General features: G+C 50.9%; 232 protein-coding genes, 1 tRNA gene, 2 pseudogenes and 1 riboswitch (2 of these 236 running past the window's edge). Of the genes and pseudogenes, 60 read left to right on the forward strand and 175 right to left on the reverse strand.

Annotated elements, in window-relative coordinates:
* The 6 genes from ACFOLF_RS11610 to gatC all read right to left on the reverse strand — a co-directional run.
* Positions 1-1,339: the 5' portion of a glycosyl hydrolase family 18 protein gene (locus ACFOLF_RS11610; RefSeq protein ID WP_210046130.1), read on the reverse strand. It extends 389 nt beyond the left edge of the window; the window shows 1,339 of its 1,728 coding nt (coding positions 1-1,339); it begins with the start codon at positions 1,337-1,339; its stop codon lies beyond the left edge, outside the window.
* Positions 1,340-1,490: 151 nt separating this feature from the next.
* On the reverse strand, positions 1,491-1,922 hold the full coding sequence (locus ACFOLF_RS11615) for a Fur family transcriptional regulator (RefSeq protein WP_210046129.1): 432 nt from the start codon (positions 1,920-1,922) through the stop codon (positions 1,491-1,493).
* Positions 1,923-2,000: 78 nt separating this feature from the next.
* Positions 2,001-4,010: a DUF4097 family beta strand repeat-containing protein gene (locus tag ACFOLF_RS11620; protein ID WP_210046128.1), complete on the reverse strand. Its 2,010-nt coding sequence runs from the start codon at positions 4,008-4,010 to the stop codon at positions 2,001-2,003.
* Positions 4,011-4,256: 246 nt separating this feature from the next.
* A complete protein-coding gene (gatB, locus tag ACFOLF_RS11625; RefSeq protein WP_210046127.1) occupies positions 4,257-5,699 on the reverse strand; it encodes an Asp-tRNA(Asn)/Glu-tRNA(Gln) amidotransferase subunit GatB in 1,443 nt (480 codons plus the stop codon).
* Positions 5,700-5,734: 35 nt separating this feature from the next.
* Complete coding sequence (gatA, locus tag ACFOLF_RS11630; protein WP_210046126.1) at positions 5,735-7,192, reverse strand: Asp-tRNA(Asn)/Glu-tRNA(Gln) amidotransferase subunit GatA; 1,458 nt, start codon at positions 7,190-7,192, stop codon at positions 5,735-5,737.
* 67 nt (positions 7,193-7,259) lie between these two features.
* Complete coding sequence (gene gatC / locus ACFOLF_RS11635) at positions 7,260-7,547, reverse strand: Asp-tRNA(Asn)/Glu-tRNA(Gln) amidotransferase subunit GatC (protein WP_210046125.1); 288 nt, start codon at positions 7,545-7,547, stop codon at positions 7,260-7,262.
* 266 nt (positions 7,548-7,813) lie between these two features.
* Between gatC and ACFOLF_RS11640 the strand changes: the two genes are divergently transcribed.
* Positions 7,814-8,653: a hypothetical protein gene (locus tag ACFOLF_RS11640; protein WP_210046124.1), complete on the forward strand. Its 840-nt coding sequence runs from the start codon at positions 7,814-7,816 to the stop codon at positions 8,651-8,653.
* Between the two features lie 102 nt (positions 8,654-8,755).
* Here the strand turns inward: ACFOLF_RS11640 and ACFOLF_RS11645 are convergent, their stop codons facing one another.
* From ACFOLF_RS11645 to ACFOLF_RS11770, 26 genes are all read right to left on the reverse strand, one after another.
* Complete coding sequence (locus ACFOLF_RS11645; RefSeq protein WP_210046123.1) at positions 8,756-9,136, reverse strand: ATPase; 381 nt, start codon at positions 9,134-9,136, stop codon at positions 8,756-8,758.
* A gap of 157 nt (positions 9,137-9,293) precedes the next feature.
* Positions 9,294-10,166: an AraC family transcriptional regulator gene (locus ACFOLF_RS11650; RefSeq protein ID WP_379114268.1), complete on the reverse strand. Its 873-nt coding sequence runs from the start codon at positions 10,164-10,166 to the stop codon at positions 9,294-9,296.
* 66 nt (positions 10,167-10,232) lie between these two features.
* Positions 10,233-11,321 (reverse strand): Gfo/Idh/MocA family protein, encoded by a 1,089-nt coding sequence (locus ACFOLF_RS11655; RefSeq protein WP_210046122.1) that lies wholly within the window; start codon positions 11,319-11,321, stop codon positions 10,233-10,235.
* Between the two features lie 18 nt (positions 11,322-11,339).
* Positions 11,340-12,104, reverse strand: coding sequence for a sugar phosphate isomerase/epimerase family protein (locus tag ACFOLF_RS11660; RefSeq protein WP_210046121.1), 765 nt, complete (start codon positions 12,102-12,104; stop codon positions 11,340-11,342).
* Positions 12,105-12,186: 82 nt separating this feature from the next.
* On the reverse strand, positions 12,187-13,353 hold the full coding sequence (locus ACFOLF_RS11665) for a Gfo/Idh/MocA family protein (protein ID WP_210046120.1): 1,167 nt from the start codon (positions 13,351-13,353) through the stop codon (positions 12,187-12,189).
* Entirely contained in the window at positions 13,350-14,258 is a 909-nt protein-coding gene (locus ACFOLF_RS11670; protein ID WP_210046140.1) for a sugar phosphate isomerase/epimerase family protein, read from the reverse strand. Before ACFOLF_RS11670 ends, ACFOLF_RS11665 begins: the two co-directional genes overlap by 4 nt.
* A 480-nt stretch (positions 14,259-14,738) precedes the next feature.
* Complete coding sequence (locus tag ACFOLF_RS11675) at positions 14,739-15,959, reverse strand: M24 family metallopeptidase (protein ID WP_210046119.1); 1,221 nt, start codon at positions 15,957-15,959, stop codon at positions 14,739-14,741.
* Between the two features lie 188 nt (positions 15,960-16,147).
* Positions 16,148-16,624 (reverse strand): hypothetical protein, encoded by a 477-nt coding sequence (locus ACFOLF_RS11680; protein WP_379114283.1) that lies wholly within the window; start codon positions 16,622-16,624, stop codon positions 16,148-16,150.
* A gap of 66 nt (positions 16,625-16,690) precedes the next feature.
* Complete coding sequence (locus tag ACFOLF_RS11685; protein ID WP_210046117.1) at positions 16,691-17,116, reverse strand: hypothetical protein; 426 nt, start codon at positions 17,114-17,116, stop codon at positions 16,691-16,693.
* Complete coding sequence (locus ACFOLF_RS11690) at positions 17,113-17,244, reverse strand: hypothetical protein (protein ID WP_379114270.1); 132 nt, start codon at positions 17,242-17,244, stop codon at positions 17,113-17,115. The genes ACFOLF_RS11685 and ACFOLF_RS11690 overlap by 4 nt, the downstream gene beginning before the upstream one ends.
* Before the next feature lie 75 nt (positions 17,245-17,319).
* Positions 17,320-17,472 carry a hypothetical protein gene (locus ACFOLF_RS11695; RefSeq protein WP_210046116.1) on the reverse strand — a complete coding sequence of 51 codons (153 nt, stop codon included), beginning with the start codon at positions 17,470-17,472 and terminating at the stop codon, positions 17,320-17,322.
* Between the two features lie 37 nt (positions 17,473-17,509).
* Positions 17,510-18,391: a hypothetical protein gene (locus ACFOLF_RS11700; RefSeq protein ID WP_210046115.1), complete on the reverse strand. Its 882-nt coding sequence runs from the start codon at positions 18,389-18,391 to the stop codon at positions 17,510-17,512.
* Positions 18,392-18,617: 226 nt separating this feature from the next.
* Positions 18,618-19,553: a type II secretion system F family protein gene (locus ACFOLF_RS11705; protein ID WP_210046114.1), complete on the reverse strand. Its 936-nt coding sequence runs from the start codon at positions 19,551-19,553 to the stop codon at positions 18,618-18,620.
* Complete coding sequence (locus ACFOLF_RS11710) at positions 19,550-20,950, reverse strand: ATPase, T2SS/T4P/T4SS family (protein ID WP_210046113.1); 1,401 nt, start codon at positions 20,948-20,950, stop codon at positions 19,550-19,552. Before ACFOLF_RS11710 ends, ACFOLF_RS11705 begins: the two co-directional genes overlap by 4 nt.
* Entirely contained in the window at positions 20,950-21,780 is an 831-nt protein-coding gene (locus ACFOLF_RS11715; RefSeq protein ID WP_210046139.1) for a hypothetical protein, read from the reverse strand. The genes ACFOLF_RS11710 and ACFOLF_RS11715 overlap by 1 nt, the downstream gene beginning before the upstream one ends.
* A gap of 2 nt (positions 21,781-21,782) precedes the next feature.
* Entirely contained in the window at positions 21,783-22,517 is a 735-nt protein-coding gene (locus tag ACFOLF_RS11720; RefSeq protein ID WP_210046112.1) for an SAF domain-containing protein, read from the reverse strand.
* A 213-nt stretch (positions 22,518-22,730) separates the two neighbouring features.
* Positions 22,731-24,275 carry an MDR family MFS transporter gene (locus ACFOLF_RS11725; protein WP_210046111.1) on the reverse strand — a complete coding sequence of 515 codons (1,545 nt, stop codon included), beginning with the start codon at positions 24,273-24,275 and terminating at the stop codon, positions 22,731-22,733.
* A 31-nt stretch (positions 24,276-24,306) separates the two neighbouring features.
* Positions 24,307-24,981, reverse strand: a complete 675-nt coding sequence (locus ACFOLF_RS11730) for a hypothetical protein (protein ID WP_210046110.1) — start codon at positions 24,979-24,981, stop codon at positions 24,307-24,309.
* Positions 24,982-24,994: 13 nt separating this feature from the next.
* Complete coding sequence (locus ACFOLF_RS11735; RefSeq protein ID WP_210046109.1) at positions 24,995-25,675, reverse strand: polymer-forming cytoskeletal protein; 681 nt, start codon at positions 25,673-25,675, stop codon at positions 24,995-24,997.
* A gap of 19 nt (positions 25,676-25,694) precedes the next feature.
* Positions 25,695-26,318, reverse strand: a complete 624-nt coding sequence (locus ACFOLF_RS11740; protein WP_210046108.1) for a YhbD family protein — start codon at positions 26,316-26,318, stop codon at positions 25,695-25,697.
* 226 nt (positions 26,319-26,544) lie between these two features.
* On the reverse strand, positions 26,545-26,967 hold the full coding sequence (locus ACFOLF_RS11745) for a GNAT family N-acetyltransferase (RefSeq protein ID WP_210046107.1): 423 nt from the start codon (positions 26,965-26,967) through the stop codon (positions 26,545-26,547).
* 100 nt (positions 26,968-27,067) lie between these two features.
* Positions 27,068-27,418, reverse strand: coding sequence for a type II toxin-antitoxin system PemK/MazF family toxin (locus tag ACFOLF_RS11750; protein ID WP_189000789.1), 351 nt, complete (start codon positions 27,416-27,418; stop codon positions 27,068-27,070).
* A gap of 3 nt (positions 27,419-27,421) precedes the next feature.
* Entirely contained in the window at positions 27,422-27,703 is a 282-nt protein-coding gene (locus tag ACFOLF_RS11755; protein ID WP_189000792.1) for a CopG family ribbon-helix-helix protein, read from the reverse strand.
* 216 nt (positions 27,704-27,919) lie between these two features.
* On the reverse strand, positions 27,920-29,116 hold the full coding sequence (gene alr, locus ACFOLF_RS11760; protein WP_210046106.1) for an alanine racemase: 1,197 nt from the start codon (positions 29,114-29,116) through the stop codon (positions 27,920-27,922).
* A 147-nt stretch (positions 29,117-29,263) separates the two neighbouring features.
* Positions 29,264-30,520, reverse strand: a complete 1,257-nt coding sequence (locus tag ACFOLF_RS11765; RefSeq protein WP_210046105.1) for a DUF4367 domain-containing protein — start codon at positions 30,518-30,520, stop codon at positions 29,264-29,266.
* A gap of 387 nt (positions 30,521-30,907) precedes the next feature.
* The gene (locus tag ACFOLF_RS11770) at positions 30,908-31,531 is read right to left on the reverse strand and encodes a hypothetical protein (protein ID WP_210046104.1); all 624 of its coding nucleotides are present in this window, start codon (positions 31,529-31,531) and stop codon (positions 30,908-30,910) included.
* A gap of 224 nt (positions 31,532-31,755) precedes the next feature.
* Between ACFOLF_RS11770 and ACFOLF_RS11775 the strand changes: the two genes are divergently transcribed.
* The 3 genes and pseudogenes from ACFOLF_RS11775 to ACFOLF_RS11785 all read left to right on the forward strand — a co-directional run bounded on the left by ACFOLF_RS11775 (position 31,756) and on the right by ACFOLF_RS11785 (position 33,655).
* Positions 31,756-32,628, forward strand: a complete 873-nt coding sequence (locus ACFOLF_RS11775; protein WP_210046103.1) for an SPFH domain-containing protein — start codon at positions 31,756-31,758, stop codon at positions 32,626-32,628.
* Positions 32,629-32,644: 16 nt separating this feature from the next.
* Positions 32,645-32,839 (forward strand): toxin-antitoxin system HicB family antitoxin, encoded by a 195-nt coding sequence (locus tag ACFOLF_RS11780; RefSeq protein WP_210046102.1) that lies wholly within the window; start codon positions 32,645-32,647, stop codon positions 32,837-32,839.
* Positions 32,840-33,038: 199 nt separating this feature from the next.
* A pseudogene (locus ACFOLF_RS11785) lies at positions 33,039-33,655 on the forward strand (helix-turn-helix transcriptional regulator).
* A gap of 385 nt (positions 33,656-34,040) precedes the next feature.
* Here the strand turns inward: ACFOLF_RS11785 and ACFOLF_RS11790 are convergent.
* Positions 34,041-34,478 (reverse strand): PH domain-containing protein, encoded by a 438-nt coding sequence (locus ACFOLF_RS11790; protein ID WP_210046101.1) that lies wholly within the window; start codon positions 34,476-34,478, stop codon positions 34,041-34,043.
* Positions 34,479-34,772: 294 nt separating this feature from the next.
* Between ACFOLF_RS11790 and ACFOLF_RS11795 the strand changes: the two genes are divergently transcribed.
* Entirely contained in the window at positions 34,773-35,558 is a 786-nt protein-coding gene (locus ACFOLF_RS11795) for a GNAT family N-acetyltransferase (RefSeq protein ID WP_210046100.1), read from the forward strand.
* A 74-nt stretch (positions 35,559-35,632) separates the two neighbouring features.
* Here the strand turns inward: ACFOLF_RS11795 and ACFOLF_RS11800 are convergent, their stop codons facing one another.
* From ACFOLF_RS11800 to ACFOLF_RS11815, 4 genes are all read right to left on the reverse strand, one after another.
* A complete protein-coding gene (locus ACFOLF_RS11800) occupies positions 35,633-37,411 on the reverse strand; it encodes a sensor histidine kinase (protein ID WP_210046099.1) in 1,779 nt (592 codons plus the stop codon).
* Between the two features lie 177 nt (positions 37,412-37,588).
* On the reverse strand, positions 37,589-38,470 hold the full coding sequence (locus ACFOLF_RS11805; RefSeq protein WP_379114272.1) for a carbohydrate ABC transporter permease: 882 nt from the start codon (positions 38,468-38,470) through the stop codon (positions 37,589-37,591).
* A 33-nt stretch (positions 38,471-38,503) separates the two neighbouring features.
* Positions 38,504-39,451 (reverse strand): ABC transporter permease, encoded by a 948-nt coding sequence (locus ACFOLF_RS11810; protein WP_210046098.1) that lies wholly within the window; start codon positions 39,449-39,451, stop codon positions 38,504-38,506.
* A 94-nt stretch (positions 39,452-39,545) separates the two neighbouring features.
* On the reverse strand, positions 39,546-41,204 hold the full coding sequence (locus ACFOLF_RS11815; protein ID WP_210046097.1) for an extracellular solute-binding protein: 1,659 nt from the start codon (positions 41,202-41,204) through the stop codon (positions 39,546-39,548).
* A gap of 196 nt (positions 41,205-41,400) precedes the next feature.
* Here ACFOLF_RS11815 and ACFOLF_RS11820 point away from each other — a divergent pair, with 196 nt between their 5' ends.
* Complete coding sequence (locus tag ACFOLF_RS11820; RefSeq protein WP_210046096.1) at positions 41,401-43,059, forward strand: response regulator; 1,659 nt, start codon at positions 41,401-41,403, stop codon at positions 43,057-43,059.
* Between the two features lie 32 nt (positions 43,060-43,091).
* Positions 43,092-46,160 carry a family 78 glycoside hydrolase catalytic domain gene (locus tag ACFOLF_RS11825; protein ID WP_210046095.1) on the forward strand — a complete coding sequence of 1,023 codons (3,069 nt, stop codon included), beginning with the start codon at positions 43,092-43,094 and terminating at the stop codon, positions 46,158-46,160.
* A 30-nt stretch (positions 46,161-46,190) separates the two neighbouring features.
* Here ACFOLF_RS11825 and ACFOLF_RS11830 read toward each other — a convergent pair whose 3' ends face one another.
* On the reverse strand, positions 46,191-46,934 hold the full coding sequence (locus tag ACFOLF_RS11830; RefSeq protein WP_210046094.1) for an ATP-binding cassette domain-containing protein: 744 nt from the start codon (positions 46,932-46,934) through the stop codon (positions 46,191-46,193).
* Positions 46,935-47,054: 120 nt separating this feature from the next.
* On the opposite strand from ACFOLF_RS11830, the gene ACFOLF_RS11835 reads away from it, so the two are divergent.
* Positions 47,055-47,195, forward strand: coding sequence for a hypothetical protein (locus ACFOLF_RS11835; protein ID WP_210046093.1), 141 nt, complete (start codon positions 47,055-47,057; stop codon positions 47,193-47,195).
* A gap of 110 nt (positions 47,196-47,305) precedes the next feature.
* Here ACFOLF_RS11835 and ACFOLF_RS11840 read toward each other — a convergent pair whose 3' ends face one another.
* From ACFOLF_RS11840 to ACFOLF_RS11870, 7 genes are all read right to left on the reverse strand, one after another.
* Complete coding sequence (locus ACFOLF_RS11840; protein WP_210046092.1) at positions 47,306-48,640, reverse strand: ABC transporter substrate-binding protein; 1,335 nt, start codon at positions 48,638-48,640, stop codon at positions 47,306-47,308.
* 144 nt (positions 48,641-48,784) lie between these two features.
* The gene (locus ACFOLF_RS11845) at positions 48,785-50,005 is read right to left on the reverse strand and encodes an AGE family epimerase/isomerase (RefSeq protein ID WP_210046091.1); all 1,221 of its coding nucleotides are present in this window, start codon (positions 50,003-50,005) and stop codon (positions 48,785-48,787) included.
* On the reverse strand, positions 50,002-50,958 hold the full coding sequence (locus ACFOLF_RS11850; RefSeq protein ID WP_210046090.1) for a glycoside hydrolase family 113: 957 nt from the start codon (positions 50,956-50,958) through the stop codon (positions 50,002-50,004). The genes ACFOLF_RS11845 and ACFOLF_RS11850 overlap by 4 nt, the downstream gene beginning before the upstream one ends.
* 68 nt (positions 50,959-51,026) lie before the next feature.
* Positions 51,027-51,863 (reverse strand): carbohydrate ABC transporter permease, encoded by an 837-nt coding sequence (locus ACFOLF_RS11855; RefSeq protein WP_210046089.1) that lies wholly within the window; start codon positions 51,861-51,863, stop codon positions 51,027-51,029.
* A gap of 3 nt (positions 51,864-51,866) precedes the next feature.
* Positions 51,867-52,745, reverse strand: coding sequence for a carbohydrate ABC transporter permease (locus ACFOLF_RS11860; protein ID WP_210046088.1), 879 nt, complete (start codon positions 52,743-52,745; stop codon positions 51,867-51,869).
* Between the two features lie 124 nt (positions 52,746-52,869).
* Positions 52,870-54,372, reverse strand: a complete 1,503-nt coding sequence (locus tag ACFOLF_RS11865) for a response regulator (protein WP_210046087.1) — start codon at positions 54,370-54,372, stop codon at positions 52,870-52,872.
* Between the two features lie 28 nt (positions 54,373-54,400).
* Positions 54,401-55,468 carry a LacI family DNA-binding transcriptional regulator gene (locus ACFOLF_RS11870; protein WP_210046086.1) on the reverse strand — a complete coding sequence of 356 codons (1,068 nt, stop codon included), beginning with the start codon at positions 55,466-55,468 and terminating at the stop codon, positions 54,401-54,403.
* A gap of 254 nt (positions 55,469-55,722) precedes the next feature.
* Here ACFOLF_RS11870 and pepT point away from each other — a divergent pair, with 254 nt between their 5' ends.
* Positions 55,723-56,955, forward strand: coding sequence for a peptidase T (pepT, locus tag ACFOLF_RS11875; RefSeq protein WP_210046137.1), 1,233 nt, complete (start codon positions 55,723-55,725; stop codon positions 56,953-56,955).
* 140 nt (positions 56,956-57,095) lie between these two features.
* Here the strand turns inward: pepT and ACFOLF_RS11880 are convergent, their stop codons facing one another.
* Positions 57,096-57,950: an alpha/beta hydrolase family protein gene (locus tag ACFOLF_RS11880; RefSeq protein WP_210046085.1), complete on the reverse strand. Its 855-nt coding sequence runs from the start codon at positions 57,948-57,950 to the stop codon at positions 57,096-57,098.
* A 279-nt stretch (positions 57,951-58,229) separates the two neighbouring features.
* Here ACFOLF_RS11880 and ACFOLF_RS11885 point away from each other — a divergent pair, with 279 nt between their 5' ends.
* Positions 58,230-58,880 carry a M50 family metallopeptidase gene (locus tag ACFOLF_RS11885; protein WP_379114274.1) on the forward strand — a complete coding sequence of 217 codons (651 nt, stop codon included), beginning with the start codon at positions 58,230-58,232 and terminating at the stop codon, positions 58,878-58,880.
* Positions 58,881-59,130: 250 nt separating this feature from the next.
* Here the strand turns inward: ACFOLF_RS11885 and ACFOLF_RS11890 are convergent, their stop codons facing one another.
* The gene (locus ACFOLF_RS11890) at positions 59,131-59,286 is read right to left on the reverse strand and encodes a hypothetical protein (protein WP_210046083.1); all 156 of its coding nucleotides are present in this window, start codon (positions 59,284-59,286) and stop codon (positions 59,131-59,133) included.
* Between the two features lie 125 nt (positions 59,287-59,411).
* Here ACFOLF_RS11890 and ACFOLF_RS11895 point away from each other — a divergent pair, with 125 nt between their 5' ends.
* Positions 59,412-59,975 carry a hypothetical protein gene (locus tag ACFOLF_RS11895; protein WP_210046082.1) on the forward strand — a complete coding sequence of 188 codons (564 nt, stop codon included), beginning with the start codon at positions 59,412-59,414 and terminating at the stop codon, positions 59,973-59,975.
* A gap of 63 nt (positions 59,976-60,038) precedes the next feature.
* On the opposite strand, the gene ACFOLF_RS11900 is transcribed toward ACFOLF_RS11895, so the two are convergent.
* The 5 genes from ACFOLF_RS11900 to ACFOLF_RS11920 form a co-directional block, all read right to left on the reverse strand.
* The gene (locus ACFOLF_RS11900) at positions 60,039-61,856 is read right to left on the reverse strand and encodes an APC family permease (RefSeq protein WP_379114277.1); all 1,818 of its coding nucleotides are present in this window, start codon (positions 61,854-61,856) and stop codon (positions 60,039-60,041) included.
* Between the two features lie 135 nt (positions 61,857-61,991).
* Positions 61,992-62,152, reverse strand: a riboswitch (cyclic di-AMP (ydaO/yuaA leader).
* A 210-nt stretch (positions 62,153-62,362) separates the two neighbouring features.
* Positions 62,363-63,283, reverse strand: coding sequence for a polysaccharide deacetylase family protein (locus ACFOLF_RS11905; protein ID WP_210046081.1), 921 nt, complete (start codon positions 63,281-63,283; stop codon positions 62,363-62,365).
* 23 nt (positions 63,284-63,306) lie between these two features.
* Complete coding sequence (locus tag ACFOLF_RS11910) at positions 63,307-64,587, reverse strand: MFS transporter (protein ID WP_210046080.1); 1,281 nt, start codon at positions 64,585-64,587, stop codon at positions 63,307-63,309.
* A gap of 322 nt (positions 64,588-64,909) precedes the next feature.
* The gene (locus ACFOLF_RS11915) at positions 64,910-65,431 is read right to left on the reverse strand and encodes a hypothetical protein (RefSeq protein WP_210046079.1); all 522 of its coding nucleotides are present in this window, start codon (positions 65,429-65,431) and stop codon (positions 64,910-64,912) included.
* A 116-nt stretch (positions 65,432-65,547) separates the two neighbouring features.
* Positions 65,548-66,591 (reverse strand): CobW family GTP-binding protein, encoded by a 1,044-nt coding sequence (locus tag ACFOLF_RS11920; RefSeq protein ID WP_210046078.1) that lies wholly within the window; start codon positions 66,589-66,591, stop codon positions 65,548-65,550.
* A gap of 177 nt (positions 66,592-66,768) precedes the next feature.
* Between ACFOLF_RS11920 and ACFOLF_RS11925 the strand changes: the two genes are divergently transcribed.
* From ACFOLF_RS11925 to ACFOLF_RS11940, 4 genes are all read left to right on the forward strand, one after another.
* On the forward strand, positions 66,769-68,208 hold the full coding sequence (locus ACFOLF_RS11925; RefSeq protein WP_379114279.1) for a spore germination protein: 1,440 nt from the start codon (positions 66,769-66,771) through the stop codon (positions 68,206-68,208).
* A gap of 9 nt (positions 68,209-68,217) precedes the next feature.
* Complete coding sequence (locus ACFOLF_RS11930) at positions 68,218-69,312, forward strand: GerAB/ArcD/ProY family transporter (protein WP_210046077.1); 1,095 nt, start codon at positions 68,218-68,220, stop codon at positions 69,310-69,312.
* Entirely contained in the window at positions 69,309-70,427 is a 1,119-nt protein-coding gene (locus ACFOLF_RS11935; RefSeq protein WP_210046076.1) for a Ger(x)C family spore germination protein, read from the forward strand. Before ACFOLF_RS11930 ends, ACFOLF_RS11935 begins: the two co-directional genes overlap by 4 nt.
* 122 nt (positions 70,428-70,549) lie before the next feature.
* A complete protein-coding gene (locus ACFOLF_RS11940; RefSeq protein WP_210046075.1) occupies positions 70,550-70,723 on the forward strand; it encodes a hypothetical protein in 174 nt (57 codons plus the stop codon).
* 117 nt (positions 70,724-70,840) lie between these two features.
* Here ACFOLF_RS11940 and ACFOLF_RS11945 read toward each other — a convergent pair whose 3' ends face one another.
* From ACFOLF_RS11945 to ACFOLF_RS12040, 20 genes are all read right to left on the reverse strand, one after another.
* Entirely contained in the window at positions 70,841-71,614 is a 774-nt protein-coding gene (locus ACFOLF_RS11945) for a DUF1906 domain-containing protein (RefSeq protein WP_210046074.1), read from the reverse strand.
* 6 nt (positions 71,615-71,620) lie between these two features.
* Positions 71,621-71,965, reverse strand: coding sequence for a phage holin (locus tag ACFOLF_RS11950; RefSeq protein WP_210046073.1), 345 nt, complete (start codon positions 71,963-71,965; stop codon positions 71,621-71,623).
* Positions 71,966-71,971: 6 nt separating this feature from the next.
* Positions 71,972-72,340 (reverse strand): hypothetical protein, encoded by a 369-nt coding sequence (locus tag ACFOLF_RS11955; RefSeq protein WP_210046072.1) that lies wholly within the window; start codon positions 72,338-72,340, stop codon positions 71,972-71,974.
* A 2-nt stretch (positions 72,341-72,342) separates the two neighbouring features.
* Complete coding sequence (locus tag ACFOLF_RS11960; RefSeq protein ID WP_210046071.1) at positions 72,343-72,528, reverse strand: hypothetical protein; 186 nt, start codon at positions 72,526-72,528, stop codon at positions 72,343-72,345.
* A 5-nt stretch (positions 72,529-72,533) separates the two neighbouring features.
* The gene (locus tag ACFOLF_RS11965) at positions 72,534-72,815 is read right to left on the reverse strand and encodes a hypothetical protein (RefSeq protein WP_210046070.1); all 282 of its coding nucleotides are present in this window, start codon (positions 72,813-72,815) and stop codon (positions 72,534-72,536) included.
* A gap of 331 nt (positions 72,816-73,146) precedes the next feature.
* Positions 73,147-76,107, reverse strand: a complete 2,961-nt coding sequence (locus ACFOLF_RS11970) for a hypothetical protein (RefSeq protein WP_210046069.1) — start codon at positions 76,105-76,107, stop codon at positions 73,147-73,149.
* Between the two features lie 3 nt (positions 76,108-76,110).
* Positions 76,111-76,392, reverse strand: a complete 282-nt coding sequence (locus ACFOLF_RS11975; protein WP_210046068.1) for a ketopantoate hydroxymethyltransferase — start codon at positions 76,390-76,392, stop codon at positions 76,111-76,113.
* Positions 76,389-76,976: a putative phage tail protein gene (locus ACFOLF_RS11980; RefSeq protein WP_210046067.1), complete on the reverse strand. Its 588-nt coding sequence runs from the start codon at positions 76,974-76,976 to the stop codon at positions 76,389-76,391. Before ACFOLF_RS11980 ends, ACFOLF_RS11975 begins: the two co-directional genes overlap by 4 nt.
* Positions 76,969-78,048 (reverse strand): baseplate J/gp47 family protein, encoded by a 1,080-nt coding sequence (locus ACFOLF_RS11985; protein ID WP_210046066.1) that lies wholly within the window; start codon positions 78,046-78,048, stop codon positions 76,969-76,971. The genes ACFOLF_RS11980 and ACFOLF_RS11985 overlap by 8 nt, the downstream gene beginning before the upstream one ends.
* Positions 78,041-78,451 (reverse strand): DUF2634 domain-containing protein, encoded by a 411-nt coding sequence (locus tag ACFOLF_RS11990; protein WP_210046065.1) that lies wholly within the window; start codon positions 78,449-78,451, stop codon positions 78,041-78,043. Before ACFOLF_RS11990 ends, ACFOLF_RS11985 begins: the two co-directional genes overlap by 8 nt.
* Complete coding sequence (locus ACFOLF_RS11995; RefSeq protein ID WP_210046064.1) at positions 78,448-78,750, reverse strand: DUF2577 domain-containing protein; 303 nt, start codon at positions 78,748-78,750, stop codon at positions 78,448-78,450. The genes ACFOLF_RS11990 and ACFOLF_RS11995 overlap by 4 nt, the downstream gene beginning before the upstream one ends.
* Entirely contained in the window at positions 78,750-79,721 is a 972-nt protein-coding gene (locus ACFOLF_RS12000; protein WP_210046063.1) for an XkdQ/YqbQ family protein, read from the reverse strand. Before ACFOLF_RS12000 ends, ACFOLF_RS11995 begins: the two co-directional genes overlap by 1 nt.
* Entirely contained in the window at positions 79,714-80,430 is a 717-nt protein-coding gene (locus ACFOLF_RS12005; protein WP_210046062.1) for a LysM peptidoglycan-binding domain-containing protein, read from the reverse strand. The genes ACFOLF_RS12000 and ACFOLF_RS12005 overlap by 8 nt, the downstream gene beginning before the upstream one ends.
* Entirely contained in the window at positions 80,427-82,526 is a 2,100-nt protein-coding gene (locus ACFOLF_RS12010) for a hypothetical protein (protein WP_210046061.1), read from the reverse strand. The genes ACFOLF_RS12005 and ACFOLF_RS12010 overlap by 4 nt, the downstream gene beginning before the upstream one ends.
* A 79-nt stretch (positions 82,527-82,605) precedes the next feature.
* Positions 82,606-83,028, reverse strand: a complete 423-nt coding sequence (locus ACFOLF_RS12015) for a phage tail assembly chaperone (RefSeq protein ID WP_210046060.1) — start codon at positions 83,026-83,028, stop codon at positions 82,606-82,608.
* A 37-nt stretch (positions 83,029-83,065) separates the two neighbouring features.
* The gene (locus ACFOLF_RS12020; RefSeq protein WP_210046059.1) at positions 83,066-83,530 is read right to left on the reverse strand and encodes a phage tail tube protein; all 465 of its coding nucleotides are present in this window, start codon (positions 83,528-83,530) and stop codon (positions 83,066-83,068) included.
* 15 nt (positions 83,531-83,545) lie between these two features.
* Positions 83,546-84,862, reverse strand: coding sequence for a phage tail sheath family protein (locus tag ACFOLF_RS12025; RefSeq protein ID WP_210046058.1), 1,317 nt, complete (start codon positions 84,860-84,862; stop codon positions 83,546-83,548).
* 1 nt (position 84,863) lies between these two features.
* Positions 84,864-85,052, reverse strand: a complete 189-nt coding sequence (locus ACFOLF_RS12030; RefSeq protein WP_210046057.1) for a hypothetical protein — start codon at positions 85,050-85,052, stop codon at positions 84,864-84,866.
* Positions 85,049-85,477: a phage tail terminator family protein gene (locus ACFOLF_RS12035; RefSeq protein ID WP_210046056.1), complete on the reverse strand. Its 429-nt coding sequence runs from the start codon at positions 85,475-85,477 to the stop codon at positions 85,049-85,051. Before ACFOLF_RS12035 ends, ACFOLF_RS12030 begins: the two co-directional genes overlap by 4 nt.
* Before the next feature lie 401 nt (positions 85,478-85,878).
* Positions 85,879-86,532, reverse strand: a complete 654-nt coding sequence (locus ACFOLF_RS12040; protein ID WP_210046055.1) for a DUF1492 domain-containing protein — start codon at positions 86,530-86,532, stop codon at positions 85,879-85,881.
* A 356-nt stretch (positions 86,533-86,888) separates the two neighbouring features.
* Between ACFOLF_RS12040 and ACFOLF_RS12045 the strand changes: the two genes are divergently transcribed.
* The 4 genes from ACFOLF_RS12045 to ACFOLF_RS12060 all read left to right on the forward strand — a co-directional run bounded on the left by ACFOLF_RS12045 (position 86,889) and on the right by ACFOLF_RS12060 (position 89,925).
* Positions 86,889-87,272 (forward strand): helix-turn-helix domain-containing protein, encoded by a 384-nt coding sequence (locus ACFOLF_RS12045; RefSeq protein ID WP_210046054.1) that lies wholly within the window; start codon positions 86,889-86,891, stop codon positions 87,270-87,272.
* Positions 87,273-87,296: 24 nt separating this feature from the next.
* The gene (locus ACFOLF_RS12050; protein WP_210046053.1) at positions 87,297-87,707 is read left to right on the forward strand and encodes an ImmA/IrrE family metallo-endopeptidase; all 411 of its coding nucleotides are present in this window, start codon (positions 87,297-87,299) and stop codon (positions 87,705-87,707) included.
* A gap of 296 nt (positions 87,708-88,003) precedes the next feature.
* Positions 88,004-88,696: a FadR/GntR family transcriptional regulator gene (locus ACFOLF_RS12055; RefSeq protein WP_210046052.1), complete on the forward strand. Its 693-nt coding sequence runs from the start codon at positions 88,004-88,006 to the stop codon at positions 88,694-88,696.
* Positions 88,693-89,925, forward strand: a complete 1,233-nt coding sequence (locus ACFOLF_RS12060) for a CynX/NimT family MFS transporter (protein WP_210046051.1) — start codon at positions 88,693-88,695, stop codon at positions 89,923-89,925. The genes ACFOLF_RS12055 and ACFOLF_RS12060 overlap by 4 nt, the downstream gene beginning before the upstream one ends.
* 321 nt (positions 89,926-90,246) lie before the next feature.
* On the opposite strand, the gene ACFOLF_RS12065 is transcribed toward ACFOLF_RS12060, so the two are convergent.
* Positions 90,247-90,489 (reverse strand): YolD-like family protein, encoded by a 243-nt coding sequence (locus ACFOLF_RS12065; RefSeq protein ID WP_210046050.1) that lies wholly within the window; start codon positions 90,487-90,489, stop codon positions 90,247-90,249.
* 458 nt (positions 90,490-90,947) lie between these two features.
* On the opposite strand from ACFOLF_RS12065, the gene ACFOLF_RS12070 reads away from it, so the two are divergent.
* Entirely contained in the window at positions 90,948-91,193 is a 246-nt protein-coding gene (locus tag ACFOLF_RS12070; RefSeq protein ID WP_210046049.1) for a hypothetical protein, read from the forward strand.
* A 104-nt stretch (positions 91,194-91,297) separates the two neighbouring features.
* On the opposite strand, the gene ACFOLF_RS12075 is transcribed toward ACFOLF_RS12070, so the two are convergent.
* Positions 91,298-91,374: transfer RNA gene (locus tag ACFOLF_RS12075), tRNA-Met, on the reverse strand.
* Positions 91,375-91,562: 188 nt separating this feature from the next.
* On the opposite strand from ACFOLF_RS12075, the gene ACFOLF_RS12080 reads away from it, so the two are divergent.
* The 7 genes from ACFOLF_RS12080 (at position 91,563) to ACFOLF_RS12110 (ending at position 99,567) form a co-directional block, all read left to right on the forward strand.
* Positions 91,563-92,018 carry a hypothetical protein gene (locus ACFOLF_RS12080; protein ID WP_210046048.1) on the forward strand — a complete coding sequence of 152 codons (456 nt, stop codon included), beginning with the start codon at positions 91,563-91,565 and terminating at the stop codon, positions 92,016-92,018.
* 340 nt (positions 92,019-92,358) lie between these two features.
* Positions 92,359-94,674, forward strand: a complete 2,316-nt coding sequence (locus ACFOLF_RS12085) for a helix-turn-helix domain-containing protein (protein ID WP_210046047.1) — start codon at positions 92,359-92,361, stop codon at positions 94,672-94,674.
* Between the two features lie 392 nt (positions 94,675-95,066).
* The gene (locus ACFOLF_RS12090; protein ID WP_210046134.1) at positions 95,067-95,987 is read left to right on the forward strand and encodes an ABC transporter permease; all 921 of its coding nucleotides are present in this window, start codon (positions 95,067-95,069) and stop codon (positions 95,985-95,987) included.
* A 28-nt stretch (positions 95,988-96,015) separates the two neighbouring features.
* Positions 96,016-96,912: a carbohydrate ABC transporter permease gene (locus tag ACFOLF_RS12095; protein ID WP_210046046.1), complete on the forward strand. Its 897-nt coding sequence runs from the start codon at positions 96,016-96,018 to the stop codon at positions 96,910-96,912.
* A 107-nt stretch (positions 96,913-97,019) separates the two neighbouring features.
* Positions 97,020-98,717 (forward strand): extracellular solute-binding protein, encoded by a 1,698-nt coding sequence (locus ACFOLF_RS12100; protein WP_379114281.1) that lies wholly within the window; start codon positions 97,020-97,022, stop codon positions 98,715-98,717.
* Between the two features lie 208 nt (positions 98,718-98,925).
* Positions 98,926-99,186, forward strand: a complete 261-nt coding sequence (locus ACFOLF_RS12105; protein WP_210046045.1) for a hypothetical protein — start codon at positions 98,926-98,928, stop codon at positions 99,184-99,186.
* A gap of 255 nt (positions 99,187-99,441) precedes the next feature.
* On the forward strand, positions 99,442-99,567 hold the full coding sequence (locus tag ACFOLF_RS12110) for a sporulation protein YjcZ (protein WP_210046044.1): 126 nt from the start codon (positions 99,442-99,444) through the stop codon (positions 99,565-99,567).
* Between the two features lie 337 nt (positions 99,568-99,904).
* Here the strand turns inward: ACFOLF_RS12110 and ACFOLF_RS12115 are convergent.
* Together ACFOLF_RS12115 and ACFOLF_RS12120 are read right to left on the reverse strand one after the other, a co-directional pair.
* Positions 99,905-101,055, reverse strand: a protein-coding gene (locus ACFOLF_RS12115; protein ID WP_379114518.1) for an IS3 family transposase whose coding sequence is annotated in 2 segments (ribosomal slippage) — positions 99,905-100,803 and positions 100,803-101,055 — 1,152 coding nt in all. Because the reading frame shifts where the segments join, the coding sequence is not laid out codon by codon here.
* Positions 101,056-101,223: 168 nt separating this feature from the next.
* Entirely contained in the window at positions 101,224-101,895 is a 672-nt protein-coding gene (locus tag ACFOLF_RS12120; RefSeq protein WP_210045112.1) for a transposase, read from the reverse strand.
* Between the two features lie 87 nt (positions 101,896-101,982).
* On the opposite strand from ACFOLF_RS12120, the gene ACFOLF_RS12125 reads away from it, so the two are divergent.
* Together ACFOLF_RS12125 and ACFOLF_RS12130 are read left to right on the forward strand one after the other, a co-directional pair.
* Positions 101,983-102,315, forward strand: a complete 333-nt coding sequence (locus ACFOLF_RS12125) for a transposase (protein WP_210045113.1) — start codon at positions 101,983-101,985, stop codon at positions 102,313-102,315.
* Positions 102,316-102,332: 17 nt separating this feature from the next.
* The gene (locus tag ACFOLF_RS12130; RefSeq protein ID WP_379219622.1) at positions 102,333-103,238 is read left to right on the forward strand and encodes an IS3 family transposase; all 906 of its coding nucleotides are present in this window, start codon (positions 102,333-102,335) and stop codon (positions 103,236-103,238) included.
* Here ACFOLF_RS12130 and ACFOLF_RS12135 read toward each other — a convergent pair.
* Positions 103,222-103,956 carry a transposase gene (locus ACFOLF_RS12135; RefSeq protein ID WP_210045115.1) on the reverse strand — a complete coding sequence of 245 codons (735 nt, stop codon included), beginning with the start codon at positions 103,954-103,956 and terminating at the stop codon, positions 103,222-103,224. The two genes, ACFOLF_RS12130 and ACFOLF_RS12135, sit on opposite strands and share 17 nt — an antisense overlap.
* Before the next feature lie 829 nt (positions 103,957-104,785).
* Between ACFOLF_RS12135 and ACFOLF_RS12140 the strand changes: the two genes are divergently transcribed.
* Positions 104,786-105,529 (forward strand): Ltp family lipoprotein, encoded by a 744-nt coding sequence (locus tag ACFOLF_RS12140; RefSeq protein ID WP_379113620.1) that lies wholly within the window; start codon positions 104,786-104,788, stop codon positions 105,527-105,529.
* Between the two features lie 192 nt (positions 105,530-105,721).
* Here the strand turns inward: ACFOLF_RS12140 and ACFOLF_RS12145 are convergent, their stop codons facing one another.
* The 49 genes and pseudogenes from ACFOLF_RS12145 to ACFOLF_RS12385 all read right to left on the reverse strand — a co-directional run bounded on the left by ACFOLF_RS12145 (position 105,722) and on the right by ACFOLF_RS12385 (position 140,901).
* Entirely contained in the window at positions 105,722-106,336 is a 615-nt protein-coding gene (locus ACFOLF_RS12145; protein WP_210045116.1) for a lysozyme, read from the reverse strand.
* Entirely contained in the window at positions 106,326-106,598 is a 273-nt protein-coding gene (locus ACFOLF_RS12150; RefSeq protein ID WP_210045117.1) for a phage holin family protein, read from the reverse strand. The genes ACFOLF_RS12145 and ACFOLF_RS12150 overlap by 11 nt, the downstream gene beginning before the upstream one ends.
* A 20-nt stretch (positions 106,599-106,618) precedes the next feature.
* On the reverse strand, positions 106,619-106,939 hold the full coding sequence (locus tag ACFOLF_RS12155; RefSeq protein ID WP_210045118.1) for a hypothetical protein: 321 nt from the start codon (positions 106,937-106,939) through the stop codon (positions 106,619-106,621).
* 61 nt (positions 106,940-107,000) lie between these two features.
* Positions 107,001-107,132, reverse strand: a complete 132-nt coding sequence (locus ACFOLF_RS12160; protein ID WP_379113618.1) for a CD1375 family protein — start codon at positions 107,130-107,132, stop codon at positions 107,001-107,003.
* Positions 107,133-107,187: 55 nt separating this feature from the next.
* A complete protein-coding gene (locus tag ACFOLF_RS12165; protein WP_210045119.1) occupies positions 107,188-107,295 on the reverse strand; it encodes a CD1375 family protein in 108 nt (35 codons plus the stop codon).
* A 1-nt stretch (position 107,296) separates the two neighbouring features.
* Positions 107,297-107,788 carry a hypothetical protein gene (locus ACFOLF_RS12170; protein WP_210045120.1) on the reverse strand — a complete coding sequence of 164 codons (492 nt, stop codon included), beginning with the start codon at positions 107,786-107,788 and terminating at the stop codon, positions 107,297-107,299.
* 11 nt (positions 107,789-107,799) lie between these two features.
* Positions 107,800-109,362, reverse strand: coding sequence for a hypothetical protein (locus ACFOLF_RS12175; RefSeq protein WP_210045121.1), 1,563 nt, complete (start codon positions 109,360-109,362; stop codon positions 107,800-107,802).
* A gap of 14 nt (positions 109,363-109,376) precedes the next feature.
* Entirely contained in the window at positions 109,377-110,009 is a 633-nt protein-coding gene (locus tag ACFOLF_RS12180; RefSeq protein ID WP_210045122.1) for a hypothetical protein, read from the reverse strand.
* Complete coding sequence (locus ACFOLF_RS12185) at positions 110,006-111,184, reverse strand: baseplate J/gp47 family protein (RefSeq protein ID WP_210045123.1); 1,179 nt, start codon at positions 111,182-111,184, stop codon at positions 110,006-110,008. The genes ACFOLF_RS12180 and ACFOLF_RS12185 overlap by 4 nt, the downstream gene beginning before the upstream one ends.
* Positions 111,174-111,533, reverse strand: coding sequence for a DUF2634 domain-containing protein (locus ACFOLF_RS12190; RefSeq protein WP_210045124.1), 360 nt, complete (start codon positions 111,531-111,533; stop codon positions 111,174-111,176). The genes ACFOLF_RS12185 and ACFOLF_RS12190 overlap by 11 nt, the downstream gene beginning before the upstream one ends.
* Position 111,534: 1 nt before the next feature.
* Positions 111,535-111,933: a Gp138 family membrane-puncturing spike protein gene (locus ACFOLF_RS12195; protein WP_210045125.1), complete on the reverse strand. Its 399-nt coding sequence runs from the start codon at positions 111,931-111,933 to the stop codon at positions 111,535-111,537.
* Entirely contained in the window at positions 111,930-112,721 is a 792-nt protein-coding gene (locus ACFOLF_RS12200; RefSeq protein ID WP_210045126.1) for a phage protein, read from the reverse strand. Before ACFOLF_RS12200 ends, ACFOLF_RS12195 begins: the two co-directional genes overlap by 4 nt.
* On the reverse strand, positions 112,711-113,034 hold the full coding sequence (locus tag ACFOLF_RS12205) for a phage baseplate plug family protein (RefSeq protein WP_210045127.1): 324 nt from the start codon (positions 113,032-113,034) through the stop codon (positions 112,711-112,713). Before ACFOLF_RS12205 ends, ACFOLF_RS12200 begins: the two co-directional genes overlap by 11 nt.
* Positions 113,035-113,038: 4 nt before the next feature.
* Complete coding sequence (locus ACFOLF_RS12210; RefSeq protein ID WP_210045128.1) at positions 113,039-113,572, reverse strand: phage baseplate protein; 534 nt, start codon at positions 113,570-113,572, stop codon at positions 113,039-113,041.
* Positions 113,565-115,856, reverse strand: coding sequence for a phage tail tape measure protein (locus tag ACFOLF_RS12215; RefSeq protein WP_210045129.1), 2,292 nt, complete (start codon positions 115,854-115,856; stop codon positions 113,565-113,567). Before ACFOLF_RS12215 ends, ACFOLF_RS12210 begins: the two co-directional genes overlap by 8 nt.
* Positions 115,857-115,899: 43 nt before the next feature.
* Entirely contained in the window at positions 115,900-116,088 is a 189-nt protein-coding gene (locus ACFOLF_RS12220) for a hypothetical protein (protein ID WP_210045130.1), read from the reverse strand.
* Complete coding sequence (locus ACFOLF_RS12225) at positions 116,060-116,377, reverse strand: hypothetical protein (RefSeq protein WP_210045131.1); 318 nt, start codon at positions 116,375-116,377, stop codon at positions 116,060-116,062. The genes ACFOLF_RS12220 and ACFOLF_RS12225 overlap by 29 nt, the downstream gene beginning before the upstream one ends.
* Positions 116,378-116,405: 28 nt before the next feature.
* Positions 116,406-116,804 (reverse strand): phage structural protein, encoded by a 399-nt coding sequence (locus ACFOLF_RS12230; RefSeq protein WP_210045132.1) that lies wholly within the window; start codon positions 116,802-116,804, stop codon positions 116,406-116,408.
* Positions 116,805-116,820: 16 nt separating this feature from the next.
* The gene (locus ACFOLF_RS12235) at positions 116,821-117,831 is read right to left on the reverse strand and encodes a DUF3383 family protein (RefSeq protein ID WP_210045133.1); all 1,011 of its coding nucleotides are present in this window, start codon (positions 117,829-117,831) and stop codon (positions 116,821-116,823) included.
* Entirely contained in the window at positions 117,824-118,315 is a 492-nt protein-coding gene (locus ACFOLF_RS12240; RefSeq protein WP_210045134.1) for a phage neck terminator protein, read from the reverse strand. The genes ACFOLF_RS12235 and ACFOLF_RS12240 overlap by 8 nt, the downstream gene beginning before the upstream one ends.
* Entirely contained in the window at positions 118,290-118,652 is a 363-nt protein-coding gene (locus ACFOLF_RS12245; RefSeq protein WP_210045135.1) for a hypothetical protein, read from the reverse strand. Before ACFOLF_RS12245 ends, ACFOLF_RS12240 begins: the two co-directional genes overlap by 26 nt.
* A 5-nt stretch (positions 118,653-118,657) precedes the next feature.
* Positions 118,658-119,128 carry a hypothetical protein gene (locus ACFOLF_RS12250; RefSeq protein WP_210045136.1) on the reverse strand — a complete coding sequence of 157 codons (471 nt, stop codon included), beginning with the start codon at positions 119,126-119,128 and terminating at the stop codon, positions 118,658-118,660.
* Positions 119,129-119,143: 15 nt separating this feature from the next.
* Positions 119,144-119,707 carry a phage head-tail connector protein gene (locus ACFOLF_RS12255; RefSeq protein ID WP_210045137.1) on the reverse strand — a complete coding sequence of 188 codons (564 nt, stop codon included), beginning with the start codon at positions 119,705-119,707 and terminating at the stop codon, positions 119,144-119,146.
* Positions 119,708-119,740: 33 nt separating this feature from the next.
* Positions 119,741-120,934: a phage major capsid protein gene (locus tag ACFOLF_RS12260; RefSeq protein ID WP_210045138.1), complete on the reverse strand. Its 1,194-nt coding sequence runs from the start codon at positions 120,932-120,934 to the stop codon at positions 119,741-119,743.
* Positions 120,935-120,979: 45 nt separating this feature from the next.
* Positions 120,980-121,585, reverse strand: coding sequence for an HK97 family phage prohead protease (locus ACFOLF_RS12265; RefSeq protein ID WP_379113629.1), 606 nt, complete (start codon positions 121,583-121,585; stop codon positions 120,980-120,982).
* Complete coding sequence (locus ACFOLF_RS12270) at positions 121,548-122,882, reverse strand: phage portal protein (RefSeq protein ID WP_210045279.1); 1,335 nt, start codon at positions 122,880-122,882, stop codon at positions 121,548-121,550. Before ACFOLF_RS12270 ends, ACFOLF_RS12265 begins: the two co-directional genes overlap by 38 nt.
* 176 nt (positions 122,883-123,058) lie before the next feature.
* Entirely contained in the window at positions 123,059-123,880 is an 822-nt protein-coding gene (locus ACFOLF_RS12275) for a hypothetical protein (protein WP_210045140.1), read from the reverse strand.
* 126 nt (positions 123,881-124,006) lie between these two features.
* Positions 124,007-125,809, reverse strand: a complete 1,803-nt coding sequence (locus ACFOLF_RS12280) for a terminase large subunit (RefSeq protein ID WP_210045141.1) — start codon at positions 125,807-125,809, stop codon at positions 124,007-124,009.
* Positions 125,790-126,272: a phage terminase small subunit P27 family gene (locus ACFOLF_RS12285; RefSeq protein WP_210045142.1), complete on the reverse strand. Its 483-nt coding sequence runs from the start codon at positions 126,270-126,272 to the stop codon at positions 125,790-125,792. Before ACFOLF_RS12285 ends, ACFOLF_RS12280 begins: the two co-directional genes overlap by 20 nt.
* Before the next feature lie 162 nt (positions 126,273-126,434).
* Positions 126,435-126,614, reverse strand: a pseudogene (locus ACFOLF_RS12290) (hypothetical protein); the annotation flags it as partial.
* 132 nt (positions 126,615-126,746) lie between these two features.
* Positions 126,747-128,039, reverse strand: coding sequence for a DNA methyltransferase (locus tag ACFOLF_RS12295; RefSeq protein WP_210045144.1), 1,293 nt, complete (start codon positions 128,037-128,039; stop codon positions 126,747-126,749).
* Positions 128,040-128,119: 80 nt separating this feature from the next.
* Positions 128,120-128,950 (reverse strand): DUF4393 domain-containing protein, encoded by an 831-nt coding sequence (locus tag ACFOLF_RS12300; protein ID WP_210045145.1) that lies wholly within the window; start codon positions 128,948-128,950, stop codon positions 128,120-128,122.
* A 65-nt stretch (positions 128,951-129,015) separates the two neighbouring features.
* Positions 129,016-129,384, reverse strand: a complete 369-nt coding sequence (locus ACFOLF_RS12305; RefSeq protein ID WP_210045146.1) for an HNH endonuclease signature motif containing protein — start codon at positions 129,382-129,384, stop codon at positions 129,016-129,018.
* Positions 129,385-129,485: 101 nt separating this feature from the next.
* Positions 129,486-131,174: an AlbA family DNA-binding domain-containing protein gene (locus tag ACFOLF_RS12310; protein ID WP_210045147.1), complete on the reverse strand. Its 1,689-nt coding sequence runs from the start codon at positions 131,172-131,174 to the stop codon at positions 129,486-129,488.
* A 180-nt stretch (positions 131,175-131,354) separates the two neighbouring features.
* A complete protein-coding gene (locus ACFOLF_RS12315) occupies positions 131,355-131,897 on the reverse strand; it encodes a site-specific integrase (RefSeq protein WP_210045148.1) in 543 nt (180 codons plus the stop codon).
* 447 nt (positions 131,898-132,344) lie between these two features.
* Entirely contained in the window at positions 132,345-132,728 is a 384-nt protein-coding gene (locus ACFOLF_RS12320; RefSeq protein ID WP_210045149.1) for a hypothetical protein, read from the reverse strand.
* Between the two features lie 101 nt (positions 132,729-132,829).
* Positions 132,830-133,102 (reverse strand): hypothetical protein, encoded by a 273-nt coding sequence (locus ACFOLF_RS12325; RefSeq protein ID WP_210045150.1) that lies wholly within the window; start codon positions 133,100-133,102, stop codon positions 132,830-132,832.
* Between the two features lie 12 nt (positions 133,103-133,114).
* Positions 133,115-133,357 carry a hypothetical protein gene (locus tag ACFOLF_RS12330; RefSeq protein ID WP_210045151.1) on the reverse strand — a complete coding sequence of 81 codons (243 nt, stop codon included), beginning with the start codon at positions 133,355-133,357 and terminating at the stop codon, positions 133,115-133,117.
* A gap of 19 nt (positions 133,358-133,376) precedes the next feature.
* Positions 133,377-134,300: a hypothetical protein gene (locus ACFOLF_RS12335; RefSeq protein ID WP_379113617.1), complete on the reverse strand. Its 924-nt coding sequence runs from the start codon at positions 134,298-134,300 to the stop codon at positions 133,377-133,379.
* A gap of 30 nt (positions 134,301-134,330) precedes the next feature.
* Positions 134,331-135,131 carry a DNA adenine methylase gene (locus ACFOLF_RS12340; protein WP_210045152.1) on the reverse strand — a complete coding sequence of 267 codons (801 nt, stop codon included), beginning with the start codon at positions 135,129-135,131 and terminating at the stop codon, positions 134,331-134,333.
* A complete protein-coding gene (locus ACFOLF_RS12345) occupies positions 135,128-136,399 on the reverse strand; it encodes a DNA cytosine methyltransferase (RefSeq protein WP_379219457.1) in 1,272 nt (423 codons plus the stop codon). Before ACFOLF_RS12345 ends, ACFOLF_RS12340 begins: the two co-directional genes overlap by 4 nt.
* Before the next feature lie 76 nt (positions 136,400-136,475).
* Positions 136,476-137,594 carry a DNA polymerase III subunit beta gene (dnaN, locus tag ACFOLF_RS12350; protein WP_210045153.1) on the reverse strand — a complete coding sequence of 373 codons (1,119 nt, stop codon included), beginning with the start codon at positions 137,592-137,594 and terminating at the stop codon, positions 136,476-136,478.
* Between the two features lie 9 nt (positions 137,595-137,603).
* Positions 137,604-137,837, reverse strand: a complete 234-nt coding sequence (locus tag ACFOLF_RS12355; RefSeq protein ID WP_210045154.1) for a hypothetical protein — start codon at positions 137,835-137,837, stop codon at positions 137,604-137,606.
* A 56-nt stretch (positions 137,838-137,893) separates the two neighbouring features.
* On the reverse strand, positions 137,894-138,220 hold the full coding sequence (locus tag ACFOLF_RS12360) for a hypothetical protein (RefSeq protein WP_210045155.1): 327 nt from the start codon (positions 138,218-138,220) through the stop codon (positions 137,894-137,896).
* Positions 138,210-139,226, reverse strand: coding sequence for a hypothetical protein (locus ACFOLF_RS12365; RefSeq protein ID WP_210045156.1), 1,017 nt, complete (start codon positions 139,224-139,226; stop codon positions 138,210-138,212). Before ACFOLF_RS12365 ends, ACFOLF_RS12360 begins: the two co-directional genes overlap by 11 nt.
* Before the next feature lie 50 nt (positions 139,227-139,276).
* Entirely contained in the window at positions 139,277-139,564 is a 288-nt protein-coding gene (locus ACFOLF_RS12370; protein ID WP_210045157.1) for a hypothetical protein, read from the reverse strand.
* 2 nt (positions 139,565-139,566) lie between these two features.
* Positions 139,567-140,064, reverse strand: a complete 498-nt coding sequence (locus ACFOLF_RS12375; RefSeq protein ID WP_210045158.1) for a helix-turn-helix domain-containing protein — start codon at positions 140,062-140,064, stop codon at positions 139,567-139,569.
* 346 nt (positions 140,065-140,410) lie between these two features.
* The gene (locus tag ACFOLF_RS12380) at positions 140,411-140,554 is read right to left on the reverse strand and encodes a hypothetical protein (protein WP_210045159.1); all 144 of its coding nucleotides are present in this window, start codon (positions 140,552-140,554) and stop codon (positions 140,411-140,413) included.
* Positions 140,555-140,586: 32 nt separating this feature from the next.
* A complete protein-coding gene (locus ACFOLF_RS12385) occupies positions 140,587-140,901 on the reverse strand; it encodes a DNA-binding protein (RefSeq protein WP_210045160.1) in 315 nt (104 codons plus the stop codon).
* A gap of 416 nt (positions 140,902-141,317) precedes the next feature.
* Between ACFOLF_RS12385 and ACFOLF_RS12390 the strand changes: the two genes are divergently transcribed.
* The 3 genes from ACFOLF_RS12390 to ACFOLF_RS12400 all read left to right on the forward strand — a co-directional run bounded on the left by ACFOLF_RS12390 (position 141,318) and on the right by ACFOLF_RS12400 (position 144,040).
* Complete coding sequence (locus tag ACFOLF_RS12390; RefSeq protein ID WP_210045161.1) at positions 141,318-141,773, forward strand: helix-turn-helix domain-containing protein; 456 nt, start codon at positions 141,318-141,320, stop codon at positions 141,771-141,773.
* 132 nt (positions 141,774-141,905) lie between these two features.
* Positions 141,906-142,805 (forward strand): ImmA/IrrE family metallo-endopeptidase, encoded by a 900-nt coding sequence (locus ACFOLF_RS12395; protein WP_210045162.1) that lies wholly within the window; start codon positions 141,906-141,908, stop codon positions 142,803-142,805.
* Positions 142,806-142,819: 14 nt separating this feature from the next.
* Positions 142,820-144,040 (forward strand): tyrosine-type recombinase/integrase, encoded by a 1,221-nt coding sequence (locus ACFOLF_RS12400; protein ID WP_210045163.1) that lies wholly within the window; start codon positions 142,820-142,822, stop codon positions 144,038-144,040.
* Between the two features lie 79 nt (positions 144,041-144,119).
* On the opposite strand, the gene groL is transcribed toward ACFOLF_RS12400, so the two are convergent.
* From groL to ACFOLF_RS12440, 8 genes are all read right to left on the reverse strand, one after another.
* Complete coding sequence (groL, locus tag ACFOLF_RS12405) at positions 144,120-145,757, reverse strand: chaperonin GroEL (protein WP_210045164.1); 1,638 nt, start codon at positions 145,755-145,757, stop codon at positions 144,120-144,122.
* 142 nt (positions 145,758-145,899) lie between these two features.
* The gene (gene groES, locus ACFOLF_RS12410) at positions 145,900-146,181 is read right to left on the reverse strand and encodes a co-chaperone GroES (RefSeq protein WP_210045165.1); all 282 of its coding nucleotides are present in this window, start codon (positions 146,179-146,181) and stop codon (positions 145,900-145,902) included.
* A 467-nt stretch (positions 146,182-146,648) separates the two neighbouring features.
* Positions 146,649-147,389, reverse strand: a complete 741-nt coding sequence (gene tatC / locus ACFOLF_RS12415) for a twin-arginine translocase subunit TatC (RefSeq protein ID WP_210045280.1) — start codon at positions 147,387-147,389, stop codon at positions 146,649-146,651.
* 112 nt (positions 147,390-147,501) lie between these two features.
* Positions 147,502-147,738 (reverse strand): twin-arginine translocase TatA/TatE family subunit, encoded by a 237-nt coding sequence (gene tatA / locus ACFOLF_RS12420; RefSeq protein ID WP_210045166.1) that lies wholly within the window; start codon positions 147,736-147,738, stop codon positions 147,502-147,504.
* 350 nt (positions 147,739-148,088) lie between these two features.
* Entirely contained in the window at positions 148,089-149,120 is a 1,032-nt protein-coding gene (locus ACFOLF_RS12425; protein WP_379113616.1) for a molybdopterin-binding protein, read from the reverse strand.
* Positions 149,117-149,611: a MogA/MoaB family molybdenum cofactor biosynthesis protein gene (locus ACFOLF_RS12430; RefSeq protein WP_210045167.1), complete on the reverse strand. Its 495-nt coding sequence runs from the start codon at positions 149,609-149,611 to the stop codon at positions 149,117-149,119. Before ACFOLF_RS12430 ends, ACFOLF_RS12425 begins: the two co-directional genes overlap by 4 nt.
* A 54-nt stretch (positions 149,612-149,665) precedes the next feature.
* Positions 149,666-150,139, reverse strand: a complete 474-nt coding sequence (moaC, locus tag ACFOLF_RS12435) for a cyclic pyranopterin monophosphate synthase MoaC (protein ID WP_210045168.1) — start codon at positions 150,137-150,139, stop codon at positions 149,666-149,668.
* 38 nt (positions 150,140-150,177) lie between these two features.
* Positions 150,178-150,816: a 5-formyltetrahydrofolate cyclo-ligase gene (locus tag ACFOLF_RS12440; protein ID WP_210045169.1), complete on the reverse strand. Its 639-nt coding sequence runs from the start codon at positions 150,814-150,816 to the stop codon at positions 150,178-150,180.
* A 292-nt stretch (positions 150,817-151,108) separates the two neighbouring features.
* Between ACFOLF_RS12440 and ACFOLF_RS12445 the strand changes: the two genes are divergently transcribed.
* The gene (locus ACFOLF_RS12445) at positions 151,109-153,049 is read left to right on the forward strand and encodes an ATP-binding cassette domain-containing protein (RefSeq protein ID WP_210045170.1); all 1,941 of its coding nucleotides are present in this window, start codon (positions 151,109-151,111) and stop codon (positions 153,047-153,049) included.
* Between the two features lie 463 nt (positions 153,050-153,512).
* On the opposite strand, the gene ACFOLF_RS12450 is transcribed toward ACFOLF_RS12445, so the two are convergent.
* The 11 genes from ACFOLF_RS12450 to ACFOLF_RS12500 form a co-directional block, all read right to left on the reverse strand.
* A complete protein-coding gene (locus ACFOLF_RS12450) occupies positions 153,513-153,683 on the reverse strand; it encodes a hypothetical protein (protein WP_210045171.1) in 171 nt (56 codons plus the stop codon).
* Positions 153,684-153,700: 17 nt separating this feature from the next.
* The gene (locus ACFOLF_RS12455; protein WP_210045282.1) at positions 153,701-155,245 is read right to left on the reverse strand and encodes a 2-isopropylmalate synthase; all 1,545 of its coding nucleotides are present in this window, start codon (positions 155,243-155,245) and stop codon (positions 153,701-153,703) included.
* A 226-nt stretch (positions 155,246-155,471) separates the two neighbouring features.
* On the reverse strand, positions 155,472-155,597 hold the full coding sequence (locus ACFOLF_RS12460) for a hypothetical protein (protein WP_379113614.1): 126 nt from the start codon (positions 155,595-155,597) through the stop codon (positions 155,472-155,474).
* Positions 155,598-156,497: 900 nt separating this feature from the next.
* Positions 156,498-157,526, reverse strand: coding sequence for a tRNA (adenosine(37)-N6)-threonylcarbamoyltransferase complex transferase subunit TsaD (tsaD, locus tag ACFOLF_RS12465; protein WP_210045172.1), 1,029 nt, complete (start codon positions 157,524-157,526; stop codon positions 156,498-156,500).
* Positions 157,523-158,002, reverse strand: coding sequence for a ribosomal protein S18-alanine N-acetyltransferase (gene rimI, locus ACFOLF_RS12470; RefSeq protein WP_210045173.1), 480 nt, complete (start codon positions 158,000-158,002; stop codon positions 157,523-157,525). Before rimI ends, tsaD begins: the two co-directional genes overlap by 4 nt.
* Positions 158,002-158,835 carry a tRNA (adenosine(37)-N6)-threonylcarbamoyltransferase complex dimerization subunit type 1 TsaB gene (gene tsaB, locus ACFOLF_RS12475; protein ID WP_210045174.1) on the reverse strand — a complete coding sequence of 278 codons (834 nt, stop codon included), beginning with the start codon at positions 158,833-158,835 and terminating at the stop codon, positions 158,002-158,004. Before tsaB ends, rimI begins: the two co-directional genes overlap by 1 nt.
* Positions 158,832-159,326 carry a tRNA (adenosine(37)-N6)-threonylcarbamoyltransferase complex ATPase subunit type 1 TsaE gene (tsaE, locus tag ACFOLF_RS12480; RefSeq protein ID WP_210045175.1) on the reverse strand — a complete coding sequence of 165 codons (495 nt, stop codon included), beginning with the start codon at positions 159,324-159,326 and terminating at the stop codon, positions 158,832-158,834. Before tsaE ends, tsaB begins: the two co-directional genes overlap by 4 nt.
* Positions 159,327-159,539: 213 nt before the next feature.
* A complete protein-coding gene (thiL, locus tag ACFOLF_RS12485) occupies positions 159,540-160,643 on the reverse strand; it encodes a thiamine-phosphate kinase (protein WP_210045176.1) in 1,104 nt (367 codons plus the stop codon).
* A gap of 332 nt (positions 160,644-160,975) precedes the next feature.
* Entirely contained in the window at positions 160,976-161,842 is an 867-nt protein-coding gene (locus ACFOLF_RS12490; RefSeq protein ID WP_210045177.1) for a YitT family protein, read from the reverse strand.
* Positions 161,843-162,072: 230 nt separating this feature from the next.
* Positions 162,073-162,228, reverse strand: a complete 156-nt coding sequence (locus ACFOLF_RS12495) for a hypothetical protein (protein ID WP_210045178.1) — start codon at positions 162,226-162,228, stop codon at positions 162,073-162,075.
* A gap of 110 nt (positions 162,229-162,338) precedes the next feature.
* Positions 162,339-162,527, reverse strand: coding sequence for a hypothetical protein (locus ACFOLF_RS12500; protein WP_210045179.1), 189 nt, complete (start codon positions 162,525-162,527; stop codon positions 162,339-162,341).
* 173 nt (positions 162,528-162,700) lie between these two features.
* Here ACFOLF_RS12500 and ku point away from each other — a divergent pair, with 173 nt between their 5' ends.
* From ku to ligD, 3 genes are read left to right on the forward strand one after another with little or no spacing between them, the layout of a single operon-like run.
* Positions 162,701-163,639, forward strand: a complete 939-nt coding sequence (gene ku / locus ACFOLF_RS12505; protein WP_210045180.1) for a non-homologous end joining protein Ku — start codon at positions 162,701-162,703, stop codon at positions 163,637-163,639.
* Positions 163,640-163,681: 42 nt separating this feature from the next.
* On the forward strand, positions 163,682-164,740 hold the full coding sequence (locus tag ACFOLF_RS12510) for an ATP-dependent DNA ligase (protein ID WP_210045181.1): 1,059 nt from the start codon (positions 163,682-163,684) through the stop codon (positions 164,738-164,740).
* A complete protein-coding gene (gene ligD, locus ACFOLF_RS12515; protein WP_210045182.1) occupies positions 164,737-165,636 on the forward strand; it encodes a non-homologous end-joining DNA ligase in 900 nt (299 codons plus the stop codon). The genes ACFOLF_RS12510 and ligD overlap by 4 nt, the downstream gene beginning before the upstream one ends.
* Positions 165,637-165,723: 87 nt before the next feature.
* Here the strand turns inward: ligD and ACFOLF_RS12520 are convergent, their stop codons facing one another.
* The gene (locus ACFOLF_RS12520; RefSeq protein WP_210045183.1) at positions 165,724-166,260 is read right to left on the reverse strand and encodes a general stress protein; all 537 of its coding nucleotides are present in this window, start codon (positions 166,258-166,260) and stop codon (positions 165,724-165,726) included.
* A gap of 274 nt (positions 166,261-166,534) precedes the next feature.
* On the opposite strand from ACFOLF_RS12520, the gene ACFOLF_RS12525 reads away from it, so the two are divergent.
* The 4 genes from ACFOLF_RS12525 to ACFOLF_RS12540 all read left to right on the forward strand — a co-directional run bounded on the left by ACFOLF_RS12525 (position 166,535) and on the right by ACFOLF_RS12540 (position 169,548).
* Entirely contained in the window at positions 166,535-166,867 is a 333-nt protein-coding gene (locus ACFOLF_RS12525) for an STAS domain-containing protein (RefSeq protein ID WP_210045184.1), read from the forward strand.
* A gap of 30 nt (positions 166,868-166,897) precedes the next feature.
* Positions 166,898-167,377 carry an anti-sigma B factor RsbW gene (rsbW, locus tag ACFOLF_RS12530; protein WP_210045185.1) on the forward strand — a complete coding sequence of 160 codons (480 nt, stop codon included), beginning with the start codon at positions 166,898-166,900 and terminating at the stop codon, positions 167,375-167,377.
* Positions 167,374-168,156, forward strand: coding sequence for a sigma-70 family RNA polymerase sigma factor (locus ACFOLF_RS12535; RefSeq protein WP_210045186.1), 783 nt, complete (start codon positions 167,374-167,376; stop codon positions 168,154-168,156). The genes rsbW and ACFOLF_RS12535 overlap by 4 nt, the downstream gene beginning before the upstream one ends.
* 189 nt (positions 168,157-168,345) lie before the next feature.
* A complete protein-coding gene (locus tag ACFOLF_RS12540) occupies positions 168,346-169,548 on the forward strand; it encodes a magnesium transporter CorA family protein (protein ID WP_210045187.1) in 1,203 nt (400 codons plus the stop codon).
* Between the two features lie 95 nt (positions 169,549-169,643).
* On the opposite strand, the gene ACFOLF_RS12545 is transcribed toward ACFOLF_RS12540, so the two are convergent.
* The gene (locus ACFOLF_RS12545) at positions 169,644-170,807 is read right to left on the reverse strand and encodes a PP2C family protein-serine/threonine phosphatase (protein ID WP_210045188.1); all 1,164 of its coding nucleotides are present in this window, start codon (positions 170,805-170,807) and stop codon (positions 169,644-169,646) included.
* A gap of 94 nt (positions 170,808-170,901) precedes the next feature.
* A complete protein-coding gene (locus ACFOLF_RS12550) occupies positions 170,902-171,519 on the reverse strand; it encodes a DUF948 domain-containing protein (protein WP_210045189.1) in 618 nt (205 codons plus the stop codon).
* Positions 171,520-171,816: 297 nt separating this feature from the next.
* Here ACFOLF_RS12550 and ACFOLF_RS12555 point away from each other — a divergent pair, with 297 nt between their 5' ends.
* The 8 genes from ACFOLF_RS12555 to ACFOLF_RS12590 all read left to right on the forward strand — a co-directional run bounded on the left by ACFOLF_RS12555 (position 171,817) and on the right by ACFOLF_RS12590 (position 180,583).
* Complete coding sequence (locus ACFOLF_RS12555; protein WP_210045190.1) at positions 171,817-171,984, forward strand: DUF1328 domain-containing protein; 168 nt, start codon at positions 171,817-171,819, stop codon at positions 171,982-171,984.
* Between the two features lie 337 nt (positions 171,985-172,321).
* Positions 172,322-173,113, forward strand: a complete 792-nt coding sequence (locus tag ACFOLF_RS12560) for a lipase family protein (RefSeq protein ID WP_379113612.1) — start codon at positions 172,322-172,324, stop codon at positions 173,111-173,113.
* A gap of 352 nt (positions 173,114-173,465) precedes the next feature.
* Complete coding sequence (locus ACFOLF_RS12565) at positions 173,466-174,770, forward strand: sugar phosphate nucleotidyltransferase (protein WP_210045191.1); 1,305 nt, start codon at positions 173,466-173,468, stop codon at positions 174,768-174,770.
* A gap of 95 nt (positions 174,771-174,865) precedes the next feature.
* The gene (locus ACFOLF_RS12570) at positions 174,866-175,093 is read left to right on the forward strand and encodes a hypothetical protein (protein WP_210045192.1); all 228 of its coding nucleotides are present in this window, start codon (positions 174,866-174,868) and stop codon (positions 175,091-175,093) included.
* On the forward strand, positions 175,090-177,444 hold the full coding sequence (locus tag ACFOLF_RS12575; RefSeq protein WP_210045193.1) for a glycosyltransferase family 2 protein: 2,355 nt from the start codon (positions 175,090-175,092) through the stop codon (positions 177,442-177,444). The genes ACFOLF_RS12570 and ACFOLF_RS12575 overlap by 4 nt, the downstream gene beginning before the upstream one ends.
* Before the next feature lie 70 nt (positions 177,445-177,514).
* Complete coding sequence (locus tag ACFOLF_RS12580; protein ID WP_210045194.1) at positions 177,515-178,519, forward strand: glycosyltransferase family 2 protein; 1,005 nt, start codon at positions 177,515-177,517, stop codon at positions 178,517-178,519.
* The gene (locus ACFOLF_RS12585; protein ID WP_210045195.1) at positions 178,488-178,880 is read left to right on the forward strand and encodes a GtrA family protein; all 393 of its coding nucleotides are present in this window, start codon (positions 178,488-178,490) and stop codon (positions 178,878-178,880) included. The genes ACFOLF_RS12580 and ACFOLF_RS12585 overlap by 32 nt, the downstream gene beginning before the upstream one ends.
* A 92-nt stretch (positions 178,881-178,972) precedes the next feature.
* The gene (locus tag ACFOLF_RS12590; protein ID WP_379113610.1) at positions 178,973-180,583 is read left to right on the forward strand and encodes a glycosyltransferase family 39 protein; all 1,611 of its coding nucleotides are present in this window, start codon (positions 178,973-178,975) and stop codon (positions 180,581-180,583) included.
* A 93-nt stretch (positions 180,584-180,676) separates the two neighbouring features.
* On the opposite strand, the gene ACFOLF_RS12595 is transcribed toward ACFOLF_RS12590, so the two are convergent.
* Entirely contained in the window at positions 180,677-181,021 is a 345-nt protein-coding gene (locus tag ACFOLF_RS12595) for an MmcQ/YjbR family DNA-binding protein (protein WP_210045285.1), read from the reverse strand.
* Between the two features lie 392 nt (positions 181,022-181,413).
* Between ACFOLF_RS12595 and ACFOLF_RS12600 the strand changes: the two genes are divergently transcribed.
* Positions 181,414-181,737: a helix-turn-helix domain-containing protein gene (locus tag ACFOLF_RS12600; protein WP_210045196.1), complete on the forward strand. Its 324-nt coding sequence runs from the start codon at positions 181,414-181,416 to the stop codon at positions 181,735-181,737.
* 611 nt (positions 181,738-182,348) lie between these two features.
* On the opposite strand, the gene ACFOLF_RS12605 is transcribed toward ACFOLF_RS12600, so the two are convergent.
* Positions 182,349-182,561, reverse strand: a complete 213-nt coding sequence (locus ACFOLF_RS12605) for a hypothetical protein (protein WP_210045197.1) — start codon at positions 182,559-182,561, stop codon at positions 182,349-182,351.
* A 116-nt stretch (positions 182,562-182,677) separates the two neighbouring features.
* The gene (locus ACFOLF_RS12610; protein WP_210045198.1) at positions 182,678-182,848 is read right to left on the reverse strand and encodes a hypothetical protein; all 171 of its coding nucleotides are present in this window, start codon (positions 182,846-182,848) and stop codon (positions 182,678-182,680) included.
* 249 nt (positions 182,849-183,097) lie between these two features.
* Between ACFOLF_RS12610 and ACFOLF_RS12615 the strand changes: the two genes are divergently transcribed.
* The 3 genes from ACFOLF_RS12615 to ACFOLF_RS12625 all read left to right on the forward strand — a co-directional run bounded on the left by ACFOLF_RS12615 (position 183,098) and on the right by ACFOLF_RS12625 (position 185,189).
* On the forward strand, positions 183,098-184,027 hold the full coding sequence (locus ACFOLF_RS12615; protein ID WP_210045199.1) for a class 1 isoprenoid biosynthesis enzyme: 930 nt from the start codon (positions 183,098-183,100) through the stop codon (positions 184,025-184,027).
* Positions 184,028-184,096: 69 nt separating this feature from the next.
* On the forward strand, positions 184,097-184,345 hold the full coding sequence (locus ACFOLF_RS12620) for an NHLP leader peptide family RiPP precursor (protein WP_210045200.1): 249 nt from the start codon (positions 184,097-184,099) through the stop codon (positions 184,343-184,345).
* Between the two features lie 229 nt (positions 184,346-184,574).
* Positions 184,575-185,189, forward strand: coding sequence for a PH domain-containing protein (locus ACFOLF_RS12625; RefSeq protein WP_210045201.1), 615 nt, complete (start codon positions 184,575-184,577; stop codon positions 185,187-185,189).
* A gap of 24 nt (positions 185,190-185,213) precedes the next feature.
* Here the strand turns inward: ACFOLF_RS12625 and ACFOLF_RS12630 are convergent, their stop codons facing one another.
* Complete coding sequence (locus tag ACFOLF_RS12630; RefSeq protein ID WP_210045202.1) at positions 185,214-187,124, reverse strand: ATP-binding protein; 1,911 nt, start codon at positions 187,122-187,124, stop codon at positions 185,214-185,216.
* A 182-nt stretch (positions 187,125-187,306) separates the two neighbouring features.
* Here ACFOLF_RS12630 and ACFOLF_RS12635 point away from each other — a divergent pair, with 182 nt between their 5' ends.
* From ACFOLF_RS12635 to ACFOLF_RS12645, 3 genes are all read left to right on the forward strand, one after another.
* On the forward strand, positions 187,307-188,110 hold the full coding sequence (locus ACFOLF_RS12635; RefSeq protein WP_210045203.1) for a M15 family metallopeptidase: 804 nt from the start codon (positions 187,307-187,309) through the stop codon (positions 188,108-188,110).
* A 182-nt stretch (positions 188,111-188,292) separates the two neighbouring features.
* Entirely contained in the window at positions 188,293-189,051 is a 759-nt protein-coding gene (locus ACFOLF_RS12640; RefSeq protein ID WP_210045204.1) for a class I SAM-dependent methyltransferase, read from the forward strand.
* A gap of 98 nt (positions 189,052-189,149) precedes the next feature.
* Positions 189,150-189,383 (forward strand): NHLP leader peptide family RiPP precursor, encoded by a 234-nt coding sequence (locus ACFOLF_RS12645; RefSeq protein WP_210045205.1) that lies wholly within the window; start codon positions 189,150-189,152, stop codon positions 189,381-189,383.
* A gap of 68 nt (positions 189,384-189,451) precedes the next feature.
* On the opposite strand, the gene ACFOLF_RS12650 is transcribed toward ACFOLF_RS12645, so the two are convergent.
* The 4 genes from ACFOLF_RS12650 to ACFOLF_RS12665 form a co-directional block, all read right to left on the reverse strand.
* Entirely contained in the window at positions 189,452-191,377 is a 1,926-nt protein-coding gene (locus ACFOLF_RS12650) for an ATP-binding protein (RefSeq protein ID WP_210045206.1), read from the reverse strand.
* 196 nt (positions 191,378-191,573) lie between these two features.
* Positions 191,574-191,903, reverse strand: coding sequence for a DUF1904 family protein (locus ACFOLF_RS12655; protein WP_210045207.1), 330 nt, complete (start codon positions 191,901-191,903; stop codon positions 191,574-191,576).
* Between the two features lie 181 nt (positions 191,904-192,084).
* Positions 192,085-192,363 (reverse strand): hypothetical protein, encoded by a 279-nt coding sequence (locus ACFOLF_RS12660; protein ID WP_379113608.1) that lies wholly within the window; start codon positions 192,361-192,363, stop codon positions 192,085-192,087.
* A 169-nt stretch (positions 192,364-192,532) separates the two neighbouring features.
* Complete coding sequence (locus tag ACFOLF_RS12665) at positions 192,533-195,199, reverse strand: family 78 glycoside hydrolase catalytic domain (protein WP_210045209.1); 2,667 nt, start codon at positions 195,197-195,199, stop codon at positions 192,533-192,535.
* A gap of 134 nt (positions 195,200-195,333) precedes the next feature.
* Between ACFOLF_RS12665 and ACFOLF_RS12670 the strand changes: the two genes are divergently transcribed.
* Positions 195,334-196,191 carry a helix-turn-helix domain-containing protein gene (locus ACFOLF_RS12670; RefSeq protein ID WP_210045210.1) on the forward strand — a complete coding sequence of 286 codons (858 nt, stop codon included), beginning with the start codon at positions 195,334-195,336 and terminating at the stop codon, positions 196,189-196,191.
* Positions 196,192-196,263: 72 nt separating this feature from the next.
* Positions 196,264-197,568: an SEC-C metal-binding domain-containing protein gene (locus ACFOLF_RS12675; protein WP_210045211.1), complete on the forward strand. Its 1,305-nt coding sequence runs from the start codon at positions 196,264-196,266 to the stop codon at positions 197,566-197,568.
* Between the two features lie 56 nt (positions 197,569-197,624).
* On the opposite strand, the gene ACFOLF_RS12680 is transcribed toward ACFOLF_RS12675, so the two are convergent.
* A complete protein-coding gene (locus ACFOLF_RS12680; RefSeq protein WP_379113606.1) occupies positions 197,625-198,908 on the reverse strand; it encodes an MFS transporter in 1,284 nt (427 codons plus the stop codon).
* A gap of 340 nt (positions 198,909-199,248) precedes the next feature.
* Between ACFOLF_RS12680 and ACFOLF_RS12685 the strand changes: the two genes are divergently transcribed.
* On the forward strand, positions 199,249-200,505 hold the full coding sequence (locus tag ACFOLF_RS12685; RefSeq protein ID WP_379113603.1) for an MFS transporter: 1,257 nt from the start codon (positions 199,249-199,251) through the stop codon (positions 200,503-200,505).
* Positions 200,506-200,516: 11 nt separating this feature from the next.
* On the opposite strand, the gene ACFOLF_RS12690 is transcribed toward ACFOLF_RS12685, so the two are convergent.
* From ACFOLF_RS12690 to ACFOLF_RS12765, 16 genes are all read right to left on the reverse strand, one after another.
* Positions 200,517-203,729, reverse strand: coding sequence for a glycoside hydrolase family 2 TIM barrel-domain containing protein (locus ACFOLF_RS12690; protein ID WP_210045213.1), 3,213 nt, complete (start codon positions 203,727-203,729; stop codon positions 200,517-200,519).
* 170 nt (positions 203,730-203,899) lie between these two features.
* Positions 203,900-205,582, reverse strand: a complete 1,683-nt coding sequence (locus ACFOLF_RS12695; RefSeq protein WP_379113601.1) for a four-carbon acid sugar kinase family protein — start codon at positions 205,580-205,582, stop codon at positions 203,900-203,902.
* A 44-nt stretch (positions 205,583-205,626) separates the two neighbouring features.
* Entirely contained in the window at positions 205,627-206,913 is a 1,287-nt protein-coding gene (locus ACFOLF_RS12700; RefSeq protein ID WP_379113599.1) for a ribulose-bisphosphate carboxylase large subunit family protein, read from the reverse strand.
* A complete protein-coding gene (locus tag ACFOLF_RS12705; protein ID WP_379113597.1) occupies positions 206,906-207,766 on the reverse strand; it encodes an aspartate/glutamate racemase family protein in 861 nt (286 codons plus the stop codon). The genes ACFOLF_RS12700 and ACFOLF_RS12705 overlap by 8 nt, the downstream gene beginning before the upstream one ends.
* Positions 207,767-207,994: 228 nt before the next feature.
* Complete coding sequence (locus ACFOLF_RS12710) at positions 207,995-209,725, reverse strand: hypothetical protein (RefSeq protein WP_379113595.1); 1,731 nt, start codon at positions 209,723-209,725, stop codon at positions 207,995-207,997.
* Positions 209,726-209,741: 16 nt separating this feature from the next.
* Positions 209,742-211,343, reverse strand: a complete 1,602-nt coding sequence (locus ACFOLF_RS12715) for a response regulator (RefSeq protein ID WP_210045214.1) — start codon at positions 211,341-211,343, stop codon at positions 209,742-209,744.
* A gap of 21 nt (positions 211,344-211,364) precedes the next feature.
* Positions 211,365-212,183 (reverse strand): carbohydrate ABC transporter permease, encoded by an 819-nt coding sequence (locus ACFOLF_RS12720; RefSeq protein WP_210045215.1) that lies wholly within the window; start codon positions 212,181-212,183, stop codon positions 211,365-211,367.
* The gene (locus ACFOLF_RS12725; RefSeq protein WP_210045216.1) at positions 212,183-213,052 is read right to left on the reverse strand and encodes a carbohydrate ABC transporter permease; all 870 of its coding nucleotides are present in this window, start codon (positions 213,050-213,052) and stop codon (positions 212,183-212,185) included. The genes ACFOLF_RS12720 and ACFOLF_RS12725 overlap by 1 nt, the downstream gene beginning before the upstream one ends.
* A gap of 125 nt (positions 213,053-213,177) precedes the next feature.
* The gene (locus tag ACFOLF_RS12730; protein ID WP_379113622.1) at positions 213,178-214,542 is read right to left on the reverse strand and encodes an ABC transporter substrate-binding protein; all 1,365 of its coding nucleotides are present in this window, start codon (positions 214,540-214,542) and stop codon (positions 213,178-213,180) included.
* 157 nt (positions 214,543-214,699) lie between these two features.
* Positions 214,700-216,523 carry a sensor histidine kinase gene (locus tag ACFOLF_RS12735; RefSeq protein WP_210045218.1) on the reverse strand — a complete coding sequence of 608 codons (1,824 nt, stop codon included), beginning with the start codon at positions 216,521-216,523 and terminating at the stop codon, positions 214,700-214,702.
* A gap of 177 nt (positions 216,524-216,700) precedes the next feature.
* Positions 216,701-219,448: a family 78 glycoside hydrolase catalytic domain gene (locus ACFOLF_RS12740; protein ID WP_210045219.1), complete on the reverse strand. Its 2,748-nt coding sequence runs from the start codon at positions 219,446-219,448 to the stop codon at positions 216,701-216,703.
* 15 nt (positions 219,449-219,463) lie between these two features.
* The gene (locus tag ACFOLF_RS12745; RefSeq protein ID WP_379113592.1) at positions 219,464-220,378 is read right to left on the reverse strand and encodes a nucleoside hydrolase; all 915 of its coding nucleotides are present in this window, start codon (positions 220,376-220,378) and stop codon (positions 219,464-219,466) included.
* Between the two features lie 1,056 nt (positions 220,379-221,434).
* Positions 221,435-222,991 (reverse strand): FGGY family carbohydrate kinase, encoded by a 1,557-nt coding sequence (locus ACFOLF_RS12750; protein ID WP_210045220.1) that lies wholly within the window; start codon positions 222,989-222,991, stop codon positions 221,435-221,437.
* The gene (locus ACFOLF_RS12755) at positions 222,988-223,938 is read right to left on the reverse strand and encodes a transketolase family protein (protein ID WP_210045221.1); all 951 of its coding nucleotides are present in this window, start codon (positions 223,936-223,938) and stop codon (positions 222,988-222,990) included. Before ACFOLF_RS12755 ends, ACFOLF_RS12750 begins: the two co-directional genes overlap by 4 nt.
* Complete coding sequence (locus tag ACFOLF_RS12760) at positions 223,922-224,791, reverse strand: transketolase (RefSeq protein ID WP_210045222.1); 870 nt, start codon at positions 224,789-224,791, stop codon at positions 223,922-223,924. The genes ACFOLF_RS12755 and ACFOLF_RS12760 overlap by 17 nt, the downstream gene beginning before the upstream one ends.
* A 3-nt stretch (positions 224,792-224,794) precedes the next feature.
* Positions 224,795-226,225 carry an L-fucose/L-arabinose isomerase family protein gene (locus ACFOLF_RS12765; RefSeq protein ID WP_210045223.1) on the reverse strand — a complete coding sequence of 477 codons (1,431 nt, stop codon included), beginning with the start codon at positions 226,223-226,225 and terminating at the stop codon, positions 224,795-224,797.
* Between the two features lie 436 nt (positions 226,226-226,661).
* On the opposite strand from ACFOLF_RS12765, the gene ACFOLF_RS12770 reads away from it, so the two are divergent.
* Entirely contained in the window at positions 226,662-227,717 is a 1,056-nt protein-coding gene (locus ACFOLF_RS12770; RefSeq protein WP_210045224.1) for a LacI family DNA-binding transcriptional regulator, read from the forward strand.
* A 389-nt stretch (positions 227,718-228,106) separates the two neighbouring features.
* Here ACFOLF_RS12770 and ACFOLF_RS12775 read toward each other — a convergent pair whose 3' ends face one another.
* Both ACFOLF_RS12775 and ACFOLF_RS12780 read right to left on the reverse strand, forming a co-directional pair.
* Complete coding sequence (locus ACFOLF_RS12775; RefSeq protein WP_210045225.1) at positions 228,107-229,231, reverse strand: N-acetylmuramoyl-L-alanine amidase; 1,125 nt, start codon at positions 229,229-229,231, stop codon at positions 228,107-228,109.
* Positions 229,232-229,399: 168 nt separating this feature from the next.
* Positions 229,400-229,680, reverse strand: partial view of a PQQ-dependent sugar dehydrogenase gene (locus ACFOLF_RS12780; RefSeq protein ID WP_210045226.1) — the 3' end only. The gene runs 835 nt beyond the window's last position; only the last 281 of its 1,116 coding nucleotides appear in the window; its start codon lies beyond the right edge, outside the window — the gene reads right to left on this strand; the stop codon is at positions 229,400-229,402.

A 229,680-nucleotide genomic window follows, 5' to 3' on the forward strand; every position in this document is an offset into this window, starting at 1 on the left:
ATTGCTCCACCCAAGGAAGGGAAGCGACTGATCCCGATGTTGGACTTGAAGCCCAATGCTCGTCATAAGCCATAACCATCATATAGTCAACGACTTTGCCCAGAGCAGCACGATCAAGAAATAGCGACCACAGCTCACTATTGGATTTAGGCGTCACATCGATCGAAACCACAACTCCCTCCTCGTGAAGCAAGGGGGTTAGTTCCCGGACAAATTGAACGAGATTGGCTTTATCGACTGTCGCCACACTCTCGAAGTCCAGATTGATGCCCTGCAGCTTGTACATTTGGACGTAGGCGAGCAGCTGCTGAATCATCTTGAAGCGAGTATCCGCGCTCGAAAGTGCTTTGGTTGTCCGCTCCGCTTCAAATCCATTGCTGAATAAGGCCCATACCTGCATCCCTTTCTTATGGGCCCAGTCCACATATACGGGATCAGCCTTGCTTTGAATTTGCCCATCTCCATTCAACAATTCAAACCACGATGGGCTGACGACATTAACGCCCGGCATGTCCGGAATATTGGCAGGATTGGGCGTTTTCTGATAGACCGCTTCCCAGGTCATATTGACTTTACTGCCGACGACCTTCCAAGCAACAAAGGGCTCCTCGGCTTTTATCTGTTCCGTTTTCTCCACTTCTGTTAGCGAAACATCCTTCTTGGCTACGTATCCGACAATTCCATTTTCGCTTTGAGCCCGGTACCAGCCCTTCTCCTCATCCCACAAACGGACATCACCTTGTGCCGGAAGATCCTGCACTATGGGAGCGCGAATCGTGGGCTCGTTACGAATCTCCGTACCCTTTTCGGCGACTGCCCGTTGAACGGCATCACCGGCACGCAAAACAGTGACGACACCGGTATCTTTGTTATATTCCACTTTAATGCCGTAAAGCTCTTCTAATGGAGTTATTGGAATATAAACCAGCTTATCTTTCAGTTCCGCTGCTACTCTTAGATCATAAGGCTTGCTGTTGATGGTTGCCGTCAACACATTTGTCTTGAGGCGCAATACCTTATCCGTATTGGTAAGCACAATGGAACCGGTTTTCTCTTCGTAATATACAGCTTCCTTGAGCGCCAGATTCTCTTGAATGAAGGGCAATGGCAATTTGACGGCATCTCCATCGACAACAGCACCTGCCCCCATGACCTGCCCCTTATATATAATCGGATTAGGTGAACCGTAATCCGGCTTGATTTCCTCGCTGTTCGGCACAAAACGCTGCCATCCGAACCACATGCCAATCCCTGCTGCCAATATTCCGCTAATGAGTACAAGCCATCTCAGCGAGCCGCCTTCACGCCGCCTTCGAGTGCGGATCCTAACCGTTTCCACGTTTATGATTCCCTCCTGCCGGTATTTATAAAAATCAAATAAAAACGTGCAGTAAGGCGAGTTGTCTCTACCCCTGCACGTTATGACACAATAAATAATCGGCTGAAGAGCCGCATGTTATGATGAAGACTTTATTTCCAAATAAAATGCGCTAATTCGCAGGCTTGCAGCAATCGGCGCATTGTCCGTAAATTTCCATACGATGCCCCTCAACCCGAAAACCCGTTTCCCTGGAGGCTGCTTCCTCTACTTCGGTCAATGGCGGGTAATCAAAATCAACAATTTTTCCGCAGGAGCGGCAAATGGCATGATAATGTTCGGATAAATCAGCGTCAAACCGACTTGAGTCGTCGCCGTAGGTCAGCTCCCGCACGAGCCCGGCATCAACAAACAAACGCAAATTGTTGTATATCGTCGCTACGCTCATACTCGGATAAGCGGGTGAGAGTGATTTGTAAATCTCATCAGCTGTCGGATGTGTAATGGAAGCCATCAGAAAACTCAAGATCGCATGACGCTGGGGGGTCATACGTACGCCGGTACTTTTCAGCTGTTCCAGTGCTTGCTCAACGGTCGTGCCCATGCCCTTCACGTCCTTTCTGCTTCGTTAGAACCATTGTACGTGCTTGCTTTTCATTTTGTCAATGAACAGGGGATCAAATTAAGGGGTATAGTGATTTATTTCTATGCTGCTGTTTGCATCAATATTAATCCGATAGGTCGCTTCGCCGATGTCGCCGGTTATTGTTTTTTCCTTGGCATCCAGCGGCAGATCTGTGGAAACATTCCCGAAGGTAACCGAGCCGTTCACTGAATAGTCGCCGTCAGCCGGAATAAAAATATTAATAATGCCAATGGAACTGTCAATATTCCAATTTCCACCAACGGTCGAACTGTGTATCAGTATATCGCCATTAAGCGTATCGGCTTTGACCGCGGCTTCGGCTTCATTGATGGTGATTCCTCCATTTTTGGTTCCGGCATCGATATAGCCTGTAATATAGCCAAGATCGATATTGCCGCTGAGCGTGGAGCTTTCCACATCTCCATGAATCCGCTCTGCTTTGACAGCGCCGTTGTAGGTTTGGAGTTGAAGGAGCCCATAGCTGTCCGTTACATTTATGCCGCCATTCCTCGTCTCGGCATTAATTGGACCCGTTACATCTGCAATCACGATTTCACCAATCGTCAGCTTGACGACCAATCCGCCCGGAAGAACCAGCCCGGTAACATCGACCGAACCGTTATCGACTTGAATGCTGATCTCGGTTTGTACCGCTTTGGTGTCGGAATCTGCTCCATTATCGTTCTGGTTTTGCTCATCATTCGGCGGATCAGCAGATTGCAGATTTTCCAATATCGTACTATCCGGTAGGACTGCTGCATTACTCTGGGTGCCGTCCATTTCAGAAAAAGGAGGGATATCTCCTATAATGTTATTCAATGATTGCTGCTTATTGCTTTCTATTATAGACGAGTCATCAAGCGCTGAAGTTTCAGAATTTTCGTCAGAAGGCGGTTCTACGGTTTGTATCGGCAGTTGACCAATATGTGAATCCTCCGGAATCGTTATTGTAAGATTCATTCTTGGCGCAAGCACCCCATTATCTCCGAATGTCTGGCCTTTTGCATCAATTTTCAGCTTGCTGTCACCGCTTATCTCCACATTGGAATTCTCCGCTACTTGATCGGCTTGCTGCTTATCCTCCATATCAACCCAAACCACAGTCTCAATGGTTAATTCACTGACCTTTCCTTTTTTAAGCAAAACCTTCCCGTTGTGATTATTAATGGAGATGGACGAGGTTTCCTCGTTGATGGGAACTGCAAGTATTTCCTTCTCGTATTTGAAGCCTTTTTCTTCGCCGTAGCCGTTCATCCCTGATATATTGACCTTGAAATTATCCAGCCAGCTGAACGGCATGGAGGAATAATGCGTGATGCCATAGGCTGTGACCGCAATGATCAAGGCCAAAAAGGTACCGCCAATGTCAAAGGACAGACGCCTGCCGCCTGTTCGGGGAACCAGGCTCAAAATCACGACTTCGATCCCCAATAAAATAAAAACGGCCGGCCACCATTGTCCAAGCAGCTCAATATCGTTTCTTCCGCGGAATTGATCGGACAAAAGCATGCCGCCTACGACAATAATAACAATCGCTGAGGTAATCCGGCCCATTTTGAACATCTCTTGCCGCTTCCTGAGCGCCAGCACGGCCGCAAGCACAATAAGACCAATGCCCGGCGCAAAGGTTCCAACCGCATCAACCCATGGAATCAGCATCGAAGGAGCACGTACCAGCCCCAGCAAAAGCATGCCCACTGCAATGATCGCAACGCCTTGAAACCAGGCTAACGCCCCTGAACGCTGCGGCTCCTGAAGCTGCCCCTCAACCGGGTTACGCAGCTTGACGGATTGCTGAAGGGTGTCAAATACGCTGAAAAACCAAAATATAGGAAGCGCCATGCCCAGATACACAAGCAGCAGCGCAAATTTGCCTCCGCTGTCATCCGCGAATCGAATCATGGCCACGATGTCTGTCAGCGTGCCTGTCAGCAGCAGCAGCCCTCTCAGATGCAGGCCAAGTGCCAGATGTCCCGCTCCCGGGATGAGAAATGCGAACAACGGCGCCAGTTTTCGATAAGGGTTTTTATTATCTGTTTGCAGCATCTTGGCACCGCCTCCTGTCCTTGACTCATGGCTTTCCTTTAGAGCATCTCATACTTTCCTGCTTTTCTTATAATAAGCTATATTGTAACATATTCTATTTGGTGAGATTTGAAACAATTGCCTAGTCACGATAACGGCCCTGCCGTCCCTTCGCGGCAATTTTAATTCAAGCAGAGGATTATCCCAACGTATTTATTTCAAAATCTTAAATAAAAAAGCAGGACCCTGTTCGGCCCTGCCTTAACATTATTGATTTAACCGCTCCTGCAGCAGCTTGTTGACAAGCGCCGGGTTCGCTTTACCTTTGGTTTCTTTCATGACTTGACCAACAAGGAAGCCGATTGCTTTATCCTTGCCTGCCTTGAAATCCTCGACAGATTGCGGATTCGCTTCAACGATCCGGTTAACCACTTCGGCAATCGCGCCTTCGTCGCTGATTTGGACGAGTCCCTGCTCCTCAACGATCTGCTGCGGGCGTTTTCCGCTCTCCAGCATTGCTTTGAAGACGGTTTTGGCGATTTTGCTGCTGATCGTACCCTTTTCCATTAGCCCGATCATCTCGCCAAGCCCCTGGCCTGTGATTTTAACCCCATCCAACTCCAGCCCATTGGCATTCAGGTACCCAAGCAGATCCCCCATAATCCAGTTTGCGACCGCTTTGGCATCCTTGGTATAAACCAGGCTTTCCTCAAAGAAATCGGCAACCTTCTTGGAGGAGGTAATTACCTCGGCATCGTAGGACGGCAGTCCGTACTCCGCTGTGTACCGTGCCTTGCGGGCATCCGGAAGCTCCGGAATCGAAGCGCGGACGCGCTCTTTCCACTCTTCATCGATATGCATTTGGACCAGGTCGGGATCCGGAAAATACCGGTAATCATGCGCTTCTTCTTTGCTCCGCATGGTGAAGGTTTTCCCCTGTGCTTCGTCCCAGCGCCGCGTCTCCTGGACGACTTTGCCGCCGCTGTCAAGCACATCGGCCTGGCGCATCTGCTCATATTCCAGCCCGCGCTGAACGCCGCGGAACGAGTTCATGTTCTTCAGCTCCGCTCTCGTGCCGAATTCCTCCTGGTCGTAAGGACGGATACTGATGTTGGCATCGCAGCGCAGCGAGCCTTCCTCCATCTTCACGTCGGATACATCGCAATAGAGCATAATGGCCTTCAGCTTCTCCAAATAAGCTTTCGCTTCCTCAGGCGTGCGGATATCCGGCTCGGAGACGATCTCTACAAGCGGCGTACCGACGCGGTTGAAGTCTACCAAAGAGGCAAAGCCGCCATCGACGTGAGTCAGCTTGCCGGCATCCTCTTCCAAATGAAGACGGGTAATGCCGATACGCTTGGTCTTGCCATTCACTTCAATATCAATCCATCCATGTTCGCCGACCGGCTGGTCGAACTGGGAAATTTGATATGCTTTTGGCGAATCCGGGTAGAAATAGTTCTTGCGGTCGAATTTGCTTATGTCGGCAATCCGGCAGTTGAGCGCCATCGCTGCTTTCATCGCATATTCCAGTGCCTGGCGGTTGAGCACCGGCAGCACACCGGGATGTCCGAGACAGACCGGACAGGTATGGGTATTCGGCGGGGCGCCGAATGATGTGGAGCAGCCGCAGAAGATTTTCGTCTTCGTGTGCAGCTCGACGTGCACCTCCAGCCCAACTACTGTTTCATATTTGTTTGGTTCGTACATTCCTAAGCCCCTCCTGCTTCCTATACTACGCTGCTTTATAGCGTCGGACGCTGTTTGTGATGATCCGTATGCTGCTCGTAGGCATGCGCGGCGCGGAGCACCGTGCTCTCATCGAACGCTTTGCCTATGATTTGCAGCCCGATCGGCAGCCCGTCCGCGAAGCCGCATGGCACGCTGATAGCCGGAATGCCGGCCAAGCTGACCGGGATCGTACATATATCGTTCAAATACATCGTCAGCGGATCGCCAACCTGCTCGCCGATGCGGAATGCAGGCGTTGGAGCTGTTGGTCCGATAATGAGATCATAGTTCTCAAACACCTTGTCAAAATCCTGCTTGATCAATGTACGCACCTTCTGCGCCTTCAAATAATAGGCGTCATAATAGCCGGAGCTGAGCGCATAGGTTCCAAGCATGATGCGGCGCTTTACTTCAGGCCCGAAGCCTTGGCTGCGCGACTTGCGGTACAAATCCACCAGATTGTCCGGATCATCGGTCCGCACCCCATAGCGAACGCCGTCAAAGCGGGCCAGGTTGGATGAAGCCTCCGATGAAGCCAGCAGATAGTAGGTTGCCACAGCGTATTCCGTATGCGGAAGGGAAACTTCCTCCCACGTTGCGCCAAGGCTCTCGAACTGCTTGAGGGCCGCCAGAACAGCTTCCTTCACCTTCGGATCTATGCCTGCTCCCAAATATTCCTTGGGAACACCGATGCGCAGCCCTTTTACGTCTCCGCTCAACTGGCCTACGTAATCCGGTATGTCCACTTTGGCCGAGGTTGAGTCAGACGGATCGTAGCCTGCGATAGCCTGCAGGACATACGCCGAATCCTCGACGTTCTTCGTCAGCGGACCGATTTGATCCAATGACGAGGCAAAGGCAACAAGCCCGAAACGCGAAACCAGTCCATACGTCGGCTTAAGACCGACAATCCCGCAGTAGGCGGCTGGCTGACGGATTGATCCGCCTGTATCGGAGCCCAGTGAGAAGTATACCTGTCCCGAGGCAACCGAAGCCGCGGAGCCGCCGCTGGAACCTCCGGGAACATGGTCCGTATTCCATGGATTTCTCGTCGGATAGAAGCTGGAATTTTCATTCGAGCCTCCCATGGCGAATTCATCCATATTCAGCTTGCCGATCGTAACGGTTTGCGCAGCTTTAAGCTTCTTCACAGCCGTCGCATCGTAAATGGGATCATAATTGCTCAGAAATTGACTGGCGCACGTCGTGAGCAATCCTTCGGTTACGATATTATCCTTAATTCCTGCCGGCAGCCCGAACAGGAGTCCGCGTTCTCCGCCGCCCTGCAGCTGCTTGTCCATCTCATCAGCAGACCTGCGCGCTTCTTCCTCATTAAGGGTCAGGAATGCCTGTATGGAAGCATCCGTCTGTGCGATCCTCTGGTAGGACGCATCCACCAGCTCGCGGACAGACAGCTCTTTTCCGGTTAGTTGATTATGTATTTCCTGTAGGCGTTGATCAAAAAGTGCCAACAGTCGTTCCTCCCCTCATCATTGGCCGCATTCTCTTGCCGTACGCACATGCGGCGCCCTGGTCATTTTATTCGAGTACCGCCGGCACTTTAAATTGTCCATCTTCATCGTCCGGCGCGTTTTTCAATGCGGTCTCTACGCTAACGGATGGCTTCACTACATCTTCCCTCATTACATTAATGACAGGAAGCACATGGCTGGTCGGTTCAACATTGTCGGTATTGAGTTCATTCAGCTTTTCCGCGTATTTTAAAATCGCGTTCATTTGCCCGGTGAACTGCTCCTTCTCCTGCGCAGACAGCTCCAGCCTGGCCAAATTGGCGACATGCTCGACGTCTTTCAGCGTAATGCTCATGGGGTCGCCCCTCCTTTTATGGTCCTATTGCTCACATTCTTTCTATTATAGCGTATGACACAGCCCAAACTCAATGGATTCGCTGATGCTTGACGCCTTCGCCGCAATTGCCTTGCCAGGATATCAATATGAAGAAAGCTTCATATTGCATTAAGGTTGTTTTTACATTGATTTCATTTCCAATTAAGGTTAGATGTACATAATGAACTCTGCAGCCATTACTGACTTGGCTGGGCATGAACCAAAAACTGTAAGGAGGAAGCAAAATGAAGAAAGTCATGAAAGCAGTCGGAATTACGGCTGCCCTGGCGGTTATGATACCGCTCAGCGCTTATGCTGCCACAACTAACACAGGAGCCTCATCAACAGGCACAGATACTGCAGCACAAACAAGACCGGCCGACGGTGATTTCGGAAGAGGTCCAAGGCCGGAATTCAAAGGCGGGGCGGGCGGAATGCTTGACCAATCCGTGCTTGATCTGCTGAAGCTCGATAAAACAGCGCTGCAAACGAAAATTAAGGAAGGCAAAACGCTTAATGAGATTGCCGAGGAGCAAGGAGTAACGCGGGACGCGCTAAAAGCAGCGCTCACGGACGCTTTTACGAAGAAGCAGGAAGAACAAAAGCAGAAGTTCACTGAAAACCTGGACAAGGTCCTTGACGGCAAACTAAAGGATCAGCCCGGAAGCGGAGTCCGCCCTGGAGGCAAGTTCGGCATGGAGCGGGATCTAAGCCCTATCGCGACAGCGCTGGGCCTGACCAATGACGAGCTGATGACCTCACTAAAAGGCGGAAAATCGATCACTGATCTGGCGGCAGAAAAAAGCGTGGATGTGCAGACCTTGATCGATGCGCAAAAAGCCGCGTTCGTTGAGAAAATCAACAAAGAGCTGACAGACGGCAAAATCACCCAGGAGCAGGCCGATAAAATGATTGCGAACGCGGCGGCAAGAGCCGAAGATATCGTAAACGGCAAAGGCTTTGGCAGAGGCGACAAAGGCCCGCGGCCGGATGGCCATGGAGCCGACAAGGCCAAAACCGAAAAGGCTAAAGACGATAACGCCAAAACAAGCGAGACCGCAACAGACAGTGCAGCAGCCGGTTAAGATGGATTGAATCTATTCAGACATGCAGTGTTTGCTTTTGTTCAAAAAAAACCCCGAAAAGCTGCAAAAAAAGCCTCCTTCAGCCGGAGGCTCTTTTCGTGCTTATATCCAAGCTTTCAAATTAACCTGGCGGATAAAATCATCACGGCTTTGCACTTCATTCGCAGTGGTCTCTTCCTCTGCTTCGGCCTCTTCGCCATTCATCAACCGCCGGAACAGGCTTTCGTTATGGGTTGCCAGCGCGAAATCAATCAGCGCCTCGCGTTCGACACGCTCAGCCTCCTGCTGGTAAAGCACTTCTTCCAGCTCAATGTCGGCAGCAGGAACAAAAAAGTTACGATTGGCCTTGGGCACACGAATAATATAGTCAAACGCATTATCCGCATTCCGGTCATAAGCGATTATATATCCATACTCCCCGACTGGGAGGCTCTGTTCAAATGAGTCCGATACGATTACAATTCTAATCCCAAGCTTATGCATCTGCTCCACCTCAGTCTCTAGTAACCTTCAATTTAATATCTATCCTACTAAAAAAAAGAAGAGAAGTCCAATAGAGACTGCACCCATGGGAACATTAAGGATATTCATAAAAAGGATGGGCCAGGTTTTAAACTTTATTGAACTTTCAAAAAAACCTTCAAGCCCGCACGCTCATGGCGATTTCTTTGCGGTACGACTCCGGGCTGCTGCCGACAGCGGCCTTGAATAACCGGCTGAAATGCGCCAAATGAGTAAACCCGACCGAATGGCATACCTCGGATACCGAATGCCCCGGCTCCAGCCTGAAGAGAATTTTAGCCTGATTAATCCGCCTGTTATATAAGTATTTAAACACCGTTGTCCCTGTGACTTCCTTGAACAAGTTGGACAGGTAGGGCTTGGTTAAATGCAGGGCGCCGGCAATATCGTCAAGCGTCAAATCAACATTCATGTAGCAGCTCTCCAAATAGGAGATAACGCCCTGAACGTGATGCTCCTTGTATGACCGATGCTCATAATCCTTCACCGGCTGGCTGCACCAGCCGCGAATCATATGCAGCAGCTCCAGGAACCGCATGACAAACCGGTCATACGCTGTAATAGAACGTTGATGGCCCTTGATTTCATACAAGGCATACATATCCGCATACAAGCGCTCCATCTCGCTCTGTTCCTGCGCTGAAAGTGAAATTCGAATATTTCCCAGCTCTTCAAAGGGCTTCAGCAGTAGGGACGCAAGCTCAGGCTGCAGCAATTTATGCACGTAAGCGGGATCAAAATGGATAATGGTACGGATATAAGGCTTATCGGGAGCAGGATTAGGGCGATGCAGCGTCATCCCATGCAGCAGAATAAGATCACCAGGCTGCAGCCTCATGATTTTATCACCGATCAGGTAATTGCAATCCCCTTCCAGAAAATAGTAAATTTCAAAATAACTATGAGAATGAAACTGCACATCCGGTATAGGGTTATCCACCCGATAGCCAAAATCAATCGGCAGCAGCCAAGGCGTTGATGAGAGTGCCAACACAAAAAAACCCCCTTCATATAAGACCTGTTGCAGCATCTTATATGAAGAGTGTATCACGAACCGCTACTCTATGCGCACAGCCATATTTTGAGCAGCAACGCAAAGCTCGGCAGCCTTGAACGCATGCTCCTGCGTCATGGCATTCTCTGTCCGGTTCAGGCAGTCAAGAATAAGCTCGCCGAAGAATGGAAAACCAACCTGTCCTGAAACCGCATAATGGCGTTCCCCTTCTCCATTGACCAGATAAACATGATCCCCCTGCTTGTCACGTGCGATATCGATATATTTGCGAAGCTCGATAAAGCCGTTTGTACCGAGGATGATCGTTCTTCCATCTCCCCATGTCCCAAGTCCATCCGGCGTAAACCAGTCTACACGAAAATAATTGGTTGCCCCGTTATCGCCAATCAATGTGGCATCGCCAAAATCCTCAAGCTCCGGAGCATCCGGATTATTATAGTTGGCTACCTTGCTGTGAACCACCTTGGCATCCTTGCAGCCGGCAAAAAACAAAAACTGCTCAATCTGATGGCTTCCGATATCGCACAGAATGCCGCCATACTGCTGCTTGCGGAAAAACCAGTCCGGCCGGGACGCCTTGTTCAGCCTGTGCGGTCCGGTTCCTATCACCTGCAGCACGCGGCCGATGGCCCCTTCCTGAATCAGCTTACCTGCATAGACCGCACTTTCAACATGCAGCCGCTCACTGTAATAGACCATATATTTGCGCCCTGTTGTGGCCACCTTGTCCCTTGCTGCAGCAATTTGCTCCAGGGTGGTGAAGGGTGTCTTGTCCGTAAAATAGTCCTTGCCGTGATCCATCACCCGCATGCCGAGCGCAGCGCGCTCAGACGGGATTGCAGCAGCAGCGACAAGTCTTACTTCCGGATCTTCCAAAATAACCTCCGGAGAAGAAGCTGCCTGTGCCTGCGGGTAGGCCTTGATGAACTGTTCCACCTTGGCAGGATCGGTATCATAGACCCATTTCAGTGTCCCGCCGGCTTCGAGCAGACCGTTCGTTTGACCGTATATATGTCCGTGATCCAGTGCCATGGCGGCAAACACAAATTCCCCCGCCTGGCAAACCGGCTTCGGCTTCACGGCCGATACCGGGGCATAATTCATTCCATCTTGTCGGTTAGCGGAAGACATGGCTGCTCACTCCTTTTCTTAGTTGGCCCAATTGCTGAGTGCTCGATAGCTGATCGCCAGGCTTTCAAACGGATCCCCCGGACATGTATCCTGTTCCACCACATACCACTCTACGCCGGTCTCTCTGCAAGCCTCAATAACGGCCGGCCAATCCATATTGCCCTCACCAATCTCAGCAAACACCTGCTTGTCATTCACGATCGCCATATCCTTCAAATGAACGACCTTCATCCGTCCCTCAACCTTGCGGACCCATTTCACCGGATCGGCTCCTCCTGCTTGAACCCAGTACGTATCCAGTTCAAAGCCGACATGCGCAGCGTCTGTTGAATCCAGCAGCCAGCCAAGACCGGGCTTGCCCTCAAATTTCTCAAATTCAAACTTATGATTATGATAAATCAGCTCAAGACCCGCCTCGGACAGCTTCGCGCCGATACCGGACAGAGTACGGGCCATATCCTGATAGCCTGTCAGGCCGCTTCTGAACTCGGAAGGCATTGATCCAATTCCTACATAACGGCAGTTCCACGCCTGATGCTCTTTAATAACAGCGTCGATATCATTGAGCAGACGATCATAGGAAACATGAGTCGCACAAATCGTCAAACCATAACGCTGGCACATTTCCCGGACAGCTTCCGGATCAATGGGGCCAATACCGGATACCTGCACGGCCTGATACCCGATCTCCTTGACCTTTTTGAGCGATGCGTCCAGATCCTCGGCAGTTTTCGCAAAATCACGCAGTGTATATAATTGAGCGGCTATTTGGCTTTTTTTCATAATGGCAAACACTCCTCAGCTTGAATTTGTCCAATGGGATGGAACGTAAAGCGAGATTAAATACGGCGGATTACTAGATGGATTAAAATGTTCCGCTGAGATCGGCAGGCTTGGCTGTTTCCGCACTGGCCTGTTTCTGGAAGCTGGACTCCGCGATACGCTTATTCAGCTCGGCCTCGTGCAGATTTTCGTCAAATGGCAGATCGACCCAGCCGTCCAGCCAGGTGGACAGATGCATGGCATTGGAAATCGTCAGCCCGTCAATTCCTTCCTCGCCGGGTGCAACCAGCTGCGCTCCATGCAGCACCGCATCCGTGAAATTCTGGAGGATGCCGGCATGCTCCGGGCTCGGACCTTGAGCGGGAATTTCGAACTTCCAGACTTCCGGCGAACCGAAGGAGCTGGTATTGCGTTTATTGAATTCGGTCTCCGATTCACGAAGCCGCCAGAAGGTCATTTTTCCGTCCTCGATGACGATTTTGCCGCGGTCGCCCGATACCTCCAGCCGGTTGGTGCCCGGAGCCTCCGACGTTGCCGTAATAAAGACGCCTGTAGCGCCATTCTCATATTCCGCGTAGGCGGTCACATCATTCTCCACCTCGATGTCGCGGTGCTTGCCCATCTGACAGAATGCGCGAATCCGCGTCGGCATCATGCCGATGGTCCACTGCCACAGATCAAGCTGATGGGGGCATTGATTGATCAGAACACCGCCGCCCTCGCCGCCCCAGGTCGCACGCCAGGTTCCGGAATCGTAATAAGCCTGCGAGCGGTACCAGTTCGTAATGATCCAGTTGGTCCGGCGGATTTCCCCGAGCTCTCCGGAGGAGATCAATTCGCGGAGCTTCTGATAGAGCGGATTCATCCGCTGGTTGTAGACGATACCGAATTTTTTGCCGCTCTTCGCGGCGGTTTCATTCATTTCACGCACCTGCTTGACATAAACGCCTGCAGGCTTCTCGATCAGAACATGCATGCCTTTGCCAAAAGCCTTGATCGCTTCCGAAGGATGATCGTAATGCGGAGTGGCCACAATAACCGCATCCACGAGTCCGGAATCGATCATTGCCGTTGAATCTTCAAAGACGCTCACACCTTGCAAATGCTCTCTGGCCCAGTCGCGTTTGGACTCGAATCCGTCGCAAACAGCCGTCAGTACGGCGTCTTTAATTTTACCTGCCTGCAGCAAATTGGCGTGCCCCGACCCCATGTTCCCGATCCCGATAATTCCATAACGAAGCTTGCTCATCTGATTTCCTCCATCCATTGATTCATTTGCAGTGCGTATTTGCCAAGCATAGTTCTGGTATCGTAGGTACCGCTAAAATCCTCAAGGCCAAACCATCCGTCATATCCCACAAACCGCAGGTCGGCGAGCACCTGCTTCCAAGGGACAACTCCGCTTGCGACCGGCCTCCAGCTGCAGGACCAGTCGATGGGACGCAGCGGGTCTCCCTCGGCTTCCTTCGTCCCGGCCGCAGCCGCAGAATTGGGATGATTCCCGCCGGACGGAAGCCAGCCTGCATTCTTGACATGGACATGCGCAAGATAGGGGCCAAGCAGCTCAAGTCCAAGCCGATAGTTCTCGTAGCCTTCGTAAACCATATTCCCCGGATCGTAGATAACTCCGATTTGATCCGGATTGAAGCCGCTGACAAGCCGGTGTGTGAGCGATGCGCTGGGTACGATCGTATGATGATGTGTTTCGACCAAAGCTTTGATGTTATGCTCCCTTGCCAGCACCTCAACCTCCTGCAAATAAGCGGTGGCTTGAGTAAACAGCTCGTTATAACTGAGAGTGCGGTTATAAGAGGGAACTCCCACTCGCACCATTGATGCATCCAGCTGCTTGGCCAGCCTGAATACCTGCTCCGTGCCTGCCAGATCACCGCAGCCGATATAGGGGGCAAGAGCAAGCGTCGTGCGACCGTGATTTTTCACTGCATCGTTGAAGCGGTTAATCTCCGCTTCTGATGCGGCAGGCGAAAGGGTTGCCCGGTTATTGCCCCAAAAGGAGGGCTCCTCCAAAGCTGTTTCAGCTGAAGTTTCCTTGCAGCGCCACTCTATTCCATCGATGCCCGCCGCCGCCGCTTCCTTGCAGAGCTCCTCAGGGGTAACATCCGGAGTTGCAACTGTAAACACGGAAAGTTTGATCACATGCACTCATCCTCCACTTTCGGGATCCCTGTTGACTGTGGTTTTTGACTTTGAAACTTGATAAACAGGCAGATCGGTACTTGACCACCCTCTCATGCATGTTTTCCGTCCGGCAGGCAGCTGAATTGCATGACTCTAAAATAGTGTGCTGCATCTGCACTCCTTGAAAAAGTAAAGGTTTTCATACCTTTGAAACATTCAAATTCAGAACCCATTGTAGCACATGGAGAGCGGCACGAACGTTCTAATGTCAACTACATTAACTACAGTCAAACGATCAAGTGAAGTCAGATATCTCAGTTAACATGTATACTGCGGCAGCACTAGATGAGACAAGAAGATAATGGCTTCGCTGCCCACTGGCGGCAAAAAAATATATAACAGTGAAATTTATAAATGCTATAGGGTAACTAAAGAGCCTTAAAGGTCAGAACCTATAAGACTCCTTCAGAATTAATTGATTCTCTCCCAGCGCCATCACAATATAATCAGCCCTTCAGGAGACTTGGTGAGTGCACGCGGACCATTTTCTGTAACGAGGTAGCTATTCTCAATTCCAACGACTCCACGTCCTGGAAAGGTGAATTTCGGTTCGACCGCCAAGACCATTCCTGCTTTCAATGGATCGGTAAAACCGCGGGCCAACACAGGCCATTCATCGACCTCCAGCCCAATCCCATGCCCCAGAAATTTCACCTGATCAGAACCGTAGCCCATAAAATGAGCGGATAAACCGCATTCGTCCGCTTGTTCCAACGCCCTAATATAGAGGGCTTCACAGATCGTACCGGGTACCATCAGACGTTCCGTTTCCCGGATAATGGATTCCGAATGGTTATATGCAGCAGCCATATCATCCGGCAGCGAACCGATCACCGCTGTGCGTGTCTGGTCGATAATGTAACCATCGATGCAGCAGCCGACATCTATCAGAATCGGCTCATTGCGTCTGATAGCCCTTAAGCTGACACTCTGCGGGGCGGCTGTGCCGAGCCCCCGTCCGCCGGCAGGCCCGTCGAAGGCGCTGGGTTCAGCCGCCGCTTCTCCGGCGCCAAGCATCCCTGTCATAATTTCCATATTATAGCTGCGCGTACGCATCATGCCCATATGTCCGCGGAGACGGATTTGATATTCGATCCGGGCCATCAGTTCAAGCTCGCTCATCCCTTCATTCAGATCGCCTACAGCGCTATGGAGTGCTTCCGCGACCGCTTGCGCAGCCGCTTCAATCCGGCCGACCTCCCATGCCGATTTGATCATCCGGACCTGCCGGATGAGCGATGAGCCATCAATCAGTGACATATGCTTACCTTCAGCTTCCAGCTGTGCTGCAAGCCGGGCATAGGCCTGTGCAGGAAGAACATCCATTTCTGTGGCGATCCGCCGGGAATCAGCTGCTTCGAATACCGATGGATACCGCTGCCTCAAAGCTGCCCCGAATACACGCATGGAAGGCATTGGCTCCACTTGAACAGCGGATTCCAACTGTGCCCGTGCGATACTCCTCCTGACAAAGAAGGTTGCCGGGCCGTCAGCTGGAATAAAGGCCATGCCAGCCTGCATGGAACCGGTCAAGTAATATAAATCCACATGCTGCGTCACAAGAAAGCCCGAAATGTCCTGTGCCTGCATACGCTGCTGCAGCCGTGTTATCCGTTCATGGAATTCTTCCGGTCCTAGAAACGCTTCCGCCTTCATTCCTATCTCTCCCTGCTATTAGTGATTCTCCCTTTATTATAAGAAGAAACGCAGGCAAACGCTATGCTGCAAAGAAGAACCCGGCAACACGGGTAACTAAATATGAAAGCATGGTTTGCAAACAAGGAGAATCGGCTCAGGCTATCCTTTTGCGGCAAAGCCGGATTAAAAGAGGAACGGCCTGCCCATCAGTGCGCAACGAGTTCAGCCGTTCCTTTAATGGTCCATTCAATCGGTTCAATAATGTTGAAAATGCGGGGGTATACCATTTTGGCAATGATAACAACGCCCGGACGCTTCAAGGTTACCTCATAATTGTAGAGCGCATTGCGGTATGTGTACGGAAACGTATGATCATCATTAATAATCTCAAAAATGAGCACTTCAACCCGATCCCGCAGAAAGCTCTCCGGCAGCGGCTCTCCATTTGCGTTCAATTGAAGATTGGTCTGCAAATAAAGACCGGCATTCCTGTAAGCTGCCGATTCATCGATATGCAGCCTGCCATCAGCCAGAGCTGCGCGGTCCACCTGCTGCGCGGCAGCATGGGCTGCCCGGTTGACCGCGTGCTTCCCTTGAAACAAGGCAGCCATCGCTACTTCCTCATCCGTCTGCAAGGCCTGCATGACGATCCACACCGTCATCATAAGCATAAACAGCACCATTTTGTACACGTAAGCTTCACCGCTCCTTCTCGGGTATACGAATGAAGCGGCAAAGAACCTGCTTCGTTAAGGTACGTATTCACTCATTTTCATTCCGACAGCTCTTAACCTCGTCGATGCTGAAGGTGGAGCAAGTCCGATAAGGCGATCAATCTCGAAAAGCCCTTCCACCGGATAGCTGATTGCGAGCGACAGTCCAACCCCTCGTGGCACAGGGTTTCCCGCATTTGTGGCGTCGTAACCGTTTGTTGAGCTTACTTCAAAGGCAATATCCGAGGACTGCAAGCCATAGCTTGCCAGACGCAGGCGTGATTGCTGCATCATCGTGCTGTCAATATAGCCATGGTCGCCATTGGCCGCGACCTCGAGCATATAATCAACCTCCTGCTGCAGAACGGCCTGCCGGACAATCAGAACATGTTTATAGATCGGCGAGAACATGAACCAGCACAGCATGACGGCAAACAAAATAAATACAAGCAAGCTTTTCACGGACTCAGCCTCCTGATCGAATCACTCATATGACGGCCTGTCCGGTCAAGCTGAGCATTGGTTCCCTGCTCGCCTCCCGTAATGCTTGTATATAAAACAACGACCACGATAATCAGCAGCACTGACATCAATATTGCCCGTATGCCGGCCACCTCCTTAACATAACAGCATGAAGAGCGAACTGACCGCTTATCGCAGCAATTCTATTGAGGATTGATCGCTCCAATTTTCACATTTGCGGCATTGCCTTGTGTATTGATTTGAGCCTGGGTTCCTGTCGTGTCTTTTGCGATGATGGCATTGAACAGCAGAATAACGACAACCAGCATCATAACCGTCATTAGAATATTACGCATCCTCTCACCTCCTCCAAATAGTCGGCCGGTATTATTGTCATTGGTTTAACGTACTGAAGAGGTTCTGCCCCTCTCTGACCCAGGGATAAATGAAGATTTGAAACGTATACAGAATCGGAATACCTGCGAGCACAAACAGAAAATAAGAGGTCGATTCCTTCCGGCTCTCCTTGGCAAGCTCCAGCTTCTCCTTGTAATCGTTGATCCGGTCCCGGAGCAAGTCATAATAATGTTCGCTCTCATGCAGCCGAAGGGAGTCGATCGTTTCGACAAAGCTTAACCCCTCCTCCGTGCCAAGCCGCAGCTTGAACCGCCTGAGCGCACCTTCGGCATCGTGATACCACTCGCCCAGCATCACCTGAAGATCAGAGCGCATAGTCCGGGTAAACGGCAGGCAGCGCATCAGCTTGGTATGAATATGCAGCGAGGATCCCGCCAAATACAGCAGCTGATTGCTGATGACATAGATTTCTCCGGTCATCCGTTCCGAACGCGCTTTACGAAAAGCCTCCAGCCAGGGCAGATCCCAAAGCACAAGAATCACAGCTGCAAACAGCATCAGCGGAGCCAAATAACGCGGCAAAACCTCCAAGGGCAAGCAGGAAATCCCGTAAGCGGCAGCAGCCCACACCGGCAGCGCAATTAGAAAGATCCGTTTTGCCAGCATGTACAGAGCAGGATCACCTGTATAGCCGCATCCCGCAAGTACACGCTCCCGTTCCTTGAAGGAAGGTGATGTGCGGCTGAGGCGGACTGCCTCCAGCCACCGCTCGGAGATCCGTTTGTGCTGCCACCGAAAAGCTGCGATGTAGGCGAACCTCGGTCTTCGCACAAGCAGCGCTCTGAACAGCGTGTATATGAAAATAAATCCCAGCACATACTGCCCGGTCAGTGCTCCCCAAATAACCAAGCGATCCATTTTTTCATCTCCTAAAAACACATTTTAGCTTGGGCTGAAATGCAGCTCCATAACACCGGTCCTTAGTGTTATGCCAAGACAAATCTTAGTTACGCAAGCTTTCACTTAGCGCTCTGCTTGAGCAAACTCAGCTTGGTAATCATTCATTAATGGCACTGCATAAGAAAAAGCAGATTCCACAGGCGTTTATTTTAGCGTTTTGCGTTAGGCAAACCCCGGCTTCCGCTTACATCTTTTTGCGGGAAAGCCATAATCCCATTACAAAGGAAATAAAGATGAGAACGATGGCGTTCAGCAGCAAATCCCGCCCTTTCGGGTCGACAATATAATAGAGATAAGCGGTTTCAGGCGTATAATGAAAATTGATGCCCAGAAACAAGGCCAAAAACAGCACCGGCGAAAAGTTCGCCAACCGAATCTCCAGCAGCTTGTTCCGTTCCTGTTGATTGGCTCTGCGCGCTTTGCGCATATCCGTTATTAAATCCTTCAGATTATCGGCAATCGGATGGCCTTCGGCCAGACCGGCGCGTACAATATTAACGAAATAATCAGCCCACACATGCCCCAGCGAGGCTGCGAAAATCCGCAGGCTGGCCTCATCGTCACCGCGTACCGAGACATTCCGGTACAGCTGCTCAAAGACCGCCTGCATAGGACCAAGAAGCCGCTTCTCATCCACCGTTCGCTGCAGCGCGGTGCGGATTTGCTTGCCGCCGCTGATCAGGCAGCATTGATAGAAGAGCTCCACAGCCGGAAGGAAATCAATGCGCGTCTTCATCTGTTGATGAATAAGCAGCATCCGCAGCAGCGTGTATGGCAGTGCCCCCATCACAGTTCCCAGCAGAATCGTACCCTTAATACTCTGAAAGAGCATAATACCGGCAGTTGAACCCCCAAGCAGCAGGAGCAGCGTCAGGATAAAGATGGTTCCGGGATCGACACGCAGCCGAAGCGATTCCAGCAGCTCGCACATATGCCGGTACAACCGTTCATAACGGGCGAGAAAACGGGCCAACCGCTGTCTGAACTGCTGCTGCTGGCGGTATTGCAGCCGGCTTTGCTGCCGGTGACGGACAAACCACACCTGCAGCAGCTGTCTGAAGCAAATAAACATCATAACAAACAAAGTGATCACAAAAGCAATTAAAGCAAACTTCATCATGGCGCAGCAGCACCATCCTTAGGGGACTCCCCATACCCTGCTCTCAAAGCGCCTTCGGCAGCGGTTATCCTTGCAGCAGCCTTGGGAGAAGGAATATACGGATATTCCCAAGCACCCGAAGTCTCATTAAAGACAGCCCATTCCCGCACCCGTACCTCGCCATTTGCCCAGCCAAGCTCAGCAAGCCGGACTACCCGCCGCTTGCCCGCAACAAAGCGCATCTCTATCCCGATTTGCGTGACATATTCGGCAATCCGTTTGGTGAGACGCTCGGGATTCATTCCCCGCCCATCCAGCATGCACATATCCGCGATTGCTTCAGGCACATCCTCCAGTGCGTTGGCATGCACGGTCGTCATACTCCCGGAATGCCCGCGGGTGCAGGCTCTTACATAGATATTCGCATCCTCATCACGGATCTCCGCATGAATAATCCGCTGCGGGGATTGCCGGAGTGCCAGCTTGAAGGCCTGTGTTGCATGGTGCAGGTGATCCTCTTCGTCAGCCTCGTATTCCACCGTATTTTTGCTTGGAAAATCACGTCTGAGCATCATTTCATGACGGCCTTCAATCGTGATAATCCGTTCCTCATCCGGCAGTTCCCCGATCATGGCCTTGATGAAATGGGTTTTACCGGAGTTGGTCGGTCCGATAACCACCACATTGAATCTCGCCTTCAGTACAGCAAGCACCATATCGCGGATCTCGCGGCTCATCGTTCCATACTGCGGCTCGCATAAAGCATCCAAATGGAATTTCCGCACGGTGTAGAACCGCAAGGTTAATGTCGGCTGCGAGGTATAACCGTAACCGGTCATCGTGACGCGGGTGCCGTCCCGGAGCATAACCTCCGCCCATCGTTTGCGCGGACTGAAGCGGTCATTGTTATAGAGCACAAGATTCTGCTGGATCCGCTCTACCTCCCGTTCCGACTCGAAGGAATAGGCCGATGGACGGCTGCTGCCATCCCTGACCTCGAATATCCGGGTGCCGACGACCTGGATTTCCTCGAGTCCTTCACGATTGAGCAGGACAAGCTCAAGAACGCTAAGCCCGATGACCTCCGCGAATAAAGCCTCGGCAAGCGAAGAGTAAGGATGTTGATACCCCGGCAGTTCATGAATGCGCTGGCGCAGCAGACGTTCGGCGATGACCGCCAATATCTGCTCACGCTCTTCCGTGTAGCCAATGACAGCCCGGTTCAGTTTTTCATTGTACTGCCGGCGCTCATCCTCCGTAACACCTCGAGGCATCGCCAGATAGCTGCGGATATCCTCGGAGAGCCGGACAAAATCCTGCTCACCGCCCTGCTTCTCCTCGTTCACACCGGATTGATCCTGTTCAAGCGCTCTTATTTGAGAAGAAAAAGCTGCCGGAGAGAAGCGCCCTTCACTCATCACGTGCTCACCCCGTCCCGATGGGTCAGGAGCTTCCTGTACCATGGCTGTGAATTCAGGCCCGGCCGCCGGGTGAGCCCGTAACGCTGGATAATATGCTTCGCCGGCTGCGCCATCGCCTGCTTGCCCTGCTCATCCGAGATTAACCACTGATCAAGCGTTCCGCTATCGAGCTGTGAGAGCATAGGTCCAGACAATTTCAACTCGCCGAATAAAGGCACGCCAAGCTCATTACAAATCTCCTTCACGTGAAACCCTCCGATTCTTCCTGGTGCATGAATGATGACCGCTTCATATTGATCAGCTGAAATACCATAAAGCGGGGAAAGCTGCTTCAGCCATCGATGTCCGTCCTCCTGAAAATGGGAAAGCGCCCCGGTTGTTGCCACGAGCCTCGTATTGGCACGGCGCAGCGCGCACAAGGTAGCCGCATTGTCCCAGTAAGCCCCCACATCTGCAATGACGATATCGAAGGTTTGCTGAGCCACATCGAGCAAATGATCCACTTCCTCCGAGGTAAAGAACTCCGCCTGATCCCGAAGAACATTGCCGAACAGGACGTGCAGCCCCTCCATGACAGAATGCGTTGCTAGCAGGAGCTTCTCCGGAAGAAGGGATGAAGACCTAAGCTCCGGCCTCAGAGAATCCAGAGTTTCTACCGGATTGTCCACACCCAGGTAGCGATGGGACTTGGCGCTTTTCAGATTCAGACACAAGAAGCCTACTGAGGTCTTGGTATCCTCGGCTATCCGGCAGGCGGCTGCAAGCGCCGCTATCGACGTTCCGATATTGGGGGTTGTTCCCACAAAAGTGATAAGCGGTGATGGCATTCTCACGATCCCGCCTCCGTTTGTGCAGCTGCCGCATCTGCAATATCAAGCGATTGAGAGGAATAGGCGATGACGATCCGGGCTTTCCCGGACTTGCACAGCGAATCGAGCTCAAGCCACTGCTCCTCCTGGAGATTCAGGTTTATGTAATCGATCATGCCGTTGGCGTCCCGTCTGGAGGCATACATTTTCTCTTTATCTCCGCTTGCCAGCGACAATAGATTGGGGTTGTCCGTGTCGTCAATTTCGATATTGGCCGAGGTTTTGACCGATGCGACCGTCACCGGCTGGTCGAACAGCCGCCCGGAGGCGACTTCCTCGCCTGTCACATACAAGATGACTTTGTCGCCCGCCCGGATTCCATTGGAGACCGATAGCACATAATCGCGCGGGATTTGAAAAGTCGATTGGGTGCGGCTGGGCAGAAGCCTGAACTTGTCCACCTTCCAATTGAGCAGCGGCTCACCCAATCCAAGAGGGACAACAGCCTCCATACCCGCCACCGATTCCGCATCGAGCACCATTTCGGAGATGTAAGAAGCTTTGGCAACCTGCTTCACTTCAAGCATATCCGGAGTGATCCGCTCCCCCGCCGGTACGAATCTGTTCGGGACCATGACACTCACCGTCTCCTGAAACTCCACCTGCCTCAGCTGCAGCAAATACACGCCATACACAAGCATCCCGGATAACACAGCCGCAGCAATACTAATGATCACATTCCGTCTTCTGTTCATCGCCTTTTCCTTCCCGCAGCCTGACAGCGAAAATAAAAAAGAACGCAGCATGGGCATAATGCCCAAGCATGCGTTCTTCGCATAGTCGTTGCTATTGATCTGCTGTTATATGATGACATCATAATAGCAAACAAGCTTAAAGCTGTCTATACAAAATTGGAAAATTGTCGGTAATTGCCCACTTTTGTCGATTCTACACATTCTCGCACGGACTCAGTGACCACCAAATTCTACCGGCTTGCGTTCCTTATCCCTGCCTTTGCTCTGGTTTGGGATCACCAGTCGCGAGCTGCCCATAAAAAAGACCGTCATCAGTGCCAAGCCAGCCGGAATAAGCCCCCACATGAACATCCTGGAGATGGAGCTTGACAGCGAATCAACGATTTTATCCATAATATCCTGAGGAATCGCAGCCCGCTTCTCCGGTGACAGCAGCTCGCGGATATTGCCGAGGGATTCCGTGCTTCCTTGCGTGCCCGCAAAGGCATTCTTCATATCGCCTGTCAGCAGATTGCGCTGGAGAATACCGAAAACGGTCAAGCCTACCGTCATGCCGAGTGAGCGTATGAAAGCAAGCGTCGAATTGGCAGAGCCCCTTTGACGCATGTCAAAGTCATGAATGCCGGCCATACCCAGAACCGAGAAGGAGAAGCCGACGCCCAAGCCGGCCACAACCATGTACACCGACAGCAGGAATTTGGACGTTTCCGGCGTAATGGTGCTCAACAGAAAAGTACCGAGGACGAACAAGACAGCGGAGAAAATCATGATATTTCGGTAGGTGGTCTTGCTTGCTCCGAAGCCCCCTATCTGGGCAGACACAACGGATCCGAGCGTCATCGGAAGCAGAATTAATCCTGAATTCGTTGCCGTACCTCCCGTTACTCCCTGTACATAAATCGGAATATACATGGCAAAGGTGATAAATACTGCCCCGTAAAACAAACTGGTCAAGGTGCTGGCTGCAAACAGCCGCTTGCGGAACATGGAGTAGGAAATAATCGGTTCCGCCGCTTTGGTTTCGACGAACAGAAATACGGCAAGCAAAGCGGCGGCAGCCCCGAATAAAGCAAGGATCGTCGGGGAGTCCCAGGCGAATTCCTGACCGCCCAGCTCAAGCGCAAACATCAAGGCAACGATCGAGCCCACCAGCGTTGCGGCGCCCCACCAGTCAATCCGCTGCCTGGAATGCTCCATAGACTCCCGGTAGAATAGCAGGATTAACGCAAGTGCAACAATCCCCACCGGCAGGTTAATGTAGAATATCCAGCGCCAATTAATATGGTCGGTAATATAAGCCCCGAGCAGCGGGCCAAACAGACTGGAAGTGCCGAATACGGCTCCAAAAAGTCCACCCATGCTGCCTCTTTTTTCGGCAGGAAAAATATCGAACATAATAGTGAAAGCAATCGGCACCAGGGCGCCGCCGCCAATCCCCTGAATGGCGCGGTATATGCTCAGCTCTACAATATTGTGGGCTGTGCCGCACAGAACCGAGCCCAATAAAAACAGGAAAATGCCCAGCACAAAAAAACGTTTGCGCCCATACATATCCGACAGCTTGCCGAAAATCGGCATGGCGGCCATTTCCGTGACCAAGTAGGCGGAGGTCACCCAGACGAATTTGTCGACGCCCCCAAGGTCAGCGACAATCGTGCCCATCGCCGTGGCGACGATCGTATTATCAATGGCCGCCACAAGGATGCCGAGCAGCAGCCCGACGACAACCAGGCCCATTCTGCTTTGCTGCTGTGTCATCTTTCTTTCATCTCCTTATATCGCGTCTTTGTTACTTGGTCTGTTTCTGGGCATGGACGACGCTGCCTTTGTTAAGCTCCAGCGAGCTCCGGTATTCCACCAGCCCGATGTCGCACGCAGGGCCAATGATAACGGTATTGCCCCGGATCACATCCGCCTTGGTATGCTCGACATATATGCTGTCGCCTTCAATCGTTTCAGCCTTCAGCTGCGCTGCTCCGGACCGGGTGAAAAGCTCCTTGACTCCCTGCCATCTGCCGCGCTTCACCCTGATTGCCGCACCCCCGATTTCCCTTGCATAGCAAGGGCCGTACATGCCGATATCCACCCGGTCGGCAGACAGCAGCCCGTAAATCTGGAAGGCACCATTATTCTCGAAACGTTCCGCTTCGCATTCACCGCCTGTATCCAGCTGGCCCTTGATTTTAAAAACGCCGCCCTTGGCGCTGCCCGATATTTTCAATTGTCCGAGCGCGGTCAGCTTGCCGGCCTTGAGATCGCCATCAATCTCAAACTCCCCCACGATTCGGGCGGTGCGGGATATAACGGAGCCGCTGACAGAGCAATTTCCGGTACAGGACAGCGAATCGCTCTCTGTATCCCCGTGTATTTCAGCTTCTCCGGTAATCCGGACACTCTGGAAAACACCGCCCGATGTAGAGCCTGTGCCCGTAATCGTTAATTTACGCTGCCTATCCTGATTCATTTTGCTTCCCCCTTTATCCCTGAATGCGCTGATTGACCTTCGCATCCGGATGAACAGCAAGCTCAGTACGATACTCCACCCGCTCGATGATGCAGCCTGGACCGATAGATATCCGATTGCCGCGGACAACCTGCGCTATTGTTCCCTCCAGATGAATGTTATCCCCTTCAATCGCCCCTGTTGCCAAACGCGGATCGAATACGGGAATCAGCCATTGAAACAGCTTAGACCACAAGCTGCGCTCGGACCTCTTGACCAGAATGCTCTCTCCGCCTATCTCCTTCACCTGACAGCGGCCGTACAACAGTATGTCAATCCTCTCGGCATTGAGCATGCCGTCCATAGTGAACCCCCCGCGGGAGACAAACTGCTCTGCCTCGCAATCGCCATGAAGCTGCAGCAAGCCTTCCAGCTGAATCTCATCACAGGCCATCCGCCCATGAACTTTTATATCCCCTTCCATCTGGAAGTTGGGCGAATAGACGTCGCCCTCCACGGACATTTTTCCCTTCACACGTAGCTGCCGGGACCGGATGGCGCCTCTTATGGTTGCGACCCCGTTAAGCTGAAAGCTTTCGCTGATGAGGTCTCCTTCCACTTTACCTATACCGTCAATCTTTACAGAACGGTAATCGCCTCCCGCCGCGCTGCCAAAACCGGAAAGATTCAGATCCCTGCGCTTGCTCTCATCCATTCCCTGTTCCCTCCTTAACTTAAGTAAGCTTCATTCTCAGCTCTTCTATACAGTCTGTTACCGAAAGCCGCAGCACCTGCTTGACCCCGCGGTCAAAGCCGATTTTCTCGGAACGCCCAAGCAGTAAAAATATCGCAACACCCATCTTCCGGATGAAAACCACATCGCAGCCTTTGTCCTCAAAAGCCTTGAAATGCTCCTCCAGCGTAGGGAGCAGCAGTGCCCCTTCTTCCAGACTCATCTCACCGGTCTGCAGCAGCTTGTCGGCAATAAACAGAAATAATAGGCTTTGAAAAGAAAGCAGTGTGTTCTCGGGAGAATCCCCTGCAAAGCGTCGTATGACCAACTCCGAAACAATGTTTCGTTTCCAGCAGTCGCCTTTACTGATACGAATGTCATTCAGTTCCGGGGAAAGCTTCCCCACCAGCTCATCCAATGACACATCGTCCTTCAGATGGAGGATTTTCTCAATTCGCGGCAATATCAGATCTCTGGGGAAAAAGGTTTCCTGTCCCGTAAACACGGCCTTGCGAATAAACCATTCCTCCGGAATGAGCTGCTTTCTTTTCCATCTGTATAGCTGCCCGTAAGAAATCCCTGTAAGCTCAAGCAGCTCCTTCTTCGAAATCAATTCACGTTCCATTTCTTCACCTCTTCCAACAGCGTAACATAACATTGTTACGCTGTGAAGCCGCAACTTTCTTCTTTGCTGCTCTAATTTTACCCGACCCCAGGGCCGGCACAAAGCGTCGCAGGACCGAAAAGCATCTCCGTCTGCAGACCGACAGGCGGCTTGCCCGGGTTTCTGCTTCCCCTGACAAGCCGCCTGCCGACTCCCTTATGATTCTACTCCCTTATGATTCTAATAATTAGTATGTCTTGACCATTAACAGATGCGGAATTCCCTCTTCCATGAAGATCTCGGAAGCCGGCTGATAACCCAATTTCGTATAAAAAGGCTCCGCATGCGTCTGGCCGTGCAGCTTGGCGCGAACCGCTCCCAGCTCCTTTGAGACCTCTTCCATTGCGATAACCATGTCTCTGCCCAGTCCATATTTGCGGTGGGACATCAATACGCAGATGCGCTCAAGCTTGGCTGTATCGCCGAGCAGTCTGAGCCTGGCTGCGCCGACAGGCCGGTCCCCGTCGATAATGACAAAATGCTCCGCCGCATCCTCGAACTCATCGATTTCCACCTCGACCGGAACGCCCTGCTCTTCCACGAAAACCGCTCTGCGGACTTCATAGGCTTTATCCCGTTCTTCCGGTGTGCTGACTCTTATAATTTTCATCTTAAGTATTCCTCCTTCAGGTTTGTCCATTTCCAATATAATTAAAAAACAGGGCGCCATCGCCCTGTTTCGTAACCTGCCGATATAAGACGATACTAGCTTAAAAATCGATCAGGCCGACGCTGATTTGCAAGGATTCATCGACTTTACGCATCGTTTCATCGTCCAGATGCGTAATCTTATCCGTCAATCTTTGCTTGTCGATCGTCCGGATCTGTTCCAGCAAAATGACCGAATCCCGGTCAAAGCCATGTGATGCCGCATCAATTTCAACGTGCGTAGGCAGCTTCGCCTTTTGAATTTGTGCCGTAATGGCAGCCACAATGACCGTTGGGCTGAAACGGTTGCCGATATCATTCTGAATGACAAGAACCGGACGGACTCCACCCTGCTCCGATCCGACTACAGGTGACAAATCTGCAAAAAACACATCGCCGCGTTTAACAATCAACCTCTACACCCCGCTTACGAGTCGGCCAAGCGTATCGCCGGCATCTTCCTCCGCTTGAAAAGCTTCCGATGCCATAACCAGGTTGATTTTCGCCATTTCCAAATAACCGCGCTGCATCGACTCGCGGATCTGACGCTTTTTACGTTCAACTAAATACAGCTTCATCGCCTGACGAATAAATTCGCTGCGGTTTGAGTTTTCTTTGGCAACGATCCCGTCGACTTCTTCTAACAAATGATCGGGCAAACTGATCATTATCCTCTTGGTGTTTTGCAAATTGGCCACCAAACTCGCACCCCCAAAACATTTCCAGCAAAAGCGCACTATCAGTATTTCATTGTTGTGATCGTATTATACACCATCATATCTATGCGCGTGATATATCAAGTATGCTGCATCTATTAGCAGATGCGGAGTATCCCATTTACCCTCGTCCTACTCTTATTCGAGGTAAATCGCCAATATCCTGCTTAAACTTACTCCTTTTTTGAAAGGAAATATTTAAACCGGTTTGAGCAGCGGATTCTCTACCGCCGCGGGCTTGCCCCCGCGCATATAAATACGCGGCACCCGCGAAGCGATCATGCAGGTCACTTCATAGTTGATCGTTCCGAGAATATCGGCCACTTCGTCGGCTGTAATCGTCTCACCGCCCTGGGAGCCGATCAGAACAACCTCCTCGCCAGCCATCACCGGGCCGCTGCCGGATGCTTCTGCTTCAGCCGCTTCCAGCGCAATCATGCATTGGTCCATGCAGATTGTACCCAGAATCGGCACACGGCGTCCGCGCACAAGCGCCGAAGCCTTGCCGGTCATCATCCTGCTGTAGCCATCGGCATAACCGATGGGGAGCGTCCCGATCCGCTCGCCTTCTGCGCTTGTTACATAACGTGAACCGTAGCTGATTCCCCAGCCTGACGGAACTTCCTTTACCATCACGACCTGCGTCTTGAGCGACAATACAGGCTTAAGAGCAATCCGGCTCCGGTTCACTTCAGCAGAGGGATACAATCCATACATGCCGATGCCAAGTCTCAGCATTCCGCAGCCAAGCTCGGGCGTATCCATCCCCGCAGCGCTGTTGGCCGCATGTATAAGGGGTATCTCGTGTCCAGCCTGCTTCATATCCCGAACAAAAGCGGCGAACCGTTCAAACTGCAGCTGCGTATAAGCCTTATCCGCTTCATCCGCCCGGGCATAATGGGTGAACAGGCCCTCCACAAACAGCCGCGGCTCCCCTAACGCACGAGCTATGAAAGCCAGCCCCTCCGCTCCCGGAAGCAGGCCCAGACGGCCCATGCCGGTATCCACTTTAACATGAACGGTGAGCCGTTTGCCGTTATCGGGCAGGCCGGCTGCCGCATCCAAACCATCTTCACGGAACAACGTGATGGCAATATTAAGGTCCCTGGCCGCAGCGAGCCCTTCCGACGGTACATAGCCGAGAACGAGAATGGGGATTTGAATTCCAGCCTGGCGAAGCTCTATCGCTTCATCCAAAAAAGCGACGCCCAGATAATCGACACCGCAGGCTTCCGCCTCTCTGGCAATTTCTACGGCGCCGTGTCCGTATGCGTTGGCTTTGACCGAGGCCATCAGCCGCATGCCCTCCGGTATCGCACTGCGGAAGGACTGCAGATTATGCGCAAGCGCGTCCAAAGATATTTCAGCCCTGGTGGGGCGGTAATACACGTTCAACTTACGTCCACCTTCTCCTCATCTAAACGCTCAAACGCCCGTTCGTATGGGGAGTATCCCCTACGCACGGGCGTTTGCTTTTATAACCCATAACCTTATGTTATACGTTGAGCCTTGAGGCTGTCAATGAAACGGGGAACCATTCCTTTATTTACTGATTTCTCCCTGCACCGACTGCGCAACCTTGACCATCTCGTAATCCGGCAGCGTAGCGCTGGTGATCCGGTATTCAATTCCATTGTAGGTCCAGGTCAGCGTTTTCTGCTCGTCGCCGCTCATTTGACCGAGTGTGAAGCCCAGATCGACCATATCCCCTTTCATCATGGAGACAGCCTGGTCACGAGGCTGAGTTTCAATCAGCGTATAGTCGTAATCGCCCGTATAGCGGATCATAAAGCCCGGATTGCCGCCAAACACAATCTCCTGCTGATCCATCTCCGATACCCCTTCAGGCAGGTAGGAAGGCTCCATCGCGGTAAAGATTTGACCTTCAGTCCCGCCGGATTCCGCAGCCGGCGCCAGAGCGTCATCCGCATTCTCATCCTGAGTTGAAGTTTCACTATTGGCGCCGGTATTATCCGCATTCGTAGCGGTGTCTTCTGCATTATCCGGATTGGCATTGGCGTTATCGTCCGTCGTTGGCGTTTCTTCCGCCTGATTGTCGCCCGTATTTTGCGGTGAGTTTGCTTCAGGTGTGAGTACGGGCTCGTCATTTGCCGAAGCATTTGATTCATTATCCGGCTGCGCTGTCGTCGGTTGATTGCTCGTGCTGCTCTCCATATTGCGCTGGGTATCGAAGACGCTCTTATCGAGCTTGGAGCCGAACTCGAATTTGTTGAATTCCACCTCAACCATGACGGCGGCATTGGTATCGCTCACTTCCACCTTGCTTGGCGCATAATCCGATTTATTGAGCCATATTTTCTGGCGTGCCAGTGAACCGTTCTGATAATTCGCCATGACATCGAAGACGTAGTTGTCCTTATCGACGGCAAATTGACGGGAATTATCCAGCAAAATACTGGATACCAGCGTCTGGTACAGGTAGACCTGACCTTGGTTGGCCGGCCAGTCGCTCTGGAACCGGAACACCTTGTTCAGACGGGGCGTCAGGACAAACACGCCTTCATCGTTGCGGAGCACAATTTGAGTAATGTCCTTCTTGGCATTGGTCAGTTCAATTCTGTAATACTGCGGCTTCTGGTAAGAGACGTCAACCTGGTACTCCAGAGGCTGCTGTCCGGTATGCAGGGTCATCGTGCCTGTTCCGTGATAGCTTTCCATTTTGTTAACCGTCTGGTCCAAATCCTTGACAACTGAATTCGCGTCCTTAGTCCCGCAGCCGGCGAGCACCGCCGTGGCGCACAGCAAGATGGCTGCGATGAAACTGATTCGACGACGCATGAGATCAACCCCTCATCACAAGTTTTTTTAAACGTATCCGGAGCTGTACGTGACCAGAGCGAGCGCTGATTCACACTGTCTCGTACGGGACAAGGCCGTTTACGCTTGACTTGTACATGTCTATGAGGGGACTTGGACAATTATGCGGACTAGTTTGACAAGCTTATTAAATCGGAGTGAGAAACGGATAATTATTGCAGATGGGCAAACAGCGGCATTGGCGCGGCGCTCCCGGCTTTTCCGGCTTTGACGATGCTTGCATTTGGCAAAAAAAAAGGAAGGCGGGCACTTTTCTTCAAAGTGTCTGCCTTCCGGTTTGACCCTACCTATTGAAGCGGCCATTAATAAGAAACGGCTTTCTCCATCCTTGGGCGGCACAGCAAGAGGTTATAGCCTGTTATCTGCGCCTTCCGCTGCCATCAGATAGCTGTCCAGCGCTTGATGGAACCGGAAAAAGGAACCGGACAGCACATCGATGTTCCTTTTCAGGTGCTTCTTCGTGGATACGTTTTTGTAATAGAGGAATTGATCCACATTCTTGTCCAGTTTATCTCTGAGAGTGAGAATGAAATCGGGAGATGCCTGCTGCTCCGCCAGCTCATTCAAATCAGCTGCCAACGCTTCGCTCAGCTCCTGCAAATTCGGCAGTGCCAGCTGCTGCTGTATAAAGAAAACCTCAGGTGTGAAATCCTCGCGAAAATCCTGTCCGGGAACTTGTTCCCAGTAATCATTCCACGTCTGCAGCAGATTTGTTTTGAACAGCATATATTTGAGGAATCCGCACAACCAGGCCGTACAGCTCGTATTTCGAAGCTGGCAGCCCACCCGGTCGGACAGATGTCTGCAGCCGCTGCAGCAGGAACCTCCGTGCTCGATACAAACTTTGCAAATCTGATTCGTTCCGATTTCCTGCATGACCTGCAAACCGTTGTCGATGACCTTCTGTCTGGTTACCAGCTTCAGCTCGGGTTGAGGCTGCGATTTGCTGCTGTTGATGGTTAATCCGGACATTCGCATCCACTCCATTTCTATTATAGGCAGCATAAATAATTGAATGTTTGAATGTTCTGATATCCTTTGTATTATACCCCACAGAAAGGACAATCCTCAATAAAAGGAAGTCCCCGTTAAAAAAAAATGCATGGCAGTTTCCTGTTTGCAACTTAAAACGGTTTGAAATTATTGAAAAAAGTGATATCATATTCATATCACATTGATATTAGGGAGGGTTCAATATGCAGGAACGCAAAGCTTGGCACGTGAATGGCTTTCTTGCCTTGCTGTTATCGCTCGTTCTGGTCGTTGGCGCAGTGGTTCTGTTTATCGCAGTCGGAACGCAGGATGAGCCGGGTTCAGGACTGATCATTCTTGGGGTGGTGATGCTGCTGCTTGGTTTTGTGCTCATGACGTCGCTCAGCGTCGTCCAGCCCAATCAGGCCAAGGTCATCACTTTCTTCGGCAAATACAAAGGAACGGTGACCGACAGCGGCTTATGGCTTGTATTTCCATTCACCAACAAGGCACGGGTGTCTCTGAAAGTCCGCAATTTCAACTCCCAGAAGCTGAAGGTCAATGACCACTCCGGGAACCCGGTAGAAATTGCGGCCGTCGTGGTTTTCAAGGTGACCGATACGGCAAAGGCTTCATTCGACGTCGACAATTACGAGAAATTCGTCGAAATCCAGAGCGAGACGGCAGTACGGCATATCGCCGCACAGTATCCTTACGACTCCTATGACGAGGATGGAACCTTCTCCCTTCGCGGCAATGCGGATGAGGTATCCTCCAGGTTGATGGCGGAGCTCCAAAGCCGACTTATGGTAGCCGGCGTTCAGGTTATGGAGACCCGGCTCTCCCATCTGGCCTATGCTCCCGAGATTGCCAATGCAATGCTGCAGCGCCAGCAGGCGGCAGCTATCGTATCGGCCAGGCAAATGATCGTTGACGGTGCCGTTGGTATGGTGGATTCAGCCCTGCAGCAGCTGGAGCAACGCGGCATCGTACTCGATGACGAACGCCGTGCGGCAATGATCAACAATCTGATGGTGGCCATCGTTTCCGAACGCGGAACGACCCCGGTCATCAATACGGGCACACTTTACACCTGAAGGCTGAATCATCCATATGGCCAAAGAACGCAAGGCGTTCCCGCTTCGTCTCGACGTCGAGCTGCACCAGGCGCTGGAGAAATGGGCTGCAGACGAGTTCCGCAGCGTGAACGCGCATATCGAGTTTCTGCTGCGCGATGCCCTGCGCAGGGCGGGGCGTATGAAACGGCCGCTGCCACCACAGCAGCCGGATGAAGCTGAAGAGACATAAAGTTCATTTCCAAACGGAAAGAAATTAAGTGACTCCTTAAAGAAAGTGCCGCTGAACAAATTCGGACGGCACTTTCTTTGTATTGTGCGGGAATTCGTGCTCCTTGGAGCATTTATTGCTGCTGAACATAAATACAGGTACCATAAAGGATAGGATTTACACCCCTTCCTATTCTAATCCGTAAAGGATGTGCCCTCTCATGTCCAAAGCTGATCATATGCTGTCTATTCTATGGCTGCTGAAGACCCGCAGGAAAATGAGCGCCTTCGCGCTCGCCGATGAGCTGGAAATCCATGTCCGCAGCGTTTACCGGTATATCGACGCATTATGCGCCAGCGGCGTTCCCATTCTTTCCGACAAGGGCCGGGCTGGCGGCTACTACATCCCGGACCATTTTACAGATGCCCCGCTGTTCTTCGATGAACAGGAGCAGAAGGCCCTCGTTCATGCAGCTCTGTTCGCTCAGGAAGCGGGCTACCCCCAAGGCGATGTATTGGAGCGCGCTGTCGGCAAAATAAAGCGGTACACCAATCCGCAGCAGTTAGAGCGTTGCTCCCGGATTCAGGAGATGAATCGAACCGGGTATCGGTGCATGTTACCGGGAATGCCGAAGCCCTGGACGATTTGAGTAGGCATTGGCTGGTCTCGCACACTCTGATCGAACGATCCGCCCATCATGTTGATTTTGAGCTGGATGAATGGAATTTATATACGCAAGCTCCTTACCTGCTGCTGTCATACGGAGGCCGGATACAGGTCCAGGAGCCGCCTGAGCTGCGAGAATGCTTGGCCGAGATAGCCTTTTGCTTTATATGATGTTTACCGCTCTCCTTCCCTTAAACAAACCTAACCTGGATTTTTTCCGTCAAAAATTAAACTGACCATGGCTGTCAGCCTTTGTGTTTTATAATAACTACATAGCAGTTTATTAAAACGGGAGGTTACCCCTATGGCAGGCAGCATATTCAGACAAGATATTATAACCGAAACAGGAATAATATGGGTAAATAGAGAAACAAGGGTGGATTAAACCACGTATAATACCTGCTGCTTCGAGGATACCAAGCAGGAACAAATTCAAGCTGCTGCACCGCACCAACTAAAGGTTCGCATCGAATATGACGGACCTGTCAATAAAGACAGCGGCAGTACTGAATGCTGTCGATGAAAATCCCAAACTGCCGCTGATTTGTATATGTATTCAGATATCCCGGCTTTTCTCAATATGTAAATGCGGACAGCGTTTCGTTAATTCCTTCAAAAAGCTTTCCTCGTCCAGAGGGGATATATGGATATAATTATAGCCGCCGTAATGAATTTCAATCCTGCGGCTGGAGGTAGCCGCACTTGCAAGCCAGGACCGAATCAGCTTCACTTTGGAAATACTATCGAAAGGAACAGATTTTGTGATCGGCCCGCCCCGTATGAATAAGCTGTTCTCATTAAATATGTAATAGGTTGCAAGCCACAGCCAGGCGATTAAGCCAGCAATAGCGGTACAAAACAGAAAAATCAAAGCGCCGCCAATTATTCCTGCTCCTTCCTGGAAGAAGGGAGACAAGCCGCTCACAAGCAGGGCAATGATGGAGAGCCAAATCACAATGGACAACCCTAGATCTCTTTTTGGATTAAAATTCATGGCAGCCCCCTCCTCTCCAGCTGTGAAAACAAAATTCCCCAAGCACGTCGACTTTCCCGCTGCAGCAAGACCTCCATTCCAATCAAGCCCGACTGCATGATTCCGGTTTTTTCTTTTCTACCAATATACAAAAATTAGTATTTTATGTAAATAGATGCTTACACGACTTCTGGTTGGAGTCATCCTGCTTGAATTGCCTGAACCTCAAGTGAGCATCAACCAATTGTATTTAATTTCCAATTTTAATGACTTTCACAATCGTGTACAATTTACAGATGAAATGGAGGAATTATCATGACAACTATTCAAAATCTTATTCGTGAAAACATGATTCGCGCTTATGAAAAATTAAGTATCTTAAGCCAGGTCTATACTTTTGTGCAGACTGAACGAACACAGAGATTCGAATCCGATATTCCGTACGGACTGTTCAATAGTGTGTTTACATACACACGGTCTGTGGAAGTGGATCCCGTTGAGGAAATGAAATCGATTGCCTCCTTGTACCATGAGCGAGGCCAGAAACTGGCATGGCTGACTTATTCGCACGAGCAGGACGACGTCATAAATCAGGCGCTGGCTGCCAACAATTTCAATCAGGTTGGAACGATCTCGGGCATGGCGCTTTCACTGGAAAAATGGACATCCGAGCTTCCCGACATACCGGGACTGGAGGTTCGTGCCATACGGGCTCCGCAGGAAATTGAGCAGTACAGAAAGGTCATACTGGAAGGGTTTAATGTTCCAGAGCAGATGGCTGATATATTTTGCAAGGTATTTGTGGACGGGCCGAATCAGGATACAACCACCGTTCAGCATTATGTGGCGTATATGAATGGAGAGCCTGTGACTACGATCACGACCTTCACAGAGGGGGAGGTTACAGGCATCTATAATATCGCCACGCTGGAATCCTGCCGATCACGGGGATTTGCCAGAACAGCTCTTGCCCATGTACTGCGCGATGTACAGGAGAAGGGAGCGAAGCTGGCTGTCATACACGCCACTTCAATGGGGCTAAGCGTCTATCCCAAAGTGGGCTTTAAGGAAGAAATGACGATAAATATTTTTGCTGGTTAATAACGGACTTGCCTAGAGGTGCGGTCATGCATATTGGAGCATAAAGCCGCCCTCTCCTTTTCATTTTATTACGGTTAAATAGATTCCAGGTTATGTCCCTGGTTGCTGCCATTCTTCACTTCTTCCACCGGAATCGACAATCGGACTTGAAACCGCCCTGGTTCATTCACGATTTGCAGCCCGCTGTCAGGGCCATACTTTAATTTCAGCCTGCGGTGTACATTGACGAGGCCGGTGGTTTCTACATTCAGGCTGTTCGTCTTCAGCTTCAGCAGCAGCTCCTGGAATTGAGGCTCAGGTATATGCTCCCCATTGTTATCTACAAGAATGATCAAATATCCCTTCTCATATTTGAAGCAAACCTCTAATCTTCCATCTGCGATCGTATTGCGAAATCCGTATTGATAAGCATTTTCCAGCAAGGGCTGGATAATGAGCTTGGGAACCCGAAATGCGCGGTACGAATCCGGAACGGCCTCCAGATGCACAGCAATGCGATCCTCAAAGCGGAAAGTCTGAATGGCGATATAATTTTGGGCAAACTTAATCTCTTCCTCCAGCGGCACATCATCCTGCTGCGTCCTTGTTATGTAGTGAAAATAATGACCCAAATGATGAGAAAACAAGGCGATATTCTCGTTCTCCTCATTCTTGGCCATCCTGTAGAGGTTGAAGAAGCAGTTATAGAGAAAATGCGGATTGATTTGGGACTGAAGCTGCCTCAGCTCAGACAGGTTGGCCCGATACTTTTGCTCGTACACCTCTTGAATCATTTCCGTCATATTCGCCACCATGGAGTTGAATTGACTGTACAGATAGCCAAATTCGTCTGATCGGCGATGTGTCAGTATCGTCCCCCAATTGCCGTTCTCCACCCGTTGAAATGCCCGCAATAATCGCCTCATGGGTTGATGAATTTGCCGGAAAATCCAATAAGCGAATAATACGATTACGATGATGGAAATGGCCGATAGCGCCCAATACCAGTTGCGATACTCGCTGAGCGAGCCCAATATGGCAGACTCGGGCATATAGGACAGCAGCGTAACTCCGTGGGATGCGGAACGTTCCACGATGAACCAGTATTTTTCCCCATCGATGGTGGTCTCTTTCACATAAGAGGGGCTATCCTTGGGAAAGCCGGCCATAATCGGCTTGATATCGAACCATGGAATAGGCGCATTGTCGCTGGTTACGGCCCACTCTCCCCCGGGATCGATAAGCATGGACCCTCCTTTGCCGCCTATTTCGAAACGATTGAGTACCTCCTTCAACCGCTCCTGATTGATTTCAACCCCGATCAGAAATTGGGGCTCCTGCCCGTTGATCAGCGCCAGATTCGAATAAGGGAAGCTGATGAATAGACGGTTCTGCCAATGGATAAATGGATTCTCATAACGGTTGTTAATCGATTTCAGCGCGGTATATTCGTCCTCCGGAAGATCGCTGTATTGGGTTGAATCCGTGATCCATCTATGTGTATTTGGCAAAAAGGCGGCTGCGTTCAGAATATACGGGCTTGTGTTGATCATCCGGTTAAGCTGATTGTTGATGGATATAATGGCCTCGCGGCGTTCCTTGTCGCTAATAATTGGATCGGCGATGCTGAGCGTCCGCAGATTCCTGTCGTTCACATATTCCTCCTGCATGCTGATAATACGGGTGAATTCGCTGTCCAGCAAATGAATGTAGAAGGAGACCCTCGATTGAATCGAATTTTCGATTTCCTGCCTGACATTCCGCTCCCCATACTCATTCATCTTCAGGCTCAGGACATAAATCGGTGTTATCACGACAAGAAAAGACAACAGCAGCTTGGGATAAATACTCGAAAGCTTGACCCGCCAACGCATTTTAAGTCTCGACCTCCTTGTGTAGTAGGACCTTTTCGACAAAACAGGAAAAATGTCCTGCTAGGGACAGCAGGACATGCGAGACCTCCAATGGTTGATGATGCGTTTGGGAACGGAGCTTGCCATCCTGGCGGTCTGCTCCGATTTCCAAGAATGCAAGCATCGGAGCAGCCGTTATTATTCCTTTACGCTTCCCAGCACAATGCCTTTGATAAAAAAGCGCTGCAGAAACGGATATACGAGCAGGATCGGGAGTGCGCCGAGGAATATTTGGGCAGCTCTTGTCGTGCGCTCCGATACACTGTTCATCAGGTTCAGAACATCTTCCGAGCCAAGCGATGTAAAGTCCAACTCGATCACGATGGTACGCAGGTAGGTCTGGAGCGGAAAGTGTAAAGGCGAGTTCATATAAATCATTCCGTCGAACCAGGCGTTCCAGTGATTCACCGTGCTGAATAACGTGATTGTGGCAAGCGCGGGCAGCGATAGGGGCAAATAAACCCGGATGAGCGTAGCAAAGTGTCCCGCTCCATCTATCAAGGCAGCCTCCTCCAGCTCCTTCGGCAAATTTCGGAAAAAGTTGAGCAGCAGAAGGACGTTGAAAACAGGTACTGCGCTTGGCAGCACCAATGCCCAGACCGAATCGAGCAGGCCGGTATATCGAACGGCAAGATAATTCGGGATAAGCCCTCCATTGAATAAAATCGTAAAGACCAGAAACCAGGCATACAAGGTCCGCATAGGAAAAGCCCTGCTGTCCTTGGATAGCGGATAGGCGAGCAGAATCACCATGAGCATATTGAAGGGGACACCCAGCAATACCCGTTTTATCGTTACAAGCACGGATTTCAGAAAATCCGGTTTATCCAGGACATATTTATAAGCGTCTGTCGTGAAGTCAACAGGCCATAGGAAAACTTCCCCCACCGACAGGCTGCTGCTGAATGAAATAGCCAGTACATGCAGAAGCGGAAAAATGCACAGCAGAGATAGTCCGATAAGAAACGTATGGTTCATGATGTCAAAGAAGCGTCCAAACCATGAGCGGTCTTGTACCAATTCTTGCTCTCCCCTCTGAAATCGTTTAAAAATCTAAAAAATTCTATAATTGGCTATCCGGTAAGCCAGTAAATAGGAAACTGAAATCAATATAAAGGATACCGCGGATTTGAATAATCCTACCGCTGTAGCCAGCGAGTACTGCGCTTGCTGCAAACCCAGCCGGTAGACAAATGTGTCCAGAATATCGCCTGTATCATACACGGTTGGACTGTACAGATTGAAGACCTGGTCAAAGCCCGCATTGAGGATTTGTCCCAGACTGAGCGTGGCGAGCAGTACGATAATGGGTGTCATGCCGGGCAGCGACACATGCCAGGCTTGTCTCAAGCGGCTTGCGCCGTCTATAACAGCAGCTTCATACAGGCTAGGATTAATGCCTGTTAGCGCTGCCAAATATACAATGGTCGAAAATCCGAAGTCCTTCCACAGATCCGTTGTTATGAGTACATATGGGAAATGCCTCGCATCCCCGAGAAAAAAGATGGGCTCGATCCCGAACCATTGGAGCAGCTGATTGACGATTCCCTTGGAGGGAGAAAGGACATCAATCAGGATCCCACCCAGAATAATCCAGGAAAGAAAATGCGGCAAATAGATCAGCGTCTGGATACTCCGCTTGATGGCGGCTATCCGGATTTCATTGAGCAGGATTGCGATAACGATGGGGACCATTAAGCCGGTTATGACTTTCATGGATGCGATATATAATGTATTCCAGATCACCTGGGCCATGTTCGGCAGCTGCAGCATATACTCAAAATTATCCCATCCGACCCATTCCGAGCGGAAGATGCCGAATGCGGGCTTGAAGTTCTGAAACGCAATGACAAGTCCAAACATGGGCGCGTAATGATAAATAAGCACCAGTATGATGCCGGGAATCATCATCATATGCAGGGGCCAGCGGCTGTAACGGGATCGCTTTCCCAAAGCGGCCTTATTCAAGCCGGTTCCCGGCTTTGCGATTGTTGTTTTCATAGTTCATCTTCCTCGCTTGCCAATTTGCCAATCCTTCTGAAATAAGCATCGGAGGGGAACCGACGCCCCTCCGAAACGATTGTACGTTCTTCAATTATTGTGTGGCTTTCCAGTCATTAACCTGCTTCGTCATTTCCTCTCCGCCGAGCTGATTCCACTTCGGTATCATGGCATCAAATGTATCGACGGGATCCCCTAATATAATTCCCATATAAGTCTCGTCAAGCAGATCCGAAAGCGTGCTTTGACGCTGAACCATAAGATCGGTAGGGGTGCTGAAGTATTGATCCGGATACATCAGATCGTCCTTCACAATTTTCTCGAGGAGACTGAGCGACCCTTCAGGTCCAAACACCTTAAATGTCCCCCACTGCGACGCATCGCCGCCCTGATAAGCTTTCACCTGATCATAGTAGCCTTTTTGCTCCGGATTCAGCTTGCTGGTGTCATTGGATTGCAAGGCCGAGTTGACCGCCAGGTAGGCATCCAGATTCTTTCTCGCGCCCCATGCCTGGACATCCATATATTTGAACGTGTGGAATTCCAGATTGGGACCGTCATACATGTATTTAAATTCGGCTTTATCGCTGAACAGCTTCTGTACGAACGCATCCATCGTCTTCACCAGTGCATCCGGATACTTGCTTTTCTTGCTGGCTACCCAGAAAGTTCCGATTCCCGAGCTGATCTGGGATTTGGCTGGCTGGTCGTCCACGGAAGCCAGCTGATACATTTCCCACTTGGCATTCGGATCCTTGGCTACCGATTTGCTCAAATAGTTGATCGGATTCGCCATGATTCCGTAGGTCATTCCCACTTTTCCCGCTACGATATCGTCAGTCAACTGCGTCGTCGTCTTGACGGAGAACTCTTTGTCGATTTCACCGGCTTTATACATCTCCTGCAGCTTGCTGAGCGCCTGCTTGGCTTCCGGTTGAATGGCGCCGTATACCAGCTTGCTCTTGTCCTTGGGATCTTCGATCCACATTTTCCCGTAGGAATGGAAGCTGTTCAAGAAGTAGTTGAGACCGCCGAATCCGGTGAAAATGTCTTTCGTGAGGCCCAGACCCACGGTGTCGTCCTTCCCGTTCTTATCCGGGTCGTTTTTCGTAAATGCTTGGGATATCGCCAGTACGTCGTCCATCGTTTTGGGAGCGGGCAGTCCCACATTGTCGAGCCAATCCTTGCGGATCCAGATCATGCCTGCTCCATCCATCGTGGCCGTTACATAGGGAAGCGCCATTAGTTTACCGTCGATGGTAGCGGCTTTAAGCGTAATCCCGCCATCTTCATTCAAGCGGCTCTTGAGCAGGTCAGAGGCGTATTGATCATAGACATCCGTCAAATCCGCAAGAGATCCGGCATCGGCCAACTGCTTGAATTGAGTCGCGTCAACCTTGAAGAAATCCGGCAGATCACCTGAAGCGATGGTTACGTTCAATTTATCCTTGTAACCGGCGGAATCCGTAACCCAGGTATTCTTGAGCTCGAAACCGTATGTATCCAGCAGATACTTGGTCCAGATGTTGCTGTCCATCGAGTCGCCTTCCGCAAATTCGGTGATATCGGCTTGGGCCCGTACAGTCGTGACTGTAACCGGGGGATCGTATTTGGCAGACATACCTGGAGCTGCACCCGAAGATTCATTGGTCTTGCCTGGTTCCGTTTGCGCTGTCGTCCCGGAATTGCTCGAACAAGCCGTGAGGATTGTCATCAGGACCAATAAGGACGCTGTCATTTGTTTCCGTGTCACATGTATTCCTCCTCATAAAATTTGAAAACGGTTGGCCGCTGCTTCCCACTCACATTATAGTAAACGGGGAGGTTCACCAACTACGGTAATATTTTGACATCGTATGTCATTGGTCAACTTCTTGCCGGAAAGCCATTTCCATGAGGAAGTTAGCGTTTATAATAAACCCATATGGAAGGGAGATGGTCCATACCTCATGTACAACCTGCTGGTTGTCGACGACGAACCGAGAATCGTTAACGGGCTATACGAGCAGTTTCAGGATTGGAAGCAAGGGGAGCTTGGCGTTTACCGTGCGTACTCTTCAATGGAAGCATTGCGGATATTGGGCACAACCAAGATGGATATCGTCGTAACCGATATTCATATGCCCGGGATGAGCGGCATTGAGATGCAGAAGGAGATCATCAAGCTGTGGCCCCGCTGCCACGTTATTTTTCTGACCGGATACAGTGATTTTGAATATGTGCAATCTGCCATGCGGGATGGGGGATTGGATTATATTCTCAAGATTGAGGGCGATGAGCCTATCCTGGCGGCCGTCAGCAAAGCGATTAAGCTCCTTCAGGAAGAGCTGGTATCCGGGCAGCTTCTTGACAGAGCCCGGCAGCAGCTTCAAGCTGCTAATTCATTAATCCAGAAAGAATATCTGACCAGTCTGCTGCAGGGCGAGCTGTCCGCCAAGTCAATCAGTCAGGATCGCTTCAACGACATGCAGATTCCACTCGCCGCCGAGGAAGACGTCCTGCTGGTTATTGGCAGAGTGGACCGTTGGCCTGATCATATCAGTCAATCGGACCAGCCCTTGCTCATGTATGCCATTCAAAATGTCGCCAGTGAATATTTGAGCACGCTCGCATCCATTTCGTTCTCGATGAAGCCCTCCCACCTGATCCTCCTGATACAGCCAATAGCGGCCAGCCGGAAGCCGGGCAGAGAGGACTGCGATAAATGTCTGGCCTTCGTTCAGGGGATGATGTCCGATATTCAGGAGACCTGCAGGACGCATCTGCAGCTGCCCGTGTCGCTTGCAATCAGCAGCCATTTTTGCTCCTGGACTGCGACGGCGGCACAGAATCTGAAGCTGGAACGATTGTTTCAGCAAGGATTAGGCCATGGCCAGGAGATGCTGCTGACCGATCTGAAACCGCTAGAGCCTTCCGCTGCCATGCTGCAAGGCATGTCCAGGCAGGATATCGCGCTCAAGCTCAGCTCGATCAGGCATTTGGAAACCGGGCTGCTCAGCGGCCAGAAGGATAAATTCACAGAGGTATACAAGGATATTTCTGAAACCGCCCGGATCCTGCAGACATCACCCGCTCATTATTCATTTGTCGTGGAAATCCAATACGCCTTGGCTGCGATGTATCTGGCTTACATCAACCATTGGGGCTTTCTGGGCCCCGTATCCGAGGCTATGGATATAAGGCTCCTGCTCCAGGGCGGCTCTTTCCGTTCCTGGGAAGAAGCGGACGCTTATTACAGAGAATTGTCCGACATTTTGTTCAAGCAAAGAACGGACGATCAGAAGAACCGTACCCAGAAGGTATTAATGGCCGTCAATCAATATATTGAAAATCATCTATCGGAGGACCTGTCGCTTGAAGCGCTTGCCTCTCACGTATACCTGCATCCCACCTATTTGTCCCGGCTTTACAAGCAGATTACAGGCGTGCGCATTTCCGATTACCTTAAGGATATGCGTCTGACAAAGGCCAAGGAGCTTCTGGCCAACCCGAGAATGAAAATACATGAGGTAGCGGTGCTTGTCGGATTTGAATCCGCTCACTATTTCACCAAAGTATTCAAGAAAGAAATGCTTGTCACCCCCCAAGAGTACAGGGATCGCCTGTAGATGAGTTGCATAAAAGAAGGAGAGAAGGCTGCATGAATGATTGGTTCGCAGGAGATGCCCAGTGGATTTGGGGAGGAACGGAAGTCAGTCCCCGCAATGAATGGCGCTGTTTCCGTAAAACATTTTATACCCCGCCGGATGCATGGGATTCAGGGAATTTAGCGATAACGGCAGATTCCCGTTACGTGCTGTATGTGAACGGCGTGAAGGTCGGCCGGGGGCCGATGCGAAGCTGGCCCTCCGAGCAGTCATACGATACCTATGACATCGCCCACCTGCTGAAGCCGGATCAGTTTAACACCTTATCCGTCCTGGTACAGCATTTTGGCGTATCCACCTTCTACTATATCCGCGGAAGAGGAGGCCTGCTTGTCCAATTGGACCTGTCCGCGAGCGGAGATGGAGCTTCCGAGCGCATTGTATCCGACGGCTCGTGGAGGACCGCCCGCTGCCTGGGGCAAGACAGCAGAGCTTCCAGGATGTCCTGCCAGCATGCCTTCACAGAACGGATCGATGCGGGGGCTTGGGACGATGAATGGCTCCTGTCCGATTATGAAGATTCGGAATGGCCGTATGCGGCTGTTATTGGTAAGGCCGGGATAGAACCATGGGAGAACCTGAAGCCACGGGATATTCTGCCGCTCACCGAGGAAACGGTATATCCGGTCAAGGTGGAGGCAATGAATCGGGTTGTTCCGGTATCCTGGACAACCAATATTGATCTGCGCAGCCAGATGATACCCGGCTGCGAAGACAATGCCAATGAATATATGTATGCCGGGTATGCTGCCACGGTCATACGGGTCGAGGCTGCGGGTAAAGCAACCGTAGGGTTCCCTTATGCTCCTCCCCACTTCAACGGCTTGATCATCAACGGAGAACGGTACGCCAAGCAGGAGTTTATCGCGTTCAAGTCGGAAAAGTATCTGGGAATCAAATTACGCGAAGGCGATAATCTGCTGCTCATCGAGCTGGCCGGCAAGGATCACGGCCGCGGTTTATTCATGGGAATCGATTGCGATAGCGCATTCGAGCTGCATTCGCCTATTGTGGAGAGTGCAACGGATTTCGATATTAGCGCCCTGATCGATAACGATTCAGGTTCAGGGACATCTTCTCTCGCGGATAATTCCCCTTTTATAACCATTGGTCCTTTCGAATGCTATGAATATATCGACCATCGATACAGCCAGGAGGATCGGAGCAGGCAGCGGACAATCGATGCCTGCGGAAGCTCAAATGAGCAGGTTAGCGCTGCCCTGGATGAGCAAGCGGCCCGCAAAGTATCCGCGTTCCGGGAATCAGGGGCCGCAGCTTCAGCGGAACAGCTGGCTCAGTGGAAGACTTGGATACGGCCTGTGCCCGATCGGTTGGTCAGCAAGGAATCCATACTCGCGTTATCGGTATGGAAGAAGGGCTCCTTCCCTGAACCGGTCCCCGCTGCTTTGCAGCAGGTGGTTGCAGCCAATTCCGTACCTGGCGTTGTCCCGATCTATGAGCATGCGGATACCGAGATTATTGTGGACTTCGGCACTCAGGCCGTAGGCTATATTTCATTCGAGCTTGATGCGGATGCAGGCACTGTTATCGATTTCTACGGCTTCGAGCATATGCGGGACGGCTGGATCCAGCATATGAACTATCTCGACAATTCACTGCGGTATATTTGCCGTCAGGGAAGACAGCGGTTCACCTCGTATGTAAGGCGCGGATTCCGCTATTTGGCCGTAACCGTCCGCGGGGCTATCAAGCCGGTCAAGCTGTACGGCGTACAGCTGCAGCAGAGCCATTACCCCGTTGCCGAGATCGGACAATTCCAGTGCTCCGATTCTCTTATCAACGATATTTGGCGGATCAGCCAGACGACCACAAGACTGTGCATGGAGGATACCTTCGTGGATTGTCCCGCTTATGAACAGGTGTTTTGGGTAGGGGATGCCCGCAACGAAGCGTTGATCGCCTACTATTTGTTCGGCAGCGAGGAGATGGTCAAACGTTCCCTTGAGCTTGTACCCGGTTCGAAAGGGCAAACCCCGCTGTACGCAGACCAGGTTCCAAGCGGCTGGAACAGTGTTATTCCGAACTGGACCTTCTTTTGGGTCATCGCTTGCCGGGAATATTATGCCCGCACGGGAGACAAGGCTTTCGCTGAGTCGGTATGGCCGCACGTCGCATTCACACTGGACCGTTATCTGGATCTTATCGATGAACGCGGACTGCTCTATATGGATGGCTGGAATCTTCTGGATTGGGCACCCATAGATCAGCCCCGGGAGGGTGCGGTTACGCATCAGAACATGTTTCTTGTCAAAGCGCTTCGGAATGCGGCGGAATTGGCAGAGTTGGCGGGAGCCTTCCAAGAAGCTTTATCTTACAGAGCAGAAGCGAAGGCGCTATCCGAAGCCATCAATTCCTATTTGTGGTCGGAGGAACACCGGGCGTATATGGATTGCATTCATGCCGATGGCCGGAAGTCGGACATTATAAGCATGCAGACTCAGGTTGTTGCCTATCTGTGCGACATCGCAGATCATGACCGAAAATCACAGCTCAAGAGCTATCTCCTGTCGCCTCCGCCTCATTTTGTGCAGATCGGCAGTCCGTTCATGTCTTTTTTCTATTATGAAGCGCTGGCCGGAATGGGACAGTTCTCCCCTATGCTGGAGGATATGAGACAACAATACGGCCAGATGATCGAATACGGGGCAACGACCTGTTGGGAGATGTATCCCAAGCAGAAGGACGGGCGGGCGATCCCGACGGAGCTGACACGCAGTCACTGCCACGCCTGGTCGGCAGCTCCCGCATATTTTCTTGGCATCGGGGTGCTCGGCGTGAAGGAAGCAGCTCCGGGATGGAGTGCTGTCATCATTGAACCGCAGCCCTGCGGACTTTCCTGGGCCAGAGGCAGCGTACCGCTGCCGGAACGGGGCCGGATTGATGTGAGCTGGTCACTGGATGCGGGGGGTTATATGAAGTTACAGGTGTGGCTGCCGTATGATGTAGAGGCTGCCGTTCATCTTCCTCACGGATACGAGGGCACGGTCGACATCATCAGAATCGGTCAGCCTCCGGAATCCGGATCAGCTCAAACAGTTTAAACACGAAGATCATTCACGGTGCGCGGGGGGCTAGAACGTGTATGCGAGCTTGTCCCTCTTAGCTGACAATGCCGGCCCGCAGCTGATGTCAAGCAGTTGGTCGGCTTCTCTCTCCCATAAGCCATGCTCCTCGAATATCCCGATTACAGTCGTCCCATTCAATGCCATTTCCTTCAAAACGGACAAAATCTCCTGCTTTGTTATTCCATCCAACAGATCGGCGGCAGACTCATTCAGGATAAAAAGCCGGGGACGGGCAACTAATGCTCTTGCCCAATCGATGCACTGCCGCTGCTCACTGCTGCATACCGCAGGCGAAGTGTACCATAGCTTCTCATCGACTCGAAGCCGCTCCAGCAAGTTCTGCGAGTCGGTTCTTGCCTGCCGGACAGAACATCCTTGCTGCAGTAAGCGCTCAGCTATTATGTCGGTCACGGATAGGCTGTATTTGGGAATCATTGCCGTCAAGGGATTCAATAATCCCATCTCATGTACGCGTAATTTCACGATTTCACTGACTGTGGCCTCTATCAAGTCCAATCTTCCGAGCAGGGAGGATTTATACCATATTTGACCCGACTCCGGAATGACGGTCCGGTACAAACAATTCAGGAGCTGCAAGGCTCCGCTGCTTCCCTTGATCCCCACCAGCGTGCTCTCTTCCGCGTTGAATGAAATACTTTGGCTGGAGGAATCCGTTTTCAACCCGATCACCTGGAGCATTCCCGTCACCTCTTTCCTGCCGTTGTTGATTCTTACCAAGTTAACATTCACGCATCAACTCAGTATCAACGGAAGATTTAGATTATGTGAATATTGAAATCCAGGTTATATACGCGTAATGTGCATGAAAATCAGGCCGGGAGTTCATGTTATGACTGGGAGGTGAACGTCATGACAGGAAGAAACAACAACCCGAAGAACGACGGACCTGCCTCGTCCCCTTCGCGGCTCGATCAGTTCGGCGAGAGGCTGACGGAGAATGAAGGAACGAAGCCGATGAAGCCCGGCAAGGACAGCGGAAAAAGCTGCTGACTAAAGGAAGCGCAACTGCCAAAAAGGAACGGACGCCTCATCGGCGTCCGTTCCTTTTCTTGACTATCTGCCTTTATTTTTTATAGGTCAGATATTCGTTGTTTCAAATTTTAGTAGCCCAATGCTTTTTTGGCTTCCGCCCATTTTTTGTTCAGTCCATCCAATGCCGTCTTCAGATCTTTGGCGGTAACGAGCTCCTGAATATAATTGCCTGATCCGATGCCGATTTGAGCTTTATTGGCGATTTCACTGAACTTGGTATCCGTTGGCAGACCTTCGATAAAGGTAGGATTGGTCGCCTGGAACTCGGACAGCTGCGGCGAGTCCGCTTTCTCCGATTTGTCGATAGGCATGAAGCCGGAATCAGCCACATAACCGGATTCTTTAACGAAGAAATCCACCCATGCCGTCGCCAATTCTTTGTTTTTGCTGTTTTTGCTTACAGCCACCATGTAGTCGGAGCCTAGCGGAGCGTTGTATTTGCCACTGTTGTCATAAGGAAACGGAACGAATCCGATATCTTCCGGAGCTGCGCCCGCTGTCACCAGCTGCGGGATAACCCAGTTGCCCAGGAAATACATGCCGGCTTTGCCTGCTGCTACTTCGCCTTTGGACATTTCCCAGTTGTTCGTGTTCAGATCATTCTCGACCCAGCCCTTCTCCACGAAGGTACGGGCGATGGTCAGCAGTGTGCCCCAGGCGTTATCCATTTGGAACGGAGCTTCATCGGCAGCCATTTTGGTTGTCAGATCCGCTTGCCCGGCTACGTAGAAGGCCGAGCCGTCTCCCCAGTTGCCCATAGGCCATTGTGCGCCATAGTTCATGTAAAGCGGAATAATTCCGGCGTCTTTCAGCTTCTGCGCATCGGCATACAGTTCATCAAGCGTAGTTGGGGCTTTGTCGATGCCGGCTTTCTTGAAGGCCGCTTTGTTGTATACCAGACCGGCTGTGTTCACACCGCTGGAAATTCCATAGCGTTTGCCTTCGAAAGCGGCCTGGTCCGGAAAGTATACATTGTCAAACATCGTATCAGGAAGCGGCTCGAAATATTTGCTGTAATCGGAGGATGCAATGCTGGTTGGTATCATCAGCACATCTCCTGTTTCGCCTGTTGTCAAACGGGTCAGAATGTCGGTGGCATAGTTGGTCAGGCCTTCAAACTCCACCTTGGCATCCGGATATTTCTCCTGGAATTTCTTCACGTATTTGTCCATCGTGCCGTCACTGATGAAATCGGTACGGTGCGTCAGAACCTTGATCGTGCCGCTGAGATTCGCATCTCCGCCTGCATTGCCAGCCGTTTCATCGGGAGTGCTGCCGGTCGAGTCATTCGGTGTGTTCGTGCCCGTATTGCCCCCGTTGTTCGCGGTGTTATTGCTGCCGCAGGCAGCCAGCATCGAGATGGACAACAGAACAGTAATGAGAACAAGCGCCATTTTTTTCATATCTCACTTTACCCCTTTTGTTTAATTTCTGCTTTGTACCAGATCGATGATCCTGGAAAGCAGTCCTGTTATCGCTTACATGTACCATTTTATCGTCTGCCGGAGTCAAAAAATATGAACTGCGTTTGTTTTTGTTGTCATCAGTTATGCTAACGAAGACAATTTTGTTAGCGATTGCAGCCGCTCCAGCACTTCGAAGCAGGCTCTGCTGTTATGATAAGGACATTTCCAGGCATTGATCTTGGATTGGCTTGGATCGGGCACACCCTCCCGGGATACCCGCCAATGCCATTCCCCGCCCTTGCGGTCGCTTACCTTGGAACTGATAAAAGCCCAGCTGCGCTTGGCCGCTTCCATATAATCCACATCGCTGGAGAGCTGATATGCGTTCAGAAAACCAACCATCGCTTCGGCTTGCGGCCACCAATCCTTAGCATCATCCAAATGCCCGTTTTCATGCAGCTCATTGAATAACGCGCCATCCGCATCCACGCCCTCGGCAAGCGTCGCCTTGGCCATTTCAAGCGCTTCGACCTTCACCCGCGCCGTAAGCTCATGATTGCCCAGCACCTCGGCTGCTTCGTACAGCAGCCAGCTGCCTTCAATATCATGACCGTAGGATACGTCGCCGGATTTAGATTCCCATTCATCATTGAAGAACAGCAGGAAGTGATGGCTCTGAGGATCGATAATCCGCTCCAGATGAACTTCGATGAGCTCCTGCAGCTTGCCGCGAAGCCCGTCCTGCCTCCATACCCGGTACAGATTCGTATAGGCCTCAAGTACGTGAAGATGGGTATTCATGGACTTGCGTTCATTCAGATCCTTGCCGCTCAGGCTCATGTCGCTTGTCTCGCCCCAATCCCGGGCGAGCGCCTCCACATAACCGCGGTGAACCGGATCGTACGCATGCTTCTCCAGCAGACGGTACACCTGCTCAGCCAGCTTGAGCGGTTTGTGGTCGCCCGTAGCCCGGACATATTCCGCCAGCGCATAGATCACGAAAGCTTGCCCGTATACCTGCTTTTTATCCTGAGAGGGAGCTCCCTGCGCGGTAATCATCCAATAAAAGCCGCCATGCTCATGGTCCAGAAAGGTCGTTTCCAGAGCGTCCAGCGCACGCCTCGCCATGATCAGATCTTCCTCTGCTCCGTAAATCCGGTAGGCCGCCGCGAAGGTCCAGAGTATCCGCGCGTTGAGGACGAGCCCTTTATCGGCATCCGGGTCAATGCTGCCGTCGCTGTCCATCCGCCCGATGAAGCCGCCTCTTTCTTCATCAACCGAATGGCGCTTCCAGAAGCTCAGGATATTATCCTTGACCTCCCTCTCCAGCTCATCACTCCACTGCGGTAATGTCAGTGTCATACGGCGCCTCCTCTGCCATAATACTCACTGACGGTGGTTTCAGCAGGCTTGGCGTACATGCAGTAATCATCATTTTGCGGGGCATCCTGCGGCGCATACAGCCGGGCAGGCCAGTCCCACAGCATGAATCCCTGCATCCACGGGCGGCGGGAGCAAGCCTCGAACATCGCCTTATAGTAACGATCCTGCTCCACTCCCGAGGGAGCGCCAGGCAGCGACCAGTCATTGGGGCGCTGCGGTGAACCCTCACGGCTCGGACATCCGGCCTCCATGAAGAAGAACGGCTTCTTATAGCCCGCTATACTTGCCTCAACTCTGTCCAGCTGCTGCTCCCACTCGTCAATAGGGTAATAGCCGCTGGAAGATATAATGTCCACCGCATCCCACCAGGCTACATTGCCCTCCTGATATTTGTCGCAATTGTACGTAATAAGTCCGCTGTACACCGCACGGACCTTGGCAATAAGCGCACGCCACTGCGCTTCGCGTTTGTCCGTCTGCACCATTTCGCAGCCGATGCAGAGCATCTCGCAGCCTTCCTCTTCGGCAATCACCGCATAATGCAGGATAAATTCCTCATAGGAAGCAAACCACTCGGACCAGCTTGGCTCTCCGGGAACCTCATGATCGAAAAAATTAATATGGGCGCGCCAGGTTCCGTCCGCACAGTTGACAACAGGCTTCAGGCAAACCTTAAGCCCCAGCTCCTTGGCACGGCGGATAGCGCTCCGCACCTCGCTGTCCGTGACCGTCGGTTCTTCCTTATAAGAAATCGTCGTGGATTGGGCAGTCGCCTGCAGCGCTCCCAGGCTCAAAGCAGCCCAATTGACGTTCAGAGCCGTCATTGCTTTCATCGAGAATTCCGCATCGGATCCTTCCCAGGTACCCCGCACGCCTGTCCAGCCCCAGGTCATGCCATTTACCGTTTCCTTGTTGAACTGCTCGATATTCATCGCTTGTCTAACCCCTCTCCGGACATGAAATGATGAAGATATGAAGAAAGGCGGCTTGCGCCGCCATCTTATTTGACCGCCCCATTCGTCACCCCTGCGAAAATATACCGCTGCAAGAACAGGAACAGGAGAACGGTCGGGATGAAAATAATCAGGATGCCTGCCGAGATAACGTTAACCTGTGCCGCATTCGGTCCGACGAAGGAATATATCGCCGTGGACACAACCTTCAGCTTCTGGCTCGGCATATACAGGTAAGGCGTGTAAAAATCATTATAGATGGAGATGGTTTTCAGAATAATCAACGTCGCCGTCGCCGGCTGCAGCAGCGGGAATATGATGGAGCGGTAAATCCGGAACAGCGATGCCCCTTCCATCATGGCGCTCTCGTCCAGATCCTTGGGAATGCTGTTGACGAACTGCAGATAAATGACGATTTGCAGCACATCGGCGCCCAGGTAGATCAGGATAGGAGCCCCCATCGTGTTGTAGAGCCCCAAATGCTGAATAACCGAAAAAGTAGCAACCTGCGTTGTGACCATCGGAATGACCTGGGCGACCAGGTACATGCCCATAATCGGCTTTTTCAGGGCAAAATCGAACCGGCCCAGCGCATAGGCAACCATCGTGCCGATCAGCACATTGCCTGCCACCGCGCTCACCAGGATGATCAGCGTATTGCGGAAGCCGAGCCCCAAATCTCCAACGTCGTACACTTTCTTGAAATTGTCGAAGTTCAGAAAATTGCTTGGCAGCGAGAGGACGGAGGACTGATAATATTCAACCTGCGTCTTGAATGCGCCAATCACCACCGAATAGATCGGGAAGAACACGACGAACAGGGCGAGTGCTATGGTGACATATTTCAGGGTGGTAAACAGCGGTGACTGTTTCTCATTATCCATCGCTTATTTCTCCTCCCGGAACAGAACTTTGCGCTGTATGACGATGAAGATCAGCACAATGACCAGCAGCACAACCGCCATAGCGGAGGCCAGACCGAAGTTCTGGTATTTGAATGCGGTGTCGACCGTTTTAATGACAAAGGTTGAGGTTCCGTTAGCCCCCAGCAGCATGACATACGGAATATCGAATGCCTCCAGCGCTCCCGTAAGCGTCAGGATGAGCATGAGCGACAGAACGCTTTTGATGCTTGGCATGGTGATGTAGCGGAATTTCTGCCAGGCCGTAGCTCCGTCAATGGAAGCGGCTTCATATATATCACCGGGGATGGATTGAAGCGCGCCAATGAAGATAACCATGTTCAGGCCCATGTACTTCCACATCGAGATGAAGGCAAGCGAGATGTTCACCAGATGCGGATTGCCGAGCCATTTCTGCTGCCAGGAGGCGAGCCCGATTTCACGCAGGAGCGCATTAAGCGAGCCATAGTCCAGATGGTACACATTCTTGAACATAATCACCGTCGCGACGCTGTGAAGAACGTAAGGCAGAAACAAGGCCGAGCGGAAAATATTCCGTCCTTTCAGCCGGCTCGTGAGAATAACGGCGAACCACAATGAAAATGCCGTCTGAAGGAGGCCGCCAACGAAATAATAAGCATTGTTCTTCAGGGACATAAAGACATCGGGCTTGGTGAAGATCTCCTTGTAGTTGTCAAGGCCGATCCAGTTCATATCCCATCCCAGGCCCGACCAGTCCGTGAAGCTGTAATAAAACAGAGACAGGGCCGGATAATAGGAAAAGGTCAAGGATAAGAGCACGGGGATCGTCAAGAAACCGAAGAGAATAATCATACGCTGCGTTTTGTAATTAAATCGTTGCAAGAGGCCTCCCTCCCTTTCTGCGCTGCTGATGAATGGACCGTTATCAATACCATCATTATAACGCCGGTCAAGGAAGCGGATAATGGACCGTGTTTCTTTTTGTTGTCCTGTATTATGCTAACGGTCACCTAACAGAATCGCGGTACTCCTTGGGCGTCTTTCCGGTCATGCGCTTGAACACCTTGGTAAAATAAGCGGGATCGGGATAGCCGACCCGTTCTCCCACCTCATAAGTCTTCAGCCCATGCTCTTCGCGAAGCAAACGCTTGGCATGATGAATCCGCACAGAAATCGCAAAGTCGGTAATCGTCTCTCCCGTCTCTCCCTTGAACAGCTTGCTCAAATAGCTCGGGGTCAAATGAACATGCTCCGCCAGCCGCTGCAGGTCCAATTCTTCTTTATATTGTTCATGGAGGTACATTTTGATTCGTTCCACCGCACGGCTGGCGTGACGGGATTCCTTTACAAGCTGCAAACGGTCCATCACCGTCCGCGACAGCTCCGCCGCATATGTACGATAGTCCCCATATTGATCCGGTTTGGGAACACTTCCTTTGCGAAATGGCTCCGGCTGATCCTCCAAGCCTTCATCCACTGCGCGCACGAGCTCCACGGCAGCCGATTCCAGGGCACTCCATCCGAGGCGCAGCAGCTGCGCTTCTCCAAGCCACCGCTGCAGTGCCGCCTCGGCGCGATCGGAGTCGCCGCCAGCAATTGCCGGGCCAAGCTCGTTCAGCAGCAGGCGGTGAAGGCTTTTCTTCTCATGCTGCAGCTGTGCAAAATCCGTTGAATAAACCATAACCGGATGGCCGTCCGGTTCATACCAGGCATGCTGGCAGGCAGCCGATGCCTCTCCGTACGCTTGCGCCAGCTGCGCGCCGCCGGCGTATACACCGCTTGTGCCGATGCGCACACGCGTTGCGATAGGCAGCTTGCCCAGCATGGTCAGCGCAAGCTCCCTCGCCGTATCCGCATGGTCGCCCGGTCGTATAGCCAGAATGACCGCCGCCAGCTTCCCTTCGCGGATAAGAATGCGGTGCTCCCGCTTCCAATCGGCGACAATGCCCCTGAGCCTTTCCTCACCGCATTCCGGTTCGCTATGGACCAGCATAACGGTGTACAGATTACGGAACAAAGGCAGCTCGTCAAGCTGATCGCAAGCTCCCTGCCAGACGGGCTTGGCAATATGCGCAGCATCCACTCCCAGCATCAGCTCGATCAGCGACTCCAGGCCGAAGGGCTGACGGCTCTGCTCCTCCTCCACTTTTTCCGCAACGCGGACAAGCAGCCGGATCAGCTCATCCTGATTGACCGGCTTCAGCAAATAATCCTCCACGCCGTGACGCAGCGCCTCGCGGGCATAGCCGAAATCATTGTAGCCGCTGAGAATGGCGATCCGCGCCGTACTGCCGCGCCTTCTCAGCTCTGCGATCATTTCCAGTCCGTCCATCTGCGGCATACGGATGTCGGTGATGATCAGATCCGCCTCCATCTCCTCCAGATGACCCAGCGCTTCCCGTCCGCTGCTCCAGATGCCGACCACCTGATAGGACGGATCGATCCGTCCGATGATTTTTGCGAGGCCGAGCCGGATGAGCTCTTCGTCATCGATAACTGCTATTCGCATCACGTAATCTCCCCTGTCTTAATGATTATCAGGCTTTGGCCGCCTTGGGCCCAGCCGATTGCCGCACGACAAGTTCCCCGGTCAGCAGAATCTTCTCCTTCGGACTGTTCGGATGCTCCAGCCGGCGCAGAAGCGCCTCTACAGCGCGAACGCCCATACCCCGCTTATGCACATGCACCGTGGTCAGCGTGGGGCTGGATAATGCCGCATCCTTGATATCGTCAAAGCCGGTCACCGATACCTCATCGGGAACGCGGATATTCATCCGCGCCAGAATGGTCATGACGCACATGGCGATGGAATCATTGGCGCAGGCAAAAGCAGTCGGCATCCTGGATTCACGCGAAAGCTCCTGAAGGATCGTCTCCAGCGCCTCGGTCATCTCGGAGCGGTTATCTCCCCTGATGGTCAGCAGCCCCTCATGCTGGTTGACCCCAAGTCCATGCTCCTCCGTCATGGAGCGGTAGCCGAACCAGCGGTCGTAGAAGCTTCGGGAATAACGAAGATTGCCCACAAACTGCAGATTGCGGTGGCCCATTCCGACCAGATAATGCGTAATTCTGCGCATCCATTCGAAATTGTTCATGGACAGCACATCCGACGGGATCAAAGGGTCCTCGTGGTCGATGAGCACGAATGGAATCCCGAGATTGCGGATTTCCAGCAGAATCTGGTACGATACGACACCGACACCGATAATGCCCATGACCCCCCTCGGATTGATCATATTGGCAAACTGGCTTCGTATATGCTCGGTCACCAGAATCATGCCGATGCCGCGCTCCTCCAGCTCCAGCTGGACGCCTTCAATAATGCGTCCCCAATAATAGGAATGCCTGGTCTGGTACCGTACGTTCGGGACCAGCACGATGACCTGCCGGTGGTCCGTCTCCCCGAATGCAGCCGCCTTGGGCTGCTCCTCCGCTGCCGGCTCTTCCTTCGTGATGAAGCGGTAACCCAGCTGCGCAGCCGCCTGAACGATTTTGTCTCTTGTCTCCGGCTTGATGCCGCTCTTGCCAGACAATGCCTTCGAGACGGCGAATTTGGAAACGCCCACATGATCGGCTATATCCTGCATTGTGATTTTTTTGGTCATAATCAACACTCAACCCCGTCGCATAAAAGTGGTAGCTAACAATCTTCAATCCATGATAACACACTTTATTTGTTAGCTCATTTTTCTTGACACGGTTCAGGTCCCCTATGCATGACATCGAATGTTAGATATATGCGATATGCAATCCTTCTGTTTGTAAAGGAATTTTTCAAAACGCTCCCAGGCAGTATATAATGGAAGCAAATGTACGTTATGTCTTTAACAATATCGATGGATGAAGGGATTTGAGAACCGTGAAAAAGGAAATAATCGACCGTTTTATCTCTTACGCCATAGTCGACACGCAATCGAACGACGCCAATGAGACATGCCCTTCGACGCCGGGGCAGCTCATATTAGCCAACCAGCTGGTCGCCGAGCTTAAAAGCATCGGCATGAGCGAGGTCACCATCGATGATAACGGTTATGTCATGGCAACACTGTCTGCCAATACCGATAAACAGGTGCCGACCATCGGGTTTCTGGCTCACGTGGACACAGCCACGGATTTTACGGGAACGAATGTCAAACCTCAGGTCATTGAATCCTATCAAGGCGGCGATATTGTACTGAATGAAGCCGGTCCTGTCATTCTGACCACCAGGGATTTTCCGGAAATCAGCACTTATAAGGGACACACCCTGATTACAACAGATGGAACAACGCTGCTTGGCGCGGACAACAAGGCGGGCATTACCGAAATCATGACGGCGATGGCCTATCTGATCGGGCATCCCGAGATCAAGCATGGACGCGTCCGGGTAGCCTTCACGCCCGATGAGGAGATCGGCAGAGGCCCGCACCGGTTCGATGTGGCTGCCTTCGGTGCCCAATATGCCTATACGGTGGATGGTGGCCCGCTGGGCGAGCTGGAATACGAAAGCTTCAACGCCGCCGCAGCCACCATTATTTGCAAAGGAACCAATGTTCATCCCGGGACGGCCAAAGGAAAAATGGTCAACTCCGCCAAAATCGCCATGGCGGTTCAAAGCCGGCTTCCGAAGGAGGAAGCGCCGGAATACACGGAAGGCTATGAAGGCTTCTACCACCTGATCTCCATCAGCGGCAGCGTCGAGCAGACGAAGCTTCATTACATTATCCGCGACTTCGACTCCGCCGCGTTCGAAGCCAGAAAAACAAATCTGATCAACATTCTGAGCGAGCTTCGCGAAATATACGGCGAAGACAGCATCGCCCTCACTCTGAAGGACCAGTATTACAATATGAGAACCAAGATCGAGCCGGTCATGGAGATCGTGGAAATCGCCCGCCAGTCTATGCTTGGACTTGATATCGAACCAATTATCAAACCGATCCGCGGCGGGACTGACGGTTCCCAGCTGTCTTACATGGGACTGCCCACACCGAATATTTTTACCGGCGGCGAAAATTTTCACAGCAAGTATGAGTACATCTCCGTGGACAATATGGTGAAGTCCGTTCAGGTGATTACCTCGATTATCAGCAAGTTCGAGCAGCAGGCGTAAATAAAATCCACTATGGAGCAAACGTTGACCGATATGAACCTTCTTCGGCAGCGCGCAGGCAGTACCGACAACAAATAAAAGCCGTGAATTTCAACTGGTGTTGAAGGTTCACGGCTTTATTTTACAGGCGGCACTGCCGATTATTCGGACCGTACACCCGGCAGATGCCGGGCAAGAAAATGATCGGTTATGGCTATGGCCTGCTCCAGCTCCTCTGTCGTTCCGGCAAACGGATGGACTGCTCCGAAGGTATGCGTCCCGCCTGCAACGGTGGCATAGTGCTGATTAGGCGCGGCTGTCTGAAGCTTCCTGAAACCAGTGAGCAGCCGCGCCGCATCCTGATCTCCCTGCAGCACCAGTACGGGAATCGGGAGTCCAGCCAATACTGAAGGAATATCAAAGCGCTCCCGGTTGGCATCCAGATCGTGAAAAAAATCAGCACTGACCGGCATCTCCTGCTTCGTCCTCGCATTGATTACATAGCCTATACCCCGCTCCATAACCTCTGATCGAAATGCCGCATCGAACAAATCCGCCTTGGCAACGCCGTTCCAGGTAACAACTGCCGCGACCCGTCGATCCTGCGCGGCATAAATAATGCTGTTGCCTCCGCCTCTGCTGTGTCCAATCAGACTGATCCGCGAAAGATCGCAGTCCTGGGAGAAGGGCAGCTTGCCGTTCATCAGATAGTCGAGCAGCGCTTTCAGGTCGGATTGCTCTCTGGAATAAGTGTTCAGCGGGTACTTGTCCAGTTCGTCGAAATCCGTCTCCCCTACCCCGTTGCAGGAGAAATTGAAGGAGATGACCGCGTATCCCCTCTCTGCGAATTGTTCGCACAGATACGGGAAGAAGCCCCAATCCTTGAACCCCTTGAACCCATGAACGGCAATGATGACGGGCTTCCTCCGACCATCCTCGATCACTCTCACATCGCCGCGCAAATATAAATTCTCACCTAATGAAAAGGAAAACGACTGCTTGCTCAGATCACCCATTAGCTCCCCGGCTCCCTTCCTGTCATTCTGCTGAATAGAATCTCATATCAAAGCCTATGCCCCTCTATTATCTACCAAATTATGCCTCCAGGCAAAATAATGCCGGTTGCCGCTTTCGCATCCAGCGCTGTGGTTGAGCGGAATTACTTGATATTGGAATCCTTTTGCGAAATAGAAACGTACAGGTTAGTATAAAAATATCGCGCAGTAACGGCTATACTCGCAATACAAAGAAAGAGGGGGATTATTATTAAAGCCTGGCTGCAAATGGGAATCTTCATGCTTATTACGATATTTCTTACACGCTTTATTCCGTTCTCCGCTTACTTCCGCAATGTGGATACGCTGGTCCACGAGCTGTCTCACGCTTTGGTCACGCTGGTGCTGTCAGGCAAGGTGAGATCGATTCATTTGTTCTCCAATGGCGGCGGCGTTACCTTCTCCTCCTATGCGGATACGTGGGTGGCGATTCCAATCGCCCTTGCCGGCTATATGGGCTCCGCCCTTTTCGCCCTGTTCTTATTTCGGCTGTATGCCAGCCGCAAAGAGCGGACCGGTCTGAACATTGCCGCGGGGCTTGCCGTTATCGGCTTGGCGCTGTTTGTCCGCAATGGCTACGGGATGGCGTGGTGCGCCGTCTTTGCCGCCGCTACTTTCGTCATCGCCGCGATAGCCCCGGCATGGCTGCGGCATGGCTATTATTTGCTCATCGCCTTCATTGTGCTGGTGGAATCCATCATTAGCCCGTTCACCATTCTGTCAAACGCTTTTATGGCATGGGGAACTGCCGGGGATGCAGCCAGCCTCGGCAGAGTAACATTTATCCCGACAATCGTTTGGGCGCTCCTGTTCATGGCCTTCTCGCTGCTCTGCGCCAAAGGGTCGACAGGGCTTTTGTTCAAGCGCGGCTTCGGACAGAAGGCGGCTTGATAAGAAGAAACGGCTCGCCGTCCTTTTGGCGGCAAAGTTCGTTTATTCCTTAAAAATATCAGAAAAGTAGCGGCCATATTTTATGCTTTTGATATTTCAAGAAGAAACGGCTCGCCGTCCTTTTGGCAGCGCTTCTCCTCTGAACTTAAATAAATGTAAGCTGTATGAAACGCGATCAATTAATAAGTTTAGGAAAACGGAAAAGGGCCGCCAATTGGGCGGCTGAGGCGGGTTTCATCCAAAAAAATGATCAGAAAGCACAGAAAGCAGGCGTTTCGTTTTTGCGGTCGCCGAAAATATCAATATGATCAACATACACGGATACCGTTCTCAAACTGCAGCCCTTTACCCGCTGCCACAATTGAACCGGTTCAACCTCCAATAAGCGCTCGAACGGGATATCCAAATATTAACATCCCCGCCGCAGGTCCAGTAAGAAACCAACCTCGAGCATGTTTCGTCATACGGCGTTCTCCCGTACTCTTAAGATAACAGAAATGAAACATATAAGGGTACGGGGGAAAATGGATTATGAATGATCAGAAAACGATTTATGTCCTGATGACGGACACCGGAACACTTTTTACAAGAATGATTAAATTCGTCACGAAGGCGCCCCGCAATCACGCTTCCATCGCATTTGACTCCGACTTGAAGGATGTATACAGCTTTGGCCGCAAGCAGCCGCTTAATCCGCTATCCGGCGGATTCGTCAAAGAGGATATGAAGGGCAAGCTGTTCGGCAAAGCGGTCTGCGCCGTCTACAGCTGTACGATCAGCCGCTCCGCTTATGAGCGGATGCAGGCCTACATCCAAGCCATTGAAGCCAACAAGGAAAACTACAAATACAATCTGATCGGCCTGTTCGGCGTTATGCTGAATATGGAGTTCCAGCGCGAGAATGCTTACTTCTGCACCCAGTTTGTCGCCAAGGTGTTCGAGCATAGCGGACTTCCGATTGCCGACAAGCCGGCCTCGCTGGTCACTCCCGGCGATCTGGAAAATTCAGCAGCTCTGCAGCTGGAATTTCAGGGCGAGCTGGAGCGCTATATCCAGCGCCAATCTACTGCTAAGCAAGAGATGAAGACCGCCTGATGCTTGAGCTGCTATTCTATCAGCTGCATCGATATTCCAAAACAATGCGCATGGCAGGTTAGTTTACCGATTCAGATGATAGGGGACTGTCGTGATAACTACGTCCTTCTGGGCGAACAAATAAGCATGCAGCATCAAGCCTGTCTGGTTGTGAAGAATATACTGCCACCAATGCTTGGTTATGAACTGGGGAATGAGAATGGTAATATGATCGGTTTCCGCGCTTTTCCACTCGACCGTATCAATGAATTTCATGAGCGGCCTGATCACGCTGCGATAGCTGGACCGGAGCACGATGAGACGGACGCCGGGATTCCATTCCTCCCACTTTTTCTCCATCCGTTCAATATCTTCATCATCAAATCCCACATAAACGGCGACCACATTCTCCGTCAGCGACTTGGCGTAGCTCAGCGACTGCATGACAACGCGCGTTATGCCCGCTACCGGAACCACGATGGTGCTTCCTTTAATAACCGGTTTGTCCGCTTCCATGTTGATCCGCAATTGATCCGCCGTATTGCGGTAATGCTTGTTGATGCTCAGAAAGATCCAGATCACAACAGGCAGGAAGAGAAAGACCATCCAGACATGGCCGAACTTGGTGAAGATAAAAATCAGCGTAATGACCAGAGTGGTGAGCATGCCAATTGTATTGATGACTAATTTTATGATCCAGTTGGCTGGCTTCAGCTTAATCCACCTCACCATCATCCCCAGCTGGGATAACGTAAAGGGAATAAAGACACCTACCGCATACAGGGGAATGAGGCTCTCCGTATCGCCATGGAAAAGCACCACGAGCAGAGCGGACAAGATGCCCAGAATGATAATGCCATTGGAAAAGCCGAGTCGGTCGCCGCGCACCATAAACACATTCGGCATATATTTATCTTTGGCCAGCATGAACGCCAGAAGGGGGAAGGCCGAGTAGGCTGTATTGGCCGCCAGAAACAGAATCAGGGCAGTGACTCCCTGGATGATATAATAAATCACGCCTCTGCCGAAGGTGGAATCGGCGATCTGGGAGACTACGGTTTCCTTCGGATTCGGCGTAATGCCGTACCAGTAGGCGAGAAGGCTGATTCCCACAAACATAGCGCCCAGAATGGCGCCCATCATGATCAATGTGGCGGCGGCATTGCGATTGGCTGGCTGCTTGAAGTTCGGTATGGCGTTGGACACCGCCTCCACGCCGGTGAGCGCGGAACAGCCGGAGCTGAAGGCCTTCAGAAGCAGGAAAAGACTGATATTCGATACTGCGGCGCCGATTTCCGGAGGATGCGCGTCAACGCCTCCGAGCGCATACTTGATGATTCCCGAAATAATGAGTGCGAAAATCGCGAAGACAAACAAATAAACGGGCATGGCAAGCACGGACGCGGATTCCGTAATTCCGCGCAGGCTGATAATGGTCAAGAACAAAATCATGATGAGTGCAATCAGTACGCGATGATCATGCAAGGACGGAAAAGCCGATGTAATGGCATCAGTCCCGGCGGATGTGCTGACGGCGACAGTAAGAATGTAATCGACAAGCAGCGAGCCTCCGGCCAGCAGTCCGGTGCGGACGCCCAGATTGTCCTTGGCTACTACATAAGCCCCGCCTCCGGCGGGATAAGCGAAGATCGTTTGCCTGTATGACAAAATCAGAATCAGGAGAAGACCCAGCACGGCAAGCGAGATGGGGATGGAATACCATACCGCCGCGAAGCCCGCAGCCATCAGAACGATCAGAATTTGCTCCGTCCCGTAAGCGACTGAAGAGAGCGCATCCGAGGACAATACCGCAAGCGCTTTAAGTTTGGTCAGCCTTTCCCCTTCAATTTCCGCACTTTTCATTGGACGTCCGATTAATAACCGTTTGAATCTGCCTACCACTGTGACTTCCCCTTTTAGCTGCATTTTGTTGTGAAGCAAATGATCCTATCCCTTATTTCAAGCATAAAAAAAGCCGCAGAAAGTTAGGAGCTTTCCGCGGCTTTATCCATAATTGAACATGGTTAAAACAACGATAATTCCTCTTCCGTACGCTTACGAGGTTAGCTGTCGGATTCGGGCGCGAGAGTCGCCCTACACCTTGGCTTGCGCCAGGTGATTCACCCCTGAGACCAGATCAACTGCATCTGCCTCCATGGTTCCCCCGTTTCTGTTTCAGAACTCAGCGATTAAGGATTTCTATGAAATTGAAACTCTTTTCCGCGACTTGCTGCTTCACTTACTGAATATTACTCCTTCACTTATTTGTTGTACAGCAACGGAAACTGGAGAATATTTTAGCTCATTACCCTATATAGCGATATAAACGCTTACATAGATCCTATCCTCTTCCTATCAACCTTTTTCGCAGGATATCTTCATTTATGACCTATTATGTTTCCTACCCATTATTTTTGTCTGGTCATAAGCGATCTCAACAGCACAGCCGCGGATTTGAGCCTTGGCTTTTTTCTGTACTTGCGCACATCATCGTAAGTCGCCAGGGCAACCTTGGCATCCCTCAGCGCATAAGCGAAATCATCCCCCTGCATCAGCTTGTATTCCCATACCCGCTTCTCCCAGGATGGAACAAGGGCGCTCATATGCTCGTCCTCGGCTGCCGGATGAATATAAGTCTCGCAGATTCCCTCGGGAAGATCGTAGAGCTTTGCCAGCATCATTTGCTTGAAGCTCTCATAGGTTTCCCCTTCTTCCACGCCATACGTATGGCTCAGCAGATAATCCGGTATCGGCACGCCGAGCGTATCCGCAAGATGGACCACCTTGCGCAGTGCCTGCTCCGCCCCCGGAATGGACGCCAGAAACTTGTCCCGGGGATCGATCCAGCGGAACAGACGGAATGGCAGGCCGCGCCGGGAGCACTGCCACAGCACCTGCGGCAGATAGCTTCTGCCTGTCGCCAGCCCATAGAGACTTCCCATATGATTATCCGCATGGGAGACCGTCAGACCCGCCTGCTTCACCGCCTGGAACTGTGCCTGCATTTCCCGTACAACCGCCTTCGGATCGGACTGCCGCTCGAAAGCTTCGATGGTGGCGTGCATGCGCCCGTCCGGGCCCTCCAGCGACGGATCGCCGGTCAGGCTTTTCCAGGGCAAAGCGGCAATCTCGCTTGTTAGCGTCAGATGCAGCCCGATATTCGCAGCCTTCTGCTTACGGCACCACGCTGCCGCCTGCTCAAAGGCCGAAGCAGGCGGCATAATCGTTGCCGATGATACCTTCCGCTCCTCCAGCAAATACATAATAGCTTGATTGGCGGCCTCGCTCTGCCCAAAATCATCCGCATTCAAAATTAAATATTTCTCCATCTGCCGCACCTCCAATACTTTATTCAATCCTGACTTTTCGGAAATGGCTTCAGAAAAAACGAGAGAATCAAGGAAACGCTCAGTAAACAAAATGGGACAACACAGACCAGGACGCGAAAGGTCAAATCAGGATTCGGTCCGGGTTCGTCGCCGCTTACATAGCCAAAGAGCATGCCGATGGTCCAGAACGCCAAGGCCGAGATCAGACCGCTGGAGCGGGTGATGAATCCGCTGACGGCCGTATACACGCCTTCCCTGCGCTGGCCGGTTCTGGCCGTATCCAGATCGATGATGCGGCTGTTCAGCACAGGCGGAGTAACCAGATACCCAGCCAGTCCGAAGCCGACAATAATCCCGAATACAATCCCGCTGGCAAGTCCCTGACCGAACCACAGCGGTATGACGGACAAGGCATAAACAGCGAGAGAAACCCTCCAGCCGTTATGGGAACCAAGCTTGTTAACGATCCAGTACCAGACGACCACAAGGGGAATAACCGATACAAATATCGATGCCAACAGCAGGGAAACCTGGGATTCGGGAATGCGGAGCGTATATTTGGCGTAAAAAGGGATCATCGAGCTGAGCAGCCCGTTCACCGTCTGGGCGAACGAATTGGCAATGTTGAATATCCAGAACTCCTTGTTCTTCAACGTCTCGCGGAAGGATTCGATCAAACCAAGCCTGGGCTCGGAAACTTCCGTTTTCCCTTCCTGCACGCTCATCACGCACAAGAGCATGAATATCCCGAAAACCACGGCATAGATAAGCGCCATATAGCCAAAGCCGAAGGCCTCGAATACGAGAGGCGTAAGCGCCGATCCGATAAGGATTGCCACAATCTGAAAGCCCTGCTGGATTGCCGAAGCCTTGGCCCGCAATCGGCTGCCCCGGAACAGCTCCGGGAAGAGAGCGCCGTAATTCACCCAGAGAATCGTAGCAACCCCTTCATAGAGAATAAGCGAAACGAGGAACCAAAGGAAGAGGTTCATATTCCCCAATCCCTGCGGCACAGCGAAAACCATGACAAATGAAGCCATAAAAAAAGGAATGGCCGAATAAATCCAGGGCTTGCGCCGGCCGAAACGCGTTCTGGTGCGATCCGACAGATAGCCGGCTATCGGCTGATTCACCGCGTCCCATATTAAATAGATGGTCCGGGCCAGCGTAGCAAGCCCCACTCCAAGACCCAGCTTTTCTACATAAAAATAGCTGTAAAAAGAATTGAAGGCCTGGCTTGGAATCATCAAAGCAAACATGCCAAGCGCATACGTGAATGGAGAATTAAGCCATTTTCTGTTCATCCCAAACCTGCCCCTGTTATCAATATATGAATTTCCATTCTGGAAACTTCTGTTATATTCATTCTCTTAGCGGGTTTGGTATTCCTTCTGAACGGCTGAGATTACGTGACAGGCATGCAGGCAATAAACGAAGCAAGGATGAGGCCCGGATTGCTCAAGAAATCCATCCAGCCCACAGGAAGAAACAGCTGTCGCGGTTCTTTTGGCGGCGCAGTTCGCTTCTTCCATTAGACCTTATATATACTTACAGGAGAGAAACTTATATATGCTATAAGGTAAATAAAAGCGCCCGGATTGCTCCAGGCGCTTCATTACTGTTTACTTACTCGGCTGTCTTAAGCTTGTTAGGTTCAGGAGCCTCTGAACTAGTGCCGTGCTCCTGCTTCTCATGTTTATCCTTGCAGCGCTCGCGGATTTCCTGGCGGAGCTGCCTGGCGTCCTTGCCTTCCGTGGCAATGCCCAGCTTCTTGGCAAATGCCTGCAGCTTCGCCAGATGCTTCGCCTTCTGTTCCGTCTCAAACCGTTTCCACTTGGCTTCGTCCGCCTTGCGGGCAGCTTTGAGCTCCTCGCGCAGCTGATCGGCATCCTTGCCTGCGGTCTCAATACCAAAATACCGGGCGGCTTCGGTCAGCCTTCTCATCCGGTGCTTCTCTCGGTCACTCTCGCTGTATTTCCGGTGATCATGACCGTTGCTCCACTGCTCGTTTTTCCCGTTTTGCTCCTGCGAAGAGGAAGTGCTGAGCGGCGGTGTCAAGTCCGCAGCCTGGGCGAATGACGGCAAAGCCGCCGCCAGAATCATGCCGGCCGCTGCTGTTGCGATCCATTTGCTGTTCCACGCTATCATCGTTTCTGTCAGCTCCTTATGAAGTTGGGTTGTCTATCACCTGGATAGTTTGTCCAACTTTACAGAGCTATAGTCAACTTTTTCCAAAGATCAGGGCATGGACCCAAGCTTCTTCCTCACTGCAGCTGTGCGAGCTCCTGCGCAAGCAAGCTCCTGGAGAAATGCTCCCCGATAAATACAGCCACATCATTTACTTTGCCCTGCGGCGTAATCCGCGTAAATTCCAGCTCCCGGTACGCATATTGAAATAAGAAGCGGCTGTTCGTGTCCGAGAAGGTAACAATACCCTTGGCCCTGTAAACCTCCTGCGGAAGCCTTGAGATAAGCTCTTCAAAGGAGTGGCTGTCGACCGGTCCCGCAAAATAATGGGTGAAGGACATCACATGCGCGTGTGATGCGTGAGCCTCTTGGGACTCGTCATCATGCGAATGGGAATGCTGCACACCTTCATGATCATGCCCTTCAAGCCTGCAGTTTGCCCCGCAGACATGCTTCCCGTGCAGCTGCCTGTACTCCGCGTCCGTGTGGTCCTTGGGCGACAGATCGAACATGTTCAGCTCGGTCATGCAGCGTACCGTCATGGTCAGCGGCGCATAGCCGTTAAGCTCGCGGATGAGCTGCTGGACCTCAATCAGCTCTTCGGGATTCAGCTTGTCGGCCTTGTTCACGATCAAATCGGTCGCGCAGCGGATCTGATCCTGCATCAGCTTGTAGGTTCTGCCGCCCCGCCGGCTGCGTACCAGCAGTTCCGGCCCGTCGACGACAGTCGCAATTGTCTGCAAATCGACCCGAATGAACAAAGCCGCTTCCGTCACCGCGTCGATGATTTCCATTGGATTGGCTGCCCCCGTCGATTCGATCAGCACCACATCGGGCTGATGCTCCTCAATCAACTGCTTCAGCTCGAGGCCCAGATCGCCTCTGATCGTACAGCAGATGCAGCCCCCGAGCATCTCCGCCATGGGCACATCATCGTCAATGAACTGACCGTCGAGGTTCACGTCTCCAAGCTCGTTCATAACAATAGCTGCTTTAATATCAGCTGCTTTATAGTAATCGATCACCCGATTCAACAGCGTTGTCTTGCCGCTGCCGAGAAAGCCGGAGATCAGATGGATCGGAATCTTGTTTTGCTCATGGTGATGCCCGTTTATTGTCATAGCCGTTCATCCTTCCTCACTTGTCTAAAAAGAATTATATCGTAATTGTTACGTATATAACAGATGGCCGCTCAATAAATTCGCTAGTCGGCAAGCATGAATGTCTGCAAGAATAATTGACGGACGTTGAGGGGAAAATGAGGTTGCATTACCCACTTCCTTCCAAGGGGGCCAACCGTGAGCGCTGCTTCCAACAACAATGACAAGCCTTCACTGGACAGGACGCTTCAGGAATTGCATAACTGTATGGATATCTTTCACCGCATGTTTCCGGGCAAGCCGGAGCTGCATATCGTGTACTTCTCCAATCTGGTGAATATGGACAGGCTTCATCATGACCTCGTCGCCCCGCTTGCCAGTGCCGCCGGCAATGAACAAATAGCTGCGATCCTGACGCAGGAGCATTCTCTCTTCGTGGCAGCTCAGGATCATCACACCTGCGTCAACGGCATTCTGGCCGGACAAGCGGCGGTCTTCTTCCGGGAAGAAGTCTATTTGATCGATCTGCTGAATTCATTCGGAAGATCGATTGAGCAATCCGAGACCGAAACGGTAATTGCCGGTCCGCATGACGGATTTGTGGAAAATATTACGGATAATCTGACCGTTATCCGCAGACGGATCCACAGCGCGCAGCTGAAAACCATTTCGCTCCAAGTAGGGGAAGTTACAAAAACGCAAGTCATTGTCGCTTATATTGAAGGCATCGCCAATGACGAGCTGACAAACAAACTCATAGAACGGATCCGTGGCATTGAAATCGATGCTGTATTCGATACCAATATGCTTGTACAGATGATCGACGATAATCCGAATTCCGTCTTCCCGCAATTTCTGACGACTGAACGGCCGGATGCCATCTGCTCCAAGCTAACAGCAGGAAGGGTTATATGTCTGGTAGACGGCTCGCCCTCTGCATTCAGCTGTCCGACTTCATTCTTTGAATTTTTCACTTCGCCGGATGATTATTACCAGAGATGGCAGCTGGGGACCGCTCTGCGGCTGCTGCGGATTATCGGTTTTGTCGTCACCATCGGCTTTACGGCCCTCTATGTCTCGATAACGACGTTCCATTATGAAATGGTTCCTCATACGATGCTGCTTAATTTGACGGAATCGCGCAGCCGCGTTCCTTTCCCGCCGCTCTATGAAGCGCTTCTGATGGAGATTACAATTGAGCTGCTTCGTGAAGCAGGCGCCAGACTGCCAACCAAAATCGGCCAAACGATCGGCATCGTCGGCGGTATTGTGATCGGCCAGGCCGCCGTCCAGGCAGGCTTCACCAGCAATATCCTGATCATTGCCGTCGCTTCTTCCGCAATCGCATCTTTCGTTATTCCGAGCTACATTATGAGCGCATCCATCCGGCTTATCCGCTTCGGTCTGATTTTGCTTGCCGGGCTATTGGGCAATTTCGGGCTGGCTGCAGGAATTTGCTTTATCGTCATCCATCTGAGCGGCATCACGAATTTGGGAACCTCTTATTTGACTCCTCTAGCTCCGATCGCCAAGAAGGACTGGCTTGATACCTTTATACGGGGCCCCTTCTATGCTCTGCGCAGCCGTCCTTCCCAGGCGCAGACATCCAATAAGGTCAAAAATAAAATGCGAAAGTAGTGCCTTGCCTTGAATGAAAAGCTGAGTACATTTCACATTGCCCTATTAATCTACATGATCGAGCTTGATGTAACCATGTTCAGCATGCCCAGGCTTGTTGCGGAAAACATCGGAACCAACGGGTGGCTCGGTGTTATTCTGCTTTCATTTGCAGCCGCCGTTAATATCATGTTGATCCAGCTCGTCTACCGAATAGGCAAGGGACGCTCCGTGTTCGAGATTGCCCGGCATACGCTTCCCCGCTTCGTGCTGTATCCGGTCTATATTCTGCTTGCCTTGTTCTGGACGGCGCTCGGGAGCTTTATCTGCAAAAAATATGTTCTGATCTTTCAAATGCTATCCTTCCCCACAACGAACCCGATGCTGCTGTATGGGGTAATCGTCCTTCTGATGTTCTACTTGCTGACCAAGGGCATTTATAATATCGGGAAAGTGAGTACGATTTTTTTCCTTTTCACTATCGGTTTGATTTTTTTTATCTTTTATTATATTCCCAGCTGGCGGGTCGTTCGTTTTACGGAGTATTTTTTTCAAGGAACATCCGGAGGGCATGGTTGGGTCGGTTGGATTGAGGTATATACCATTTTTGTCGGATTTGAGCTGGCCCTGCTGCTTTTTCCGTTCACCAACAAGAAAAGCGGCTTGATCAAAGGGATTTATGCCGGCCATTTCATTCATTTGTTCACGGTTCTGCTGCTGATTTTCACCTGCTTCGGCTTCTTCAGCTTCGAGCAGCTGAAGATCCTGATGTATCCCGTCATTAATCTGTTATCCTTTATTGAGCTTCCCTTTATTAACAGAGTCGAAAACCTGATCTATACCATATTCCTGTTTGCCAATCTGATCTCACTTGTCATGTTTACCTGGGCCGCCTTGATGAGTTTGAAACAAATATTCCCCGCAGCCAAAGCCGGAATTCTGGAGCTGGCATTAGCTGTATTGTCCTTCGGATTCGGATGCATCCCCCGCATCGCCCGGGAATCTGAACGGCTGCTGATCCTGGCTTATTATGCCGAGATTGCGTTATCATTCACAGCCCCTCTGGCTCTACTGCTGCTGTTAGCCTGGCAAAGCTTATTCCGCAGGAAGGGATCAATGCCATGAGAAAAGCCATCTTATGCCTGACTCTCTGCTTCTTCCTGACAGGCTGCAGGGACGAGAAAATTATTGAGCAAATGGGTTTTGCGCGCACCCTCGCTTACGATACGGCTAATCCGGATGGCAGCGGCAATTTGCTGCGGATCACGATCAGCATACCTCAGGCTCAGCCTCATCACACCCGAATCCTGCTGTCGACAACAGCAAGGTCGAGCAAGGAAGCCCGGCTCATCTTCACCCGGGAGAATAACCGGCAGGTAGTCAGCGGACAGCTTCGGACTGCTCTATTTGGCGAGAAATTGTCATCAATCGGGTTATGGCATCATGTGGACAGCCTTGTCCGCGATCCGTCCATCGGCAATACAGTGAGTGTGGTCGTCGTTGAAGGCGATGCCAACGATTTACTGGAAAGCGAATTCTCCCAGTACCCTTCGACAGGGGAATATATTGAAACTCTGATTCGCTCCGGCAGCCGTGCGAATGAAATCCCTTCGTCCAATCTGTATACCTTCACAAGAGATTTCATGGACAAGGGGATTGACCCTGTCGCTCCGATCCTTAAGGCATCGAAGGAAAGTATTAAACTTGATGGCTTGGCGCTGTTTCGGGAAGACCGGTATGTGGGAAAGGTTGAACCCCGGGACTCGCTGCTGATTGCCTCTATGATGGGCCGCGTTCATTCAGGAGAGCTGGCGATTCCGGTTCCTTCGGAGAATGGGGAAGAGAGCGATATTGTCATCATGAGCTTTATGTCCAGCAAACGAAAAATAACGATCAGCCACAAACAGCCCATTAAAAGCGGCTCCGACCTGAATGTGGTCGTTCATATGAAGCTGCGCGGCTCGCTGCTGGAATATACCGGCACTATGAAGCTCCAGGAAGCGGAGATTCAGAAAAAAATGGAGGCGATGATGAGTGCGTATCTGGAAAAGGAAGGAACCCGGATCATTAAGATGATGCAGCAGTTAAGCGCGGATTCCCTGGGAATCGGTCAATATGCGCGAAATGAGATGAGCTATGCCCAGTGGGAGCGTACCGACTGGCATGCTTTCTTTTCCCGGGCGAATATTAAGGTCGTCGCAGATGTGAAAATCAAGGATCTCGGAAAGGTGCAGCAGTGATGCTGCGTCGTGGACCGCATGATCCCCCAAACTGCAGCGTTTCACTGGAGAAATAGAGGTTTGCCTCTCCTGCCCGCTTCTATGTTATACTGCTAAAATATCCATGCAGGAGGGTTAATGAAATGAAAATTTATATCATTCTTTCGTTTAATGAAGATGGAATGGAAAATGTTTATGCAGGTACGGACGAGGAAAAGGCATTGTCCCTGAAGCCCGGGGATTTTGAGAAGTGCGATGCTCTATTCGTGGAAATATGGGAAGACGGAGAGAAAACGGATGATTTTCGTCTGGAATGACGGGGACAGCAAAGCAGGATGAAATCATAAAAGAAATGGCAATAGTGCCTGGGGTGAAATATTAGAAGAAGAGACGCTTCAGGCATGTTCAACATGCTTGAAGCGTCTTTTTTGAATTCACCGGATAGTGATGCCAGCCGCTTTGCGCACTTCATCCGCCAGGCGATGAATTTCGGTGCGGGCTTGTTTATCTGTGGTCAGCTCGTAGCTGGCGGCCAATAACCGGATGATCGCATCCGCGTCCCTTGTGTTCATTTTCATGCCGCCCTCCTGGGGGACGGGAGGCAGGGCAGGTTGTCCGACAGCCTTCGTGCTCCACCAGCCTTCATTGCCGAAGGATTCATTGAGATCAAGCTTAACGCCTGCGACATTGGTATCGTTCTGGTACTGATGGATGTTCGCATGCTGGCTTAGCTTCCCTCTGCTCCAGGCATAGGTCTGCCAAAAATGTGAACAGGTTTTGCGCCTGGCCATCTCCTCAATAACAGCGTAAGAGCCGTAGACACCAGTGCGGTAACCCGCTAATTGAGCTGCCGCGGCTCTTAAATATTGGGCAATGGCCTCGTAATCCTGCGTTCCCGCATCATAATCGACTGCAAAATAAATCGCGCTGCCCTGGGGCTGCCCAATCAGCACCGCTTCTCTCAAGGCTGCCATGCCATCAGACATGCCATGAGCTGCGCCTCCAGCCGGACGATTCACGCTTGTTTCATAAACAGAGACGATCTGCATCCCCGCCGCTGTGATCGCCTCTGCCTCGGAGCGGTTGAGCCGTTTCCAGGAGAGCCGCTCCGGAACGAGATAACGTGCAGCGAAGAGGAAGCCGGCACCGGCAAGCACCTTCGCGTTCGAAGCGGTTAAGGGGATGGCGCAGTCCAATCCTTTTGCCATTAGTGTTCACCTGCTTTCCGGGGTAGGCGGTTTTTTGAAGTCCAGTACGGCCTTCTCAATAGCGGCGCGGATCGTCTCGGCGGAAACCTCGATCCCAAGCCTCGTTATGTGATTGGCGACATAAGCAAAGGCCGCTTCCAGCTTTTGCGGGCCGCCGCTCTCAATATAGGTGGCTTCGGCAAGTGCTGCCGCTTCCTTCGCCAGCTTGTCCAGCATGTCCCGCTGCCCGGAAGTAGTGTGGATATCCAGCCAGATTGAGACCTTCTTGTGCAATTTTGCGATACATCCGAGCAGGAAGGCAGCCAGGAGGCCAACAAGCGCCTGTACAATCATTATCAAATAGGGCTCCATGTTTGATCATCCTTTCGATTTTGGTTTCTTTTTGAAATGAACAAAAGCGTCATAGCGTTTCTTATAGGTTTGTATGGACAGGAGAAATAATCCCAAAGCCGCCGCCGACTGGGCTGTCAGCCATGCCAGCCGCTGGATTTTCTCCAATTTCAAGCTGATGAACCCCAGCAGCTCCGATAGAGAAATCCAAAGCGTAATCCCCATGGAGAGGGTGTAGGCTGATAGAAAAAAGAGCATCGCCAGCAGAAACGCACTGACAATGCCCGATTTGATCCGCTCTTTGAAATAAGGGATTTGCGAAATAAGAATAAAGGAGGCTGAAATGGTCGAGAAGGCATACAGCAGGAATAGGGTCCAATCAATGAGTAGAGACATGATCATTCCCCCTCCTTCTCATAAACAAGATATTTGGCGAAATTGTTGTTTTTGACGATGTCCTGCAGCTCCTGCGATAAATGACGGTAACGATGAATGGATAACGATACGCTGATGGAGGCGTTGTTGAGATCATCCCGTTTGTCCCGAAATCGGGGGAGAAACCATTCCAACCATTTTAGAGGCATGCTTGTCATCCTCCCCTGTTATCAGGGGTGTCCTTCTTGATATTTTTGAACCACTCGATCATCGGCGCCATCACACCTTCGCGTTCCTTGTCCAAAATCTCCTGCAGCCGGTCCCGGTCCTCTTCCGCCCTGTCCAGCAAACTGCGCGGCACCAAGTCACCACGGATAAGCATCCGGACGATATAGAGCACCACAATGAGCAGGACAATAGCCAGAATAAGTGAAAGGCCATACTTTTCCGCCAGCTGCGCAAGCTTTTCAATGGATGTCAATTGTTCCGGATCCATCCTGGTGACCTCCTCTTTTTGATAGAATTGCGAGTGAATTAAAATACTTGTGCAGATTTCAAAATAAGTTCACATCAGGACTAGCTGGGCTAACACAAAAAGGACCGTGAACGGTACTTGAGTGAGAAAGTATTTTAATATATCTGTGTCCAATACCACACCTCCATTATGCGGAGTCCTCAATTAAATCTGTGCGGTCTTGCTCATTGAGGCAAGCGTCGATTCCTGCTTAGAGATCGATGCGCAAAGCCCGTGTAAATCAGGAAATGATGATGCTGTTCGTGTCAAAACGTAAATAATGTTTATATTTGTCCAAAGCCATTCACCCCCGTTATAGCTCGGCATCTGCCGTCCAGTGCCATTGATAGACCCCTTCCTGCGCCCCGCTAGCAGCTGTAAATAGACGTCCTGCATGGCTCGTTGATCGGAACTCCATACCGGATACAGCAACATCAGAACCCGTAGTAAATAATGATGCCTTACTTACTGCACCGCTCATGGAGTACACTGTCATGGTCGGGGGCATACGCTTCTCAACTTTAAAGCTACCGCCATCAGCCACAATGTACCCGCCTTGCGAATAAATTGAGACCATGCCATCCGCAGTAACAGTACCTGGGGAGACGGTATAATTATATGTTTTTTCAAAATATCGCTGACACAACGCTAGTTCTTCCGCGAAACTATGCGGCTGAAATGAAAGGGCAGTATCTCCCGAATTCACTTGAACTTGTGCGATATCAATGTTGCCGGATCCTCCGAATGTTTCAACCCGGCCTGGCACCCCAAGTGCTGACGCATAGCCTTTATTCCCCCATGCATATAGGAAATGAACTTGAAGGGTGTCATCGCCATTGGTGCCGAATGTCTTTCCTTTCAAGGTATTAGTTGTGAACGTATATTTATAATGTGTCCACGTGGATGTAAGCGAGAATGTTGTTCCACTTATGCTCTCTCCTGCGCTGGGACTTCCTCCTGTTCCGTAAGACTGACCAAGGAATATCCCGAGTTTTTTTCCTGCTATCGAACTTCTTGCCCAAAATGATACGGTTACTTTTTTGCCTAATCCAGCGAGGTACCTCGTTCCATTTTCGATTAATTGTTGAAGTAAATAGGCGTCGTCAGCCGCATAATTTGATCCTGCTCCGTTCGTATTAACTCGATAAAAATAGGCTGCGTTTGGAATTTCGTCGTTTACGATTGACTGCCTCGAGTGAGTAATAGAAGTCGGCAATACGGATGTAGATATTGCGGTAAACAACTTCCAACGGTCGGCTGAGAACGAGGCAAATGTCGGATTAATCGCGCTTGTTCTCCGTTGCCATATGTCAAAGTTTCCATTAATCAGCCAATTTTTATAACTCATAGTCGGTATCTTTTCCATCGTAAGGATTTGTAGTTTCCCTAGATCTTTTACTGTCGTATAGAGCGTGTCAGCAAACTTGAGAGAAGCCGTATTTAAAGAAGCACCTTCAGAGACTAACGTTATGTGATTATTGCCCCTCTCCAACATAACCGCGCCACACATGCTTACGTCTTCAATGACCGAAGCTGCAAGCTGATATTGCAGCTCATATGGTTTGAAGTTCGAAGCTTGTCTCGTCGGTAGTACATTTGAACTATCTACATACACAGCATTGCTTCCATCGATTCTCCTCACCCATGCTTTATTGGACCCGCCATTAAACATACCAGAGCCATCCGGATTTGTTATAAAATCGTGCATCTTCCAACCATAAAAATACGCTTGAATCTCGGCGACAGTTGGGACATAAGAATCTCCCCAACCGGAATCTACACCGGAAACAGAAATATAAAGATTCTGGCTGTTAGTTAAAACGCCATCATAAACCTGGTCCGGACTATCTAATACATTGTTGTATTTTCCCAAAATTTTGCCGTTATATTTGGTTATTAATTTAGTTCCATCAACAATATTTGAAAGCATAGCATCAATCCTTACTTGTTTATATGCTAATGCATTTTGTTGATGCAGTACCCATGGCAACGAACCATCCAGCAATATTTTTTCATATCGTTTGAATTTCTTTAGTTTTCCATCCATATACTCTATTGAATCGGTTTCACCTCCTGTCAGGCCTAGCAATTCAGTATAGAGTTGAACTGTAGTCTTACATTGGGGCTTGAATAGCGTAGTTGCTGCACCTATTTCAAGCCGCGGAAATTTAAATAAGAATGTTCCCGTAGTGGTCAGAGCATTTGTGGCTATGACATGCAAATACTTCGTACCAGAGGGCGTAATAAATGTTGAACCATTTTTTTCAGGCGCTCCGTCATCATTTGCCCACTCTCCGATTCTTTGCATGTTTGCATCTAACGCCGAAATAAAAAAGTTATCATCTTCACTCGCATGTGAAAATGAATAGACCTGGTTCTCCAGAACAGGAATGTTCACAACAGAATCGGACCAATTCGTTATAGCATTTAGTTGTAATTCGTAGGGTTCAGTTACTCTTGCGTTAGTGTGCAGCGTCCATTCCGAAAAAGGCGGTATAAGGTTATCCCTTATATTCGTCAAAGTCGGATTCTTTACTCCGTGAATTCCCGTTCCAAGACAAGGATATTTAGTTGAAATTTGCACTGGTGTCATACTGGCAAGTTCATCATACTCAGTCTGGCTTATCTCATAAACTCGAATATCATCAAAATTTGCATTGCCGTTTGCACTGACAAGGAGGCGTATAGCCAAACTTGTACTACCAGGATTTGGGGAGAATTTGAATATAGATAAATTAAATGCTGCAGTATCAGTAATCAGAGGAACTAGTGCGTTGTAATCGCCTGTAACCGTTGGTCCGTTATAAGTAACAGGATAGATTAATGCCGTTCCAACATTCGGTTTAATTTGTCCGATTATCAGGTATCTACCTGTATCTTTAATTGGAGCCGTGAATTTGACTGCTGCCAGATTATTTCCATCAGCAGAACCATTATAGGTTAGTTTATACGACGAACTTCCACTTACTTTCTGCATTGAATCAAGTGTCAAGACAGCCGGAGAAGCTGACCAACTGTTCAAGCTCTCTCCGTTACCCGCATCACCGATCATATTCACCAGCGTCCGCCCCTGAATCTGTGGAAAAGCAATCGCGGGAACATTGCCACCCTCTACGATCTGCGTTCCGTACTTGAGCGGTACAGTCACGCTGCTGTCTTCAAAAATTTGATCGACACGATCATGAACGTCGCCAATGCCCTGCTCAATTCGGTTCATGTCCGTTTCTGTGACCAGATCGTTATACTGCCAATCTGTTTTTTCATTAAAAGCCATAAATTAACCCTCCAGTAATTTGATAGTATGCAGCAATAAGGAGTCAGCTGTAATCGGCACATTGACCACATTCGTGCTTATGACTTGGTCAGCGCTGTCTTTTAGCTCCAGAAGCGTGATCTCGGCCACGGAGCCATTTGGTACCATATACTGCATAATGAGTTCTTCTTCACTGACCTCTTTGATTTGAAAACCGGTTATTTCATAGCTGCCATTCAGCACAACCTTCTGGACTTTACCCCTGGTGAACGTGGCCATCTCATTCAAGTAATGCGAGGTTATCACTTAAGAATCACCTCCTGCTCCAAAACTGCAAATGGCGTTCGGCCGAGATGCCAGAGAGTGGAGAGGCGCGTTTCGCGGTTGAGCTTTTGCAGCGAAATATGCTCTTCCAACTTGATGGTATCCTCCAAAGCCGTCTCCTGCCGATAAATGATATTAGCCGGTTTGATTGCCTTCACCGTATACTCAACCTCTTTAAAAAGAGATGCTTCCTCTATCTTCGCTGTGACAGTCAGAATAAAATGCAAAGGATCCACAGAGGCAATCGTATGCCCGGTTCCTACCAGAAAATCCAGACGCTCCTGCAAATACCGGATGGTAAACGGAGGCTTCGTGGAGTAACGGTTGATAATCCGCTTCTTTCGAAAATCCAAGGACTCCGTCAACGGGTCTGCCTGAATTCCCAATATTTTCTCACGACGTTTGATCGCCTGCTCCTGGGATGTCATTACAAACTGATCATCAAACAACTGCTGAACCGCCTGCGCGGCAGAGACCATCTCAACCTCTTCTGTACCTGTCCATTCCGCGAAGTCTACGATATCATGATAGAATTCAGGCAAATAATCCATCAGGCTGTTACTCATGGATCGTCACCGTCCCCCGTACAGGTATCTCATCCTGAACGAGTATCACATTGGCCGCTGTACCATTCAACAGTGAACCCGTGACATCCTGAATACCCGGAATTGTCAGAATCCGCGCATCGATTTGAGCTGTGCGAACGAAAATCTCTGTCGTATTAGCCCAATCCTGCCTCAGTTCCTGCAGATAAGCCGCAATGACGGCTTCAACATCAGGCCTAATCTGGCCAATGGTTACATCGTTTGCCAACGTTAGCGTCGTGTCCACATCAATGGAAATCGCATTGGCACCTGTAATGGTTACCACATGCCCGATTGGTACAATACCAATGCCGCTGCCGCCGTTTACAGCCGGATCGACAATAGTCTGCACTTCATTAATCAACTCCAGCGAGGGTACGCTCCAATCCGAAGCAATAACCACGCATTTCACCGTCCCCCCGCCGTTCCACACCGGAAACACCTTGGTCCCGCCTACCCCGTCCAGCGCATTGATCTTTTGCTTGTAATCCGCAACATTCCCTCCGAAGGCCGGTTCATTGACCGCTTCATAATAACGCTGGCGCAGTGCGTCGTCCGATTCCTCATCTTCCCCGGGAATCAGGACTTCCGCGAGCTCTGCCCGGATCAGTCCCTGCACATAATCAATCGGCAGCATGCTGCCGAATTTCTGATTGCCTACGGCCCCCGCCGTCTCGCTCTCCATGCGGAAAATACCGGCATCCATGCGATCCTTGACGGCCATTATGACATTATCGATGGAAAATCGGCTGCCAAGCGGCACATCAATCGACCCGTCGCCGCTTCCGTAGAACAGTCCTTTACGCTCCGCCTTCGTGGCCGATTTGCGATTGACCCCGAACTCCGTTGTGCGCCTGGTCAAATATTCCCCCGAGGCGGTATCCGCAAACGATAAATGATAATTAATATCCAGCTCGATATACATCTGCGCCAGCTCCGCCGCGGCAGGTGCGCAGGCATCGTAAATAATGGAGCCTTCCCGCTTGTCGATCGAATCCGATATCCGCCCCAGCATGCGGCTCAATATCGCATCAAATGTAGCCAGCTCATACACGCGCAGTCACCTCTCCCATAAATTCGAACGATCCGGTATCCGTCATGACATTGAATACTGCCGCGATCGAATCCCCGGTTATTTCAACCTTCAGATCCGTGATCTCACGAATGCGGTTATCCTGCAGCAGCGCTTCCTCCAGCATCCGTCTGACCTCCGCCTCCACGAACAATGGATTGGTCCCGATCAGACTCTCCAGCTCATGACCGTAATCAAAGCTGTAAATCACATGCCGGTAACGCACCGTCTGCAGAATCTTGAACACCGCCTGCTTCACCGCCTCCAGTCCGTCCACCATGCCCGATACTCGCTGCGTTCTCAAATCCAGCTTATATGTGTACGACGGCCGTGCGATTTCTTCCAATTGCGCATCCGTAATCTGACCTCCGGCCGGAATAATCATCCACCCACCACCTTGTCCAAAATGACAAACCGATTCCCGCCCTGTACCCGCAGCATCAGCACACGGTCGCCTGCCGCCAAACCGGGGCGAATCACATAATTCGTGCTTCCAATCATCAGCTCATAAGGCTGTACATTCTCGGCAAGCACCAAAAAATCCGCCGTTAGCGTAAAACGTTGGTCGACGTTTACTTCAAGCGGACTTGCATGGACCACATTCCCGTATAAAATATTGACCGGACTTCCCGCTTCAACCGCATGGCCGGCAGCGGACTTGATGACATCCAGCAAGCTTCCCATTAATCCACCACCTTCAGTTCGAGGCTCATCGTATGATCGGCCCCATTGAATTTATGCTGGCATTCATCCACCAGATATGCCTCATTAATTCCCATTTCATCGATGATTATCTGGACGTAGGAGCCGGCGCGAAGCCGCAGATCCCCCAGCGCATCGACTTTCAATGTCCTCGACTCCCGGTTCCTCAGAAGTATGAGCTGATCCTGCATTTCCTTGATTTGTGCCTCATTCAGTTTCTCGTCAATGGATTGATACAGCTCCAGCAAGCCCCACTGGGCAATCGTGTCGCTCCGCTGGGCCACATAAACCTCCCGCACCCCTTTTTCCTTATTGTCGCGATAGAGCTTGATTTTGTTGTACGTATCGCTGTCAATGGACCGTTTGGTGGAATAGTCGTACATCAGACTTTCCTCGCCCAGCCAGAAAGGAACAAGCAAATTCTTGATATTGCGGAGCGACAGGGAGCCGAAATCATCGAACAGCACAAAATTGCCATACCCGTGAATCAAGGTATAATCCAGCGCCTTGCAGATGATATCCAGCAGCGAGATATTGTCTCCCAGCAGCGCCGGAATTTTATAGCCGGTCTCGTCGATTGTTCCCAGCTTCAATGAATAATCGCCGGCGATTTTTTGCAGCACATCCACTGCCGTCTTGTTCGTAAAGCTGTACAAGGCCTTGCCGAGCAAATAGCGGATCTGATCGTAACAGAGGATCCTCACGCCTTCGTCTCTCCCCGAGTCGATGGAGAAAATATAGCCGAAAAAAACATTTTGGTTCTCCTTGCGGAACCGGATGATATCCCCGTTTTTGTACAAAAACTTCGGATCCTGCCACAAGCTGTTTTTGATCAGCGTGAATTCCAGCGTACCCGGCTTGCCGATCCGGCTTGTTTTCCAGGTGATATCCGTTACGATGTCGGCAATATCCCAGATTGTCCCCAGTTTATCGTCAAGCAGCACCTCATACATGGGCAGCGGCTCCTTGCGGGATTTTGAGCGCCAGACCAATCGGCAGCTGTGTAAGCTGGGCATTCGTCAAGCCGTTCAGCTTTTGAATTTCGCCCCAGCGCTCCCCGCTTCCCAGCAGAAGCTTGGCCACCTTCCATAGGGAGTCACCGGCTATGAGTGTATAGGTCGCGGGCGGGAGCTGCTCATTCGGCCGTGCGGGAGCGGGTTTCTCAGCTCCCTTATCCGTGACCGGAACCTTGCGCGCGGCATAAAATTCGTACTTTTTCAGCGTAATGCTGAATTCAATATCTCCCCCGCTTCCCGCCACCTCCTTCCAGTCGAATTTCTCGATGCTGACCGGCGTGTTAAGGCTGAACATCTCCCCGGTAAACTCAAAACGGACCGGCATTTTGCTCCGCATCCAATTCAGGATATATTCCAAATAGTAGCGGGGCTCCATCAAACTGGACGAGGTGAGGAGCGGATCATGGTCGCGGTATTTTCCCAGCAGATTTTTCTGGCTGTACAACCGTTTACCCGGATTTGGAAAAAATCCGCTGAAGGAATACTCCGGCAGCTGCTGGCTCTGAATAACATTGATTTCGCCCTTGCCCATCACATCGTAGGTTTTCCCTTTCCCGCCTTCGCGGATTTCGATTTCCCCGGGATTCACCGGGAATTCGAACCACTCCTTGCGGCAATTCCAGCTTAATCGTATGCTGTAGGTCATTTGTACACCCCCTGTGCGGATGATGCGATCTCGGTCTCAAGCGAGGTTTTGATCCGCCCGACGATCGTGTCCACGTCATAGCCATTGTTGATGTTGCCGGTATGCGTAACATTGACGCTTGGCGTCAGCGATACGAAATTCTGGATATTTTTCATCTCGGCCAGCTCCCGCATCATCTTCATATCCTCGCTCGTGACATCCACCGAATCGTTGATTTGGCCGACTTCCCCGACTTTGTTGATATCCGGTATTGTCCCTGCTGCTGCCGGCGGGGCGGCTATTGCCGGTGCCACAGGCATTTCCGGCGATGGGGGCATAACGGGATCAGTTGGCATCATCAAAGCTCCCGGTGTGCCCCCCAAGTCTTTGTTTGGATCGGCAATTGGCTTCCCAAGGCTGTTATCAATCTTTTGTTTCCACTTATCTGCATTGAAGTTTTCCGTGGCATCGGCCGCTGCGTTGAAGGCATCATCAATCCCGTTTGTAATACCGTTTTTGAACTTGCTGCCGTCGATCTTGTTTAGCTCCAGATCGATCTTGGCGTCAATTCCAATGAATTTGCCCACCGCATTGATAACCTTGTTGATACCGGATAGAAAGATATTGACACCGTCGATGAACCCGTTAATGAATCCTACCCACGCATCAATATAGAAGCCAACGGATTTGGAAATGACCTCGCCCATCGAACGGAAAGCATCAGCCACGAATTCGCGCACCGGCTGCAGCGTTGCTATAATCGCAAGGAATGCGACAATGAGGCCCACAATAAGCAAAATAATTAAGGAAATGGGATTCATCGCCATAACCGCGTTAAAGATACCTTGTGCTGCTGTCCATACTTGCACTGCAATAGCTGCTGCCTGGGTAATGAGCAGGTACGTGCCAACCGCAGCCGCAATCCCCAGGATGAGCGGACCCGCGTATGGAAGGACCGTCATGAAGATGCTCCCCAGCCACTGCGCAAATTGGGCAACCTGCGCCAAACCCTGCGCGAGCAAGGAGAGTCCGATGCCGATTCCATCGAAAAACGGCTGAAACTTTCCGTCCAGAAAAGCCTCATTCAGCATTGTAATAAGGGGAAGCAGTGCCTGCATGGCCCCCATCCCGGCGTCAGCCAGAGCATACTTTAAGGTGTTGCCAAGGATCTGCACCTGGGTAGTCGGACTCGCCAGCATATTATCGAAGCCGTCACCGGCCATACCTTGAAGCTCCAAAATAGTTTGGAAGGACGAGATGAACCCCGCCATATCCCCTGATTTCGCTTTATCCAGCAGACCACTTGACTCTATAACGCCTTTATCAATTCCGTAGGAGCGGGACAAGGCTCCTGCATCCCCATTGGTGGCGGCCTTTACGGCGGATATCGATCCTTTCATCCCCTTCCCTCCGGTATCGAATACAGACAGATGGGCAGCAATATCGGTTAATTCCACCGTCTGTCCGACATCGCCATTGAACAGAGACAGCCCTCCTTGCAGAGCTTTATTCACATCCTGTCCGGCCGCAAGTGCGCTTTTCTTGATGCCTTCAAACAATTCCATGGCATTCTCGCTGCCCAGACGCGAGTGCATCTGATCGATCACCTGCTGTTCTTCCGTGGCTCCTCCAATTGTCGCTTGTACAAAATTCTCCTTGGACGAAAAATTGGAGGCCATAGCCTTCAAATTGGACACCAATCCTTCCGTGCCTTTTCCCGCCTGATTGGCAGCCTGGCTGATACTGTCGAACACTTGCAGCGCTGTGACGTTCATCCTATTCATCGATTCTGTAATGCTATCAATAACAGTCGAAACATTATTGATCGTACTCGTCATTGTGTTACTGGTCATCGTTATACTACTTTCGAGTACGGCGGCAATATTCAGCATTCGGCTGCTGACTTCATTAATCGCTGCATTCAACGCAGCGACGGTACCAGTCGCATCCACAGTGGTCAAATGTACGTTCCTCCTTTCAAATAGACGATAGGGAAGCGCCTCTTGACGAGATGCTTCCCTGCCGCTGTCTGCTATTTCTTCCTCCGCTGCTTCCGCTCCGCTTCGATCCGCACATCGATCATCGCAATGACCGCCGCCTTCTTCGTGGCGCTCCATGCCGCAAAATCCCACGGCAGGATGGAAAGTTCATGGAGGGCGTAATAGGCGTAGTTCGCTTCGCCGTCGCCCTCCTTGATCAGTTTTTTACGTCTTCCACAAGCTCGTTGATATCCCGGTCAAAGCCGTTGACCTTCTGCACCTTCTGGACGAGCGCCGCGTATTCACCGGACAGCAGCATTTTCTTGATCAGCTGATCGCCGCCGAGTACACCGTAGGACTTCTGCAGCTCGGCATTCTTCAAATCCGGATAGATGACGCTGGCCACGACCAGCTTGGCCATATATTCCTCGGGGCTGGTCTCCGGCACCTTCGTGCCGTTCTTGCCCTTCACAAGACGGGTCGCCGACCGACGGATTTCCTCATTCTCAGCCTCGGACATAGAGCGGATCATCCAGGCTGCCGGCGTGCCGGCTTTATCCTTGAAGCGGTCCGATACGATGAAATCCTCCGTCATTTCGGCTGCTGCATTTTGGGCGAAAAATAAACTGAGTTCACTCATGGTATGTCATTGCCTCCTGTTTATCGTTAGATGATGGCTATACCGTCGGTTTGCTGAAAGGCGTCGACACCTCGACATCGTCGAAGGTAAAGGCTACTTCCTCTTCAAGGGCATCGTCCGAGGAAATATCGAACTTCGCCATAATGACGCTGTCCATGTTGCACTGCTTGAGCACAACTGTCTGCGATCCGACGGAAGAAGCCGGGTCTTCGTTCGTGACATGCAGGTCGAAGTAGGTATCCATGCCTTCGGTAATATATTTCATCATCAGGCTGCGGAAGAAGCTGGTCATGTAATAGATGGTCAGCGTTCCTGAACCGGTCCAGCCGGATGCCTTGTGAGCCACTTGGCGCTTGCCCAGAATCGGCACATCGGATTTCGTTTTTTCCACGGTCGCTTCCAGCGTTTTGGCATAAAATAATTCCTCAACCACGCCGTTAACCGTAATATATGCACGAGCTGTCTTGCCATTAATCGTGTCGCCTGCGTTTAAAAATGCCATAATGGATCGCGCCCCCTATTCTACTGTCACTTTGACATAAATTTTTTCGATGCTGTCAACCGGCGCCACATGCGCTTCGATATAGACGCTGTCCGAATCTGCGCCGGCCGTAATCGCAATATCCGTTTGCGAATCGAAATTCTGAATCGCTCCGATATTTTGCAGTGTGTTCAAGTAATTGACAACCTCATTCCTGAGCAGATTGCGGCCATCCTGATTATTCGTTACTTTGCCGATGAAGAAGCTGCTGAAAATACGGATAAAATCATTGTTGACCGCGTCGAGTACGCGGATGACCCGGTTTTTCGAGAAGGCCTTGCCCTTCTCCGGCGTAAACCCGGTGAGCGTGTTAATATCCTGTTCGACAACCGCCCGGCTGTCGTTCGCCGTGAATATAAACTCGCCGGCCTGCAGCGCGGCAATGATCTGCGAATTGGTATAGCGGGTGCCCACATCGACCGCCCCGTCATACGCGGTGTAGGTCAGCGATTCATTCACCTGGGCCCCTGCTGTGGCGCCTGCCACCCAAGCCGTGCAATCGCCTGCCGTAAGCACGGTGCCGTCGGCAAGAATGACGCCGTTCTTGACGCTGATAATCCCCTCATAATCGGCTGTCGGATAGTTCTCCACTACAGCCTGAATTTTCTTGCCCTCATCCTCGCGCAGCCGCTTGACGAAGGAAGCCACTGTACCTTTGAGCGTATTGTCGCCGGTCGGCAGTGCCATCGTACTGAAATCATGGATTTCGATGGCATTCAGATAATGCGCGACATTTTCATTGGTGACCGTACCATCAGCTCCACCTGTTAGCGGAATTCCCGCCGATGCGCTAAATGCTCCGGTTCCGCTGAATACGACCCAATCGTTGGTCTCCAGCGCGCCGATATTGGCGACGATCTGCTTGTCCGCTTCACTGCCGTTCACAAGCGTGGTCACATCGAACAAGGTGTTATTGTCCACGTTTTCCGCCACCGTCACGGTGATATCATTGCCCCGAATGCCGCCCCAGCGCGCCGTAATGGTCAGGCCAGCATCAGTCTTGGCTGCTTTAACTCCTTCATTGAGACGGTAGAGCAGCAGTGTTTTGGCGCGTTTGAGCGCTTCCTGGATCAATTTCACCTGCGGAGCTGTTGGAGCATATCCGAGCTTGCCCGTTGTATCCTCACCGGCTTCAATCGTGATCACGGTACCGGGTTCACCCCAGGACAACGCGAGGGGCATGGTGACAATGCCGCGTTCCCCCAAGGTTCCTGCCGCTTTCGGAGCGGATTCAAGATTGACATAGACACCCGGTCGAACTTTATTTTGTGTCGTAAATGTTCCTGCTGCCATATTAGCGTACCTCCTGTTTCATAAATTGGTTGATGTGCTCCCTGGCTTCTTCGATCGAATAGCGTCCCGCATCTTCCAGGGCTCCGTTCAGAACGTCCCGCTCGAGCGGTGTGAATCGTGCCGACTTCAGCAGCTTGCCTTTCGAAAAGGTCAATGCCGCAGGCGGATCATTGGTCATATTTCCGTTCATGACTTGGTCCCCTCCTTAATCTGCATGCTCTGCATAAGCGGTTCAACCGGCTTCTCCTGAATGACCGGAAAGACATAGTCGACTGAAAAATGCAGCATATTCTCTATCATTTCATGTTTCATATTCGTGCCGTGATAATAGGCCCCCTCAATGCCGATAAGCGCCAGATGCTCATACAAGCTCTCGGCTATATCCCTCACCATCTCAGGTTTTTGGCCCCCAGCCTTATAACCAATATCGAAGGTATGCACCCGCCGGTACCGGTTGTTCAGCTCTTGGGTCTGCACGACCTTGACCAGCTTCACGATAAAGCACGGCTGCTGCTCGTCTTCATTCTCTTCCCCGTAAATCTCTATGTCCGGAAACCAACTTTCGAGATTCGCGAGAAGACCTTCATAAATCCGGTTGATCGTAACCAAAATCATCCCTTATTCTCCTTCCTTCCGCCCGATTCCCTGGTTTTTGACGCTCACTCCTTTGCCGCCCGACTGCTGCTTGTGTGTCTCATCCCGGCCGATCATCCTCCTGTTCCCCTTGATGGCTGATGCTTGCTTCTTCCGCCTAGTTTAATGCCATCCGACAGGGCCCTTTCGGCGAATAATCCCGCTTGTTGCTTGGCTTCCCGCTTGTCCTTGCCTCGTTTGCTTCATTTGTTCATGTTATCATAATAACACGGTTTTTCGAACAAATGTTCTCATATATGTCCAGATTTTGTCCAGCATATGCCTCCCACAGGGATGAAAAAAGACGAACAGTCCGCGACCGTCCGTCTTTTTGCTTTGCCCGATTCCGTTTTTCACAAGCGGTGATCAAGGGTTCTGAATACTCATCTCCCAGCTTGCGGATGGTCCGGCGAACCTCCTGCTCCTGTGATCGCGCCGTACTCCTCAATGGATTTGCGCCTCCAACTGTAAAGCGTCGAACGGGAAACTCCCAGCTCCTCCATAATCGCCGATGCGTGCATATCCTCCATGAATTCCAGCCGCAGCAGCTGCCCATATTCAGGTTTATACTCACCCAGCACCTCGATCGCCCACTCGATCTGCTTCTTCTCCTGCTCGATCCTCTGCAGCTCGCTGATTCGCTCAATCACTTCATCGTAACCGCCGCGGGCGCCCGACCTTGCTTCAATGACCTTCTCAATCTTGCCCTTCAGCTCCCGCAGCAGCTTCTCGTCTTCCTCGTCTGCAGGACTGAGACCGCTAACCTCCCTCAGCTGACTGTGCGTTCCCGTCTTGTATTGGGTAAGGTAGGCATGGGCTGTCGTTTCCAGCTTCTGCTCCCGTTTGTTCAAATACATATAGGAAGGAAGCCCGCGCAGCTGACGGTGAAGCTCCTGAAGCTGATCATCCTGACGAAATGAACTGATATAGATCCCGTTGCCTACCGGCTGCTTCTCCAGCACCTTGATCCGGGCAGTCAATCGCTTGTAGGAGCGCAGCTGCTCAAGAGCTGTCTGCCCGTAGTAAAATTCTGTCATATTCTGATCTCTCCTCCCCCTTTAATTGATAATTAAATTATCATTATAGACAGCATTGATGAGCTATTTCGGGATAAAGGAACTTTCCTTCATCAAGAAAATCAATCTTCAGGTATCGTCAACTGAGGACTCGCAAAGAATTCGGAACAATCGCTAAAACCCTGTGTAAACGCTCATTTTCGATAAGAAGAAAATCCGGTTGACATCGAAAATAAAATTATCTATACTATTGAACAAGATAATTATTTTATCATTAAGTAGCAAATCAGGACCGGATCCTCGATCGGTAAGATTATTATAAAAGATAATTATTTTATCCGTCAAGCGATTTGGAAATATTGTTGGAGGTCATAAATATGAGTATGGGAGCAATGCTGATTCGCCTTCGGGAGGAAAAGGGCTTAACGCAGGCCGATGTCGCCGCGAAGCTCGGAATCAAGAGAGCCCGTTACAATGCCTGGGAGAATAATATCGCCAAGCCCCGTGTTGCGATGCTCAATCAATTGGCTAATTTCTATGGCGTAAATCCCGATTTTCTGCTAGGCTTTGAATCACACACCCCTCTTCCCGAGTGGGCAACCTCCAGGGACAAGCGCGATTTCAAGAAGATGCTGGAGGAAGACGAGGTCGTCATGTTCGACGGCGTGCCGATCAGCGATGTCGGGAAGCAGCGCGTCATGGACGTACTGACCGGGTTGTTCTGGGAAGCGAAGCAGATGAACAAGAGGAAGAAGAAATAACCGCTAACGATAAAAGGTGATGCCATGAATGAAATCATAACCAAACTCATCCGCCGGTTTCAGACCAACGATCCTTTTGAGATTGCGCGTGGGCTTGGAATTCATATCCGGTTTCTGGAGCTTGCGGAAGGCACCCGCGGCCTGTATTACAAGAAGCTGCGCAGGCGCTTTATTGTCATTAACGATCAGCTCGACGACAACTGGCAGCGCTTCGTCTGTGCCCACGAGCTGGCTCATGACCGTCTCCATCCCGGACTTAGCCGATTCTTGCTGGACGAGCAATCCTTCTATAATGTCGGAAAATACGAACGGCAGGCCAATAAGTTTGCCGTCCGGCTGCTGACAGCCAGCAGTCCTCCTGTCAAAGGAGAAACGATTGAGAAGCTGCTGAAGCGCAACGGCATCCCTGAAGAGATGCAAAGCTTTTTCTACTAACAGCGGCAAGCTCGATCTCTTTTTATTTTGCATAAAGGGATTGGCTAGCGACTTCGGCAGCGGCGCTCAAATTTTTCTTACCTCTGCAATAACGCATGAAACTTAAAATTTTCCGATATTAACACGCGCGAATGCTGAGCCATTGCGCGTGTTTTTATTTGCCTGATTTCCCGGTCTGCTGCATAACAACCGGCATCGATACGCTGCATTCCAGAAACTCTCGATTTACATCCGCCGATAGATATGATAATTTATAAACAACCAAACATCCTATGTTTAAGAATGAAGGTGTAAAGATGCTCCAACAACCAACCCGATTAACCCTTGTCGAGCAGGTAGCCCGTCAAATAGAAGCCATGATTGAATCCGGCGATTGGGCTGTAGGCACCCGCATACCGGCTGAACCGGAATTAATGACGCAGCTTCAGGTTAGCCGAAATACATTAAGAGAGGCAATCCGTGCGCTGATTCATGCCGGGCTGCTCAAGACGCGGCAGGGTGACGGAACCTATGTCAGCTCCTCCAGCGCCTTGGGCTCACTCATTCAGCGGCGGGTCCTTCGATCCGATCTGCTGCAAACGCTGGAGGTTCGGCATGCGCTGGAAAGAGAAGCGGCGTACCTTGCAGCCACCCGCCGTAATGACATGGATATTAAAACCATCAGCTCCCATCTGGATGCCTGTCAGAGAGCTGTTCGGAACCAGGACCAGAATGCCTATATCTCTGCAGATATTCTGCTGCACCAAGCGATCACAGCAGCAGCCCATAATGACGTACTGATGGACTTGTACAGCCATATCAGCGGGGCTTTGCAGCAATCCATTACCTATCTGGTTGAGCTGCGGAGCCGGAATTTGCATGAAGAATTTCATCAACAGCTGGTTGAAGCCATTATTGCCGGGGATGCCGATAAGGCAGTCGAAGCGGTACAGTTATATATCAAGCAGTCCCGAATTGATCTGGAGAGCCGAGTGGAGGAATCACCATGAGTACAGGCAATGAACTAAGGCTGCATCCATCACAATTGGAATCTGCCAGCCGCACGCAAGGAAGTCTGTTGATCCTCGGTTTTATCTTTATAGCCGTAAATATGCGGGCGCCTCTAACCTCCGTTGGTCCGCTGATCGGATCAATCCGCGATTCCTTGGGAATCTCCAGCACCCTTGCCGGCAGCATTACGACGTTACCTCTGCTTGCCTTTGCCTTATTATCGCCATTTGCTCCTGCGCTGGCCCGTCGTTACGGGATGGAACGGGTGCTCCTGTATGCTCTGATTGCGCTTGTTCTGGGCACAGCTTTGAGATCAGCCACCAATGGACTTGGCGCCTTGTTCGGAGGTACTATTCTGATCGGGCTTGCCATCGCGGTTTGCAATGTCCTGCTGCCAAGTCTGATCAAACGGGAGTATTCGCATAAAATCGGGATGATGACGGGAATATATTCGGTTTCGATGAATTTATGCGGGGCGATTGCAACCGGGATCAGCGTCCCCTTGGCCAGTCATATTTGGCTGGGCTGGAGAGGGGTACTTGGCTTCTGGGGGATTCTTGCCTTGATTGCCATCCTAATCTGGCTGCCGCAGCTGCACAACCGCCGGGCTTCATCTCCTGCAGCATCCGGTGCTGCCATTATGCAAGGGAATATATGGCGGTCTCCGCTTGCCTGGAAGGTAACCTTATTCATGGGGCTGCAGTCGCTTATTTTCTATATCACCTTAACCTGGCTGCCGGAAATCCTTGTGGAGCGGGGAATGAGCTCAAGTACAGCAGGCTGGATGCTATCGCTTATGCAGTTCGCTCTTCTTCCCTGCACATTCATTGTTCCGATTCTGGCGGGGCGGATGAAGAACCAGCAGCCCCTTGTGATCGTATGCGCCTTATTATATCTGATCGGTTTTGGCGGACTTTTCTTTCGAAATATTAGCCTGGTTCCGCTTTGGGCAATCATTCTTGGCATTGCCGGAGGCATCTCTTTCAGCCTGGCCATGATGTTCTTCAGCCTGCGCACCAGACATGCCCAAGAAGCAGCCCGCCTGTCCGGGATGGCGCAATCTGTCGGGTATTTGCTCGCTGCAATTGGCCCGGTCCTGTTCGGCATGCTTCATGATATGCTCGGCAGTTGGACATCTTCCCTGTTGATGCTGGTTACTGCCAGTGTCCTGATCGCTGTTTTTGGCATGGGGGCGTCAAGAAATCAGTACATTGGGGAGACCAATTAATACATCTTGTCCCTCTCTTGAAATATTTCTTAATCTAAATGTCATATCCCCTTCATCTGATTTTAAGATTAGCCGCCTATAATAAGAACTAACAACCCCCCTTTATTAATATAGAACGACTTGGACCCGCATATGATGCGGGTCACTTTTTTTATAGCAGAAAGGAACGGCTGTCTCCGTCCTTTGGCGGCGCAGTCAGTTTCTTCCCTTAGACCTTATATAGCAATCGAAAATGGTGAAACTTTTAATTTCCATAAGTCAAAAAAGCCATTTCCGCAAAAGGGAAAATGGCTTCATTCACGAGTATGACCTTTTTATGATTCAGCTGGCATTCTCTACATTCATAATGTCCAAAAAAGGAACCTTCGTAATTTCACCAAGATTCTCCATATGTACAAGCCTCGTCCGGGCATCCATTAAAACAATCCTGCCTTGAACCTTGTTCTCCCAACCCCATACCGTCAACAACAGCTCCGAATCCTCCTGCTTGGCTTCTGTCAGCCTCTCACCGAGCTCTTCGAGCTGAAACTCATCTCTTGTTGGCCTTTTTGGCGCTTTAGCCATGCCTGTCCATTCCTCTCTGTCACTAAATTTGCTCTGCAGGTTCCAATAAAAAAGAAACAGGCCGCTTCCCGACTAAGGTTTGCAGCCCATCAACGTCGTTTTGTCATTCCCGGATTTCTTGCTGTCGCTGGCCTCGGGCGGTACACAGCAGCTTTTGCCTGACGATCTGCCATTATAAATTTCCTACCCTTAACATTACCATAATAATTAGCAAGAAGAAACGGCTCCGCCGTCCACCGGCAGCGTATATTTAGTTTCTTCCCTCAGAAAGATAAGCAAAGTATGGACCAAATTTTATACTTTCTACTATTTTAATAAAGAATAAATAATGAAACGCTATTCAAAGAAGCCGCACTGCAGAAAACCCTTTGTTTTCCGCATCCATTTGTGACATCATAAAGCATGACGAAGAAACCGGCTGTCCATCAGGCTGGTTTGAGGTCGGAAGGAAGATGATCATGGACGACATAAAATCTGTAACGGTAGAGTTCAATGGCAACACGTACAAATTGCTGGCCGATCCTGATATAACGGGACGGCTGCTGACAGAAGGCAGATTTCAGGCTAACGATCATGAATTTTCTGTGCATGCTGTCGACCGTGAGGGAAAGGATTGCCATATTTATTGGATTCTGCCGGTAGTTGATGGCGTTGCCATTGACTCACTGAACTGGGCGCATATTGACCGCGTCGAGTATGACTAACCGCCAGAGCTTCAGATTGCCCATTGTTTAATCAAATGACGAAGAAATCCCCGATCAGCTTAGGGGCTGAACGGGGATTATGTTATGACCATTCATTTAAAAATTGGTTGCGGGGGCAGGATTTGAACCTGCGGCCTTCGGGTTATGAGCCCGACGAGCTACCGGGCTGCTCCACCCCGCGTCATTGCTTCATCCGGTTTTACCGGGAGATCATAGTATAACCCATATCATCTGAATAAGCAAATGATATCTTCAATTTCTTTTCGACTCCTGATACCTGCTTAGGCCACAGCCCATTTTGAACCAGGCAGGTATCACGATCCGTTCATTGTGAATAGGCTAAGTCATCAAAGTATTGGAGGTTGAACAATGGCGATCCATCCTTATGCATATCCATATTTCCGATATCCACAGCCTTATTTTCAGCCCTATTACGCACACCCCCCCGTCCATCCATACCCGTATCATCCCTGGGTATATCCTACTGGACGCGAGCCCTATTGGAACCAAGTAGGAGGACATGGGATCGGGTTTAACGCGGATGGCCATCTTGGACCATTCGGCGCCGGCATTCATGCTGGCGGTCATCTTGGCAGCGGATATGGGGCCCCTCTCTCACCGGATGGCAGCCTTGATCCGCAGGCAGCCGGCAATTTTGGCGGCGGATATGGCTTGGGCATTAATGCCGGCGGCCACATTGGCGGCGATAAAGGATTAGGCGTGCAGGCAGGCGGTCATCTCGGCACCCATGGGGTTGGCGTCCAGGCTGGCGGGAATATTGCCGGTCATGGAGTTGGCATGAACACCGGCTTCAATTGGGGTTAATCTCCCCTCTATATTCCTGTTAGAGCGCCTGCAGCGGCGCTCTTTTTTCTTTCTCATATTGCTTGCAGCCTGACCATAGTACCGGTTTTTCGCCAATTTGCGACATTCTTAATCGGCCAATCATCATCTTCATGGAAGCACCGTAATGAGTGCATATGTAATAGAAGCTTCGCGTTCCCTGCCGTTTTTTCTTCGAAAACAGGGCGTGGAGCCTCCTCATGGCTTGCGTCTTGCGAACGAATCGTGATAAGTTGCGCATGATCGTCTATAATAGGGGTAGAGAACTACGGACCGCAGTCATGCAAGCGCTTAATTTTTGTTTCGGGGGGAGCTAGATACAATGAGAGGGGCAACATTTTCTCCGATGTTTCGCAGATTTCTGATTTCATATTTAATCGTGCTCCTGCTTCCCAACGTAGCCGGCTATATGTCCTACAGAGCTTCCGTTAAGGTAGCGGGGACCAGTTCTGTCGAGAACAGCCGTGCGCTGCTCAACCAAAGCAAGGAAATTCTCGAAACCCGTCTCAACGAGGTGGAGGCCTTTACCAAGCAGCTGGCCATCAATAAGGACCTGAATCTGATCATGACAGAGAAGAATCAGCACGATGCCAATAATGTATTCGGGCTGCTCGGCATGTCGAAGGACATTGCCAACTATACAAGGGCCAATGATTTTCTGCAGAACTTCTATATCTATCTGGACAACTATAATGTTGTCCTGACGGCGGATTCTTTGTATTATCGGCCGGAGCATTTCTACGAGCTGAATCACTATAAAGATATGACTTTCGAGCAGTGGAAGACGACGATTTTGGATAAATTCCACGAAAATGAAATTATCCCTCTTCGCCCCTATATCAAGAGCAGCGCGCAGAACTCGGACATCACGTTCCAGAGCTCGGTCATTACATTCATCCAGTCGCTGCCAATCAACAGCTTGAATAAACCGCGGGCAACCGTTGTCGTGACGATAGACGAACAGAAGATCGGCCGGCTGCTAAGCGGCATGTTCGGGCAAAATGGAGGCTGGGGCTTCATAACCGACAACAAGGGCAACACCCTTATTTCCCAAGGCATCGATGACGCGTCGATTAAGAAGCTGTCTCATATCCCTTCGGGGCAAGCGGGCGACCTGGATACCCTTGAGAACGGAATGCTTCTCATTACCGTGCAATCGGCCACAACTGGCTGGCTGTATACCGCTGGCATTCCTGAAGAGATGGTCATGCAGCAGGCGAACCAGATCAAGTATGTGACCTGGATGTTCACGGCAGGCGCTCTGATAATCGGTCTGCTGATTATATTGATGCTCGCTTACCGCAATACGGCTCCGATCGCCCGGCTGCTTAGCGTCTTTAAGGACCAGGCCGAGTCCGGGTCCGACCGCTACAAGAATGAGTACGATTTTCTGTCAGGCAATATTTCGAATCTGATCGACAACAACAAGCTGCTCGAGTCGGAGCTGAACAAGCAGCTGCCCCTGCTGCGCGACGCCTTCATCAAGCGGCTTCTGGTAGGCGAATTTTATTCGCTGGACGAGATCGAGGCGGTTTCATCCCAGGCAGGCATCAGTGTGGGTTCCGCACAAGGTCATGTTTGCGTTATAAAGCTGAACGGATATGGAGAAATCGACAACGAGGAAATCATTCATGAATTAAGCCTCGCCCGGCTGCTGCTCAAGAAGCTGCTCCAGGAAGAGGATGAAGAGCTGCTCGTGACCGACCTAGGCTCGGATAAAATCGCCCTTCTGTACCCTCGGAAAGCGGAGCCTCAGGATGAAGCCGACAATTTGGTTGAGAGCCGGATGACACAGCTGGCCGAAGAGATATTCAACCAATACAGGCTTACTGTGAGTATCGGCATCGGCAATCCCTACCAGACGCTAAGAGATATAAGCCGTTCGTTCGACGAGGCGCAGCAGGCATCGGAATATGCCGTGTATGGCGGTGAAAGAAGAGTGGTATGGTACCTTGATACAGCCAGAGAAACATCGATGTACTATTACCCCATCGATACCCAGCAGCGACTGCTGAACACGCTGAAGGTTGGCGAATACGATGAAGCCAAACGGATTCTGGATCAGATCCTGCTCAAAAACTTCGAGGAGCGCGAGCTTTCCTATGACATGAGGCAGCAGCTGATCGTCGAGCTCAAGGGAACGATCCTCAAGCTGATGGATCAGAAGTCCTTTCAGGATGAGGCGTTTAACGAGTCGGTCAGAAATGAAATTGCACAAATTCAACCGCTTGATGCGGTTGAACAGCTCAGAAGCCGGCTCGATACGCTGATGAGGAATATATGCAGCGCCATCGCCAAGCAAAAATCCGACGATGTCGATGAAACGATCCGCGCCATCATGATCCATATCCAAAATCAATATACGGATCCGGATCTAACATTGTACCGGATCGCCGAATCGGTGCAGCGTCCGGAGCGGTTCATCTCCCATCTGTTCAAGGAGCAAACCGGAGAGAACCTCTCCGATTATCTCGAACGGATCAGGATGAACAAAGCTTCCGATCTGCTGATCCAAAACGAGCTGACGATCGATGAAATTTCTGCGCAGGTAGGCTACAACAGCGCGCATTCCTTCCGGAGAGCGTTCAAGCGCGTCAAGGGGGTAGCTCCAAGCGCCTACCGGCAAACATCGGAATAGCATGATCGCCAAAGCCTGTCCAACCTATGGACAGGCTTTTCTTCGTCCTTGCAGAATCACAGTTATCCATTCTGAAGGTCTAATGGAAGTACCGACGCTTGCCGCCAACGGACGGCGACTGCCGTTCCTTCTTTTGCCCTTGTTTCCGGTGCAAAATGTACGCTTCCGGGGAACTGTACGCTCGAATATTCTGCGCAATTGTACGCTGATTTAGACGAATTTGTACCTTTACGGGCCATGGATGAAATCGGTATCATTTGAGGTGGGCAAGAGAAGAAAGCGTTCACAACAGAGCTGCGGCACGAACATATTCTATTGCCGCTGCGAATCAAGGGGGGATTCATCTGGGCACGATAACAGCAGCAAATCAAGAGAAAACGAAGTCGCGGAGGATGCTCTCCAACCTGGGAGCCATGGCGGGTCGAAGCTTAAGAAAGCACTGGCAGCTCTACCTGCTGGTCATTCCTCCATTGCTTTATTTTGTGATTTTCAAGTATATCCCGATGTTCAACGCGGTGCTGGCCTTTAAGGATTACAATGTTCTCAAGGGCATTTGGGGCAGTCCATGGGTCGGGACCAAATATTTTGAGCAGTTCTTTCATAATCCGGTGTTCGTGACGCTGCTGAAAAATACCTTGCTGATGTCCTTGTATTTGCTGGTTATCAGCTTTCCGATACCGATCATACTGGCGCTGGCGCTCAATGAGGTGAAAAGCTCGAGGTTCAGACGAGTCGTACAATTGGTCACCTATGCGCCTTACTTTATTTCCACTGTCGTCATGGTATCCATCATTATGCTGTTTCTTGCTCCAAGCACGGGGCTTGTCAATAAAATTCTCGAAGCGACCGGTTCCGAATCCATCAATTTTCTTGGCAATTCGGGCATGTTCCGTTCGATCTATGTCTGGTCGGACATCTGGCAGACCGCGGGCTATTCCGCCGTTATTTATTTGGCAGCGCTTGCGGGCGTCGATCCCTCCCTCTACGAGGCGGCCAAGGTTGACGGCGCTTCGCGCATCCAGAAAATTTGGAACGTGGATGTTCCGGGGATTTTGCCTGCAGCCGTCATCATCCTCATTCTGAATGTCGGCAATATGATGGCGATCGGCTTTGAGAAAATTTATTTGCTGCAAAATCCGCTGAACACGACGACTTCCGAAATTATTTCCACCTATGTGTACAAGATCGGACTGCTCAACGCGAACTACAGCTTCGCGACGGCGGTCGGACTGTTCAACTCCGTTATCAATCTGGTTCTGCTTATAATGGTCAATACGATTGCCAAACGACTCTCCAACAACAGCCTTTGGTAGAGGCTTCGTACAGAAAGGAGCCATTGCTATGGCGAGCATAAGACATACCGTCCGCGAGTCGTTGGGAGACCGGATGTTTCTCGGACTGATCTATCTGTTTTTAATTCTAGTATTGGTGGCAACGGTTTATCCGCTTATATTCATAATCAGTTCATCGATCAGCAGCCCCTCCGCCGTATCGGGCGGCCGTGTATGGCTGTGGCCTGTGGAAGCGACCTTTGTCGGCTACAAGGCGGCGTTCCAGAACAGCCAGATCGTGACGGGTTATGCAAACTCATTGTTCTATACCGTTGCCGGCACGCTGATCAGCGTCGTGCTGACGACCATGATCGCCTACCCGCTGTCGCGAAAAACATTCTTCGGCCGCAGTGGAATGATGATGTTCATCGTATTCACCATGCTGTTCAATGGCGGCCTTATTCCAACCTATCTGGTGGTTAAAGCCGTCGGCTTGATCGATACACGCTGGGCTCTGCTGCTGCCCAATGCAATCTGGGTATGGCAGGTTATCATCGCCCGGACCTTCTTCGCCACCTCCATTCCCGACGAGCTGGCGGAAGCCGCTGAGATTGACGGCTGCAGCGACCTGCGCTTCATATTCAGCATTGTTCTGCCGCTTTCCAAGCCGATTCTCGCCGTATTGACGTTAATGTACGCTGTCGGACAATGGAACGCCTATTTCGACGCCCTGATTTATCTGAAATCCAACAATTTGTTTCCACTGCAGCTGTTCCTCCGGTCGATTCTAATTCTGAATGCGAATACCGGCACCTTGGGAGCGGGAGAAATTGCCGAGAAGCAGCAGCTGGCCAGTTTGATGAAGTATTCAATCATCGTCGTATCCAGCTTGCCGGTGTTGATTTTGTACCCGTTTGTACAGCGCTATTTTGTCCAGGGAATGCTGATCGGTTCCGTCAAGGGCTGATCCCAAGGCAATCCTCCGGACCGTCCTTGAAAGGGGGAATGCTTATGTAGCTGAGATTTGCGGTTCAATCCGTTTCCATTCATTTTAAAAAAGGGAGAGGTTGCATTTTGAAAAAGAAGTGGACAATAGCCGCAGCATGCATGTTGGCTTTTAGCATTATCCTGGCCGGTTGCGCCAAGGATAACAATACGGGAACAAACGGAGGCGCTGCTGCCAATACGCCGTCCACAGGCAATGCCGAAGCGCCGACAGCCGAGAATCCGGTCACGATCAGAGTATTTGCGAATGAAGATACGGTCAACAACCAGAAACTGGAGACCAATGCATTTACGAAGCTTGTTGAGAAGCAGCAAAATATTAAATTTGAATGGACAACAGTTCCTTCTGACGGTGCTCCTGAAAAAAGACAAATCTCGCTGGCAAGCGGCGATTATCCTGATTTGTACCTGCTTGTGGCCTATGTCGACCATTTCAGCCAAAACGATCTGCTGCGCTACGGCCAACAGGGAGTAATCCTTCCGCTTAACGATTTGATCGATCAATATGCTCCGAATCTGAAGAAAACGCTTGATGAAAATCCGGACTACATGGCCATGAATACAGCACCGGACGGCAAAATTTACGGCATCAACGGGCTGAGTGCCTGCTACCACTGTTCCTTCCCGAACAAAATGTGGGTTAACAGCTCATGGATGAAGAAGCTGGGCATCGAGACACCGAAGACCCCTGAAGATTTCAAGAAAATGCTGGAAGCCTTCAAGAACGACGATCCGAACGGCAACGGTAAAAAAGACGAAGTGCCTCTTAGCGGTTCGACAGAAACCTTTGGCGTACATGTCATTCCCTATCTGATGAATGCCTTCATCTACGATGACGACCGCACCTACCTGATGATGAAGGACGGAAAAGTGGATCTCGCAGCCAATAAACCGGAATGGAAAGAAGGCCTAGCCTACATCAAGTCGCTGTATGATGAAGGGCTGATCGATCCGGGCGCGTTCACACAAAACGCCGACGCGTTCAAAAAAATCGGTGAAAATGCCGACGGTCAGATTCTCGGTGCCGGAGCAGGCATGCACCCCGCAATCTTCCTGGACATCGCCGACGGGAACCGCAATTCCAAGGATTATGATTCGATTCCCCCTCTGACCGGACCAAACGGTATAAACTATGCGACCATCCAGTATACCGGGAACCAGGGGGCATCATTTGTGCTCACGAACAAAGCGAGCGAGGAAGCACAAATCGCCGCTATTAAAATGCTTGATTCCATCTACACCTTCGACGGACAAATACAGGCGAATGCCGGCATCGAAGGCATCGACTGGCGGAAGCCGCAGGATGGAGAGAAAGCGCTCGACAGCACTGTTCAGCCGCTATGGGTAACGCTCCCGCAGAAGAGCGGCGAGAAGCCTCGCAACAACTCGTGGGGCTCGCTGGGCCAATACGATCTGGATGCCGCATTCCGCAACTCGCAGGTGCAGTCAACGGATATCTATAATGACGACGGCTACGAGCGCAGATTGTTCGACGCCACCAAAAACAACTATGACGGCAAGCAGCCGGCTGAAATATTCCCGTACTGGGGCGTCTGGATCGATCCGGCTTCCGCCGATCAGGCCGGCATGCTGCAAACGAATATCACCACCTACATCGATCAAAACGCCCTGCAGTTCATCACAGGCGGCAAGAGCCTCGATAAAGATTGGGATGCGTACATCAAAGGATTTGACGGTCTGGACCTGACGAACTATCTGGACATTATGCAAAAATCATACGATTCCTCCGCCTTTTCGAAGAAATAAGATTACTCAAGAGGAACAGCTGACGCTCGTCTTTTGGATCATGACAGTCATAAAACATTGAGGCTTCTTGCACAAGTTCAATCGAACTTGTGCAAGAAGCCTCTTTTTGTGTTTCATTAGATTCTCGCAATATTCAATTCTTGGCCTATCACATTATCGGTCTACTTTGCATTTAATATAGAGCAACTAATAGAAGAGAGGTGATTTTATGGCTTGTGCAAGAGCTGTTCCTCAGCCCGATTTAGTATTGATCAGTTGGACAAGAAATCCTCTGGTTCCCGGTTCAGCCCGCCGCATTATTTCTGCTCGCGTTATTGGCAGCGCAGTACCGTGCAGAGCAAGTCTGGTACCAAATGGATTGCTTATCAATGCTCTGAACTGTTTATTAGACAATGATATTGGATTCAAGATTGTAATCCGTAAAAAAACTTCAAATATCAGCGGATATTTGCTGCTGCAGCGCAACTAGTTGTTTTTTTAATGGGGCAGCGAATCCGCTGCTCCCTTTTGTATTTGTGCTGATGATTTCCTGATGCCCACGGTACCAAAATCAGTTTCCAACATAGCAAGTACTTATAATTCCCGAAAATACATGTATGGATCTCCAGTATTGATTCGCTGCAGTTTCAATCTTGGGCTAATGCCACTCCGTAACAACTGCCCACTCATACCCGGGTACGTGTGCATAAGTTAAAGAGTACCGAAAAACAAGGAGGTGCTTTGGATGTCCGGTGTAGTTGGCGGCGTTGGCTATGGTGGATTTGGCACAGGTATTGGCATTATTCTCGTACTCTTTATCTTGCTTGTCATAATCGCATGCAGCTGTGGAGTTGGAAAATTCGGTTATTAATTTAAGCTTTGGAACGTAAACCTCCGATCACGTTCCGGACTTGTAATCTCCCCCTAAAAAGACCCGCCTTGCGGGTCTTTTTTGCCTTTTCAACGCATATATCCTTGCTTGCTGAGGCTGGTGTGCCTCATCCCCTAATAATGAATCGGCTCGGCGCCGCTAAAAAAGGCTTTACTGCAAGGAATGTGACTTTTTTGTGGGTTTTATACAAAAACGGGACCCCGAAGGGCAATGTCATTAAGTTAAGTTTAAAGACAAGACCTGAATAAAAATGGAATCAAAAAACGGCATGGGCAAAAGTGGACCTCTGTCAAGATAGTAGACACAGATTTTTTTCTTACGCTGCCTGACCGGGGTACATACGTTCGTAGTCAGAAGGCGTGTTATACCCTATCGTAGAATGGATACGTTGGTTGTTGTAAAAAACTTCGATGTATTCAAAGATACTCTTTTTCGCTTCTTCGCGCGTTTGGTATTTATTGAGATAAATCAGTTCTTTCTTTAGAACGCTGTGAAATGACTCGATGCAGGCGTTATCGTAACAGTTTCCCTTGCGACTCATGCTACCGGTCATTTCATATGTGTTGAGTTGCTTCTGGTAATCATGGGATGCGTACTGACTTCCGCGATCCGAGTGGTGCAACAATCCTGTACTTGGCTGTTGACGACCGTGGGCCTGTCTCAATGCCTGTAGTACAAGCTCTTTCGTCATCCGTTCACTCATGTGCCAGCCGACAATCTTACGTGAGTATAGATCGAGTACGCTCGCCAAATAAAGCCAACCCTCATCAGTGGGGATATATGTAATATCTGTAACCCACTTCTCATTCGGTTTACTTGCAGTAAACTCTTGGTTCATTACATTTTCTTGAACCGGTAGGGAGTGCTTAGAATTGGTTGTCGCTTTGTATTTCTTTACGGTCTTGGACCGTATTCCATTCTCCTTCATGATACGAGTAACGGTACGACGAGAGATTTTGACACCCTGTTGATGCAACCGTTCGGTGATTTTCGGGCTTCCATAAAGTTGCCTATTCTCATCGTATACTTCCTTGATTTGTTCCGTCCATTCCTTGTGCTGACGCTTACGTTCACTCTCAGGGCGCCCTAGCCATTTGTAATAGCCGCTACGAGAGACTTTCATTATGCAGCACATCTTCTCCAATCGGTACTCGGAGCGGTGTTCGTGGATGAACGTATATCTTACCGACGGTCTTTCGCAAAGAAGTGCATCGCCTTTTTTAAGATTTCGTTCTCCTCTTGAAGATCACGAATGTATTTTTGCATCTCTTTTATTCTCTGATCTTCTGGGACTAGGGCTTGTACAGCAACGATTTCCGGCTCACTGCCATACCTTTTCTCCCAGCCATATAATGTATTTGCATTAATCTTCAACTCGCGACCGATCTCTGCTACCGACTTCCCACTCTCCTTTATATATTTAACTGTTTGCTTCTTGTACGCTTCATCATACTTGATCTGTTTCATAGACACAGTGTCCTCCGCTCATCTATTTGAATCTAGTATAATCTGTGTCTACTACTCAGTCTAACTTCAAAGCTCTGTGCCGTTTGTTTTTTTGTGTAAGCAAGGAAAAAGCGTACAGCAAACAAAGCGGATGGAATATCCGCTTAAAAAATGTTCATGTGAGACGAATTATGCTACTCTGTAAACGAAGCTAACAGCTGACTTCCAACGGATTTTGCGCGTATTCTTCTGCCCTGGGCGAATGGGTCGAATCGGCAAAATGTTTTTGCGAATCAGTGCTTCAACATCGGGCGGGGGTTCATCGTCCCGTGAGCGCAGGAAATGTCTACAAACGTAAACGGCAACCGTGAAGTTGACTTGGTAGGAGTGCCGTTTATCCATTTGGGAAATGACGACGTGAGAGGTCATCATTTCAGCGAAATTGTACATGATCAATCTTGCGAAAATCTCTTGGGTGATGGACTCTTGTCTCTTTGCGTGAAAATTCGTCAGACCGACGGTGTATTTTAATGCCCTGAAAGAGGTTTCAATGCCCCATCGCTTGTTGTAAATGGACTTGATTTCATCGGGTGGGAAATCAGCGGCAGAAAGATTCGTAATGACGGTTTCATAAGCGCCACTCGGCAGGACGAAACGAACAACCCGAAAGGAAATCCGATAAAACAAGTTCTCATGCAAGTCCAAAAAATCGAATGTAGACGTGGAAGGGACGAACTTGTACATCTCGGGATGAGCCTTGACCGCTTTGGTTTGTTTCTTGGTGAGTATCAGATGAACGTCCCTATCAAACTCTCCGCTAGAGGGCAAACGCAAACCCGAAAGAATACCACTGGAATCCAAATCCTTTCTCTTAAGCCCCGAAATTGGATTTGAGTCTAGTCTACTTAACGTAGTAAACTAGAGGCAGAGCCGATGGAGGGGATTTTTATGCAACGAAGAAGGTTCACAATCGAGTTTAAACAACAGCTTATCCAAGAAGCGAGTGAGATTGGAAATGCATCTCAGGTAGCCCGCCGGCATGGTGTGGATCCTAAAATGTTGTATCGATGGATCAAGCAGACGGAACACGCTGATTGGAAAAACACCGATCCTGCTTTGAAGGCGGTCAAGGTGTATACCCCTTCGCCCCATGAGTTTCGAAGTCTTGAAGGGGAAAATAAGCAGCTAAAGGAATTGCTCGGGGAGAAGGATCTTGAGATCGCCATTCTGCGTGATCTGATAAAAAAGCAGAACCCAGCTTATCGGACAAAATTGAAGTAGCCGACAAGTGGATCAAGCTGGGGTATGCGGTAAACCGCGTGTTAGGGATCGTCGGCGTAAGCGAGCAGATCTATTATTACCGCAAGAAAATACAGGTGGAGCCTCGCTCCGCCAAGCGCGGCGGTGGTCGCCCCGTGCCTGGTTACTCCCGGTCTCTTTTTGGAGATCCGGTCAGTGACGGGCAGATCGCCGAGTGGCTTAGTGAGCTGATTAACGGGGAAACCGGCGTGTATGGCTACCGTAAGCTGACGCTCGCCCTGCAGCAGGATTACCACCTCATCATCAACAAAAAGAAAGTGTATCGCCTGCTCAAATCCATGGACCTGTTGCATCCACAACGCCGCAAACGCGTGCATTACCCGCGAAAATTAGCAAATAATCGGATCATCCAGGCCTCCAATGAGCTGTGGGAGATGGATATCAAATATGGCTATATTGCAGGCGAACAGCGCTTCTTCTTCCTGCTCAGTGTCCTGGATGTCTACGATCGTGCGGTGATCGATTACCACATCGGGTTGTCCTGTGAGGGGAGTCACGCAGCGGCTCTTATTCCGCGTGCGCTTTGGAAACGTCAGTTGTTCCACTCGACCATTCGACCGGTTATTCGGACGGACAACGGGCCGCAGTTCATTTCTCGTGCCTTCGAAGAGGCTTGTCAGATGCATCAGACGGAACATGAGCGTATTCCGCCGAAAACGCCGAATAAAAACGCGCACATCGAAGCTTTCCACAGTCTCCTTGAGGCCGAATGTCTGTTGCGAAATGAGTTTGTAGATTACCAGGAAGCGTATCGTGTTGTAACAGAATACCTTTCGTTTTATAACGAGCGGCGCATGCATGGCAGCTTATATGATCGTTCACCCGAACAATTTCGAAAAGCGATCATGGCCCAGCAAGTTCAGCCATTCACAGTGAAAGTTTGAGTAGATTCGTGCAAATGTAAGGATAATGCTCGTTAAGTGGTCTTGACTCAAAAATTTGGGTGTTTAAGCGCTTTACCCGTATGACATAGTTCCATCCTTTACGTTCTATGTGCGCGAAATTGTTGTAACTTTCATAACCTCTATCGGCAGTAACAATGGTTCTGCCCTTGATGGGGGAACGGTCAACCATAGCAGCCAGCGCCCTTCCCTCGTTGCACAGCCTTCGTGGCTGAACAATGGCATCCACGTAAAGCCTGTTGCACAAGTCATAGGCTGCATTCAAATGCAGAAGGTTATAGCCCTTCGTGTTCGGTTGACTCTGAAAATAGGTATCCGCATCCGCAGTGTCCGTTGCGATATGCAAATCCGAACCGTCAATGGCTAGCAATCGATATCCTCGATAGTCCTTGATTTCCGTATACGATTGCGTAAATTCGTGAAACAAGAATTCCACAGCAGACGGCAGGATTTTATTCCTCTGTTGAACAAAAGCAGAAGTGGTTGCGGTGTTTACGTCATAGCCCTGCGATTCCAAGAGTTCCTTATATAGGCTGTTTCCGCCCATAGAGATCAGGAGTTGCATAACCGCTTCAAAGGGCAGCTTTTTCTTTCGGGTAAAATCTTTATCAGGGTTTTTGACATAAGGTGCTGGTGTGGCTGACATTTCTCTTATGAGGGATGTCAGCGTTTTTTTGAGCGAATTCGCGTACGGATCCAATGGCGTAACCTCCTCGTTTTTTCAAGGGGCTTCGCCACACATTTCTAACTGCTAGTCAAGTCCTGTTTTTCTTTTTCGTGCAAAAAAAAAGAGCGGGCTATCTTTTCGATAACCTGCTCTTGTTCTTGATTTTTGGCCCTGCGCCTTAACTTAATGACATTGCCCCGAAGGGTCCCGTTTTCCTTGATATATAAGGGTTTTTGGTCGGATGATTACATCATGCCGCCCATCTTTTGGATGGTTCCATTGTCATTCGAAGTCATTCGATCAATTTATATAATTTACTTAATTCTCATATTAAGAAATCCCAGCTTCGGCTTCATTCGACTAGAAACGAAAAATTCGTGACTTTTTCTGTGACCATCGTGACTTTTTTGTATTACTTGTGACCTTTACTATTATCATTAATTAAGTCCCAAGCGCTTGGGATATTACTTCTTCGATAAATAATCCCACCCTCTCCATTTGTTTTGCCCTCTTGGTTGTATATCCCATTGATCGGGCCAATACTTGGGACGATTACAACGGATGCAAGTCAGCAACCCGCCGATATGTTTCCACTTCCCATTAGTCAGGCAATCACATGTCCCGTTCTTATATCGCTCATTTAATTCCACATTGCTTAGCATAATCATCAGCCCCTATATATTCGTTATATAGGAACGCATGTTCTAAGTAAAGATAAAAATAACTTTATTTTATTTTCTCTTCATTATATAGGGAATGCTTCCGATGAAAGAATTAATCGAAGTAATTTCCACATATCGCCAAAATGGGACTTTTGTAGTAGTATTATTTAATCAAATATTGTTTGGAGGAAAATCAGATCATGGGAATGTTTTTTGGAATCGTAGGCTTTATCGGATTTATTGTCTTAGGTATTATGGGGATTATAGCTTTCTTTAAGAAAAACGGGAAAGCAAAAAGGAACTTCATTATCTCGGGTGTCTTATTTATCGTCTTTATTGTGGGAATTGTTAATACAGGAACGACTGCAGAGAATACCAATAAAGAACCGGTGGCTGTTAGTGGCGAAGAATCAAATGCAGAAAACGAAACAAAAAAAGCTGATGTAGCATTAGCAGCTGATAAGGCTGATGCTGAAGCAAAGGCAAAGACTGAAGCAGAGAATAAAGCCAAAGCAGATGCTGATGCTAAAGCGGCAGAGGAACTAAAAAAACAAGAAGAAGAAGCTAAAGCTGAAGAGGCGAAGAAGAAAGCTGAAGAAGAAAAGAAAAAGGAAGAAGCGAAAGCTTCGGAGAAGAGTGTACCAAGAGAATATACGTCGGCATTAAAAAAGGCTGAATCCTATGCAAAATCTATGAATATGTCAAAGGCTGGTATTTACGATCAACTAACCTCGGAATATGGAGAGAATTTCCCAAAAGAAGCAGCTCAATACGCTATTGATAACATCGATTTTGATTGGAATGAAAATGCATTAAAAAAAGCTAAATCCTATGCGGATTCTATGAGTATGTCAAATTCAGCTATTTACGATCAATTGATTTCAGAATATGGGGAAAAATTCACCAAAGAAGAAGCGCAATATGCGATAGATCATTTAGAATAAATCCCCGCCGGCCAAAGGTGTGAAACTCCAATGAAATTCGGCATCCGCAAGCCAAGCATTAAGAAACGGATCGCAGCTCGAACGAGCATCAGTAAGTTTGGGTAAATTAATACCTCCTCCTCCCCCGTGGGAGGATTTTTTTATCCTGGTAACAAAATAGCCCCACCAGCCACGAGGCCAGCGGGGTTTCGTTTATTTGTTGACTGCCACGATAAATGTCAGCCAGCTCAGTTCAGAGACCGTGAGCTTGTTCGACTTTGCTTTATCCAGCCATGTCTTGTCCGTTATCACCTTGCGTTCCAGCAGCGATTGAATGCCCTCTGTCAACGTCGTCCATTGGTATTTACTCAGTTCCAATTTCTCATCCTCCTTGTCCAGCTCTTCCGGCTTATTGAATAACGCCAATTCCTCACCACGCCTCCGCACCAATCCGGCCAGCACGTTGCCGCCGCCCTTGTTGTACTGGGGCATGCTTGCAGCAATTTGCTCGATGGTGCGCCCAAGGCACAACTTCCGAAGGTTGCCCGCGCCGCAGTTGTAACAGAAGCTTACCAGCGCATCGAACTGGTTTTGGTTGAGCTGCAAGTTCAGGTCGTTCACGGGGTTCTCGTACCGTACGATGTCAGTCAGGAACATCGCATCGGCCTTCGCCTGCGTGATGGTCATGCCCTGCTTGACCTCTGCGTCGTAGTGCCCCCAGCCGATTGTATAATACTCTTCAGTAGAAACCGGCTGATAAGCCGTCAGTCGGCAACCCTCGAAAGACTTGATCAGCTTGATGCCCGCTTCCGATATTTTACGATTCATCGTCATTCCCCTTTTTAGCCTGCTTGACTAGCTGGTTACCATAAACGGCGAATGCGCCACACAAAAGCCCCTGTATGATGCTCTGCACGGTCCAGCTCTCCATGATGCCGACCGCGATAATCGCGCAAACGCTGACGATGTAGACTATACCCCAGTCCTGGACTACCGGTGTCTGTTTCAGAATATATCCGAGCACCCAACAACCTGCAACCACGATCAATAATGCCGGGTCAATCAAACCAAAAATAGCTGTCCAATCCATATATCTATCATCCTCTCAATTTATAATCCTACTGCTCTCCATAAAAGGCCGACTGCTGCAACAAAAAGTGTTAATACACCGAGCGTTGTACTAATCATCCATAATTGGTTTGTGCGCATTTCCTTTAATCTTTCGGTCATTTCGTCCAATCTGTGATGCGCTGTTCTCGCTCGATGATCTGCATCCCGGGCAATGTCATCTGACTGCCCCAGCTTATCAACCAGCCGGTTTACGCTAGTTGCCATCTCTGTAATGGACCGTGTATTGCCCTCTTGCAATACTTCAAGGCGACCGACCTTGAGCGCGATATCATTAAGTGCTGACATTTCTTGAATACTCATTCTCGGCCCCCTGTATATGAGATGGAGGCCCCGCCTTAGCAGGGCCGTTTGTGATCGTTGCTTATAACGGGTTTCCGTTTTCGTCGAGATCCATTGCAGCAAGAATATCGCGAACCTTGTTCTGCTGACTTGCCGGTACTTGGTCAAACGTATAATAGCCCTTAATAATAAGTGTAGCGTATACGACTGCCATGTCGTCCATCCCCCTTCCCACTTGATATAAGAAAACAAGCCGCTCTATCAGCCGTTTAAGCATCGGCATCCAGAATGGCTTGTGTTTCTTCCCGTTTGGTTACTGGAACATCATCAATGGTCTTAAGTCCCTTACGAATCAATGTTGCGTAAACCTCGGCCATATCAGTTCTCACCTCCTTCCGGAGTTGCGACAGCTTCAAGGGCTGTAATACGGGCGTTGAGTTCTTCAATAACTATGCTTTGGGAGATGATCGTTTCATAGGCCTCCGCCAATCCAAGCATTGTATTGACCGTCTCCGTCTCCTGTGCACCACTAGCGTCCTGCTGCGTTTCATACACTTCAGCCACAGCGAGCATCGTATTGATGCTATCGGTCTCTAGCGCCTCAATACGCTCCTGATCGGGTGTATTGGGCGCTGGCGGTCGTGCGGCCCATTCGTCGTCTAGTTCTTGCTGCGAGCGCTCGACCACTACGCCGCCCACGATTTTAAAAATGTATTGGTAACGATCATTGACAATCCGTTCGGTAAACTGCCGCAATCCTTCGCCTATTAAGAAGTCTGTTTCTTCTGGCAGAATATCGGCATTTGAGAAGCCAAGAATGACAATTCCATTTTCGTCTGGACGGTAATAATGCTTATAAAAGCTACCCATGGTTAACCTCCTTAAAATTCTGCATCTGCCGTCCATTGGAACATTCGACGCGACGTAATTGCGCCTGCAACCGTAAATTCTGACCGGAAATTCGTGTCTGAAACCCAATCTACAACCTTTCCACTATCGACTACCCTATCCGTATCACCGTCATAAACGCGTCCTTCGTTCCCCTGAATGCCCCATATTCTAACCGATGGCGTAGTTCGTTTGGTTACGCTAAACGAAGTTGTTCCGAATGCGGCCCCGTTATTTGCATTGTCTGCTGTAACAAAGACCATGGCACCATTATTGATAACATCACCCGGCTTGCTTGGTTGTGAATAACTCTTTTCAAAATACCTCTGACACAACGCCAATTCTTCACCCACCGCACGCGGTCGAAATGCCAGCGGCGTATCTCCTTCATTTAGCTGAATCTGCGAGAAATCAATAGATCCTGTTGCATATGTGCCGACTTGTCCTGATGGAAGGGCAATCGGGTCATTGTCGTCCTTGTAAATAACAAATGTCATCATTAATGAGTTACCAGAACCAACCACTTTTAATGCAATAGAAGGTACGGTAAATGTGAGAGAGAACTTCTGCCATGCTGTTGTCAAGTCAAACGAAGCGCCGCCCGGACATGGAACATCAGGAGAACCATTTAATCCGAACTGTTGAGTGAGAGCGGCGGCAATCCTCCTATTTGTTGAAGCCTTTGCATAAAAGCTCAATGTGCACTTTCTGCCCGCGTAGGTTAAAACATCCTCAATTTGTTGCTGCACACGAATAATAGCATTAGATGGGGCTTTTGTTCCTACAGCATTGACAAAATATCTGCAGAAATAGGACGGTTCGCCCGGTACGTCAGTTTGACCACGGGTGAATAATGTCCGCTCGAATTGGAAACCTGTATTCGAACCCGTGCCGCCTGTACCCTCGAATACTTGGCCCCAAAATCTATCAGGACCATATCCGGCAGAATTTCCACCGCCAAAATTATTCGCATAAGGAACAATTGCCCCGCGCTGCCAAATATCGAATTGTCCGTTCATGACAGATTGCTGGGGCTTCCCGACCGTGATCGCATTATCGACCGTTGCTTTAATGGCTACATCATTACCCGCCACAGGAGCCACCGTTTTGATACGGTCAGCGAATAATCCCCCCTCTATATACACACCTTCAGACGCATTTATATTGACACCCATTGCCGTAATGTTTGTCGAATCACTGGATACGATGTCAATAGATTCACTTTCGATTCTCGCACGTAACTCGTGGTAAAACGTAAAAGCACTTTCGATAAACCTCAAAGCCCCTAGAAAATCCCCATTTACATCCTTGAACATTAATGGGCCTGTCATTGTGTCTCCGCTCCGTTTGACTACATTTCCAAGTGCGGTTGCCAGGTCTTCGTTTTCTAACGCTTTTTCCTGCAACTCCAACAACACTTTATAAACCCGGGACATTTGCCAGTTCCAATAATCCGCAGGCGGTCGTTCATTCGGAAGCCACCCTTCTGTTTTCTTGCTCTCTGATGGCTCAACACCAGGCGCTAACCATTTTGGAGGTTCTTCAATAAATGGCATGCTCGATCTCCTTTCTATATTGGCAAGTCTGTGTCATCGCCGGGCTGAATAACGGCTCCCAAGCGCCCGCCAGTCGTCTGCGCTACGTCTGCAAATCCACTGTTAGGATCTGGAGCGTCATCGATCGCACCAAAAGCAAAGGTGCCGGACAACTCGACTGCATCTACCCTCACACCCGCTGCCACGGTCCGCTGAATGATCCGCGCAAATTGATCAAGGCTGATTCCGGAGGCATTAACCCGATCCAATGGCAGACGCATGAGCGATAACGCGGCAGGCTCTGGATCAACCGGGTCGTTATATTTCTCGCGGATCTCAATTTCCGAATATGGCGCATTGACGGCCACGGCGATTACTTGGATGATCGTGTTTATATCGCCCTTGGATAAGTTTCGAGCAATCTTGGATTTGATTAACACCCGGTATATTTCATCCGTGGCCACCCCTCGCGGCTGGACCACATTGGAGCCAATCCGGTCCAACGTTGTGCCTTCTGCCTGGTCGATATCCCGCCATTCGCCCATGATCTGCAAGGTATCGTCAAGTCTCTGCATTTCGTTGGTGACGATGCCAATCAGCTTTCCTATGTTGCTGGTTGGTGATTTTTGGAACACATCAGAAAGCCGCTTGATCATGTTGTCAATCATGTCGCAACCACCACCGTAATTTGATCCGCTGCCGTCTGTGCAACTTCTTGCGGACCGGTGACGATATTGTGTGCAAACCACGATGAGCCGCCATCGAGGGACAATTCAACAGCCGCATCGTCTACCCCAGGAATCGTCAGTGCCGTTGCAATCATCCGGGAAAGGACCACATCCGCGCCCATCGTCAAACCTGAATACAGCTGACCGTCCGCATCCTCACCGCCGATATATTTGATAAGCGCAGTCTTCAGCTGAGCCGCGCCGTCTGCCGGATAGCTGGAGTTTTTAGTGACCGTTACCTTAATGGATACGGTAACAGTCTCAGCAAATGAAAAATGGACCTCATGGGCATTGCCCGCAAGGTCCAGCACTGTGACGCTTTCCGATCCATAAGACTCAATCCCAGCCGCCTTCTTTGAAAAAATCGCAGCGCCGATATCTACAGCCGATCCGCCCAGCACGTATGCTTCAAACGATTTGGGAGGACGTCCGGCGCTGTCCGTGGCATTCGTGATGTTTTCAATAACCACCGCAGCTCGGACGCCTGCAACGCCTAAGAGTATTCCACGAATACTATCCACGGTACCGGAACCGCCCGTTGATACGGATTGCTCAAAACGGTCCCGGAATTCTTCATCCGTTTCCTTCTCTCGCCCGCCCCTGATTTCGGCCGGATTTGTGACTCTTGTCACATCGGCATTAGGGTTAACAATATCCACGATCATTCCAGCGGCAACATTGCCTGTTTGTCCCGGATTGACTGCCGTCACCGTGACCGTCGCCGTGCCGCCCAAACCAATTGGGATATCGGTATCTGTTTCAAAGTAGACATCACCTGCAGCCACTCGGAATCCAGCAGGCACAATATAGCCTGGTGTACCGGTTAAGGTGACAGCGCCTGTTGCATACTGCTCTGTGATACGTGTCACGCCCACATATGGACCGAGTCGATCCAAATTGTTACCGATTGCTGTATTGATATAGCCATTGTTGTATACCTGCTCGGCGTCCTGCCAAAGCATTGCCAGCGCCCACGCCTCTATTCGCAGCAGTAACCCAATGGGCGAATCCTCGGCGGTGTTGGTTGTCTCCCCGAACACCTCTTTGGTCTTCAGCTCCATGCTTGCAAATATGTCCTCAAACCGCTGCCGCTTAAACCCTGTGCTATCCAGCATTAACCTCCACCCCCTCTGTCACCGTTTCACCGTCAACAGATGTCGCCACAAAAGAAACCTGCTGCATCCTCGATGTCCGATCACTGATAATGTTGATCTCTTCGACCGTGGCAATACGGGGATTTTGATGCAGTCCGGCGCGGATCTCATCCCGCATAACTTCCATATCTGGTTGCTTGGCATTAAACACATCAAAATTAATGCCTAGTTCCAGGTTCAAGAACCACTCTCCTTTATTGGTGCCCAGAATAAGTTGAACGCTTTGGGCTAACTCTTCAGGTCCTTCGACCATAAGCAGCTGTCCATCTTCAAAAACCAAATCACCGTCAACCAGTTTTAAAGACTTCATATTATCCCTCCACCAACGATGCCGGGAAAACACCGACAATTACCGCATCATTGATATTATGTGTCCGGCCGCTATCCGGATTTGCCATCTGTCCAGACAAGGCGTTCTTAATCTCTCGATCCGCACAGACCACAAGCACGGTATCCCCTACATGCAGCGCCGGACGATAGACTTGTTCCACCCCACCCACAGAAAGCCGTTGGCCCAGGGCAGGAACCGATTGAATAAGTGCCGGATTTGCGCTGCCGGACCGGATAAGAGGCTGCACCGTAGCCTTGCAGGTCGATGTGTCAAAGGCCATTACCCGACAAGGGATGGCAACATTCAGGGCTGCAAGCTGCCCGCTGAGCGCTGCCGCCATGAGTCGTGCCAGCGTGCCCGCGGGATCTGGATTTTTCATAATACCGCCTCCATCTCCGTTGTAAAATCACCCGTCCGGCTAAACGTGTGCGACCCGGTGCGGACATACAACCGGCCGATGAAGGCATCGCTTTTAAGATCGATCACGGACGCGGTTGTAATACGATACTGGAGCTGAGATGTGAGGTTATACCCTTGGGCTCCGTCACTCTCAAACCATTCCGGCGTGCCGATCAGTCCCGTATCTGCTGAGAGCTTGAACAGCTCATCCTTGCCGCGTCTAAGATTACGTACGTAAAGTTTGCCTTTATTGATATAAACGCTAGTGCGGCAATCCTCTGCGACCTTGGCAATGATCTCTGTTGCCTTACCGGTTGCTGTATATCCGTCCATGTACCTGTAATCTTGGTACAAATCAAATTGTGCGAGCTGCAGGCCAATTTGCCCCGCCATCTCCTTGATGATATAGCTTGCAAGCGTCCCTTCTTTATAGGCGATATCCTTAATCGTTCGCTTGGATAAATCCTCGGCATCCAGGACGTTGATTGTGGTAATCCGGTCCACGCCATCGCGCACCGTTCGCGCGGCTGAAACAAAGCCGTGCAGGATAAGCCCCACATCGCCCTTGTAACCGGCATTAACCATCAATGTTTCATTGCGCTTGATCTTGTTGATCGTCTCCGGCGCAAGATTCCAAATCCGGATCTCCGATTCATTCGGCAGCACGTCATTATCAAAGGGCACATTGCCTTCCAGGTTGTATTTATCCATGTCAAATTGCATACCGGCCACCATGACCTGAACGACTCGGCCAAAGTTATTCGGCATTTGAATCATCCTCCACGATAAACAAAAACACGCTAACCGATAGCGTGTCCCAAGTCACAGCAGTGCTGATTTCTGATTCGTCATATGGCATGATCGGCACACCAGGGAAACGATTGTCCCACACATCCGTAAAAAGCGGCACGCCATAAACCAACTTTTCCCCTACAGCCAGGACCTCGCCGTCCTTTTCAAGGTCTACCGTAAAAAAGTCATAATCGGCATTATAATTGACCTCGAAGGTAAACAATTCATCGGCCAATGTTATATCAAAGCGATAAGGAATCAAATCCTTTTCAATGTCGATGTATTCCATACCATCACTCCCATTTGCTGCCTTTCTTAAACTGGACCTTTTTCACTTCCGGTTTTTCCTTCTTTTTAGGGGCTGCCTTCCCGGATGTTGATGATGTCTTTTTCTTCTTGTCATCTTTGGTCTTTGGCTGCTTGGTGCCCGAACTAATGACAGGGGCAGCCTGCGACTTCATGGGAGCCGGGAGTTGCGAAACCGGTGTTGACGTTGCAATCTGGACCTCGATCAGGGTAAACGAAAAATTAAAACCATCAGCCACCGTATTGTCGTGACTGGTGGTAAGCCCCGTTATTAATCCAGTGAAGGAGTTGCGGCCAACATATTTGACAATGCGACCGCTATCCGAGGACCTGGTAAGATAGTCTTTCGTCTTGGCTGCGTCTGGCCCGGCGACAACCCCACTCAAAGGCATGCTCCGAGGTGCCCGCTGGACATGATCCGTGAGGTTGACGCCCTTCTCGACAGGCTGCTTTGTGACTTCATTGTCATAAGCCGGATCTTCGCTCTCAACTAAAATATAATAACCGTCGAGTTTAGCCATTGGGTGCCGCCTCCAAGCCCATAATCCGCAGTGCCTTTAAAAACTCTTCGTGCATCATTTGTCGAATCCGTTTCTCATCCGCTCCGCTTACGCTGCTAACTCCTGCAGCAACTCCCGACATGTCCAGCTTCACGGTGATTTCATGGGTACTGTTACGCGCTGGCCCCGCTGGAGCAGACTCCGGTGTATAATCCTCATCCGGTAAAGCTTTTGTTTGTTGGCCCTGAATGATTTCGGTTGCGAGTCCACTCGAAGCATTCCCAACCCGGTCCTGAGTGTCATCGATACCAAGAGCTAAACCTTCGCCCGTGTACATCCCCATTTCCATCATCACTCGCGATGGCGAATGGATACCCAAAACACTCTTAACCTTGCCAGTGATCATATTGCCGATTTCTTTTACTTTGTCCGTGACGGCCGTTATTTTGGAGCTGATCCCATTGACCAATCCATTAATGATGTCAGCTCCGATCTGGAACAGGTTCATGCCCTTGAAAAACCCTGTTACTTTACCCCATATCTCTTGCACCTTATCCCATGCCTTTTGAAGGGCTCCAGAAATGGCATCCGTCATCCCGCTCCAAGCCGTCTTGATAATATCCCAAATCTCCATGGCTTTTTCAGATACCCAGTCCCAGTTCATGATTAACAGGACAATGCCAGCAATGAGGGCAACCACTACTACGACGATCCATGTGAGGGGATTGGCCCAGAAAGCGGCATTAAGCGCCCACTGTGCTGCAGTAGCCGCCCAAGTCAAGACAGTCGAAGTTACCATAACCGCCTTTTGGGCGATCCATGCAGCTGTCGATGCCCCAATTGCTGTAGCCGTCCGCCAACCTTCAGCTGCAAAGGACACGACTGAGGCTACCAATTTACCCGTCATGACCAAAGCTGTTTTACCTGCTTCGACGCCCGTTTTAATGATGCTGGCAACAAACGATCCGCTGATTTTCGCTCCCGCAGTCACGGCTTCGGCTCCCGCCTTTACTAAAGCCGGACCGAATACAACCGCCAGCACAACGCTTGCGGCTTCGATTTCTGTTTTATGATCTTTAATCGCATCTGTAATGGAATTAAACGTATCTTCCAACGGGTCAATCTGGTCATGTAACCATAGAAATGAATTCGTCACGCCATCAATCGCGCCACCGAGAATCGAGCCAATCACATCACCCACTTTCTCAATCTGAGGCTGATGGGTCGTCATCCATGTCGCGAACAGGCTGAGATAGGGCAGCAACTTATCTCCAATCGGTTGTAAGATGCCCGTTTCGATATGCCGCCTGAAATATTCCATACCTTCTCCAACCGTCGTGAAGCCATTATTCAGGTTGCTGACTGAATCCTTGCCTTTATCAAAGCCTGTATTCACGTCATCCAGGGCGCTGAACGCCTTCACGCCCAATTCCTCGAACATTGTACCGAACAAACCGACGCCAATCGTATTTTGTGCTACGGGATCTTGAACGTCCGATACCATGGATACAATGTCCTTGAATGCTTGTTTTGCGTCTGGCCCGCCCTTCGCGAAGGTCTGCATCATTTTGTCTGAGTCTAGGCCTAACATTTGAAATGAAGTTGCAGCCGTCCCCCCAGCCTCAATGGATAAAATGCTAAATTCGTTCATTGCATCGCCCAAAAGGTCCGTGCTCCGCGCTCCTGCCTGCATACCGTTATCTAAATAGGCAAGCGTGTCTTCCATATCGAAACCCATCGATGCGAACGCCTGCGAATACTCGTTGATACTATCCAAAAGATCGCCCTGGGCATTGGTGCCTTGTTGTTCCCCCTGCGTTAGCAAGTTGAAAGCCTCTGTCGAAGACACGCCGAAATTATCCATGGCTACCTTAACCCCGGCTATGGATTCCGCGACATCACCGTCAACCAAGCCCGCATAAAGCATGGCCTCACGCGTTGCATTTTCCAAGGCGTCGCCTGTGAGCTGCGTTGTTTTGGCGACGGCGGCAATCGATCCGCCCAAGTCCTCCCAGTTCTCACCAAAGCTCTGATTATATAAGTTCCTGGCAATCTCCTTCGTCTCCAGCATCTGTTCAGACGTTTGCCCCGTTGCCATTTGCACGTCCGACATCGCGTTTTCAAAGTCGGATGAAGCGCTAATTGCTGCAGCCCCAAGACCAACCAGGGCAGCTCCTCCCGCAATCCCCATGCCGACGACACTTTTGGTCAATATTTTGACTTTGGAATCCGCTTCATCGACTCCGCTGGAATTAAATTTAAACCCAATCGCATACATGAGGTTGCTGATGACGCCGCCTGCCATTCACTCACCGTCCTCAACAAAATAGGGCAACCTCGAGGGCGCCCTATTTCTTGTTCTGTTTATTTTGTTGTTTGATATGAATATCCAAAGCCGCATTCGCTTCTGCTATGTCGTCATCGTCCATGTGATCGAGATCGGACCAGGAAATATTCATGTCACTGAGCAGCAACCGCCATATGGCCCACCGCTCCCTGGCCCTCCGGTCAGCTTCCTGCCTGCTGATCGTCGCCATCTTGTTTTTCCTCCGGCTCCTCATCCGGATCTTTTGCGCCCGAAATGAAATAATAGGCTTTATTCGCAAGCTCCGCCATCTCAACATAGGAATCAAAACTATCCATCGTCACCTTGGGATTCACAACCACATGGGAAAACATCTCGTCGCAGATTTTTTCTTCGGAGTTCACGCCGAATTTATTTTTGACACGGTCGTTGATTTTCGTTACGGTACGGACGCCGGGGTGCTGCAGGGTGTAAGTCTTGCCGTTTTTGGTTGTAACTTCTTTTTGTTTAAAGGTTGGCATTGAGATTTCCTCCTAAAATGAATTGAAATTAGTTGAATGAAATGTCCATGCATTGAAATTCATATTCACGGTCATCGATATCCGTCCCGTATGTGCGGGCAGCTGGCTTGTTGACATAGGCTTCCACCGATGTGATCGTTTCTTTTGGCGGACCGGCATTAATAACCGTGATGGGCACGATCTGTCCGCTGTTGGCAAGCCGGTCCAGATAGGCCACTTGCGGGCTGGTCGCTTGGAGCGTCACCGTAATGGTCCCTGTGTTGTTGTTGGTCTTGGTCCGCAATTTATCGCCTTGTGCACCTACCTTAACCTCATAATTGTTCTCGGACTGCTCGGCCTCCACCATGGACTCCCCAAATCCGGTCAAATAGGTCCCCGCCACAATGACGCTGACGTTCATGGGATCAAATGTTTTTGCTTCTGCCATCGGTTAATCTCCTCCGTTACAGCCTGATCTGGCCGCGAATGGTTGTTTCGTGAATCGCTCCGGCCAGTTCAAACCAGAACGTGCCATCATTATACTGACGGGCTGCACGGTCAGCCGGATCAACCTCGGCACGATACTTAAAGGTCGTGCCGTACAAGGCCAACCCATCCGCGTCCGCTGCAATAATCCCCTGATTAAAGGCACGCTGCAGCACGGTTCGCACCACGCTTTCGATCTGAGCGATACCGGTATCGTCATAGCGTACTTTAGGCTGCGCGTTCAGCAGCTTTTGCACGGCAAACTGGATATTGAAACCGACATAATCCTTGCTGTGAATGATGTCGATATACTCTCCGGATAACGTTTTGCCTTCACTCGTTTGATTGTCTCCGGCCTTGGTGATGTAGGTGTTTGCGCCTTGAGTATGGATCTCATTGATCTCAGTCGGTGATAAATCCAGCGGCGCAATGCCCGTCAGCGTCTTGAATTTCCAGGTCACGCTACCAACCGGAGCCGACCCCGCACGCCCGATCCAAGCCGCTTCGGGATAGTTGGTCGTATCGATATGATAAATGACGGTTGTCCGCGTATATTTCGATTCCCTCAACAGGGCAATATCGTCCTTATCGGAGCTCCGGGTGAAAAACTCCTTTGTATTATCCAGCTCGACCGCGTCCGCGATGTCGGTAATGTCCTCCAGCAGCGTGCTAGTTGAGATGAGAAAATACCAGTCTTCCCGGAATGCCCGCTCCAGGACTTCCACGATCGTTTCCGGTTCCGTTCCCGTTTTTTGACTCATAATAGCAATTTCAGCCGGGGAGTCATCACCCTGGTTGAGCAAAGCATAGGCGGCTTTATATTCCTCCGTGTTTTCCGCATAATCGGCCTTGACCGCTGTCAGGTCCAGGTATGTTTTATACGGCTTGCCTGTCGTGCTTACCCCTAAGATCAACGGCTTCCCAAACCCCAGCTTGGGTGTGGGGCGTTCAATATCAATAATAACCGTCACATCTGACGCTTTAGCCAATCCTCTCAGCTCCTTTTATGGTTGCAGTATCAATCGTACGCAAGGCTTCCTTCACAATGTTGAGCGTTCGAAATTCAATATCCAGCCCGTTCCGGCGCTCCCATTCATCCCCCAGCTGGATATCCCGGTTTTCGATGCCGCCGATATGGGTCACGACGACATTGACGTTATCCTTCAGGAGCCAACGACCTTCCACCATAAACCAATCTCTCAGTTTCATCGCCTGTTCGATGCTGTCTGCCTTATCATCTGCGTACGATTGAAAAGAAACGGTGAAGGAGACGTTCTCAGTATGCTGCATGATGTTCTCCTCGATGGTAACAGCCGGAAAACCAATGGGATCTCCGGCTGGATTGATAAAGTCATAGGTCACATAGGGATAGGGCGGCTCTTTGCCGATGCTGTTCATTTCAACGACCGGCGCGGCCAGATAGACGGCCAGCGCTTCTACCATGGCCTTACGGATTGCCCGGTATTGGATCATGGGTACTCACCCGCTTTAATCGGTATTCGTAGGTATCGCTGTAGTCGCTCCGGTCATCCCCGTCATGGACCGTGTACTGGTGACCGTTATACATAATGCTGTCGCCATTCTCATGACGGCGGACCGTAAATAACAGCCTGTCGTCCTCCGTGTATTTCCCGCCATCTGTCTGGAGCCACCTGGCCCCCATAGGCTGGATGACCCCGCGCAGCGCAATAAGCTCCGGCTCCGGCCGTTGATATACGCCTTCACTGTTATAAACCCCTTCACCATGCCGGATCAGGGTGTAAAGCACCTCATATTTTCGGACAATGCCGGTGAATCGGAATCGCATCATCCGCTTTACCCTCCCCGCTCAACGACTTTAAAGACAAGGGAACTCCGCAGGTCATCATCAGCGATAAGCAGCTTATTTCCGATCTTAAGTCTTGCATAGATTGGTGAAAGGCCCGGCTGCCTGATGCGGTCAAAATTGGCGAGCATCTTGCTTAAAGCCAGTTCCCCGATCTCGTTAAACAAGGTGCCAGGATCGCGTTCGCCACGGGCAATGTCATTGACGGCCTTGCGGACCAGCTTTCCAATGGCTGTCTGTGCTTTCTTTTTGCCTGTTCCAATAAAGGAACGGGCTGGAATATTCATTTTGACGCTGCCGTATTCGTGGACCCCTGCAATCATAGCCAGTTCCTGGTCACCCTGCATCCCGACATGGATATCCTGCTGTGTAAGCTCGATCATGCGCTGCCGCAGCCCGTTCAGGTCCATATCGTCGGTAATATCCACGTTTGCCCGCCTGTTTCGCGTCCTTCGTGCCATAGGCTATCCCATCTTTCATAAAATCCGAATATGAGGCGCTATAAGAGCCTCCACCGCAGCTGGCATATCCGTTATATTTGGGGTGCTGGAATAAGTCACTGAAATATCGCCAACCCGCTCCGATTGCACGCCAGGCGTGCGCTGCAGGTGCTGCGCCAGAAGCACACAAGCCCATTCAAGCGTTTCAGGTAAGTCAGAAGGCTCCTCCTCTGTCCCTTGCTCGGGCAAAACATAACCGGCCCGGTAAGTAATAACAATGGATCGCTCGCCTCGCGGCCACCCACATGCCCGATACAACAGTCCCGGCGTTTCCTCCACTATTTCAAAGGGGTCCAATGCACCTCCATGGTCGCTCATGATGCTGGACACGGATCGGATGGGGTATTGCCGAACAGATAAAAAAGGACCCGGCAAGCCCGTGCAATGCTCGATGTGCTCCAATAAACAAAATGATCGGCGGCAGCGATCCTCAATCGCTCTGGACGCTGCCTTCAACGAAATAAGGAGGAGCGCATCTTGTGATATGTCCTCCTCGGCCAACCCTAATAATGATTTGGCCCGGGCCAAAGTCGTCAGCATAGGCTTCCCGCCGCCTCCTTTCTGCCTTCCGGCTTATGCGATATCCAGTTCACCGAAAACAACGGCTTCAGTATCCCATTTTTGAATGTCATCACGCATGATGGTACGAAGCTCCGTTGTACGGCGTCTCCATGCATCCCCACCTTCTGTCGTACTTGCCAACTCGTAGAACTGACGGGAAAATAACACGATGGCTTGCTGTAAGTCTCCGATAAATACCGGCGCTTTTTCAGTGACCGTGTCACTCGGCAAGTAACGGTTCGCTACAACGGCTATCCGGCGACCTTTGAACAGCTTCCCGCCAGCTTGCGTGATATCGTCCGTGAGCAAGTACCGTCCATTTGTGTCTTTCTGCTCGTCCATCCAGTTAAAACCGTCCTGATTGGTGAGGATCGTGGATGTTTTGCTGATTGCCGGGTCCAGCGTGACATTCAGTACACGTTTAATGGCATCAAAGTCCACAAGATCCGTTTTCGTGAGTGTGTTTAATAAGGTGGTAATCAGGGTGTTCCGGGTAACAACCGCTTTACGACCGATCCAATCCGTGATATAAGCCAACAAATTTTGGTCCGTATCCTGGAGCAAATTGCTCGTAAGAGGCAAAAAGCCACCGCGATCTTTAAGTTTGTAGTCAACCGGGCGGAATTTAGGGCCATCGATCTCCTCTACCGGAGCATATTCACTCAAATCCTCGAAGGGAGTCATGGTCCCATATGCTTCCAACACCCGGGAACCGGACAATGCCGTAACCGGAACCACATTGATGAATTGGCTAAGATCGTCCAGGCTGCGAACTACGTTGTTAATACGCGTTTGCACATCTTTTGGGACCAGGATCGACAAGTCGCCGTCAGGAATAGCCGGATTTGTCTCGCCTTCATTCAGAACTGCGCGGCGCTCATACTCTGAAATAACGCTGCGCATGTCGTTTGAAATACTACGGCGGCGAAGGCCGCGAAGGAAAATGCTTCTATACTCCGTTTCCAGTTCCGCATCTTCCCGCGATTGAAGATTATCCCTGTCTTCAGGATCGAGCCTTGTCCCGCGTTGTGAGCCATTGTGTTCCTCGTCTTCCAGCTCCCGCTGCAGCTCGATTTTAGCCTGCAGGGCTCGGAGCTCTTCCATTTTCACTTTTGCTTCCGTTGTTTTATCTTCGGCAAGCATGGACCGTACCTCGGTCCGCATTTGCTCCAGTTTCGCAAGCAGTGCGCGCAATTCTTTTGTCACCGTTCATCACCTCATCCATTTTTTGGCCAAACAAAAAGGAACCGGTTAAAGCTCCAGTTCCATGAGTATTTTCTCTTTATCATATTGATCAGCAGCACGATGCTCCTCGGCCTTAAAATCGTCTAACGATCGGGCCGATACCTCGTTTTCCGGATAGGCAGGAAAAGCGACTGGTGATATCTCATACAATTCCGCATTCAGGATGGATCGCTTGTAAATCTTGCCCCCATCTCTGTTCTCTGACGACCATCTATCTTTGGTCACCTTCATGCCGAAGCTTACGCCGTCTACATCCCCGCGCTGGATGATCGTCCATGCATCGTTTCCTACCGTCGTATCCGGAATATCCAGTTCAAAGCGAAGTTCCTGTTCGCCGTCAAACAACCGAAGTGTACCGGACTTTGTATTACCCAAGATTTGGCTTGTGTCATGACTCCATAAACCGACTACACCGCGCGAGTTCAAACTCTCTGAGAATGCGCCCGCAGAAATTTGTTCCACGAAGATATCCCCATACCAGTCCTGCATATCCGCTGAATCAGATTCATATTTGATAGCGCCGGTAATGGTTCGCTTACTCGCTTCACCCTCCGACTCCTCACGGATCTCCAGTTTAATCGGGATCGCCTTGTTTTCCTTCTTCATCGTCATCGATGTCTTCTGCTGATTCTGGCTCAGTTTCATCACCTCCTTTCACGTATTGCTGTCCTGCCATGATCAGCGGAATGACATTGCCGTTAAAATATAGCTGGTCGCCACCAGGCTTCGGCGCTTTATCTTCCGCTGCCCTGGCTTCATTTGGCGTGATAAAGCCCTTCTCAATGCCCTTCCCATACGCTTCATAGCGCGTTTTCAGGTCTGCCCGCAAGAGAGAATCCACATTAAATTTGACATAGTGGCCACTTTCGAGCTCTTCGTAGGTAAATAACTTCCAGGTAAGCTCCTGCTCGTAACTGGTTAGGATGGGCTGCTGCGTGTCCGTATAGAACTGGAGCTGCTGCTGCTCTACATTGCTATAGGTTGAGCGCGATAGATCGTTGAGCTGGTGCATTTTGACCCCGAAGGACGTTGCAATTTGCCTAATCGTAAGCTCAGTGTTCTGCATAAACTGTGCGTCAGTCATGGATAGTGCCATTGGTGTAAAGGTATAACCAATAGGTAATAAGGAAATACGATGGCTGTTTCTCAAACCCGATGACATGGACTCGAACTGATCCCGGAACACGCGCTTGGCATTTTCGTCCAGGCTGCCGGTGTATTGGACCAAACCTTTGACCTGAAGACCTTGCTTGTAAAAATTATTGATAAATCTTCCTGCAGCTCCTGCGCTTTCGACAGTACCTTGAAGATAATCCATGGTCCGAACGCCGACCAAGCCGTCCAGCGTCACACTGCCCTTGAAATGCAGCACTTCATCGGGCATCAGTTTTCGCTTTTGTCCATTTCCGATATCCACTTCATACCATAATTGCGGCCGATTAAACGGGAAGGCTGCAGCCGATGTTGGTAATAAACCCGCATCATCGACCCATACCTTAACCTTGCTGGAATCCATCGGCCATAATCCAATAATCTTCCCGGTCCGCTTATCAAATTCGATGTTGGCATAGCCATTTCCAAAGGCCCGATGAGCCTCTATACTTTTCAAAAAATCGGATGCAGACATGTAAGGATTGGGCCGCAGTTTCAATAGGTTGTACAAATAATGACGTGATGCCTTCTGCACGCCATTTTCGTCTTCCTGATAGACTTTGAGGGGCAACTTGGATACGGAATCGCTCAAAATTTTTACACACGCATAAACCGCATCCACTTTCAATGCGTGCCAGCCGCGCACGTTCATTTCTCCAGGTGGAACCTCAATCCCGAGCATTTCCAACAGGCGCCGATCATTCACACCAAGCAATCCGTCTGAGCTGCGCCGACTTAAGGAAAAATTATCGATCATACGCCTAAACAAATTCGGTTTCACACCTTCATCCCCTCCTTAACTCATATGTATTTAATAATATTGATCAAACAGAACAAACAAAACCAGTCGTAACACAAGAAGTGTTAGACTGGCTCTTATATAAAAACGTGTTAAATTAATTTATTACCGTCTGCCTTATCGTAATTATGAAGTTACTCGGAGATTCCCTTGAAATATTCTGGTTTTAAACTCACCTTTAATCTAATAGGACAGTTAATATCCCTTTCTTCTTCTGGTATTTCTACAAAAGTAAAAGGTGAATCAGGTGAAATTCTCTCTAAAATGACAATCTGTAAATCCTCACAAAATGCAAGCATATTATAAATATATATCTCCATATCTTTTAATACTGAGCCATTCACTTCATCATTAAGTCTCCATTTAGGCCAAGTGAATTTATTATCTGGAGCTAATTCCATGTTCGTGATATGTAAGTCGCCAGAATGACCACCTCGATGCTCAACAGCATTGCGCATTGAAATTACTCTGCGAATCCAAGTATCATGATCTGACTTTATCATCTTTGTCAATGAATTGTTTTCTCCAAATTCATTTTTTGCCCAATCATAGATTTTATCAAATCTTGGTTCGTCGAACGTTTTATTATAAATAATCTTAAACAAAACGCATAAATCTCTTAAAGCTAATTTTGATTGATATAAAAAATTTTCACACTTTTCGTTTAAGTCAATTATTGTAGGAATTTCTACTATATTCGGATTTACCTTATCAGTTTTGGATAAGCTTATTTCTTTATCAAGTCTAATAATTTCATTATAAATATAAATATAAGACTTATAACAAGCAACAAGTCTATCTTTAACGTTAACTCCCAAAACATTATAAATATCATCCTGAAGTTTTTGATCTAAATTAAAAGGCTTCATAAGATCAATTGATTGAACACATAGTCTTGCAACTATAGGATTTTCTGTACCTATATCGGAAACTTTTCGTAAATACATCGGTTCCATGAATCACCTGCTTATAAGGTTTCGTCCAATATGTAAACGTATTTGCAATTTACATATCTTGACTATAATTGATATTACCATAATTAGGTACCCATGTCCTGATTTATCAAAATCCTTTCATTACACTTAACCCCATAGCTCCTTAAGGAATTCTTCCTCCGCAAACTCCGATGTATCGACCGTGTCGCCCGTCATGTACATCGCCCGAACGATGGCATTTATAAGTGCTGAGATTAAGTCGATCCTTTGACTGTCATCTTTATGCTTCTTTGACAGCTTGATATTTCCATTGTTGTCTGTGATTTCGATAGCATTGGACAGGCACCACGTAAGAAGGGGACTACCATCATGGACGATTAAACCTTTGAGCACCAAGTTCCGAAAAAACTTTGTCGGCTCTGACAGTGTTTGAACTCCTTGCCGGATCTCAACGCATTGATAACCTTCCGTTTCCAGTTCTTGTGTGAAATGGGTTGCGTTATAGGGGTCATAGCAAACCTCCAGAACGTTCCATTGCTCGTTCTGCTCCGTTTCCTGCATGTGTCCTTTAATATACCGGTAATCGGTAACCGCACCCTCCGTCAATGTACACCAACCATCAGAAGCCCAGGCTTTATAAGGCACACGGTCGGAATGTTCATGCTTGGTCGCGGATTCTTCCGGCATAAAGCCATGCGCGGTGACGGCATAGCGTCCATCATCCAACTTGAACACATTCGCATCTGCAGTTAAATCGGTCGTCTTCGATAAATCCAAACCCGCCCATGTATCGCGGCCGCGTACCAACGTCAAAAAAGCGTCCCGTGAGATACCGTGCGCCTTCCATTTGTCCATGATTCCGGACATATACTTATTTTCGCTGTCCGCCTGCCAGCGGTTGACCCGTTTTATCAGCCATTCCCGGATCTTGTCCGGGTCGCCGGAATTATACGCTTCATCATGCTCGGCCCGGATCTCGTGAAGTAAAGTCTGTGCGTATTCGTCATCCGATTGCAAAATCGGATTGGCTTTGGGCCAGATTGACTCGTCGTGAGGATCATCATCCTTCTCAATCTCGCGGATCATCACATAATAGCTGTCATCCATCGGTCGTTCACCGACCATCATTTTGCAAAGAGTATCGTATTCCTTTTTACAGGGGCTGTTTTCCGCATCCTTACCCGCCGTTGATATGATCATCATTAGCGATTGAAGCCGTTTACCGAACCCTGATTGAAGAACATCAAGAATCTCGCTGGAAGGATGCGCGTGGTATTCGTCAATGATGACAATACACGGTGCGCCGGAATCCTTGTTCTTCGTTTCTTTCGATAAGGGCCGCAGCCAACCACCGCGCTTGGAATGTTCAATATATGTCTTCTTAATTCGCAAGCGCTTGAGAATATCCGGGCTTTTCTTTCCCATCTCCTGGGCGTCACCCCATACTCGTTTGGCCTGGCCCTTATCCACGGCAGCACACTCGACCTCGGGCATGTCTTCATAACGTTTCTGGTGAGGCGCTTCAGGAGGATAGACGCAATCCCCACACATCCCGTATAGTGCCACGCCGCTCATCTCGGTTGATTTAACGTTTCCGCGTGCCCTTAAATGAAACGCTTTACGGAACCGCCGTTTACCGCTATGCATATGGACCCAACCGAATACGCTGCCCAGGTCGAATTTTTGGAAGGCAAGTAGCTGGATCAATTGACCACTGAACGGGCCACGGACATGCCGACAGCAGCGTTCGAACCATTCAAATATTCGGTCCGCCCTACTCTCATCGAACACGTATGGGAAATCCGCAGTCGCTTGCCGCTTTAAGTCATCCAAATGACGCTTGCATGCCAACCATTCCATCTGACAGCTGAGACGAAGGCCAGATACGATCTCTGCCGCGTATTGGTTAGTAGGGTGTACGTCCTCCCAATCAATCGAAGAGATCAGCATTTGGATCTTCCTCTGAATCGGCCATCTTCTTCGCTAATCGGGCACGAGCTTCCGCATTGAGCCCAAGTTTGTTTGAATAAGCGAGAATGATCCGTGCATACCCTTGGGCCAATTTCACATGAGCGCTGACGATGCGATTTCCCTGGGCATTGATTTCCGTGTAGCCGTGCTGATCAATCAAATCGTTTGCTTCCTGATATTTGGCAACGGCATCGCAATAAGTGCCCAACACATCCTCATCAACTTTATCCAGCACATCAAACTCTTCCATGTCTTTGATGGTCTTGCGCCACACTTTACGTGCTTCATCGTTCAACCATTCGGGGACTTTCATTTTTTTCTTCTTTTTACGTACAAATTTCTTGGCAGCTGCTTCCCGTTCTTCGACTTCCTTGGTCGTCCAATGCTTCCCGCCGCCCTTTTTTCCAACGCGCATATGATTGAAGTCAATGACCTCATTCATTGGTATCCACCTCCTTCCACATCAAAACTTCTGTCGGGGACTTATTTTCACATTAGAGTCCGATGCGGTCCACTAGGGAAACTGGTTTCAAGTTTCTGACCCTCCCCCACCCTTTCTTGTTCCTTTTCGAGGGACTGATTCATTGTGCTTAAGTTGAACGAGATCATCTTTTAGAATCTGAATGTCCATCTCAATAAGCTTCTTCAAGTCATCAACAGAGTTAATCTTGATGCTGCCTTCTTGGAAGTCCTTCACCCATTTAGCTATGCCTGCCTGCACGATAGAACGATACTTCCCTTTACTCTTCTCGAGCTCGTCCATAATCTCTTGGGAACTTTTCATTGTGGTCACCTCTGGCTATCCTGTATGATGGATGCAGAGATAGTGGCTTTGTACATCCGTGGCCACGGCTTTCCACTATCTCAAGCCAGGGTGACCTGGGCCGGGGAGAGCGTTCAAGCGCTCTCCTTTTTTCTATGCCACAGGCTGAATGCTTGCAAGGAGCATAGGCTCTTTGCCGGTTATTTCTTTAAACCGTTTAATGATTACGTCACAGAATATAGGATCGAGTTCCATAGTGAAGCATGTTCGTCCCATCTGTTCACAGGTCATAAGGGTAGATCCACTTCCCCCAAAGAAGTCCGCAACGATATCACCAGGTTGGCTGCTGTTCTCTATGGGTATCTGAAGCAGATCAAGCGGCTTTTGTGTTGGATGCACATACTTAGATGTATCCCCTCTTGAGACCTCCCATAAGGTTGAGGGTTCTGGTTCCGCTACAGGAAGGCCGGACTTCCACACAGTTGTTTGTTTGAAGTCACCGTACCATGTGGGTGATTGTCCCTTCAGAAACGCGTAAAACACTGGCTCATGCTTATATTTGTACTGTGCAAATCCGAATGTGAAGGCGTTCTTTGCCCATATGCACTGAGTCCTGACGATGATCCCGGCCTTATTCATAGAATTCTCGAACTCACGTTGATAGGAAGAGGCATGAAAAACATAAATGGCTGCTTTCTTGTCCATGATGTTCGCATAGTTTTCAAACACCAAATCAAGAAAACCCTTAAATTCCTCTTCATCCATATCATCGTTCATTATTTTATCTCGGCCAGTAGATAAAAGATTTTCGGAATCACTTTTCACAGCGACATTATAAGGAGGATCAGTAACAACGAGCTTAGCTTTAAACCCTTTCATTAGCCGTTCAACATCACTTCTTAATGTTGAATCACCACACATTAGGATATGATTACCAAGCGCCCATATATCGCCGGGCTTAGTGGTCGGTTCTTTGATTTGGTCCAACGCTTTCTTGACGTCGAATTCATCATCTTCCACAATTAAAGGAACCTCAGTATCACAGGGTAGTTCATCGATGATTCTGTTAAGGTCATCCTCAGTATAGCCGGTTTGACTTGAAAGATCATCGATGCTCATATGCTGTGATAGTTCTACGACCAAGGATGCGAGCAACTCCTCGTTTGTCTTTCCGCGTAGTCGCGATAAGCTTATATTCAGAAGTTTTGATTCTTCGTCCGACGATTCAACAATTACACATACAAGCTCTTCTATACCAGCCATCCCAGCTGCTCGCCATCGCTTTTCTCCTTTAATAATGCTCATGTCCGTTCGTAGTAAAATAGGCTGTAATACGCCGTATTTTCGAACACTTTCCACTAGTGAATGAAATATGTGATCATCCATTTCATTTGGATTCCACTCGCTTGGAATTATTTGGCTCAAATTCACTGATTCAATTTTCATTCCATAACCTCCAATCTATGGGCAAAATAAAAAGTCGCTCATATGAGCGACTATGTAATAGGAATCCTTATAGTATTATCCTAATTAACACTTATACTTTTTACAAACTCTTTACCATAATCTGATAGATAGATATGGCTCCGAACATCATGCAGCGAATATATAATGCCATTTTCATTTGTTACTTCATTATCTATCAATTCTTGAAGCCTTTTTTCTTCACTTAAAATTTCAGCACCTTTATTTTCGACGACAGAGCTCATACTATGTGGAAAATTATGCCCATCTTCAAACAACCCGAATTTACTCAGATTTTGAAAATAAAAACTTCTGTTCTCTTTATATAACAAGTCGATATTCTCATCTAAATTAATAAAGAATTCACTTATCCCAATCATTTCTCCCTGCCAATTCTCTCTGGATTTCAGATAGTTTATTACTAGAATCGGCATATTTCTTTGATCTTTGTAATAATTGATAATTCTGGCCTCATCCACACTAATATTTTTTAATATATGTATGAAGCTAGGATGGGCAAACTTAGATTTTTCAATCAATGAAGCATTAACCAATAGATTTGTGAACAAATCGGCTATTTCCTCGTTGGTGACTCTTAACAATTCATCCAACACAGGTAATCCAATCTCCGGGGGCACAGAACCAATTGATTCTTCCGGATAACTATTGAGTTTTTCTTGATAAGACTTCAAATGCCTTTCACCGTTCATCCGAACCTTCTCATTCATTAATTTCAAAGGCAATAAAATAGTATTAGATAAATCAAGCACAGTCTCGAGTGCCATTCCCACTTTTTTTAAAGCCGGTTGAGCTAGATCTGGGTATATTAATTTGATTAGCTCTAGACCATTGTCACTTAATTTACCTACTCCCAACACATCCCCCAAATTCATTATATCAACCGCCTTATAAGTTCGTTTTTGGAACATAAGGTAATTGTAACTTAGTTTAACATATTTTACTTGATGTATTTGCCAAATCCACCATCCTCACGCACTGTTTTAGCATCATGATCCGACTTACACATCGGCTGCCAGTTGTTACGGTCCCAGAATAGAGCTTTGTCGCCCTTGTGCGGCTTGATATGGTCTACTACGGTAGCAGCGACGATTAAGCCTTTCTGCTGGCAACAGATGCACAGCGGATGCTTACTAAGGAATCCTAGCCGCTCAGTACGCCATTTGCTATCATAGCCTCGTGATACAGCTGATCCGCGCTCACGATTGTAGCGTAGTTGCTCAGACTTTTTATGATCGGTACAAAACCTGTCCCTTGTCAGGATTTTGCAGCCTGTTCGACTGCATGGTTTAAATGGTGCTAAAGGCACGTCAAACACCTCCTCTACAGCGAACTTTCAATAGCTCTAATTTCGATTTATTTCAACTTGAAACAAAAAGCCGCCAACAAGAGCGGCTTTACTAAAACTGTTTATTCTATCGTAGCGGATGCTTCCGAATTTCCTTTTAACAACTCCATTATTTGATCAAAAGTCAGTTCATATGTCTGTTGTTTCTTCTTAAATTTGTATAAACCCTTACTCACTCTAGTAACTGTTCCTTCAGAGCACCACTTTTTCATTAAATTGGAGGTGAGTGTTATTTCGGACCTTGTATTGCCCATATCAGCTAAATCCCTTAATTCTTTTGTGGTTATCATATAATTTCGATATTTTGAGCTAATTGTAAATGCTAATTTCTTCAGGTCATTTTCTTCTGCCATTTTAAGCCTCATAGAGTCTTTGCCCTCTTCAATCAACACTCTCGTCCATCTTCTTATTACGATTCTATCTTCCTCACTATAATAAAATATTGGTCCATTTGGATCGTGCAAGACTTCTGCAAATAGAGGAGCTGACTCACCATCTATGTATTTATTTATCTCACTGACAGACTTATCTCTCCATAAAACCAAAGCATTAGCGATTAATGCTTTATGCTCATTTTTATATTTCTCTCTCAATCTTTCTAGAAGTCTGACTTGTATAGGGTCTTGTATACCACCATAAACATTAATTTTCCACCTATTGAATCTGCCTGCTTTTTCAATTAAAACTTCAGGTGGCCTTTTTCCTGTTACTAAAGAATAAGTATAAATCAAATTCTTACCTCTTCCCAATTCATCTACAATGCCACATGTCCTAAGAGTTTCCATAAGTAAATTATTTATTGTTTTGTGGCTCCTTGAAAACCATTTGTTGGCAAAGAATTGGGATTCTGGCAGACATAAGTTACTAAAACATACACTATTCTTATATACTTCTATTATTAAGTCACCCTGATTTTCGTAATATGCAGCATGGGCTACCGCATTAGCAATTGCTTCTTTTAAGACGCGGTGAGAGAAATTTTCGTCTTCAGTTTTGCTGCTATATTCCTGGATCTCAGCAATGAATTCTTCTGTTAATACACTATACAACCCACTTCTGGTTTCATTTCTGGTTATTTCTTTTTGTTCGTCATAAAACACAACCCTAAACTTAAAATCACCAAATAATATATTCGATACATTCGTATTACCAATTTTAAGTCTATCTAATATTTTTGTAGGATCATCTATTTCTTTTTGATCATACATAAATTCTCGTCTCTTAAGAATAAGACATTCCACAAATTTGAGTGCGACTTCTTTATTTATTTCTCCTTTCCATGGCTGCGCAGAAAAATCTGACAATCCAGGTAATTTCATTATTAACTCCATTTCTTCATCCGGTGTCATCTCAAGTACAGTAGTCCCAGAAGCTTTGTATGAATTGTGACGCCATCTTACAACTGATCCTGGGTTCGATATTTTTATAATAACAATATAACTACCATTTATTTGGTGGCAAGTTATGCCATCACTCGTTTGAACAGGATCTAAGTTTTCATTAAAATGTTGAGATATATTTTGTTCAGTTTGTTTTACCCACTTTTCATTCTTACCCGATAATAAGCCATTGTCTTCAACGCCTATAACGATCCAAAATACATCATGCGTTAGTTTGTTACCAAGAGCACTTACTTCTTCTCCAACTTCTCTTTTCCATTCACGCTTTAGTTCAACGTTCGGAGAAGTATGTTCTAATAATTCTCCTTTCCCAACGGCCTCAAGAATTTCAGTTATTGATACTTTAACCAACTAGGTTCCCTCCCAATATCTGTATCTCTGATATATTCTATTATTGGGTTGAATTTCCTCTTTCAGTTATCCATATCTTATATTGTGTGTAATCCGTTGAAATTCCCAAGTGCTTGATAATACTGGATAAGAACCAATAGGCTCAAATGAGTTCCACCTATCCTCGATATGAGTAACTCACTATACTTTAAAGCGTTTTAAATGGACGTCCATGGTGTCTTGTTCGATTCCAATATACCTTAAAGTCACTTTTTCGTTGCTGTGGTTGAACAGCCTCATGAGGAGCGCAATGTCCTTATACTGGAGATAAAAGAAGTAACCAAACGTCTTTCTCAGTGTATGGCAGCCAATCTCCTGCAGCCTGAATTCATCTGCTACCGATCTCAGAATTTTGTATGCCATTGAACGTGTAATAGGCCGGTTAATTCCCTCCCTACTCCGCAAGAGAAATTCATTCGGCTGTTTTCCTGTAATATAGATTTCAAGTTCCCTTTTGAGCTCTGGCGTTATGAGTATTCGCTTCGTCTTTCCTGTCTTCTGTTCTCGAATTGAGACATGAGTCCCTGTAACATCCCGGACACGAAGCTTGAGTAAATCTCCGATCCTTAAACCGGTATTAGTGCCAAGAAGGAACATAATGTAATTTCGATAACACGTAGCCCTCAAGTAGTCTCTTATATCGGACAAAATTTCTGGATCACGGATTGGCTGAACGTAGTTCACGCGCAAAGCCTCCTTGCTGATCCTTCACGCATTTGAGCCTGGAGCAGTATTGGGAAGAAGATTCCCAGCGCCCCCATATACAGCCTCGGCATTTAACCGGCTGCAGCTTTACATGATCTAACTTCTTGATTGTTTTGAAATACCGCAACCGGTACACCCCCTTCAAATAAAAAAACGCATAAGCGACTTATTATAAAGTCATCTACAACAGAGCACGATTTGTTCACGCCCTCTTGTAAAAAACTTTGGGGCATCAAACCCCACCTCACACCACACTCTTGACGACTAGCGTCTAAGGTCGAATGACCCACAGCATGACCGAGTCCTACATATGATAAAGGTACAGTAGGTATCACCCGGAGCGCTTCGCTCCTTTATGATCCAACTGTACCTCTATAAGACCGTCAACCTGCCGACATGTTACCGCCAACTTACCGTCATTTTTCATCATTCCCAAAGCTTAAGTGTATTGGCTACAGACACAATGCCCTCTATTATCTTCCGGTCTACGGTACGATTGCTCATAATGCCGAAGAAGATGACCGTGTCTTTGTATCGTTTCCCCCGAATAAATCGAAAGGTGACGATTCGTTTGATTTCTTCGTCTTGGATGATGTTCACGGCTTGCTCGATCAGTCTTACTTTGATCTCAAAATCTTTGAATATGGCCAGCTGCTTACCATTCAGAAAATCATACTGAGGGGCCAATGATTCTAACGTCATTTTCATTCGGCGGTAACCTACAAGAACTTTTTTTGTCTGTTTGACTTCCTGTTCAGTTGCCTCCGGAAACATATCCCACTGATCCCAAGCACTAACCAATGCGCCCATTCCCATACACCCCTTTATGTTATAATTGGTGTATGGACTTTTCAGACAAACCACCGGTTGCCGTTCCCCAACGTTCCGGTGGTTTTTCTATGTTCCTCATCTTAGAATAAAACCATCTGCTCATAAACGACAATTTTTTTAGCATCTTTTTCCCATGCAGCAATGGACCAGGAACCACCGTAATCTTTGCCCCGGAAAAACACCTTTGCCAATTCTCCCGGAACCAGCACTATCCGTTCTAAGCGTACTGGCTCCCCGTTGATCGTGTGTGTCCAATCCCCGGGCGGACTTGAGAGGATTGCTTTCGACAGCTCAACGCATCCTTCCCAAGTGATATTTTCCAAAGCGCCCCGGTCTCCCCAATGAGCTTTCAAAAATAACGCCTCCTATTTAGCAATTTTTGAAACCCAAGCAAAGCCCTTATAACTGTCCTCGATGAGATAGGAAAATCCTTTTGGTACATACTCGCCTGTTTTTATTCGCAACAGGCCATATCGGGTCTGAACACGATCAGTCCCCGCAATACGAGAATGAGGACAAACAACCAACTTGATATGTTCAATCCTACATCCTCGTTTCATCATTGGTTTTAATGCGTTATGGATCATTTGCAATGCTTGCGGATTCATTGCAATCATCGCCTCTCACTTAATCTTCGTAAGAATTGGGATAACCCGTTTCGACATCATCTTCATCCACAATCAGCTTGGAACCATGTGCATAAATTGTGAATAACTTCCCTTCAATATCATGAAGGCCCCACATGATGGACTTAGCGTTAATATCCATATTTCCGATTTTTAAATTTGAAATCGTTCCTTCTGGATGCCTTACAAGCATCTTGATATTGCATTCATATTTTTCTTTGTCGGCTTCCTCGTCGATATAAATCCATTGGCTTCCATAACTTTTGGTTTCTACGATGACGGTACAATACTCATCGTCTTTATCCCCGTCATCGTTCTGCTCTTTCAACCATTCTTCAATAATCTCAGATAATTTATATTCCGGCTTTATATCAGCAAGGAGCGTATCCATTTGGGTTTTCAACTTCTCGACTCCTAGCGAATAGGTTAGCTCGTTCAGTTTTTCCTTGACCGTATGGGCAACCAGTGTGTTATATTCAGGCAAATCCAGTTTATTGAAATTCACATTCAACGAGCTTTTGACATGTTCTTTAAGCTCCTTGCCGAAATCACCGTATGATTTGAAAACATCGTCAATAACGTCTTTAATCGTCGCTTCCAACCGGCCCCTTACCGCCTTCTGAACCAATCCGCTTTTCTTGATATCGATCATGGCCACTTCGACGAGTCTGCCAAGATCCAAGGTATCCTCGATCTCTGAAGGGTCATCCATTGCTGACACGGGATTAATCTGAACACGTTGGAGGAATTCTGTAGCAAATGATCCGCTGAATCCTTCAAGCATGACAGAGAAATGACCACTTTGTTCAAATTGGTCTGACGTGACGTTCCAAATCTTCCCGGCATATTTGGGATTTTTGCTTTCGACGCATGTATGCATGACAACTTTATCGCCCTTTTGCAATTTCTCCATTGTTTCATTCATTTTTGATTACCATCCTTTATCATTAGTTTTTTAGAATAATAATTGCTGTCCAATTGCATCAACTGCGACTGGATTGATCCAAAGAACCTCTTCGCGGGAAGCTCCACCTTCTGCCTTTGACTGCTTTGTTTCCCTATGCCAATGTTTCAAGCGATCATCGTAAATCGGATGAGCATAACCGGAAAGCAGTACCGGACCAGGGTGATCATCGAGCGTATCAAGCAATTCAACATGATCTTGCTCATTCATTTCGTGTTTGTAACTGGTTGTCGTCCGGGTGGATTGAACATAGGGCGGATCGGCATAGATCAGCACATTGGGTCGTTTGTATCGCTCCAATAACTGCAACGCGGGTTGGTTTTCGATTTGGACTCCCATCAGCCTTTCGCAGACTGACATGATTTTTTCAGGGAATCCCAGCCATTCCTTACCAGGCAAAGGGCCGTTTGGTTCGATCATGCTGCGCCATCCGGTCCGGTGTGCCGTTTTCCCACCTCTGCCCTGCCACAATCTGACTACCAATCGTCGTGCACGTTCAAGATCATCCTCTGCAGGCAAATAACTCTCGTAATATTCCTGCCTCGAGTGAGGCGTCCATTTTATGACATGCGCCAGCTCGTCCGGTCTATTCCTGATGATCAAGAAAAGATTCACGAGTTCGGCGTCCAGGTCATTAACCGTTTCAAGCTGGCTCCGCTCCTTGGAGAAAAGAATCGCCCCGGATCCAAAGTACGGCTCCAGATATGTCGTATGCGGCGGCATGTGACTGATAATCCACTGGGCCAAGCTCCATTTACTGCCTGGATAGTGAAGAATACGCGGTATGCTCAATATGCCTCCTCCTTACTTGATATCAACCATTCATCGATCAAACGCATTGCATATAAAATCGGGAATATCTGCAGCGGATCAACCGCATTTCCGAGCGCCTCCAGCCTTGATACCCGATTCTTCACACCTGCATTCACTCGAGCCGGCTCCCAGGTATACTGAGGCTGCCCGATTAATGCGGGTTGAGGGAAGTCGTGGATCAGTTGCTTAAGCCGATTCAATGGGTTCGCGTCTAATCCACTTCCGTCCACCCAACCGGAAAGTTCATCAAGGTTTCCACCCATTCCGGGTTCAGCTGCCCTGATTGTCCACCGCGCATCACTGCTCCCGGAATTGAATCCCGATCGATCTGAGAAGCCGGTAGGCTTACATTTTTGCTGTCCTGCGCCGCTGGAGTCGGCCACATCTTCACGGCATCGTTCAAATTTATTGTCCATCCCTGCTCCCGCTTCCTCGACGCCCGGGGGCCTCCCGGATCGTCCCCGCTGCGGTAATCCCTTGTTTGAGGCGTTGGCCACAAGCTCACTTTCCATTCCGCGATGTCCGTTCGCAAGCTCCGGTTCTGACCTCCGCCGTGACTCCCCTTCGCGTCCGCCGCACTCGGTGTCGCCCACATTTTCACTGCTGCCGGGAGTCCGTTTCGTGAATCTCCCGCGTTTATCTCGCCGCGCTTCTCTGCATCGTTCGCCCGTGGAGTCGGCCACATTTTCACCTGTGCATGCAGGTCCGGTGTCCGGCGCTCTCTCTCCGATGGGCAGTCCCCGCGCATCGTTGCCTTGGGAGTAGCCCAAAACAATGACCCGGTCTCGTCTATGGGAGGCGTAGACGGCAGCAGCCGGAATAACGATCGCTTCTGCGGCGTAACCGTCGTCCTCCAAGTCAGTAAGCACAGTGTCGAGCCCCAAAGAGACGTGCCCAAACACATTTTCACCAATAAACCAACGGGGTCGGACTTCGGATAAAACGCGGCGAACTTCTGGCCAGAGCCAGCGGTCATCTTCTTCGCCTCTTCGCTTCCCGGCAAAACTTGCAGGCTGGCAAGGATATCCGGCGGAAACAAGGTCAATGGTTCCGATTCCAAGTTCATCAAGCCTCCCTTTAGTAAAATCATGAACATCGTCAATAATCGGTACGGCAGGCCAATGTTTATGAAGCACACGTTGCGGAAACGGCTTTTGTTCGCAAAAGACCACCGTTTCCATGCCTGCCATATGAGCCGCTATATCCACCCCCCCAATCCCGCTGAACAGGCTGGCTTTGCGTATCATTCCGGTTCACCAGGCATCACAAGAAATCCATCCTCGATTACCAGTTCAAGTTGCTCATACGATTCATCCATATCACTCAAACCCCTTCCACAAATCGCGTAGCGCCAACGAAGAAAGTCGTATCTTCCTCATCGCCGCCAGATAAGATAACTGGCCCCGCGCTGCCAAAACGCATTAACACATTCTCGGTACCCAGCGCCTTTAATGCTTCCAGCAGCTTTTTGTCGTTAAATGCCAACTGCAACGGTGTGCCGCTATGCTTCATCGTCTCGACCCAATCCACAGAGTTTCCAAGATGGCTTTTACTTTTCACAATGATTTCGGAAGAAGAAATGTCGAGCGTAACAATCGTCCCTCCCGAATCTTCTCCAGCTGTAATTCTCGCCCGTTCAAGCGATTCGATAATATGCTTTGATTTGAGATAACTGCGGGCCTGCTCCTTAATCTTGGACAAGGAATCGATTTGTGTCGGGTACTCCCCATCCAGCGCATTGGCGTAAAACGACAGGTTCCCTGTCTGAAACTTTGCCGCCCCGGATCCGACGGATATGGTGACGATATCATCCCCCAGCAAATCCGCGACTTCTTTCAGATGTTCACCCGATATAACCGCGCAAAACCCTTCGCCCTCCTCTTCAAGTTGCTCATGAACGATAGCTGCCCGGTTGCGGTCACATGCGGCAAGCTGTATACCGCCGCTTTCACGGCGGACACGAACGCCTGTAAGCATAGGAGAGGTTTGTGATTTGGCAATGGCAAACACTGTCCGTTTAATCATGGACCGCATGACACCGCCATCTATCTCGATTTGCTGTGAAATCTCAAACTCTTTGGGGAGGGCGAATTGATGTCCCCTCATCCCGATTAATGACAGCTTCGTACGCCCGGATGCAAAATTCGTTAACTCCTTCTCGGCCACCTCAATGCTGATCAAACCGTTTGGCATACGGGCGACAACTTCGGATACGTCCTTCGCCGTAAGGATGATATCCCCGGGGCTGTTTGTGACAAAATCCTCTGATGGAATGATAATTTTCAACCACTTCTTGCCGTCTGAAGCCATGAGCAAAAGCCCTTCGTCAACGGTTCGGAACAGCACGCCAGCAAGAATGGGAATATTGCTTTTTGAATCTGCAATCTTCGCCACTTGCGCTAATGGACCTGACAATATGTTACGGTGAATGGATATGTTCACGGCTGCCTCCTACTTACTGGATTTGTTGGAACGGGGGAATCCTCCGCCCCATGCCCCGCCACTGCGGCGCTTGATGAATCTCTTCTTGGCGCGGTCTATCGCAAGCAGGGCGATTTCGTCCGGATCCCGCTTGAAGCATTCGGCAATCTCGTAAACGCTCACGCCAGCCTGCCATAGGTTGTCGAACAAAAGGACCTCGCTTTCATCCCAGGTATGGTCCATCTCTTCGCACGCAAGATACATGTTTCGCCTGCTCCGTTCTGGAATTAAAAATCCCATGCGTTGCGCTCCTTCCAGCCTTAGTCATCAATCATTCCGATCAGCAGGCGGATCTGCTCCGCATAGGGAGTGAGGTACTTTTCACGAACTTCCTTGTATTCGGCCAGCCCCTCCCAAATGCCGACAGGCGCCGGAGTCGGGACAAACTTGATGCCGTTAAAATCTCGGCGCATGAGCGCGCCTGCAGCTCGCAGTGTCCAAAGCCGCTTGGATAACGTTTCTGCAATATCCCGGTCAGCAATGTGTGCGGGAATCAGGCGGAACAATAACCGCCAACGATGACTATCGCTTTTAAACTCCGGCCGTGGGTCCTCATACAGAAAATCTAAAGGCGTGCTATTCGGCACCTGTTGTCACCCCCACTTTGCCATCAAGCTTGAAAGCAAGCTTCCGCAATTCATCCAGCTCGTCCACTGACAAGTGTTCATCCGGACTGGAACTGGGCTGGATAACATCAAGCTTTGGCTTTCTGCTGAAACCACTCCGCTGATATCGGCTTCCGCCGCTGGATGGCTCGGCAGCTGGAAGACCGTGTTCCTGTGCTTCCTTCCTCGCTTGATCAGCCGCATATGCTTCACGGATAGCCCCGGCGTAATATGTGAAGGAGCTGGGCTTTTTGAACCGGCTCTTTTCTCGCTTTTGCTTTTCTTCAAAAACGCCTCGCATAACGGCAATTGCAAATTCACAAGGGACCTCCGAAGAGATCGCGGAAATACTCGTCACGTCCGTTGATTTAAACTGCCAAGAACCAATGGCATGCAGCTCACAGTAAGCTTCTGAAATCACGTTGAACGCCTGACTCGATGATGTTGAATCTATGGTCTCAGGCTTTGGAGCGATTTCAGATCCGGGAGATTCCTCCCCCTGCGTGGTAGTAGTAGTATCTTTTGGTTCTGTTTGGTTAGGTACGGTTGGGTACGGTACGGTAGCCCCTGCACGTGCTACGTCTGTTTCGTCACGTGTTTCGTTTGTGCGTTGCACAGGTGCCGCACGTGTTGACTTGTTTGCACGTGCGTTCCGCATACGTTCTTTGTTCGCTACTCGCTTTTCTATCAACCTGCCCGCATAGTCATCCCAATCATGAATGATCAAGCCATCACCGCTGTCATCCAACCAGCCAGAATCAATCAATGATGTGACGAACACATTAGCATCTCCTAACCATCCAGCGCCGAAGGCAATGACTTTGTCCGGCAATCCGGTTAAGTCGCCATCCTGAGCATTGTCCAGTGCCCACGTCCAAAATCGTGCAAGGTGGGCGGCTGCGTACGTTTCATTGATATCCAGATATGCGGAAAGAATGACCGTCTTCCGATGCGTCCATAACGATTGGTGTAGCTCGATCCATGCCAAAATTCTTCACCCCCTCTTGAGTGGCTTGTCCCATGATGCGGAAGGTCAACCTACAGATGGACGATCATGGGTATATCATCAGTCCCTAAACTTGCATGCGGTACATCAGGCATATATAATGGGAACAGTTGAATAAATTCTTCGTTTAAGAATTGGCTGCCTGGCAGGGCGGCCGATTTTTTTATTGCCTGTTCCATCAGATCAGCTTCCATTTCTTCGATTTCATTACGTAACCATGCATCCCAACTCCCGTCAGCAGCCTGCACATGCAGCAAGCGCCGAAACATAAAGCGCAGCTCCTCAATGTGATTTCTGACCGGCATTAAGTTCTCCGTCATATTTACCGTTCCCCTCTCTTGACTTCCATTTCATGCTTCTGGATGAGTCGCCGCCGATCAAGCCTGAATTCTTCTTCCAAAACTCCTTGCATGACCGCAGCCTTTTCGATCACGTCTCTGATTTCTTGCCAAACCCGTTCGGCTGAGTCGCGGCGCTTACTCGGATCGATATGCTTTGCCATCGCTAGTTCCCCCAATGCCGTCCCGGCTTCGCCCAGCTCTTTCAAAAGCACATCCTTAAGCGCTGCTGGATGCAAATCAAGATTCGGGATATCGTGCAGGATGTTGCCAAAAAAACCATCTGTCTGCTCAGCTGCTACTTCCAGCGCCATTTTCCAAGATGAACGGGACAAGAGTTGCCGGATCGGCGTCCCTGGGTCACGTTCCCCACTTTCGATGCGAGATAGTTGAGTGCGGTCCATAGATAAATGCGAAGCAAATTCCGTCTGATTCAATTTCTTTTCTAAGCGCAAAGAACGCAATCGTTGACCAACTGACATTTTCCCATTCCCTTCTTCCATTTCAATGCTAGGTAATAGCTGTGCCGTTATTAAGCTGTGCCAATTGGTTTTGTGACGAACTCGCGCATGTAGTTCGTCGATTTGTGACAACTACATCCGTTACAATAAAGTTAAGAAGCCGTTCCCCATTAGTCAGTCGTCTATGTACGGCTGGCTCTTTTTCACAGCTCGCCGTTAGAAAGGGCTTCTTGGAACAAAAGTGATTTCGTCGCATCGATTCGATCACCATCCCAAATGCAAGGATCGGACGCTGGGTCGTAATCGAATTCATCGTCAAAGACAGGATCTTCTTGATCAGCAATTTCCGGCGTACATTTCGGATCTTTCAGAATTTCATGAACACGTGTGATACCAGTAAGGATAAAGACACGGCTTGGTCACTACCGCCATAGTTCAGGTTTTTCCTTGCTGATTTGAGTAAGTTTATTGATTCACTGATCTGCTGGACTGCACGTTGAATATCATTCATATGCGGACCTCCTTTTTCTGATATTTTTAGTTTTAAGCGACGCCGCCACGTTTATTGCGCCAACCGTCGCCAGAGTTTTTACGAATCCAATCTGTATGATCTTCACACCATTGAATGAATAAGTGCGTTAATACCCGGGGATGACCCAAATCCCGTATAACCGGAAAGTCTTCACGATTCAGCAGTTCTGCTGCCTTCGTTGGTCCAATGTCGAGCAGTTCCATAAACTGCGTCCTGGTGAGGATTGGCGGCAGGCTATTGGCAAATGAATGTTTCTCGAGTGCTTTGTCCACTGCCGCGCTGATTATCGTCTGCAGCTCATCCAAGTCGATTTCCACTTTGAACATTTATGATGCTCCTTTCTTTTATGTTGGTTCGCTATGCACTATTGAAATTGCTTGACGGAACAGAATGACCACTACCGTAACACGCGTGTGACATTCGATCTAAAAAAAATATATCCTCAAATTTATAATCTGGAAACCGACTAAGTAATCTGGCGATAAAATCTTGTCCCAATGAGAATCTTTTATCATCTGGAGAAAGTTTAATTCGCCATAACTGACTTCTTGAGATTCCAATATGATCAGCAAACTCCTGATCCGTCATTTTACTTTGCAAAATCTCTAATATTCCGGGCATTATCAATATCCTCATTCCTGTTTCACCCCCTTTATGTCTCACGCTTGTTACAAAAACAATATAGCACATATTGTAACACGCATGCAACATTAAATTTCACTCATGAGACAAAGTGTGTTTCATGGATGAAACAAAATTGTGTTATTATAAAGGGAGAGTGAATCAAGGGGTGACGTTAGAAGTGGAATTAAACTCATTCGCTTTATTCTTTTCCGAATTGCGCGAGAATAGTGGATATAAGAGCCAAAGAGAACTTGCTGAGAAGTCTGGTATAAGCCATTCAACGATAAACAGAATTGAAGCTGGAACTCATAAAGTATCTCCTGAGACTTTAAAAGCCTTGGCTCCTTATTTAAAAAACACATCTTATGAAGAACTAATGAAGAAAGCTGGTTATGTAGATGATGAATCAACTTCATCACACAATCGAACAAATATTGGAGAAATGAGTTTTTACGGTGGTCCTGATGCCTATTCCCAGGATGAAATCGAAGTGATGGAAGCTGCCTTAAAAGCATACCGAGAGCAGAAGGAAAAACTTCTAAAGCAGAACAAGAAGAAACAAACTGAGGATTAGCGCAAAAAGAGTGACGATTAGATGAAGCTGAAGAAGAATTAAGACGAATTAAAATGAACATGAGGTTAAGCCAGAAATGGCTTTTCTTTTTCACAATTAAACGAACATACATTCCCATCAGGAGGAACGCTAATGGATTTTTCATTTTGTCCAGAGACAGAATTGGAAAAATGGATCACTAAACATTATCTTGAACATAACCTCTTGCTGCCAGGCGAACTCGACATTGATGTTATCGCCGAACTTTTTAGTGTAACGATTGTCTATTATAATGGAGCTTGTTTTTCGGGCAATGAATCACAGGTCATATTCCTTAATAAAAACATGAACATGATCGATCGGCGAGACGTCTTCTTCCATGAGTTGTGCCATGTTCTCCGGCATGCCGGAGATCAAAGAAAAATGCCGCGTCCATTCCTGGATTTACAAGAGGGGCAAGCAGAGGTGTTTGCCCTCTACGCTTCGCTGCCTTTGTATATGCTCAGAGAGATTCATTTACCATCTAATCAAGAGCAGGCCACACTTAAGCTTTCCCAAATGTTTAAAGTACGAACGGACACCGCATTGTCGAGATTGCTTCAGATACAAAGACGTATTTGCGGAAATATTATTGAGGAAGAATATAGAAAAAAAATGCATCGCTCATACGTCGCTGGATCTACTTTCTCAAACAAACAGGGCCGAACAGAAAGGAATTATGAACTCGCCCTCTTATATAATTATCACGAAAATGAGATGCCCTCTGCATTAGTCATTAAAATAGCACAAACAAATTTGGACTGGTCTCGACCGGTATACATATCAATACCTGCTGAAATCGAATCTATCGAGCCGGATCATCTCGAAGGGACCACATCGACACAGATTTCTTATGACGTATTGCTTAGCCGAACGGATAAACCCGGATGCTTAGGCATTAATTTGCCGCTACTCCTGCAGCGAATCGGTACCAAAGTGAATAATCTGATCGTTCGGTTAGATGATGTTAATTATGATATTCAGCAAAAATTTCTTCACCTATCTAATTTCTAATTGGAGGAATCAGCATGGCGTCTTTTACACAAATTAAGGCTAATAATAAACAGGGATATATGTGGATCTGCATTAAGGATGGTCCTCCCGATCCTGTAACAGGAAAGAGAAATCAGATCAAACGGCGTGGCACTACGAAGAAAGAAGCAGAAGCGCGTGCTGACAAAGCGATTAATTCACTAAAAGATGATGGTATCGATACAAAAAAGATTAAACATCTTCCTTTCGAAAAGGTCGCTCAAGAATGGCTGCTGGCCTATTCTCGAACCGGTGTGAAAAAAGGGACCATCCGACTTCGGAAAAACTCTATCGCCACTCTAAATGAGCACATCGGTCAGGTAAACATCGATAAAGTTACACACAAAGCCCATCAAAATATCCTGAACAAGTTATTCGATGAGGGCTATTCGAAGTCCACAATAGAAGGTGTTCATGTAACGGCCAACCTAATTTATAAACACGCTATTAAGGAAAAATATATAAAAGACAACCCAGCAACTGGCGCCATTATTCCGATTAAGCGGCGGACGGTTGAAGAGATCGAGAACAGTCCCATTGAGGAAAAATATTTGGAGCGGCATGAATTGGAGGATTTTTTGGGAGCTGTTAGATTGCATGGCTTGGAAGACGACCTTGAAATATTTTATCTCATCGCTTTCACTGGTATACGATCCGGCGAATTGTGCGCTCTCAAGGAAACGGACTTTGATTTTGAAAGCCTGAAAATGCGGATAACGAAAACTATATATAATCCCAACAATAACATGTCTGAATATGAGCTTGTGCCCCCTAAGACAGTTGGATCGATTCGAACGATTGAACTTGACGAGAATATCATGATGATGATTAAGGCTCTCATAAAGCGCCGTGCGAAGCTCAGGATGGTAGCTAAGCACTTTGACCCTGATTACCACGATAAAAAGTTTATATTTTGTAATGACAAAGGTTATCCCTTTGTCCAGAAATTCGTCCAGACGAGAATGGAGAGAGTCTTAAGAAAAACTGAAATTCGTAAGAAAGCCACACCCCATATTTTTCGCCATACGCACGTCAGCATGTTGGCCGAGGCTGGCGTTGATCTGCCGACGATCATGCAACGGGTTGGTCATGATGACTCCAAGACTACCATCAAGATTTATATGCACATCACTGATAAAATGAAAGAGAAAGCCACGGATCAAGTGAATGCTCACTTTTCGGATCTGCTCAAAAAAGCTGTTTTGCAAGGAATGTGACCTTTTCGTGACCTTATAAAAAAACGGGACCCCGAAAGGTCCCGTTTTCCTTGATAGATAAGGGTTTTTGGTCGGATGATTACATCATGCCGCCCATGCCGCCCATACCACCCATGCCGCCCATGTCAGGCATGCCTGGTTTGTCTTTTTCCGGTTTGTCGGCAACAACCGCTTCGGTTGTCAGGAACATCGCTGCAACGGAAGCTGCGTTTTGCAGAGCGGAACGCGTTACTTTCGCAGGGTCAACGATACCGGCTGAGAACATATCAACCCACTCGCCAGTAGCAGCGTTATAACCAACGCCCACTTTCTCGCCTTTCAGACGCTCAACGATAACGGAGCCTTCTTGGCCTGCGTTCGCTGCAATCGTGCGTACAGGCTCTTCCAGAGCGCGCAGAACGATGTTAACGCCTGTTTTTTCGTCGCCCACCGCATTAACGGCTGCAACTGCTTTATATACGTTCACGAGTGCAGTACCGCCACCGGATACGATACCTTCTTCAACCGCTGCGCGGGTGGAGTTAAGAGCATCTTCGATGCGCAGTTTGCGCTCTTTCAATTCGGTTTCTGTTGCTGCGCCGACTTTGATTACGGCTACGCCGCCGGACAGCTTGGCAAGACGCTCTTGCAGCTTCTCACGGTCGAAGTCGGAAGTCGTTTCTTCCAATTGCGTGCGGATTTGATTGATGCGAACATCAATATCCGATTTTTCGCCGCTGCCGTCAACAATGATCGTGTTTTCTTTCGTTACACGAATCTGGCGAGCGGAACCGAGCTGCTCAATCGTTGTGGATTTCAGATCAAGACCAAGCTCTTCCGTGATCACTTGACCACCTGTCAGAGCGGCAATGTCACCCAGCATCGATTTGCGGCGGTCGCCGAAGCCTGGAGCTTTTACACCTACGCAAGTGAATGTTCCGCGCAGCTTGTTGAGAACCAGAGTTGCCATTGCTTCGCCTTCGATATCTTCAGCAATGATCAGAAGCTGTTTGCCGGATTGGACCACTTTCTCCAGAACCGGTAAAATTTCTTGGATGTTCGTAATTTTTTTATCGGTAATCAGGATATATGGGTTATCGAGTACAGCTTCCATTTTATCCGTATCGGTAATCATATACGCGGAAACATATCCACGGTCGAACTGCATACCTTCAACCACTTCAAGCTCCGTTACGAAGCCTTTGGATTCTTCAACCGTGATAACGCCGTCGTTGCCGACTTTTTCCATAGCTTCTGCAATCAGCTGGCCGACTTCTTCGTCACTGGACGAGATAGAAGCAACCTGAGCGATCGACTGTTGTCCTTCGATTGGTTTCGCGATGGATTTCAGTTCTTCAACAGCTGCGCGAACCGCTTTTTCGATACCTTTGCGGATAACCATCGGGTTAGCGCCCGCCGTTACGTTTTTGAGACCTTCGCGGATCATTGCTTGCGCAAGAACCGTAGCAGTCGTTGTTCCGTCACCGGCAACATCATTGGTTTTGGTCGCTACTTCTTTAACAAGCTGTGCGCCCATGTTTTCGAAAGCATCTTCCAATTCGATTTCTTTGGCAATGGATACACCATCATTGGTGATAAGCGGGCTGCCGAATTTTTTCTCCAGAACCACGTTGCGGCCCTTAGGACCAAGTGTAACTTTAACCGCATTTGCAAGAGCGTCGACTCCGCGCAGCATTGCGCGACGAGCGTCTTCGCCAAACTTAATTTCCTTAGCCATTGTCAAATTACCTCCTAATTAATGATCGTTCCAATTCGTCCAAGCGGCACTACGCCGCCTTCCATGCTGTGACAAGCCAAGGGAGGCTTGCCCCAATAAATATGAAGTAAAAACCATGTATGTTTGAGTCAAAGCACGCGGCTTATCCCAGGATTGCGTGGATGTCGCTTTCTTTCATAATCAACAATTCTTTACCTTCGTATTTCACTTCGGTGCCGGCATACTTGGAGAACAACACGCGATCGCCTTCTTTTACTTCAAGAGCGATGCGGGCGCCGTCTTTAAGCGTACCGCTTCCTACAGCAATAACTCTGCCTTCTTGCGGCTTTTCTTTCGCCGTGTCTGGCAGCACAATTCCGCTAGCTGTTGTTTCTTCTTTCGCGATTGGCTCAACCAATACGCGCTCACCCAAAGGTCTGATCATGAAAATAGCCTCCTTTTGATTTTGTTGCTCAATTCATATTAGCACTCGCAACTGTTAAGTGCTAACAACCATTTTTAATAATACCGATTTTGCTTCTGAATTTCAAGTGCCTAAAGGACAATTTGCGGGAAATTTACAGTTCATGATGCAGGGCCTCTTCACAAATGCTCATGAATAAGCAGAAAAGCGCCCGTTTACTCTAAAAAAGAGCAGGTTTTTCCATTATCCGTTGGAATTAGAAATGAATACGGTTAGGGATTCCGCCAAGCAAAAGAAAAAACGGCCATCACCGCCCTCTGTCAGAGATGCTGGTCTCTCCCCTATAGATCATATAGCCATGGATAGAGATTAAACTTACACCGCCTATAAAGTAAAAAAAGACAGGCTCAAGAATGCTTGAACCTGCCTTTTGGTTATTGGGGCCTGATGATAAAGTCAACATGTCCGTTTTTACGCGGAAGAGCCTCTTAGGTTGCTCCGAACTCCTCTTCCCACTGACGGTCGCGTTCCAGCTGTTTCCGGTAAACGACGCTCGAGAGCAATACGCTCGCTTCATAAAGAAGAATCAGGGGAATTGCTACCAGCGAATCCGAAATGAAATCCGGCGGCGTGATGATAATACCGATCAAGATGAGAATAAAGTAAGCAAGACGCCGCATTTTGCGCAGACGCTTGGGATTCAGGATACGCAGCTTGGTTAGAAACATAATGACAAGGGGCAGTTCAAAAAGCAGCGATATCGGGAGTAAAATGTTGAACATAAACGCAAAATACTGTGTAACCCCGTAAGTCTCCTCCAGATTCAAATGCTCCGCCACACTCGTTGTAAATGTAAACGCCATTGGAAATACAACGAAATAGGAGAACGCGAGCCCGATCAGAAACATAATGAGCGCAAAGGGGACAAACATAAGCGCAGACTTCTGTTCCTTGATTCCCAAAGCGGGTTTCACGAAAGCCCAAGCCTGATAAAAGATAAACGGAAGCACAAGAACAAGCGCGATTACCAGCGCAAACTTCATATACATGCCAATTCCATCCCACAGGGAAAACGCATGCAGCGTCATTCCATTGACGGGCTCCTGACTCATCAGATAATCATAAGCGGGATTGGCCACCAGCAATCCGATAATCATGCCAAGCACCAGCACAAGAATAATATAGATCAGCCTGCGTCGAAGCTCGCCGATATGTTCAAACAGCGTCATCAGCTGCACTTCGCGGGAAGGCAGCTTATCGGATTCTGTCACCGCGCCTGCACCTCTCTTTCTCACTTCGTTCTTAATGGGAGGGATTCATTCTCACAAAAAAAGCGAGCCCCTACTCCGGGAGTCGCTTATTGTCCGTTTGATCATCGACTTTACGATTGACGTCGCTCCGGCTCACTTCTTTACGGTCCTTATCGTCATCATCCATCAAATCTCTGGCACCGGCCTTGAATTCCTTCAATGTGCGGCCAAAAGCGCGGCCAAGCTCAGGCAGTTTGTTCGGTCCAAACAGCAGCAGAGCAACGAGCACAAGAAGAATAAATCCTGTAACACCAATTCCGCTAAACATGTTTTCTTAACCTCCTAAAAGCTTTACGAAGTAAAGCTCACTTCGTAAGCATAAGCCAAGCTTTACGAAGTAAAGCTCACTCCGTAAGCATAAACCAAGCTTTACGAAGTAAAGCTTACCCCGTAAGCATAAGCCAAGCTTTACGAAGTAATGTTCAATTCGTAAGCATAAGCCAGACTTTGCAAGCAAAACCTGCTCCGCATCCGCCGGGCTTTACAAAGTAATGCATATTCCGCATGCATGAGCTGCACAATTCAGGTACAGCTGACAGGCTTCACTCTCTCGCAGCCCGTTATAAGATCTGCTTCAACAGTTAACGTTCTGGTCTCTTGCCTCGCGCTGGCGGCATGTCAGCAGTTGTATAACCCGCCGTAACCCATCTGCACGATATCTTCTTTGGTTATGATGTCGCCCGCAAGAACGCGCGGCAGCAGGACGTCAAAAGAAGTATACGGATCATGCATGACACAGCCGGGCAAACCCATAATCGGCACACCGTCGATGTAACCGACAAGCAGCATGGAACCCGGTAGCATGGGGGTTCCGTAACTGACGACTTCTGCTCCCGCTTCTTTGATGGCGGCTGGCGTGCGATCATCAGGATCCACGGACATTCCGCCTGTTACCACTATCATATCATACCCCTGTGCCAGCAAATAGTGTATTTCCTTGACAATTGTATGGCGGTCATCAGGGGCAAAGCGCTGCTCCGCGATCTCGGAGCCCAAGCGCTCCACAATGCGCCGGACAGCCGGGCCGAATTTATCTTCAATCCGGCCTGAGAAGACCTCGCCGCCGGTTGTCAGCATACCGATCCGGAAGCTGCGAAGCGGCCTGACGCGAACCGGCCCGCGGCCTTCATGCAGCGTGCGGTAATTGTCGACGAGAGCCTCGACACGTTCAATCTTGGCCTTTGGAACCACGAGCGGGATCACTCTGGTAGCCGCCAACTGCCCGCCGGGCATTACGACCGAATGTGTTTTCAGGGTAGCAAGCGCAATCTCGCCCAGGTCATTAATGGCGTGAACAAGCGACGCATCAATGACAGCAAGAGCCGGGGAGGTCAGACTTGACTTGATGGAGACCTTGCCTTCATGAGGCTCTGACAAGGCCGTTCCATCTCCCTGAAGGGCAAGCGCCATACGCTGGGCGGCATCATCTTCATGAAGTTCGCCTTCGCCCAGCTCTATAATATAGATATGTTCTTTGCCAATATCGAGAAGCTTAGGAATATCCGCTTCCGTGATGACATGCCCTTTTTTAAACAATCGTCCCTTGAACTGCCCTGGTATGATCTGCGTAAGATCATGCGCCAAGCGCAGTCCAACAGCCTGCTCAACCGGCACTTCCTTAAGCTGTGTGCCGTTTATTGGAAAATTCACTCGTTATGGTCCCCCGTTCGCCCTGATAAAATGCTAAGGGCATGAGGAAGCTGGTCCATAATCGCCATCAAATTCTCATGAACACCCTTAGGACTTCCAGGCAAATTGATAATTAATGAGCGGCCGCGGATTCCGCAAACGCCCCTGGAGAGCATGGCACTTCTCGTACGCTGCATAGCCCCCAGCCTCATGGCCTCGGCAAGGCCCGGAACGATACGCTCAATGACCTTCAAGGTTGCTTCTGGTGTCAGGTCCCTCGGAGCAAGACCTGTTCCGCCGGTCGTGATGACCAGATCCGCTTGATAATAATCCGTCATTTCGATAAGCGCAGCCATAATTTCATCCTGCTCATCGGGAACGATGCGGTAATCGATAATTTCCCCGCCCAATTCCTCTTCAACCAGTTCCCGGATCACCTGCGCGCTCGTATCCTCCCGCTCACCGCGCGATCCTTTGTCGCTTGCCGTCAACAACGCCACTTTCCACCGCATGTGCTTCTCCCCCGATCGATCCGATGCTACCGATTAGAAAACACCTGTATTTTATCATTTTGCATGAATGTAGTCGCCGTTCTTCCCTCCGCTTTTGGAGACCAGATACGTCGCTCCGATGACCATATCCTTCTGCAGGGCCTTGCACATATCGTAGACCGTAAGGGCAGCAGCCGACACTGCCGTTAAAGCTTCCATTTCGACGCCGGTTTTGCCCGTTGTTTTCACAGTTCCTTCTATATATAACTCGTCCACTCCATTATCGGCAAACGCGAGGTTGACGCCGGTTAACGGAAGAGGATGGCACATCGGAATGATATCCGATGTTTTCTTGGCTGCCATGATACCTGCAACCTGTGCAACGGACAGCACGTCGCCTTTGCCGATTGTTCCAGCCTTGATACGTGAGAGAGTCTCAGGCGCCATAGCCACGCTTGTTCGCGCAACCGCGACACGGGCCGTAACGTCTTTATCTGATACATCGACCATGCGGGCCCTGCCTTGTTCGTTAAAATGGGTCAAATCCATCGTTTGCTCCTTTCCAGCTGCTCATGGACAAGAATTTGTCAGCGGTTAATGATGCGCATGCCCTGCTCGGTGATCATGGCCCCAATACGGGCATCAAGCACCTCCATCGGTACTTCCTCCTGCAGCTGCGACTCAAAGCCAAGTCCGATCCAGGGCGGAAGCGGTTTGCCAACCCGCAGCGCCTGCTCCGTCAACTGTTCCCGGTAGCGGTCATAATAACCTCCGCCATACCCGAGTCTGCCGCCCTGCAGGTCAAAAGCCAGTCCCGGAACAAATATCGCATCCGGAATGAAATCCGGCCCGCAGCGCTCCGCCTGACTCACATCAGGCTCGAGAATGCCATAGGCTCCAGGAGCAAGTTCCTCCCAGCTCTTGAGCAGATAAAGCTCCATAGAGCGGTCAGATGGCTCACAGCGCGGTACAATAACGGACAGCCCGGTCTGCCAGCCCCATTCGATCAATTCACGGGTATCAAGCTCGGAACGAAATGGAACATAAATCATAAAGCTGGCGATTGTGTCCGACAATTGACTCAACCAGTCAATTGCGCTTCTGCAGGCCTGACTGGACCACTGTGTCCGAAGCTCCTCTGGAAGAATGCTGCGGCTTGCGGCCGCCGCCGTTCGGACTGCTTTCTTTTGTCCCAAAATCCCTGCTGCGTCCTCACCATTCGCCATTACAGCCAGCCTTGCCTTTCTGAAGAAACGGCGTGTTCCTGAAGAGCTGATTATGTAAGAAGAACCGGCTGCACCAATCTTAGGCGGCAGAGTTAGCTTCTTCGCTCAAAGGCCATTTCTTGATGTCATAGTTGTTTCTTAGTTTACCACTGTTGACCAGTTTTCGCCAATGGTCAGAAGAGCTGCTTTTACTCAAGCCAACATGACCCGAATATGTCGCGTCGGCAGCAATTTTCATGTAAACTAACAATGTAGATACAGCAAGTTTACGATTCTGGAGGTTTATTCATTTATGCTTCTTCAAATATCGGATATTTCCAAAAGTTACGGGGTAACCAGCATCCTCTCCCAAATCACCTTCCAGGTCCTTCCCCGCGAGCGGGTCGGGCTGGTAGGAGTCAATGGCGCAGGCAAGTCGACGCTGCTGCGTATCATTGCCGGGGAGATCTCAGCCGATTCCGGGTCCGTCTACAAAGCGAAGGAGACAACCATCGGTTATCTCGCCCAATCCAGCGGACTTAAGTCCGAACGTACCATCGAAGCGGAAATGCGCGCCGTTTTTGCCCATTTGACTGATGCGGAGCGGGAGCTCCGTTCCTTGGAGCTGCAGATCGCGGATCCGGAGCTTCAATCGAATCCCAAGTTGTATGAACAGACGCTTGAACGCTACTCCAAATTGTCGGATTGGTTCCGGGAACAGGGCGGGTTTGTGATGGAGACCCGAATCCGCAGCATATTGCACGGAATGGGCTTCAGCCAGTTTCCACCGGATACGGTTATTTCGACATTAAGCGGCGGGCAGAAAACAAGGCTGGCACTGGCCCGCATTTTATTGCAGGCCCCTGACCTGCTCATGCTGGACGAGCCAACCAATTATCTGGATATTGAAACATTGACATGGCTTGAGGATTACTTGCGCGGTTATGAGGGCGGAATTCTTGTTGTTTCCCATGACCGCTACTTCCTGGACGCAGTGGTGCAGACCATCGTGGAAATTGAGCGCCACACAGCCAAGCGGTATACAGGCAATTACAGCCGCTATATTGATATCAAGGCTGCAGAGTATGAAGCTCAGATGAAGCAGTTCGACAAGCAACAGGATGAAATTTCGCGTCTTGAGGATTTTGTCCAGCGCAATATTGTGCGTGCTTCGACAACCAAACGGGCGCAAAGCCGGCGTAAAGCGCTCGACAAGATGGAACGTCTCGACAAACCGCTCGGAGACCTGAAGAAGGCTCATTTTTCTTTTGAAATCGACCGCCATAGCGGCAATGACGTGCTTGATGTGACGGATCTTGCGATACGTTTCACCGAACGGGACCAGCCGCTTTTCCAGCATGTCACATTCCGCTTGGAGCGGGGAGAAAATGTCGCGCTGATCGGTCCGAACGGTATCGGCAAATCGACACTGCTGAAGGCGCTTGTCGATCAACAGCCTATTGCCGGAGGCTCAATCCGCTGGGGCACCAATATCAAAATCGGCTATTACGATCAGGAGCACAAGGAGCTTAATCCTGCCAACACGGTGCTGGAGGAGCTTTGGAATGCATATCCGGGCATTGAGGAAGCCCGCATACGTACAGTGCTGGGCAATTTCCTCTTTAGCGGGGACGATGTCAAGAAACGCGTCGGTTCTCTCAGCGGTGGCGAAAGAGCGCGCGTATCGCTGTCCAAGCTTATGCTGGCACGAGCCAATATGCTTATTCTCGACGAGCCCACGAACCATCTTGACCTGTACAGCAAAGAGGTTTTGGAGTCTGCGCTGCTCGATTATGACGGCACCTTGCTATTCATTTCCCATGACCGGTATTTCCTTAACAAGATGGCGGAGCGTATTGTCGAACTGACCCCAGACGGCACCCAACATTTCCTGGGAAATTACGACGAAATGATTGAGAAAAAACAGGAAACCAGTGAACTGCTCATGGAATCGCTATCATTTTCACAGGGAAAAGTCGGAAAAGCGTCCGAAGCTCACGAAATATCGGCACCTACCTCCTACGAAACCGACAAACAAGCCAAACGCGAGGAGCGGAGCCGACAAAGAAAGCAGGAGCAGCTGGAGCAGGATATCGCAAGGCTGGAGGGGGAAATCACAGAGCTGGAGCAGCAGCTTGTCGATCCCGCCATATTCAATGATTATGTGAAGGTTCAGAGCATTCAGTCCGACATGGACAGCAGAAGAGAAAAGCTTCAGGCAGCCTATGATGCATGGGAGGAACTGCTTGGTTAATCTAACATAACGAAAACCCCCGCAGCGCCGACAAAGCGAAGCGGGGGTTTTCGTTTATATGAATGGCACACACCTGTAATCTGCGGTTGTATGCAGCTTGTGCCCACATCAGGATATTCTGTTAGATTTTGATCTATCCACTTATTCCACAGGTTTATCCACAGCTGCTGGCGAATTGTTCAGCAATTCTGCCATTAATGATGTTAACTACAAGCAATAAACCCGCTATTTTTCTTTATCTGCCCACATGTGGATAGAAAACTGAAACTTTTACACACATTATCCACATTATCCACAATCGGGTTGTGAAAAACTTATCCCGCTTTTGTGCACATTGTAAACGCCCTGTAAATGCCGCTTTGCGCCGTTTATTCACATCTATGCACATTTTCTGTGGATAACAATGTGTATAACCAAAAATAGCCTGCATTAACGCTTTGTTTATCCCCGTAACGGCCCCAAATCATGTTCGTCTTCCTATATATAAGAGGTGAGACGACGCACCCAGAATAGAAGGATCCTCTGCCGCTTCCAGAAGCATGCGGTTCAATTGACGGCAGGCTTCATCACCAGGCTCGCGGTCAAGCCTTCCCCACTCATCAAACGAGCTGTAATAGCTGATCACCGGTTCCACCCGTACTCACCTCCCGATTACTCCGCTTTTGTACGCAGCTCCGGATTCGATTGACCGCCAAGCAGCTGCTGGTTGCATGCCGCCACATAGGCCTGGGCTGCAGCAAGAATGATGTCGTTATGAACGGCGGTTCCGCGATAACGGCGATTGTTATGCAGCATGCTCACAATCGCTTCTCCGCGTGCGTCCTCACCTGTGGATAAGGAATGCAGCTCCAGATCCTCGAACTCGCCTGCGACCGGGATCGCCTGCTGAATGCAGTGGATAACCGCTTCGAGCGGACCGGTGCCCGTTCCGGTATACGTCCGCTCCTCCTGCGAATCGCGCTCGCGAATCGTAACCGAAGCGATGCGGGAGCGCTGGGTGCCTGCCAGCACCTGCAGATCCACCAGCACAAAAGGATCATGCTGGATATCCGTCGTTTCGCTGGCCAGGCGGATCAGGACATCATCGGGAACCAGCTTGATTTCGTCCGCTTTTTCGACAAAGCGGTTATACAGCTCCAGCAGCTCCGTTTCATTCAATGTGATGCCGTATTCAGCCAAACGGTGCTTCAGGGCATGGCGACCGGAATGCTTGCCCAGCACAATCATGCTGCGCGGAATGCCCATGGCTTCCGGATCCATAATTTCATAAGTATTGCGGTTTTTGAGCAGGCCGTCCTGATGAATCCCCGACTCGTGCTGAAAAGCGTTGCGGCCGACAATCGGCTTATTGTAAGCAATCGGAAAATTCATCGCCCGGCTGACCATCCGCGAGGTTTCAAAAATCTCGCCTTGTACAATGCCCGTCTCAGCGCCGATAACAGATTTGCGTGTCTCAATCGCCATCACAAGCTCCTCCAGCGAACAGTTGCCGGCGCGCTCGCCGATTCCGTTGACCGTAACCTCGATCTGCGTTGCCCCCGCCTGGATGGCTGCCAGGCTGTTGGCGACCGCAAGACCCAAATCATTGTGGCAATGCGCGCTGTAGCTCACATTTTCGCCGCCCCGCGCCTGCTTGCGGACACTGCGGAACAGCTCGCCGTATTCCTCCGGCATCGCATAGCCAAGCGTGTCGGGCAAATTAATAATCGTTGCGCCCTCCGCAATAACAGCCTCCACCATCTCAATGACAAAATCCCTGTCCGAGCGGCTGGCATCCATACAGGAGAATTCAATCTCGTTCACAAACTGTTTGCCATAGGCGACCATTTCCCGGGCGATTTGTACGACCTCTTCCTTCGATTTGCGCAGCTGGTAGGCAAGATGAATGTCCGAAGAGGACAGGAACAGATGAAGCCGGCGCCTTGCGGCATCCTGGGTCGCGCGGACAGCGGAATCGATATCGGCTTTCACCGCACGGGCGAAGCCGACGATTTCGACATTTTGCAGCTCGCGGGATACCTGCTGCACCGCGGCGAAGTCTCCGGGGCTGGAAATCGGGAAGCCCGGTTCAATCACATCGATGCCAAGCTTCGCCAACTGGCGGGCGAGGATGATTTTTTGCTCCGGCGCAAGGGATGCTCCAGGGGACTGCTCCCCGTCACGCAGCGTCGTATCGAATATGCGGATACGTTTCATAACGGATTCAGACGTTTGATTGGGGTTGACCGGTTGAATTGTCATAGGATTAGCCTCCTTAAATGTTTAACGCATTATTATTTTTGGTAATGAACTGCTAAGAAACGGCTGTCGCTGCCCTCTGACTGCTAAGCCAAGTTTCTTCCCTCCGGACTGGAAGCAAAGCATAATGGAGTGGTATACTTTCTTATTTTTCAAAAAAAAACAGCCTGTCGTCTCTTGTTGATCAAGAGACGACAGGCTGTTTTTGCAGCTTGCCGCGGTACCACTCCATTTGTCCGGACCTTGGTCCGAACCCGCTTATGCAGCCTTCGAGGAAGAAACCGGCTTCGCCGTTTATTTCAGTCGGCAAAGCTGACTTACTCCCTCATTGAGAAAACATCCATCATGCAGTCAGCAGCAGACTATAGCAGCAGACTGTATGTGATTGCTTTCCTAAAGGCTGCACCCGATGACAGGGGTCAACTGTGCCGGCGTACGATACTTGACTCCCGCGCCTGACCATAATGGTCAAGCGTGAGCTCCTTTTATTTTCCGCCGGTCCGCTTCCAGGCGAGTTCGGATATCCATCGGCTGCCTCGCACCAATCAAGCAGCTCTCTGCTGCCGCCTCCAGCCGCACCCGATAAGACGAGTGCATGACTTGGGGCAACGTGTTCCCGGATACTGGTTCCTACTACTCCTGTTCATTGCGTTTGTGTTATGTCGGTTATGTTATTCTCATCGATTGATTGAATTTCAAGGGACAGGTTCCTAAGTACATTGCTTAATGCTTGGGATGGACTTACTTCACATTTCAACTGCGCACATACCGCTAAACAACAGAAAAAGCCTGCCGTCTCTATTGCAAGAGACGACAGGCTGTTATGAACAGTCCGCGCGGTACCACCCTTGTTGACGCCCTCGTCTCCCAAAAGGAGATTACCGGAACGCCCACTTATGCACGTCCCCCGACTCTAGAAATCGAAGGCCGTACACCCGATTACGGGGGTTAGCCGTTACATCGTACACCCTCGGCAGGTCAGCCTTGGCCTTCGGCCGTAACCATCCTGAGGTTTCCGATGTTCCGCTCCCAGGCGAGTTTCTGGCCTGCCTTCGACTGCGTTGCACCAAATCCGCAGCTCTCTAAACCCGGCACTGCCTTACTGCTCCTGTTCTTCGCGTTTAAGAAGTATGACTGCCTGCATGGCAGTGTGAAGTATTGCTGCTTATTATAATTCCCTTGGAATCGTCTGTCAATTCCAAATTAATAATTAATGGCGAACCGCCCAATTTTCCAGCGAAAGACCCGGCTCTGCCTTCATGTCAAGCGGAGTGAATTCGCCGCTTTTCCATTTGAGATGGGCTGCAGCGCCTATCATGGCGGCATTATCCGTACATAGCGCAAGCGGCGGTATGAGCAGCGGGACTCCCTCTGCCTCGCAGCGGGCTGTAAGAGCCGCCCGCAGGCCTTTATTAGCCGCAACGCCGCCGCATAACAAAAGCTGTCTGGCACCCTGCTCACGAACGGCGCGGAGCGCTTTTTCCACCAGCACATGAATGACCGAGGACTGGAAGCCTCTCGCCAATGCTCCGCGGTTCAGCACCTCGCCCTTCATTTTGGTCTGGTTGATCACGGCTAGCACCGCCGACTTCAACCCGCTGAAGCTGAAATCATAGGAATCCGGCTCCAGCCAGGAGCGGGGCAGATCGATTTCCTCCTCCGCTTCAAACGCCAGGCGGTCGATATGGGGGCCGCCCGGATAAGGAAACTGAAGCGCACGCGCGACTTTGTCATAGGCTTCGCCTACGGCATCATCCCGCGTCTGGCCGATAATCCGAAACTCCCCTTCGCGCTCCAGCACGACCAGCTCCGTATGCCCGCCGGAAACTACAAGCGCAACCGACGGATACACGATATCATGCACCAACTGGTTGGCATAGATATGGCCCGCGATATGATGGGTGGCAATGAGCGGCAGATCCAGAGCCATGGACAGACTTTTGGCCGCCACGATGCCGACCAGGAGCGCTCCGACAAGCCCTGGCCCCTGCGTGACTGCAATGGCCGATATATCCCGGAACGTCGCACCCGCTTCGGAGAGCGCCTGTTCCATGATCAGCGTGATGGATTCCACATGCTGGCGCGAAGCGATTTCCGGAACGACGCCGCCAAACTGCTCATGCGTTTGAATCTGGCTTGCTATGACGCTGGATATAATTTCGCGGCCTCCGCGCACGACGGCGACTGCTGTTTCATCGCAGCTCGTCTCGATGGCGAGCAGCAATTCATTGGTTGTCATGTTTCACTTCCCTGCTTAAGCTCCGCCCACATGATGAGCGCATCTTCCATATTGTCCGAATAATAATTCGGCCGGAGGCCGGAGGGCTCGAAGCCGAGCTTGCTGTACAGCCCCTGGGCGATCTCATTGCTCACACGAACCTCCAGTGTCATCCTGTTCGTCCCGAAAAAGACTGCCGTCTTCATGATCTCCCGCAGCAGCCGCTCGCCAAGACCCAATCCGCGGTAGCCCTCACGGACAGCAATATTCGTCACATGCGCCTCATCCATAATGGTCCACATGCCGCCGTAGCCGATGACCTTCTGTTCATAGACCATGACCATGTACCGCGCAAAGTGATTGTTCGTAATCTCGTTCACAAAAGCCTCTTTCGACCATGGACAGGTGAAGGCCTCCTGCTCGATTTCAACAATATCCGGAATGTCGGAAAGCGTCATAACGCGAAAAACAAGACGATCTGCATCAATCTCCGTCATTAAGCACCAGCCCCTTTCTCCCTGGACTCCTTCAGCTTCACTTCCGCCTCTGTCAGCTGTGTATAGTTGGGCACAAAAGCGTGTACATCATCCCGCTCCCCCGCTGCAAGGCGGACAGCGCCCAGAGCTGCAACCGAAGCGCCTTCCATCGTAAAAGGATACAGCCGGACTTCGCATTCAGACCCGCTCCCGCAGCAAAGCGCGCGAAGGCGCTCGCACTGCGCTTCATGCATGGTCAAATCGCCTGCAAACCAGATCCGCACAGGAGCTGCTTCCTGCGGGAGACTGCGGAGCCTCTTGTCGAGCTCCGAAACCCACTCCTCCATAAGCCGCACGCCATCCTCGGCCTGCCGGTTCCAGCTGCCGCCCTCAGAAGCTTCAAAAGCGGATGTATACACCTGCCCGCGCCTGGCATCCATGATCGGAATAAACCATTCAGGGCGATTAAGTGGAGGAGAATTATCGTCTGCGATGCGAGTATGCCATGCCCCATAAGCCAGCGCTTCCAGGCTTGAGATGCCCACAAGGGGTTTGTTCCATACCCATGCAAGCGTCTTGCCCACCGACACGGCAATACGCATTCCCGTATAGGAGCCTGGCCCCCGGCCGATTGCGATTCCGTCCAGCTCGTCCGCCTTGATGCCGGTCTCATCCAGCAGAGCCTTCAGCTGCGACACGGTTGCCAGCGAATGATTGCGTTCCGCGAGTGACTGGACCGAGGCAAGAATTTCGCCGCCTCTTGTCAGCGCCGCTGCCAGCGATGCCGTTGACGTGTCAAGGGCAAGCACCACCAGCTTGTCCGCCGCGCCGTTTTCCTCTATCTGTTCCTTCATGTGCCGCTTGCTCCCATCGCTTCAAGTTGCGAGCACCACCCGGCATAAGGGGCGCCAATTCCGCTCAAAGAAATCCGGCGCTTCTCTCCACCGAGATGCTCGATATACAGCTGCATCCGCTCAGGCGGAAGCAAATCCGTAATTAAGCTGGCCCATTCCACAATCGTGACGCCGTCTCCGTAAAAATAATCATCGAGCCCCAGCTCATCCGCTTCCTCCAGGGACAAGCGATAGACATCCATATGATAAAGAGGCAGCTTCGCGCCTTCATATTCTTTGATAATGGTAAACGTAGGGCTGTTCACAATCCCCTTGATGCCAATCGATTTGGCAAAAGCCTGCGAGAAGCGCGTTTTGCCCGCTCCGAGATCGCCGTCAAGCGCCAGCACCATTCCCGGCACCGCCCAGGCAGCCAACTGCTCTGCAAGAGCAACGGTATCCTGCTCGCTTTCGGCTATCCAAACGGCTTGCTGCGTTTCACTCACACTCATTTTGATTCCACCTAAAGTTTTCTGTGAAACTTCTTGCTATACTTCCTTGGAACAGAAAACACTTCGGAAGCATAGACCTAAAGTTTTCTGTGAAACTTCTTGTTATACTTCCTTGGAACAGAAAACACTTCGGAAGCATAGACTTAAGTTTTCTGTGAGACTTCTTTGAAATACTTCCTTGGGAAACATAGACTATATTTTTTCTAGTGATTGTCAGTCCGTAAAATGATTGTATCCCCGCTTATCGATCCGTGTCCGCTGCTTGGGATACTGGCGGTTTGGGTCAATACCAGCTTTGCCCTCTGTAATCATTTCCACACTCGCTTGCCCTGCTTCCACCTCTCCGATGAGGTACAGCGGAAGCCCCGCTTCCATAAGCTCAGCTTTGGCCGCAGCCGCATCGCTTCCCGAAATGGTGCCTAGGAGCACATAATCCTCGCCGCCATTCAAAATCCACTCCAGCGGTCGTATGCCCGCACAGCTGGCATACGAGGCCATGCTGCCGCTGACAGGCAGCTGCCCTTCGCGCAGCAGGATCTTGACCCCGGAGGCCTCGGCGATTTCCCAGGCCTCGCTGGCGAGACCGTCGCTGATATCATTCAGCGACGATACCGTTCCGCGCGCAGCAAGCATCCGCGCCGCGCGCACCGAGGGCGCCGGCCGGCGGTGAGCCTGCACAAGCGCCGCCGTGCCGGCGGCCTCTGCCGCGGCCAGCGGCACGAACTGCCCGCCGCCCGCCTCGGCTGCGGCGAGCAAATAATGAAGACCGGCCGCGGCCATGCCGACCGGGCCGGTCACAAACACGGCATCGCCGGGCTGCGCCCCGGACCGGCGGATAGCCTTGCCGGCCGTGACGGTGCCCACCACCGTCACCGCCACAACAAGCTGCCCCGGCGACGAAGTCGTGTCGCCGCCAACCACCGCGACGCCGTAATGCTCGGCGCACGCGTACAGCCCGTCATAGAGCCGGCGTACCCGCGCCGGCTCCCAGGCCCTTGGCGCGCTCACCGAGATGAGCGCATGCCGGGGCTCGCCGCCCATGGCCGCTATATCGCTTATATTCGCGGCCAGCGCCTTCCAGCCGACATCGGCTTCCGCCATCGTCGCCCCATTGAAATGGACGGTCTCCACCATCGTGTCGACCGCCAGCAGCCACTGCAGAGCGCCGCCTGATCCCGGCGGCGCTTCCACCACAGCAGCGTCGTCGCCAATGCCCAGGACGACGCCCTGCTCCTTCAGCCGCTCCATGGTTTGGCGGCCATCCGTCCAGTGGCGGATACTCATGAACTCATCCAGCCAGGCCGCCTCCCGTCGCATCCCTCATATATCGCTGCAGTCAGCCGCTGACAGCGATGTCATAACGTTTACCCGGGCTGTCCGCCCGTCAATGACCTTATTATATCGGTCCATTCTCCAGCCCGCAACAACGGCGGCGAGCTTTTATTCCAGGAGAAAACGTCTGCAGCCGCTCTTTGGCTGCTTAGACAGGTTCTTTCCTCATAAGTAGAAGCAAAGAACAGGCCGCATTTTAAACCTTCTTGACTATAACAAAAAAAACAGCATCCGCCTGCCCGTTGAATCCGGACAGCAGACACTGCTGACTGTAGATCTTCTGTTAAATTATGATCTCAAACATAATGGGGATGAGTCTAATGGATATCCCGCTTCTTGAAGCGCCCGCCCTTGACATCGTGAATGTTGCCGACAGCCAGGAAAGCCGAAGGATCAAGCTCCTGGACAATCGATTTCATCTTGGCTTCCTCGAGGCGGGTGATAACGCAGAAGATCACGCGCTTGGAGCCGCCGGTGAAGCCGCCTTCGCCATTCAGGTACGTAACTCCGCGGCCCAGACGGCTCATGATCGCTTCGCCGACTTCTTTAGCCTCTTCGCTGATAATCCAGACCGATTTGGACTCGTCGAAGCCCTCAATCGTAATATCAATCATCTTGAAGGCGATATAGTAAGCAATTAATGAGTACATCGCGCTGTCCCATGAGAATACGAAACCCGCACTGCCGAGAATAAACAGATTGAGGAACATTACCACTTCGCCAACAGAGAATGGAACCCGCTTATTAAACACAATCGCGACGATTTCCGTACCGTCGAGCGATCCCCCGAACCGGATGACGAGTCCCACGCCAATTCCGAGAATAACGCCGCCGACCACCGGCGCAAGAAATGTGCTGTAGGTTAGAGGATTGACAGGATGCAGCAGCTGCGTGCCGATAGACATGACAGCAACGCCGTACAAGGTCGACAAAGCGAAGGTCTTGCCGATTTGCTTATAGCCAAGGATAAGAAAAGGTACGTTAAGCAAGAATAGAAACAGTCCGAGCGGCAGTCCCGTCAAATGGGCAACCATGATGGATATGCCCACAATGCCCCCGTCAATAATATTGTTCGGAACCAGAAAAATTTCAAGTGCCACCGATACGAGTCCGGCACCGATCGTGATGAAGATAATCCGTATCAGAATTTCGAGCTTCGTTGACTTATAATGCTGTTTGCCCATGCCTTACCCCCTTATGATGATGTCCAACCCCATGCCCCAAGACTTAATTTGACTCTTCAAATTTCCCCTTGTTCCTTCATTATACCTCAATTTTGACCGAATTCAAAACCTTTTCGCTCATTATCATCGTTTTTCTGCCATTATTATAATTCCGTTTCCGATTTCTATACGTTTCTGATAATAAAAAACAGCCCCGGCATAAGCCGGGGCTGCTCCTTCCGATAAAAAGCTTAAAGCTTGGGAAACACATATTGAACAAGGAAGTATAGTGCTCCAAAGAAGATAATGATGTAAGCTGCATATTTGATAAATGTAGCGGCGACAAGGCTGGAATCGGATTTCTTTTCCACATGACGCTCTTCAATATCCACGTTGCGATCCACCATTTTTATCATCTCCTGATCGTTGTTGATATGTTCTTTAATACCCAGAATCGCACAGGCACCAAACACATATCCAAACGGACCGGAGATTCATATCCCGGAAAAAACGTTTGTTAATCCTTGGTCTCCGGTTCCATCGTATCCGTTGTCGATTCCTCGATCTTGCCGTTATGCAGGGTAACCTGCCCTCCGCCAAGACCTTCATTGACCATCCGGTCGATATCCATAAAGTAATCTTCCCGGCCTTCGCATAATTTGTCCGTCAATGGATCCTCGTCCTGGCTATTATTAATTTTGGCCATGCCAATCCCTCTTTTCCGGCTGGAGAATAAGTGCATGATGAAAATATGCCCGGTTCGATTGTCTTTCATGCATTCGGGCAATACTGAAGTCATACGCTTTAAAAGCACATGTTTGCGGTTTGTAGCCATAAAAAAAGGCATTAAAATTCGTCATTTAGGGAGGGTGTCTTATCTTGCATACCGTCTGGAAAGGCGCGATCAGCTTCGGTCTGGTTCATGTTCCGGTCAAAATGTTCTCTGCCACCGAAGACAAGGATATCTCCATGCGGCTCATTCACCGCGATTGCGGCAGCACGGTGTCCTATATCCGCAAATGTCCGACCTGCGAAATTGAAGTGGACTGGAATGCCATTGTGAAGGGCTACGAATATGAGAAGGGCCGCTTTGTGTTGTTTGAGAAGGAGGAGCTTGAACAGCTAAGCGACGATGCCACCAAGACGATCCACATTCTGGATTTCGTGGCGCTGGAAGAGATCGATCCGATTTATTTTCAAAAAACCTATTACCTGTCTCCCGATCAGGCCGGAGGAAACGCTTATAATCTGCTGCTGGAAGCGATGAGGCAGTCGGGGCGGATCGGCATCGCCAACATCTCCATCCGGTCCAAAAGCTCGCTTGCCGCTATTCGCGTCATCGACGACTGTCTGGCGATGGAGACGATTTTCTATCCCGATGAAATCCGCTCGGTTTCGCAGGTGCCCGGTTTGCCCGAAACGGTCAACGTCAATGAAAAAGAGCTGACGATGGCGCGGATGCTGATCGAACAGCTCTCCACGCCATTCGAACCGGAGAAATACACGGACGAATACCGCGCACGGTTGATGGACGCCATACAGCATAAAATCGCCGGCGAGGATGTGCGTGTCGCTCCTGAGCAGCAGCGGACGAACGTGATCGATCTGATGGCGGCCCTGCAGGCCAGTCTTGAAGCCGTGAAGCTGCCGCCTGACGCTCCGGGCAGCCTGGACAGCAATCCGTCATCAGGCGCGGCCAAGGCCGACGATTCCGATACCGGATCAGACGAAGCAGCCAAAGATGACTTGGCCGGTAAGACTCCAAGACCGCGTAAAGCAAAAGGCAAGGACTCCTCATCGAAGGAGACTGTATCTTAGCAAAAATCAGCATTAGCCAAGAAGGAGGGGAGGAGCAGCGGGATGGATCATTCAATGGCAGACCAGCACAGGGACGAACTGAAGAGCCTGTTGAAACGTGAAACTACTGCCGGTCCTTCACTGCCGGTTCTCCCCCAACAGCCGATGGCCCCCATTTCAGAGCCCAGGCTCCCTGTTGGAGAGGAGTGGCGGTACCAGTTGAAATGGGACGGCGTGCGCATGCTTGCACGTCTGAGCGACAGCCGCGGCGTTGAGCTTTTTTCCCGCAATCTGCTGAATAAAAATGCCGCATACCCTGAGATAGCCGCTTTACTGGAAGGACTAAGTGAAAAGCTCGGAAGCTGCCTTCTCGACGGGGAAGTGATTTGGTGGGACGGCATACGCCCCCATTTTCAAAAGGTGCTGCAGAGGGAACGCGGTTCGGCCGCCGGCACGGGCGGCAAACGCTCAGCCGCCGCCGCTGGCACAGCAATGCCCGCCTTCGCCAAGTCCGGCGACGGGGCGCTTATTTATGTGCTGTTTGACCTGCTTGCGGACGAAAGCGGCGATCTTCGCCATTTGCCCTGCAAAGAGAGATACCTTCGGCTGCAGCGGTTATGTCATGGCCTAAGTCCGGTCCTTCTCGTGGCCGATGTGTTTTCCGATGGGGAAGCGCTGTGGAATTGGGTGGAGACGAACCATTGGGAGGGCGTTGTAAGCAAACGCTGGTCGAGCGTTTATGGGGAGGGCAAAAAACACAGGGACTGGCTTAAGAAGAAAACCTCCCTGCTGCTTGATGTCGATATTGTTGGTCTGAAATGGCGCAGCGGGGTCCTGGCCAGCCTGGTCATGTCACAGGAGAACACCTACATCGGTTCCGTGTCGCTTGGTTTGAATGACGCTCTGAGAAGTACCTTGGCTGCTGCCTTTCACGGAGATCCCGCCCATTTTGCTGCATCGTCATGTCCTTTTCCCGCGATGCCGGAGGATCTCAGGCATGAGCAGGTGCAGTGGCTGCCGAATCCATTCCGATGCCGCGTTACCGGTCTCGAAATCACATTGGCCGGCCAGCTCCGCCATCCCAAGCTGGTAACTTTTCTGCCGAAGGAGCCTTCAGCATGAGCCGTACAGTGAAAGGGACGATTGTCGTAGAGGGTGTTGAGCTGTCCGTCAGCAATCCCGACAAGCTGCTTTGGCCCGAGATGGGTATTACGAAGGCGGTCTATTTGCAGCGTTTGGCTGCTTTGTCTCCATGGCTGATCAAACACTGCGCTGACCGGCATTTGACCACGATCCGGTTCCCTAACGGAGTAAGCGGAAAATCATTTTATCAGAAAAATAGTCCTACACCTGCTCCTGACTTTGTCCGGACCCGCGAGCATGAGAACATTCACTATGTTGTGCTGGATTCATTGCCCGTACTGCTGTGGCTTGGCAATCTGGCCTGCCTGGAGTTTCATGCTTCCTTCGACCGGATCAGCAATCCCCTGCAGCCTACAGAGTGGGTGCTTGATCTGGATCCATCTCTAGAGGAAGAACCGAGGATTATGGAGGCCGCCGCATTGACAGGGGATCTGCTGCAATCGCTTGGCATCCAATCCACGCCCAAAACCTCGGGAGCCACAGGCGTCCAGATCATTACTCCCGTTATTCCCGATTTGACCTTTGACGAGCTGCGCAAAATCGGAGAGTTTGTAGGCAGCTATCTATCCGATAAGCATCCAGGATTGTTTACGGTTGAACGGATGAAAAAAAACCGCGGCGATCTTATCTATATTGACTATCTGCAGCATTATAGGGGAAAGACCATCATTGCACCTTATTCCCCGCGTGCAAGATTGGGGGCAACCGTTTCTACCCCTCTTCATTGGACTGAAGTGCGGCGCAACGCTTCAATTCTTGACTATAACCTGCTGAATATTGAGAGCCGATTGCGTCAGGAAGGGGATCTGCTTGATCGGGTCCCTGCTCAATCCCTGCGTCCGATCCTCAGCTTTATCGGCTCTGCCCGAAAGTAAAAAGGACGGCGCCGATGAAATTCAGCCCCCGTCCTTTTTACTTGTATCCTCTATAGCCCATCGTCCAATAACCGGATTTAATTGGGCTTACAGAATTGTTTCCGCACCGGATCTGCGGAACACGGCTTCCGCAATTCCTCCGCGCGAGAGATCCGGTCCGCCGCCGGAGGGCTTGTCTCCGTCCGTCTCGGCCGTTACGACGATAGCGCCTTCGGCAATCGCATCGCGGCATTTTTCCGCGTCGCTTCCCTCGATGCCAAGCGCGTGCAGAGCATCCTCCATATCTGTATCATTATCAAGAAAGCCGCCGCCCACCAGAATACCCGCCCCGTACGGAGCGGCTGCTCCGCCGGAATTGATTCCGACACCGCCTGCCGACCCCACTCCAGCCCCGATCACGCCGATGGCGGGAATACCAAGACCATCCTCCATATGCTCACGCGTATCGGCAAGCTCCTGTATTTCATCCGTATGCACATCCGTCTCCGATTCCAGCCGGCGTGAATGCTCCCGGTCCTTGGCTATCACCTTAAGCTCGGTTTTGGAAAAACCCTCCTGCTCCAAGCCCTTTACCGCATCCAGCGCCTGCTGCTGCATTTTGAAGATTCCAATTTTTATGGCCATTAATAACGCCTCCTATTATGATGTAATTCGTCAATTCCCGTTGATTCATCCCTTAACCTGTGTTACCTGTCTTTACAGGTTTGTTTTACCCTCTTTTGGCGAAATTCAATCGGCGGCGGCAAGCAGATTTTTCCTCCTCCGCTTTTTTGTTTCAAGCGCAATGGGCAGGGGTATAAATAGAGAAGAATTAGTAATGAATGAAGTTATTTAGGGGTTTGGGCCTGTGGTATGATGAAAGGACGGCAGGTTCTATTTTGGGTACAGGAGAGGTTATATGAAGCAAATCGACAAGCTGTTTTTACGTACCGAAAATAAAGAAGGCAAATGTATTGTTTATGTCGGAGGCGAGCTTGATCTCGAATCCGCTGCCCAGATGCGGGCAGCCATGTCTCCGCTCGTTGAACTGTCGGATCGCGAGCTTATCCTGAATCTCAGAGAGCTTCGTTATGTGGACAGTACAGGAATCGGCATACTGGTCTCCGTACTGAAGGCGCGCCACGCGAACAATGCGCCCTTCGCGGTGGAAGCCATACCGCCAAATATCCGCAAATTGTTTGATATGACGGGAATAACGCCTTTTCTCCTTAAACAGACCGGGCAAGCATGATTGTTATTAGGAAAGGAACGAGAACACGCCATGAAAGCGAATGAAGAGATTGTAACTTTACAAGTGCCGGCTTCTGCGGAATATATTGACCTGGTCCGTTTGACTCTATACGGTCTTGCGGTCAAGATCGGATTTTCCTACGAGGAAATCGAAGATATGAAGGTTGCCGTTTCGGAAGCCTGCAACAACGCCGTGCTGTATGCCTACGGCGATTTGCCTCATGGCTCTACTTCCCTGCCGCAAAACGGAGGCCCTCATATAGAGGTCCGTTTTGTAAAGAAGCCCGATGCTCTTTCTATCATTGTCAAGGATGACGGACGCAGCTTTGACGCCGCTTCCGCAGCCAGACGGGCTGAGCCCATGCACGGAAAATCGGTTGAAGAGCTGCAGGCTGGAGGATTGGGGCTTTATCTGATGCAGGCCCTCATGGATCAGGTAGAAGTAAATAGTGAAACCGGAACCGAAGTGGTTCTGACCAAACGACTTGTTAAAAGTGGTGAAATGGTATGAATCTGCAACCGGCCAAGCAGCCACAGTTATCCAATGCGGAACTCATTCTGAGCTACCAGGATAACCCGGACAATGAGACGGCAACGACGCTTATTGTCCAATATGAGCCGATGGTTCGAATGGCGGCCGGTAAAATTTCGCGTAATCGGCCCGATTTGTATGAAGATTTGATGCAAGTAGGGCAAATCGCTTTGCTTCGTTTATTCAAGCAATTTGATGTGTCACTTGGCGTTCAATTCGAGCCTTATGCGATGAAGAGCATCATCGGCCATATGAAGAACTATTTGCGTGATAAATCCTGGTATGTGCAGGTCCCCCGCAGAATCAAGGAAAAAGGAATCGCGGTTCAGCAGGCGGTCGATAATCTCACCGTGTCGCTGGAACGCTCGCCCCGCATCGAGGAAATCGCCCAATACATGGAGCTTTCCGTCGAGGAAACGACCGAAATTCTGGCCGGACGGGAATTGTATCACTATGTTTCGCTGGATACTCCGATTTCGGAGGAAGAGAATACAACGACGCTGGGAGATCTGATCGGGTCGCCTGCGGATGACTTCGATTCCGTTGACAAGAAGCTGGATCTTCAGTCAGCGATGTCCCGGCTGAAGCCTCAGGAGCAGCAGGTGCTGCTGCTTGTCTATCAGGAAGGGCTGCCGCAGCGGAACATCGCGGATAAGCTTGGGGTTTCACAGATGAGCATTTCGCGTATTCAACGGCGCGCCATCGAGAAGCTCAAACAATATCTCAATGAGAATGACGCGGATCAAACAAATGAATAGATTTCTTCCGACGATAAAACAATGATGCCGCCGCAACCGGGTAATCCGCGCGGCGGCATTTTATTGCTTTTTAGCCTTTTTCCAGCATTGTCCGGTTACTATCTTATCCTTCCGCAGTTGTGCATGCAGCGTGTTCACGTTATGATGGTAACAATAAAATGCATGAACGGATCAGCAGGAGGCTCGTATATGATGATGCATCGGATGCTCCAGTTTCCAGCCAATTGGGAATGGCACGTGCTTCACAAACAGCGACCGGACGGAGCGGCCGGTCTCGGCCGAAGAGGCAGCAAGTCCCCCTCCCATCACAGAACGAATTCCGAGCCGCACGCAGATGGCAGCAGCTCCATTTCCATAGAAAATTCCTTTTTCAGCAATCAGAATTCAAATGCCCAGGAGGATGAACAAATCCTTAGGGAATTCAAGCAGGCTCATCCCGAGATGGGGAATTGGGTCAATGAGACATTGCAGCGTTCCGATCATAACCATGTGATGGTTTCTGAACTGGAGGATGGCAGGCCGATTCTCTGCGGGACTTTGATGTTTCAGATTACAGAGGATTATGAGGATATTAAGCCTTTTCACTTCTGGATGACGAATCAGAAGCTGGTGACCCTTCACAGCGATTACCGCTTGGCCATCCGGATGCAGCTGGAGCCGTGGTCGGAGAAGCTCGAACGCTGTCAATCCGCCCCCGAAGCCTTCTTCGTGATGCTTACATATATTGGCGAAATCCTTCACAGGGGACTCGATACCTTCGAGACCCGCTTGGGGGAGCTCGAGCAGACGATGCGACACAATAACCGGACAGGACTGATGAATTCAATTTTTGAGCGGCGCTTTGATCTCCTCCACTGGAGCCATTTATTCATCCCGATTGAAGAAATTTATGGCGCTGCCAAAGAAGCTTTCCTCGATGAGGTCATGGAGAAGGAAGAGTTCAAGCGTTTTGAATTCAAGGTGCTGCGGATTCGCCAGCTGCTTGAGCATTATGCCGTTGAAATCGACACGCTGCTCATGATGGATGATTCCATCTCGACCTTCCGCGGCAATGACATTATGAAAACCTTGACGATCTTTACCACGCTGTTTGCCCCTGCCACTGTAATCGGGGCGATCTGGGGGATGAATTTCGATATCATACCTTACGCCCATAATACCTGGGGATTCATTGGAGCCAGTCTCCTGATTGCCATTATGACTCTGCTGGTATATTGGTGGCTGTGGCATAAGGGCTGGACCGGCGACCTGCTGTATGCCCGCAAGCCCAAGCAGATTATCAAATCCTCCGGCGGAACCTTGACGGAAACGAGAAGCGGGAGCCAGGGAGGAACAGAAACACTGCGGCGCAGCTCAACACCTTCCAGATCCTCCCATCGGACAAAGAATTAAGATTCTTGTATCCTATAGGCAAAACAAACAAACCCGGTTACGCTAACCGGGTTTGTTTGTTCACTCCTGATGATTATAGGATTGGCGAAACCTCTTTATTTGATATCAACCAGAACAAGGCAGCGGTCATCGGACCGGTTGGAGTCATTATCCCGCTGGAAGAGAATCTCTTCCACTTCTTCCAACGGCACCGTACTTCCGAAGGGTTGAAGAGCCTCCTTCAGACGTCCCATCTGGTCGTCATCTTCCTCTCCTACCAGATCCAGCATGCCATCGGTATACAAAATCATCCGGTCACCCGCCGTGATGTCCAGAACATGCTTCGTAACCTCGATTTCATCGAATAATCCGATTGCCAGACCTCCCTGCCGGAAGGCTTCGACCTGTCCGCCGCCGCGGACGATCATACCCGGCGGATGGCCGGCGTTCACATATTCAATGGTTCCCTTCTCCAAATCAACCAGCGCGTACAGCGCGGTAAAATAATACTGGATCAGCTGATCGGCAAACTGCAGCTGCTGCGACCGCCGGTTCAGCTCCTGAATGACCTGCTCCGGCTCTACGAGCTTCGTCATCGCCTCCTGCATGACGGAAGCGATGAACATGCATACAAGGGATGAGGAAATGCCGTGACCCATGGCGTCGATGACAGCGATGCCATACCTTTTGTCATCAATCCGGTTCCATGCATACAAATCGCCGGACAGCTCTTCGGAAGGCCTGAAAATGGCGTTGATGGCAATGCGGTCATCCTCTACCCGCTGGGGCAGCGCAGCGCTCTGAACCTCTCTCGCCAGCTGCAACTCTTCCCTGACTCTGCGATCACGCTCTTTATGCCAATCCTTCTGCTCCTTGAGCCTGAGCGCTACCCGGATACGGGCGAGCAGTTCAATCCTGTTGATCGGCTTGGTGACATAATCAATGGCTCCGGCATCAAGCGCCTCCGCCAGTTTCTTGGAATCGCCGATCGCCGTTACCATAATAATCGGAATATCCCGAAGCCGCGGTGACTGTGATATGGCATGGCAGGCGGTGATTCCATCCACCCCCGGCATCATCATATCCAGAAGAATCAGATCGATTCCGTTATCGTCGGCAGCGGAATCCTCTGGCTCCTGGCCCTGCGCGTTCAATCCCAATAAGCCAAATAATTCTGTTCCGGATGCCGCCGCCCAAACATTGGTGTAGCCGGCACGCTTGAGAATTTCCTGTACAACCGTAATATTCATCGGATTATCGTCAACGACAACAATTCGCATCTTCCATCTCCTAGCAGAACGTTCATCTTTGTTCCGTTCATTATCCTACTTGCGTCCTTGTCTTATCATAACCTTTTGGAGCTTACTTCCGCCACTAGCGCCTGGCAATCAGTTTGGCTACGTGAACTCCCGTTTCCATCCATGCCAGCCAGGCCGGTGTGGATTGCGGCTCTGCGGTTGTATGGAGATAACCGCTCTTATCCAGCGGAGCCTCCTCCATCCAATTCGTTGATGCTCCTTCTGCTGTCACGGCAGTCTGCATGCCTGCTGTCTCCCCGCCTGTAAGCCCGGCGCCGGTATTTACGGCACTATATGCCGCATTGCGTTTGGCCTCTGCATCCCGGGCCGCCTTGGCAGCATCCTTCACAGCAGCGGCCTCCGCCCGTCTGCGCAGCTTTGCAGACCAGAGGGAAGAGAAGTTGTGGGCGACGCCTGCCACTTCATGAAGCGCCTCTCCCGTCTCGCGGACAGTAGCCATCAGCGGCTCAATGGAGCCGATCTGCTCATCCACGCGGTCTGTCAGCTTCCGTGCGCTGCCGACAAGCTCTCCGATGTCATCCTTCCATCCATGAACCGCCAGTTGGACCTCCTGCAGCGTTTTGCCTGCCGCATCGAGGGAGGTCTGGACCTTCTTGAGGGTCTGGACCAGAAAGATAGCCAAAACAGCTACAGACAACCCTATTAAAATCATCGCAATATCAGTTCCGCTCATACACTTATTCCTCCTAATTGTTCACGAAAATCATCCGTGCTTTTTGCTGCTGATCCGGTTTTCTGCATCTTTAGCATGAGGGATCTGCGGCGCAGCATGCAACCGCTTGTTACATTCGTTTACCCCCGCCTATCCGATTTGAATCTTATGTTTCAACTCTCACACAAGGCGGTTAAAGTCCGATCAGACATGGACGAGCCAGGCTCTTGCCGGCAGCAGAATGGACAAGCAGCCCCTTGGCTCCCATGGAATCTGCTCAAAGATTGCGATCATAATAGGAAAGGATTGGTGTTTCATATGTTGCGATATGCAGCCATCTTCTTCATTGTTGCGATAATAGCGGCTATCTTCGGATTTGGGGGAATTGTTGAATCCGCAGCTGGAATCGCTAAGGTCCTGTTCTTTATTTTCATCGTCCTGTTCGTCATCTCCCTCATCACGGGAAGAAGAAACACATCAGTCTGATTCGCTTGTTTATCGGCCAAAGACGATATTCAGGACGATAATCAGCAAGAAGAAACGGCTGCCGCCGTCCTTTTGGCGGTGCAGCAAGTTTCTTCCCTTAGAAATATAAGAAAAGGATCGAGAAGTTTTATACTTTCTTAATATTTGAACAGAGATCTCTTCTTGTGTTCATGGAAGCTCCATCAACCATGACACCAAGGAGAGATTTCTTTTTGTCCAATTATAAGAAAGGATATCTTCCCGGCTTCTCCTTTCCTCCACTGCCTGCTTTCATCTGCATCCGCATAAACCTATCGGCCTGTATGGGCATACACTACGGTAGGGAGAGTGAAAGGCAATGGACTATAACGGAGAGATGAATCTTCACACCGCTATCTTTCTGGCAGCCGTCTGCGGACAGACCTATATGCAGTATGAGAATCATCAGGAGCTTTTTCTGGTTCCCGCCACCTACCGTGTGGTGGGCTCCTTCAATGCCGCTGTATTCAGCGATATCGGGGAGCCGTTCGGGTTTCTTATTGAATCCGATCATGCCGCCGTGCTCGCTTTCCGCGGCACCAGCTCCGCAACGGACTGGGTAACCGATTTGATTGCGCAGCAGACGGTGTTCAAGCCCGTCAATGAACAGTGTCTCACCCACAAAGGATTTACGGACGTTTATATGTCCGCCAGAGATCAAATTTTCAGCCTGCTTGATCGTCTTCAGGACAGTAAACCGCTTTTCATAACGGGACACAGCCTTGGAGGAGCGCTCGCTACCTTGGCAGCTCTGGACATCGTCACCAACCGTTCCCATAATCAGCTGGTTGTATATACCTTCGGAGCTCCGCGCGTCGGTTCGCCTTCATTCGCCGTCTACTACAACAAGCACGTCCCCATTAACATCCGCGTCCAAAATGTATTTGATATTGTCCCGCATCTCCCACCGCTCATTTATCAGCCTCCCAAATCAGAAAATATCTATTACTATCTTCATGTGAAAGGGGAGTCCAGACGCAGCTTCCGTAAGGGTTCCGTGAGCGGCAACCATATTTTAAGCAGTTATTTTGCCAATCTGGCCGTTGAGGATCCTGTATTTGCCTCTTCCCTGTGCAGCGCTCCTCCTGGATGGTGCCCTGTATTTATTTGAATAAGGTCCTGACAAATCGCCATTGCGAATATTTACCAATAAATTACACTATTGATTATTTCAATCGCTTCTTTTTTTAATTAGAAAAATGAGATACAATTAACCTGTTGCTGTCAGAATAAAGCATATTTTATCGATTTTCAGCTCCAGAATTAGGAAATTAGAACTACTTATAATAGTATCCCTCCATCCTTTCTATTCCCATACTTGCAGCTGAAATAATTTTAATTTGCGAATTATGCATTGATTTCATTCTATACTACGCCTATTAATTCCATTTAATATTTTGATAATGCTATATTTCTATTTTATTTTTTATAATTACTATTATTTCCAGTGCGATGGAGGCAACATGAAAATTATTTTACTTTCCGGCGGCTCCGGAAAAAGACTATGGCCTCTTTCATCCGAGAGCAGATCCAAGCAATTTTTACAGCTCCTTCAGGACCAGGATGGGCAGCAAATCTCCATGGTCCAGCATACGATGAACCACCTCAAGCAGCTCGGACTCGACCATGAGGTCGTTGTTGCAGCATCCGCCCGGCAAGTGGAGCTTCTGCACAAGCAGCTCGGGACACATATTCAATCCACTGTTGAACCGGAAAGAAAAGATACATATCCTGCCATTTTGCTCAGCTGCGCTTATCTGGCCACAGAAATGAAAACATCCCCGGATGAGACGGTTATCGTCCTCCCCGTTGATCATCATACGGAACTGATTTTTTATCAGAAGCTGTTTGAGCTGGATAAGCTGATTCAATCGGAATCTGCCCGGCTGGGCTTGATCGGCATTCGTCCGTCCACTCCCTCCGGCAAGTTCGGCTACATCTTGCCGGAGGAACAGACAGGGGAGCCGGGAGAACCTGTTGCCATCCGGGAATTCATCGAAAAGCCTGAAGAGGCTCATGCCCTTGCATTGATCAACCAGGGCGCCCTGTGGAACTGCGGCGTATTCGCATTCAGGCTGTCCTCCATGATCAAGGAAATCACCAAACGCGGCCTTCCAACGGATTATGGCGAGCTGCGCGGGCAGTATGCTCTTCTTCCCGCCATCAGCTTCGATTATGAAGTTGTGGAGCGCGAGACGAGCCTCTCCGCTCTCGTATACGATGGCATCTGGTCGGATATGGGGACCTGGGATGCGCTGTCCCATTCGATGGATAATGCGATTTATGGAGCAGGCTTGCTGGATCACAACTGCATGAATACGAATGTGATCAACGAGCTGCCTGTTCCGGTGCTGGTTACCGGAGTGAATGATGCTGTTGTCGTTGCGGGCCACGATGGCATTCTTGTGGCCGGCAAACATGCCTCCGGCGGGCTCAAGCCGCTTCTCGAGCTTATGCAGGGACAAGCCCGGGATGCCGGCGGAGATACCAGCTATGGCTGGACCCGGACAGTGGATATGATCGTTGCCGATGGGCACATCGCCGCGCGGACACAACGCCTTCATGTTATAGCAGGCGGACAGATAGACTGTACAGCGCGGGAGACGGCAGCCATTACATGGGTGCTGCTGACAGGCAATGGCTCTTATCTTTATTCCGGGGAAAACCGGGCTCTTTCGGAAGGACAGAATGTCCAGCCGCTGCCGGGCGGTGTCTTCCAGGCTGACACCAGCTGTGATCTGCTCGAAATCAGGGTGACCCCGGCCTGATGCCGGACTTGCTACTGTTATCTTTCCGGGAATCAAATGAAGTGTATACAATGCTCTGTTATGCCTCATGCGAGGAAGAGCTTTAGGAGGTTCAAATGAAATACCGCCGGTCCCTGTTTGGCTATCGTCCTGAAGATGTCCAGCGTCAGCTGGAACTATATAGGCTTGAACAGGAAATTACGCAAGATCTGCATGAAAAAGAGCGGATTGATTACGAGATTCTTTTTGCAGCGAAGCAAGTTGAGGTGGAACGGCTGCGGGCCGGGCTGGCGGATGCGCTCGCCCTGGAACGTCAGCTGATCGAAGGGAATGAGCCGCTATGATACGGCTGAGGACTCAGTGGACAGGCGTTAACAGAAGCTTCGCCAAGCATATTCTTGCGCGTGAAAAGGCAGCCATGGATGAGAAGAAGCTGCTGCTGTCCAGTCAGCGCGAAGCACAGGCATTGGCTGTCAGGCGGCTTGAACTGGAAGCCGATGAGCTGGCCAAACGGCTGGAGCTGACCCATGCCCGCATTGAGGATTTGAGAGCTGTTCAAGCTGCAAGGCAGTCCCGTCCGTCTGCAGAAGAGGATGCTTACTCGCAGCAGGCGGCATCATCGGACAAGCCGGCGGCAGTGCTTCGCATGGGCGATCAGCTTGTCCACGACGGGCTGATCAGCGCAGCCCAGCTCCAGGCGGCCATGGCCTCGCAGAGAAGTCATGGCGGACGGCTTGGCGATATACTCATAGATATGGGATTCATTGCTGAAGCACAGCTTCAGCAGACCTTCCACGAGCAGCCGCGCAAAGGCAAGCTCGGGGACCTGCTGATCGAGGCGGGTCTTGTTACGCCTGAAAATCTCGAGAAAGCGCTGGCCTTCCAGATCAAAAGCGGAGGACTGCTGGGTGACATTCTGCTTTCGCTTCAGCTGATCGAGCCGGAGACGCTCTACAGGGCGATCGCCACGCAAAATAATATCGGCCGGATCGGCAGCGAGCTCAGCATCAACACGCCCGTACGTTTATCGGAGGCGCTTGCCCGAAGCTATGAGGTCATCGTCATTCACCAATATATGAACCGGTTCCTCGTTGCGGTCAGCGGGCCGTTGACTGCGGATCAGAGTGCCGAGGTACAGCGGCTGCTTGGCCTGCCGATCGAGCAGGTCCTGGCCACCAAGGATGAGATGGAACGCTTCTGGCTGCAAGTCTACGGCTCCGAGATGCTTCACGAGAGTACCTCGAAGCTTGCCGATGAACAGCCGCATAATTCGGCGATTACCACCTTTACAAGGACGCAGATCGGCGGCTTTATTGTCATTGGCCTGATTGCCGTCATCGGTCTGCTCGTCCGTTTCTGGGCAACGCTGCTCACGCTTAATCTGATCGTCCAGCTCTTTTATTTTGTGATGTCCATCTTCAAATTCACGGTTATTATGTACGGTTCCCGCCGCGGCTCCCAGTTCCGCTTCACGCCCGAGGATATTGCGGCCATCGATGAGCGGGAGCTGCCGGTCTATACGATTCTGGTTCCCATGTACAGGGAAGCCCGGGTATTACCGCATCTGCTGCATAATCTGGAGCAGCTTGATTATCCGAAAGCCAAGCTCGATGTGCGCCTCCTGATCGAGGAAGATGATGATGAGATGCGCACGATTCTGCAGGAGATGAAGCTGCCAGCCTATTATACGGTATTGGTCGTGCCTGACGGCTTGCCCAAAACCAAGCCGAAGGCGTGCAACTATGGACTCATTCGCGCCCGCGGCGAATATGTCGTTATTTTCGATGCCGAGGACCAGCCGGATCCCGATCAGCTGAAGAAGGTTTTTCTGACCTTCAAGCAATGCCCGGATAATTATGCCTGCATTCAAGCCAAGCTGAACTATTTCAACAGTGACCAGAATCTGCTGACACGCTGGTTCACGCAGGAATACAGCATGTGGTTCGAGCTGCTGCTTCCCGGCATCATGCAGCTGGATGTGCCGATTCCGCTCGGCGGAACATCCAATCATTTCAAGATGTCCGTACTGAAGGAACTGGGTGCCTGGGACCCGTTCAATGTAACGGAGGATGCCGATCTTGGTATCCGCTTGTACAAGCATGGCTACAAAACCGCTATCGTGGATTCACGGACCTGGGAGGAAGCAAACAGCAGAACAGGCGGCTGGATTCGTCAACGATCCCGATGGATCAAAGGTTATATGCAGACCTGGCTTGTGCATATGCGCAATCCGGTCAGGCTTTTTCGCGAGATCGGCTTTAAAGGGTTCATCGGCTTCCAGGTGATGATACTGGCTACACCGCTGCTGCCGCTCCTGAATCCGATATTCTGGCTAATGCTCATACTCTGGTTTGGCTGGGAGCTTTCGGTCATTGGCGATTTTTTCCCAGGCTTCATCTACTATCTGGCCAGCATCGAATTTTATATCGGCAACTTCCTGTTTATCTTCAGCAATGTGGCCGGCGTGTACTGGGTCATCCATGAGCTGGAGAGCAACGAAGAGCGGATCTTCTCGTACAAGCTTGTTCGGTACGCTCTGCTGACACCGGTTTACTGGGTGCTCATGAGTATCGCTGCGCTCAAGGCAGCCTGGCAGCTGGTAACCAACCCTTTTTACTGGGAAAAGACAGAGCACGGGCTGACCGGGTCCCCCGCTCCCTCCGAAACAGGCAAGTCTTTGGATTCGGCGGGCTAGATGCCATTCATTATGATTTGCAAAACTACCAGCCGCCTGATTGCAAGGCGAGAGAGGAAGCATAACCGACGTGAAACGATCCCTGCCCGAGTTGTCCGTCATCGTACCCGTCTATAATGAAGCCGCTCATATCGCCCGTTCGCTCCGGATCATCGCCGATACGCTAAAGTCCATTGCCGCAAGTTTTGAACTGATCGTGGTTGATGATGGTTCGAGGGACCGGACCTGGGAGCAGCTGGTCAAACTGTCGGCGGATCTGCCCCAGCTGACGACGATCCGGCTCAGCCGGAATTTTGGCAAGGAGCTGGCGCTCTGTGCAGGAATGGAGCATGCCAGGGGCGCCGCGGTCATTGTGATGGACGGCGACCTGCAGCATCCTCCTGAGCTCATCCCCCAGATGGTGCGCTTGTGGCGCGAGGAGGGCTTTGAAGTCATCGAATGCGTCAAGGAAAACCGGGGCGAAGAAGCAGCAGGCAAAAAACTCGGCGCGCAGGTCTTCTATGGCTTGCTGAGCTACCTATCCGGTTATAAGCTGCAGGGCGCCTCCGATTTCAAGCTGCTGGACGCCAAAGTGGTGGAGTCCTGGCGTGAGATGCCCGAGCGGGTAACCTTCTTCCGCGGCATGACCGCCTGGCTGGGCTACAAACGGACAACAATCTCCTTCTCGGTGCCCGCAAGGGAAGAAGGTGCAAGCCGCTGGAATCTATTCAACCTGATCAAGCTCGCCGTTCAGGCGATTGTATCCTTCTCCACGATTCCGCTTCGTCTCGTCAGCATTATCGGGGCGTTGTTTCTGGTCGGGTCCATCGCGCTTGGAATCAACACCCTTGTCCAGAAGCTGCAGGGCACAGCCGTCACAGGCTTTACGACCGTTATTCTGCTGCTGCTGCTGATCGGCAGCTTTCTGATGATCTCCCTAGGCATTATCGGAGAATATATTGCCGCTATCTATCATGAGGTGAAGGGCCGTCCCCGCTACCTCATCGCTGATAAACACGAGAACGCTCTAGCCTATACGCGGGACGAAACGGGGGACTCAGGCGATGCGTTCGCTGCTGCAGCACTCGATCGTTAAATACGCCGTTGTGGGCCTGCTGGGAACAGCGCTTCATTTCACTCTGCTTGCAGCTCTGGTGGAATGGGCCGGCTTCCATCCCGTTGCGGGATCGGTACTGGGCTTCACAGTCGTGCTGGCTGTCTCCTTTGTGCTGAACAAGCAGTGGACCTTCCAGGAAACGGAGAACGGCAAACAAGCCGGTTACCGGCAGTTCATGCGTTACAGCATCGTTTCCGGCTCCGGCCTGTGTCTGAATACGCTTATTATGTATGCCGCCGTAGAGTGGCTTCACCTGCCCTATTTGCTTGGTCAGGTATTGGTTACGGTTGTCGTACCCGTACAAAATTATCTGTTCAACCGGAACTGGACCTTCCGTTAGTTCCGAATCTGCCTGCAGGAGGCAGCAGACCGGACGAGAAAACAAGATTGAGATTACCCCTGACAACCTGACCCGAAGGGAGGCTGCCGCCTGTGATCCGCTCCAAGCGTGCGCTGCCGCTGCTGCTGTTCGTTCTTATTTTCGGCGCTGAATTTGCGCTTGGCTATTATATAACCGCCATAATAGGCTATATGCATTCCGATGCGATCAGCCGGGTAGCCAATGCATTTTATGTGCTCTACAGCCGCGATCCCCATTTGGGTGCGATCGGATTCGTATGGAATCCGCTGCCCAGCCTGCTGGAGGTCGGCATGCTGACTCTTTATCCTTTATTTCCAGCGCTCGCCACCGTCGGTATCGCTGCTGTGATTCAGTCCTCGGTATTCGCGGGCCTTACGGCGACGCTGCTCTACAACGCCGGTCGGCGCTTCGGGCTGTCCGCTCTCATGAGCATGATGTTCGCGCTGCTGTACAGCCTGAACCCCTTTATCTTTTTGTTCGGCGCCAACGGTCTCAGCGATGCTCCTTATGTCTATTTCCTCATGATGACCGTGATCCAGTTCTCCCTATGGCTCAAGAACCGTCAGACCAGCGCCTTGATCGTTGCCGGCTTCGCGCTTTCTCTGGCCTTCTGGACCCGTTATGAAGCCGTTCCCTTCGGGGTCTCGCTTGCACTTGGAGTGGTTATTGCTGTCTTGTGGATGCGGATATCCGCAGTGGAGAAACGCGGGACGCTGAAAGAAAAGCTTTATAAGGTCGAGGCGACCTGGATTCTGCTGCTGCTCCCCGCCCTGTTCTCAGGACTGCTGTGGATCTTCTTCAACTATATTATTATGGGGAACCCGCTTTATTTTCTAAATTCGGAGTATTCCAACGTGGCGCAATCCGGAGCGCTTCAGAATGATGCCGCCTTCCAGGAAATCTTCCACAGCCCTCTTCTTGCTCTGGGGTTTGTGCTGAAGAAGACCCTCTGGTTCGCCATTCCCCTGCTGTCGATCATGCTGCTGCGGCTGTTCAGCGGCCGGCTGTTTCGCTGGGATATGCTTATTCTGCTGCTGCTGTTCGCAGCTGTCCCGGCTTTGCAATACCTGCTGCTGCTGCGGGAATCATCATTTGGCTGGTTTCGTTACTTCATGTATGTGTTTCCCGTCACCGTCGCCTGGATTCCTTATGAGCTCCAGCACTTTGGCAAGGGCGCAAGGCAGCGACTGGCGTTCACAGTCCTGACCGCCGCTATGCTCGGCACGGCAGTGCTGCTTTCCTATGCCATGACCGATCCCGAGATTGCACCGGACGAGAACACCTTCCTCCATATCAAAACCGGCAACGAGCATTATGCCGCTCAGACCTTTGAACGTCAGATCGCCGATTATATGGATGAGCATTATCCGGATGCGACGGTTCTGGCGGACTCCTACTCCGCTTACAATATCATCGTGAGCAGCCGGTATCCGCGCAAATATTTGATCACCAGCGATTACTTGTTCAAGCAGGCCGTGAAAGACCCGCCGGGCAATGATATCGACTATATTCTTATTCCCCGGCCGAAGGAGAATATCCCCACCAGCGCCGTGAATGCGGAATTTCCGACCTTGTATGACGGAGGCATTGATTGGGCCACGCTTGTGCATGACTTTGACGGACAATGGCGCTTGTTTAAAGTGAAAAAATGGATGGGGCCGGACTCGGCTGAGGAAGAATAAATAAACGGATAGTCCCCCTCTGACAGCAAAAGTGGAAGCAGGACCAACCTGCTTCCACTTTCTGCCCGATCCGCTATTCCCTAACCAAAAAGTTCATTTCCCTCCTGAACCCATCTGCTCCCGCGCCGCTTTGGGCAGGCCCTTGTAAACCAGCTCGTAAGAATGATCGATCATGGACTTGATCTCTTCACCGGTGAGCGATCCATCCACGCGGATCGAATTCCAATGCTTCTTATTCAAATGATATCCCGGCGTCACCGCCTCATGCTGTTCACGCAGATTCTCCGCTATGACCGGATCGCATTTGAGCGAAATCGCTTGTCCCGAGAGAAACGCGAAAATTTTGCCTCCCACCTTGACCACCATGGTCCCTGGACCGAACGGGTACTCCTTGACCGCACCCGGTTTGTCCAAACAATAATCCGTCAGCATTTCCATCGTCGGAGCGCGCCCTCCCTGCTTGTCGAATTCTTCCCGCCAGATCAGCTCGGATTGTGATTCTTCAATCCAATATATCATAAGCTTTTCTCGTTTTCGCTGATTTTGATGCATAATATACAGCATAATCGACAATACAATGGCAGCGACAAGCGCCGTTAATGGATGAACGCCTCCCGTCCAATACATAAATTGCTTTCCTCCCCTGAATAATCCCAAGCCTATATTCATATTACATGAACTATTTCCTTATTTTAGCGGTTATTTCAATCATTTTCAAGACATAATAACATGTATCGTGAACAAACCTCTTCCTTCGCCAATAAATGGGGTTATCCGTGTACAATTAAAGATAATGATGACGACCATTTCAATTAAAAGAGTTGATAACAATGATCGGCAAGCGTTTACGCGAGCTGCGCAAGGGCCAGTCCATGACGCAGGAACAGCTCGCTTCCTTTTTGAAGACCGCCAAATCGACCATTTCCCAATATGAAAATAATATTAATGAACCTGATCTCGGGACGCTTATCCGGATCGCGGATTTTTTTGCGGTGACTCTCGATGATTTGGTTGGCCGGGAGATGACTTACCCCATGGCCAAGGACCGCGGCTCCGGCAGCGTGTTTAAAGAATCACTGACCGAGGACGAATCCAATTATTTGCTGGACAGCTTGACGATTTACCGCAAATGGATAGCCGGGGGAAAAGAATAGCGCTTGCTGTCCAATTCCGGCGCTGTGCGAACTCAGCCGGGACTTAAGCCATTCAATGAAGAGGGACTGACGCGATGTCCGCAAACGTCAGCCCCTCTTTTTAAACTTATAGAATTTATAGCCTTTCACATCGATAAATTTCTATAAGTTCTGAGGGATGGTTATAGCGGGTTATTTCTGTGGTTCTTAAAGCTCAAGTCCGACACATACACTGACTGCCGGCTGATGCCAGAACCCCATGTGCGGGCAAGACGAGACTCTGACTCCGGTACAGGCAGGCGGGTTGTAAACGCTGCCAATCGCTCGAAAACTTTACGCCATTTCCCTCCTTCATCTGTGATACTGCTTCTGCTGCCGCCAATTTCAACTCCTCTATCAAAAGATGATGATGCTCTTAGTATATACGATGTTGATTTTATCAACCATATGAAGTTTTTCAGCACCCATGAATCCATAACGATCATGAAGAGGAAGCGGCTTCGCCATCCTTTGTCGGCAGAGTTCGTTCCTTCCCTCAAACCTTATAGAAATTTATAGGCATGCAGCTTGCAAAGGCTATAAGGTCAAAAAGAAACCGGGGCATCCATTGCCCCGGTTTCTTCCGGTGTTTCTTATACACCCATTTTCTTGCGCTGGTTGTTCACTTTTTTTGTATTTTGGCTTCTCATTACTTGTTGGTCTCCGCCTGGGCCAAACTTCTGTTTGCCGCCGTTTGCCTGTTCAAGCTTCTTCTGGGCCAGCTTCTGCTTCACGGCATCAGCCAGCGATACTTTCTTGGGCTCCTGCTTCTCTTCAGCATTCGGTGTTGTTTGTTCCTCTGACACGATATCACCTCATCTGTTGTGTACTGGTTATATTGTAGCTCTTTTTCGGCTTTCTTTCCAGTTTATTAATGGATTTGGGCATAGCATGTCTACAAGTTTCTCCACGGAGCCGCGAATTATTCTCTCAATGCATCCTTCAGTTTCGAGGACATGGCATCCTGCTGCCTCAGTCGAAGCAGGCCCCGCAGTTTGGCGACTTCACGCTCGAGCCGCTGCTTGTCCTCCGTTAATGCCGCAATTTCCCGCTGCGCTTGCTCCAGGCGCTCCGTTAACAAAGTCTCATCCATCCGGTCCCCTCCTATCTCATTCGCCATACCGTCAGTTGTCCTCTATTGTAGCCCGAAATAAACCCGGAGAACAACTCCTGCTCCCGGGTATAATTTGATTTCACAATGGTGATATACCTGCCGGCAAGCCCCTCCAGCCTTCCATGATTTTTAAATAAAGGATATTGTTAGGTATTATGGACTAGGTTATACTCAGTTAAGAGGGACCAGAAAGTACAAAAAATCATTCATAGGGTTGTGGTCGCAAAGATGAACTGGAAAACGTCGTTTAATGGGGAACTTGCCGTTGTATTCGGGAATGCCGAAGCAGTTGTCTCCGCTTTCCCGGAGCCGCTGGCGGCACGAGGGCTGGATTATTTGGGTCAATACAACCCCCTGGTGCCGGAAAGCACCAAAAATTATATTTGCTATCTGCTGCCTTTCTGGCTGCAGGAAGCAACCGGCGCGGACACGGAAATATGCCGCAAACTCTCTTTGGCCAATGTGTATATTATGCTCTATTTCTTTGTCCAGGATGATTTGATGGACACCTCTCCAGCCGACTGGAAGGAACAGCTCGCGCTTGGCAATCTGCTGTATGTAGCCTTCCTCGACATTTATCGCGAAACATTTCCGCCCGCTTCACCGTTCTGGCACTATTTTCGCAGTTATATTGAGGATTGGGCGGTTGCTGTGGCCACCGAGGGACAAGCTCCCTATTCCGACCGGGCATTGGCAATGAAGGCGAGCCCCGTCAAGCTGGCCAGTACCGGAGCACTGCTTCTGACAGGCCGTGAGTCGCTTATCCCCGCCGTGTCGGATACAGTTGACAAGGTGCTTACAACGCTCCAGATGGTAGATGACTGGGCCGACTGGGAGAACGATCTTGCCGAAGGCAGCGGCAACAGCCTGCTATCCTTTATCCGCAGGGAGCAGCAGCTGGCAGCCGATTCCCCGGTCGCCCCGCTTGAGGTGAAACAGGCGATCAGCCTGAACGGCGCTCTAGGCCGCTTTGCCCAGATGGCATCAGAGCGTCATACGGACCTTCAGCAGGGTCCTTTTCAAGCGCCTTTTCTGCTTGCCTTCCATGAATCGCTTGTGGAGCAGCTGATACGGGCTGACAACGGCTTCTCGGCGCGCAAGCGCTCATTGGCAAGAGGGGGTTTTGTCGACTGGCTCTCTAAACCTATTAAACAGTAGTAGTATTTTCCTATCTCTAATGGTAATATAAGGATTGTAATCAACTATTTTAAAAAAAAGGGTGATTCTATGACTACGATGGTCGAAAAAGGAGTTCTACAGGAACAAATTATCGAAAGAGCTTGGAACGATGCAGAATTTAAACGGAAGCTGCTCGCTGATCCGCGTACAGCGATTCAGGAAGCTTTCAATCTGGATGTTCCGGCTGCCATTCAGTTAACGACATTGGAAGAAACCCAAAGCCATTTTTATCTTATCATCCCACCGAATCCGGCTGACAGCATCAAACAGCAGCCTCTTACCGAAGAAATTTGGTAGGACAGGCCTTTAACTTCTGATTTGCTTTACCTAACAGTTTCTCAAAAGCCCGCGTACCGGATGGAATCCGGCATGCGGGCTTTTTGTACAGGGTGACAGGGCGATGTGAAAGCGGGATTTCCCAACCGCATCGCTGCTTCGGAAGAGAATTTTCTGCCCCTCATTCTTCCAATTTCCTGTATAATACTGAAGGGTAATACACGATCATCACGGGGAGAGGGATGAGGTTATGTTTAAACGAGTTGCGGCCGATCTGCTGGGAATCAGCGACATTGGAGCTGTCATCAAGCCAGAGGATTACGACAAAGTGGATTCCGACGATTATGTGCTGCATGAGGAAAACGAGAAAATATACTTTTTGATCAAATCGAAGACAGATGAATATTGTTTTACCAATCTTGCGCTGATCCATCTGGACGGAACGAGCGCCATCAGCAAGAAGCGCACGCTTCGCCGCTACCCGTACAGCATTCATAAATTTACTCATGTGCTGCTGGAGACTGCCGGTACGGTGGATCTCGATGTGGAGATCAAATTCACGCTTGGCTCACAACACTTCTCCATCGATGTGAACAAGAAGCATATTGAAGAGCTGAAGGACCTGTACAAAGCACTGATCAAAATCGAGGAAGTCACCTACGAGAATGACATCATTGCGGGTTACGCGAACAGAAGTCTGGATATGACTTCAGGCACGCTGAGCCGGATCGCCAATGTGCAGGGCAATCTCGTGGAGCAGTTCAAGGAAATCAACCAGGCTGCCTTCATGTGGCTTGTTGAGACCCATAAGGACTACAAGGAAAAGGATTTCGGCTACGTATTTGAGAAATTCATTAACCAGTAACAGCAAAAGCGCCATATCCTGCTTTTAGGACATGGCGCTTTCCATTTTTTCGGAGGCCGCTGGAAACCGGATGATCGCTTCGGTCCCCACGCCCTTTTCGCTTTTGAATTCCAGTTTGCCCTCCATCAGCTCAATGATCCGGAAGGTGACCATCAGACCAAGCCCGGTACCCTTCGACTTGTTGGAGAAATACGGCTCTCCAAGCCGTTTGAGCATATTCTCCTCCATCCCTTCCCCGTTATCGCGGATATGGATGATGATTTCCCCTTTTTTCTCATAAGCCCAAAGATGAATCCGTCCATTGCCGCGCAGGGATTCAATGCTGTTCTTGATCAGATTGATGACCGCCTGCTTCAATTTCGATGAATTCCCGCAGACATACAAGTTGGCGGGGACATTGATCTCGATTTTGCCGCCCTGCAGATTGGCCAGAGGCACCAGTATTCCTTCTACATGCGAGAGCTCTTCCGCCAAATTAAGCACTTTAATTTGCTCCAGCTGCGGCTTGGCAAAGGTCAAATAATTCGTAATGATCGTTGCGGCACGATCCAGCTCTTCAATCGCCAGCTTCAAATAGCTCCGTTCCTTCTCGTTCTGGTTGGAGCTGCTCAGCAGCTGCAGGAAGCCGCGCGTTACCTGCAGCGGATTGCGGACCTCATGGGCCACGGACGCGGCCAGCTGGCTGATGACCTCCATTTTCTCCGAACGCTGAAGCTGATAGTTGTACATCTCCAGCTCTTTGGAATATCTGACGATCTGTTCATGATTCTGCGTGAATCTTTTCCCCAGAAGGACAATGAGCGAGAAGATGAAAGCGACAACTCCCCATTTCCATAAATATAAGGTGTACTGGCTGTCCCTGGTGTAATAGAATATAAGATCGGAGACTGCCAAAGCCGCAAACAGCGAAAATCCTGTCGATATGATGATCGCATCTTTGTTCCCTTTCACCACATACACGATGGTCATTCCGACGATGAGAATGAACTGGATGATGAGCGATATGCCCAGCAGGGTCCCGGTAAAGATATGATAGAACGGGTAGAAGACGTTGGGGTAGAGATCGTACAAAGCGATAGAGAACAGGCTTACGAGCGAATAAACGACCTGGGCACTTCGGAATTTGCGGATAATCCCGTACGGCCCGCTGCCAAACATGCACTCAAAATAGTAGGTCAATGCCGGCATAAAGATAATCATCGCGACATCGAAAAGAAAGATATATGCAGTGCCGTAGGTGCCGTAATAGGTATACATGAACGGTGAATAAATGATGATGAACAATCCTATGGAAATGATCACGGTACTGAGGGAATACCATGCAGGCAGCAGCTGCCTGCTTAGAAAAAAGGAACAGGTCAGCATGACAATGGACACAAACAGGAATGAGCTGCCCAATACAACATCCAGAATATCCACCTTAAAAAAACGGCTGGTCAGCTGCTGATAGTCTCCAATGACAACCTCCTCGGAGATTCCCAGAGATTTCATCGTCGTCTCCGTATGGATAAGCAGGCTCCTCCGCGTGTCCTCCGCACTCAGTGGAAGCAGCAGCCGGTAATCATCGTATCTGTAGGAGCGTTTGTTGTCGTAGATCAGCTTGGAGTCCAGATAGACCTGCACATTCTGGCCGAACATCTTCTTAATATAAATTCCGGAACGATCAGCGATTTCCGGCAAATCGATCTTGATCCAGGCTCCTGTAGCCTCATCGGGCTTGACCGTTACAGGATCATCCGCCTGAATGGGCAGCCAGCCATCTTCTTCGAGCACAGTCTCCGGTGAATAATGGCTTGCATCACTCTCCCATTTCATTTCCCATACCTGGATAGTGATTCGATCTGCTTTCGCTTCACCGTACGCTTTTGGAGGTATAAGTGAAAGCAAAGATAAGAGGACAATAACAATCACCATCGCTTTAGGCATGGCCTTCATGGGGGAAGCACCTCATGTCTCCGAGTCGTTGTTTGCTTGTATTCGACAGCATTTCCATAATAGCCTGCTTGATAGACTTCCATTCTTGCGTTTTGTTTACAAGTCGGAAACAGTCTGCACATTGTCTCGATATATTAACCGTCTACTATGGATATCAGCTGAACATTGTAGGAGGAAATGAAATGAAAACGAATAAAAGGGTATTATCCTTTATATTACTTGGTACACTGGGTGGCGCGCTAGTGTTTTCCGCTCTTGGCCAGTCTAAAAGTTATGCAAGCTCAGATGCTGCATCTGCCAAAACGGCTTCCACAGCAAGCGGTTACGGAGGTTACCCGACCTTCAACAGCTATATGCATGCCAACGCGCCCAGTCTGACGATCAAGAAGAATGCCTCCGGACAAAGCGTCATCACCAACTCAAGCAGCATCGTGGAACTGGTAAACAAGTACCGGAACCTGCCATCCTCCTATGTGCCTGATGATCTGGTCGTACCCAAGGTTGCATTCTCCTTCTCCGGGAACAACCCCAAGAAACAATTGCGCAAGGTCGCAGCCACCGCGCTTGAGAAGCTGTTCGCAGGCGCCAAGAAGGATGGCATCACATTAAAGGCCGTTTCCGGCTACAGATCGTATGGAACTCAAAAAGCGATCTTCGACCGAAATGCGGATCTCAAAGGCGAGAAGGAAGCCAATAAAACAAGCGCCCATCCCGGCCAGAGCGAGCACCAGACCGGTCTTGCCATGGATGTATCCAGCGCCAGCGTCGGCTACGGCCTGGAAGAAAGCTTCGGCACCACCAAGGAAGGCAAGTGGCTTAAGGCTCACGCTGCTGAATACGGCTTTATCATCCGTTATCAGAAGGACAAGGAAAAGCTTACCGGCTACTCCTATGAGCCTTGGCATATCCGCTATGTGGGTGTTTTTATCGCTTCAGAAATCACCAAAGCCGATGTGACGCTCGAAGAATACTTGAAGCGTTTCTAATTTGCGACAAAACACATAGGACTGCGCCTGCCAGCGGAATAGGAACCGCCGGGCGCAGTTTTATTGCGTCCTGCTTGTTTCTGCCGTCCGGCTGCAAGGAAACGGCCTTCAAAATCAGGTTTATCCTGCCGATAAAGGAAGAAACAGACTATTGAGCAATAATACGGCAGGAGCATGATAGAATGGCAAGGATAGAATGGTTTGATCAAATGCTGACGGCTACGACCGATCTTTTTTTCAATCTGGAAATGGAACTTCTGCTGCATCAGTACGGCGGATCCGAAACGCTCAGGCTGCTTGATGTAGGCTGCGGCAATGGGGAATATTTGTCCCGTCTGAGCCGGCATTATCCGGGCTGGCAATGCACCGGCCTGGAATTGGACGAAGGCATCTACCAATATGCCGTGCTTAAAGAGACACCGAATCTGTCGTTCGTCCACAGCTCTTATGAAAACTATGAAAGCGATCACCGCTACGATCTGGTGCTCGTGAGACTGGTAGCCGCCCATCTGCAGGATCAGGGCCATTTCATGCGGTGGCTGCGGGATCGGACGCATCCGCATTCCACGATCATCATCATCGACATCGAGGATGCCGAAGAAACCCGCTGGTCGGAAAGTCTGCCGCTGTTCAGCTCTCTTTACAGTCAGATGCGCCGGCCGCTCCGCCGTACGAGACTGCTGCGGCTGAAGGACTCACTTGCGCTGGAGGCCAGGTTTCATGGATTCGCCAGCCAGCAGCTCTTCCGCTACCGTGCGGCTGCAGATGCTTTGGATACCAAGCGTTTGATGTACCGTTATATGCAGCTCGTGACCGGATACCATTATGGCCATCCCTTGCCCGCTGATCGTGAAGATGAGCTTGTACAATGGTTTATGAGCCCGGACCAAACGTTCGAGGTGCATATGTTCGCCATCCTACTAAAGACTGTTGATATATAAGGTAAATAGTCAAATATGTTCATAATTTAGTAGAATATGTCGAACAAGTATGGTACAATTTTCCTGAGTCTTTTATACCAATGAAAAGGATGATGAACATGTCGGCTGAACAAGAATTGTTGAACCAAATTATTGAGAAAGCCTGGAAGGATCCGGCTTTCAAGGAAAAATTGCTTGCAGATCCGAAAGCAGCCATTCTGGAATCCTTCAACATTGACGTACCTGACGATATCCAAGTCAGTGTCGTGGAAGAAACACCGAAATCATTCTATCTGGTCATCCCTCCCGCTCCTGTAGAAGGCGAAGAGGACGATGCCGCCTCGATGTGGTAAAGAGTAAAGAGACTGCTCTATAACGGATAAGAACCCCTGCGTCATAGCATTCACTATGACGCTTTTTTTTATTTGGCGGATGCGCTTGGCAGCTTGATAATTGCTTCTGTCCCCAGCCCTTTCTTGCTGTTGAAGTGCAGCTCCCCGCCCATATGGTCGATCAGCTGGAAGGTTACCATCATCCCGAGCCCGGTTCCTTTGGACTTGTTCGTCAGGTAGGGCTCGCCGATTCTCGCCAGCATCATCTCATCCATGCCTTCTCCGTTATCCTCCAGATGAATGAAGACCGTACCTTTTTTCTCATATGCCCAAAGCTTGATAAGCCCGTCCTCACCCGTAGCTTCAATGCTGTTCTTGATCAGATTCACAAAGATCTGCATGAGTTTTCCCGCGTTTCCCGTTACATACAGCTCCGGTCCCACCTGGATCTCCAGCCGTCCCCCCTGCAAGTCGGCCAGCGGAAACAGCATTCCCTCCACATGCTTCAATTGCTCGGATAAATTAAGGATTTCAACCGTATCCAGCTGAGGCTTGGCAAAGGAGAGATAATTGGTAATGATGACGGATGCGCGATCCAGCTCCTCAATGGCCAAGTTCATATAGCCCTGCTCCCTGATATTGTCCGAACGCTCCTGCAGCAGCTGCAGAAAACCGCGGGAAACCTGAAGCGGATTGCGCACCTCATGGGCGACCGATGCCGCGAGCTGGCTGATGACCTCTGTCTTTTCCGAGAGCTGCAGCTTCTGGCTGTAGATCTCCAGTTCTTTGGAATACTGCACGGTTTTATTGTGGGTATGGGCCATTTTACGGCCAAGCAGAATAATCAGGGAGCATACAAAAGCGACAACGCCAAACCTCCAGAACTTGAAATCGTAAAATTCGGTAATCAGATAGAACCACAGCAGCTCGCCGATGCCGACTACCGCAAATATTCCAATTCCAACGGAAAGGATCAGTGCTTCCTTACTGCCTTTCACAGCATAAATGATGGTCGAGATCACAATGGCCAGGAAATGAACAACCATAATCAGACCCAGCACCTGGACCGAAAAGAAGAAATAAATTGAATGAAACCGCAAATCGGTCGCAAGATCAATAGCCAGACAAATCATCACAAACAGGGAGTAAGCCATTTGAAATTTTCGCAGCTTGCTGAATATGCTGTAGTAGCCCGGGCCGAACATATTTTCAAAAAAACTGATCAAGGAAGGCAGAAACAGCAGCAGGGCGACATCAAACGAGCTTACGAACAACATGCCGTATTGTCCGTAGAAGGTGTACAGAAACGGCTCATAGCAAATCATCAGAATACCGATAGACAGAATCATAATACTCAAGGAAAGCCAGTTTTTGCGCTGCTGCCGGCTCAAAAAGATAGCTGTTACCATCATGATCAGCGAGACGAAGATAAATGCGCAGCCGAGAAATAAATCGAATAAATTTTCCCGTACATAGCTTTCTTCGAGTTTCTGATAATCGCCAACAATAATTTTCGATGCAGCGCCTACCCGTTCGGAATCCGATTCCGCCCGGATTTGAATGAATTTGTCTGAGCTCTGAGGGCTCAGGGGCAGCAGGATTCGATTGACGTCATATACAAAATCATAATCCGTTGTATAGATGAGATGGCCGCTCTCGTAGATCCGGATCCGATTGGCATAAAATTTATCTATGTATAAGCCGTCGTGCTTTCCCAGCGCAGGCAGCTTGATGTTCATCATAATACTGCTATCATCCCTGGAGTGGACCGACAGGTTATTGTCAGCCAGATGGACCTGTCTCCATTCTCCCTCCGTATTCGCGTCTGCGGCCTTGATTGTATTAGACGGATCGCTTGATGCGAAGCCGCGCCCCCATTTTTGATCCCATGACGTAATAATGGTGAACGGCTGCTTCTTCATCTCCTTCCCAGCCACTGCAACAATAGAAATCAGCGGAATCAGGAAAGTGACAAGAACCAAGGCAATAAGCACCCGTTTCAATATAGGTTTCATCCTGCACCTCGCTTAGTTACTATGTACCTATTGATTCGACAATTTTCGATATTGTCCCCCCTGAATATCCAATTATTTTTTCAGAAATGATTCCGCTTTGCTGAGGTCGAAAAAAAGACCCGTAAGACGCGATGTATTCGCACCGTACGGCCCATTTTTCTTTAGGGCTCACCCTTTTCGTTCAAAAACAGGCAGGTTACACACAAGGCAGTCCATTGATATAGTACTCATTCTCCCGATATACCCGAAAGGCGATTTCCAGCTCCGGGATACCAAGAGATTGAACATGGCGGGTCACGGCCCTGGCCAGCTGATCCCGCACTTGCGTACCCCGATCGAACCAGGCCACCTCAATGAACGGATAAGTGGGCACAAGCTCCCCGCTCCACACCGAGGTGATCTGCAGGCAATCAATCGTGAAATTATTGGTATCGCACTGGCAAATAGCAGCCAGTTCCTCGACCAAACGCCCGCTGACAAGCGCCATGGACTGCGGCTCTATTCCTCTTACGGATAACTGGGGCAAAAGATTCCTTCCTTTCCTGGGCTTTTTCTCTAGTTTACTAGAAGCACGTCCAAATTAATACAGCGCCGTGAGCTCATCGTCCTGCTTTTTAGCAGGGGAAGAGCGCACGGCGCTGGGGCAGACAGGAAGGCTATAATGGATAAGCATCGCAATACCTGCCGGGTGTGAAGCTCACCCGGGCTTATTTGGCTGCTGCCATTATCTTTTCTTTCATTTCATTACGCTCACCGCTTGTGAGACGCGGGCAGGTATAACACATCTGGCCATCTTCCTGACAGTAGTACATGCAGCACGAAGAACGCATCATTATCTGTTCTCCGGGCTTGTAAGGACTTTCGATATACCGGGGGATATGATAAAACGGATTGCGCCGGAGGTTGAATACCTCAGCGCCCAGCAGCTCGGTCTGAAGCTTGTAATCATGGTTGAAGCGGGCAAGCACCTCCGGGCGCGTCTCCATCTTCTTTCGCCAGTGAAAAGTCCATTGCATGCTCCAATGAGAAGAGCCTCCTCCTGCGTGTTAACAGCACCCTTGATACTGGATGAACTTAACAACCGATTGTGAGAATGATTATCATAATCATAAGGAAATCGGCTGCCAATGTCAATGGTTTCAGGATAAAAGTCGCCTATTCGATGATGAACTCATATTGGCCCGAGTCCACCTTCAACATCATCTGCTCACCGCGTTTGTCGCAGCTGAGGATGCCGGGAACCCCGGCAGTGAATCTGCCTTCCTCCCATACCATGCCTTCACTCTCCCGAATGCTGTCAAGACCGCCATCTGCTTCAGCATCCCATTCAATCTCGGCTGTCATGGCCGGCGGAATATCCGCAATAAGCCGGATTCCCTTATTCAAACGCTCCCACCGCACCCTGACTTTTCCCCGTATCGTGGGAACAGATGCCTCAGCATAGGTCAGCCCCGGCGCCAGATATGGCTTGATCCGAACACGCGCGAACCCTGGCTCCGCGGGCTGAATGCCTGCCACATACTCCTGCAGCAGACGCGCCGGATATCCGTTCCAGGCATGCGAATGGGATTCGATATCCTCCCAGCCCTCCCACATCGTCCTGGCACCCTGGCTGATCATATAGCCCCAGCCCGGATATTCCGGGTTGTCAATGATTCCGTATGCGGCTTCCTGCCGGCCGTTCTCGAACAGGGCCCGCAGCAGCGGCAGACCAAGCACCGTTCTGAATTCCCGCTTCTCTGCGGCAATGGCTTCAATCAGAGCAGCCTTGTCTTCCTCCGGGACAAGCTCCAGATATATCCCGAGACCGTTTACGCCTTGATGCGTACTCTGCGACCCCAACGCATCCCTGAACCGCCGCTTGCCGCGGTCATACAAGTACTCCAGGATATTGAGCTTCAGTTGCTCCGCCTGCCCGCTATAATAGATGCCGTCTTCTTCCCGGCCGATCAGGCGGGCTGTGTCCGCAAGTACCTTGAGGGCCGCGTACAGCTTCATATTCTGCACGGTCAGCACCTCCGATTCATGATCGACTGTGGGATAAGGCCAGTCGCTGATATGCCAGCCCTTGTCAACCGGAACCAGACCAAGCCCCCGGTCCAGAATGCCCAGGTAATAATCCGCCATCCGCTCGGCCGTTCCATAATACTTCGCCAGTACGCGTTCGTCCCCATAAATGAAATAGATCTTCCACAGCAGTGTGTTATAGTGCAGATCCCACTCCGGTATTTGCAAATTAAAATCCGGATGCCCGTTATTGGATGGATACACGAACGGGAATGTGCCGTCGGCAAACTGTGAATCGGCAAAATCGCCTGCCACCTTCTCAAGAATGTGGCGGCCGTCAAAATTGAACAGCAGCGCCTCGGCCTGCAGGTCCGAATCGGCGAGATATTGGGCCTGCTCCCGGTGCGGGCAATCCACGACCTGGCCCAGCACATTATTCTTCTGCGTGCGGATGCAGGCCTCGTACATGTCGTTCAACAGGGAGCTTGAGCTGTCAAAGCTCCCTTCATATTGAAGATCCGTATGGGCGGACACGGCCCAGAGATTCTCGCCTGCGGCAATCTCTCCGGGATATCCGCTCACCTCCAGATACCGGAAAGCCTTGTAGGAGAAATCCGGCTGCCAGCTTTCCTCTTCGTCTCCGCGCATCGTATATTGATCATAATAATAAGCTGATTTTTCATTGGACACATTGTGTTTGACATAGCCCTGTTCGTCCAGATCCTCCGAATACCGGATGCGAAGCGTAACCCCCGCAATGCCTCTGAGCCGGATAAGCGGCCAGCCGGAGATAATGCGCCCGACATCGAATACTTGCGCCTTCTCCTGCTCACGGATATGAGAGGGCCGGACAATCGCAGGAACCAGCAGCTCCTCGACCGCTCCTTCGGGGATTTCCTGCCATTGACGGACCCACCGCTGCACGGAAGCGGGAGCCGGCTTGGCTTTCAACCAAGCCTCACTGCCGCCCCCTCCCGCCGTGCTCCACCGTGGCGGCAGCTTGCGGGCATCCACATCCTCAATCGCGCTTATCCGGCGGTTCTGCTGATAATTCGTCCCCGCCCGGTGCGGCGGATCGGCCAGAACCAGCCAGGAAGCGTCAGTCTTGAAGGTTTGCGAGGTGCCGTCGATATAATCTACCTCCAGCTGCAGACAGAAGCCAGGCAGCCCATTGACGTAATTCTGGCCGTCTCCGCCGAGGTAATGAGCAATGGCTCCCAGGCAATTCCGTCCCTTGTGCAGCAAATGGGAGGCATCATAGGCCAATACATATTTGCGCTTGCCGGGATTGGTCGGAGCCGGAGATCCGCTGCCGCCGATCCGTTCTCCGTTCACAAACAGCTGGGCCGCGTTATGCGCGGAGGCGAATATTTTGGCGCAGGCCACCGGCTTGCGAAGATTGATTTCCTTGCGGAAGTAGACAAAATCATTGATCATCCGCTTGCCCGGACGCCAAATCCATTTGGCCTTCCACTGCTCCTGACGGAGCCCGGTATCGAAGAAGGCAATTTCGGATTGTGCCGGAATGCCTTGTCTGTCGGTTACCGCCACGCGCCACCAGTACCGTCTGCATCCTTCGAGGGAAGGACCGCTGTAGTCCATCTGCAGCCTGTTGCTGTCAGAGACTTCCTTCTCCCATATATCTCCCGAACCGCTAAGCAGCCGTTCATAGCTTGCTGCCACATATAGTCGTACGGATTCCGATCCCGCACCTCTCGAATCGCTGCCCAGACGCCATGAAAACCGGATTGCGCCATTATCGATCCCAAGCGGCTCCTTATGTCCATTCACTCTCAAATGATGCACAGTCAGCATAAATGGGTAATCCTCCTGACGGGTTCCTGTTTGGATTTTGCTTATCATTATAAAGCAGAGGAGGAAGCGGACATACCGGCGATTATGCTACAATTAGGGGTAGATTCCATCCTGCTTAAGGAGATGCTCGCGGCATGACAGGCATACCGGCAACCCTGAACGGCACATTTTATTGGAGAGACCAGCTCCCTCTATTCATAGCCAGAGAAAGGGAATCCTTCACGCTGCCCCTGCACGTCCATGACTTTGTAGAGATTGCCTATATTGCCGAAGGCAGAGGGGTCCATTACATCGGGAACGAGCGGCTTGATGTTGAACGCGGCGATATTTTTGTTATTGCGATCGGCACTCCCCATGTATTCCGCCCTATGTCCAAGGAGCAGGATCAGCGGCTGATTGTCTATAACTGCCTGTTTGAGCGGTCCTTTATCCGCCGGTTTCAGGATTCCATTCCCTCCACCATCGGGCTTGAGCGGATGTTCCATCTCGATCCATACCCCTATTACTATTACAAAGACAATCAGGATGAGATTCTTTTCATGATGGAAAAGCTGTTTATGGAATACTCGCTGCGCCTCTGCGGCAGTGAAATGATTTTGAGCGCACAGGTGCTTGAGCTGCTGTCTGTGCTTTACCGCTGCGAGCAGCAGGGAAGACTCCCTTCGTCAACCGTGAGCAAGCTGGAGCCCGTTTTCAAGCATATCCATTCGCATTATCACGGGAATGTGAAGCTGGAGGAGCTTGCTGCCCTGATTCATGTGAGCGTCAGCCATCTTCAGCGGTTGTTCAAGCAGTCCGTCGGCCAGTCTTTTACGGAATATATGCAGTCGCTGCGGATCGCCAAAAGCTGTGAGCTGCTGAGAATTGCTGCGTCTGTCCGTGAAGTTTCCATACAGGTAGGCTATAATGATATTAAATTTTTTCAGACCCTGTTCAAGAAAAAAACAGGAATGACGCCGCGTCAATACCGCAGCAAATATACTTCGAATTAGCTGCATGCCGTCATCCTGCTCATATAGCCGTATATCTGCCTGTTTAAATTTAATCGTTTGGAGTGAAGCATCTTGTCAAAACCGGGAAGAAATGATCCCTGCTACTGCGGAAGCGGACAAAAGTATAAACGCTGCTGCCTGGAGAAGGACCAGCTCGCGGAGCGCGCGGGACTGGAGGCAGCCCTCCCGGAGCCGGATCTTGATTATCACCTGTCCGTAGCCGAAATCCATTCGCTCATAGATGAAGACATGGTATGGCATAATGCCCTGTACCCCATGCTGGCCCATCATCTCACGGACGGGATGGAGCCGTATTTTGAGGAGCAGCACATTATTGAAGCGGTCAGTCTATGGAACGAATTCTCCAATGTGCAGAAGCCCCTTTTCCGCAAATTCGGAGCCTACTGCGCTGCGCTGGAATACCTGGTCTGCGAGGCGCACGGGATTATAATCACGCAAGCGGAGCTCGCGAAGAAATATCAGGTATCGGTTGCAACGATCTCCAAGCGGTTCCAGGAGCTCAATGAATTTGCCGAGAACCATTATGGCGATATGCTGGATGAATACGAGAATGGGGACCATGAAGACCTTGATCATGAGGTATTCCAGCTTCCGCCGCTTTCGCAGAAATCCAGAGATGCATTGCCGCTGAAATCGATCAAGCTGGCGGACGAGCTTCTCCAGAGGGCCGAACTGCAGCCGAATCGCAGGCAGCGGCTGGATCTTATTCAGCATCTGCTGGAACTGAACCCGTATTGTGCCGACGCATATTTGCTGCTGGCGGGGGCCACTTCCGATCCGGAGCAGGCTTATCTTTATTTGAGGCATGGTCTGCAAGCAGCGGAGCTTGATCTGGGTGAAGGATTTATCGCGGAGAACCGGGGGGATTTCTGGCTTATTGACGAGACGCGTCCCTTTATCCGGATCAAATTCGCCTATGCCGAGCTGTGCTGGGAATTGGAGAATCAGACAGAAGCGATCCATCATCTCGAAGATCTGCTGTCGCTGTCCCCGAACGATAGCGTGGGAGCCAGATATCTGCTGCTGGCCGTTTATCTGGACAGGAAGCGGCTGGATGATGCGGAGCGGCTGCTGGAGACCTATGAGGACGATATTGACGCTTCCTTCGCCTATGACCGCGTCATTCTCGAGTTTCTGCGCCATGGCAAGTCGGCCAGGCTGAAGATGCTCTACCGGAATGCGCGGAAAGCAAACAGGCATGTGCCGGATTATTTGCTTGGCTTGATGCCTTTGCCGGAGACGATGCCCGATCTGTACAGTCCGGGAGATTCCTATGAAGCCGCACTATATGTAAACAGCCACTTTCAGCTGTGGATCAAGCTGCCGCGGCTGCTCGAGTGGATGGCTGGCCAATAGGCCGGCCCGGAGGACGGCTCAAAGCGGAATCCTTTTCGCTCTGAGTCCGTCCTTTTTTACATTGACTTTCTTCGTGTGCGAACCTGATTGGACTTGGGCTCGGACTCCTCGCGGATCAGCCAATACATGGCATACTGCAGGACGGCCATGCTGACGAGCACAATCGGCAGCCATACGGAATCCAGATCCTTGGATAATACAATTAGCAGCGTAATGGAGACCACCCGCCCGGCGTTCAAAAAAGCCTCCCTCATCACCACGGATTCGACGCGCAGCTGGCCCTTGAGCGGCAGCTTGCCGATCAGCCGGTAATAATAGGAGGTCAGCGAATTGCCCACCAGCGGATTGCAGATAGAGAACATGATCATGAACAGCATAACGGTCCAGAGATGCACCTCAAACAGCAGGAAGGAAGCGCCGATGAGCACGCCCGTCGAGGTCATGAGCACATATTTGCGGGCCTGCTCCTTCTTCGCCTTTTTTGAAATGATATATCCGGTAATGACCGTCAGCGATGAGAAAAACACCCCTAAGTAGCCGACCCAGTCTTCCCTGCCCACGGTTTGCAGCAGCAATATATTCGGCAAAAACAGCATGATCCCCTGGAATAGGCCCATGACGAAAAACGCGATCAGCCCCTGCAGCCACAGTCTTTCCTTGCGCATCAAGAGGCCCATCAGACGCAAATGATAAGCCTTGTGATGCGAGGGAGAAGCCTTGATGCGGAAGCTGACAATGGCAGCCACAACGAACATGATGGAAGCGATGAGGAACGTCAGGATATAGCCTTGAAGCCCCTCGTTCATTTGTATAATAAAGCCTGCGAGCGCAGGCCCGATAAGTCCTGCGGTGCTGAACACGACCATGTTGATGGCCAGAAAGCGCAGTCGGTTGCTCTCGTTCGACACGTCATACATCAGTACCAGATACCCCGTCCAATAAAAGCCTCCCGCAATACCGTTGAAGATCGCGAACAGGATGTAATATTCCGCGACTTTCTCCTGTGCGATAACCACAAGCAGATAGAATACGGCGATCGTCGCAATGCCGAGGCGGTAAGTGACCATTCTGTCCTTGCGCTTGGCAATCCATCCGCCTGCTGCGAACGCAAGCGGAGTAAACAGGTAAACCACGATGTTGTATGTGCCGTTAACCGTCAGGTCCTGTGTCAGGCGCCATAGGTAAAGATTCAGGAACAACCCCGACATCGAGGCCCCGAACTGGAAGCAGCCGTGTACGAACAAAGCGGTAATCGCTTCATTATTCAGCCTGTACTGGGGCTCGATACCTGTACCTCTTGAGAAATTCAATCTGAACCGCGTGCTCGGCTGCATCAACATTCGCCCTCTCCAATGTAAACAATACCTAATATTGTATCACAGCGGAAAGCGCTTTTATTTCCTTTCTCCAAGTGATTTTGGCCGGGAAAAAGGCTTCCATCCCGATATGGACCGGAATATGCGGGAAAACAGGCTGTTTTTGCGGCGGCAGAGATAAATACGTCTCCTATTTGGATCCCATTCATCGCATCTTTATTTTCTCTCCTTGTCGCATCTTATTCATAGAGCTATATGGCCTTTCATGTTACAATAGCCGATAGATTCCATGTCACTGACCTAACCTGTTCGGATCGCCGCTTATACACCGGAATTATCTATCATGGATGATGGAGGCTGCTTCGTGAACTCAGAAGAATCCAGAACACAGCCAGCCAAACGCTGGAACAGCCTGTTGCTGCTGCTTGTTGTTTTTGTCGGCTTCCTGGTCTTCGGTTTCTCGGAGAACAGCAAGGGACCCGCTCTCCCCGGAATGCAGGAGGATTTCGCTCTTGATGAATGGCAAATCGGGCTGCTGCTTTCCTTGAACTCGCTCGGCTATTTGCTGGCATGCAGCTTTACGATTGTGCTGACGAATAAACTCGGACTGCGCTTTGCGATGCTTCTGGCCTTTGGTTCCATGGCCGTGTCCGGCGTCTTTATGTTTCTCTCCCACAGCTATGCGGCATTGTCCGCCTCTTATTTTCTGATGTATATCGGCAACGGCATACTGGAGATCGGTCTTGCTCTTCTAACAGCGCGCATATTCATTAAAAATACCGGCATGATGATGAATCTCTCGCATTTCTTCTACGGTCTCAGCTCGGTGGTGGCTCCACTATTCGCCTCCATGCTGATGGGAGTGCATCTGTTCGATATGACCTTAAGCTGGGGCGGCATGTATCTGATCATGATGTCTTTGTCCATCATCCCGATGATACCCGCTTTGTTCGCGGCCTTTCCCAGGGACACCGTAGCGGTGGAGGATAGAGTCTCCTACGCCTCCTACATGAAAGACCCTGCAGCCTGGCTGATTGTCGGCATTCTCTCGTTCGGGGTCATCTCGGAGCTTGCCGTCGGCGGCTGGCTGGTTAATTTCCTGGAGAAAGCCTACGACTGGACCCCTACGGCCGCTGCCGGCATGCTGTCCGCCTTCTTTATCTGTTTTACGGCGGCGCGGCTTGTGCTTGGGCCTGTAACCGACAAGATCGGCTTCATACGATCGCTCATCATTTTCTCCGGCAGCTCCGGAATCTGCACCATTGCAGCCATTGCGGCCGGCGAGCCCGGCGCGTTCCTGTTCGCGCTGGCCGGCGCCGGCATCGCCCCGATCTATCCGACAGTTATGGCTTACCTGGCCCGGTACTACTCCCGCAGCAGCGATACCGCCATTACCTTCACCGTCACGATGATGGGCATCGCCAGCATCATTGGCAATCTGCTGATCGGTGGAATCACGGAATGGACCAAGGACCTGTTCACGCAGGAGGACGGCTCCGGCATGGGACTGCTGCGCGGCCTGCAGGCCGGATATCTGTTCATCGCCCTCTGCGCGCTGCTGTGCATGTTGATCAGCGTGCTTCTGTACCGGTATCTGCACAAACGCGGCGGCGCGATTTAAGCGGGGATTATTCAGACTCCGCTTTGATTAGGCAAAGGCCTGATCTGTACCTCGAAGCTCTGCTTGCCCGGCTGAATCAGATAAGCGTCCAGTGTCGGCGCGTAACCGCAGCTGTGGTTGCCGATTCCGCTCTGCGCCATATCCAGCTTGACGACCGTCTCATCCAGCCTTGTCAGCAAATGAACATGCCGGGTCCGGGTCAGGTCCTCCGTGGAATAATGATGTGCGCTCATATCCAAATAGCCCGGACTGCTGAAGTGCAGGCCGCTCCCCCCGGCACTGGTCAATGCCGCCCAGCGCACCTCGGACTTGTTTCCGTTCTCCTGCGGTTTGATATAGGGGACGAACTGCTCCTCAACCGTGCCTGCATAAAGGCCAAGCTTGCCGCTCTCCTTGCGGTCGGAGTAGCATTCATGCGGTCCTCTGCCAAGCCATGATAACTGATCATACCCGCCGGGCATTCTCAGCTCCAGCCCGAACCTTGGAAGCGGCGGGAGACCTTCCTTCTTCGGCTCAACTGCACCCTCCAGATGAACTTCCCCGCTGCTGAAGAGGGTATAAGCGAGCATCGAGTGAAAAGCAGGCGGCTCTCCCCTTGCGCCAACCACGCCTTCAACTTGAATGCGGACCGTCCCGTCTTCCCGGATTTGCACCTCCGTGCCGCGCCCCCACGTAATGAGCCTGTCGTAGCCCGCCTTGACCCATTCTTTTGCCAAGTGCACATCATTATCGACCGGCGCACGCCAGAAATTCAGCTTCGGACCAGCCAGCAGCAGCGCATGCCCTTCGTAATCCCATGACTGGATGGAACCATCCAGCTTGCTGAGGCGCCAAGTGAAATTCTCCCCTTCCACTGACACAGACCGGGGAGTTTCGCTGACAGAGAGCAGCCTGTTTGCCGCAGAGGCAGCTGATGAGGCGGATTGCGGCTTTACGGTGACCGCCTGCACAGGTGCGGAGCCGGATTGCGGCTTTGCGGTGACCGCCTGCACAGGTGCGGAGCCGGATTGCGGCCTGCCGGCGGCTTCCTTCGCAGATGCAGCAGCTGTGAGCTTGGCCGCTTTTGGCCCGACGGGCAGGTCCGACCAGGCAATTTCATGTCCCGCCGGTGCCCAGGAAGTATCGCTGCGCAGGGTGAAACGGACATGTAGCCAATATTCAGAAGCAGGGTCGAAGTCGGTGCAAACCAGGGGGAGAACAGCCTGCTCCTCCGCGCCCGCCGCCGTATGCAGACGGGGAAGCTCGCCTTGTTCCAGGACAACGCCGCTGCACAGCAGCATCCATTCGCCCTGCAAATGCTCCAGAGTGAGGAAGTCGTACCGGTTGTAAATCAGGATGAGGCCTGCCGCCGCGTCCACTGCTTTGATTTTGACCGGCTCAATGACCTTCTTGTATTCCAGAATGGAAGCCTTCGGACTCCGATCCGGAAACAGCAGCCCGTCCAGGCAGAAGGAGCCGCTGTGCGGCTCATCCCCGAAATCGCCGCCGTAAGCGTACCATTCCTCTCCATTCTCGCCGCTCCGCAAGACCGCCATATCCGTCCACTCCCAGATCAGCCCGCCGATCAGCCGCGGATAGGTGTAGACCGCCTCCCAGTATTCCTTCAAATTGCCGGTTGAATTGCCCATCGCGTGACCGTATTCGCACATGAGAAAAGGACGGCTGTCGCTCTTGCGCCCTTCTTCAATCAATGTCCCGACCGCCGGATACATGGAGCTTACAATGTCGACGACAGGAGCTTCATAAGCGCGCTCATAATGAATCAGCCGGGTGGGATCGTAGGCCCTGATCCATTCCGCCATCGCATCGTGATTCGGCCCGTAGCCGGACTCATTGCCGAGCGACCAGATGATGACGGACGGATGATTTTTGTCACGCTCGACCATCCTTTTGGCACGGCTAATGAAGGCTTCCTTCCATTCCGGCTGCTGCGCCAGGAAGCTTTCATTGCCGATAAAATGAAACCCGTGCGTCTCCAGATCCGTCTCATCGATGGCATAAAGGCCATATTGATCGCATAGATCCAGCCACCTTGTGTCGTTGGGATAATGAGAGAGGCGGACGGCGTTCATATTATGCTGCTTCATCAACGCAATATCCTGAATCATCGATTCCATCGAGGTCACATAACCCCGGCGGGAATCAAACTCATTGCGGTTGACGCCTTTGATGATTACCGATTGTCCATTCACCAGCAGCCTGCCGTCCTCAATCCGGATATCGCGAAAACCGACCGCAATCCGCTTCACTTCCTGCAGCAGTCCGCCCGCATCGAATAAGGATAGCAGCAGGGTATACAGATACGGCGTTTCGGCCGTCCAAGTCCTGGGCGCAGAGACCGATTCGCTGATCGGGATGATCAGCTCCTTCTCTCCGTCCGGGAACTGAACTGCCTCGCTGCGTGACACGACTGGATGATGTTCGGCGTCAAGCAGTGCCAGCTGCAGCGTCCAGCCGCTTCTGCTATACCCGCTGCCAGCCGCAAGTTCCGCCACATTCAGCCTTATGGTCAGCTCCGCCTCCTCCAGAGATTCATCCAGCCGGGTTTGGACGAAGGCGTCACGAACAGTCACAGCAGGTAAAGCGAGCAGGTACACGTCGCGAAATATCCCGCTCAGCCGCCATTTATCCTGTGATTCGAGATAGCTTCCATCGCACCATTGATAGACCTGCACGGCAAGAATATTGTCGCCGGGAACGAGGAAGCGGGTTATATCGAATTCGCTGTGAAAATGGCTTCCCTGGCTGTATCCCGCCGGCTCTCCATTGATCCACAAATGAAAGGCTGAATCCACGCCTTCGAACATAAGACGGATCTCCCTGTCCGCCCAACTGTCTTTCACCCGAAAAGCCGTGCGGTAGCAGCCGACAGGATTATTTGCCGGCACATGCGGGGGATCTACGGGGAACGGGTACGGGCAGCTGCTGTAATGCGGAATCCCCCAGCCATGCATTTGCCAGTTACCCGGCACCGGAATTTCGGACCAGCCGTTATCGGAATAAGTCCGGGCCATAAAATCCCCCGGCGCCATATCTGGAGACTCCGCATAATGAAACCGCCAGTTCCCGTTCAACAATTGAAAATAAGCGGAAGCCTCGCGTTTCCCCTGAAGCGCCGTATCAAGCGACTCATAAGGAATCAAATCCGCATGCGGCTCCACCCTGCCGCGCTGCTGCACGGCCAGATTCGCCCAGTCCGGCAGCGGTTTCTTCGTCATATCCATCCTAAATCCGTCCTTTCATAGCAGAGATGTTCTTCACAACGGTGACAAGCAGACAATCGGCTACCGCCGTCCTCTGCCGGCGAAGCGAGTTTCTTCCGGACTATCAGATAAAGGGCCGATAGCCCCTCCTTGTGCGGGAGGCGTCTAATCAGCCCTTCATTAAACCGTAATTAACGACCATGCAGAACCTGCTCGAAAAAACGCTCGCCGCCGACCTGACCGCCCTTCAGCACCAGCTCCAGCCCGTCATATACCGGATCCGCAGAGTAAGCCCGGCACAGCGGCCCGCCCGGCGTCAGCGCGGCCATACATTCAAGAGCGGAGATGTTTAATTCGCGCATGACATAGCCCGAGGTGTCGCCCCCGGCGATCAACAGACGGGTCAATCCCGTTTCGGCGATCAGCCGCTTGGCCAGCACGCCCAGCTCCATTCCGAGCAGGCGGCTGCTCTCCTCGGAGCGGATCCCAAGCTCCGCCAGCGTCTCCCGCAGTTCGCCGATGCTAGCGTCGCTTGGGCCCATAGCGGAGTAAAGCACGACGCTGCCGCCGCCTGCAAGCAGGCTGCGGGCCTCCTCCATCAGCTGTTCCCGCGCCGCTTCAGCCCGTCCGGGATGGATCAGTTCATGCACAGGTACGCGGATTCCGGCAAAACCCGCCCCCAGCGCGTGCTTGATCTGCGTTTCCGTTACAGGCGAGCAGCTGCCCGATACAACGAGCAGCTTGTTAACCGGCTGCGCGCAGTCCTCTCTGGATGCCTGCTCCGGAAGCAGTCCCTCCGCCTTCCAGCATGCGCCAAGCGCGTATTCCACGCCGGAGGAACCGATCACAAAAAGACTTTCATCGGCCGGCAGCCTGCCTGCCTCTTCCCAGATCAGCCTGCCTGCTGTTTCCAGCCGCTGCTCATCCAGCACATCGAAGAGAAGAAGGGCCGGCTGCCCGGCTGCCAGCTTGCTCTCCATATTCCCGCGCACTTGCGGCAGCGGACCTTCAAGCTCAGTTATGTCCATCAGCGCCATGGGAAGCTCCGTTTGCCGCTGCAAATGCAGACGAAGATCGGCCTCATCCATCGGTGTTACCGGATGCCGCGACATCGTGGGATGCCGGTCCAGCCGATGGACCGTCCCGCCCCCCGCCGCATAATGATGGCCGAACAAGGTATATCGCTTCAAATAAGGAACACCCACAAGCAGCGGAATATAACGGCCGCCGAATACCCCGCGTCCGATTTCGGCCGCTTTGCCGATGCTCCCGGCATGCGGCAAGGAATCGAAGGTTGAGCAAACCTTGTAATGCACGACGGCTGCTCCCGCAGCTTTCAGCGTCTCGAAGATCGGGTTCAGTTCCCGTTCCATCTCATCCGGCGTGAGCGACCTTCCCACCCCCGCAACGCCAAAAGCATCCATCTTCACAAAGCGCCCGTCTTCCAGCTGTTCAGACGTGGGCGGTTCCAGAAACAGCACCGCCTTGAGGCCCGCCCGGAACAGCGATTCCAGTACATCCGTCGATCCGGTAAAATCATCGCCGTAATAACAGAGAAGCCGGCGGCGCTGTTTCCCGCCGGCATCGATGGACATCCCGATTGTCCATGCCTCATGAGGTGTGACCGTTGTCTGCATCCGCGAGGATGCATCCGCAATCCGGGCGTCCCGGGATGCGTCCATCATCCGGGCATCCCGGAGATTGTCTGTCGTGCGCGTTCCCAGAAAGATGTCCGTCGTCTGCGATTCCCCGGATGTGCTTGCAGTCCTTCTCCCTTGTGTGTCCCGCCGTAATTCCTGCGCCTCCAGCTGACTGGTGCGCTCCTGATCACTACGTTGTTTCTGACGCCCATCATGGACCTTCTCTTCGTTCATACGCTCAAGGCCGCCTCCTTGCTGCCGCTGCACCATACTGCTGTTCAGCTTCTTCCGTATTTCTCGATTGCCCGCTTCAGCGCCGGATGCTTCAGCGCATACTCATTCAGTCCGATGCCCTGCACCGCCGCTTCCCAGCCAAGCTTCATGCTCTGGAATCCGGCTGCCGGACCATCGGGATGGGCCAGCATGCCTCCCCCGGCCAGATGCATCACATCAACGGACCGGATCGCTTCATAGGTTGCCGGAGCGCTGCCCGCCCACTGGGCAGAGGAGACGACAGGCATGGTCTCATAGCCGCCCAGAAGAGGGGCCGCGCAGGCTTGAATCGAACGGACAACCGACTCATTGCTCTCATAGAACTTGCTGTTCAATCCGTTGACGTGAAGATGATCGGCCCCGGCCAACCGGCACAGCTTCTGGAATGCTGTAAATTCCATCCCCAGAAGCGGCGAGCGGGTCATTAACCCCCACTGATTGCGGTGGCCATGGATCGGCACTTCACTGTAGCTGCTTAGATGCGCCAGGCCCGCAAGCCCGATACTCATGATGCTGACCATGACACAGCTGCCGCCTGCTTCCACCACGACCTCGTGGTGGCGGCGCATCTCCTCGATATCCCCGGTGATGTTAAAGGCATACATCAATTTGCGGCCCGTCTTGTCGGCAGCGCGTTCCACCGCTTCCATGACCGCCTTCACCTTCACTGCAAGCGGAGCATAGGGCGGATTGGCATTCAGCTCATCGTCCTTGATAAAATCCATCCCTGCCAAGGCCATGTCGCCGACAAGCTGCTGCAGGTCCTCCATGGCAAGGCCGATGCTCGGCTTCACAATCGTGCCGAGGATCGGCCTGTCATAGACGCCGGCAAGCCTGCGGGTTCCGGCTATGCCGAATTTCGGCCCCGGATAGCGGTCCGCGAACGCCTGCGGCAGCTCCAGATCCATCAGCCGCAGGCCGGACAGCTCCTGCAGCTCATACAGATTGCCCGCAACCGCCGACATCAGGTTGGGAATCGAAGGCCCGAAATTATGCAGCGGGAAGGATACGCTGATGAGGCCGCGATTATAACTGCCGTCATGTCCGGCAGGCAGCTTGGCCCCGGGCAGCGATGGCTGAGCGCTCTCGCCCTGCGGCTCTATACGCTCGATTCTTGCTCCATGCAGCTCCTTGAGCCGCGCGGTTTCTCCCGGCACTGCCGTGAATGTGCCTGTCGACTGCTCGCCTGCGATCACTTCGGCTGCCCGTTCCAGCGAATAAGGCGTCTCGACCAGATAGACTGCCGTGACACGGTCGCTGCTTACATGAAGTTCCTTCATACCCTCAGACATGGCGCTCTTCCTCATCCAACCGGTCAAGCACCTCTTTCACCTGCTGGACACCCAGGCGCGGGCTGGATAGCACCGGCTTGCCCGTAGCATCCGCGAGCGCCTTCTCCATTCTGGCCATCGAGCCCTGCGCCAGCACCAGCACATCGGCATCGTTGCAAACCCGAATGGCGGTCTCAAGCAAAATGCGGTCATGCTCCTCGGGCTGTCCCCCTACCAGAGCATCGAAGGCGCCCTCGGCCAGTCCGCTGATAAGCGTGACGGATCGGCCTGCGAGCTCCGCCTGCTTGCCGATCAGGCGAAGCGTCGGGTCCAGGGTGGAAGGCAGCGTCGCCAGCACTGCAATTCTGTCATAGAAAGCGGCGGCAGTTGCCGCCATCGACTCGTCGATTTTGACAATTGGCACTCCGATCAGCTTGCGGGCGTCATCCGCGATTTCACCGACGGATGAGCAGGTGTTCAGAATCACGTCCGCGCCCAGTTCTTCCCCGTTATGATAATACTGCACCAGCCTCCGGGCGACGCCGGGCGGGACATGTCCCGCCTTCACCACATCGCCGATCAGACTGTCGTCGATAATGTTAACCAGCCGGCAATCCGGCAGCATTTCCTTGAAAACCGCCTTCAGCGGCTCGGCCAGACCCTGGCCTGTATAAATAGCTACAACCGTTCTCATCCCTGTCGTTCCCCTCTCCTGATGCAGCGGATTTCCTGCTGCCCGAGTCCGCGCGTGAGGCAGACCTCCGGGCATAACCGGGTCCTGGCCTCTGCGGCTCATATTTGTTACTGTCCGGTCCAGAAAGCTTCTGAATTCAGTCGGTATTATCTCAGACGAATCGCCCCAAGCCTGTCGCATCGGGACAGAACACCTGTCGCAGCACCGGGCAATCCGTCCCATTGCAATGGATCATTGCTGCCAGTCTCATCGCATTGAACTATCCGTGACAGCCTCATTGCAATGGACCATTGCTGCCAGTCTCATCGCACTGGACTATCCGACGATTCCTCCATACCGCGGCGTCCCGGTCGGGCCGCATCGCCGGCATCTCCGTCAATAAGCGCCATTATCCTTTGACCAACACCCCTACCAGACAAACTCCCGCTCCAGTCGGCGGTAATCTCCCTCCTTCAGCGGCGCCTCATCGTATACCTTGCGGCCGCTGTAGAAGGGATGCTGGGTTCCCTTCGGCGAAATATTCACGACATCGTCGCCCCGCCAATGCGTCTCGAAGGTTTGGCCAATGGCGTTCTCAATCGTTGTGCGCGAAGACAGCGGGAACGTAACCGTAATCGTCTCGCCGGCCTGCGCGGCCCCCAGCGTTAGAAAATGCTCATTGACCCACATGCTGGAATCGCTGCCGCGGCCGCTGACTGCCTCGCTGCCTTCACGCTCGCGCACATAGCTCACCTTGGCATAACCTGCCCATTCCGGAATCCGTATCTGGAGCCGTGGAAGATCGCGGTGAATATGCAGTACAACCTTTCCCTCATGCGGCAAATAGCTGTCCACATCCAGCCATACCGAGCCGCGGTTCAAGAGAAAATTGACGCTGATTGCACCGTTCTTCTCGGTAATCGTATTGCTCCATCCCATAAACAAGCCGCGCGTTCCGGAGCCGAGGCAGCAAATTTGCAAGTCATTCGTATGCCCCCGGCCATGGCTCACATCGCAGCAGAAATCATTTGGCGCCGAATAGCCGGCGAACGCGCCGCGCGTACGCTGGGCGATATTATGATGCGTAAGCCATCCCGGAACATCGCCGGAACGATCGTCGGCTTCCTTCACCCAATCCATCTCCAGCAGCTGCGACTCGGTCAGGTGGTTGCGGATAAAACGCTCAACCGTTCCCCAATATTTGGTGTAGCCGCTCTTGGCGAGCGTGATGCCCGTTGCGATCAGATCGACCAGCGAGCAGGTCTCATGCTCATAGGCCTGCTCTTTCAGGTCCCCAGGGGTCCATCCAAAAGCCGTGCATTTGGTTAATGCCCATTCATAGCTTTTGTTGACCCAGCTGATCAGCGCGGCATCGCCGGTGAACACGCCAAATCGCGCGATGGCATCCAGCGTGCCAAGACGCGTATGAAAATGTCCGCTGCGATAGGCAAGCGCATCATTAAAGCTTCCGTCCTCGTTGAACACGCCGCTGCGCTGAACAATAAGCGCGGTAAAGTACTGGCACAGCTCAAAGGCATCCTGGTTGCCGGTCAGCTCATGATATTTCAGCAGGGGCATGACAAGCCTGCCGCAGAATGCCGCCGGATCGGGCGCAAGCCGCAGCAGCATGGCGTTTTTGGACGGCCAGCCCTCTTCCTTGTACTCGGATGCCGGATAGTACCACACATCCCGTTCCTTGATCGCGATGCGCTTCAGCGCCGCCACATGCTTATCCGCCACTTCCTTAACCTTGGGATCGCCTGTTTCCATGAACCAGGTGGTGAGGGACAAAATGACGGCTCGCTGATCGATAAGATTGGCATTGGGCTCCCAGCTTCGATTGGGATTCATCTGCCTGTAGCTGAGGCCGTCCTCATGGAAGAAAGAGAGAAAATTAGCGCGGTACTGCGCCTCCTGTTCTGTGCCGATCGTCTCGCCGGACATATGCCGGGCCAGAATAAATCCATCGATCATGCGGCCGTGGGAGGAACCGTAATCCCAATCCCCGTGTGTCAGGTTGGCAGGATCGGTCATTAGATTGGCGGCAAAAAAAGGTATACCGTTAAAGTCCTCGTCCGCCATTCCCATAATGGCATTCAGGGCATGGCCGGCGCGTTCCTCCAGCATCAGCGTATCCGGTATTTGGCGTGTTTTCATCATTGCTGCCTCCTTGTCGTTAATGTGAGCCCGAGTGGCGGTAATCGCCAATGGTTTTGCCCGTCTTCTTCTTGAAGATCTGGCTGAAATAGCGGTAATCCTCGTAGCCGACCAACTGTGCGATTTCATAGTTTTTGTAGCCGGGGATTTGCAGCAGCTCGATCGATTTGCGGATACGGGTATCCGTGAGATAGTCGACAAAATTGCTGCCTGTCGTTTTCTTGAACAGCCTGCTCAAATAATCCGGGTTCAGGTAGCGGCTCTCGGCAATCTGCTGCAGTGAAAGCGTCTGGTCATAATGGGTCTGAATCAGCCTCTCCACCTCGCGGACAATCTTCTCCCCCTGGTTGTCGCCCTGCTGCTCATAATAATGCAGTACCGCCGGTATAATCTCCCGGGTGAACACGGCTTTCACCGATGCGGCGTCATTGCGGTTAAGGAACAACTCGGACAACGCAAGCGAAAAGCTGCCGCACAGCTCAGCCAGGCTTTTCTCCGCCGTTTGCAGCTGCTTCTCAATGGAATGAATCAGAATGGATGCTCCCCGCTGCAGCTGCCCGACCGTCATTTCCGGTCCTGACAAGGCGGCGAAAAGCTTCTCGAATTCCTGCCGGGCGGCTTCTCCGTTGCCGATCTGCAGCGCGAGGAGAAAGCTCTGCTCCAGGTGATGCGGGTAAACGAAGGCTCCGGCGGCTGCGGTCTCCCGCGCCGGGAGCACAACGCCGCAATCGCCAAGCCTTTTGTCCGCCAGCGCTTTTCGCGCCTGCAGGTAAGCCTGCCGAAGCTGCTGCGGACGGTCCGCCTTCCCGCTGACGCCGAAGCTTACGCTGATTCCGCAGGCTTGCTTCAGCCTGCTCTGCACATCCGCAAGCAGCACAGACAGCTCCGGCTGAGACAGCCGGCCGGCGGCTATTGTGGCCACGAGCTCCCCGCTTCCTCCCGCAGACCGGGTCAGGGCAAAGGCCCACTGGCCGCCGAAGAAGAAAGCGCGCGATTGAGCAAGCTTTTCCTCCATACAGGCAAGAAGACGCTGCGGATCAGTGTTATCATCCGCATAGCGGTCCGGCTTGCCCACCCAAACGGCAAATTCCCCTTCCCTCCAGCAGGCGGGAATCCCCTCATCCGTCTCTTCCTCTCTGGCTTGCTCCTGTGCGGCTGTCGCATCCTCATGGAACAGCGCCTGCGACAGCCAGGTTTCAAGCTGCCCGTCCGTTGCCCTGCGCTGCATCTGCTCCTGCCGGTCAAGCTGCTCCAGCTGCGCCAGAGCCTTCTCCAGCACGCCAGCAAGCTCATCCTTCTTCACCGGCTTCAGCAAATAATCAAAGGCGTTGTGGCGGATCGCTTCCTTGGTATATTCAAAATCCGAATAGCCGCTGACCACGATCGTGAGCAGCCTGGGCAGGGCGCGGCTCAGCATGCCAAGCAGCTCTTTGCCGTCCAATCCCGGCATCCGCATATCCAGAAACAGGAGGTCAGGCGCAAGCTCAAGCGCCATCTGATAGGCATCCTCGCCATCGCCCGCCTCTCCGGCCAGTTCAAGACCCAGCCGCTCCCAAGGGATGGACTGGATCAGGCCCCGGCGAATCCAGCGTTCGTCATCCACAACCATTACACTGCGCATCTCCTGCTCCTCCCTTGGCGGCTAGCCTTTCAATGACCCGGCTGTCAGTCCGTCGATAATAAAACGCTGCAGCAGCAAATAAATAATCAGCACCGGCGCAACGACGATGACCATAAAAGCAAACACAATGCCCCAGTTCGTGCTGTATAAGGAGACAAAGTTGTATATTTGCAGGACGATCGTCCACTTGGTGCTGTCCGTTACGAGATAGAACGGCCCGAAGAAATCATTCCACACCGAGACCATGACCACGATGGTGACCGTGACCAGAATCGTTACCAGCAGCGGCAGGATGATTTGGAAATAAAGCCGGAAAAATCCGCAGCCCTCCAGGAGCGCCGCCTCATCCAATTCCCGGGGAATCGACTTCATGAAGCCGACCAAGAGAAACACAGAGAAGGGCAGCAGGACAGCCGTATAATACATAATGATGCTGAAATACGTGCCTTTGATATGCAAATCGCCCATCAGCTTGATGGTCGGGATGATCGATACCGGGACGATGAGGCCCATAATAAAAGCGTAATAGACGCCCTGCAGAAATCGGCTGTTGCGCCGCTGAATCACAAACGCCGCCATCGAAGCGCACAGGTTCACGCAGACAATGACGAGACCGGAGATCAGCACGCTGTTCTTGAAGCCCCGCAGAATATTCGCCTGGTCATAGACATCCGCATAGTTCTTAAACACCCATTTGCCCGGCAGGTTAAAGCCAAACAGCGCGGACTCGCGGATATCCTTGACCGAATTGATCAGAATCATAATAAAGGGAAGCAAAATAACAAGCGCCAGCAGGATGGCCACAACCTCAAGCGCGATCAGCCTTCCGCTTCTTTGCATCACAGTTCAACCTCCCTTTTCTTCATCGCCATCAGCACGGGAACACCGATCGCGGTTACGAGGACGAACAGCAGAAGATTAGCCGCCGTTGCCGATCCCAATTCACCGAGACTGAACATTCTGCGGATATACGTGTTGAATACCTCCGTCGAGTAGCCCGGACCGCCGTCCGTGAGCACCATCACCATCTCGAACACCTTCATGGAACCGATCAGCGACAGCAGCACATTCACCGTAAACGCAGGCGCCAGCAGCGGAAATACAATATGCCGGAAGCGGCTCCAGTAGTTGGCCCCGTCAATCGAGGCCGATTCGGTCAGATCCTTCGGAATAAACTGCAAACCGGCCAGATATACCACCATCGAGAACCCGGCAACTCGCCACAGATCGGTGGCAACAACGGAGAACAAGGCATATTTGGGATCATTAAGCCAATCCTGCATGAGGAAATCCAGGCCAACCGCATCCAGTATCTGATTGACGATCCCATGCTCCGGGTGGTAAATCGCGCGGAAAATATATCCGATAATAAGCGGCGCAATCACATACGGCATGAAAAATACCATCCGCAGCAGATTGCGCAAAGCCAGCTTCTCGTTCATGACAAGTGCCAGCGCGATGCCCAGCACATTCTGCAGCACCGTCACCGCAGCCGCAAAGATAAGCGTATTGAGCAGCGCCGTCTTCAGCCGGGGCTCATGAAACAGCGCCGCGTAGTTGTCAAAGCCGATGAACTTGATCGTATCCGCATTGATATTCCAATCGGTAAAGCTGTAATACACGCCTGACAGAGTAGGCACGATAAAGAAAATCAGAAAGATGACAAGCGCCGGATATACAAAATAAAGCGGGTATTTGCGTCTCTCCATGCCACCCCCTCCTTTGCTTTCATTAGGCTGAGGCCGACTTGGGCTTAAGCTTGCACAGCTGTCGGCCCTAGTCGCCTTCTGTTCCTTTTATGTTTGGGGGACGTTAATTTGCTCTAGGGTGAAGCTTATTCGAAGCCTGCCAGACGTTTGGCTTTGCCATCCTTCTGATAATTGTCGGAGAACTCATTGATCGCTGCGTCCACATCGCCGCTCAGGAAGAAATTTTGCAGCGTTTTGGCGAAATCCCCGAAGGAGGCCGTCAGACGGTTCTGTACATTCACCTTCGATTTTCCGTCATCGATGAACTTTTGCACCGTTTCCTGCACCGGGTACAAGACGCTTGTCGCATCCTTGAAGATCGGAATGCCCGGGTGGTTCGCATAGAACATATTGACGCTATCCTTCTCAATCATGAACTTCACCAGATCCACAGCCGCATCGTAATGCTTGGACTTCGTCGGAACCATCAGCTGGTTCGGAGGCGTAATCATTGCAGTGCCTTCATCCGTATCCGAAGGGAACGGGAAGAAGCCCAATTTGTCCGTAACGAACTCTTTGCCGAATTTCTTTTCCATTTGAGGCACAATGCCGTCAAGCATGAACGCCATCGCAACCTTGCCGTCGCCCATTTCATTCTGCAGCTCATCGTAAGTGCCAGCCATGACATTCTTCTGGAACAGATCCAGATCCTTCAATTCCTTCTGTTTCTCGAACAGCGTCTTCAGCTCGGGAATCTCATTCAGCTTAAGCGCATTGGCGTTCAGCTTGTTGACACCCTCGTCGCCAACGGCCGGATCTACATCCGACACCCAGCCTGTAAAATAAAAGACCTGCGACGGCCAGCCGTCTTTGACCCCTTCATAGAAAGGCGTAATGCCCGCCGCTTTGATTTTCTTGGCGATTTCAATCAGATCGGCGTAATTCTTCGGCGGCGCAACGCCCACTTTGGCAAAAACATCTTTATTGTAAAATACACCCATCATGCCGGTATTGCCGAAAGGAACGCCGTAAACCTTGCCATTCGTATCCGTCTGGAACTCCTTGATCGACTCGATAACGTTATCCCACACGCCCGCTTCGCCCGACCAGTCCTTCAAGGTCTCGTCAGCTCTGAGCTTGACATACTGCTTCGTTCCCGGCTGCATGAGAAACAGATCGGGGAAGTCGCCGGTGGAGAAGCGCGTCTTGATCAGGTTGTCATAATCGCCTCCGGGCAGGGCCTGCAGCTCCACCTTGTTGCCGGTCTTCTGCTCGTAAGCCTCGAAAATCTTCGTATACGGCACCGTATCCTCCGTATTGGAGATTACAAAGGACAGCGTAACCGGATCCTTCGCCTTCTCTCCTTCATCCGCTCCTGCCGCATTGTTTGCCGGTGCGTTGGAAGCGTTTGCCGAATTGCCATTGTTTTGCTGGTTGTTATTGCTGCTTCCGCAAGCGGCCAGCGACAAGACAACAAGGCAAATCGTCAATAATGCTGCTGCAGTCTTCATTTTTCTCAATTTGGACACCCTCTCGATAGTTGAGATCGCTTACATCCTCATTATAAGGAAGCGCTTTCCCCCGCCCTATCCACGATTTTGACCCAAAATGTTGAATATTCTTACTTTTGCCGGAGGCCTGCAGCTGTTTATTTCCCCGATGCCTCCGTCAAGCCTCGGGGAATAACAGAGTAATCGTTGTTCCTGTCCCCTTCCTGCTCTCGATCGAGAACTCGAAATGAGCGCCATAGCGGATCGCATATCTGGCATATACATTGCCGATTCCGATTCCTCCTTCAGCCGCCGAGGCTGTGAACGGCTCCTGATGAAGCGGGTGGCCCAGCCTGGTGCGAAGCTCGCCCAGCCGCTTCTCGGATATGCCGACTCCGTCGTCGCTGACCGTGAGGCGGAGCCGCTCCCCTGCAGCCGCTGCACAGATGCGGATGGTGCCTTTGCCCCGCTTGCGCTCGATGCCGTGGAAGACGGCGTTTTCCACCAGCGGCTGCAGGGTCATTTTCAGCAGGGGGAAACGGTATGCATCCTCTTCGATATCCAGCTCGTAAGCAATCTTGTCCTCGAAGCGGATGCCCTGGATTTTCATATAGGCGTCAATCTGCACCAGCTCCTCCTGGAGCGTGACGATTTCGTCGCCGGTTTTCGTGTTGTAGCGGAACATATCCGCGAGCGCCTGGGCCATCTCGCCGATATCATTGACTTTATAGTAATCGGACATGGCCCGAATGCTGTCCAGCGTGTTATACAGGAAGTGGGGATTGATCTGCGAATAGAGCATGGCCAGCTCCACTTCCTGAAGCTTGATCTGGTTCATGTATTTGGTTTCAATCAGATGCTGCAGCTCATCCTGCATCGCGTTGAAATTGCTGGCGATTCTGCCGATTTCGTCATTGCGCCCCACCTCCAGACGGATGGAGAAGTCCCCCCGCTTGATCCGGTTTACGGTTTTGTAGACGTTCAGGATCGGCCTTGTTATGCTGCGCCCGAACAGCAGCGAGATCAGAAAGGTAACGACAAATGCGATAATGGCGGTAGCGATAACGGTTGTCTTGATCCGGTTGAGCGGACCGGTAATGTCACTTCGCGGCATGACCAGCACGGCTTTCCAGTCCGAGTAGGCCGAACGGGTATACGAGACGAGCAGGTCGTCCTTGTCATTCTTCTTATACCAGAACTTCCCTGTATCATCGTTCATCCGGCTGAGAAGTGCGGTATCGGACTCATATTGCGAGCTGTCAGCCGAGGCGTACACGAGCTTGTTATTTTCATCCAGAATCAAAATGCTGCTGTGCGGCGAAAGCCCGTCATTCTGCCCGATACTGCTGAACAGATCAGCGGCATACTCCACACGGACCACAATGAACCGGTCGGGATTGGAGAAGTCACGAATGAGAATGGATGAAGAGTATGCGGTTTGCTTGGCGGCGCCCGGCGCGCTGTCTCCGACCTCTCCGCTGAAGAACACCTCTCCGTCCTTCATCACGGTGCGCAGATACCATTCCGAATTCCGCACCTGTGCGGCGCTTTCCGGCTTGAAATCATCCGAAGCTCCCATAAGCTCGCCCCCGCTGTAATAGATCTGGAAGCGGATGAAATCGCGGATCGGCGTAATGTTAAAGCTCTTGAGGAATAAATTGCCCAGCTCCTGGCGGAAAAGAAACTTGTTTTCCTCGCTCATTTCCCGGTAGGCGTTAATGCCGTCGATGTATTCCTGCGTGTAATAAGGAGCCAGCAATATATTGCGTTTGCTGTGAAAATCATTATCCATATTGTTCTCGATTTGGCGAATAATCTGCAGACTGGCCGACTCCACCCGCTCCGCCATCGTTTGATAGGAGATATAGAAGGACACCGCGCCTACCAGGGCAATACATAATAAAATGATGACAAAATAACTAAGCAGCAGGCGCGTGCGGAGCCGGGAAAAGAAGGGGCGGATTCGACCCGACAGCCACCGTTCCCGCTTTAGATTCAGCATGGGGGGAAGCCTCCTTCAAAAAAAGAAACCGCTGTCACAACAATCTGGAAGAACCGGCTGTCGCCGTCCTCTGAAACTTATACATTCCGAAAAAAACAGCCAGAGCCCAAACAGGCGGCGCAGCTTACGCTTGCGATCCTCTTTATAAGACTCTGGCTTGTTTCAAACTATTCTGCCTTAAATGCTGTTCAGCTCGCTTAAAAAAGTAAATTGTCCCGAGCCGATATGATATTCCGAGCCGGTTTCGGATTCGGCTACAAGCTCGCATCCAACCAGACTGTTGCTTACGGCATCCGGTCCGCGGTCTGCCGTTGCCAGTCCAAGCGCTTGTCCGCCAAGCGCCGGTGCGCCAATGGCATCGGGAGCGTCCACCAGACGGATATTGCGGCCCGGCACATGAACGGAAGCCGTTGTGTTGGCTGGTATCCGCACGGACAAGCGGAAATGCCCTTCCTCGTTCAAATGCCATTCTGTCGCAACTGTACCGTACAGGGATTCGTATTGGGCATTGACCCGGGTCAGCTTCCCGCCCGGCTGCGGACGTATGATCGTGTGGCGGAAGGCCGGCTTGCCGGGATCGGCTTCAATGCCTCCCATATACCGGAACATCCACTCGCCGACGGAGCCAAGCGAATAATGGTTGAACGAATTCATCCCCGGAGTCTGGAAGCCGTTCTCCTCCGTCCATCCGTCCCAGCGCTCCCAAATCGTCGTGGCGCCATGCTTGATGGAATACATCCAGGATGGAAAAGCCTCCTGCTGCAGCAGCGTATAGGCCGTATCCAGCTGTCCGTTATCCGTCAATGCCGGCAGCAGGTAACCGACTCCGAGGAAGCCCGTCGACAGACGGTCGCCGTTGCTCCGGATATTATCGACCAGATGGCGGACCGCCTTCTGCCGCAGCTCCTCCGTCAGCAGGCCAAACTGCAGCGCCAGCACGTATACCGTCTGCGTTTCGCCGTGAATGCGGCCTTCCTCATCAACGAATGCGCCGCGGAAGGCTTCGCCGATATCCGAGAAAAGCCCGCTGTAGCGTCTCTCGTCCCCGTGCTTGCCCAGCACGCCGGCAATGTTCGCAAGCAGTCTGGTACTATATGCGAAGTAAGCCGTAGCCAGCACCTCGTTCGGCGTGTCCGCCTTGATCGAGAGCCAATCGCCGTAATTCGCATAATCCGGCCGGATCAGTTTATCCGTGCTCTGGCGCAAATATTCCACCCAGCGCACCATGGCGTCATAGTGGGTTTCCAGAATGCGGACATCCCCGTACATCAGATAAAGCGTCCAGGGAATAACGACTCCGGCGTCTCCCCAACCGGCATTATCCGGCGCAAACCAGTTCAGGCGGGTATTCCACATTTTGTGGCGGATCCAGCCCGCATCCGGAGCGACATCCGTAAATGCGCCCGACGGCTGCTGGGAATCGATCATATCCCCGATAAACTTGGTGAAAAAGCGCGAGACATCCATATTGTACGAAGCCGTCCGGGCAAAAATCTGGGCATCGCCCGTCCAGCCCAGCCGCTCGTCGCGCTGCGGACAATCCGTCGGCACCGACAGGAAGTTGCCGCGCTGGCCCCAGGTAATATTGGAATATAATTTATTGATCATGGGGTCTGACGTCTCCAGACGTCCATTCTCCGGTGTATCGGAATGGATGACTTTCCCGATAATCGTATCTTCCCCAGGCTCTCCGGGATAACCGATCAGCTCTACATAGCGGAAGCCGTGAAAAGTAAAGTGCGGCTCATAACGCTCTTCGCCTTCTCCCTTGAGAATATAATGATCCTGCTGCACCGCCACGCGAAGGTTATCCAGATACAAGGTTCCATCCGGATTCAGCATCTCGGCATGGCTGAGCGTGATTTTCGTGCCCCGTTTGCCCTTCACCTTCACTTCTGTCCAGCCGACCATATTCTGACCCATATCATAAATGTAAGTACCGGCTGCCGTTTTGCAGATATCAACCGGCTTGATCGTCTTGGTGATCCGTATGGGAGGTTCTACAGCCGATACGAGCAGTCCATTGTAGCCGGAGCGCACATCCGGCTGCTCCCACATCGCATCGTTATACTCCGCATAGCTCCAGCCCTGCAGCTCCTGGCGGGCATCGTAGGTTTCACCCTTGATCATATCGGAGTAGGCAATGGGACCACTCGAGGTTTTCCAGGTGCCGTCCGTTGCGATGCTCTCCCGGGTGCCGTCCTCATATTCAATATTAATTTGCAGCAGGCCAAAAGGCCGCTCGCCGTAAACATGCTTGCCAAGAAAGCCAACCGTGCCGGCATACCAGCCGTCTCCGAGAATGACGCCTGCGGCATTGGGACCTTCCTCAAGCAGATGAGTGACGTCATAGGTCTGAACCTGAACGCGGGTATCGTAATCCGTCCAGCCCGGCGCGAACAGCGAGCTGACGCGCTCACCGTTGATGAACAGTTCGTATACGCCAAGCGCTGTCGCATAGGCGGATGCGCGGCGCACCTTGCCCCGCAGCGTAAAGGTTTTGCGCAAATAGGGCGAAGGCTGGAACTCCAGATCCGGCTGCGCTTTGCGGCCGATCCATTTGGCTTTCCAGGCATCACGCGACAGCAGGCCCATCGTCCAGAAGGAGATTACACTCCACTCTGAAGGCTGATCCTTGCCGTCCCAAACGCGGACCTTCCAGTAATAACGGCCTTCCTCCTGAAGCGGCTTGCCTTTGTAGACAATATGGATAGATTCGCTGGAGGCCACCTTGCCGCTGTCCCACATCGTACCCTGATCCTGATTCAGGCTATCTTCCGATTCGGCGACCAGCACCTGATAAGCGCTTTGAACCGTGGCATTCTGAGTGGCGGCTACGCGCCAGAAAAGGCGCGGCTCCAGAACATCAAGCCCAAGGGGGTTGATGGCATATTCCGTTTTGCAAACTGTAACCCGAATGGGCATAATAGAAAGTCCTCCTTAAGCGTTCAGCTTGTTGTATCGATGAAACAATTCCAGCTTGGCATACAGATCCTCAAGGGTGAAGCGGGCATCCACATAACGGTAGACACGAATGTCCCTGCCGCTATGGCCGAATTCATAACGCATATTCGGCAGGATATACGGTGCTTCACGCAGATCATATTCGAAGGCATGATCATCCAACAGCAGCGACACAGCAGGGGAATCGCCCAGCATCCATATCTCGCCTTTGGGCCAGGAGGGTTTGTCTCCCCACTTCATATTAAACTCTACCAGCTGCTGAAACAAATAAGCGCCCAATTCTCCATGCGGCATGACCTTCACGGCCAGCTCAGCCAGACTGACACGGATCATGGAATAAACATTTTTCGGCACCTGCCACAGCGGGATCGGCGATCGGAAAACCACATTGGCCGCCGCAATATCATTGCCCAAATTAAATTCATCCGATCCCTCGGGATAGACGCCCCCTCCAATCCACACCGCAGTCAGTCGCCCGGCAATCTGCGGCTCCTGGAGGTAGGCAGAGGCCATATCGGTCAGAGGGCCCAGAAAAATCACAAACAGCGGAGCGGGATCATCCTTCATTGCCTCCCGTATGATCAGCTCGGAGCCTTGGGAGGGAAGCGCTGTCACTTCATCCGGAAGAGCGGCTTCCGCCCCTTTGTACACGCCGACTTGCTGCTCCATTTGCATGATCTTCAGCATCTTCTGAATCTCCGCATAGGAATCCTCCATGGAGGTTGCGCTCCGGGTGCCGAAATGCGCGCCAATCAGGCCGGCAATCCGGAATCTCGGCGTCAGCAGCGCGTGGGCAATCGCGTATTGGTCATCGGCTTCATTGCAAGCATCGGTATTGACGATCAGGCGGATTTTCTTGGACTCCGGAACCTCGTACGGAAAGTTCATCATGATCCATTCCCCTCTTCACAATTCTGGCCTTCAATTGGAAAGTTCATAAGGACAGCTGTAACAAACATGTGTCTTAACAGTAGCAATACTTATGGAAAACCACGGAATAAAAAACATTGCTGCGCATGCGGGAGTTTCTTCCGAAATCCGCATGTGCTGCAAGCAGGTGAATAGCTTGTCACTTGTCGGTGATCGCTGTTGTCCCCAGATTTCCTTGAATGTATGAATCCTCTAATGGTGGAAATCCCGCGGACAAAGGCGAACACTTCGTTTCTCCAGAATGCTTCCTCCCGCTTCGCCTTTAATCATTGTAAAATCAACATGTTGGTAAATATCGACGTCCAGAACTTGGATGAGGGGTACTGTCTGCAATGACAGTACTCGCAAAGCTCAAATTGCTGCTCTAATAAGGAATATCCTTCTTATGTGCACCTCAGCCCTCGGGATATCCCGTGTAAGAAGAAAAAACCTTACTGCATCTGGCATATAGTGCTTGAAAGGTGCAAAAGGCTGCTCCAGCAAGGAAAATCCTCCCTGCAGCCACTGTACATCAGCAATCTTCACCGCAAGAAGTAAAAACCGTGTTGTGGCGAATACTCCCCACTATTATCCAAGCTTGCTCGCTTGAGTGGATACTCAAGCAGATCGGGATTTCATCCCGATCTGCGCTTACCCGACTTACCAGGCAAACAGCTGGCTTCGTATCGCATTCAAGAATACAAGCTAATAAATCGCTATTTTTCTCCACCACAGTGTGGTGCGCCGCCTTGGCTTGCTTCTTCGGCCGTCAGCACGCCAACTACTGCGGCGTTTCAACGTTTACCGGCCACTTACTCAGCCTCTAGAAGGCACTTCAACGTTCTAGCATGTTTTTGCGGCTGCCAGCATACCTCTTACTGCGGCAGTTCGCCGCTACGGCTTGTTTCTTCAGCTGCCAGCAGGCCAGCCAGTGGGGCGGCAGGCCGCTACGCGCTACGGTCTGCTTCTTCGGCTGCCAGCGCTCCAGCTGCTGAAGTCCGCTGCTACGGCTTGCTACTTCGGCTGCCAGCTGCCCAGTTACTGCGGTGCTGCACCGCTGCTACGGCCCGCCTCTTCGGCTGCGAGGACACCCGCTACTGCGGCGTTCCAGCCGCCCATCAGCTCCCGGCGCTTATCGGCTTCCATCCGCGGGCCAAAGATTTGATTTTGCCGATAGAAGCCGGCTATCTCATCGGAACCGGACCAGAACCCGAGAGCAAGGCCGCCCATATAGGCAGAGCCCAGAGCGGATAATTCCGCCGCCTCCGGAAGGGCGACAGGGGCATCCAGCAGATCCGCCTGAAGCTGCATCAAGAGACCGTTGGCAGTAGCGCCGCCATCCACACGCAGCTCGCTGAGCGGCATTCCCGTCTCCTCCTCAAGCAGCCGGACCGCGCCTGCAACCTGATACGCGATGCTCTCCAGAGCAGCCCTTAGAATATGCCGCCGGTCTGTCGAGCGGTTCATCCCCATAATCGCGGCCCTGGCATGCGGATTCCAATGCGGCGCCCCAAGCCCGACAAAAGCCGGCACCAGGTACACGCCGCCTGCCCCGTCTACAGAAGTGATGGCTTGCTCCAGCTCTTCAAAGGTCTGATAAAGCCCCATCTGGTCGCGGGCCCAGTTCAGGCAGTCGCCAGTTGAATGAATTACCGCTTCCAGCGCGTATTCAATGCTTCCGTTCAATCCCCAGGCAACAGCCAGTACCAGGCCTCTGCCCGGCATAATCGGCTGCGTGCCGATATGCATCAGGACAGATGTTCCTGTGCCATAGGTTCCCTTCGCCATTCCCGGCTTTGTACACTGCTGTCCGAACAACGCCGCCTGCGAGTCACCGATCACACCTGCAATAGGCATTTCTACTTCAAGCGGCAACAAAGCCGCATCGGCAATGAATCCATATCCGCTGTCACTCATACGCACCTCGGGCAGCATACCGAGCGGGATGCCGAACAACGCAGCCAGCTCAGCATCCCAGCTCAGCGTATGAATGTTGAACAACTGCGTGCGGCTCGCATTGGTATAATCCGTTGCGTGGACACGCCCTCCAGTCAGCTTCCAGATCAACCAGCTGTCCACCGTGCCGGCCAGCAGCCGTTCCTTCGGAACAGCAGGATCGGCATGCTCCAGCAGCCATCGCCATTTGCTGGCGGAGAAATACGGGTCCAGCGGCAGTCCCGTCTTGGCCTGCACAAGAGCTTCATGCCCTTCACGCTTCAAGCGGTCGCAGTAATCGGCCGTTCGCCGGCACTGCCAGACGACGGCATTGCCGACCGGGAGTCCACTCACACGGTCCCATATAAGCGCGGTTTCCCGCTGGTTGGTGATGGTGATGCCGGCGATCAGATGAAGCGGGACCCCCGCTTCCTCCACCACTCCCCGGATCGACGCTTTCACATTCTCATACAGCTCCAGCGGATCATGCTCCACCCAGCCTTCGCGCGGATAGATTTGCCTGTGAATCTTCGAGCAGCGGCCGACAATTCTTCCACCGCGATCCGTTACGATCGCCTTGGTCGCTGTTGTGCTCTGATCCACGGTCAGCAGGTACACGGGCTCTCCCGCCTGTTCATACTCAGCCGGACTAACCGTCATCCCTGGCTCACCATGGCCTGAACCATCTCCTGGGCGATCGATCTTACATTACCGGCACTGAGGCCATAGTGGTCAAAAATTTCCGACGTCTTGCCCGCAATCGCCGGTTCATCGGGAATTCCCAGAATCCGGACCGGAACGGGTCTGCTGCCCGCGGTTACTTCCGCAACGGCGGCACCGAGTCCGCCGAAGATGCTGTGCTCCTCCAGCGTAATAATGGCACCCGTCTCTGAAGCTGCCGCCACAATAGCCGCCTCATCGAGCGGTTTGATCGTGTGCATGTTGAGCACGCGTGCATGAATGCCGTCCTTCTCCAGCAGCGCAGCGGCATCCAGCGCAATGCGCACGGTTTCGCCTACGGCAATCAGCGTAATATCGCTGCCTGCCTTCATCTGCACGGCTTTGCCGAGCTGGAACTCATAATCGTCCGATTCATAAACATCCTCAACGGGGTTGCGCCCAATGCGCACATAAGCTCCGCCCTCATGGCCGGCTAATGCCCTGGTCATCGCTTTCGTCTCGTGACGGTCAGCCGGAACCACAACTGTGAGTCCAGGTATCGCCCGCATGACCGCGAAATCCTGCAGGGAATGATGGGACATGCCAAGCGCTCCGTAGCTGACGCCGCCGCTAATGCCGACAAGCTTGACGTTCGTGGCCGAATAAGCCACGTCAACCTTCACCTGCTCGATGCTTCTCATGCTGAGGAAACAGGCAGGCGAAGTAACGAAAGGCTTTTTGCCGCTGTGCGCGAGACCTGCCGCGATGCCGACAATATTTTGCTCGGCGATGCCTGTTTCCACAAACTGCTCGGGGAAGGCCTTGGCGAACGGCGCCATAGCGGCCGATCCGCGCGAATCGCTGGCCAGCACCATAATATCCCGATCCTCTTGGGCAAGCTCCAGCAGCGTTTCGCACATAATCTGCCGATTAGGAATGGTTTGCATGGGCTCCGCTCCTTTCTGTTTCCGGTGCCAGCGCGCCAAGCGCCGCCTCCAGCTCTTCAATAGCCAGCCGCAGCTGCTCGTCATTCGGCACATGGTGATGCCATTCCGGGCGGTTCTCGGCGAAGGAAATCCCTTTGCCTTTGACCGTGTTGAGAATTAGCATGGTTGGCTTGCCCTTCTCCTGCGGTGCTTGCGAAAGCGAACGCTGCAGCTGCCCGAAATCATGGCCGTCAATTTGCTCCACCCGCCAGCCGAAAGCTTCCCACTTGCTGTCCAGCGGATCCATCCCCATCACATCCTCCGTGCTGCCGCTAATCTGCAGACGGTTGCGGTCCACCATACCGATCAAATTATCCAGCCCGTAATGCGCGCCTGCCATAGCCGCCTCCCACACGGAGCCTTCCGCCTGCTCCCCGTCGCCCATCAGACAGAACACCCGGTAATCCCGCTGGTCCTTCTTTCCTGCCAGCGCCATGCCGACCGAGACGGATAAGCCATGCCCCAGCGCGCCGGTGTTCATCTCGATACCCGGCACTTTGTTGTTGGGATGCCCGATCAGCCGCGTGCCGAACTGGCAGTAGGTTTCAAGCTCTTCTTTTGGAAAATAGCCCAGATCGGCCAGTATGCACCACAATGATTCCACCGAGTGGCCCTTGCTGGCAATAAAACGGTCGCGGCCTTGCCATTTCGGATTCTTCGGATCATGCCGCATGACGCTGTAATAAAGCGTTGTCAGCACATCCGTGTTGCTGAGCGAGCCGCCTGTGTGCCCCATCTTGGCCCGATGGATGATGCGAAGCAGGTCCATGCGAATCTGCAGCGATTTGCGTTTGAGCTCCACTGTTGCTGTCATGTTTTAGACACTTCCTCTCAGCCACGCCCGGATTTGCGCTTCCGTCGGATCCACCGGATCAGGCGTCAGACCTGGAATATAATTGCATGCCTCATACAGAGGCGGGATAACGTTCGCATGAATGCCTACGGAATGATGAACATAAGGACCGGTAACCAGCTTCTCTTCCCACAGCGGCCAATCGTTGACTTCCACCCAGACATAGGATCCCCGTGTAAAAGGTCCCTGAATGCCGCGCGCCTTGCCCAGAAACAGCGAATATTCGCCATGGTCGCCGTCGAAGCGGGCAAGCGTCATATCGCCGCCGCGGATTTCGCCCTCATGGGTCCCCGGAGAATGATCGTCGAACAGAAAATGCTTGCGCAGCTTCGGTTTCTCCTCCACGGACAGCGAGACCGGGAAGTTGCCGCAGTGGAACAGCAGCTCGCCGTTGGCATTCTCCGGATGGCGGATCGTCAGATCGGCGAAAAAGGTCGGCGCCTCGTTCATCGCTGCGGATTGCACCATGATGGAGGTAATCGCACCATGAATATCCGTTTCGCAGGTAACCGGGATCTGTTCATCGGTGAGCAGCGCATTGGCCAGACACGGCATGATGCCGATCGCTTCCTGCAGAGAAGACCAGCACTGGATCGCGATCGCGCTGCTGCCGGTTTCGACGGCAAACTGCTTCATCGCCACCTTCAGCGCAGCCACGCGCCGCACATCATCATCAGTCACCTCGGTAATATCCATCCGGGAGCGGATGAAGTCCACAGCCTCCAGCATTTCGCTGCTGTTCTTCTTCTCCTGACGCTGCGCGGCTCTTGTGATATCCACCAGCGTAATGGGATGGATCTCGATGCCGAAGCGCTCCAGCAGCTCGCCTTCATTGACCATCATCGTCCAGAACGATGCGGGTCGCGGGGCAATCTGCAGAATCCGCAGCGAGCGGAAATGCCGGACCACGTTCGAGGCGGCGACGAAATTTTTGAAGCCCCGCTCAAATACCGGATCATCCACCCGGCTGTTGGTCACATAGGTGTAAGGGACATTGAAGCGGCGCAAAATCTTGCCTGTCGCGAACAGCCCGCACTGGGTATCGCGCAGACGCATGCCATCCTCCAGCGGAGCCTCGTCACGCGGTCCCCAGAGCAGCGCCGGCTTGCCAAGCGCCTTGGCCACACGGGCAACCGTATCCTCGGTCCCGAAATTGCAGTGCGGAAAAAATACCGCATCCACCTTCTCCTGACGGAACCGGTCGGTTATCAGATCGGCCCCGATATTATCGTTGTACAGAAGCCCTTCCTCATTCAGCCCCTCAAGATCGACAATCTCGATATCCATGCCGAAGGATTGTATTTTCTCGCGGATAAGCACCTTATACTTGAAGGCATCCTCGGCGCTAAACACGAAACGGCGGGTAGGCGCGTAACCCAGCTTTAATTTTTTCATTAATGGCGGTCTCCTTCTGCTTATGATGCCATGCAGTAACCTTGGCGCGGAGAAAGATTCATCTCCAGTAAACTTCAGAACATTACAAGTTACGAAATGCTCTCTGATGCATCCAATAACTTTTCTGCCTCAGATCCACTAAACAAAATTAAACAATCAAGAAAAATAACTAAATAATTTAACTGAACACAATCATCATTATTACTCCACAGATTTAACAAATCCACTTTCACTTTCTCCTCAAACTCATCCTATCACCGGTTTTTAGCTCCGTCAATACGATTATTTAGTAAATTCGATCATTTATTAAACTGCATAAACTAAACAACACGTAATTAGTTTAGTTCCATCTTGCAAAGTTGTCATAAAACGTTGTACACTAAACTCAACTAAATCTTCATAAACGAAAGCTTAATCAGGAATGGAGTAACCTGTTGTGAAAATGGAAGATATCGCCAAGCTGGCCCAGGTATCCAAATCCGCCGTTTCTCTCGCGCTCAGCGGCAAGCCCGGCATCGGTCCGGAGACCCGCGAGAGAATTCTTCAAATCGCCCGGGACCAAGGCTACACTCTCAAAGCAAAAAGCCAGCCGGCGGATCGAAGCGGCCGATCCCTGCTGTTCCTTGTATTTTCCAATTCCGGAATCGTCCTGGAGAAATATTACCAGCAGCCTTTCTTTCGGGAATTGATTCATTTTATCGAAGAGCGCTGCCGCCAGAAGGGATATTCGCTGGTATTTTCCTCTGTGGATATGGAATCCTTCGACAGCGATGTCCAGTCGATTGCGGATGAGAACCAGACCAGCGGCGTCATCCTGCTGGGTACGAATCTGGACCGTCACAGCGTAGAGAGTCTGGCGGACAAATGGCCGAATCTCGTTGTGCTCGATACCTGCTTCGAGACACTGCCTGTTCATTTTCTGGAAATCAACAATGTGATGGGCGCTTATCAGGCGGGAACTTACTTGTGCGACATCGGCCACCGCGAAATCGGTTATGTGGCTTCGGATGTGCGCATTCATAATTTTGATGCGCGCAGGCGGGGGTTTATGGCATCGCTGGCCGAGCGCGGGCTCAGTGTGGCGGAGGATCATACCTTCTATGTCGCGCCTACGATACTTTCTTCTCAGGAGGCAATGCGCAAGCAGCTGGAGGGTTATATTCAGGAGGGCGGCAAGCTGCCGACAGCCTTGTTCTGCGAATGCGATTATATTGCGATCAGCGCAATGAAGACGCTGACCGAGCTCGGCTTCCGGATTCCGGAGGATATCTCTGTGATCGGCTTTGACAACATTAGCGAGTCCGTTATTGTCACGCCGGAGCTGACGACCATTCATGTCGACAAGGAGCAGCTGGCCCGCATGGCTGTAGATCTGCTTATTGATTCCATTGACGGCATTCGCGGGGTCAAAATCAAGACGGCGGTGGATACAAAGTTCATTGAGCGGCTGTCCTGCAGTGCGCCGGCGGTTCTCTCGGAAGCCAAAGCCTAGAAAGGCCTCTGAACCAATAGACAGGCTGCGCATGCGAAACTTCTTGTCGAGACTCGCAAGTGTTACAAGCAGGTTTACCGCTTGTCACTTGTCGAGACTCGCAAGTGTTACAAGCAGGTTTACCGCTTGTCACTTGTCGAGACTCGCAAGTGTTGCAAGCAGGTTTACCGCTTGTCGCTTGTCGAGACTCGCAAGTGTTGCAAGCAGGTCTGACGTTTGTCACTTGTCGAGACTCGCAAGTGTTGCAAGCAGGTCTGACGTTTGTCGCTTATCGATATCCGCAGAGTGTTGCACAGGCGAGCGGATAGACATGAAAAGGGCCGTGATTTCCAAAAGTGTATTTTGGAAGTCACGGCCCTTAAAATGCAATCGGTCAGCTATAGCAACAATCAATCGAAATAATCTTCAATTCCCTTGGCAATCGCCGCTGCCGCTTCCTGCTGATAGCCGGATTTTCGGACAAGGGACTCGTCCTTCTTGTTGGACAGGAATCCCAGCTCAATCAGAGCGGAGGGAGTACCATTCTCGCGCAGCACATGGTAGTCGCCAAACGAAATGCCGTTGCTGTCCAGCTCCATCCCGTCGGCAAGCCGGGATTCGATCGCTCTGGCCAGAGGCCTGTCCTTGGACTCCGAATAATAAAAGCTGAGCGTTCCCGATGCCTTGGTTTCGGAAGAATTATAATGAATGCTGATGAATGCGTCTGCATGGGCGGATCCGCTAATTTGAACCCTCTCTCCGAGACTCGGCTTTTCCTTGTCCTTCGTTCTCGTCATGACGACGCTTGCCCCGCGGGCGCGGAGCTCTTGCTCCAGATAGAACGAGGTGCTCAGCGTCAGATCCTTCTCCATCGTTTTCTGCGTCGTGCCGATCATTCCCGGATCATCTCCGCCATGCCCGGGATCCACGACAATCGTTTTTCCGTGAAGCCCGTTTGAACTCTTGGAGGAATGGCTCGTGGATACGACGGAATTGCCGGAGCCTCCGCTGATATATCGGTCAGATACCCATCCTGCCTGTCCGTTCGAAGTCTGGATCTTCACCCAGCCGCTCTGGCTGCCCATAATGGCAACCTGCTGGCCTTTGGCGAGACCGCCCACAACCTCGTACTTCGTTCCTGCACCTGAGCGGATTCGTAACGAATCGGCAGTAACAGTAGCTTCTGTTTGTTTGGCAGTTTTCTTCGGTTCTGTCTTCAGTTGTGTCTTGGACGCTTCTGAAGTTTGGACCGTGCCGTCAACCTTCTTCAAATAATAGCCTGCCACCCAGCCCGAAACCTTGCCGGAATTGATCTGCAGCCAGCCATAATCGTCTTCCTTGGAGACACTCACCAGCTGGCCGTTCTTCAAGGCGCCTACAATGTTCCCTTTCAGAGAAGCCTCGCTGCGTACGTTAAGTAAATTAATGACGACCTTGGCCGTGTAGCTTTCATCAGCTTTCGCCGAAGCCGGGATGATGGATGAAATACTAAACAGCACACAGATCAAAATTGCCAGATATCCAATTTTTTTCATAGAGGTCCCCTTTAGTATTCGTTTTAATAGAGCCGTAGGATTATTAGTATACCAGCATTTACCGGATTCTTGGAGACTAAATCTTTACAATTCCTGATTCTGATAGAGAAAAATAAGAGAATCACAGGCAAACAGCCCATATATTAAGCGCTTTCAGGCCGCCTTTCTTCATCCGTTTGTCAAACGCAGCAGCCTGTCATCCTGCCCGGCCGGATTTCCGCGGCCATCCGTGTTGTTAGTAATCACGTAGACAGCCCCGTCATGAATTTTGACATCTCTCAGACGGCCCTCGCTTCTCACAACCACTTCGTTCGTGGACGCATCAGGCGAGAATTTGAGCAGCGATTCGCCGCGAAGTCCCGTCACCAGCCACTCACCCTCAGCATTCGCCGTCATCCCGGAGGGAGCAAGCGTACTGTCTCCGGTATGATAGACGGGTGGTGTCATTC

Origin of the sequence: Paenibacillus sepulcri (assembly GCF_042647105.1) — a bacterium.
Lineage (GTDB): Bacteria > Bacillota > Bacilli > Paenibacillales > Paenibacillaceae > Paenibacillus_Z > Paenibacillus_Z sepulcri.

Excerpts from the sequence above, each read along its gene's own strand:
- ACFOLF_RS12730 (WP_379113622.1), bottom strand. The coding sequence starts at position 214,542 with ATGAAGACTGCAGCAGCATTATTGACGATTTGCCTTGTTGTCTTGTCG.
- ACFOLF_RS12440 (WP_210045169.1), bottom strand. The coding sequence starts at position 150,816 with ATGGCGAATGGTGAGGACGCAGCAGGGATTTTGGGACAAAAGAAAGCA.
- ACFOLF_RS12525 (WP_210045184.1), top strand. The coding sequence starts at position 166,535 with ATGAAGCAAATCGACAAGCTGTTTTTACGTACCGAAAATAAAGAAGGC.
- ACFOLF_RS12375 (WP_210045158.1), bottom strand. The coding sequence starts at position 140,064 with ATGTCAGTTGGTCAACGATTGCGTTCTTTGCGCTTAGAAAAGAAATTG.
- ACFOLF_RS12125 (WP_210045113.1), top strand. The coding sequence starts at position 101,983 with ATGCAACGAAGAAGGTTCACAATCGAGTTTAAACAACAGCTTATCCAA.
- thiL (WP_210045176.1), bottom strand. The coding sequence starts at position 160,643 with ATGCGACGGGAGGCGGCCTGGCTGGATGAGTTCATGAGTATCCGCCAC.
- groES (WP_210045165.1), bottom strand. The coding sequence starts at position 146,181 with ATGATCAGACCTTTGGGTGAGCGCGTATTGGTTGAGCCAATCGCGAAA.
- ACFOLF_RS12150 (WP_210045117.1), bottom strand. The coding sequence starts at position 106,598 with ATGGATTGGACAGCTATTTTTGGTTTGATTGACCCGGCATTATTGATC.
- ACFOLF_RS12055 (WP_210046052.1), top strand. The coding sequence starts at position 88,004 with ATGCTCCAACAACCAACCCGATTAACCCTTGTCGAGCAGGTAGCCCGT.
- ACFOLF_RS12575 (WP_210045193.1), top strand. The coding sequence starts at position 175,090 with ATGATACGGCTGAGGACTCAGTGGACAGGCGTTAACAGAAGCTTCGCC.
- ACFOLF_RS12550 (WP_210045189.1), bottom strand. The coding sequence starts at position 171,519 with ATGAGCGGAACTGATATTGCGATGATTTTAATAGGGTTGTCTGTAGCT.
- tsaD (WP_210045172.1), bottom strand. The coding sequence starts at position 157,526 with ATGACAACCAATGAATTGCTGCTCGCCATCGAGACGAGCTGCGATGAA.
- ACFOLF_RS11765 (WP_210046105.1), bottom strand. The coding sequence starts at position 30,520 with ATGCGTCGTCGAATCAGTTTCATCGCAGCCATCTTGCTGTGCGCCACG.
- ACFOLF_RS12230 (WP_210045132.1), bottom strand. The coding sequence starts at position 116,804 with ATGGCAGAAGCAAAAACATTTGATCCCATGAACGTCAGCGTCATTGTG.
- ACFOLF_RS11865 (WP_210046087.1), bottom strand. The coding sequence starts at position 54,372 with ATGCGAATAGCAGTTATCGATGACGAAGAGCTCATCCGGCTCGGCCTC.
- ACFOLF_RS12285 (WP_210045142.1), bottom strand. The coding sequence starts at position 126,272 with ATGAATGAGGTCATTGACTTCAATCATATGCGCGTTGGAAAAAAGGGC.
- ACFOLF_RS12020 (WP_210046059.1), bottom strand. The coding sequence starts at position 83,530 with ATGGCATTTTTAAACGCAGGCGACACGATTAATGGCAAGACAGCTCGT.
- ACFOLF_RS11615 (WP_210046129.1), bottom strand. The coding sequence starts at position 1,922 with ATGGGCACGACCGTTGAGCAAGCACTGGAACAGCTGAAAAGTACCGGC.
- ACFOLF_RS11775 (WP_210046103.1), top strand. The coding sequence starts at position 31,756 with ATGCAGGAACGCAAAGCTTGGCACGTGAATGGCTTTCTTGCCTTGCTG.
- ACFOLF_RS11855 (WP_210046089.1), bottom strand. The coding sequence starts at position 51,863 with ATGGATAATGAGAAACAGTCACCGCTGTTTACCACCCTGAAATATGTC.
- ACFOLF_RS12170 (WP_210045120.1), bottom strand. The coding sequence starts at position 107,788 with ATGGGTAGCTTTTATAAGCATTATTACCGTCCAGACGAAAATGGAATT.
- ACFOLF_RS11710 (WP_210046113.1), bottom strand. The coding sequence starts at position 20,950 with ATGAGTGAAGGGCGCTTCTCTCCGGCAGCTTTTTCTTCTCAAATAAGA.
- ACFOLF_RS12455 (WP_210045282.1), bottom strand. The coding sequence starts at position 155,245 with ATGAAACGTATCCGCATATTCGATACGACGCTGCGTGACGGGGAGCAG.
- ACFOLF_RS11770 (WP_210046104.1), bottom strand. The coding sequence starts at position 31,531 with ATGTCCGGATTAACCATCAACAGCAGCAAATCGCAGCCTCAACCCGAG.
- ACFOLF_RS11920 (WP_210046078.1), bottom strand. The coding sequence starts at position 66,591 with ATGACAATAAACGGGCATCACCATGAGCAAAACAAGATTCCGATCCAT.
- ACFOLF_RS11835 (WP_210046093.1), top strand. The coding sequence starts at position 47,055 with ATGACAGGAAGAAACAACAACCCGAAGAACGACGGACCTGCCTCGTCC.
- ACFOLF_RS11980 (WP_210046067.1), bottom strand. The coding sequence starts at position 76,976 with ATGAGTAACAGCCTGATGGATTATTTGCCTGAATTCTATCATGATATC.
- rsbW (WP_210045185.1), top strand. The coding sequence starts at position 166,898 with ATGAAAGCGAATGAAGAGATTGTAACTTTACAAGTGCCGGCTTCTGCG.
- ACFOLF_RS12615 (WP_210045199.1), top strand. The coding sequence starts at position 183,098 with ATGAACTGGAAAACGTCGTTTAATGGGGAACTTGCCGTTGTATTCGGG.
- ACFOLF_RS11705 (WP_210046114.1), bottom strand. The coding sequence starts at position 19,553 with ATGATGAAGTTTGCTTTAATTGCTTTTGTGATCACTTTGTTTGTTATG.
- ACFOLF_RS12430 (WP_210045167.1), bottom strand. The coding sequence starts at position 149,611 with ATGCGGTGGAAAGTGGCGTTGTTGACGGCAAGCGACAAAGGATCGCGC.
- moaC (WP_210045168.1), bottom strand. The coding sequence starts at position 150,139 with ATGGATTTGACCCATTTTAACGAACAAGGCAGGGCCCGCATGGTCGAT.
- ACFOLF_RS12240 (WP_210045134.1), bottom strand. The coding sequence starts at position 118,315 with ATGATCCAATACCGGGCAATCCGTAAGGCCATGGTAGAAGCGCTGGCC.
- ACFOLF_RS11940 (WP_210046075.1), top strand. The coding sequence starts at position 70,550 with ATGAAAATTTATATCATTCTTTCGTTTAATGAAGATGGAATGGAAAAT.
- ACFOLF_RS12220 (WP_210045130.1), bottom strand. The coding sequence starts at position 116,088 with ATGGCGACGATCAGCAGGCAGGAAGCTGACCGGAGGGCCAGGGAGCGG.
- ACFOLF_RS12155 (WP_210045118.1), bottom strand. The coding sequence starts at position 106,939 with ATGAGTATTCAAGAAATGTCAGCACTTAATGATATCGCGCTCAAGGTC.
- ACFOLF_RS12300 (WP_210045145.1), bottom strand. The coding sequence starts at position 128,950 with ATGAATTTGGGGGATGTGTTGGGAGTAGGTAAATTAAGTGACAATGGT.
- ACFOLF_RS12500 (WP_210045179.1), bottom strand. The coding sequence starts at position 162,527 with ATGGCCAAAATTAATAATAGCCAGGACGAGGATCCATTGACGGACAAA.
- ACFOLF_RS11695 (WP_210046116.1), bottom strand. The coding sequence starts at position 17,472 with ATGCGTAATATTCTAATGACGGTTATGATGCTGGTTGTCGTTATTCTG.
- ACFOLF_RS11845 (WP_210046091.1), bottom strand. The coding sequence starts at position 50,005 with ATGACACTGACATTACCGCAGTGGAGTGATGAGCTGGAGAGGGAGGTC.
- ACFOLF_RS12095 (WP_210046046.1), top strand. The coding sequence starts at position 96,016 with ATGGCGAGCATAAGACATACCGTCCGCGAGTCGTTGGGAGACCGGATG.
- groL (WP_210045164.1), bottom strand. The coding sequence starts at position 145,757 with ATGGCTAAGGAAATTAAGTTTGGCGAAGACGCTCGTCGCGCAATGCTG.
- ACFOLF_RS11740 (WP_210046108.1), bottom strand. The coding sequence starts at position 26,318 with ATGGAACGTGAATTGATTTCGAAGAAGGAGCTGCTTGAGCTTACAGGG.
- ACFOLF_RS12630 (WP_210045202.1), bottom strand. The coding sequence starts at position 187,124 with ATGAAGGCCATGCCTAAAGCGATGGTGATTGTTATTGTCCTCTTATCT.
- ACFOLF_RS12065 (WP_210046050.1), bottom strand. The coding sequence starts at position 90,489 with ATGGCTAAAGCGCCAAAAAGGCCAACAAGAGATGAGTTTCAGCTCGAA.
- ACFOLF_RS11645 (WP_210046123.1), bottom strand. The coding sequence starts at position 9,136 with ATGCATAAGCTTGGGATTAGAATTGTAATCGTATCGGACTCATTTGAA.
- ACFOLF_RS12585 (WP_210045195.1), top strand. The coding sequence starts at position 178,488 with ATGCGTTCGCTGCTGCAGCACTCGATCGTTAAATACGCCGTTGTGGGC.
- tsaE (WP_210045175.1), bottom strand. The coding sequence starts at position 159,326 with ATGAGTGTGAGTGAAACGCAGCAAGCCGTTTGGATAGCCGAAAGCGAG.
- ACFOLF_RS11955 (WP_210046072.1), bottom strand. The coding sequence starts at position 72,340 with ATGTCTCTACTCATTGATTGGACCCTATTCCTGCTGTATGCCTTCTCG.
- ACFOLF_RS12180 (WP_210045122.1), bottom strand. The coding sequence starts at position 110,009 with ATGATTGACAACATGATCAAGCGGCTTTCTGATGTGTTCCAAAAATCA.
- ACFOLF_RS11965 (WP_210046070.1), bottom strand. The coding sequence starts at position 72,815 with ATGGATCCGGAACAATTGACATCCATTGAAAAGCTTGCGCAGCTGGCG.
- ACFOLF_RS12140 (WP_379113620.1), top strand. The coding sequence starts at position 104,786 with ATGGGAATGTTTTTTGGAATCGTAGGCTTTATCGGATTTATTGTCTTA.
- ACFOLF_RS12330 (WP_210045151.1), bottom strand. The coding sequence starts at position 133,357 with ATGAATCCGCAAGCATTGCAAATGATCCATAACGCATTAAAACCAATG.
- ACFOLF_RS11850 (WP_210046090.1), bottom strand. The coding sequence starts at position 50,958 with ATGAATATCGAGCAGTTCAACAAGGAAACGGTAAATGGCATGACCTGG.
- ACFOLF_RS12205 (WP_210045127.1), bottom strand. The coding sequence starts at position 113,034 with ATGGAATACATCGACATTGAAAAGGATTTGATTCCTTATCGCTTTGAT.
- ACFOLF_RS12080 (WP_210046048.1), top strand. The coding sequence starts at position 91,563 with ATGGCGATCCATCCTTATGCATATCCATATTTCCGATATCCACAGCCT.
- ACFOLF_RS12050 (WP_210046053.1), top strand. The coding sequence starts at position 87,297 with ATGAATGAAATCATAACCAAACTCATCCGCCGGTTTCAGACCAACGAT.
- ACFOLF_RS11810 (WP_210046098.1), bottom strand. The coding sequence starts at position 39,451 with ATGAAAACAACAATCGCAAAGCCGGGAACCGGCTTGAATAAGGCCGCT.
- ACFOLF_RS12110 (WP_210046044.1), top strand. The coding sequence starts at position 99,442 with ATGTCCGGTGTAGTTGGCGGCGTTGGCTATGGTGGATTTGGCACAGGT.
- ACFOLF_RS12265 (WP_379113629.1), bottom strand. The coding sequence starts at position 121,585 with ATGACGATGAAGAAGGAAAACAAGGCGATCCCGATTAAACTGGAGATC.
- ACFOLF_RS12160 (WP_379113618.1), bottom strand. The coding sequence starts at position 107,132 with ATGGCAGTCGTATACGCTACACTTATTATTAAGGGCTATTATACGTTT.
- ACFOLF_RS12070 (WP_210046049.1), top strand. The coding sequence starts at position 90,948 with ATGGACGACATAAAATCTGTAACGGTAGAGTTCAATGGCAACACGTAC.
- ACFOLF_RS11780 (WP_210046102.1), top strand. The coding sequence starts at position 32,645 with ATGGCCAAAGAACGCAAGGCGTTCCCGCTTCGTCTCGACGTCGAGCTG.
- ACFOLF_RS12540 (WP_210045187.1), top strand. The coding sequence starts at position 168,346 with ATGATGATGCATCGGATGCTCCAGTTTCCAGCCAATTGGGAATGGCAC.
- ACFOLF_RS11715 (WP_210046139.1), bottom strand. The coding sequence starts at position 21,780 with ATGCCATCACCGCTTATCACTTTTGTGGGAACAACCCCCAATATCGGA.
- ACFOLF_RS12640 (WP_210045204.1), top strand. The coding sequence starts at position 188,293 with ATGGCAAGGATAGAATGGTTTGATCAAATGCTGACGGCTACGACCGAT.
- ACFOLF_RS12395 (WP_210045162.1), top strand. The coding sequence starts at position 141,906 with ATGGATTTTTCATTTTGTCCAGAGACAGAATTGGAAAAATGGATCACT.
- ACFOLF_RS12355 (WP_210045154.1), bottom strand. The coding sequence starts at position 137,837 with ATGTATCTTGCGTGCGAAGAGATGGACCATACCTGGGATGAAAGCGAG.
- ACFOLF_RS12145 (WP_210045116.1), bottom strand. The coding sequence starts at position 106,336 with ATGAATCGTAAAATATCGGAAGCGGGCATCAAGCTGATCAAGTCTTTC.
- ACFOLF_RS12015 (WP_210046060.1), bottom strand. The coding sequence starts at position 83,028 with ATGAGTGAACTCAGTTTATTTTTCGCCCAAAATGCAGCAGCCGAAATG.
- ACFOLF_RS12195 (WP_210045125.1), bottom strand. The coding sequence starts at position 111,933 with ATGAAAAATCCAGATCCCGCGGGCACGCTGGCACGACTCATGGCGGCA.
- gatC (WP_210046125.1), bottom strand. The coding sequence starts at position 7,547 with ATGAGCATTACGCTGAAAGACGTCGAGCATGTCGCCAATTTGGCCAGG.
- tatA (WP_210045166.1), bottom strand. The coding sequence starts at position 147,738 with ATGTTTAGCGGAATTGGTGTTACAGGATTTATTCTTCTTGTGCTCGTT.
- ACFOLF_RS11840 (WP_210046092.1), bottom strand. The coding sequence starts at position 48,640 with ATGAAAAAAATGGCGCTTGTTCTCATTACTGTTCTGTTGTCCATCTCG.
- ACFOLF_RS12005 (WP_210046062.1), bottom strand. The coding sequence starts at position 80,430 with ATGACCTACAGCATACGATTAAGCTGGAATTGCCGCAAGGAGTGGTTC.
- ACFOLF_RS12390 (WP_210045161.1), top strand. The coding sequence starts at position 141,318 with ATGGATGAAACAAAATTGTGTTATTATAAAGGGAGAGTGAATCAAGGG.
- tsaB (WP_210045174.1), bottom strand. The coding sequence starts at position 158,835 with ATGAAGGAACAGATAGAGGAAAACGGCGCGGCGGACAAGCTGGTGGTG.
- ACFOLF_RS11935 (WP_210046076.1), top strand. The coding sequence starts at position 69,309 with ATGAGAAAAGCCATCTTATGCCTGACTCTCTGCTTCTTCCTGACAGGC.
- ACFOLF_RS11880 (WP_210046085.1), bottom strand. The coding sequence starts at position 57,950 with ATGGGTGATCTGAGCAAGCAGTCGTTTTCCTTTTCATTAGGTGAGAAT.
- gatB (WP_210046127.1), bottom strand. The coding sequence starts at position 5,699 with ATGTACGAACCAAACAAATATGAAACAGTAGTTGGGCTGGAGGTGCAC.
- ACFOLF_RS11690 (WP_379114270.1), bottom strand. The coding sequence starts at position 17,244 with ATGTCAGTGCTGCTGATTATCGTGGTCGTTGTTTTATATACAAGCATT.
- ACFOLF_RS12645 (WP_210045205.1), top strand. The coding sequence starts at position 189,150 with ATGTCGGCTGAACAAGAATTGTTGAACCAAATTATTGAGAAAGCCTGG.
- ACFOLF_RS11885 (WP_379114274.1), top strand. The coding sequence starts at position 58,230 with ATGCTTATTACGATATTTCTTACACGCTTTATTCCGTTCTCCGCTTAC.
- ACFOLF_RS11730 (WP_210046110.1), bottom strand. The coding sequence starts at position 24,981 with ATGAATCAGGATAGGCAGCGTAAATTAACGATTACGGGCACAGGCTCT.
- ACFOLF_RS12755 (WP_210045221.1), bottom strand. The coding sequence starts at position 223,938 with ATGCAAACCATTCCTAATCGGCAGATTATGTGCGAAACGCTGCTGGAG.
- ACFOLF_RS12030 (WP_210046057.1), bottom strand. The coding sequence starts at position 85,052 with ATGAACGGAAATATGACCAATGATCCGCCTGCGGCATTGACCTTTTCG.
- ACFOLF_RS12760 (WP_210045222.1), bottom strand. The coding sequence starts at position 224,791 with ATGACAGCAACAGTGGAGCTCAAACGCAAATCGCTGCAGATTCGCATG.
- ACFOLF_RS12225 (WP_210045131.1), bottom strand. The coding sequence starts at position 116,377 with ATGCCAACCTTTAAACAAAAAGAAGTTACAACCAAAAACGGCAAGACT.
- ACFOLF_RS12495 (WP_210045178.1), bottom strand. The coding sequence starts at position 162,228 with ATGGTGGATCGCAACGTGGATATTGAAGAGCGTCATGTGGAAAAGAAA.
- ACFOLF_RS12060 (WP_210046051.1), top strand. The coding sequence starts at position 88,693 with ATGAGTACAGGCAATGAACTAAGGCTGCATCCATCACAATTGGAATCT.
- ACFOLF_RS12370 (WP_210045157.1), bottom strand. The coding sequence starts at position 139,564 with ATGACGGAGAACTTAATGCCGGTCAGAAATCACATTGAGGAGCTGCGC.
- ACFOLF_RS11795 (WP_210046100.1), top strand. The coding sequence starts at position 34,773 with ATGACAACTATTCAAAATCTTATTCGTGAAAACATGATTCGCGCTTAT.
- ACFOLF_RS12010 (WP_210046061.1), bottom strand. The coding sequence starts at position 82,526 with ATGGAGCGCCACGAAGAAGGCGGCGGTCATTGCGATGATCGATGTGCG.
- ACFOLF_RS12210 (WP_210045128.1), bottom strand. The coding sequence starts at position 113,572 with ATGGCTAAACTCGACGGTTATTATATTTTAGTTGAGAGCGAAGATCCG.
- ACFOLF_RS11725 (WP_210046111.1), bottom strand. The coding sequence starts at position 24,275 with ATGACACAGCAGCAAAGCAGAATGGGCCTGGTTGTCGTCGGGCTGCTG.
- ACFOLF_RS11720 (WP_210046112.1), bottom strand. The coding sequence starts at position 22,517 with ATGAACAGAAGACGGAATGTGATCATTAGTATTGCTGCGGCTGTGTTA.
- ACFOLF_RS12400 (WP_210045163.1), top strand. The coding sequence starts at position 142,820 with ATGGCGTCTTTTACACAAATTAAGGCTAATAATAAACAGGGATATATG.
- ACFOLF_RS12245 (WP_210045135.1), bottom strand. The coding sequence starts at position 118,652 with ATGATGCGATTCCGATTCACCGGCATTGTCCGAAAATATGAGGTGCTT.
- ACFOLF_RS12520 (WP_210045183.1), bottom strand. The coding sequence starts at position 166,260 with ATGGCCATAAAAATTGGAATCTTCAAAATGCAGCAGCAGGCGCTGGAT.
- ACFOLF_RS11870 (WP_210046086.1), bottom strand. The coding sequence starts at position 55,468 with ATGACCAAAAAAATCACAATGCAGGATATAGCCGATCATGTGGGCGTT.
- ACFOLF_RS11970 (WP_210046069.1), bottom strand. The coding sequence starts at position 76,107 with ATGGCTTTTAATGAAAAAACAGATTGGCAGTATAACGATCTGGTCACA.
- ACFOLF_RS12715 (WP_210045214.1), bottom strand. The coding sequence starts at position 211,343 with ATGCGCAGTGTAATGGTTGTGGATGACGAACGCTGGATTCGCCGGGGC.
- ACFOLF_RS12025 (WP_210046058.1), bottom strand. The coding sequence starts at position 84,862 with ATGGCAGCAGGAACATTTACGACACAAAATAAAGTTCGACCGGGTGTC.
- ACFOLF_RS12000 (WP_210046063.1), bottom strand. The coding sequence starts at position 79,721 with ATGTATGAGGTGCTGCTTGACGATAAACTGGGGACAATCTGGGATATT.
- ACFOLF_RS12035 (WP_210046056.1), bottom strand. The coding sequence starts at position 85,477 with ATGATTTTGGTTACGATCAACCGGATTTATGAAGGTCTTCTCGCGAAT.
- ACFOLF_RS12175 (WP_210045121.1), bottom strand. The coding sequence starts at position 109,362 with ATGCCATTTATTGAAGAACCTCCAAAATGGTTAGCGCCTGGTGTTGAG.
- ACFOLF_RS12255 (WP_210045137.1), bottom strand. The coding sequence starts at position 119,707 with ATGCTGACGACTTTGGCCCGGGCCAAATCATTATTAGGGTTGGCCGAG.
- ACFOLF_RS12620 (WP_210045200.1), top strand. The coding sequence starts at position 184,097 with ATGACTACGATGGTCGAAAAAGGAGTTCTACAGGAACAAATTATCGAA.
- ACFOLF_RS12690 (WP_210045213.1), bottom strand. The coding sequence starts at position 203,729 with ATGGATATGACGAAGAAACCGCTGCCGGACTGGGCGAATCTGGCCGTG.
- ACFOLF_RS12190 (WP_210045124.1), bottom strand. The coding sequence starts at position 111,533 with ATGAAGTCTTTAAAACTGGTTGACGGTGATTTGGTTTTTGAAGATGGA.
- ACFOLF_RS12280 (WP_210045141.1), bottom strand. The coding sequence starts at position 125,809 with ATGCTGATCTCTTCGATTGATTGGGAGGACGTACACCCTACTAACCAA.
- ACFOLF_RS12725 (WP_210045216.1), bottom strand. The coding sequence starts at position 213,052 with ATGGAGAGACGCAAATACCCGCTTTATTTTGTATATCCGGCGCTTGTC.
- ACFOLF_RS12385 (WP_210045160.1), bottom strand. The coding sequence starts at position 140,901 with ATGTTCAAAGTGGAAATCGACTTGGATGAGCTGCAGACGATAATCAGC.
- ACFOLF_RS12635 (WP_210045203.1), top strand. The coding sequence starts at position 187,307 with ATGAAAACGAATAAAAGGGTATTATCCTTTATATTACTTGGTACACTG.
- ACFOLF_RS12765 (WP_210045223.1), bottom strand. The coding sequence starts at position 226,225 with ATGAAAAAATTAAAGCTGGGTTACGCGCCTACCCGCCGTTTCGTGTTT.
- ACFOLF_RS12670 (WP_210045210.1), top strand. The coding sequence starts at position 195,334 with ATGACAGGCATACCGGCAACCCTGAACGGCACATTTTATTGGAGAGAC.
- ACFOLF_RS12570 (WP_210045192.1), top strand. The coding sequence starts at position 174,866 with ATGAAATACCGCCGGTCCCTGTTTGGCTATCGTCCTGAAGATGTCCAG.
- ACFOLF_RS11905 (WP_210046081.1), bottom strand. The coding sequence starts at position 63,283 with ATGGAGAAATATTTAATTTTGAATGCGGATGATTTTGGGCAGAGCGAG.
- ACFOLF_RS12740 (WP_210045219.1), bottom strand. The coding sequence starts at position 219,448 with ATGCCCATTCGGGTTACAGTTTGCAAAACGGAATATGCCATCAACCCC.
- ACFOLF_RS11640 (WP_210046124.1), top strand. The coding sequence starts at position 7,814 with ATGAAGAAAGTCATGAAAGCAGTCGGAATTACGGCTGCCCTGGCGGTT.
- ACFOLF_RS11820 (WP_210046096.1), top strand. The coding sequence starts at position 41,401 with ATGTACAACCTGCTGGTTGTCGACGACGAACCGAGAATCGTTAACGGG.
- ACFOLF_RS11660 (WP_210046121.1), bottom strand. The coding sequence starts at position 12,104 with ATGAAAAAAAGCCAAATAGCCGCTCAATTATATACACTGCGTGATTTT.
- ACFOLF_RS11800 (WP_210046099.1), bottom strand. The coding sequence starts at position 37,411 with ATGCGTTGGCGGGTCAAGCTTTCGAGTATTTATCCCAAGCTGCTGTTG.
- ACFOLF_RS12085 (WP_210046047.1), top strand. The coding sequence starts at position 92,359 with ATGAGAGGGGCAACATTTTCTCCGATGTTTCGCAGATTTCTGATTTCA.
- ACFOLF_RS12105 (WP_210046045.1), top strand. The coding sequence starts at position 98,926 with ATGGCTTGTGCAAGAGCTGTTCCTCAGCCCGATTTAGTATTGATCAGT.
- ACFOLF_RS11745 (WP_210046107.1), bottom strand. The coding sequence starts at position 26,967 with ATGAAAATTATAAGAGTCAGCACACCGGAAGAACGGGATAAAGCCTAT.
- ACFOLF_RS12775 (WP_210045225.1), bottom strand. The coding sequence starts at position 229,231 with ATGAAAAAAATTGGATATCTGGCAATTTTGATCTGTGTGCTGTTTAGT.
- ACFOLF_RS12650 (WP_210045206.1), bottom strand. The coding sequence starts at position 191,377 with ATGAAACCTATATTGAAACGGGTGCTTATTGCCTTGGTTCTTGTCACT.
- ACFOLF_RS12215 (WP_210045129.1), bottom strand. The coding sequence starts at position 115,856 with ATGGCAGGCGGCGTCATCAGCAACCTCATGTATGCGATTGGGTTTAAA.
- ACFOLF_RS12345 (WP_379219457.1), bottom strand. The coding sequence starts at position 136,399 with ATGATACGCAAAGCCAGCCTGTTCAGCGGGATTGGGGGGGTGGATATA.
- ACFOLF_RS11950 (WP_210046073.1), bottom strand. The coding sequence starts at position 71,965 with ATGGAGCCCTATTTGATAATGATTGTACAGGCGCTTGTTGGCCTCCTG.
- ACFOLF_RS12710 (WP_379113595.1), bottom strand. The coding sequence starts at position 209,725 with ATGATGAAAACACGCCAAATACCGGATACGCTGATGCTGGAGGAACGC.
- ACFOLF_RS12040 (WP_210046055.1), bottom strand. The coding sequence starts at position 86,532 with ATGACAGAATTTTACTACGGGCAGACAGCTCTTGAGCAGCTGCGCTCC.
- ACFOLF_RS12185 (WP_210045123.1), bottom strand. The coding sequence starts at position 111,184 with ATGCTGGATAGCACAGGGTTTAAGCGGCAGCGGTTTGAGGACATATTT.
- ACFOLF_RS12565 (WP_210045191.1), top strand. The coding sequence starts at position 173,466 with ATGAAAATTATTTTACTTTCCGGCGGCTCCGGAAAAAGACTATGGCCT.
- ACFOLF_RS11790 (WP_210046101.1), bottom strand. The coding sequence starts at position 34,478 with ATGAATTTTAATCCAAAAAGAGATCTAGGGTTGTCCATTGTGATTTGG.
- ACFOLF_RS12545 (WP_210045188.1), bottom strand. The coding sequence starts at position 170,807 with ATGCGAATTGTTGTCGTTGACGATAATCCGATGAATATTACGGTTGTA.
- ACFOLF_RS11700 (WP_210046115.1), bottom strand. The coding sequence starts at position 18,391 with ATGGATCGCTTGGTTATTTGGGGAGCACTGACCGGGCAGTATGTGCTG.
- ACFOLF_RS11995 (WP_210046064.1), bottom strand. The coding sequence starts at position 78,750 with ATGGGAAGCTTGCTGGATGTCATCAAGTCCGCTGCCGGCCATGCGGTT.
- ACFOLF_RS12705 (WP_379113597.1), bottom strand. The coding sequence starts at position 207,766 with ATGCGACAGGCTTGGGGCGATTCGTCTGAGATAATACCGACTGAATTC.
- ACFOLF_RS12680 (WP_379113606.1), bottom strand. The coding sequence starts at position 198,908 with ATGTTGATGCAGCCGAGCACGCGGTTCAGATTGAATTTCTCAAGAGGT.
- ACFOLF_RS12665 (WP_210045209.1), bottom strand. The coding sequence starts at position 195,199 with ATGCTGACTGTGCATCATTTGAGAGTGAATGGACATAAGGAGCCGCTT.
- ACFOLF_RS12090 (WP_210046134.1), top strand. The coding sequence starts at position 95,067 with ATGCTCTCCAACCTGGGAGCCATGGCGGGTCGAAGCTTAAGAAAGCAC.
- ACFOLF_RS11680 (WP_379114283.1), bottom strand. The coding sequence starts at position 16,624 with ATGGTGCTGTTTATGCTTATGATGACGGTGTGGATCGTCATGCAGGCC.
- ACFOLF_RS11655 (WP_210046122.1), bottom strand. The coding sequence starts at position 11,321 with ATGTCTTCCGCTAACCGACAAGATGGAATGAATTATGCCCCGGTATCG.
- ACFOLF_RS11825 (WP_210046095.1), top strand. The coding sequence starts at position 43,092 with ATGAATGATTGGTTCGCAGGAGATGCCCAGTGGATTTGGGGAGGAACG.
- ACFOLF_RS12490 (WP_210045177.1), bottom strand. The coding sequence starts at position 161,842 with ATGGGCAAACAGCATTATAAGTCAACGAAGCTCGAAATTCTGATACGG.
- ACFOLF_RS11990 (WP_210046065.1), bottom strand. The coding sequence starts at position 78,451 with ATGATTATTCCGGCCGGAGGTCAGATTACGGATGCGCAATTGGAAGAA.
- ACFOLF_RS12165 (WP_210045119.1), bottom strand. The coding sequence starts at position 107,295 with ATGGCCGAGGTTTACGCAACATTGATTCGTAAGGGACTTAAGACCATT.
- ACFOLF_RS12200 (WP_210045126.1), bottom strand. The coding sequence starts at position 112,721 with ATGCCGAATAACTTTGGCCGAGTCGTTCAGGTCATGGTGGCCGGTATG.
- ACFOLF_RS12295 (WP_210045144.1), bottom strand. The coding sequence starts at position 128,039 with ATGAAAATTGAATCAGTGAATTTGAGCCAAATAATTCCAAGCGAGTGG.
- ACFOLF_RS11620 (WP_210046128.1), bottom strand. The coding sequence starts at position 4,010 with ATGCTGCAAACAGATAATAAAAACCCTTATCGAAAACTGGCGCCGTTG.
- ACFOLF_RS12625 (WP_210045201.1), top strand. The coding sequence starts at position 184,575 with ATGTTTAAACGAGTTGCGGCCGATCTGCTGGGAATCAGCGACATTGGA.
- ACFOLF_RS12045 (WP_210046054.1), top strand. The coding sequence starts at position 86,889 with ATGAGTATGGGAGCAATGCTGATTCGCCTTCGGGAGGAAAAGGGCTTA.
- ACFOLF_RS12335 (WP_379113617.1), bottom strand. The coding sequence starts at position 134,300 with ATGAATGAAACAATGGAGAAATTGCAAAAGGGCGATAAAGTTGTCATG.
- ACFOLF_RS12555 (WP_210045190.1), top strand. The coding sequence starts at position 171,817 with ATGTTGCGATATGCAGCCATCTTCTTCATTGTTGCGATAATAGCGGCT.
- ACFOLF_RS11960 (WP_210046071.1), bottom strand. The coding sequence starts at position 72,528 with ATGCCTCTAAAATGGTTGGAATGGTTTCTCCCCCGATTTCGGGACAAA.
- ACFOLF_RS12720 (WP_210045215.1), bottom strand. The coding sequence starts at position 212,183 with ATGCAAAGAAGCGGAAGGCTGATCGCGCTTGAGGTTGTGGCCATCCTG.
- ACFOLF_RS11945 (WP_210046074.1), bottom strand. The coding sequence starts at position 71,614 with ATGGCAAAAGGATTGGACTGCGCCATCCCCTTAACCGCTTCGAACGCG.
- ACFOLF_RS11915 (WP_210046079.1), bottom strand. The coding sequence starts at position 65,431 with ATGATAGCGTGGAACAGCAAATGGATCGCAACAGCAGCGGCCGGCATG.
- ACFOLF_RS12380 (WP_210045159.1), bottom strand. The coding sequence starts at position 140,554 with ATGAATGATATTCAACGTGCAGTCCAGCAGATCAGTGAATCAATAAAC.
- ACFOLF_RS12695 (WP_379113601.1), bottom strand. The coding sequence starts at position 205,582 with ATGAACGAAGAGAAGGTCCATGATGGGCGTCAGAAACAACGTAGTGAT.
- ACFOLF_RS12510 (WP_210045181.1), top strand. The coding sequence starts at position 163,682 with ATGGATCATTCAATGGCAGACCAGCACAGGGACGAACTGAAGAGCCTG.
- ACFOLF_RS12320 (WP_210045149.1), bottom strand. The coding sequence starts at position 132,728 with ATGGGCGCATTGGTTAGTGCTTGGGATCAGTGGGATATGTTTCCGGAG.
- rimI (WP_210045173.1), bottom strand. The coding sequence starts at position 158,002 with ATGACGGAGATTGATGCAGATCGTCTTGTTTTTCGCGTTATGACGCTT.
- ACFOLF_RS12535 (WP_210045186.1), top strand. The coding sequence starts at position 167,374 with ATGAATCTGCAACCGGCCAAGCAGCCACAGTTATCCAATGCGGAACTC.
- ACFOLF_RS12750 (WP_210045220.1), bottom strand. The coding sequence starts at position 222,991 with ATGACGGTTAGTCCGGCTGAGTATGAACAGGCGGGAGAGCCCGTGTAC.
- ACFOLF_RS11665 (WP_210046120.1), bottom strand. The coding sequence starts at position 13,353 with ATGAGCAAGCTTCGTTATGGAATTATCGGGATCGGGAACATGGGGTCG.
- ACFOLF_RS12660 (WP_379113608.1), bottom strand. The coding sequence starts at position 192,363 with ATGGAGACGCGCCCGGAGGTGCTTGCCCGCTTCAACCATGATTACAAG.
- ACFOLF_RS12445 (WP_210045170.1), top strand. The coding sequence starts at position 151,109 with ATGCTTCTTCAAATATCGGATATTTCCAAAAGTTACGGGGTAACCAGC.
- ACFOLF_RS12745 (WP_379113592.1), bottom strand. The coding sequence starts at position 220,378 with ATGATGAACTTTCCGTACGAGGTTCCGGAGTCCAAGAAAATCCGCCTG.
- ACFOLF_RS11735 (WP_210046109.1), bottom strand. The coding sequence starts at position 25,675 with ATGGATGAGAGCAAGCGCAGGGATCTGAATCTTTCCGGTTTTGGCAGC.
- ACFOLF_RS12600 (WP_210045196.1), top strand. The coding sequence starts at position 181,414 with ATGATCGGCAAGCGTTTACGCGAGCTGCGCAAGGGCCAGTCCATGACG.
- ACFOLF_RS12250 (WP_210045136.1), bottom strand. The coding sequence starts at position 119,128 with ATGGCACGAAGGACGCGAAACAGGCGGGCAAACGTGGATATTACCGAC.
- ACFOLF_RS12275 (WP_210045140.1), bottom strand. The coding sequence starts at position 123,880 with ATGGAACCGATGTATTTACGAAAAGTTTCCGATATAGGTACAGAAAAT.
- ACFOLF_RS12560 (WP_379113612.1), top strand. The coding sequence starts at position 172,322 with ATGGACTATAACGGAGAGATGAATCTTCACACCGCTATCTTTCTGGCA.
- ACFOLF_RS11910 (WP_210046080.1), bottom strand. The coding sequence starts at position 64,587 with ATGAACAGAAAATGGCTTAATTCTCCATTCACGTATGCGCTTGGCATG.
- tatC (WP_210045280.1), bottom strand. The coding sequence starts at position 147,389 with ATGACGCTGTTTGAACATATCGGCGAGCTTCGACGCAGGCTGATCTAT.
- ACFOLF_RS12595 (WP_210045285.1), bottom strand. The coding sequence starts at position 181,021 with ATGGAAATGCTGACGGATTATTGTTTGGACAAACCGGGTGCGGTCAAG.
- ACFOLF_RS12700 (WP_379113599.1), bottom strand. The coding sequence starts at position 206,913 with ATGTCTGAGGGTATGAAGGAACTTCATGTAAGCAGCGACCGTGTCACG.
- ACFOLF_RS11675 (WP_210046119.1), bottom strand. The coding sequence starts at position 15,959 with ATGAAGGCGGAAGCGTTTCTAGGACCGGAAGAATTCCATGAACGGATA.
- ACFOLF_RS11895 (WP_210046082.1), top strand. The coding sequence starts at position 59,412 with ATGAATGATCAGAAAACGATTTATGTCCTGATGACGGACACCGGAACA.
- ligD (WP_210045182.1), top strand. The coding sequence starts at position 164,737 with ATGAGCCGTACAGTGAAAGGGACGATTGTCGTAGAGGGTGTTGAGCTG.
- ACFOLF_RS12735 (WP_210045218.1), bottom strand. The coding sequence starts at position 216,523 with ATGCTGAATCTAAAGCGGGAACGGTGGCTGTCGGGTCGAATCCGCCCC.
- ACFOLF_RS12270 (WP_210045279.1), bottom strand. The coding sequence starts at position 122,882 with ATGATCGATAATTTTTCCTTAAGTCGGCGCAGCTCAGACGGATTGCTT.
- ACFOLF_RS12610 (WP_210045198.1), bottom strand. The coding sequence starts at position 182,848 with ATGGATGAGACTTTGTTAACGGAGCGCCTGGAGCAAGCGCAGCGGGAA.